Origin of the sequence: Undibacter mobilis, from assembly GCF_003367195.1 — a bacterium.
Classification (GTDB): Bacteria; Pseudomonadota; Alphaproteobacteria; order Rhizobiales; family Xanthobacteraceae; genus Pseudolabrys; species Pseudolabrys mobilis.
Map to the genome: position 1 here is coordinate 2004331 of NZ_QRGO01000001.1, position 220298 is coordinate 2224628.

A 220298-nucleotide genomic window follows, 5' to 3' on the forward strand; every position below is an offset into this window, starting at 1 on the left:
GCCGCCGGCCCGGCGACCTTGTCCGGCGTAGCAGTCGAGCTCGACGACAAGACGGGCCTCGCGGTCACGGTGTCGGCAGTGCGCATTGGCGGGCTGCTCGAGCAGACGGCGCCGCAGTGGGGTTAACCTTTCGTTAACCACGTTGATGTCCTCTGAGGACATCATGGCGCTTCACGTCAACGCAAATCTCGCTCTTAAGATTGTTCATGACGAAGCGCGTCGGCCTGATGCTTTGCGCCAGCCCGATCCGCGCGCGCAGCTTGCCGCGCAATTCATCCCGGCCGGCGCCCGCCTTCTCGATCTCGGTCATGGTGGCGGCGAGACGTTGCGCGACCTGGTGCCGTTCGGCTGCGCCTATGAAGCCGTCGATCATCTGACGCACGGCAAGGGCTCGCTGATCCACAATCTCACCGGCGCCGAATTCCCGACCAAGGCGGCGACCGAAAGCGACATCATCCTGATGCTCGGCGTGCTCGAACAGGTCGAAGACCTCGACGGCCTGTTCACGCATCTGCGCTTCTGCAGGCAGGACGTGATCGTCACGTATTGTCCGACCGATCTCGTGGGCGGGCCGGCGCGCGAGACGCGCGGCTTTGCCAACCACATGGGCTATGCCGAGCTGGCCCGGCTGTTCGACCGCTACGGCTTCCGCATCGAATGCACGGCGCCGGTCAGCGATACTGAGATGATGTTTCGCCTGACGCCGACGGGCCGCGTTGCGCCGGTCGCGGCCTGCGACGTCGCCGTCGTCTCGGAAAGCGACGCCGCCAATTTCGGCGATCGGCTCGGCGTGCAGATGATCAACAGCCTGCTGCCGGGCGAGGCGCGCATTCACCACATGACTTTCGACAGCTTGCGCGAAGGTCTTGCGGCCGCGCGGGAAAGTTACGATCTCGTCGTCGTCGGCGTCGGTAACGCAATGTTCCAGCCGCTGATCGGCGACGACATCCTGCGCATCCTGGCGCGCGCCAAATCCGCCATCGGCATTTTCGGCACCGCCTATCGCGAACTCATGCCGCGGCCGATGATCGAGCGCGTCATCGATCGCCTCGATGTCTGGTACGCACCCTATGCCGACGACGTCATGCTCTATGGTCGTGGCCGCTCCAACGCCGTGCATCTCGGTGACTGGACCATCGGGCAGTTTCCGCTGACCCGCTCGATGCTGGATGAGCCGCTGCAGATCGGCGCCAATATCGGCGCCGAAATCCCGCTCGACCGCACCATCGAGCTGATCCAGCGGCACCGCAAAGTCTATTCGGCGCGGCTGCATCCCCTGCTGTGCGCGCTGACGTCGGCCGAATACGTGGCCTATGCCGAAGAGGCCTCCGACCGGATGCCCGGCATCGTCTCCGGCAAGTTCCGCTCGATGCTCGTCGATGTGTTCGGCCGCAGCTATCCCGAGCGCGAGTTCTTCATGGTCGATGGCGACGCGGTCGCCCGCTACAAGGCCCGCGTCCACGCCAATGTCGCCGAGATGCGCGGCCGGGTCGCGGCCATGCTGCGCAACGTGGCGGTGGCTTGATTGCCGTCATTCCGGGGCAGTCCGAAGGACCGAACCCGGAAGCCAGACACCAACCGAAACCTTTTCTACCTGGCTGGATTCCGGGTTCGCGAGCTTTGCTCGCGCCCCGGAATGACAGGTTCAGAGTTTATTTTCCCCGCCGCCCGGATTATATAGCCGGCACCCATTCCACCTTCAGAACGCGCGATCAAGAGCCATGGCTGGTCATTCCCAATTCAAGAACATCATGCACCGCAAGGGGAAGCAGGACAAAGTCCGCTCCAAGGTGTTCAGCAAGCTCGGTCGAGAAATCACGGTGGCGGCCAAGCTCGGCCTGCCGGACCCTGCCTTCAATCCGCGCCTGCGCCTCGCGATTATCGCGGCCCGCGCCGAGAACATGCCGAAGGACAATATCGAGCGCGCCATCAAGAAGGCATCCGGCTCGGAGCAGGATAATTACGAGGAGATCCGCTACGAGGGCTATGCCCCGGGCGGCGTCGCTGTCATCGTCGAGGCGTTGACCGACAACACCAACCGCACCGCCAGCGACGTGCGATCGGCCTTCACCAAGGCCGGCGGCAATCTCGGCACCACCGGCGCGGTGTCCTTCATGTTCGATCGGATCGGCGTCATCGAATACGACGCTGACAAGGCCAGTGCCGACGCCATGCTGGAAGCCGGCATCGAGGGCGGCGCCGAGGACGTGATTTCGGACGAGGGCGGCCACCAGGTCATCACCACGCCGGAGACGCTCGCCGACGTGACCAAGGCTCTGGAAGCCAAGTTCGGCGAGCCGCGCAAGTCGGGCATCACCTGGAAGCCGCAGAACACCGTCGCGGTCGACGACGAGGCCGGCGAGAAAATCCTCAAGCTGATCGAAGTGCTGGAAGAGAGCGACGACGTGCAGAACGTCTATGCCAACTTCGAACTGTCCGACGCGCTGATGCAGAAGATGAGCGCTTAAGGCCAGGCGGTCTTTCTTTTTACGCCGAATTTGCCTTGACGCTTCCGGCCCGCTCGTCCAATGGAGAGGCGCGCGCCGACGGCGCTCGCCCAACGATCAATTTCAGAGATTCCGAAAACCATGCCTAACGATGGCCCTAGTACCGGCGGCCTGCTCTCGGCGTTCGAGGCGTAATACGCGCATGGCGTGACGCACCTCGGCCCTAGCAACGGCCGTCCTCCAAAAAGGTGCGCGATGGATACCGAAAACCTTCTTCACAAGGCCGACCTTTCGCCGTCTGAGCTCGCCAAGGCGATGCTTAACCGGCATGTCGGCGACAACGTCGAAACGCTGAACAATCTGGAAATCGAGCAGGCGGCGCCGGTGCTGGCGGCGCTGCCGGTCGAACGCGCGGTCGAAATCCTCGACCAGCCGGAATTCTTCGGCGGCCCCGAGCTCATCGCTTCGCTGCCGGCGGCCCATGCCGCCGCGCTGCTCAACGCCATGTCGGCCGACCGCGCCGCCGATATCGTGCGCCTGTTGCCGGAGGATACCGCGCCGCTGGTGCTGGCCGTGCTCGACGACGAGAGCCGCAGCGCCATCCAGCGCCTGCTGGTCTACCCGGAAGACACCGCGGGCGGCCTGATGACGACCGAGTTCGTCAGCGTGCCGTCGAACTTCACGGTGGGGCAGACTTTGGAGCACATTCGCCACGTCGAGCGCACCCGCGAGACCGTCTACGCCATCTATGTGCTCGATCCGGCGACCAAGCGCCTGGTGCAGATGGTCACATTGCGCCGGCTCATCTCCGCCGACCCGTCGGCGCCGATCCTGTCGGCGGCGCGCGAGAGCAAGCCGATCACGGTGACGCCGCAGACCGACCGCGAAGAGGTCGGGCGGCTGTTCCGCAAATACGACCTGCTGGCCGTGCCGGTGGTCGATCACTTCGGTCATGTGCTCGGCATCGTCACGGTCGATGACGCCATCGACGCCATGCTGCAGGAGAGCAGCGAGGACGTGCAGAAGTTCGGCGGCATGGAAGCGATCGACAAGCCCTATTTGCAGATGGGTTTCGGCGCCATGATCAAGAAGCGCGCCGGCTGGCTGTGCGTTCTGTTCCTCAGCGAAATGCTGACCGCGAGCGCCATGCAGTCCTTCGAGGCCGAACTGGAGAAGGCCATTGTGCTAACCTTGTTCGTGCCGCTGATCATGAGCTCCGGTGGCAATTCCGGCTCGCAGGCGACCTCGCTGCTGATCCGTTCGCTGGCGCTCCAGGAACTGCGCCTGCGCGACTGGTGGCGCGTCGCCATCCGCGAATTGCCGACCGGCATCGTGCTCGGCTCGTTCCTCGGCATCATCGGCATCGCGCGCATTGCCATCTGGCAGTCGGCGGGCCTCTACGATTACGGCCCGCACTGGCAGCTTGTCGCGCTCACCGTCGGCACGGCGCTGATCGGCATCGTCACCTTCGGCTCGATGGCGGGCTCGATGCTGCCCTTCATCCTCAAGCGCGCCGGCTTCGACCCGGCGAGCGCATCCGCGCCGTTCGTGGCGACGTTGGTCGATGTCACCGGCCTCGTCATCTACTTCAGCGTGGCGCTGGTGATTTTGCGCGGCACATTGCTTTAGGGATCACGCGCTAGCGCAGCGCGTCGAAAAGCGGCAGGCTGACGAGCCCCGAGAAGCCGATGATGATGTAAGCGACACGCCGATAGAGCGTGTCGCTGGTGCCGCGGAACCAGCGCGCGCCCACCGCCATCGCCGCGATGAAGGGGATGCCGATCACGAAAGCGAGCGCCAGCACCTCGGCGCCGAACACGCCGGCGATGGCATAAGCGGCGATCGCCAGCGCGCCCTGAATGGCGAACAGCACCATGATGTTGGCGCGCACCGTGGTCGCGTTGTTCGGACCGCCGAGCCAGAACACCAGAAGCGCCGGCGCCGCGATCTGCACCGCGCCGGAGCCGAAGCCGGCAAAAGCGCCGACGCCGAGCGAGGCCGCGATGGTCGGACGGCCGTGGTAGCGCCACCCGGTGATCAACACGACAAGGGCGAACAGCACCAGCGCTGCGATGAACCAGCGCAGGACCAGGGCATCGACATAAACCAGCGCCGCGACGCCGACGGGCAGGGCGAGCGCGCCGGCGATCGCCACGGGAAGCACCTCGCGGCGGGTCGCCTGCGGCCAGCACTGGACGGCGAAAGGGGCGCTGCAAATGGTGTCGAACAGCAGCAAGGTCGGCGCCGCGATGTGCGGGCCGTAAACCGCCGAAATCAGCGGGATATAAATGAGGGCCGAGCCGAAGCCGGTGAAGCCGCGCACCAGCCCGGCCGCGACGGAAATGGCCAGAGCAACGGGAAAGCGCGGATCGGCGACGACCGACGCGAAAATTTCTGTCATTGGAACCAGCCCCGGCAGGACGGTCGTTCTACCAGCCGGGCCCGGACGGGGCTACCGGCTTCTGGCCCGCCGCCGTCCCCGGGGTTATCAACGGGACATGGCCAGCCAACCGATTCGCATTCTCGGCATCGATCCGGGCCTCCGCCGCACCGGCTGGGGGCTGATCGAAAGCGAAGGCAATCGTCTGATCCATGTCGCCTGCGGTTCGGTGGAGACCTCCGAACGTGTCGATCTTGGCCAGCGGCTGGTCGCGATCCATGACGGGCTGATGGCAGTGATCGAGCGCTACGCCCCGCAGGAAGCCGCGGTGGAGCAGACTTTCGTCAACGGCAACGGCGCCTCGACGCTCAAGCTCGGTCAGGCGCGCGGCATCGCCATGCTGGTTCCCTCGCGCGCGGGTCTCAGCGTTGCCGAATACGCACCGAACCTGATCAAGAAGACGGTGGTCGGCGCCGGCCATGCCGAGAAGGCGCAAATCCGGCTGATGATCGGCGTGCTGCTGCCGAAGGCGCAGCCGAAGAGCGAGGACGCCGCCGACGCGCTGGCGATCGCCATTTGCCATGCGCATCATCGCGCCAGCATCATGTTGAAGATGAAGGTGGCGGCGCGATGAGGGGCAAGCCTTGGCTTTCCATGTACTGCAGCCCTCATCGGCCTCATGCTGAGGAGGCGGCGCAGCGGCTGTCTCGAAGCATGAGACCGCCCCATCCTTCGAGACGCGGCCTGCGGCCGCTCCTCAGGATGAGGCGGAGAGAGACGGCAGCATGATCGGCAAGCTCCAATGATTGGAAAATTAAAAGGCATCATCGATAGCTACGGCGAGGATTACGTCATTCTCGATGTGGGCGGCGTCGGCTATCAGGTGCATTGCGCGGCGCGCACGCTGACCGCGCTGCCGGCGCCGGGCGAAGCGGCGACACTCGCCATTGAAACCTATGTGCGCGAGGACCAGATCAAGCTCTTCGGTTTCACGACCGACGCCGAGCGCGAATGGTTCCGCCTGTTGCAGACGGTGCAGGGCGTCGGCGCCAAGGTGGCGCTGTCGGTGCTGTCGACACTGAAGGTCAATGAACTCGCCAATGCCATTGCCATGCGCGACAAGGCTTCGGTGGCGCGCACGCCGGGTGTCGGCGCCAAGGTCGCCGAGCGCATCGTGTCGGAACTGAAAGACAAGGTGCCGGCCTACGCCGATGTCGATTTCGGCGCGGCGCAAATGGCCGGTGCGGTCGATGAGCGGCGCGCGCCCAAGCCGGTGCTCGATGCCGTGTCGGCGCTGGTCAATCTCGGCTATGGCCAGCCGCAGGCGGCAACTGCGATTGCAGCAGCATCGCGCGCGCTGGGCGAGGGCGCGGAGACGGCGGCGCTGATCCGGCAGGGACTTAAAGAACTTGCCAAATGACAGATGAGCGAATGAAACTGACCGCGAAAGACAAAGAGCTGATCGACGCCGCCACCAAGGCGATCAAGTCGCGCTATCGCAATGACTGGCAGGAGGTCGGCGCGGCGCTGCGCACGCGCGACGGCCGCCTTGTCGTCGGCGTCAATCTCGACGCCTATGTCGGGCGCGGCGCGGTCTGCGCCGAGGCGGTGGCGATCGGCACCGCGCTGACGGACAAAGGCGATCAGGGCATCGAGACCATTGTCGCCGTGCGTCATCCCAAGCCGGGTGAGCCCGGCGACATTGCCGTTGTGTCGCCCTGCGGCGCCTGCCGCGAACTGATCCACGACTACGACGCCAAGGCGCGCGTCATCGTGCCTGACGGCAAGAAGGGTCCGACCGTGGTGACCATCGGTGAATTGCTGCCGAACAAATATCGCCGGGGGATGATGTGACCACGACCCCCAAGCGCCTCGTGACCCCGGACAAGCGCGACGACGATGTCGACGCCTCGCTGCGGCCGCAGAAGCTCGCCGAGTTCGTCGGCCAGGAAAAAGCCCGCGCCAATCTCTCGGTGTTCATCGAGGCGGCCAAGGCGCGCGGCGAGGCGCTGGATCATGTGCTGTTCGTCGGACCGCCCGGCCTCGGCAAGACGACTTTGGCGCAGATCGTGGCGCGTGAGATGGGCGTCAATTTCCGCTCCACCTCGGGCCCGGTGATCGCCAAGGCCGGCGATCTTGCTGCGCTGCTCACCAATCTCGAGCCGCGCGACGTGCTGTTCATCGACGAGATCCATCGCCTCAATCCGCATGTCGAGGAAATCCTCTATCCGGCGATGGAGGACTTCCAGCTCGATCTCATCATCGGCGAAGGTCCCGCGGCGCGTTCGGTGAAGATCGATCTGGCGCCATTCACTTTGGTTGGCGCGACGACGCGCGCCGGGCTGCTGACCAATCCGCTGCGCGACCGCTTCGGCATTCCGATCCGTTTGAATTTCTACACCGAGGCCGAACTCGAACTCATCGTGGCGCGCGGCGCGCGCGTGCTCGGTCTGCCGATGACGCCGGAAGGCGCCAACGAGATTGCCAAGCGCTCGCGTGGTACCCCGCGCATCGCCGGCCGGCTGCTGCGCCGCGTGCGCGACTTTGCCCACGTCGATGGCGACAAGGCGGTCGACCGTGCGATTGCCGACAAGGCATTGTCGGCCCTCGAAGTGGACGCCAGCGGCCTCGACGCCATGGACCGTCGCTACCTGAAAATGATCGCCGAGAACTATGCCGGCGGACCGGTCGGCATCGAGACCATCGCCGCGGCCTTGTCGGAGCCGCGCGACGCCATCGAGGACATCATCGAACCTTATCTGATCCAGAAGGGCTTCATCCAGCGCACGCCGCGCGGCCGTTTGCTGACCGGCGCCGCGTTCAAGCACCTCGGCCTCAACGAGCCCAAGCGAGATCCGAGCCAGTTCGGGTTGTTCGCTGGGGAGGAAGACGCGGAGTAACGCAGTTGGCATTGAACTCTCTCGACGGCACCGTCACCGACGGCCTGCATCATCAGAAAATCCGCGTCTATTACGAGGACACGGATTTTTCCGGCGTCGTCTATCACGCCAGCTATCTGCGTTTCATGGAGCGCGGGCGCACCAATTATCTGCGCCTCCTCGGGGCCGATCACCGCGCGCTGTTCGAGGAAACCGAGAAGGAAGCGCCGGGCTTTGCCTTCGTGGTGCGGCAGATGAAGATCGACTTCAAGCGGCCGGCGAAGATGGACGACCTGCTCGATCTCTATACGCGGCCGAAAGAGGTCAAGGGCGCCTCGATCACGCTGCATCAGCAGGTCAAGCGCGGCGACGAATTGCTGGTCGAAGCCGATGTGCAGGTCGCTTTCGTCTCCGGCGGCCGCGCGAAGCCGATCCCGAAGCCGCTGCGCATTGCCATGAAGGCGGATCAGGACGCCGGCGGGGCTGCTTAACGCCGGTGCGCCCGCGTCTGTGGCGCGGCGTTTGCCGTCGTCAGAAATCGGGCGGCGCGCGGCGGTCGCACGTGCTAGATTTGCACCATGAACGAACAAAGCTTCACACTGTTCGACACGGCCATCGGCGTTTGCGCCATCGCCTGGAATGCGCGCGGCCTGATTGGCGTGCAATTGCCGGAAGGCGAGACGGATGCGACACGCCGGCGGATGCGCGAGCGTTTCCCCGATGCGGCCGAGCGCATGCCGGACCTCGCCGCGCAACAGGCCGTCGACGGCATTGTGGCGCTGCTGAGCGGAAACAGGCGCGACCTTTCTGCCGTTGTCATCGACGACAGCGCGACGCCCGAATTCAACGCGCGCGTTTATAAAATCGTGCGGCAGATTCCGCCGGGCGAGACGCTAACCTATGGCGAGGTCGCCGAACGCCTCGGCGACAAGACGCTGGCGCGCGCCGTCGGTCAGGCGATGGGGCAGAACCCGTGTCCCGTCGTCATGCCCTGTCATCGTGTGCTGGCGGCCAGCGGTCACACCGGCGGCTTCTCCGCGCCTGGCGGCGTGGTGACGAAACTGAAGCTGCTCACCATCGAGGGCGCGCAGCCCGGCGGGCCCACCTTGTTTGACTCCTTGCCGCTCGCCGTCGCGCCACACGGGCGCTGACGCGGGTTCCACTCGCTTTCTTTGCCTGACTCATGTAAAGCCCCTTCACATGAAGGCTTGCTGCGCATGAGATGGACCAAGCACGGGCGCGATGGTGCGTCGGGTGGCGGTGAGGGCCCGCGCGGCTACCATCACGGCAACCTCAAAGAGGCGCTGGTCCGTGCGGCGCTGGAACTCATCGCCGAGAAGGGCCCGGCCGGCTTCACCTTTGCCGACGCGGCGCGCTGGGCCGGCGTCTCACCGGCGGCGCCCTATCGTCATTTCAAGAGCCGCGAGGAACTGCTCGCCGACGTGGCGCGGCGCGGCTTCGAGTTGTTCACGGCCGCCCTCGACAAAGCCTGGGACGATGGCAAGCCCGATCCGCTGACGGCATTCCACCGGCTCGGCAAGGCCTATCTCGATTTCGCGCGCGACATGCCGGCCTATTACTCGGCGATGTTCGAAGCCGGCGTGCCACAGGACACCGATCCGCAAATGCGCATCGCGGGAGAGAACGCCTTCGGCGTCTTGCGCGCGGCGGCGGAACGGCTGGTGGCTTCGATGCCGGCGGGCGCGCGGCCGCCGGCCTTGATGGTGGCGCTGCATATCTGGTCGATGACGCACGGCATCGCGTCGCTGTTCGGGCGCGGCGATCGCGCGCGGCGGGCGCTGCCCATGGCGCCGGACGAACTGCTCGAGGCCGCCGTGCTTGTTTATTTGCGCGGCCTCGGCCTGCCGGCGTGAGGCCGGCAGGCTTGGGTTATCCGCGTCTTAGGCGGTGAGGATCGCTTTCACGGCGTCGGCCAGCGGCGTGGTCGGCTTGCCCGTCAGCTTCGACAAGGTCTTGCTGTCGTCGAACAGGGCGCCTTGCGCAATCGGCACTTCCCAGCCGGCGATCATCTTGGCGAAACCTTCCGGCACGCCGTGGCTGGCAAGACCCGCCGCGTAGTCGGCAACGCTGACATTCGTGTAGGGAATCGTCTTGCCGGTCTGCCTGGAAATTTCCGCAGCCAGCTCCGCGAGCGTGAAGGCCTTGTCGGCAGCCAGCTCATAGGTCTTGCCGTCATGGCCCGATGTCGTGAGCACCGCGACCGCCGCTGCGGCGTAGTCGGTGCGCGGGGTGGCGGCAATCTTGCCGTCGCTGGCCGCGCCGTACAGCGCGCCGCCCGCCACCGCGCCCTGGATGCCGGCCGCATAGTTCTCGGTGTACCAGCCGTTGCGCAGGAAGGTGTACGGGATGCCGGATGCCTTGATCGCGGCTTCGGAGGTGCGATGCTCGGCGGCAAGATCGATGCCCGAGGTGTCGGCGTGCAGGATGCTCGTATAGACGATGCGTTTGACGCCGGTCTTTTTCGCGGCCGCGACCACCGCCTCATGCTGCGCCCCGCGCTGGCCAACGTCGTTCGACGAGATCAGCAGCAGAGTATCGATGCCCTTGAAGGCGGCCTCGAGCGTGGCCGGCTTGGTGTAATCGGCCTCACGGGCGGCGACGCCGAGATCGGCGGCTTTCGCGGGTGTGCGGACGAGGGCGACGATGTCGCCGGCCGGGACCTTGGACTTGAGCTGGGCCACGATGAGACGGCCGAGCTGGCCGGTGGCGCCGGTAATTCCGATAGTCATGGATTGGATTCCTTGAGGGTGAGAAGCGATACCCCCACATAAATGACTTGATTATTTTTAGTAAGTACATACAAAAGCGTAAGTATGAAGAAAGTTCGGTGCCGCATGGCGGCCCACTGGCCGGAGCCTGAACCTATGCCGCGACCGTCAGATTTTTTGGAAACCGAGCCTCCGTCGCTTTCGGAGCTGCTCGCCCGCGGCGATCTCCTCGCCGAAGCCTGCCCCTCTCGCGAGGTGTTGAAGCACCTGACCAGCCGCTGGGGCGTGCTGGTGATGATCGTGCTGGAGCGGCGCATGCACCGCTTCAGCGAACTGCGCCGGGCAGTCGGCGGGGTGAGCGAGCGCATGCTGGCGCAGACGCTGCAGAATCTCGAGAAGGACGGCATGGTCGCGCGCGTCGCTTACGAGGTCGTGCCGCCGCATGTGGAATACAGCCTGACGCCGCTCGGCCGCGAAGCGGCGGAAAAGGTGAGGGTGCTCGCCGACTGGATCGAGACGAGCATGCCACGCATCATGACGCATTGGGAAAAAGCTGGCAGCGCGCGGGCGGGGGATGCCGTGGCTCATGAAGGCCACGCAATCTGACAATCGCCGGCGTGCCGGAGCGCGATTGACGACGTGAGGGCGCCTAGCCGGCTTTCAGTTTTCTCGCTTTCCGCAAATCCGCGTTCATCCGAGTCTGCCAGCCGGCGCCAGTCGCGCGGTATGCGGCCAGTACGTCGGCATCGAGTCTGAGCTTCACCGCCTGTTTCGGATTTTCCAGGGGCGGACGTCCTCTGCGAACAAGCTTGCCAGCTTGTCGAATTTCTGCGCGGTCCAAGAATTCTTCGGTCAGCTCCGGTGCGTCATCCGGATCTTTCCATGCGGCTGTTCCAGATTTTTTCTTCTTTGGCATGGCAATGTCTCATCGAGATGATGAGCGGGCTTCGCCGCGCTGTGTCCAGACCATCACCACCAGTCGCCCGTCGACAATCGATGCGGTCAGTCCCGCGAACAGTTCGGCGGCGCGGGCGAAATCCAGCCCCGCGGTGCTCAAGCGTCAAAGCACGCTTCGCCGGGTCGAACGTTACAATAATTATTGTACCCCCAATATTAGCGCAGTCAAGGCGAACTCAATTTATGCGAGTATATCGCCGCGGTGCTCGTAAAGTGGATGGCTAGGTTGTCACGGCCGAAAAAGGTCGCCCTAGCCGCATCGACGCCTTCCACCGGTTGCCCCTCCTAAATTCCCCAGCGCTAAAGCGCCGCGGCCCCTCGTATCTGCGCTGGCGATCCCCATCTGGAAAATTGCGATGTGAAGGGTGTTGACATTCCGCTTGAGCACCCTTACTCATGTAAATGTTATTTACATTCACAACGGAGACCGGAGAGGCCGACATGCCAATCACCGCCAAGCTCGACGAATTCGGCAAGCCCGCCTGGATTGCCCTCACCGTACTGGGCTTCATGGCCTGGTGGCCTATCGGCCTGGCAACTCTGGCCTTCACAATCGGGAGCGGAAGAATGGGATGCGGTTATCGCGGCCACGATCGCTGGCAGCACAAGATGGATCGCCTGCAATCCAAGATGGACTGGATGCGCTCGAAGATGAGCGGCGGCCAGGGGTCCGGTTTTGGCGGTTCGTCCTGGGGCGGTGCCCCCTCGAGTGGCAACTCGGCCTTCGATGAATACCGCAACGAAACGTTGCAGCGTCTCGAGGAAGAGCAGCGCGAGTTCAAATCGTTCCTGGAGCGGCTGCGTTTCGCCAAGGACAAGACCGAATTCGACGCCTTCATGTCCGAGCGGCGCAACCGCCCGGCGCCGGAAAGCCCGACGCAGAACTAGCGTTTGATCCTGGAAATGCCCGCCCCCGACGTGATCGGGGGCGGGTCCGGATTTCGGATCGGATCATGCGTTAGATGTAGTCCCCCAACCCATCGGCATGGTCTGTAGCCGTCCGCTCTCTCCCCGAGGCGGGCGGCCTTTCTTTTTTGCTTTACGGGCGCCGGCCTTTGGCCTTTAGGCGAAGTCGTTTTGTGACGGCCGACCGTCACACGCGCTAACGAATCCTTTACCATAAAGGGCGCTGTCTAGCGGGCACAAAGGCCAGCAAAAGTCCGTATTTTAGCGGGCCCTGCGCCCTCATTTGGCCAAGTTTGGCAGGGATTCCGCCTGCTGAGCTCAAGCCAATGGATTTTAAACACCGGGGTGCCGGGCCTTCACCACAAGGTCCGCGCCGCGCAAAGGACGTGCCTTATGAATCCTGCCGATGTGGCACAGTCGTTGCCGACCATCGTTGCCTCCGACCTGTCGCTGTGGACCCTGTTCTGGCACGCCCACTGGGTCGTGAAATTCGTCATGGTCGGCCTGCTGACCTGCTCGGTGTGGGTCTGGGCGATCGTCATCGACAAGTGGGTGCTGTATGCGCGCAACGCTCGCGCCATGCGCAATTTCGAGGCGCAGTTCTGGTCCGGCCAGTCGCTCGAAGAGCTCTATCGCATCCATGCCACCAAGCCGTCCAATTCGATGGCGGCGCTGTTCGTTGCCGCGATGCAGGAGTGGAAGCGCAGCTTTTCCACCCAGCAGCGCTCCTTTGCGGGTCTGCAAACGCGCCTCGACAAGGTGATGCAGGTCACCATCTCGCGCGAGGTCGAACGGCTGGAGAAGCGGCTGCTGGTGCTGGCGACGGTCGGTTCTGCGGGTCCCTTCGTCGGCCTGTTCGGCACCGTCTGGGGCATCATGACGAGCTTCCAGTCGATCGCTGCGTCGAAGAACACATCGCTCGCCGTGGTCGCGCCGGGCATCGCCGAGGCGCTGTTTGCGACCGCGGTCGGCCTCATCGCCGCCATACCGGCGACGATTTTCTATAACAAGTTCGCCGGCGAAGTGAATAAACAGGCGCAGCAGCTCGAGGGGTTTGCCGACGAGTTCTCCGCCATCCTGTCGCGCCAGATCGACGAGCGCGGCGCCGGCTGAACCGGATTGCATGAACGGATCGCGGAGCGCCGCGATCCTGGTCTTGAGGGGACGACGACGCAATGGCAGCGAATGCGGGAACGCCCGTTATCGGCAAGGGCCGTCGGCGCCGCCGTGGCGTGATGGCGGAAATCAACGTCACGCCGATGGTCGACGTGATGCTGGTGCTGCTCATCATTTTCATGGTGTCGGCGCCGCTTCTGACCGTCGGCGTGCCGATCGATCTGCCGCAGTCGCAGGCCAAGAGCCTCGACCAGGACCGCGAACCGCTGACGCTGTCGGTCAACACGCAAGGCAAGGTCTATCTGCAGAACGAGGAAATCGAGCTCGCCAAGCTGGTGCCGAAACTCGAAGCGGTCGCGCAGGCGCGCGGCGGCAAGGAGGCCCGTGTCTATGTGCGTGGCGACAAGAACGCGAACTATGGATCGATGATGGCGGTGATGGGCCGTTTGTCGGCGGCCGGCTTCCACCGCGTCGCTCTGGTCACCGAATTCGAGCAGGGCAAATAACCGTCGATGCAGATGCGGACGGCATCGGTGATCTCGACCGCCCTGCACATTGCGGTGCTGGGCTGGGCGACGCTGTCCTTTTCCAGCAAGGCCTTCGAAGTGACGCCGCCGGAATCGCTGCCGGTCGATATCATCAGCGACAAGGACTTCTCGGAAATCACCAAGGGTGTGAAGGACGCCAAGAAGGTCGAGGAAAAGCCGAAGCCGGTGGTCGAGAAGGTCGCCGAGCCGCCGCCCAAGCCGGTCGAAGAACTCAAGCCGACGGTCAACGAAAAGCGCGAAGTCGCCGCCAACAAGGAAGCGGCGCCGGAGCCGCCCAAGCCCGAGCCGAAGCCGCCGGAGAAGAAGCCCGAGGCCAAGCCGGAGCCGCCGAAACCCGACCAGATCGCCGACATGCTCAAAGAAGAAAAGCCGAAGCCGGAAGCCAAGGCCGAGCCGCAGCCGTTGCCGCCGAAAAAGCCGCCGCTGCCGAAACAGCAGCCCGAACAGAAATTCGACGCCAGCAAGATCGCCGCGCTGCTCGACAAGCGCGATCCGACGCGCGCCGCCGCGACCGGCGCCGAGGTCAACAAGAATGCCAGCCTGGGCGCTGCCAATGCCAATGCGGCACGGCTGAGCCAGTCGGAAATCGACGCTTTCCGCCGGCGCGTCGCCTCGTGCTGGACCATTCCGGTTGGCGCCGAGGGCGCCGACAATCTGAAGGTGGTGTTCCGGGTCATGTTCCGGCGCGACGGCACCGTCGAGAGTGGTCCCAGCCCGGTCGAGGGCTCGGCCTCGCCTTACGGGCCGGCCTTCGCCGAGAGTGGCCGGCGCGCCATTCTGCAGTGCCAGCCCTATACAATGCTCAGGCCCGAACACTACGACAGCTGGAAAGATATCGAGATCGGCTTTACGCCGCGCGACATGTTCCAGTAGTTGTTATTTGCGATCATCCGGCAATATGAGCCGGCCCGGTACGGAAGCGATTGAATGGTGCGATCCAGCGACGTTTTAAATTCAAGCCTGCCCACCCGCCGCGGCGTGATGGCCGGGGCCGGGGCTGGTGCGCTTTTGGCGCTGGCGCCGCGTCAGGCCGGGGCCGTGCTGCGGCTCGAAATCACCTCGGGCAATGTCCAGGCGATGCCGATCGCGCTGCCGGATTTCGTCGCCGGCACGCCGGGCGATGCCGAGATCGCGCGCAACGTCACCGCGATCATCTCGAACAATCTGCAGCGCTCGGGCCTGTTCGCGCCGATCAATCCGGCGGCCTTCACGGAGAAGGTCACCAATTCCGACGCCGTGCCGCGCTTTGCCGACTGGCGTGTCATCAACGCGCAGGCGCTGGTGACCGGCCGCATCACCAAGCAGGCCGACGGCCGCCTCAAGGCCGAATTCCGCCTGTGGGATGTGTTCGCCGGCCAGCAGCTCGACGGCAAGCAGTACTTCACCACGCCGGACAACTGGCGGCGTATCGCGCATATCATTTCGGATGCGGTCTATGAGCGTCTGACCGGCGAAAAGGGCTATTTCGACAGCCGCATCGTCTTCGTCGACGAAACCGGACCGAAGGACCGCCGCGTCAAGCGGCTCGCCATCATGGATCAGGACGGCGCCGGCGTGCGCTACCTGACCCGCGGCGACGACCTGGTGCTGACGCCGCGCTTCAATCCGACGACGCAAGAGATCACCTACATGTCCTACGGGCAGGCCGATCCGCGCGTCTATCTGCTCAACATCGAGACTGGCCAGCGCGAGATCGTCGGCAACTTCCCGGGCATGACCTTCGCGCCGAGATTCTCGCCCGACGGCCAGCGCGTCATCATGAGTTTGCAGCAGGGCCCGAACTCCAATCTGTTCGTGATGGACCTGCGCTCCAAGCAGACGACGCGGCTCACCGACACGCCGGCCATCGATACGGCGCCGTGCTATTCGCCGGACGGCCGCTCCATCTGTTTCGAAAGCGATCGCGGCGGCTCACCGCAGATTTATGTGATGGCGGCCAGCGGCGGTCCGGCGCAGCGCATCTCGTTCGGCGAAGGTTCGCACTCGACGCCGGTGTGGTCGCCGCGCGGCGACTACATTGCCTTCACCGGCCAGGCGCGCGGTCAGTTCTCGATCGGCATTCTCAAGCCGGACGGCCAGGGCGAACGCCTGCTCACCTCGGGCTTCCACAATGAAGGCCCGACCTTCGCGCCGAACGGCCGCGTGCTGATGTTCTTCCGCGATCCGGGGCAGGGGCCGTCGCTCTATACGATCGACATCACCGGCCGTAACGAACAGAAGGTGCCGACGCCGTCGCTGGCGTCCGATCCGGCCTGGTCGCCGCTGTTGTCGTAAGGCCGCAATCGTCCAGGGTTCGCCCCGAAAAGCCGACGAATTACGTCCGCGCGCCGTCAGAGCGCCATATTCACCGGCTCTTAACCATGAGCGGCGGTTTAAGCCGTTCGGATAAGGTTTAGGGGCCGCGGCAAGGTTCCATTTAGGTTGATGGAAGGTTCGCTTAACCACCCCGCGGTTAGATGTGGGGCTTAAGCGCGCGGCTCGTTCCGGTTCGTTGCTGTCGGACCTGACGCGCACCGCATCGGCGGGTGTACGGAGTTAGAAGATGATCGAAATCGGAAAATTTGCGCGCGGCATGCGGCTTGTGGCCGTGCTCGCTTTCGGCCTGGCCATCTCGGCCTGCGCCAACCAGAACGCCACGGATGGCGCCAATGGCGGGGCCGGCTCGGCGTCGACGCCGGGCAGCCAGCAGGACTTCGTCGTCAATGTCGGCGACCGCGTCTTCTTCGAAACGGACCAGACCGAACTCACCGCGACGGGCCGCGAGACGCTCGACAAGCAGGCCCAGTGGCTGACGCGCTACAGCCAGTACACCTTCGTGATCGAAGGTCACGCCGACGAACGCGGCACCCGCGAATACAACATCGCGCTCGGCGCCCGCCGCGCCCAGTCGGTGCGCGATTATCTCGTCTCGCGCGGCATCAATGTCGGCCGCATGCGGACCATCTCCTACGGCAAGGAACGCCCGGTCGCCGTCTGTAACGACATCTCGTGCTGGTCGCAGAACCGCCGCGCCGTCACGGTGCTCAACGCCGGCGGCGCCTGATAGCCCCGCTGCGGCGCTCTTAGCGAATGTTGCGATGCCCGGCCTGGTGCCGGGCATTCGCGTTTTACCGCACGACCGACCGCCGGCTTTTGTGACGCGCCGGCGACAAAGCCTTCAACAGCCCTGTTTATTCCCCGTTGTCACGGGTTCCCGCCCGGGCGATGATCCCCGTGCGGCGGAGAGGTCATAACCGCCGTCTTGAAATTCGAGGGGGCTCGTATGGCGCACGGCTTGAAGCGCGGGCGAAAGCTTGCCGCAGCAATTATCCTGGTCGGCGTCTTGCCGCTGATCGCCGGGTGCGGCGAGAAGAACACCTACGTCGCGCCGCCGCCGCCCAAGGTCACGGTCGCCACGCCGGTCAAGAAGCCGGTCACCCGCTATCTGGAATCGACCGGCAATGTCGCCGCGGTGAATTCGGCCGATCTGGTCGCCCGCGTTGCCGGCTTCGTCCAGGATATCAAGTACGAGGACGGCGCCACCGTCAAAAAGGGTCAGGTGCTGTTCGTCATCGAGCAGAGGCCTTACGAGTTGAAAGTCCAGCAGGCCAAGGCCAATGAAGATAACGCCAAGGCAGCGCTGATTTCGGCGCAGGCCAATTATCAGCGCCAGGCCGATCTGGTGCCGAGCGGTTCGGCCTCCAAGGCCGCCCTCGACAATGCGATCGCCAGCCGCGACAGCGCGCAGGCCAGCGTCGATCAGGCGATCGCTTCGACTAAACTGGCCGAGAACGATCTGGCTTACACACAGGTCAGCGCGCCATTCGATGGCATCGTTACCGCGCGCAAGGTGTCGATCGGCGCTTTCGTGTCGGGCAATGGCACGGCGCTCGCCTCCATCGTGTCCAGCGATCCGATCTATGTGAATTTCACCATTGGCGAGCAGGAGACCATCCGCGTCCGCGCCATGATCGCCGAACGCGGTCTCACGCCGGCCGAATTGAAGAAGGTGCCGGTGGAGGTTTCGCTGCAGACCGAGGCCGGCTATCCGCACAAAGGTACGCTCGACTACGCAGCGCCCAGCATCGATCCGTCGACCGGCACGTTGGCCGGCCGTGCCATCCTCGACAACCCGAAGTACGTTCTCTTGCCCGGCCTGTTCGTGCGCGTGCGCATCCCGCTCGGGCCGCCGAAGGATGAACTGCTGGTGCCGGACACCGCGCTCGGCACCGATCAGAGCGGCCGCTATCTGCTCGTGATCGACAAGGACAACGTGGTCGAACAGCGCCGCGTCACGCTGGGGCCGCTTGATGGCACCCTGCAAGTGATCGACAAGGGCGTCGGTCCCGATGACCGCATCATCATCAACGGCATGCTGCGCGCGGTGCCGGGGCAGAAGGTCGATCCACAGACGGCATCCGCGCCGCCGAAGTCCTCGTGACGAGGACCGGGCGATGATCTCAAAATTCTTTATCGAGCGGCCGGTTCTCGCCAACGTTATCGCCATTCTGATGATCGTGATCGGCGGCGTGGCGCTGTTCCAGTTGCCGGTGGCGCAGTATCCCGATGTCGTGCCGCCGACCGTGTCGGTAACGACGCGCTATCCCGGTGCCAGCGCGCGCACGGTGATCGAAACCGTGGCGTTGCCGATCGAGCAGCAGGTCAACGGCGTGGAAGGCATGATCTACATGCAGTCCTACGCCGCCTCCGACGGCTCCTATAACCTCACCGTCACGTTCAAGATCGGCACCGATCTCAACTTCGCGCAGGTGCTGGTGCAGAACCGCGTGGCCAGCGCGGAAGCGCAATTGCCCTCCGCGGTGCAGGCCCAGGGCGTCGTGGTGCAGAAGAAATCGACCTCGATGCTGCAGATCGCGACGCTGACATCGAGCGATCCCAAACACGACAGCCTGTTCCTGTCGAACTACGCCACCATCACCTTGAAGGATGAGTTGTCGCGCGTTCCCGGCGTCGGCGGCGTTACCGTGTTCGGCGCCGGCAATTACGCGATGCGCATCTGGCTCGATCCGAACAAGATGAAGGCGAGAGGGCTCAACGTCAGCGACGTGGTCGGCGCCTTGCAGTCGCAGAACAGCCAGGTGACGGCCGGCCAGATCGGCGCGCCGCCGGGACCGGACACGGTGCCGTTCCAGTACACGCTGAACGTCTTCGGCCGCCTGACCGAGGTGTCGGAATTCGCCAATGTCATCGTCAAGACGGGGCCGACCGGCGAGATCACGCGCGTGCGCGACATCGGCACCGTCGAACTCGGGGCGCAGACCTACGGCGTTGTCTTCAAGGTCGACAACAAGGCCTCGGCCGGCCTTGGCATCTCGCTGACGCCGGGCGCCAATGCCCTTACCGTCGCCGCCGACGTGAAGAAGCGCCTCGCCGAACTGGCCGGCAGCTTCCCGAAGGGCATGCAATATGACGTGCCGTTCGACGTCACCATCTTCGTCAACACGTCGATCCACGAGGTCTACAAGACGCTGATCGAGGCGGCGATCCTGGTGTTGATCGTTATCCTGATCTTCCTGCAGGATTGGCGCGCCATGCTGGTGCCGGCAACCACGGTGCCGGTCACGATCATCGGCGCCTTCGCCGCCATGGCGGCGATGGGCTTCACCGTGAACTTCGCCACCTTGTTCGCCATCGTGCTGGCGATCGGTATCGTGGTGGATGACGCCATCATCGTCGTCGAGGGCGCGGCGCATAACATCGACCACGGCATGAACGGCCATGACGCCGCCATCGAGGCGATGCGGCTGCTGCTCGGGCCGATCATCGGCATCACATTGGTGCTGCTTTCGGTGTTTCTGCCGGCGGCGTTTCTGCCCGGCCTGACCGGACAGATGTACGCGCAATTTGCGCTCGTGATTGCCGCCACCGCTCTGATCAGTGCGATCAACGCCGTGACGTTGAAGCCGACGCAATGCGCGCTGTGGCTGCGACCCACCGTGCCGCCGGAGCAGCGCAACTTCTTCTACCGCGGCTTCAACAAGGTTTATGACAAGTGCGAGGCCGGCTATGCCCGGCTGATGACACGGCTGGTTGCGCATGCCGGCAAGGTGACGGTGCTCGCGCTCATCGCCATCGGCGTGACGCTATACGGCTTCTCGCGCATCCCGACCGGCTTCATTCCGGTGGAGGACCAGGGCTACATGCTGGCCACCGTGCAGTTGCCGGACGGCGCTTCGCTGCCGCGCACGCAAGCGGTGATGGAGAAGCTGGACGCCATCGCGCGCAAGAATCCGGGCGTCGACAAGGTGGTGACCATCGCCGGCATTTCGGCGCTGGATAACAGCTCCGTCCTGTCATCGGCGGGCGTCGCCTATATCATTCTCAAGGACTGGGGCGTGCGCGGCAAGGCGCTGAGCCTGTTGCCGATGTATCAGTCGCTGTCGCGTGAAGTCGCCGCCATCGAGGAAGCGACGGTGCGCGTCCTGCCGCCGCCGCCGATCCAGGGCATCGGCAACGCCGCCGGCACCACGGCGCAGATCGAACTGCGCGACAACTCCACCGACTACGTCAAGCTGCAGAGCATCGTCGATACGATGATGGGTAATGCCGCGTCGCAGTCGAACATCCAGGCGGTGATCTCGTCATTCCGCGCCAACGTCCCGCAATATCTGGTCGACGTCGATCGCGTGAAGGCGCAGGCGGTCGGCGTCAGTGTCGATCAGGTGTTTTCGGCGCTCGGCGGCTATCTCGGCTCGGCCTATGTCAACCAGTTCACCCAGTTCGGCCGCACCTTCCAGGTCGTGGCGCAGGCGGATGCGCAATTCCGTCTGCGGACGCAGGATCTCGACAACATCTCGGTGCGCAACAACCAGGGCAGCATGATCCCGCTGTCGACGCTGATCGAGATTAAGCCGGTGACGGGGCCGTCGCTGGTGAGCCTGTACAATCTCTATCCATCGGCGACCGTGATCACGCTGCCCGCGCGCGGTCATTCGACCGGCGAGACGATGAGTCTGATGGAGCAGGTGGCCAAGCAGTCCTTCCCGCCGAACACGGTCATGGAGTGGACCGGGCTCTCCTATCAGGAGAAGCTCGTCGGCAATCAGATGTACTTCGTCTTCGCCATGGCGCTGTTGCTGGTCTATCTGGTGCTCGCCGGGCAATATGAGAGCTGGTACCAGCCGGCCGCCGTCATCCTCGCGGTGCCGATCTCGCTGATCGGTCCGGTGCTGACGCTGCTTTTCCTCGGCATCGAGAATAATCTCTACACCCAGATCGGCATCGTGCTGCTTATCGCGCTATCGGCGAAGAACGCGATTCTGATTGTCGAGTTCGGCCGCGAGCTGCGCGAGGGCGGCAAGGGCCTGCTTGAGTCCGCGGTCGAAGCGGCGCGGGCGCGGTTCCGGCCGATCCTGATGACGTCGTTCGCCTTCATCCTCGGCGTGCTGCCGCTGGTGCTGGCTACCGGCGCCGGCGCCAATGCGCGCGCCTCGATCGGCATCACGGTGTTCACCGGCATGCTGGCCTCGACCTGTCTGGCAGTGCTGTTCGTGCCGTCCTTCTTCGTCGTCATCCGCGCCTTTGAGGAGTGGATGAAGGCGCGGGGCAAAGGCGAGCCGAAAGCAGTGCCGGCCGAGTAATCCCCTGCAAAGCGCCGCCGGCGGGCCACAATCTGGTCGCACTCCGTTGGCTATGCTAGGGGAACGGCCCAATCCCCCCTGATCAATAGGGAAATCCCGATGGGCCCTTCGATCCAGGGCCCTGTGACCGGCCGTTTGGCCGACAAATGAGCCGATGAAACACACTCCGAAATCTCAGCATGCCCCGCTGACAACGGGCACCTTGTTTCGCTTCGTGCTGGCCGCCGTGGTGGTCGCGCTCGTCGTTCTGACTGCGTTCTTCTCCGCCCATGCGCAGGACCGCAACGGCAACTTCCTCGACAACCTGTTCAGCCGCGGCGAGGGCGGGCGCCAGCAGCAGCAGGCCGCGCCGCAGCCGGGCGGCGAGGGCGATCCCAACGATCTGGCGGTGCGCATCGACCGCATCGAGAGCGCGCTGCGCCAGCTCACCGGCACCATCGAGCAGTTGCAGTATCGCAACCAGCAGCTCGAGCAGCAGGTGCGGGCCCTGCAGGGTGGCGGTGCGCCGCCGGCCCAGGCGCCGGGCGTTATCCCCAACAACCAGAATCCGCAGGTTCCGCCGGGACAGTTGCCGACCGTGCGGCCGGGCGTGCCCGGCGCGTTGCAGCCGTCGCAGCAGCCGGGCCGTCGTTCCGACGTGTTCGATCCGTCGCAAAGCCCGCAGGCTCCCGGCGCCCCGCGGCCGTTGGGCTCCCCCGGTTCGGCCACGCCGCCGCCGATCGTCGCCGCCGAACCGGCCGCCGACGCACCGATCGGCGCGCCGAATGGACGTGCCGCGGGCCAGCCGCTCGACCTCTCGACCTTGTCCGGCAATCAGCCGCCGGCGGCGTCCCCGGTGGTCGACGCCGGCCAAATGCCGGGACAGGCGCCCGGTCAGGTGGCCAGCACCAATCCAGCGGTCGGCGTGCCGGCCGCGGCGTCGTCCAATCCGCCGCGCGACGTCACCGGCCGTCTGGCGACTTTGCCGCCCTCGGCCAAGCCGCAGGACGAATATGACCTCGCCTACGGCTACCTGCTGCACAAGGACTATGCGCTTGCCGAACAGGCTTTCCGCGATTTCGTGAAGAAGTATCCGAACGAGACGCAGTTGCCGGACGCCTATTACTGGCTCGGTGAAAGCCAGTATCAGCGCCAGCAGTTTCGCGAAGCGGCGCAGAGCTTCCTTACCGTCTCGACCAAGCACGAGAAGTCGGCGCGGGCGCCGAGTGCGCTGTTGCGTCTCGGCCAGTCGCTGGCCGCGCTGAAGCAGAAGGACGCGGCCTGCGCCACGCTCGGCGAGATCAACCGCAAATACCCCAAGGCTCCGGCCAATGTGAAAAAGGCTGCCGAGCAGGAAATCACGCGCGTGAAGTGCTAGACTCCCGCCTCGCAAGTGTCGGGGCCGGACATGCCGCGCGATAGCGTAACGGCAATCTCACCATCGGAAGCGAAGGTTCTCTTCGCCGATCTTGCATCGGCGAAGGCGCTGGTGCTCGCCGTGTCGGGCGGTCCGGATTCGACGGCGCTGATGGTGCTCGCGGCGCGCTGGCGCAAGGCGATGCGCAAAGGCCCGGATTTGATCGCCATCACCGTCGATCACGGCCTGCGCGCCGAAGCCAGACGCGAAGCGCGCGACGTGGCCAGGCTCGCGAAAGACCTCGGCCTTTCCCATCGCACCTTGCGCTGGCGCGGCGACAAGCCGAAGGCCGGCATTCCGCAGGCCGCGCGCGAGGCCCGCTATCGTCTGCTGGCGCAAGCCGCGCGCCGGGCCGGCGCCTCGCACATTCTCACCGCGCATACGCGTGACGACCAGGCCGAGACGGTGCTCATTCGCATGAGCCGCGGCAGTGGCATCACCGGGCTGGCGGCGATGCAGCGGATAGCCGGCACGCCTGGTCACGACGCCGTGCTTCTCGTGCGTCCCTTCCTCGACATCGCAAAGCTGCGGCTGATCGCCACGCTCAAAAAGTCGAACGTCGCCTTTGCCGACGATCCGACCAACCGCGATGCCGCCTTTACCCGCGCGCGGCTGCGTGGGCTGATGCCGCACCTCGCCAGCGAAGGACTCGACGCCGCGCGTCTGGCTTTGTTGGCGCGGCGCGCCGGCCGTGCGGACGCGGCGCTGGAACAAATCGTGGAGATCGTCTGGCACGGGCTCGTTACAGCCGGGCCGGGGCGGTCCTTGAGCTTCGATGCCGGCGCGCTGGCGCGCACGCCCGACGAGATCCTGTTGCGTCTGCTGGGACGTGCAATCGGTGCCGTGGGTATTGAGGGACCGGTCCAACTCGCCAAGCTCGAGGCCCTCGCCGAGGCGTTGAGGGCGATGTTGGGCTCCGGTATCCGGTGGCGCAGGACCCTAGCCGGTGCCCTGGTGACCCTGCAAAACGGTCTGCTCTGTGTTGAAACCGCCCCGCCGCGACGGCCCGGGCATGGCGTGCTCGCGCGAAATGCCTTAACCAAGGCAGCCGGCAAGCGGGCGAAGCCCGTGAAATCGCGCTAGAATATGTGAGAATCGAACCCTTTCCATGCGGGGATAGGGTGCCTACATTGGCAATGACGCGTGGTGGGACCCCTGTCCGTGTCTCGTAACATTAAGCCGCGGCGCCTCGTTGCGTGGCGCGTGGGTAGGAACGTCCGATGAACGCCAATCTGCGGAATTTCGCCCTCTGGGTGATTATCGTCCTTCTGCTGCTTGCCCTTTTCACGCTGTTTCAGAATCCCGGCCAGCGCACGAGCGCCCAGGACATCTCGTTCTCCCAGCTTCTTTCCGAGGTTGATCAGGGCCGCGTCCGTGACGTCGTGATCCAGGGGCCGGAAATCCGCGGCACATTCGCCAACGGCACCTCGTTCCAGACCTATGCGCCGAACGATCCGGGTCTCGTTCAGAAGCTCTACAACAAGGGCGTCTCGATCACCGCGCGTCCGCTCACCGACAACGTTCCGTGGTTCGTGTCGCTGCTCGTGTCGTGGCTGCCCTTCATCGCCCTCATCGGCGTCTGGATCTTCCTGTCGCGGCAGATGCAGGGCGGTGCCGGCAAGGCGATGGGCTTTGGCAAATCGCGCGCCAAGCTGCTCACTGAAGCGCATGGCCGCGTGACCTTTGATGACGTCGCCGGCGTCGATGAGGCCAAGTCCGATCTCGCCGAAATCGTCGAATTCCTCCGCGACCCGGGCAAGTTTCAGCGCCTCGGCGGCCGCATCCCGCGCGGCGTGCTGCTGGTCGGCCCTCCGGGTACCGGCAAGACCTTGATCGCGCGCGCCGTCGCCGGCGAAGCCAATGTGCCGTTCTTCACGATTTCCGGTTCTGACTTCGTCGAAATGTTCGTCGGCGTCGGCGCGAGCCGCGTCCGCGACATGTTCGAGCAGGCCAAGAAGAACGCGCCCTGCATCATCTTCATCGACGAAATCGACGCCGTCGGCCGCCATCGTGGCGCCGGCATGGGCGGCGGCAACGACGAACGCGAACAGACGCTCAACCAGTTGCTGGTCGAGATGGATGGCTTCGAGGCGAATGAAGGCATCATCCTGATCGCGGCCACCAACCGTCCGGACGTGCTCGATCCGGCGCTGCTGCGTCCGGGCCGCTTCGACCGTCAGGTCGTGGTGCCGAACCCGGATGTCGTCGGCCGCGAATCCATCCTCAAGGTTCACGTCAAGAAGGTGCCGCTGGCGCCCGATGTGAACCTCAAGACCATCGCGCGCGGTACGCCCGGTTTCTCCGGCGCCGATCTCGCCAACCTCGTCAACGAAGCCGCTCTCATGGCCGCGCGCCGCAACAAGCGCATGGTCATGCAGGCGGAGTTCGAAGACGCTAAGGACAAGGTGATGATGGGTGCCGAGCGCAAGTCGCTCGTCATGACCGACGAAGAAAAGATGCTGACCGCCTATCACGAAGGCGGGCACGCGCTGGTCGCGCTTAACGTCAAGGCGACCGATCCGGTTCACAAGGCCACCATTATCCCGCGCGGCCGTGCCCTCGGTATGGTCATGCAGTTGCCCGAGCGCGACAAGTTGTCGATGTCGCTTGAGCAGATGACTTCGCGTCTCGCCATCATTATGGCCGGCCGCGTCGCCGAAGAGCTGGTGTTCGGCAAGGAGAAGGTGACGTCGGGCGCAGCCTCCGACATCGAGCAGGGCACCAAGCTCGCCCGCATGATGGTGACGCGCTGGGGTCTGTCCGATGAACTCGGTCCGGTTGCTTACGGCGACAATGGCGATGAGGTCTTCCTCGGCTATCAGGTCACGCGCCAGCAAAGCGTGTCGGAAGAGACCAATCGCAAGATCGACGCCGAAGTGCGCAAGCTGGTCGAGACGGGTCTGGAGGAAGCCAAGGTGATCCTCACCGAGAAGCGCGCCGATCTCGAGACGCTGGCCAAGGGCCTGCTTGAGTTCGAAACGCTGACTGGCGATGAGATCAAGGATCTGCTCAACGGTATCCGCCCGGTGCGCGAGACCGTGATCGAGCCGCCGACGCGCGGTTCCGCTGTGCCGCCGGCCGGCAAGCCGCGGCCGCGCCCCGACGCGCCGACCGGCGATGTGGCGCCGCAGCCGCAGGGCTGATCGCCACTTTCGATGCTGCGACAATAACGCACACGCCCGCCGCAAGGCGGGCGTTTTGCGTTTCGCTCCGTCGTGGCTGTGAACTGTCACGCGCCGTTCACCGAAGCGATACCGCGCTGACAAGTGCGGCTGATGAGGATCGCCGCACTTCATTCACAGGAGGCGACGATGAGATTACTTCTGACGGCGATGGCGGGCGTGCTCGCGACGACGACGGCGCTGACCGGGGCGATGGCCGATCAGGCCTTCACCGGCAAGCTGGTGGGCCACGCGATCGTTCCGGCATTCACCTTCGTCAATCCGCCGACCGATGCGCCGGCCGACATGGCGATTTCCGGCAAGTTCACCAACAACGACCGCAAGCGCATCGACAGCGTCGGCACGGTGATGGGCACCTCGTTCATTTCGGCGCCCGATGCAGCGCGCGAGACCGGTATCAAGCTGCCTTTCAAGGGGCAGCCGGTGCAGGGCTTCTCGGGCATCAAGGCGGTCGGCGACGGCACCTTCTGGGTGCTCCAGGACAATGGCTACGGCAGCAAGGTCAACTCGCCGGACGCGATGCTGATGCTGCACCGTCTCAAGCCCGACTGGGCCACCGGCAAAGTCGAATTCCTGCGCACCGTGTTCCTCAACGATCAGGACAAGAAGCTGCCGTTCCAGATCACGCTTGAGGGCAGCGAGAAGCGCTATCTCACCGGCGCCGATCTGGACGTCGAGAGCTTCCAGATCATCGGCGATCAGATCTGGATCGGCGACGAGTTCGGTCCTTATCTCATCCGCATCGACCAGAACGGCAAAGTCGGCGCCTTCTTTGAAACGATGATCGACGGCAAGGTTGCGCGCTCACCGGATCACTTTGCGGTGTCGACGCCGGCGGTGCCGGGCGGAGCGGTGTCGTTCAACGTGCGGCGCTCGCGTGGCTATGAGGGTATGGCGGCGTCCAAGGACGGCCGTTTCCTTTATCCGCTGCTCGAAGGCCCGCTTTGGAACGAAGCCACCAAGTCTTTCGAGACCGATGAAGGTCGCGAATATCTTCGCATCCTCGAATTCGACGTGAACGCGCAGAAGTGGACCGGCCGTTTCTGGAAGTACAAGCTCGAGATCAACAACAACAATATCGGCGATTTCAACATGGTCGACGCCACCACCGGGCTCATCATCGAGCGCGACAATGGCGAAGGCGAGCAGCACCAGGCCTGCACTGGCGCGGCGAAGCCCGACTGCTTCAACGTGCCGGCCAAGTTCAAGCGCGTCTACAAGATCGAGATGACCGACGCCAACGCCGGCGGCTTCGCCCGCAAGATCGGCCATATCGACCTGCTGGCGATCAAGGATCCGAACACCAAGGCCAAGCAGGGCTCCAAGGAAGGCGTCTTTACCTTCCCCTTCGTCACCATCGAGGACGTGGACGTGGTCGATGCCAGCCACATCGTCGTCGGCAACGACAACAACCTGCCGTATTCAACGGGCCGTGCGCTGGGCAAGCAGGACGACAACGAGTTGATCCTGATCGAGGCCACGGATTTCCTGAAGGCCAAATAGGCCGGTCGGGCACCGCAACAAACAGGAGCGCCCGCCGCATGGCGGGCGTTCTTCTTTTGGGGCTTCTCCCGGCGGCTGGGGTGGGATAGCGGTGGTCGGCAATGACCCCGCCCGACAATCCCTCCGAGCAGTCCCGGTCCGAGCCGCACTGGGCCTTTGCCGCCTTTCGGCAGGGCGCGGCCGACGTAATGTCGTTCCTGCCGGGGCTCGCCGCCTTTTCCATGGCCTATGGAACGGTGGCGGCACGCAAGGGCATGACCCTGTTCGAGACGCTGCTGATGAGCGCCACCGTATTCGGTGGCGTGGTGCAGATGGTGGTGCTCGACAGCTGGCCGGAAACGCTGACCGTCGGCGCCATCGCCGGCATCGTGGCGCTCACCGCGCTTGTCAACGCACGTTATCTGATGATCGGCGCGACACTGCGGCCGCTGCTTGGCCCGGCGCCGGCGCACAAGGCGTACCCGACCTTGTTCTTCCTCGTCGAGCCGGCCTGGCTGATGTCGCTGCGCTATTACGCCAAAGGTGGCCGCGATCCCGCCTATCTGCTCGGCGGCGGCATGGCCATGTATCTGATCTGGGTAACCACGGCGATCCCGGGCTTTATTGCCGGCGCCGCGGTCGGCAATCCAAAGCAGTTCGGCATCGATCTGGTGGTGCCGGCCTTCTTTGTCGCCATGATGGTGCCGCTGTGGCGCGGCGCGCGGCGTTCCTATGGCCTGATCGTCGGCGCGCTGGCCGCGGCGCTGACTTACTATCTGTTGGGCGGCGTCTGGTACCTCATTGTCGGTGCCGTGGCCGGCTGCATCGCCGGAGTCTTCAACGATGATTGAGAAGGACGCCTTCGGCTTCTTCATCGTCATCGCGCTGATGACGATCGTCGTCTATCTCGGCCGGATCGGCGGCTTCTGGCTGATCGGGCGGCTGGTGATCGGGCCGCGGCTGCGGCGCATGCTCGACGCGCTGCCCGGTGCGATCATCGCGGCGACGGTGGCGCCGGCTCTGGTGCAGGGAGGCCTGCGGGCGATCCTCGCGCTCACCGCGACATTGGTCGTGATGATCGCCATCCGCAAGGATTTCGCCGCCGTGGTGGCCGGGGTCGCCGTGGCGGCGGCAGCATTCGCTTACGGGATTTAGACGCGACTCCCGGGCTGCATTACACTCCCCCGATCATGCCGTTGCCGAACCGCGTCACGCCTTTTGCCGACCTCATCGCCACCCCGGCGCGCGGGCTGATGATGGGCAATCGCGGCGGCCGCATTCATGATGCATCGCGCCGACTTGGCGGGCGGCGCTGGGCGTCAAAGCAGTGGATCTGCTGCGTCCTCGATTTCAAGAACCGCCAGCGTCCGGTGTGGGGCGACAGCTATACCGAGATGTTCTTTCTCGACGAGGTGACGGCGCTCGCCGCCGGACATCGGCCGTGCTTCGAGTGTCGGCGCAAGGATGCGCAGGCTTTTGCCGGATTTTTTCCACGCGTCCATTGCGCGCCGCATATGGATAAAGTCCTTCATCGCGAGCGGCTCGATGGCCGCGCCAAACGCCGGCATCGCCGCGCCCTCGATACGCTGCCGGATGGCGCCATGATCGCGCGCGATGGCGAAGCCTTCGCTTTGCGTGGCAACGGTCTGCTGCGCTGGACGCCCACCGGCTATGACAAGGCCTTGCCGCGCTTGCGCGGTATTGACGTTGATGTGCTGACGCCGCCGTCGATCATTGACGTTCTGAAACGCGGTTATGCGCCGCTATGGCATCCGGGTGCCGCGGATTAGCGCGTGCTGCGGGCGAAAGATGGAAACAGCCCGATCACGAGCGCGCAGCCGGCAATGATGGTGACGGCGCCGGCAATCTGCATGGCCGACAAGGGCTCGTGCAGGAACAGCGCGCCGACCAGCACTGCCACCACCGTCACGGCGAACTCAACGCTGATCGCGCGGGTCGCGCCGATCGTGGCGACCAGCCGGAAATACAGCACATAAGTTGTCGCGCTCATGATGGCGCCGAGAACGAAGAGATAGAGGTAGTCGATCGGCTGCGGCGTGCCCGGTACCGGGACGACGATGAGGAGCGGCAACGTGATGACGCCGCCGGCCAGAAACGCGCCCGTGGTCGTGTCCCAGGCGCTGACGCCCTTGAGCCTGTAGCTGGCGTAACAGCTCCCATAGGCCGCGCACAGGCAGGCCAAGAGGGTGGTCGCGCAGCCCAATGCAAAGGATGGTGTGAACGGCACCGCCGGAAAGCCGACCAGCACGATCATGCCGGAAAAACCGAGCACCAGCCCGACATGATGCCGCCGCGTCAGATGTTCGATGCCCCACAGCCGCGCGATCAGCATCGAGAACAGGGGAATGGTCGCGACCAGGATCGCCGACATCGCCGTGCCGATCAGCGGCATCGCAAAACACAGGCCGATAAGCTGGCCGGCGACGGTGGTGGCGCCGACCACGGCAAAAGCGCGCCAGCCCGCGCCAACCCTGAGCCGCCGTCCGGTGAGGAAGGCGACGATGATCAACGTTGCCGCGGCGACGAAGCAGCGAAAGGTGACAACGCCGGCCCAGCCGAAGGCTTCGACGCCGCGCAGCATGAACAGAAACGACAGGCCCCAGACGATCGCCAGGAAGACGTAGGAAGCGCTGTCCTTGAGGGTCATGGCATTTCCGGCAGGCTGATGTGCGACGCTCAGCCCTTCATCGCCGCCTTGATGGCCGCCAGGCCCGCGCCGGCTTTGGCCGCCTCGATGATCTTGGCTTCCTTGGCGTTGAGACCGGGCAGGGCGGATTTCATGGCGTCGATGATCTCCAGCGGCACCACCACCGCGCCATGCTGGTCGGCGTGTATGAGATCGCCGGAGCGCACCGCCATGCCGTGGATGTTCACCGGCACGCCGTAATCGACGACGTGGACGAAGGCATGTGACGGCGCAATCGAGCCGGCCAGCATCTGGAAACCTTCGGGGATCATCGGAATGTCGCGCACCGAGCCGTTGGTGATGGTGCCGAGGCAGCCGAGCGCCTTGTGGACATTGGATTGCACCTCGCCCCAGAAGGCGCCGTAGCCGACGATATCGTCGAGGTCCTGGATCACGGCAATGCCGGGCTGCGGCTCGGCGGCGACGTAGTCGAGATAGTCGAGGCGCTTGGCCATGTAGCCCGCTTCGCCGAGCGGCACGCGGTCCTGCGCGCGCATGGTCACGGTCTTGGCGAAGCCGACCATCGGCGGCAGGTCTGGGAACGGGCAGTGCAGGTGGCGCACCGTGTAGCCGAAGCCGCGCCGCTCCGGCGCCACGATTTCGATGAGATTGCAAACCGTCGGCGTGTCGATCGAGATGAGAAAGTCGCGCTGCGCTTGCGTGATGGAAGGAGTCATTGGTGTTGCCGCCCTTGTCGAATTCTTGGTCGTTGGTGTCGCGGCCGGGACGCTATCAGGGCGAACCCGTGGGCGCCACCGGCGGAGTGCGCCCGGCCCAGAGGAAATACACCGTCGCCATCATGATCGTCATCATCGCCACCAGCAGCGCGACGCAGGCAGGCCAGCCGCCAATGGTCCAGGCAACACCGCCGAGCGCGGCGCCAAATGCGCCGCCGGTATAGAAACTGGTCACGTAAAGCCCGACTGCCGAGGAACGGCCGGACTTCGCGGTGACGGTGACGAAGCCAGTCGAGATGGTCTGGCACATCAGGCCAGCGGCGGCGCAAACGGTGAGCCCGAGCAGCACCAGCCACAATGGTGTCGCCAGTGTCAGCACCATGCCGCCCATCCAGACGAACAGCACCGGAATGACAAACTGACGGCGGCCGAAACGGCCGACCGCCCGGCCGGCCAGCGGCGTCAGCCCGGAGCCGACCAGATAGACGACGAAGATGGCGCCGAGCCAGGTTGGCGACAAATTGTAAGGCGGCGCGGCGAGGCGGAAGTTGATGTAGGTAAAGGTCAGCACGAAGCAGAACAGCACGCCGAAGCCGACGGCGTAAGTCGCCAGCAATTGTCCGTTGCGAAAGTGTTGCAGCATCTGCCGGCCGGAGGCGATGAGGCCTTCGGAACGCACGAATTTCGTCTCGCGCGGCAGCAGCAACATCATGGCAATGGCGCCGGCAAGCGTCAGCGCCGCGATGACCATCAGGCCGTTGCGCCAGCCAATCAGGTCGGCAAGGACGCCGGTGAAGAACCGGCCGGCAAAGCCGCCGAGCGCCGCGCCCGATGTGTAGACGCCGGCCGCGGAGGTCACCTCGTGCGGTTCCCATTCGTCGCCGATATAGGCGATGGTGACGGCGAAGACTGGCGGCAGCACCAGCCCCTGGATGAAACGCCAGATCACAAGGGTATGCAGATCAGGGGCCAGCGCACACATGACGGTGGGGATGCCGAGCAGAAGCATCGCCGTGACAATGACGCGCTTGCGGCCGAGCACGTCGGCTACCGTGCCAGTGAACGGCGCGGTGAGCGCGACCGCCAAGGTGCTGGCCGTCATGATCTGGGAAATGCTGGCCGCGCCGGCGCCGAACTCAGCCGAGAGCAGCGGCAGAATCGACTGCATCGAATAGAGATTGATGAAGGCGAAAAAGCCGGCCAGACCGACCGCGATCTGGCGGGCCGAAATTCCGGGTTTTCGGGCGGCGGACATGATCGGAACCCGGCGGCGAAGAGCGAAACAGCCACAAGCTATGCATGTTTTTTGGTGTCATGACCACGGCCGCGTCCGGCGGGGCCGGGGGGCATTCGTGCATGGCTTCAAAACTTCAAGATGGTGCGGCAATTCACGAGCGTCTGCTCCGGCGTTCCCGAGGCATCGACTTTTGCCCAGGTGAGATCGCCGAGGTCGTAGTCCTCCTGCGCGCGGGCGACTTTGGCGTCGGCGTCGGAGGCATCACCAATACCCTTGGCTTTTGAGGATTCGCGGCCGCCGACGCGGGCGAGCCGCGTATCGAGATCGGCGGTCAGGAACAGGCCGTGGAACGCCTGCGGTGCCGCGCGCTCGATGTCCGTGCGTTCGCCATTACGGGCAAAGACGGCGTCGGCGATCACCGAGTGGCCGGCGGAGAAGATGCGCGCTGCCTTGGCGGCAAGGGCTGCATAAACCCGGGCGGTGATGGTGGCGGTGTAAGCCTCCGGCGGCAGGGCTTCGGTCTCGCTCTTGCCGAACAGTCGCTTGCGCAGGACGTCGCTGCGCAACCACACCGCGCCGGGCAGCGGCGGCACATGAGCGGCGAGCGCGCGCGCCAGTACCGATTTGCCGGTGCCGGACAGGCCGCCGACGGCGACAAGGTGTGGCGGCGGCGGTGCGATCAGTCTTTGCGCCAGCGCGAAGTAATCGCGGGCGCGGGCCTCGAGCGCGGCGTCACGGTTCGGCCGCGCCGCGGTCACCTTGGCGCGGATCGCGGCGCGCAGGCTCATGAACAGCGGCAGCAACGCCAGCGCATCGAGATCGCTGTCGTCATTCGTCTCGGTGAGATAACGGTTGAGCACGGTGGTCGCGGCCGCCGTGAGGCCGCGCTCGATCAGGTCCATGAGCAGGAAGGACAGATCGTAAAAGCGGTCGATGATTGCCAGCTTGTCGTTGAACTCGATGGCGTCGAACAGCATCGGCTCGTCGTCGATGAGCACCAGATTGCCGAGATGCAGATCCCCGTGACAACGGCGCACAGAGCCGTCGCGCTCGCGAGCATCGATCAAGGCGCGGTGGCGCTCAAGCGCGGCACGGCTCGCCGCGGTCAATGCCTTCACCGCGCCGGCATCGAACAGACCGGCGGAGCCGCCAAACTCGTCGTCGTTCTGCGTGATGATCTCGTCGAGCGTCGCGGCGAAATTCACACCGCGCCGGGCCGGCGCGATGTTGTGCGCGCGGGCCACCGCGCGGCCGAGCCGGTCGGCAAGGGCGTCGTCGATGCGGTCCCGATCGGCAACATGATCGAGCGTTTGCGTCTCGTCGAAACGGGTCATCTCGACGGCGTATTCGATCGGCGTGCCGGCGCCGGCGAGCGCCAGCGTGCCATCCGCCTCGCGCGTGATGGCGACCACGCCGCGATAGACCGCCGGCGCATAGGGCTTGTTGACCTCGATCTCGGCCTCGCAGGCGGCTTTGCGCTTGTCCAGCGTCGAAAAATCCAGAAACAGAAAGCGCACCGCGCGCTTCACTTTCAGCGCCCGGTCGCCCGACAGAAAAACGCTGGCGGCATGGGTGTCGATGCGCTTCACATCGCGCGCGCGCGTGGCGAGGAAATCGAAGACGGGCTGTTGGTTATTGTGAGTCATCGGGCGCTTTCTTGTAGCCCGGGTGGAGCGCAGCGAAACCCGGGACAGCCCACCCGGATTTCGCTTCGCTCATCCGGCTACAGCGGTGTTGAGACCAAACAAAAACGGCGCCGGTGAGGGCGCCGTTTCGGTATCGACCATCAAAATCAAGGCTCACGCTGCCGCAGCCTTGCCGGGCGCGGTCACCGCTGCGGTATAGTCTTCCATCAGCGTCTTGGTGATGCTGCCCGGATTGAAGTTCCATTTGTCGATTTCGGCCACCGCGGTCACTTCCGCGGCGGAGCCGGTGATGAAGCATTCCGAGAAGCTCGACAGCTCTTCCGGCATGATGCGGCGTTCGATCACCTCGAAGCCGCGCTTCTTGGCGAGGTCGATGACGGTCGAGCGCGTGATGCCGGCAAGGAAGCAGTCGGCGATCGGCGTATGGATCTTGCCGTCCTGCACGAAGAAGATGTTGGCGCCGGTGCACTCGGCGACGCGGCCCTGCCAGTCCAGCATCATGGCGTCGGCGTAGCCTTTGCGCTCGGCCCGGTGCTTGGAGATGGTGCAGATCATGTACAGGCCGGCGGCCTTGGCGAGCGACGGCGCGGTCTTCGGATCGGGCCGGCGATATTCGGCGAGATCGAGACGGATGCCCTTGAGGCGTTGTTCCGGATCGAAGTAGCTCGGCCATTCCCACGACGCGATGGCGAGGTGGATGGTGTTCGACTGCGCCGACACGCCCATCATTTCCGAGCCGCGCCAGGCGATCGGGCGGACATAGGCGTTCTTCTTGCCGTTCTTGTCGACGACGAGCTGCTTGGCGGCGTCGATCTCGGCGACCGACCACGGGACTTCGAAGTCCAGCACCTGCGCGGAGCGCTTCAGGCGCTCGGAGTGCTCGGTCGACTTGAAGATGCGGCCGCCATAGGCGCGCTCGCCTTCGAACACCGCGCTGGCGTAGTGGAGGGCGTGAGTCAGTACGTGCGCAGTCGCTTCCGCCCAAGGAACGAGCTTGCCGTCATACCAGATGACGCCGTCGAGCTTGTCGTAGGATTGCGCAGCCATGACTTCCTCCAATTGACGGGACCTCGCGGTCCCTTTGGCACGGGCCAATGTACAAGACCTTGGAACGGCCCCTGGAACGCGCCGTGCGGCGGCCGCCGGTCTGGCGGATTTTCCGGGCTTATTCCAACACTTTGCGTCACCCGGCAACACCCGGTATGACTGATTTCACGTCCGCCGGCGGGGCCTTGAGGTCGCGCCGGCTCGGCTCTCACGTATCACCAGGAACGATCGTTTCGTCCTGGACGAGGTTTTTGTAACATAAAACCAAAATATGTCAACATGGCTGACATAAATAGTGGCGCTAAAGATTCCCCGGGCCAACCGGGCCCGGCCGAGGCCGGCCAGGCCAAGGCAGGCCAGGGCGCGGGCCCGATCTGGGACATCATCGAGCTTCTGTTCTTCGCTTATCGCGATTTCGTCGGCGATCCCGACGAGGTGCTGGCCAAGTTCGCCTTCGGCCGCGCGCATCACCGCGTGCTGCATTTCGTCAACCGTCACCCCGGCATGAAGGTGGCCGACCTGCTCGACATCCTCAACATCACCAAGCAGTCGCTCGGCCGCGTGCTCAAGCAGCTCGTCGATCAGGGCTATGTGGTGCAGAAGGAAGGCGAGCACGATCGCCGCCAACGTCTGCTGTACGTCACGGCCAAGGGCGAGGCGCTGTCGCTCAAACTGGCGCAGTTGCAGACGGAGCGTATCGAGCGTGCTTTTGGTGAACTTGGTACCGGCGCCCACGACGCAGCGCGCCGTTTTTTGACCGCGATGATCGATAACGATAACCGCGAGGAGGTGCTTCGTCTCATTGCGCGCGCCGACCGTGTGAAGCGGGGCTGATCTCATTGGATCTCGGACGCGGCGAAGCCGCGGGCCGGACTCCAGAGGGACGGTCTTGAGGTGCTGGCTAGATTCCGGGGTCACGCTGACGCGCCCCCCGGAACGACGAGGTAAAGTGGATCAATGATCAACCGGGTCATTCAGCTCCCCGACGACGCCCCGCATTTGCTGGTGGTCGATGACGACCGCCGCATCCGCGATCTGCTGTCGCGATTTCTTGCCGGCGAAGGTTTCCGGGTCACGACGGCCGACAACGCCGCCGATGCGCGGGCCAAGCTCGCCGGACTGTCCTTCGATCTCATCATTCTCGACGTGATGATGCCGGGCGAGACCGGCTTTGAATTCGCCAAGTCGCTGCGCGGCACCTCCGACGTGCCGATCCTGATGCTGACCGCGCGCGATGCCGCCGAAAGCCGTATCGAAGGCCTGAGCCTGGGGGCCGACGATTACCTGTCCAAGCCGTTCGAGCCGCGCGAACTGTCGCTGCGCATTGCCAACATTCTCAAGCGCGCCCAGCCGCCGGCGCCGCCACCGGTCGAATCCGTGCGCTTCGGTCCCTTCGTTTATCATCTGGCGCGTGGCGAACTCCGGCGCGGCGACGAGGTTATCCGCCTGACCGATCGCGAACGCGAGATGCTGCGCATTCTCGCTGCCACGCCGGGCGAGACCGTGTCGCGCATGGCGCTCGCCGGCAATGGCGATCAGGTCTCGGAGCGCGCCGTCGACGTGCAGGTCAACCGCCTGCGCCGCAAGATCGAGAAGAACCCGGCCAATCCGCTGTTTGTGCAGACCGTGCGCGGCATCGGCTACCGGTTGGTGAGCGCCACATGACATCGCTCGACATCGGCGACAACGTGCGCCATGTCATTGGTAGCGCCGTCGCGCGCCTGCGCGCCGCCTGGGTCTGGTACGATTCGATCCCGCCGATCCGCCGCATTCACGCCCAGCTCGAAAAGATTGCCGACGGCTGGCGGCGCCTGTCGCGCTGGCTCAACAGCGTCATGCCGAAGGGCCTGTTCGCCCGCGCGCTGCTCATCATCATTCTGCCGATGGTGATCCTGCAGTCGGTCATCGCCTTCGTCTTCATGGAACGGCACTGGAACGTGGTGACGCAGCGCCTGTCCGCCGGCGTCGTCTCCGACATCGCGGCGCTGGCCGAGATTTATAAGACCTATCCTCAGGACGCCGACCAGACGCAGCTGCGCCGCATCGCGCAGCAGCGGCTCGGCCTCGTCGTCGATTTTCTCCCCATCAGCGAGATGCCGCCGCCGCGGCCCAAGCCGTTCTTCTCGCTGGTCGATCAGGCTTTATCGGAGGAGTTGCGCAAGCAGATCGCGCGGCCGTTCTGGATCGACACCGTCGGCAAGTCGTCGCAGGTCGAAATTCGCGTGCAGCTCGACAACACCGTCATGCGCGTGTTCGCGCGGCGCAACGCGGCCTATGTTTCGAACTCCGAGATCTTCCTGATCTGGATGGTCGGCACGTCGGTGGTCCTGCTCGGAGTCGCCATCGCCTTCCTGCGCAACCAGATCAAGCCGATTCTCAAGCTCGCCGACGCCGCCGAAAGTTTCGGCAAGGGCCGCGACGTGCCGAACTTCCGGCCGCGCGGTGCGCGCGAGGTGCGGCGCGCGGCCAACGCCTTTATCGAGATGAAGGCGCGCGTCGAACGCACCATGGAGCAGCGCACCGCGATGCTCGCCGGTGTCAGCCACGACCTGCGCACCATCCTGACCCGCTTCAAGCTCGAACTGGCCTTGCTCGACGACAGCCCGGAAATCGACGCCATGAAGAAAGACGTCGACGAGATGGCGCGCATGCTCGAGGCCTATCTCGCTTTCGCGCGCGGCGATTTGGGCGAGGTCGCGGCGCCGACCGATATGGCCGGATTCCTCGATGAGTTGAAGGACGACGCCGAACGCAACGGTCACCGCACCACCGTCGTCTTCCACGGCGCGCCGGTGGTCACGGTGCGGCCGGCGGCGTTCAAGCGCTGCCTCGGCAATCTGGTGTCGAACGCGGCGCGTTATGCCAATGCGATCGCCATTACCGGCCATCGCGATCACCGCTATCTCACCGTGACGGTGGATGACGACGGCCCCGGCATCCCGGCCGATCAGCGCGAGGAAGTGTTCAAGCCGTTCCTGCGGCTCGACGATGCGCGCAACCAGGACGAAGGCGGCACCGGGCTGGGTCTTGCGATTGCCCGCGACATCGCGCGCTCGCATGGCGGCGACATTACGCTCGCCGATTCACCGCTCGGCGGCCTGCGCGCGATTGTGAAGGTGCCGGTGTGAAGCCGTCATTCCGGGTTCGCCGCTGCGCACGCGCCCCGGAATGACGGAGGACTAGGCCGCACTGGCTTCCGCTGCGCCTTCATCGACCGGACGACGCCGCCGTGGCCGTGGCCCGCGCAGAATGCATTTCGGCAGGGCGCACAGATCGCGCATGAAGCCGTCCCAACGCTCGGCGCTGATGAGGCCCTTGTCGAGCGTGGCCATGGCTTTATCGCTTGCTTCTTCGTCGTCGGCGTCGAGCCAGGCTTGCACCGTGCGCGCGAACAATACGGCGGCGCCTTGCGCGCGCAATGCGCCGCGCGGCCCGGACGCCGAAATGTCGGCGGCTTCCAGCATCCACACCTGCGAGCGCACCGCCAGCGCATTGAGCGCCAGCGCCAGCGGCGGATTGCGCCGCGCCGAATGCATCATCGAACGCACCGCTTCGCGGTATGGCGTCATCGCCTCGATGCGCCGCATCAACACGTCGAACAGCCGCTCGCGATACGGCTCTTCCGCCATGTCGGCGGTGTCGGCCGACAGCACGGTCTTGTCGATGTCCTTGATGTGCGCGGCCCAGATCGACAGCGTCGAGCCGAATTCGGCGCGCAGCGCCGAGAGCTTCAGCCCGGCGCGGCCGGCAACCTCGGCCAGCCCGATCTCCTCGTAGGAATGCTGCATCAGCAGCGCGACCAGCGCGTCTTTCGCCTTGTCGCGGTCGGAAGTGCCGCGCGGTGGCGGCGGCACAAAAGCCTTGCGTTCGGTCGAGCGCCTGCGGGTTCGGTAGACCATGGCCGTGCTCCCTCGCTGTGTCGGGAGGCAGTGTAGGGCGGCAAAGGCGACGGTTTGAGGGCACGCCGTGTCCCGGATCGGCGTCTCGACGGTTCAGGCTGCGCCGCGTCTGGGCAGGCCGATCACCCCGCCAGTTCTTGCGACCTTTTTGTCGCGGCGGCGATGGCTTCGCCCAGCAATTTGTCGAAGCCGGCCGGACCCATCAGCACATTCAGCGCCGCAGCGGTGGTACCGCCGGGCGAGGTCACGTTCTTTCGCAAAGTGGCGGCGTCGAGCGTCGACTGGTGCAGCAATTCGCCGGAGCCGGCGACCGTCTCGCGCGCCAGCCGATAGGCCAGCTCCGGCGGCAGGCCGGCGGCGATGCCGGCCTTGGTCATCGCCTCGACCAGCAGGAAGACATAAGCCGGGCCGGAACCGGATACGGCGGTTACGGCATCGATCAGCCCTTCGTCGCCGACCCACTCGACCTTGCCGATGGCGGACAGAAGATCGCTGGCGAGCTTGCGCTGCTTGGTCGTGACCTGCTTGTTCGCCACCGCAACGCTGATGCCGCGGCCGACGGCGGCCGGCGTATTCGGCATGGCCCGCACAATGGCGGTGCCGGGTGGCAGTGCCTTTTCGAGGAACGCAATGGTGCGCCCGGCCATGATCGAAACCACCAGAGTCGATTTGCCGACATAGAGCCCAAGCGGCGGCACCGCGTCGGGCGCCATTTGCGGCTTCACCGCGACGACGATCGCTTGTGCATCGGCCTTTGCGCGCGGCCCGGCTTTCGGATTGACCTTCACGCCGCGCTTGGCGGTCGCCTTGATGTCCTTCGACGGGTTGGGATCGAGCGCGATGACCTTCTGCGCCTTGAGCCCGCGTCCCAGCCAGCCGTCGAGCATGGCCTGGCCCATCTTGCCGGCGCCGAGCAGCACCAGCGGACCGGTGAAGCTGGCGAGGGGTTTGGTGGCGGGTTTCTTGGAAGACTTTTTGGCGGGCTTTTTCATGCCGCGACTATAGCGGCAAACAATACGTTGTCATTCCGGGACGCGCCGAAAGGCGCGGGCCCGGAATCCATATCCCCGGTTTGTGATTATGAATTCCGCGCTCGCCGTTTCACGGCGCCCCGGAATGACGGATTACGCCTCGCCCGCGGTCTCGAACATCGCGGCTTCGAGCGCTTCCTTGGCGCTCTTGCCGGCCCAGACCACGAACTGGAAGGCGGTGAAGTAGCGCTCGCAGGTGTCGAGCGCGGTGCCGAGCAGCTTCTCGCACTGCGAGCCCGACGGTTCGATGCCGGCCGGTAACTGCAGCGCGTGGCGGAACATGACCAGGCCTTCTTCGACCCAGTTGTCGAAATGGCCGACCCAGAGCCGCTCGTTGATCAGTGCGACCAGCGCCCGCACTTCGGCGCGGCGGCGCTCCGGCACCTTGAGGTCGAAGGCGCAGGCCAGATGCAGCGCCTCGATATCGAGCATCCACGTGTAGGAGAGTTGATACTCGGCCCAGCGGCCGGTCACCAGGATGGTGATCTCGTCTTCGCTGGCGCGCTCGAATGACCAGTCGTGGCCGGTCGCGAGACGCTCGACCACGTCGAGCGGATTATGGCGGACGTCGTCAATGTGGGTCGAGAGGGACATGGCGTCTCCGCTTGCCAGTAGGCACTTCCAATACGCACAGCACAGCAGGCTTCCGGACCTGACAGGCCCGAACTGAAACCGTTAATCGTGATACGCGGGGAACCGGACTGCCTTGACGGCGAAACCGAATCACTGAGCCACTTGACTATAACTCACTCGATTCAGGCCGCTAGAGGCAGCGTGTAATCACTATGAGCCGTGATTTGCGTCAGCGAAGCAACGGCGCATGAGTCGACTCTCCACAACGAATGCTGCGCTGTGATGACTCTTTCGTGGATAACTGCGGGGAGGAATCCGCGCGCCGAATTTGATTCCGTTTTGTTCTCATCCACCCGGAGTCTTCAGCGCGGTGGCGGCAGTTTTTCGCCGAGCGCACGGCGCCACAGCCAGGGCAGGCCGCTTTGCGCATCGAGCCGGTCGGAATGCCGGGTCGGCGGCACAAGCGGCGCGAAGGTCGGGCTCTGGCGTAACGCAACATCGAAGTTGAAGGTGTAGCGCGGCTCCATTCCCATGCGCAGATCGGTAATGACGGCGCGGCCGTCACGCTCGCTCATCTTGAAAAAGCCACGGCTGAAGCGCGCGATCGTCTCGACATAGGGATTGCCGCGCAGTTGCGCGTAAAGGTCGGTGCCGCGCGGGAAATTGTCGAAGGCAATGGTGCGGTCGCGGTCGAGCAGCGAGTAATAGCCCTCGAGATAGCCTTGCGGGGTGATCGCCACGATACGCCACAGGACCGTGGTGAGCGGCGCCGGCGTCACCAGCAACCGTTCGACCTGATGGCCCTGCGCGCGCAGGTTTTCTTCGGCGACATTTGTCGTGTGATGCTGCGCCAGCGCGCTCCAGCCCAGATAGGCGGTGCTGATAACGAGGCCGGCGACGTTCCAGCGCCAGCCGCGCGTATTGCGCAAAGACAACGCGACGCCGATGCCGATCAGGAGCGGCACGGTGTAGGCCGGGTCGATGATGAACATGCTGCCGAGCCCGAACGGCGTGTCGGTGAAAGGCAGACCGAGCTGTGTGCCATAGACAGTCGTCCAGTCGAGCAAAGCGTGGGTGACCAGCGCCAGCCAGATCGTCAGCCACCACGGCTTGAAGTGGCGCCAGTCGTGCAACGCGGCGGTGGTCAGTGCGGCGATCGGCAGCGAAGCCAGCGTCTGCCAGAACAGCGCGTGGCTTTTCGCCCGATGGAAGACCATGTTGCTGATCGGGTCGCCATGGTCATAGAAGGAGTCGAGGTCGGGCAAAGTGCCGGCCAATGCTCCGACCAGCGCTGCCTTCCACGGTTTGGTCCGCCGTCCCATGACGGCAACGCCGATGGCGGCTCCGAGTGCGGCTTGCGACAGCGAGTCCATGATCGGCGGGGCCCTGGCTCTGGAGGGGCTTGCCGCGGCGGCGCCGCGTCACTCTTTCGGCGGCAGATCTTCGAACAGGCTCGACACCGACTCTTCATGCGCGGTGCGGGCGATCGCTTCGCCAATGAGATGCGCGATCGGCAGCACGCGGATGTTCGGCGCGGCCTTCACGGCGTCCGTCTCCTGGATGGAGTCGGTGATCACCAGTTCCTTGAGCTTCGACTTCGACACGCGCGCCACCGCGCCGCCGGACAGCACGCCGTGCGTGATGTAGGCGTAGACGTCCTTGGCGCCGCTCTTGAGCAGCGCGTCGGCGGCGTTCACCAGCGTGCCGCCGGAATCGACGATGTCGTCGATCAGAATACAGGTGTGGCCGGCAACCTCGCCGATCACGTTCATGACTTCGGACTCGCCGGCGCGCTCACGGCGCTTGTCGATGATGGCGAGCGGCGCGTTGATGCGCTTGGCGAGGCCGCGCGCGCGCACCACGCCGCCGACGTCCGGCGACACCACCATGACGTTCTCGAGTTCGAACTTGTCCTTGATGTCGCGCACCATCACCGGCGAGGCGTAGAGATTGTCGGTCGGGATGTCGAAGAAGCCCTGAATCTGCCCGGCATGCAGGTCGAGCGTCATGACGCGGTCGGCGCCGGCATGGGTAATCAGGTTGGCGACCAGCTTGGCCGAGATCGGCGTGCGCGGCCCGGGTTTGCGGTCCTGCCGGGCGTAGCCGAAATAGGGGACCACCGCCGTGATGCGGCGCGCCGAGGAGCGGCGTAGCGCGTCGATGATGATCAGCAATTCCATCAGGTGGTCGTTGGCCGGCGCCGAGGTCGACTGAATGACGAATACGTCGGCGCCGCGCACGTTTTCCTGAATCTCGACGAACACCTCGCCGTCGGCGAAGCGGCGGACCACAGCCTTGGTCAGCGCGGTGTCCAGATAGTCGCCGATGGCGGCGGCGAGGCTGGGATTGGAGTTACCGGCGACCAGTTTGATCGCACCGTTCTTACCCGACATCCCGCGTCCTCGTTACATCGCGCACGCCCCGTTGGAGTTTCGACAGCGCTGCTTTCGCTGCAGGCCCGGGCTCGGGGTCCGAAGTCTCAAGGTCCGAAAGTCTCGGGTCCGGAGTCTCGGGGTGCGACGAAATTTCACGCTTGGGGCGCGCAGGTCATAACAAGGCGGGGAGGGGCGGGCAATACGCGTTAAGTCCTTTGTCCCGCGCCTTTTCCGGGCAGGGGCGGCCGCAATGCTCCGGCCTTGGGCACCCCCGAAACGGGGCCTACAGCCCGGTTTCCGCCATTGCCAGCGTTGCCGCGGGCATCTGCCGCGCGGCATGTGTGGCGGCCGGCCGCTTCTGCGGCAGCGGCGTTTCCGCGTCTTTGGCGACGGCAGGGGCGGCCGGCACTGGATCGGCATTGCTCTGCTGGATGCGGTAGATGCCGGCGGCCTCCGGCGAGCTGCTGTCGAAGGCCATGGCCGGCGCGGCCGCCGCATTCGGCGTCACGTCCGGCGAGGTCAGAAAGGCCGAGAGTTTGTCCATGCTCGTCTGGGCGATGCGCCTGAGCATGGCGTCGTCGGCGACCTTCCAGGCCTCTTCGGTCTTGCGTGTCGGTGTGGTGCCGGTTTCTTCGCCCTTGATCTGCAGCACGCGCTGCTCGGCACCGTCGAAGACATCCCAGGTCCAGGCGATCGTGGTCTGGCCGCGGTTGACTGTGGCCGTCAGCGCGCCGCGCACGCGGTAGGCCGAAGTGCCCTCGCGCGACACAACCGCGAGCCGGCGCGATTGCGCTTCGTCGTTGAGCCTCTCGACCAAAGTCTGGAATTGCGGGCGCGGCAGGCCGTCGATGGTATCAAAAGCGACAGAGGCGCCGCGCGGCTGTTGCAAGGCGAGATTGGCCGGACCGTCCTGCTTGCAAGCGGCAACGCCGCTGGCAAGCCAACCGATCAGGACGACGCGCGCAACCAAGGACCGGCGCACACTCCCTTTATGGATCGTCCGCGACACGCCCCCCACGTGACGCGAACAGAAGTGGCGCTGCCAAAAGCGACGCAACGGCATCAAACCCCCTGAACCTGGCCGACCATTCCCCCCGGCCGGCGGCGAGTTTAGTGGCTGATCGGCTCATGTCCAGCGTGGTTAATCGATCGTTAATGAGATGATTAACGGGGTGCGGCTGCTAGTCGTGCAGGGCGATGGCGTTGATGTGACGGCCGTAATCCGGTTCGCCGAGGTGGGTCGTGCGGCGAAAGCTGAAAAAACGATCGGCCTCGGCATAGGTACACAGCCCGAGATCTTCGAAATCGGTGATGCCGGCTTGTTCGACGCGCGAGGCGATATAGCCGGTGAGATCGAACAAGGCATGGCCTTCGCGCTCGGTCTCCGTGAAGAACCTCGTGTTGTCGATGTCGGCGGCGAGGAAGCGCGCGACGAATTCGGGTCCGACTTCGTAATTGGCCTGACGGATGGTCGGCCCGAGCGCGACCGCGATATTGTCGCGCGCGGCGCCGAGCTTCTCCATCGCGGCGATGGTCGACTCGATGATGCCGGTGAAAGCGCCGCGCCAGCCGGCGTGAGCGGCGCCGATGACGCGCGCATTGCTGTCGGCGAACAGGAGCGGGCCGCAGTCGGCGGTCGAAACGCCGATCGCCAGATCCGGCACTCGCGTCACCAGCGCGTCGACGCGCGGCCGGTTGTCCGCACTCCACGGTTCGTCGACCACGACGACGTCCGGCGAGTGGATCTGATAGGCCGTCAGGAAACGTTCCGGCTTGACGCCGAGCGCCAGCGCCATGCGGGCGCGATTTTCCGCGACATGCTCCGGCGTATCGTTTGAGCCGACGCCGCCATTCAGGCTGTCATAGACACCTTGCGACACGCCGCCATTGCGGGTGAAGAATGCGTGGCGGATGCCGGGCAGGGCGGCAATCGAAGCGGCTTGCAGCATCGGCGCGAATGTCCCCCGTGAACGCGAACGATGTGGGACGCGATCGGCCCCGTCAAATATTCGTTATGGCCGAATGTGTCGCATTTACGGCCCGCGAGGAAGCTCTGGAATTAGAGGAAGATAGGTCTTGCCGATAAAATTTGCGGCGAAGGCGATGCAATCGTTCTGCCACATGGCAGCCGCCATCATGACCCGTTTGGTGCGATTGCTCGTGGCGATGACCGCTATCGTTCATCGCGGTGTGTGATCACGGCTCGAAGGCCGGTGGCGGCGGCAGCGTCGGCGCGACATAGGCCGCGGCCTTGAACAGATCGCCCATGCCGGTGCGACCGATGCCGACGAGGCGCGCAAGCGCCAGATCGACGTCCGCGGCCTGAGCCCGCGTCGCCTTGGCCTTGAGCGTCATGGCCCGCGTTTCGATGCCGAGGCCGCGTAAGAGCCGCGATTGCGTGATCGGGCCGTAGCCCCTGGCGCCCATCAGTTCGATGGCGCGCGTCAGCGGTTCGAAATCGACATGCGCGGTGAGATCGACCTCACCCGGCTCGCGCAGCGGATCGGCATAAGCATGCTTGCCGACGGCCTGCAGCGTATCGCCGAAATCGGTTTGCGAATGGCCGTAGTCGATGACCAGCGCGGCGCTGTCTTGCGCGACACGGCGGCCGAGATCGATTGCGGTGTTGTCGGCGCGCCATTCGACGATGGAGTCGACCGGTGCCTCGCGTGCCGCTTGCGGCAGCAGCACGCCGATGTGCTTCATCGGCTCGGGGGCGAGCACAAAGGCAAAGCGGCCGTCCTCGCCGATGCCGACACAGCGCTCGTGCCAGCCGTCTTCGGTACGCACCGCCTGCGAGATCGGAATGGCGTCGAAGAATTCATTGGCGATGATGATGGCCGGTCCGTCCGGCACGTCGCGGATCGATGCGTACCAATGCGTCTCGATCTTGGTCGGCGCCAGCGTCTGCTTCTGCTGCTCGCGCAACACCGGGCTGATCTCGACCAGGTCGATCGCCACGGCGGCGCGGAAGGCCGGCACCACCTGCGCGGCCCGCATCGCGTCCTTCATCAGCGTGCCGCGGCCGGGTCCGAGTTCGATAACGCGCACGCGCGCCGGCGAGCCCATCTGCTTCCACACCGCCGACATCCAGATGCCGATCAGTTCGCCGAACATCTGGCTGACTTCCGGCGCGGTGATGAAATCGCCGCGGGCGCCGAGCGGGTCGCGCGTCACGTAATAGCCGTGCTGCGGATGGCTCAGGCACAGCGCCATATATTCCGACACCGGCATCGGCCCGGCCGCTTCGATGCGCCGGCGGATTTCGGCTTCGAGGGGCGTCGGCGCGTGCGGGGCGTCGTTCATGGACCGTCAGGTCGTCTTGGGGCGGAGAGGGTGCTTCACGGCGTAGACGATGAAGCACAGGCCGGCGAGGAACAAGGGGATCGACAGCAATTGTCCCATCGTGGCGCCGCCCCACAGGAAGCCGAGCTGCGCATCAGGCTCGCGGAAGAATTCGCAGATAGTGCGCGCCACGGCATAGAAGCAGGCGAAGCTGCCGATAATCAGGCCTGGCTTCTTCAGCGCACCGAAGCGGATCATCACAGCCAGGAAGATGAACATGGCGAGACCTTCAAGCCCCGCCTCATAGATCTGGCTCGGATGCCGCGGCAGCGGCCCGCCATTCGGGAAGATCATGGCCCAGGGCACATCGGTCGGGCGGCCCCACAATTCGCCGTTGATGAAGTTGGCGATGCGGCCGAGCAGAATGCCGATCGGCGCCGCGGCGCAGGTTAGGTCGCCGAGCGTCAAGGTTGGAATGCCGCGCGCGCGGGCGAACAGTACGACCGCGACCACGCAGCCGGTAAAGCCGCCGTGGAACGACATGCCGCCATTCCAGAGCTGGAAGATCTCGAGCGGATGCGCGGTAAAATGCGGCAGGTTGTAGAACAGCACATAGCCGATGCGGCCACCGAGGATGATACCGAGTGTCACCCAGAGGACGAAGTCGTCGAAGTCGATCATTTTCAGCGGCGCCGGGCCGCCCCACAGCCGTTCGGTGCGGATCAGGTGTCGCGAATAGATCCAGCCGGCGACGATGCCGACGATATAGGCCAGCGCATACCAACGAATGGCGAAGGGCCCGACATGGACGAGGACGGGATCGATATATGGAAACGGTATGACAAAAAACGGCATGATGGCCCTTGGTAGAAATATCCCGAGTCGCCCGCTAGTGGTTCTAACATTCGCATCCCGTCTGCGGAGGCACTTTTGCGACTGTTAGAATCAAAGGACCACCAGCAAGTTATTGTTGCCAGTGGAGCTTTGGATTTGACGTTCGCTTGGTCGATTCGCGGCTAGCCGGTGGCGAACGTCAAATCCGCTCCACTAGGTTCCTAGCACGGCGCCTCTTGCAGGCCGATGACCTGCGCGCCATTGTGCGGGGCAACAGGTCCCGGGGAAACCTCAAGATCCCCAGCGGAGATGACAATGACCCAGACCAGCAACCGGATTTTCGACGAGATGGCGCGCCTGATGAACGACGCCGCCGGCGTTGCGCAGGGCGTGCGGCGCGAGTTCGACACCTTGTTCCGCGCCCAGGCCGAGAAGATGTTGCGCGAGCTTGAAGTGGTGTCGCGCGAGGAATTCGAGGCGGTCAAGGAAATGGCCCGGCTCGCCCGCGAGGAAAACGAGGCGCTGAAAGCTCGGATTGAGGCTTTGGAAGGCAAAACAGTCGCGAAAGCGTCGAAGAAGACCAAGGACTCCGAGCCGCCGACATCGGCGCCCGAAGCCTAGGTCTCGACGGCTGACGTCTTGATGAAGTCGACAAAGGCCCGCAGCGGAGCCGGCAGCAGGCGTCGACCCGGGTAATAGAGAAACGGCCCCGGAAAGCGTTGCCACCACGCCTCGAGAACCGGTTCGAGCGTGCCGTTGTCGAAGTGCGGGCGCAGCCAGTCTTCAAACAAGGGCACGATGCCGGTTCCGGCAATTGCCGCGTCGACCATGAGATCGGTGGCGCTGCCGATGCTGACGATCAGCGGTCCGGTCACGTCGACCTTCACCACCTCACCATCACGCTCGAATTCCCAACTCATGGTGGCCCCGCTGGGAAACCGGCCTTGCAGACAATTGTGCTGGAGGAGGTCGCGCGGGTGTTGCGGCCGGCCCCGCTTGTCGAGATAGGCTTTTGACGCGCCGAGGGCGAAGCGCTGGTGACGCGGCCCGATCGGCACCGCGATCATGTCCTGCTCCAACCGCTCGCCGTAACGGATGCCGGCGTCGCAGCCGGCTGCCAGCACATCGACGAAGCTCTCCTCTGCCGTCACGTCCAGACGGATGTCCGGATACGCGGCCAGGAACGGCGGCACAATTGATGGCAGGATCAGCCGCGCCGCGCTGACCGGGACGTTGAGTTTGAGCGTGCCGGCGGGGCGATCGCGGAAGCCATTCACGACGTCGATCGAGGCCTCGACTTCGCTCAGCGCCGGGCCGAGCCGCTCCAGAAGCCGCTCGCCGGCTTCGGTCGGAGAAACGCTGCGGGTGGTCCGGTTCAGCAGTCTGACGCCGAGCTGCGTTTCGAGGCGCCGGACCGCTTCGCTGAGTCCCGACGCGCTGCCGCCGCTGGTCCGGGCGGCATCGCGGAAGCCTTTGGCCCGCGCCACCGTCAGGAAAGCATCTAGGTCGGTGAGATCGATTTTCATTGTTCGCTATTCCGCACAGCCTGTACAGATTGTACTCGGTTATAGCGCAGCCGCGCGACTGTTATCTGAGAGCCAGAAACAGGAGCTGCCCATGATTGCACCCAACAATTCGGCCACCTTCACCCTCGGCGATCGCACCGTCAGGCGCCTCGGTTACGGCGCCATGCAATTGGCCGGTCCGGGCGTATTCGGCCCGCCGAAAGATCGTAATGCCGCGCTCGCGGTTCTGCGCGAAGCGGTCGCGCAGGGCGTCAACCACATCGACACCAGCGATTTCTACGGTCCGCACGTCACCAATCAGATCATCCGGGAGGCGTTGCACCCCTATCCGGCCGACCTCACCATCGTCACCAAGATCAGCGCCCGGCGCGGTCCAGCGGGCGAATGGCTTCCGGCCATGTCGCCTGAGGAACTCACCCGGGCGGTCCACGACAATCTTCGTAACCTCGGCCTGGAGGTGCTCGACGTCGTCAACTTGCGCAGCATGCTGGATGTGCACGGCCCCGCTGAGGGCTCGCTCGAGGCGCCGCTGACGACTTTGGCCGAGTTGCAACGGAAGGGGCTCGTGCGCCATATCGGCCTGAGCAACGTCACGTCCAAGCAGGTTGCCGACGGCCGCAAGATCGCGCCCATCGTTTGCGTGCAGAACCACTACAATCTTGCTCACCGCAGCGACGACGCCTTGATCGACGAACTGGCGCAAGCCGGCACGGCCTATGTGCCGTTTTTCCCGCTCGGCGGCTTCTCGCCGTTGCAGTCGTCGACCTTGTCGGATGTTGCCGCGCGCCTGAAGGCGACGCCGATGCAGGTGGCGCTGGCCTGGCTGCTGCGCCGGTCGCCGAACATCCTGCTGATCCCCGGGACGTCGTCGGTCGCGCATTTGCGGGAGAACCTCGCCGCGGCCGAGCTTGTGCTGCCGGAAGCGGCCATGGGCGAACTGGACGCAATAGCTGCCGTTGAAGCGGCCTGAAGCAACCCAGGAACGTCTCGAAGGAGGGACGAGGCCGTCCCATCCTTCGCGACGCATCGCATAGCGCGTCGAAGACGCGCGTAAACGCGCTATTGCAGCGATGCTCCTCAGGATGAGGGAGGATTTTATTCTTGACGGCGATCTGGAATAGGACTATATACACCATCGTCCTGTTCCAGCCGGGGGCGCTGTCATGAGGCGTCGTTGCAGTGGGAAGAGGACGCGGTGCCCGCGGGCCTGGGACAACGCATCCCAGTCGCTCGGGCGGCGCCGGAGTTCCGCCCGGGGGCACTAGGGACCCCCGCGAGGAGCTCGCTGACGGTGTGTGCTACCCGCCCACAAAGGCGGATCAGCCGCCGAAAGCGCGGCCCGTGCGCCGTAACGACACCGCGGTGGAGCGCCGCGGGGCGCATGTGTCCTCCGATCGAGGGCACAGCGCACCGCAAGGTGCGAAATCAAATGGGCGCCTCGCGGCGCTCCATCCCCTCGGCATGTCCGAGGGAGAGAAAGAGGAAGGCAGGCCGCCCCGGGCCTTCAAGAACAGGGGCGATGACGCGCGTCCGGGCCTTCCGACCCCAGGTTGCCCTTTTGGTCCCCTGCCGCTATAAGCCCGTCCGAACGCGGCCCCCGGCACCCCTGGAGGCTTGCCGCGGTTCAGGGGCGGCCCGCAAGTGCCGCCTTTTTCCATTGATCTATAAAGGACTTAAACTATGGCCACCGTGCAAACTTTGAAGGCAACGGTGCGCCCGAAGGCAGGCAAGGGGGCCTCGCGGGCAGCACGTTTCTCCGGTCGCGTACCGGGCGTTATCTATGGCGACAATCAAGAGCCCCTTCTCGTGCTCCTCGATCACGATGAGCTGAAGCAGCGTATCTACGCCGGCCGTTTCACCACGACGCTCTGCGAGCTCGATGTCGAGGGCAAGAAGCATCGCGTCATTCCGCGCGACTACCAGCTCGACGCCATCAAGGACCTGCCGATGCACGTCGACTTCCTGCGCGTGCCGGAAGGCGCCACCATCCGCGTCAAGGTCGCGGTGCATGTGCTCAACGGCGAAACCGCCCCGGGCGTGAAGCGCGGCGGCGCGGTCAACATCGTGACCCACACCGTCAACCTCGAGTGCCCGGCCGACCGCATTCCGCGCTCGATCGACGTCGATATCGGCGATCTCGAAATCAACCACTCGAAGCATCTGTCCGACGTGAAGCTGCCGGAAGGTGTGAAGGTGCTCGCCCAGGGTGACATCACGCTGGTCACGGTGGTGCCGCCGTCCGGCTACGCCGAAGAACTCAAGCAGCAGGCTGCTGCTGCAACGGCTGCCGCCACTGCCGCCGCCGCTCCCGCCGCTGCGCCCGCTGGTGGCGGCGCTGCCGCTCCCGGTGCCGCTCCCGCCGCTGGCGCCGCGCCGGCCGGTGGCGCTCCGGCCAAGAAGTAAGCGACAGCCGTTTTCCGGCTGTCTGTCGTCGCGAAAGATCCCGTCCCGGCCCCGAGCCGGGGCGGGATTTTACCAAGCGACCTTCCCTGAACCGGTCTCGGAGGAGGCGGCGAAGCCATGCTGCTCCTTGTCGGCCTCGGCAATCCCGGCACGAAATACGCCGGCAACCGTCACAACGTCGGCTTCATGGCGGTGGAGGCGATCGCGCGCCGTCACAACATCGCGCCGTGGCGCAAGCGCTTTCAGGGCGTTGCGGTCGAAGGCACGATCGTCGGCAAGAAAGTCCTGCTGCTGTTGCCGGGCACCTATATGAACGAATCTGGCCGCGCGGTGTCGGAAGCGCTCGGCTTCTACAAGCTCACCATGGCCGATGTGATCGTCTTCCATGACGAGCTCGAACTGCCGCCGCTCAAGGTGCGGGTCAAAGCCGGCGGGGGTATTGCCGGTCACAACGGCCTGCGCTCCATCTCGGCGCATATCGGCAACGACTACCGCCGCATCCGTCTCGGCATCGGTCATCCCGGCGACAAGAAGCTCGTCGAGCGCTATGTGCTGCAGGATTTCGCCAAGGACGAATGGCCCGGCGTCGAAGCGCTGTGCGATATCGTCGCCGACAACGTATCGCTCCTCGTCGAGGGCAAGGATTCGAGCTTCCAGAACAAGATTCATCTCACCATGGCGGCCAAAGGCTTCGGCGACGAGAAAGATCAGCCGGACGCTTCGTGACGCTCAGGACAACGTGGAATTGATCTCATGGGTTTCAAATGCGGTATCGTCGGCCTGCCCAATGTCGGCAAGTCGACCTTGTTCAACGCGCTGACGCAGACGGCGGCGGCGCAGGCCGCCAATTATCCGTTCTGCACCATCGAGCCGAATGTCGGTGAGATCGCCGTGCCGGATCCGCGGCTGGAAAAACTCGCTGCCATCGCCAAGTCGCAGCAGATTTTGCCGACCCGCATCACCTTCGTCGATATCGCCGGCCTGGTGCGCGGCGCGTCCAAGGGTGAAGGTCTCGGCAACCAGTTTCTCGCCAACATCCGCGAGGTCGATGCCATCGTCCATGTCGTGCGCTGCTTCGAGGACGACGACATCACCCATGTCGAAGGCAAGATCGATCCGATCGCCGATATCGACATCATCGAAACCGAGTTAATGCTCGCCGATATGGAAAGCCTCGAGAAGCGCGTCGATGCGCTGGAAAAGAAGGCCAAGGGCAACGACAAGGAAGCCAAGGAGACGCTCGATCTGGTCAAGCGTTGCCTGGTGCCGCTGCGCGAGGGCAAGCCGGCGCGCATCGTCGAGCGCAAGCCGGAAGAGGAAAAGCTGTTTCACTCGCTTGGCCTCCTGACCTCGGCGCCGGTGCTCTATGCCTGCAATGTCGATGAAGGCCATGCCGCAACCGGCAATGAGTTCTCCAAGCGGGTCGAAGCCCGTGCCAAGGAAGAGGGCGCGGTGGCGGTCGTCATCTCGGCCAAGATCGAATCCGAAATTGCAACGCTGCCCGAGAGCGAGCGCGTCGATTATCTTGAAGCGGTTGGCCTGAAGGAAACCGGTCTCGATCGCCTGGTGCAGGCCGGCTACGGGTTGTTGCACCTCGTCACTTACTTCACGGTCGGCCCGAAGGAAACGCGCGCCTGGACCATTACGCAGGGCACCAAAGCGCCGGCGGCGGCGGGCGTCATTCATACCGACTTCGAAAAGGGCTTCATCCGCGCCGAAACCATTGCCTATGACGACTACATCGCCTTCAGCGGTGAAGCCGGGGCGCGCGATGCCGGCAAGATGCGCCTCGAGGGCAAGGAATACGTCGTCAATGACGGCGACGTGATGCATTTCCGGTTTGCGACTTGAGCGGAGCCAGGCGTCTTGATCGGCGCCTTTGACGGCATATAAAATTCGCCATGACCGACAAACTCCACTTCGAAGACTTCAAGGTTGGCGATGAGGCCGTCTACGGCCCGCGCCATGTGACGCGCGAGGAGATCGTCGCCTTCGCCGCCGAATTCGATCCGCAGCCGATGCATCTCGACGAGGCGGCGGCCGCCAACACGCTGCTCGGCGGCCTCGGCGGTTCGGGTTGGCATTCCTGCGCGCTGCTGATGCGCATGATCGCCGACGGCTTTGTTCTCAATTCGACGTCGATGGGAAGCCCGGGCGTCGAAGAGGTGCGCTGGCTCAGGCCGTTGCGCCCCGGCGTCAATCTTCGCGTCCGCACCCGGGTGCTGGAAGCACGCGCCTCGAAAAGCCGGCCCGACATGGGACTGGTCAAGATGACGTTCGAGATGATCGACGATAGTGACGCGGTGGTGACGACCATGATCTCGACGTTGATGATGGGGCGCCGCGATGCCGGGGCGTCGGCATGAAGTATTTCGACGATATCCGTGTCGGCGACGTGGTGATGACCGGCAGTCACACCTTCAAGGCCGATGAAATCAAATCCTTCGCCCGCCGTTTCGACCCGCAGCTTTTTCACATGGACGAGGCGGCGGCGGCGCAGTCGCATTTCGGCGCGCTTTGCGCGTCCGGCTGGCACACCGCCGCGGCCTGGATGCGGGTCATGATCGATCAGCAGCGCGCCCTTGAGGATGCCATGAGCGCGCGTGGCGAAACGATCCCCATGCGCGGACCCGCGCTCGGTCTGCGTGACCTGAAGTGGCTGCGGCCCGTTTATGTCGGCGAGACGATTACCTACAAATCGGAAGTGACCGAACTGCGCGTGTCCAACAGCCGCCCCGAGTTCGGCCTGATGACCATCCTGACCACCGGCGTCAATCAGGATGGCGCCGCGGTCATATCTTTCGTCAGCACGACCTTCGCCGAGCGCCGGTCTATTTCCTGACTTTCGCCTGCGTGCCGATCGCCGACGGCAGCACATCGAGATAAGGTCCGAGCAGGAAGGCTTCGCCCGAACCAGAACCGTACAGCCGGTCGTGGGCATCGATCATCGCGCGCACCGGCCTCGCGCAGGCCGGGATGGAGTCGATGATCAGGTCGTTGATGGTCGCTGGACCGACATTGCCGTCATAGCGGGGGTCGGACGCCACCTTGCGCACGATGCATTGGGTGGCGCGGCGCACCAGCGGCAACAAAGTCGATTCCTTCTGACGCATCGATATGTCGGGCAGGGGCGCCGGCGCCATGGCCATATCGGTGCGGCCATTCAGCGAGACGTTGATCGTCGCGGGTGAACTCAGGACAAGCGACAAACCGAACAAGGATTCGACGATCATCTTGGGGTCCAAGTCCCGAATCAAATGCCTCAATGTTGGTAACGCAGGCGCATTGCCTTCGCATCCGAAACTTGCGGCGCGCTATTGAGATGACGATGACGTGCTGCGCTAACCGATTCATTTGATTCAGGCTTTTGCCGATATTTATTTTGCTTCGGCAGAATTATGAGGTGACGATTTGTGATGGGTTCGGGCGGCTTCGAGAGGAACGCTTTGTCTTACGCGGCGTTCTTCTGGCTTAACGAGGAGTAGAACCCATGAAGCGCGTTACCTTGCTGCGCGGCTGCGGCGTGGCTGCCGTCTTGCTGACTGGCGTCGCTGCGGCGTCGGCGCAGACCACTGTCATTACGACGCAGCCCGCCACCAGCGGCGCTGTCGTCTCCACCACCGAGCGGCTGGACCTGACCCCGGTCCAGCGGCAAACCATCTATCGCACCATCGTGCGGGAGCGCGTTGCTCCGGCGCCGGGTACGGTTGAGTACCGCGTCGGCACGCGGATCCCGCAGAACACGACGCTCTACGCCGTGCCGCAGGAGGTCGCCGTCGAGGTGCCTGCGATCCAGTCCTACAAGTACATGGTGGTGAACAACCGCGTGCTGCTGATCGATCCGGCTACGAGCCAGGTCGTGGCGGAAGTGGTGGACTGAGCCGGACATCCGGCCGTTCCCAGACCATTCAAATGGGCCGTCCTGCGGTCGCGCGGGGCGGCCCATTTTATGTCGCGGTAATGGGCAAAAGGGTCGGGAAGCGCCCGTTTTGAAGGACGAAAGCTGGATTTCCCCCTCGCTCGAGGTCATAGTACCGAACGAGGAGTTTGTGGCGATGTCGATGATCAATTATCGGGCCCCGTCCGAGCTGTTTCCGAGCCGGAGCCGCAAGTCCCGCCGACCGATCGGCTACAAACGCTTCCCCAGCGCCGCTGAGGCCATCCGGTTCGCCATTGAGGAGTTGCCGCCGGAACTCCTGCTCGGCGCCTACCTCGAGGTCGAGGAAAAGCGCTTCGACGGCAACGGCATCCGGCAGCTGTATGACAGTGCGGACTACCCCTTGCCGCGCAAGACCGCCAAGCCGGCGAAAACGGCGGCGGCTGGCTAGGCCGTTAACCCACCTCGGGATTTTTCTGAAAATCGGTGCGGATGTGATCTACATCACGGAACCGCCATGCTTTGGCCGTGTTTACTAAGCGATAAGACCGGCCCGCAATTATTGCGGCGGACCTTCAAAAACTCGATCTGGAGACGCGGCCGTGGCCGATAGGAATGCACTTGGAAAAATCGGCTTGATGTTCGTTGCCGCGACCCTTTTCGTGATGATGATGGGCGCGGTTGTCGTCGCCGGCCATCTCACTGGCCGTGCCAATCTCGATGACGATGCGGCCGTGTTCGGCACCGCCGCGGGTTTCGACGAAAGCCGCTAAACGCTGCGCCGGTCTGTCGGCGCGCCCTAGATCAATCGGCTCAAAAAGAACCCCGCCACGGCGGGGTTCAAGTTGTCGGGAGGAGTGTCCGATACGGACCTCTGCCTCCGCATTGGCGCGGCAGGACATATCGCCGGCGAATTCATGACTGCACAGCCGCTGGCGACGAATCGGTCAGTCGCGGACCCATGCACAATAACGCGGCAATGCCCCGGGGCGGAGGTTTCAGGATGACGCCATCCCGAAAAATCCACAGCCCGCGCTCCGGCTCAGCTGGCCGGGCGATGGCCCTGCGGCGGTCGGGTCGGGTCGCCGCGCCACTGCTTGAGGCTGTCGCCGATAACTTGCATTGCCGTCATGGCCGCATGGTTGAGGCTGGCATAGCCGGCGACCTCGCGGGTGACACGGTCGCCTTCCTGCCGCAGCATGTCACGCACACCCTGCAGTTCCAGGATCACGCGGTCGATCTCGTCCATCGACTGGCTGGAGACGCGGCGGATCAGCATGCCGAGATTGTCGGCCACAACGTCGCCGCCGGGCTCGGTTTCGCCGCGCGGGCGTCGCGCAACGTCGCGCCGAACGAATTCGCGGATCTCGCCCTCAAAGGCGTTCGCGGCCGCCTGGTCGATTTCGCCGAGCCGTTCCGGTGCACGCGGCGGCGGTGCGAAGCGTTCTGGCCCCGCTTTGTCCGCCGACTTGTCGGCAGCGAAACGTTCGGGTTTCGTTGTGGTCATGACCAACTCCTGTACAGGCGCAACCGCGCTTATGATGCGTTTCAGAACGCGCGATTGCCGCATGCGAAGCGGGCAGTGATTGGGCTGCTAACGGGCGGGATTACGGCGGCGTGGAACTTCGGCGGTCAGGGCGCGCTTGTTACCAGTTAAATTTCGCGCGGGCGCGGACCGAGCGGCTTTCGCCTGTCTGGCCGACATCGTTGATAGCCGTCGATACGCTTAACGGGCCGTAAAGTTTCTGCTCGGCGCTCAGCGTGTTGTGCGTCACCGTATCGGTGCTGCTCGACGATACGCCGGCGCCAAGCGTGGTGCCGGTCGCGATGATGTTGAGCTTCGCGGAGTTGTCCTGCCCCCAGACGCGCGGTGTCGTCGTGCCGTCCGACGCGGGCAGCGCCATCATCGGAATGTCGGACGTCGTCATGCCGCGGCCGTAGGTTTCGGTCATCGACGTGCGGCTTTGCAGCGTCATCGAGAGGTTGCTGCCGATCGGCAGCGAGCGTTTGAACGTGGTTGCGAGCATGCCTTGTTCGCTCGCCGGGCTCACGCGGGCGTCGACAGTGGCGATCTCGTGAACGTCGACCGAGGCCCAGGCCGCGTTGGCGCTGCGTGCGTCGCGTTGCACGCGCAGCGGGTTATCCGGCGACGTGCTGATGCCCGTGTCGCTCATCATCCCGAGGTCTGCACCAACGCGGGCTTTCCAGTCACCGGTGTTCGGCGCAATCGGCTTGTCGAAGATCACCGTGCTGAGGCCATCGGCACGCTTCGTGCGCGACACTTCGAGACTTTGGGTTTTCAAGGCAGCGGCTTTGCGCACACGCAACGCGCGCGCCTTGGCATCCGCGTTGCGCGGATCGAACAGCAGCGCCTGGCCCAGTCTCTCGCTCTCTTCCGCGCTTAACGGCTTGTCCGATGCTTCGCCATCGAGGCCGGATACAGGCGTGACCGGCGGCGGCAGGTCTTCGCTGTGAATGGTAGGGGCCTGCGTCTCCAGGAAGCTCCAGGCCGATGCATCGACCGAGCCGCGCAGCGGCTCAGCCGTGGTCTCGGCAGCCGGGGGCGAGGCGGCGACTTGCGCCAGGCCGTGCGGGTCCATGTCCTCGGCGCGAACCGGAACTGCCACGCACAACAACGCAACGGCAATCAGCGGGCCAACCGGGCTCGTTGAGCGACGCATTTACTGAATTCCTCTCCGACTCCGGGAATTGTGCCTGTCGCGGACACGTCCAAGGTGCGGGAAAAATTGGGCGAAGGTGTGGTCGCGGGGAGGGCGAGGTTCGCCGGAATGCCGGCTGCTCGGCCGTCTTAGGACGCCGGCTTGGCGTCGGCGCGCTGACGGGGCTTCGGCGCAGCGACGGCCGGTTTGGCATCCGGTTTTGCTTCCGGCTTGGCGGCGGAGCCATCCGCCGTCTTGAGCTTGTCGTCGATGCACTTGTTGACGAAGTCGGCGCGCGCCTCGAGGCTGGCGCCGGCCCGCGACTTTTCGACCATCGCCCAACAGTCCATCGCGGCCTGGGCGCGCGACTTCGGCTTTTCAGCAACTTTCGGTGCAGCCGGCCGCTCCGCGCCGTGCGCACTGGCCTGTGCGCCGCTGCTGTAGGCGACCAGCTCGGAAACGGGATTCGACGGCCCGCCGTTCGTTTCACAGCCACCGAGCAGGCCAGCGGCCAGACCCAGCAGCATGAAGCGGCCGATCGTGCGGGTTGACTGACACGCAGGGCGGCGATGGCGCATCGTCAGAATCCAGTTGGGGCTTCCGCGTACGAAAGCAAAGGACGGATAGTGATTCGCGTGAATGGCGTCATGTTGCTGAAAAATCCGGCGGTCGGCAAGAGTCGCCAGCGCCGCAGCGGCGCCGGCCGGCCCATGACGCGGCCACCGATCCGGTCTAGGTTGCGGCAAAACTGCATCGGGAGAACGCCATGCCGACCATCGTCTGGGATCACATCCATCTGCGCACGCCCGACGTTGAGGCAACGGCGCAATGGTTCGAGCGGATGCTGGGCGCGGAGATCCTGCGTTCGATGCAGCAAGGCGCACCGCGCGTCGATATCAGACTCGGTGGGGCCATGATCTTTCTCGCGCCCGTGAAAGCGGGCGACGCCGTCAATCCGCCGCCCGTGACGCCCTGTCAGGGGCTCGATCATTTCGGTTTTCATGTGACCGACGTCGACCGGGTCGCCGCCGACCTTAAGGCGAAAGGTGTCGAGTTCACCATGGAACCCAATGTGCCGCGGCCCGGCATCAAGATCTGCTTCATCCGCGGCCCGCAAGGCATTTCAATCGAACTGCTCGAACGCAACGCAAAGTACGTTTGATTTGGAACGATTTTGCATTCGTTGTGCATGCGAGAATTTGCGCGTCCACAGGTCCTTTCGCCGCAAGCTGAAGGGTTGCCACACGCCGCCATGACCAGTAAACGCGGTGTCGGGGTCGATCATCGAACGCGGGTTGGGGTAATGAGACATCGGATGCTGGCGATTGCCTTACTCATTCTGCTCGCCGCTCCGACTGCCGCATTTGCCGACGCCAAACTCGAGCGCACGCTCAAGCTCCTGATGCCGACCGATCGTATGGCGCAGCTATGCGACGCCACGGCCATGACGCGCATCCGCAAGGACATGGCCAAGTTTCGTCCTGACCGCGCGGTTGCAAACGCGACCGCCGACGTCGTCATTGCTGGCAACACGCTGGAGGCCAAAGGCGGTGCGTTCCGCAGTCACGGCCAGTGGTATGTGCTCAGTTATACGTGCGAGACCAATGACGACCACCTCAAGGTTCTGTCATTCACCTATCACGTGGGCGACCAGATCCCGCAGGAGAAGTGGGCCGGTTACGGGCTCTGGCAATAACGCCTCAGGAAGCCGTTTTCAGTCGCATCGTCGCCGCTCCTGACGCGGATTACCCGCGCCATCCCGCCGCGACGGAAGGCCGCTGGTTACTTGGTATCCTTGATCGTGGTCGTTGGCCGGTCGCTGCCGCTGGCCGTCTCGGTGTGCCACTTGCCCTTTTCGTCTTCGTACTCGATTTCTTCGGTGTGGCCCGGCACGACTTGCTCGGCGGCGGCACGCTTGGCGGCTTTGAGCGCCTCGGCATGTGTCGGAAAGGGCTCCGAAAACACGCCGTCGACCTTGTAGGCCCAGCCGCCGTCGTGTTCGACGATTTCATACGTGACGTTGGTCATGAGAAGCCTCGCGGTCAATTTATGTGTTGTGCCTGAACTTAAGTCCGCGCGGGGCAATTGTACAGGCAGCCAGCGGCGGCTACAGGCCGTGCTCGCGTTTGATGCGGTCGATGGACTCGATCACATGGGGCGGTAATTGCCGCAGCCCTTGGGCACCGGCCTGCGACAAGATCGGGCGCAGTTTGGAACCGGCGAGGAAAGCCGGTTCGCGGTCCGCCGGTATGACCCGGTCGAACACCAGCACGATCAGGATGGCGACAAGAATGATGCGTACTGCGCCGAGGAGAGCGCCGGCGGTGCGATCGAACAGGCCGACATGGCGTCCAGTCACTTCGCCGACGGCACCGCGCAACAGCGCTGCCAGCACGAGGCCGATGATCAGGAAGATCGCGAACAACACGATCGGCGTTTGCATCTGGCCGAACTGGAAGCGCTCGTTCACCAGCGGCAGCACGTAGGGCATCAGCACCACTGCAAGCGGTGCGGCGACTGCATAAGCGAGGATGGTTGCAAGGCTGCGCATCAGGCCGGTGCGCAGGCCGGACAGAGTCGCAACGATGAGGCAAAGTACAACCGCGCCATCGAACAAGTTGAACGGCAGGTCGGCGAGCATGGGGCTGTCCGGATCTTGGGTCGTGTCGGTCGGTGTTTATGCTACGGCGCTGGACTGGCCAAGGCCAATCTGCCCGGGGCATGGAAGCCGGCCATGGTTGATAGGCAGGCAGATTTGCGTGACAGGACGATGATCACGCATCGCTGAATACGTCGTGCCGGTTGGCGCGGCCGTCGTTCATTGGCTAAACTGTAACCCGTTCAGACCGGCAGGCGAGGAGTGCGGCCATGACGTTTACGGTATCGAGCAGTAGCTTCAAGGACGGCGATTATTTGGCGCTCACGCATGCGGGCTCGGCCGATCACGGCTTCGGCTGCAACGGCGGCAACAAGTCGCCGCATCTGAAATGGTCTCCCGGCCCGGCCGGCACCAAGAGCTTTGCTGTGACCTGCTACGATCCCGATGCGCCGACCGGCTCCGGCTTCTGGCATTGGCTGGTGGTGAACATACCGCCGGATGTCACCGAACTCGCGCTCGGTGCCGGCAGCCCCGGCGGCGCGCTGCCCAAGGGTGCCTTGCAGACGCGTACCGATTACGGTTTCGCCGGTTATGGCGGTCCGTGCCCGCCCGAGGGAGACCACCCGCACCGCTATCTGTTCACGGTGTTCGCGGTCAATGAGGTGCTGGGCGTGAGGGAAGACACGCCGGCAGCGCAGATCGGTTTCAACCTGCATTTCAAGACGCTGGCCAAGGCCAGCATCATGGGCCTGTTCAAGCGGTAAGCGCGACGTTCCAAAATGGAACTTTTTGCGGCGGCGCGTATTATGGCTCTGCCGACTCGAATCGTGCGCCCAATGCGCCCGGGTGCCGGCCTCCAGGGAGATCCCAATATGACTTTCCGTGCCAGCTTCCGCGTCGCGCTGGTGGCGCTTGTCGCGCTTCTCGGCTTCAGCCTTGCGTCCGCCGCTTATGCCGACAGCGGCCGTGTTCATATCCGTATCGTAAAGGCGGGCTTCGTTATTGGCGGCTCCGGCGGCAGCGGCACGCTGACCTTCCAGGGCCGGAAGTATCCGCTGAGCATCGGCGGCGTCAGCTACGGCTTCACGTTCGGTGCTTCCGAGACGAATTTCTACGGCACCGTGTCGAACATTCGCCGCGCCTCGGACATCGAGGGCGTCTATGGCCAGGCTGGCGCCGGTGCTGCCGCGGTTCGCGGTGCGCAAGGTGTGGTGCTGACCAACCAGAAGGGTGCGGTTCTGACTCTGAGCGGGCGGCAGGCGGGGCTGATCATCAGTGCCGATCTGAGCGGTCTGGTGCTGACAATACGCTAAAAGCTTTCAGTCACGGCGAAGCGGGCGGGCGGCGGCAGCCGTGCCGCCCGTTTTGCCGCGCAGGCGAAATAGTTGACAAAGTCAAATAATGGCGCGAACGTGGGCGGCATGTCATTGACGCCGGCTGCACCGCAACGCTTGAGCATCGCCGTCGTCGGTCTCGGCGGCATTGGTGGCACTGCCGCCGGTCTGCTGGCCCGCGGCGGACGTCACGACGTCACGGCCTGTGTGCGGGCGCCGCTGACGCGGCTCACGGTCGAAGGCCCCGATGGCGCCTTCGAGGTGCCGCTCAAGGCGTTGACCGATCCAACCGATGCCCAGCCGGTCGACTGGGTTCTGTTCTGCACCAAGACGCATGAGACGGCATCGGCCGGGCCATGGCTCCAGCGGCTATGTACGCCGGCGACGAAAGTCGCGGCCTTGCAGAATGGCATCGACCATGTCGAACGTATTTCGCCTTACGCCAATGGTGCGGGCATCGTGCCGGCGCTGGTCTATTACAACGGCGAGCGGCTGGCGCCGGATCGTGTGCGTTACAAGCCGGTGAGCGCCAATGAACTCGTTGTGCCGGACGACGACAACGGTCGCGCTTTCGCCGCGCTCATGAGCGCGACGCCGTTCCATGTTCTGGCGAGCGCGGATTTCGTCACGCTGAAATGGCGCAAGCTGCTGGTCAATGCCGTCGCAAATCCGATCACGGCGCTCACTTTGCAGCGCTTTGTTGTTTTCGAACGGTCCGATATCCAGGATCTGTCGATTGCGATACTCGACGAAGCGGGGCGGGTGGCTCGCGCCGATGGCGCGCGCTTGCGTGACGATGAAAGCCAGCGCGTGCTGGCGACGGTACGTGGCTTCGGTGTCGATCTGAGCACCTCAACCTATTTCGACCGGCTTGCCGGCAAGCCGTTTGAGGTCGAGTCGCTCACGGGCGCCATCGTCGCCGCCGGCAAGCGTCATGGCATCGCGACGCCGCTCAACGGCATGTTGCTGACGTTGCTGCGCGCGATCAGCGAGCAAAACGCCAGATCCCAAAGTTAGGGTGCGCTCGATACTTTCAGGATATCGATCAGCTTGCGGTCGCGCCACTTCTGCAAATCGGCGATGGAGCGGTTGCCGGCCTCTTCGGTGACGCCGTCGATGATGAGTTGTTTGTAGTCGAGAACACGCGGATTGCGCATGTCGTCCATCCAGGTCTGCAAGGCGGGCGTGAGATGATTCATGAAATGCGTCATGCCGCCTTCGCCGCCGGCGAGATGGAAGGTCAGATGCGGGCCCATCAAAGCCCAGCGCAGGCCGGGACCGTAGGCAATGGCGGCATCGGCATCCGCGACGGAGCAGACGCCATCGGCGACCAGACTCACCGCTTCGCGCCACAGCGCAGCCTGCAGGCGGTTGGCGACGTGGCCTTTCACTTCCTTTTTGATGTGGATCGGGTGCTTGCCGATTGAACGGTAGAATTCCATCGCTTTGTCGACAGCAGCCTGCGATGTCTTCTCGCCGGCAACGACTTCGACCAGCGGAATGAGATGCGGCGGGTTGAACGGATGGCCGATGACGCAACGCTCCGGATGCGTACACTTCACCGTCACGCGCGAGATCAGCAGACCGGACGAACTCGAGGCGATGACGACATCGGGTGCGGTTGCGGCGTCGATTTCCTTGAAGGTCTCGATCTTGATGTCTTCGCGCTCCGGCCCGCTTTCCTGCACGAAGCTGACGCCCTCGCAGGCTTCGGTTGGTGAGGTATGGAACGAGAAGCGGTCCTGGCTGGCGCCGGGCACCACCCAGCCCAGCGTTTCCAGCGTTGGCCAGGCATTGGCGATGAAGCGCCGCGCGAAGGCCTCGCCCTGCGGTGACGGATCGCTCGCACGCACGTCATTGCCTTGCGCCAGAAAGATCGCGGCCCAACTGGCGCCAATCGTTCCGGCTCCGATAACGGCGACGGCTTTCGACATAGACGACACTCCTGTTGAATGAATTCGAAAGCTTAGATGGCGCGATAGCTGCCATCGAGCGCGGCGATACTGGCGCCTTCGCCAGAGCAGGGGAGGGTGATGGCTTTGCCGATGTCACCACTGGTCATGACGGCGATAGCATTTTGCAGCAGCCCCGGCATTTCGCATCCCCCGTTTTGTATTTGGACCGGAGGATAGCGCGCTAGGCCGAGCCTGCGCTACTGGTGCTGCACGATGACCTTGGTGCCCACCGGCACGCGCGAATAGAGGTCCTGGATGTCCTCATTCACCAGCCGGAAGCAGCCTGACGATACGGCCTGCCCAATCGTCTGCGGCGCATTGGTGCCGTGGATTCGATACACGGTGCTGCCGATGTAGAGCGCAGCAGCGCCCATCGGATTGCCAGGGCCGCCGGCCATGAAGCGCGGCAGGTAAGGCTGGCGCTCGATCATCTCCGGCGGCGGCGTCCAGTCCGGCCACTCGGCCTTGCGGGAGATTTTGTGGGTGCCGCCCCACTGGAAGCCATCGCGGCCAACTCCGACGCCGTAGCGAAGAGCAGTCTGGTTGTTCTGCACGAGATAGAGAAAGCGATCGGCCGTGTTGACGATGATCGTGCCCGGCGGATAGTCGCTGCGAAAGAATACGGGCGTGCGCCGATATTCCGGCGGCAGTTCGACGTCGCGCCCCGTGTCGTCGATGCCCGGATCGGGCTCCTGCATGGTGATCGGATAATTGCGGCCGAACGACTGCTGGGCGAGGGCAGGCGGCGTCAATACGCTCAGAGCCATGGCGATCAGGGCTGCGGCCGCGAGAGCAGCGCCGGTGAGTGAAACGATGCGAGCCATGAGCGGCCTCCATTCCAAGGGTCTTGCACCCGGATCATAGCACAACAAGCGGCGAGCAAGATTGTGACGGCCGACACATCGGTCGCGGTCCCGTTGGCGCAAACAGCGGCCATCGTATAAAAACTGTGTCCGCCGACCAGTTCCGGCGCGAAGGGGCGACGACATGCGAATTTTCACAATGGTAGTGCTGTGTGCAGTGGCCGCATCCACAGGCTTGGCCCGCGCGCAACTGGCGTCTGACATGAAGCTCGAGGATGCCGGCTTCGTTATGCGCCCGGCCAACACCGCGGCCGAACTTGGGCATGTCAAGCGGTTGCCGCCGCGCCAGTTCGTCAGCCGCATGAAGAACGGCCAGCGCTACTATCTCTACGCCGATCCCGACCTGTGCAAATGCGTGTTCGTCGGCAACGCCGTGGCGTTCGAGGCCTATCGCGACATGCGCAAGCGCCTGCCGCAGCCCGACGTCGTGCCCGGCGCGGGCATCAACTCAACCGGTGTCGTCGCCACGGAAATGGACCGCGATGTCTCCGACGTGATCGATGACGGCAACATTCTCGACTGGAAGTTCTAGCCGCCGAACGGCCGGAAGGCCGGGGTGATATCGCACAAGTCACACACCAGATGGTGCGTGCCGCAGGGTGACGGCCGTTATGACTTGCCCTTATCCATTGCTTCGCGAAGAGCGATAAGGCGATCGAGTTCGTCCTGCTGTTCGGCAATGCGGCTCGCCGCACGCTCCTCGTCTGCCGCGCCGGAGAACGCCGCGGCCTGTTCGGTCAACTGGCGGATATTGTCACGCAGGATCGCAATGCGGTCGTTCAGTTCGTCGCGGGACAAAGTGGGCTCGTTCGCCATCGGTTCCTCCGGTTTTCCTCGATATTAGGCCGCTTCCCATCCTGTTTGTCACGGCTGGCGCCGGCCTGTCACTCCGGGATAGCCCGGAGTGCGCCCCGGCTTGCCTCATCCCTCTGGTCCCGTTAAAGAAAACGACCCTGGGGAGCTAAGAGTATGCGTGATCGCGTGATTATCGCCGGTGGCGGCATCGGCGGACTGGCGACAGCCCTGACCCTGCACCAGATCGGTGTGCCGTGCGTCGTGTTCGAAGCCGTGCGCGATATGCGCCCGCTCGGCGTCGGCATCAATATCCAGCCCAACGCCGTGCGCGAGCTTTACGATCTCGGCTTCACACAGGCCGATCTCGACCGCGTCGGCGTGCCGGCGAAGGAATGGGCGCTGGTCGGCCTCAACGGCAACGACATCTATTCCGAACCGCGCGGTCTGGGCGCCGGCTACAACTGGCCGCAATACGCCGTCCATCGCGGTCTGTTCCACATGATGCTGTACGACGCCGTGATCGCGCGTCTCGGCCGCAACGCCGTCAAGCTCGGCAGCCGCGTCAATGGCTATCGCAAGACCGCGGACGGCGTGACCGCCTTGATCGAGCATCCGGACGGCTCGACCGAAGACGTGCAGGGCGCGCTGCTCATCGCCGCCGACGGCATCCACTCGGCTATCCGCGCGCAGATGCATCCCAAACAGCCGCCGATCCACTGGGGCGGCGCGGTGATGTGGCGCGGCACCACCAAAGGCAAGCCGATCCGTTCCGGCGCCTCGTTCGTCGGTCTCGGCACTCACCGCCACCGCGTCGTGTTTTATCCGATCTCGCATCCCGATCCGGAGACGGGTCTCGCGACTATCAACTGGATCGCCGAAGTCACGCTGGACAACAGCGACGGCTGGAAACAGGCCGGCTGGTTTCGCCAGGTCGAGACTTCGGACTTCGCGCATCACTTCGACGGCTGGGTCTGGGACTGGCTCGACGTGCCGGCGATGATTGCGCAGGCCGACTGTGCTTTTGAAAATCCGATGATCGATCGCGATCCGGTCGACACCTGGCAGGACGGGCCGGTGGTGCTGCTCGGCGATGCCGCGCATGCGATGTATCCGACCGGCTCCAACGGCGCCAGCCAGGCAATCATCGACGCGCGCACTCTGGGCGCTTGCCTGGTCGCGCAGGGTGCGACACCGGAGGCGCTCGCGTCCTACGACAAGATGCTGTGCGGTCCGATCTCGCAGCTCATCTTGCGCAACCGCGGCGCCGGTCCGTTCGGCCTGCTCAATCTTGTGGACGAACGCTGCGGCGGCACCTTCGACAATATCGACGATGTGATCCCGCCGAAGGAGCGTGCCGAATTCATGGCCGGCTACAAGGCCGCGGCCGGCTTCGCCATCGAGAAGCTGAACGCCGCACCGCGGACCATCGCGCCCGGCGCGCAGGTGCGAAGCAGGGAAGAAGTCTGACCGCGCGGGCTGCGCGCGAAGCGGGAGACGCAACTTATGTCCTCCTATCTCTGGCCGCTCGCGGGCCTCGCGCTCGCCAACCTGCTCGGCATCATCAGCCCGGGCCCGGCATTCCTGATGGTGAGCCGCGCCGCCGCCAGCCGCAGTCTCGCTATCGGCGTTGCGCTGGGTGCCGGCGTCGCCGTGGCTGCGACCATCTGGGCCGCCGCGGCGTGCTTCGGCATCGCGCTGCTGATGACGCAATTTGCCTCGGTGTACGGCATCATCCAGATCGCCGGCGGCGCCTATCTGATCTGGCTCGGCATCAGCGCATGGCGCCACAGCCGGGCGCCGATGGCTGCTGCGCAGACATCCGCAACGCCGGCCTCGCGTGACGGCCTCGCGCGCGCGGTGCTGACCGGCGCTTGGCTCAGCCTTGGCAATCCGAAGATCATCATTTTCTTCTCCAGCATTTTCGTCGCGCTGCTGCCGCATGATGCGCCGGTGTGGGTGCGGCTCGTTGCCGTGGCCATTGTCGGCGTGCAGGAAATTTCCTGGTACACGATCGTCGCCTTCGTGTTCTCGCGACCGCGTGTGCAGGCGGCCTATGGGCGCGCCCGCGTCTGGATCGAGCGGGCGCTGGGCACGGTGCTGATCGGCCTCGGCGCGCGGATTCTGGTGGCGGTGAGACTTTAACTCGTCATTCCGGCTTCGCTCACATCGTTCGCGCGCCGGAATGACAGGCGTGATTCATCGCCCGCGTTCTTTGGTCGGCCCCGGGCAGGCCGCAGTCCTGAACATCATTCCAAGTGCGCACTCGATAAGACGAGGGCGCGCGGAACGCCGGGGCCCAACAACCCCATGACTCTGTGCGCGTGTTGGTTTGGTAGTGCGCACAGACGTCGTCGCCACGGAAATTGCCGGACTTCCGGCGTTCCGCACGCGGTGTTTCTAGGTTTGCTCCGCGCCGTTCCCGGTGGTCGTCCGTTCGTCATCGGCCTGTTCACAGCCCGACAACGCTCCACCGAAGGGGCAGGCAACTCGCCGGTCCTGTTCTGACCAGGACCGGGTACCGGCCGTCAGGGCCCCGGCACGCGGCAGGCGTGCAGGAATCCCGGCGCGGCTTGGACCGCCGGGAGGGGAAAGCTGCGCCGCATCTCCGACGCCCCGTGCCCGGCCACCGCTCCCCGCCCCGCATCTGAAGATGCTGTACAGACACCCCTCGCAGAAGGGGCGGGATGGAGGGGAATATAGACCTAGGGCCGAAAGTCGTCAAGGGATAAATTCCGCCCTTATGGTGAGGAGGGCCGAAGGCCCGTCTCGAACCATGGGGCGGCCTCGTGGTTCGAGACGCGTTGCTTCGCAACGCTCCTCACCATGAGGCCGGTCGGGCGACGGCGCATGCGCTCCGGCGCATGGAGCCACAACGGAACCCGCGCGCGGCCCGGCGGTTCTTATCCCGACCAAGCGACGAAGGGATTGTCACGATGGGTTTCGAAGGCGGCCTTCTGGGCCTGATCATTCTGGTGGCCGACATCTGGGCCGTCGTTCAGATCCTCAAAAGCAGCCAGAGCGGCGGCTCCAAGCTGTTCTGGATTCTGCTGATCCTGCTGCTGCCGGTGATCGGCCTGCTGGTGTGGCTGGTGGCCGGCCGCCGGTAACGCCGCCTCAGCGGCCGCGGCCGGCCTCCACCTGACAGGCGCGGTGCAGCGGCGGATACATCCGCTCCATCTCGGTCTGCGTGACCGGCTCGTTCTCGTCGAACTGTTCGTGCATGCAGGCGCAATAGCGCTGCTTGCTCTCGGCCGAGCCGCGCTCGTTGCGCAGGCCATCGGCGCAGGCCGCAATCCAGGCGCGGTCAGCGGCGCTGAGCGGCGCCGTGTCCGCGCGCGCGGCCGTGATGGACGCAACAAGGACGAAGGCGAGGAGGAGGGGGCGAGACCGCAGGCGCGCTGGCATGAGACCCGTTGGATAGAGCGGCATCTGACGGCGCAAGCCTAGCACAGGACAACAGCGCAAGGCTCAGCGCCCTTGCGCGCGCCGCGCCAGCTGCTGCACCCGCGTCTCCAGCGCGCGCAACGTCGTCTCCGCCTTGAAGGCGCGCTCGCGCCAGTAGCGCGCATCGGCCTGCGCGCGGGCGATCGCCTCGTCGCCGTTCTCCAGACGCAGGCGGCGCGGCGCATATTTCAGGACAGCGGTGGTGGCGCCGAGATGGCGGTGATGAGCGGCACTGGCTGGCGGCAGGAGCAGGAGGGCTTCGATGCTGTCGTTGAACAAGGTCAAGGCAAACTCCACGGCGAAAGCTGCGGATTGGAACGCCCGGCGGCGATACCTGGTTCCACGCAGCCGCGCGTCCCGGCTGATTTTTCGTGGGGCTAGAACTGCATACGGCCGGTGAGCGCGCCGGCATAGGCGGTGATGTCGTCGCGCAGGATGACCTGCCCGGCGATGCCGAGCTGCCAGCGCGGCGACAGAAGATCGAGACCGATGCCGAGCGGAAATTCGCTCCGGGTGCCTTCGGACGGGCTGCGCTTGAGATCATGGGCATAGCCGGCCGATACCCAGGCGCGGCCGGTCTCGAACGGCAGCGCCAGGCGCACATTGCCGACGAGCTGCGAGGCATCGGTGGTTTCCGACGGCGTGAACTGAAAGTCGGTCGCCAGCGGATTGATGGCCTCGAGATAAGCCGGCCGGTTGTTGCTGCTGTAGCGATGCGACAGGCTCGTGGTCGCGAGAAAGCGCGCCACCGGCAGCGTCAGCGCGGCGCCGACGGAGCTGGCGTAGGACGTGGACTCGTAGCTGGTGCGGTAGACCGGCATCAGGTTGGTGCCGTCGCGGGTCTGGTCGCTCGACCAGCGCGTCACTGTGAACGAAACCGGGAAGCTCAGGAACAGCCAGGGCGAGTAGACGCCATAACCGGTGAGGCTCACGCCGCGCGAATCCACGCGCATGTTCTGCGCGTCGGTTTGCGCCTTGGCGCTGAGCGCGGCGACGGCGGCGCCGAGTACCAGCTGATCCTGCGCCGTGAACGGCGAGGCGAAGCGGCGGTCGTAGCCGGCCTGGAACGACTGCGTCGTGACCGTGCGCGACAGAGCGGGCCGCTTGTCATTGATACGGCCGGCGCCGGCGGCGGCCCAGACGCCGTTGTCGAGCGAGCGATATTGCGACAGCGCGTCGGTGATCGCGCCGATGCGGTTGGCGAGTTGCGTGCTCTCCTGCGCCAGCGCGGGCGTTGCGGCGAGGGCGGCGATGACGGCGAGGCGGAGGCGCATGGCTTGCCTCCGCTACAGCGAAGGCGGGGCGGGCGAGGTGCCAGCGGCGCCAGGCAGGCCGGCTGGTCCGCTGAGCCACCACTGTCCCGGGACGTAGTCCCCACGGTTGATAAAGGTCCCCAGAATGATCGCGTATTCCCGGCTCGGGTAATAGACGCGGCGAAAACCTCGCGCGCCGTTCCTGTCGATTTGCTCAACCAGGAAATACCCGTTGGACGGGCCGTCCGAGAAATATTCGAAGATCACATTGCCGACGCCAGGCACGTTGACCGTCGTTCGCTGGAACAGATCGAGCGGACAACTCGCGCCCTGCAGCAGCAGCGCCAGCGCGAACAGCGCGCCGACCCGATAGCGCCACGACCACCGCTTCCACGCCGTCATTGCCAGCCCCCATCCAATTCCGGACGGGCCCAGACCGAGCGAGTGTCTGCACGGCGCCCCTTCCGGTATCAGGGTGGCGGATAATACCGGGAGTTGCAACGGCGGATTGCGGCCTGTGGACGACGGCGCGCCCGCTATTTGAGCGTCAGCGCCACGGGCCCGGACACCGCGTCGGTGACGCCAAGGCCGCCTCCCAGATCCTCGAGCGTGTCGCGGAAGGAATTGAGCGTGACGATCATGCTGGGCCGCGCCGCGACAATCGCGTCCGTGCTCTCCCATTCGGCGATGATGCAGTAGCGCTGCTCGCCTGTCTTGATGATGCTGGCATGGCGCAGGCCGGGCCATTCGGCGCCGATGTTCTTGTGGGCGTCGAGGAAGTCCTGGTCGCGGCCCGGCTTCACCTTGAAACGCACGGCGTTGAAGGCCGTCATGGCGTGCTCCCCGTTGTTTAATAATGCGATGAGTGTAGCCGCAGTCCGGAGCCGAGTCTGCCGGCGGACGTGCGTCATCGACCAGTCAACCTATAGGAAAATAAGTCAAAACGGGTCTGAGCGGGCAGCCTTGCGCGGCGACACAACCGGTGGTTGGATATGGGCGGGGAGGTTGAGGGCATGAACGTCAAAAACCCGCCGTTTTCGGTCGTTCGCGGATCGGCTGCGGCCCGCATCGCGCTGTCGTTCGTCCATGCGCGTGACCGGATCGATTTGGTCGCAGCGGAGATCCTGGCGATCGAAGCGCGCGCCGAGCAGACGTTCTTTTGCGATGACACGGGGGCATACCACACATTTCAGTTGCCCCACGTCCAGCTTGAGTTCGCACCGCACATCGGCGCACGTATTCATCGTCTGACGTCGCAAATCCTCGACGAAGAACTGGCCCTCCTCGTCGATGGGGAGGTCATCGTTCGACCGGTGGTGCGCGAACCGATTGGCTGGCGCGGCCACATGTCCTTAAGCGCGAACGATATGGACGAGGCGGAGCAGCTTGCCGGCAGACTGAGGCGATGCTGGGTCAACCCTGTCTTGCGTGTCGTGTGAGGGCGTCGCATCGCTATGAACCCCCGGTTTGGTGCCTGGCTGTTGTCGGCGATGTCCTTGGCCCGGGGCCACACGGCCGATAACCACGACGTCATTCTCCGCACTGTTTACGGCAACGATATCGCCGCGCGTCTCAAACACATTCACGGCTTCGCGGAGCGCGACGAGGGAAATGCCTGGCTGGTGGCGGCGCTTCGCGGGCGCGACGCCGGTTACATCCACTATCGATTTCAGGATCGCGACATCCTGATGTGCGAGGCGGTGGCCGGCCCTTATCCGCCACGCCCAGGGCAGGGAGCGGCGTTGCCGCCAGCGGTAGTCGCGCAACTGAAGGATGCCGGCTATTGGCCGGATGCCGACGGTCGGCCAGTGTTCAACTACGAGATCACAAACGACAGCTGCGTCTGGGGTGGAGCTTCGTGGGTCATCATGGAGCCGCTGATCAAGATTTTTGGCGCGAGGCTGTTGTCGAAAATCGACATCGTCGCACCGCTTGCGCCGCAGCGGGACGAAGCCGCGATCAGGCGGATGATGTATGAGTAATCCGTGGCCGGGGGGCATGATGCGATGGCTGAGCGGCCTGTTATTCATTCCCGTAGCGATGGCCGTTCCGGCCGCGGCCCAAACGCCGGACACGCTCAAGGACCTGTTACGCTTTCAAGAGTGTCCGCTTTCATCGCAGATCACGGCGGTCTACGCGCGGCCCGCTTTCGCGGATCCCGCGCGGCAGTTCACCCGGATCTCGCCGAAGGGGAAGCCGGAGGGGTATGTGCGCTGTTCCCTCCGGGATCGCAGCGTCTATTGCGAAGCTTCGGCCGTGCGCGGCCGCTCGTTGAGCGATCGCACGCCGCTGCCGACGGATGCTGTTGCCGCCCTGCTGCGGCTGGGTTTCCAGCCGCAGCAGGGCGGGGCGGATCTCATGTATCGCCGGGTCTTGACCGGCAGCCCGGATTTCGACGCCGTTGCAACCCTGATGCTGACGACGTTGCACGACGCTTACGGCGCGCGGGAGGAGTTGGGGATCGAAACCGTGGCGCCGTTCGCAGGGCAGATTGTGACGGCGTGTGTGCGGTGAAGGCCGGGGCTGTCGCCCGGACAGGCGCCGCCTGCTATAAACACCGCATGGCACGAACACCCTTCCGCGATTCCCGCAGCGAGGCCGAAAAGGCTTTCAAGCAGGCGACCACCAAGCCGGCGGAGCTGCCGCCGGACAAGCCCTCCATTCCAGGCGCCAAGGAGCAGGTGACCTTGCGCCTCGATCGCGACGTGCTGGACTTCTTCCAGGCCGATGGCCCGGGATGGCAGGAGCGGATCAATGCGGCGCTGAGGAAGGTGGCGGGGAAGTAGGCAGCGGCTTCGCAGACTGGGCCCGGAGGATGGTCCGATGACGCACGTCCAGCTCGCCAATATGACGCTCAAAATGCTTGAGCAGCATCTCGCGGATCTTCGGCATGTGCGTGATCAGGCCGGGACGGATGCCGCCGCGCAGCGCGATCTCGATAGGCAGATCGCCGCGACGGAAATGGAAATAGCCACACGTCCGCCGCCGCCGCCGACGGGCCTTGAAGCGTTATCCGTCCCTCAAATTCCCGACCACTTCGCGGCACTGGCCCAGACCGAAGACGATCTCGACGACGATATCGAGCCCGTCGAAGCACTCGACGCGCTATACTGGAAGCTCGACGATGCCCGCCGCGAACTGGAGCGGCGGGAGGGACATCCGGGCGCCCTTATCGCGCTGTACACCCATCCCGACATTCGCGTGCGGGCTCGCGCGGCCGATTTCACGCTGAGCTTTGCGCCGGAGCTCGCCAAAAGCCGATTGCTGGCGATCGACGACGACGATTGGGTGCCGCCGCGTGACGTTGACGCGCCGGCACAAGTGCCGCCAAAGCTGGCCCGGATGACGACCGCGGCCCTGGTTGAACGCTTCCTCGACATCGCCCTGCAGCAAAGTCACGCGCTCGACCGAAGCGAGATTTCGAAATTCAATCGTCTTTTTGGACAGCTTGCCGCGGTCGAACTGGCGTTGAAGTCACGAGACGGCGACCAGCGGCTGACGCTGCTGCCGTTGCTCGCTCACGGCAATGTAGAAGTCCGATTGAGAGCGGCCTACGCAGTTCGTGATCTTGCACCGAGGGAGGCGATTGCGGCGTTTCGCGCCATCAGCGATCGCAACCAGTATCCGCAGGCAGCGAACGCGCGCGGCGCGCTCGAGAGGTTCGGGATCAAGTGGTGGGAGAAGTGATGCAGGCGGATGTTCGGTGGGGCAGGGCGGTCTAGGACAACGGGCACCCGCCGCGTTGATGCCGCGGTCGATGGCGCATAACGCCTGATCTGTAGACCGCATGAAGCGAAATGCCGGGCTGACTATCCCGGATTTCGCTTCGCTCATCCGGGCTACAATTGCTGCTGCGCCCTCGGCTGCGGCAGTTCGTTGTCGGAGCCCCAGCTTTCGACCCAGGCCTTCACATAATGCGGCGGAAGGTGGGGCCGGAGGCGAGGGGTGTCGGGGCGAGGGCGTGACGGCTTATGATACATAATAGGAAAAAATACTTGACGGAGGTGCACCTGGATGATAGGATTATACTCCGAAATGGAGAAGGTGCGATGCTTTTGCGATCCGGGTACGAAGAAATTCTGCAAATGCGAAGGGAGATTACGGCGATACGCGGCGATTTGGCGCGTACGATCGGTGAACACCATGCGCGCAAATATCGCCCCGACCAGCCGCGTGTGCCGGCAGGACGTCGCGAGGGCGGGCAATGGATGTCCGACGTGGGCGGCGGCGGGATCAACGATTCGCGAGTCATTTCGGACGCGACGCCGGATAATGACTGGATACCAGGGGCGCAGTACGCGGCCGGCCCGCGCGGTCCAAAAGATAAACGTCCTCTGCACCTTCCCACTCCCGACACTAGCGAGCGGGTAGGTTCGACCACATATCGCGCTGGCCAGGTCACAATCGTCAACAACGCGCAAACGGGACTATCAACGGTCGACGAAACCACTGAAAAGCTCAAGACGGTTCTGGAGAAGGTCGTGAACGCGCGCCCCGAAGGGTTCGGGCGTGAATATGGCAAGGCGATCCACTATGCCTTCGGCGATGCGGTGAAGGCCGAAAACTTGCGCGGCATCGGCCGTAAAGGCGTCGAGCATACTTTTCCGGAGGAGGACACGCGCTATGGCTCGAAAGGCACCGTGCGCACCGATGTCGTCTTAAAAAACGATGCTGGAGACGTCATTGCGATCTACGACGTCAAGACCGGTAACGCCTATCTGGATGCCCCACGTGTGCGGGAGCTGCGCGCCAAGACCGGCGTCACTCTGAGTATTCCGGTTATCGAAATGCATATCCGGCGCGGCTTGTCGCTCAAGGCGAGCGCCGCAAATCGGCATCATCTCTGGATCATTACCCTACGACTGTGGAACCCGTGGATTCGAGACATTGCGGGTCGGGCGGCAAGCGAATCTTTTCTCTCCGGTCGGTGATTGTCTCAAGAATCGCGGCCTTGTAGCGGACGGGATCGTCGAGCAGCGCCGCCAGCTCGGCGCACTCGGTCTTGAGTTTCAGGATCCAAGGTCCCCAGTTCGCCATGTCTATATTCTCCATCCGCTCGAACAGCGGCCGCGCCGCTTTGAGGTCCCCCACGAGCCCGGCCGTTATCGCTGCGCGATAAACGGGGAAGCCATCTTGGGAGACCCGCTCAGAGAAGAAACGATGGACGTCTTCAAGCGTGCGAAACCGGTCGCGCATCGCCACAGCGGTCTGCGCAGCAATTGCGGCCATGTCCTTGATCAGCGGCGTGAACTGCTCGGTGTTCTCGAACGGTATGAAATCGGCGGGTCGCGGATGATCGTCGTTGCCGCCGTAGCGCAACCATAACCAGCTCGGCCTGACATTCAGGTAGCTGCCTTTCGACCACGCGCTCGGCTGGAATTCGATCCAGATGGCCCAGTACCGCTCATCCGAAATCCAGGTACGCGACTGGCCGACACGCCGAAAGCCAAGCGGCGCCAATGCGGCCTTCGCCGCCGCTGCAATCAGTTTGCCGTGTTCATTTTGCTTGGCCATTCGTGGGCCTTCGGTCGGTTCGAGGCAAGATGCGCGCCTCAGCGCATGTCGCCATTTGCCAGATTGCGCCGCAAGGCGGTGTCGAACGGGAATGATGTCAGCCGCGAAGGATGAACCAGAACGGCGGCATCGTCGGGCGCAAGCGCGGCAATCACCTTGCCGATGAAGCGGTAAGCGTCGTCCTCATTGTCGCCGCCTAGGCGTTCAAGGCCAAGCCATGCCCGTTGCGCGACCGCGATACGCCGCAAGGCGGAGTCTTGAATGTGGTCTGCGAACGGCGAAAATTCGGTGTAAGGGCCTGGCACCGACTGCAGCATGAACAGGCCGGTGGCGCTGGCGATGCCCGAGTTGATCAGGAATTGTACGTCTTCAACGGCCCCGGTCACGACGAAAGTGCCGCTCTCGCGCGCCGGCAGAAACTCGCCGGGATAGAGCCGGTCGAGCTGCGCGCGCAGCGTCTCCTCCGTCAGTTCGATCCAGCTTTCCGACAGAACGACCCAGCCGATCATGTGGCCTCACAACCTAATTGAAACATACTCAATCTGGGGTTGAGTTAAAAGATGAAAAGCCATATCCTTGCGAAGGGACCGGCTGCATGTTTCCAACGAACGACTGCCCTCGATTGCCGCATGGCAACAGGCCATCGACGCTGAAGGCTTCGATCTCAAGCTGGATCCGATAGTGGAATTTCTGACGGCGAGCGGCTTTCCTGCCGGCGACGTTGCGCGGCAAGCAATCTGGTTTCGAGAGCTATCACGAAATCCGCGCGAACTGATGGAGACCTACGCGGATGATGTGCCTTACTTCACCTCCTGTCCGGCCTGGAAACATGCGCTCAGTTTCCGATGGGGCAGCCTGGCGCACGAGGGCGTTTCCGTCTTCATGGCGGCGGTGGCCAATGCGAAGGCGACGGGCGGAGTCGTGTTTGATCCGCAGGAGAGCAGCATCCTGACGTTGGATGAAATGCGCGCGCTTGCCGGCGTGTTCGAGAAGCTGGCGCGAGAAGAAAAATAGCCGAACTCTATCGAGCGTAAGTTTCCGTAAGGCAGGTTAGCCGAAGGCCAACCCGCCCTACAAAGTCATAATAACAATCGGTCAACGATGTGGTCCAATGTGGAACTGCATCTTTGTTGCGGCCCCGTCGATATAGGTAAGGGGCCGCCAAAGATAATAGAGCGCGCTCCCATAACCCTGCGGGAAGATCACGTAGGTCCTGCTATCGCGCGCCCATACTTCCGTATTGAAGTGGCGGAAGGCGACGTACGTACCGACGTAAACCACAAGCGCGATGATGATCCAGCGGGTCGTTTGTGGCATGATGTCTCTGACCTCAAAGAATTACGACAACGCCCTGTTACTCTCCTTTACAAGCGCCGCATTTTTCGCTTGATGCTCGACTTCCGACGGCGAGACCGAGGACTTCGGCGCGGCGTTCGTCTCCTCCATCACCTCGACCCAGACGTGACTTGCCACAAGCGCCGCACGAACGGGATCGCGGCAATGATAAGAACCGGACCGTGGCCGCGCCAGAAGCGATGCCATTCCTCGGCGTTGGCGGGTAACTGTTCGCCTTTGCCGTAGCGCCACGCCGCGAGATAGAGCGCGCAGCCGACAATTACGAAAGCAGCATAGATGAGAAGGCTCCAAGGGGCGCGGGCTAGTCCGGCCATGGCGTCGGCCAAGATTAGATAGCTAATGACCGGGACTGCGACTATCGTGCCGAAGAACAGGCTGAGCGCGATACCAAAACTCAGGTCGCTGCAGCCCATTTCAAATGTGCATGATGTCTTTAACGTGCTGATCGTCCAGAAAGCGACCAGCATCAAGAAGATCATTGCGGCTGTGCGCATGGAGCGGGTTCCGTGAATGAGACGGTGGCTGTGGCGCGGACGTGGGTCGGGCCGGCGCAGCGTAATCCGCCGTCCGCGCAAACAAAAGGCGGGTTACGCCGTCGGCTAACCCGCCCTACGAATCAAGAGTCTGGGTCCCCGCTTTCGCGGGAACGAACGGAGACGGTGTCTTACGACAGCGCTTTATTACTCTCCTTCACTAGCCCCGCATTCTTCGCGTGGTGCTCGGCTTCCGACGACGAGGCGGCCGCCTTCGGCGTTTGGACCTTGTCGGCGTCAACATACACTTGCTGGCCCATGGCGTTGAACTTGTCCGACATCTCCTTCATGCCGGCTTCGGCGGTGGAGAGTCCCAGCGCCGCCTTTTCGTTGTCGCCGAGTGACGCCGCATAATCGCGCACGTCCTGCGTGATCTTCATCGAGCAGAACTTCGGCCCGCACATCGAGCAGAAATGCGCCACCTTGTGCGCTTCCTTCGGCATCGTCTCGTCGTGATAGCTGCGCGCCGTATCGGGATCGAGGCCGAGATTGAACTGGTCCTCCCAGCGGAAGTCGAAGCGCGCGCGGCTGAGTGCGTCGTCGCGCAGCTGCGCCGCCGGGTGGCCCTTGGCGAGGTCGGCGGCGTGCGCCGCGATCTTGTAGGTGATGACGCCTTCCTTGACGTCGTCGCGGTTCGGCAGGCCGAGATGCTCCTTCGGCGTGACGTAGCAGAGCATGGCGCAGCCGAACCAGCCGATCATGGCGGCGCCGATGCCGCTCGTGATGTGGTCGTAGCCCGGCGCGATGTCGGTGGTCAGCGGCCCGAGCGTGTAGAACGGCGCCTCGCCGCATTCCTTGAGCTGCTTGTCCATGTTGATCTTGATCTTGTGCATCGGCACATGGCCGGGGCCTTCGATCATCACCTGGCAGCCCTTCTTCCACGCGATCTGCGTCAGTTCGCCGAGCGTTTCCAGTTCGGCGAACTGGGCGCGGTCATTGGCGTCGGCGATGGAGCCGGGCCGCAGCCCGTCGCCGAGCGAGAACGACACATCGTATTTGCGCATCAGGTCGCAGATTTCATCGAAGCGCTCGTAGAGGAAGCTCTCCTTGTGCCGCGACAGGCACCACTTCGCCATGATCGAGCCGCCGCGCGACACGATGCCCGTCACGCGGTTAGCGGTGAGCGGCACGTAAGCGAGCCGCACGCCGGCGTGGATGGTGAAATAATCGACGCCCTGTTCGGCCTGCTCGATGAGCGTGTCCTTGTAGACTTCCCAGTCGAGCTTGGTCGGGTCGCCATTGACCTTTTCCAGCGCCTGATAGATCGGCACGGTGCCGATCGGGACGGGGCTGTTTCGCAGGATCCATTCGCGCGTGTTGTGGATGTTGCGGCCGGTCGACAGGTCCATCACCGTGTCGGCGCCCCAGCGGATCGCCCACACCATCTTCTCGACTTCCTCTTCGACGGAAGAGGTGACGGCCGAGTTGCCGATATTGGCGTTGATCTTCACGAGGAAGTTGCGGCCGATGATCATCGGCTCGAGTTCGGCGTGGTTGATATTGGCCGGGATGATGGCGCGGCCGCGCGCGATCTCGTCGCGGACGAATTCCGGCGTGATGAAGGCCGGCACCGCGGCGCCGAAGCTCTCACCGTCGGCGATCGCGGCCTGCGCGCGGTCGAGCATCGCCTTGCGGCCGAGGTTCTCGCGCTCGGCGACGTAGATCATTTCCTTGGTGATGATGCCGCGCCTGGCGAATTCATACTGCGTCACCGGCGCGTCGCCGATGGCGCGCCACGGCTTCGGCGTGTTCGGGAAGTTGCGGGCGAGGTGCTTGCCGGTGGCGTTGCCGTTGTCGACTGGCTTGATCGGCCGCCCTTCATATTCCTCGACGCCGCCGCGCTCCTTCACCCATTCGATGCGCGCGCGCTTGAGGCCGTTCTCGACGTCGATGGCGACGTTGTCGTCCGTGTAAGGCCCGGTGGTGTCGTAGACGGGCAACGGCGGCTCGCCGGAGGCATCCGAGAGCTTGATCGCGCGATGCGGCACCTTGATGTCCGGCGCTGCGGCGGGGTTGGTATGCACCTTGCGCGAGGCGGGCAGGGGGCCGGTCGTGACCTTCGGCGTGACGAGATCGGCGGCGGTGACGGGCTTGTTCATGACTTCAACTCCCTGCGCTGGCTCTGCGGTTGTTCGGCCACATAAGCCTTGAATGTGAGAATGCCGCCGACGACCAGAAAGATGATCGCCAGCACGGTAACGACACGCGGATTGCTCGTGGCGCCGATGAAGCGGACGAGGTCGGGTGCGAAAATGCGGAACACGCCCATCACGGTCAGCAGCCAGCCGAGCGCGGTGATGAGGCTGCGCCAGTCGGCGGTCCAGCGCGGATGCGCGTTGAGAATGGCGAGGCCCGTCGCCAGGCCGAGAATGCCCGACAGCGCGACCATCGCGCTGTTGCCGAGCAGCTGGCGACTGATCTCGTTGTAGGCCGCGCCGTTGATGAGCGCGCCAATGCCGAGCACGGCCATGACCGGGCCGGCGATTCGGGCAATGGAATATGAAGCCTGCATTGGCGTGTCCTGTCCCTTCGCCGGCATGACCCGGATCAGGTTCAAAGGGACTCTCTCAGCCCGGCCATGTCGCCGGGCACCCCTCGGAATCCGCGTAATCTAGGCTCGTTCGGGGCTGTGTCAATCGGCTGAAGCCTTTGTTCCAGGCCATTTACTCTCGGTTATCGCTTCGCGGATTTAATGGCCTCCGTTCGCCCGCGCTCGCATGGCGGGAGCTGACGCTTTCAGAGGGCCTTGCCGTGGTCTTTCCATCCGCCGACGCCAAGCGTCCCGGGTTTTCCGCGCTGCGCGCGGTTCCAGCCTCTGTGGCTTGGCCCGTGGCGGTGGCGTCGCTGATGTATGTGATGTTGCTGGCGCTGGGCGGCAAGCTGCTCAACGACGCCGACACCTACTGGCAGATCGCGCTCGGCGACTGGATGATCGCCAACCGCGCCGTGCCGCATGTCGATGTCTATTCCTGGACGATGGCGGGCGAGCCGTGGATCTCCAGCCAGTGGCTGGCGCAGGTGATCTTCGCCGCGGTTTACAACGCGGTCGGCTGGAGCGGCGTCGTCGCGATCAGCGCGCTGGCGATCGCGTCGGCCTTCGGCCTGCTGGCTTATCATCTGATGCGGCATCTTGCCCCGATGCCGGCGCTGGTCCTCACCGTGGCCGCCTTCGTGCTTGCCGCGCCGCATATGCTGGCGCGGCCCCACGCGCTGGCGCTGCCGGTGATGGTGCTGTGGGTCGCGGGGCTGGTGCGCGCCGCCGATGAGAAGCGCGCGCCGTCATTCTGGCTGCTGCCCCTGATCGCGCTGTGGGCGAATCTGCATGGCGGCTTCACCTTCGGTCTGTTCCTGATCGCGCCGGTCGCGCTCGAGGCGCTGATCAATGCAAAGGCGCAGGAGCGGATGCGGGTGGTGCTGCGCTGGGCGTTGTTCGGCGTTGCCGCGCTCGCCGCCGCGTGCATCACGCCCTACGGGCCGGAGTCGATTCTGGTGACGCGGCGCATTCTTGGCCTGGGGCCGGCACTGGCGCTGATCGGCGAATGGCAGCCGGAAAATTTCGCCAGGCTCGGCGGTCTGGAAATCTGTCTGCTCGCGGCGATCGGCTTTCTGCTCTATCGCCGCATCACGCTGCCGCCGGTGCGCATCCTCGTTGTGCTCGGTCTCGTGCATATGGCGCTCAGCCAGTCGCGCAGCGGTGAGATGCTGGGCCTTGTTGCGCCGCTGTTCCTGGCCGCGCCTTTGGCGCCGCAACTTGGCGGCCGTGCCGCCGGCGATGCGAAGCCGCTCTATACGGCCGCCGCCGCGGCGCTCGTGCTGTTCGCCGCGGTGATGAGCGTGGTTCTGCCGCTGTCGCTGCGTTACTCACCGCGCGCGGAGGTGTCGCCGGCCGGCGCGGCTGCGGCGGTGAAGGCATCCGGCCGGACGCATCTGCTCAATTCCTACGACTTCGGCGGCTATCTGATTGCACAGGGCGTCAAGCCGTTCATCGACGGTCGCACCGAGCTCTATGGCGCAGATTTCTTCCTGCGCCACGATGCCGCGGTGAATCTCAAGAATGTCAGCGTGTTCTACGATCTGATGCGGGCACGCGATATCGACGTCACCTTGCTGGCGCCGTCGACGCCGGCGGTCGGTCTGCTCGACCGTATGCCGGGCTGGACGCGCGTCTATGCCGATGACACTGCCGTCGTGCATGTGCGGACGGACGCCGCGCGCTAGCCGCGGCCGTTGCGCTGCTCAGTAGCAGTAGTTCCGCGACACGCGGTGATAGCTGCCATCACGATGTTTGCGCCAGCAGCGACCGTCGTACCAGTAGTAACGGCCGCGGGGCTCCATCTGCGAACCGATCGCGGCGCCGGCAGCGGCACCAATGATGCCGCCGGCGACAGCGCCGCCGGCCTTGCCGGTCGCAGCGCCGCCGACGACTGCGCCGATACCGCCGCCGATGATCGCACCGCCAATGGTATTGTTCTGCGCCGCTGCCTGCCGCACGGGCAACAAAGCGAGCAACGCCAAGACTACCAGAACACCGACCTTCCGAACCATGGATTTGACCCTCCGAAACCCATCCGCAGAGATTTGTAGAGCATATTCGGAGGGCCCGCCATTGCGTTCGACTCGCTGCCCCCCGCAATGACAAAGGGAGACATCGCAGCGATGACGACGGCGTCGGGGCTCACGAATACAAAGTGAGCCGAATTACATCCTCGGCAATTGCGTGACGCTGATCCGTGCCGTGCCTTCGGCTTCGGCGATGATGCGCAAGGTGTTGGAGTCGAAGGCGATGCCGTTGAGGCGGAGGCTGTTGATCGCGGTATCGACCGCGACGCCCTGGCCGGCCTGCCGGAAGTCGGCCATCGCCTCGCCGATTTTCTTCTTGGCATCGTTGAGGAAGGGCGTGAGATCGATCATGGCGTTGTCGGCCAGAGCCTGTTGCAGGTAGGGCATGGCCGCACGCGCCGCGGTGCCGAGCAGGCCGTACGCCGCTTCCGTCTCCACCGCCAGCGAGATGTCGGTGAGGCGCAGAATCTGCGTTTGCGGATCGAGCTTCGGGCGGCCCCAGATATCGACATCGGCCTCGGCGCCGAAGCCGAACCAGCTCTTGCGCTCGCGTGCCTTGACACGCAGCGAGATCAGCAGGCGATCGTCGGCCGCGGCCAGAGAGGCACGTAGCACCTCGACTTCGACCGCCGCGCTTGCGTCTTCGGGGAAGCGCTTGCCCTTCAATTGGGCGTTGATCAGCTTGTTGAGCTCGGTGAACGGCACGTCGATCGGCACGCCGACTACCAGCTTGCCGTTTTCCATCGGCGGCACGAGTTCGAGCGACGCCGGGAACGGGCAGGCCGGCTTGGTCGCCTGCGCCAGGATGCGCGTCTCGGCCTGAACGCCGATCACCAGCGTGACGTTTCGCGCATCGATCTGCGGCTGCGCGGCAGCGGCGCGCACCGGCTTCATCTCCAGCCACAATGCGGGCAGGCCGGTATTGCCGCCGCCCAGCGGAATCGAGCGGCACATCTTCTGCCACTGCTCGCGCGCCGTCACTTCGACGATCGGATCGTTGCGGATGCGGCCTTCGAAATTGGCCACCTGCTGGTTCACCTGTTGCTCGATCAGGGGCTTGGCCTCACCGGCCATGTTGAGACGAATGCCGGCGATGTTGATCGCGCTGTCGGCAACGCTGATCTGCGCCGCGAGATTGGGATGAACGCGCCAGTTGGTGGCGAATTCGGGCCGCGAGCGCACGGTGACCTGGCTGCGCAATTCGACGTTCTGATCGAGCACGCGGCCAGCCAGTCCGCCGATAGCCTTGTTGAGATCGCCGCCGAGCTGGCCACCGCCAAGCAGGCCGCCGAGCGCGCCGGCGACGCCGCCGGTCAGGTTGCCGGCGGCCGCGCCGAGTTGGCCGGTAATGTGCAGATTGCCGGTCAGCGGCGTGTTGACGGTGAGTTCACCGGCGCGGCCGCTTACCGCCATGTTGCCGCGATTGACCGTGAGGCCGATGTCGGCCTTCTGCAGCAGGCCGCTGACCGGATTGCCGCTCTGACCGGAGAAATTGCGCGGCGTCGAGGCTTCGATCGAACGCTGGATGGCGTCGATCGACACGGCCACCGGCGCGATCACGTAAGACGGACGCGACAGCGGCGGTAATGGCGGCAACGGCTCGAGCTTGGCGGCGACGCGGCTGGCTTGATTGGCCGGCGGAAAGAAGCGGTCGAGCGCCCACAAGGTGGCGGCGAAGAACAGCGCCACGACGATGAGCGCGCCGGCGATCACGCGGAAGCGGCGCGACCGGCCGAACCACCGCAGCGGTGCGGTGATCACATAGAAAATGGCGTCGAAAATTCGTCCCATCGGTCCGCTCCGCTCGATTCGTCGCGTGCGGATTTTAGGCCGATGAGCGGCGCGTGACCAGCAGCGCGGCTGATCAGGTTTGTGTCACGAAGGCCGTCCCATCCGGTGCAGCTTCAGCACGTTCCAGACCACGTCGCTCGCCGGCGTTGGGATGCCGGACGCGCGGCCCAGCGCACGCACCTTGCCGCCGAGCCAGTCGAGCTCGAGTCGGTTGCCGCGCTCGAGATCGTGCGCCATCGAGGCTTTCATGCCGGGCTCGATCGTGCCGGCGATCTGCGCCATGCGCTCGTCGATGAATGCGTGATCGAGCGCGACGCCTTTGGCGCGGCCGACGGCGTAAGCTTCCTCCATCAACTGCCTGAAGAAGTCGCGCAGGTCCGGATCGGCGGCGATCGGTCCGATCGATGAGCGGAAGGTTGCGGTCGCGCCGGACATGGCGGTGAGGAAAATGAATTTCTGCCAGCGCTCGCGTTCGATGTCGCTCGAGAGTTCGAGGCTGAGCCCGGCCGCCTTGCCGGCGGCGACAAAGGCGTCGAGCGTCGCATCCGGCTTCTTGTCCGCGCGGCCGAACACCATGCGCGCGAAGGCGCTGGTGTGTTTGATGACGCCGGGCGCGGCAATGGTGGTGGCGATGTAGGTGACGCCGCCCACGGTCTGCTCCGCACCGAGGATCGGGGCAATGCGCTCGACGCTGTCGACGCCGTTCTGCAAGGTGATGACGCGGGTCGCGTCATTGACCAGCGGCTTCGTCAGTTCGGCGGCGCTTTCGGTGTCCCAGAGCTTGACGGCGAACAGCACGACATCGACGGGGCCGACGTCTTTCGGATTGTCGGTGACATTGACCTTGGGCAGATGCAGGTCGCCATGCACGCTCTCAAGCTTCAACCCGTTGGCCTTGATGGCCGCGAGATTGGCGCCGCGCGCGATAAAGAAGACGTCGTGCCCGGCGGCGGCAAGCCGCGCGCCGAAGTAACCGCCGACGGCGCCTGCCGCCATTGCCGCAATCCGCATGATGAGGCTCCCGCATTCATGTACGGGTGTGGCTATAGCATGCGCGCGCAAAAAAGAGCCCGGCGAAACCGGAAGGTTTGCCGGGCAGTTTTGGGAGGTTCAGTCGAAAACGTTCAGTAAATCCCACGCGGGCGGATGGTCTGCCATGTGCGCTCGGCCGGGCCGGGGGCCGCCGACGCATAGGATGACGTGGCTTCGTCCGAGAGCGCCGACACAGTCTGCGGCGCGTCGCGACGGGCGCGCGCTTCGGTGGTCTGCGGCAGCACAATCACCTTGGCGCCGGTCTGCACGCGATCATAAAGGTCGATGACGTCGTCGTTGGTGAGGCGGATGCAGCCGGACGACACGTTCTTGCCGATGGTCGACGGATCGTTGGTGCCGTGAATGCGGTACATCGTGTTGCCGATATACATGGCACGGGCGCCGAGCGGATTGCCGGGACCGCCAGCGGTGAAGCGCGGCAGATAAGGCTGGCGCTCGATCATTTCGGCCGGCGGATGCCAGTCCGGCCACTCGGCTTTGCGCGACACCTGCTTCACGCCCGACCAGGTGAAACCTTCGCGGCCGACGCCGATGCCGTAGCGCAGGGCCTTGCCGTTGCCGAGCACGAGATAAAGATAAGTGTTCGGCGTATCGACAATCACCGTGCCGGCGGCTTCGCGGGTGGCATAATCGACAATCTGGCGCTGCAGCCGCGGATCGAGCTGCGCATCCTCATTGCCGAGCTGGTCGTCATATTGAAGGTCGGGCGAAAGCTGCTGCGGCGCGGCCTGCATTTGCGGCGGCGCCAGGAAAGCGACTTGCGACTGCGCGTGAGCGGCGCCCGACAATGCGAGCGCGGCGATCAGCGCGGCGAGCGAACCTGCGGTCTTAATGTTGGTGAACATCTTACCCTCCGAACACGAAGTCGCGTGTCATTCGTGTAGGCAAGTACGAGGGTGGGGGCTGTGTTCCCCATCACAATGCGGTCAAATATGCGACAAAGCAGGGAACCGGCTGCAATGATTGGCGTTTTGGCGCGGGATCATTTCCGCGTGTGCCACCCGACCACGGCGTCCGGCGCGCTGTCGGTTGAGGCAAAGTAGGGTTTGATGTCCAGCAGCGGCGTGCCGTCGAGGCAGTCCAGCCCGACCACGCTCAGTTTGTTGCCGTCGACATCGTTGAGCTTCACCACGCTCATGGCGATCGGGTTGGGCCGCGCCGGCGAGCGCAGCGCAAAGGTGCCGCGCTGGACCCCGTATTGGCCGGGCACCTGCCGCACCAGATTTCGAGGCGCCTTGTCCATCCAGTAAAGCAGCACGAGGTGGCTGCAGGTCTCGACCTCCTTGAGGGCCGGGACCCATTGCGGGTCGAGTTCGACGGTGCAGACCGCGTCGGATGCGCGGGCGTTCTTCGGGCAGTCCTTGCGCTCCTTCCAGGGGGTGCGGATGCGGCCAATGAAATAGACCCCCGCGTCGAAATCGGCCGGCAGGTCGACCGTCACTTCGCCCTCGCGGACGCCAAAATCGGGATTTGCCATGGCGGTCTCTTCCTCGTCATTCCGGGAGGAGCATAACGCCCCGTTCACCCTCGCCCATACCATCCGTTGGGGACGGCGGGTACCGCCCTTGCGGGGCCACATTTAAGCGTATAAAGATATCCTTATGTGGTGGGAGCCCGCCCAAGCCGGGAATGCTCCCGAAAAAGCCAGTTCGGACACGATGCCCCAGACGCCGCAGAGCCACCTCGGTTTCGACGCCCTTAACGCGGTCCTCAAGGCCGCCGGGGAGGAAACGCGGCTGCGCGTGCTGGCCTTGCTCGCCGAAGCGGAACTGACCGTCTCCGACCTCACCGACATCCTGCGCCAGTCGCAGCCGCGCATTTCGCGGCACCTCAAGCTGCTGGTCGAGGCCGGGCTGATCGAGCGATTCCGCGAAGGCACCTGGGCATTCTTTCGCCTCGCCGAGCATGGCGAGGCCGCCGAGGTCGCGCGTGCGCTGCTCAGCCATCTCGATCCCGCCGACCGTACGATCACCCGCGACCGCGATCGGCTGACCTCGGTGCGCAAGGCGCGCGCCGCCGCGGCGCAAGCCTATTTCCGCGAACACGCCGCCGACTGGGACCGCATCCGCAAGCTGCATGTCGCCGACGAAGCGGTGGAAGCCGCGATTATCAAGGCGCTGGCCGACAAGCCGTTCAGGTCGCTTCTGGATCTGGGCACCGGCACCGGTCGCATGCTCGAACTGTTTGCGCCGCGGATCGAACGCGGCCTTGGCCTCGATCTGTCGCCGGACATGCTGCTTCTCGCCCGCGACCGGCTTGAGCGCGGCGGTCTGAAGAATTGCAGCGTGCGTCAGGGCGATCTCTACGACCTGCCGCTCGCCGACGACTCCTTCGATGTCATCATCCTGCATCAGGTGCTGCACTTCCTTGACGACGGCGGCCGCGCCATCCGCGAAGCCGCGCGCGTGCTGCGGCCCGGCGGCCGTCTGCTGGTCGTCGATTTCGCGCCGCATGAACAGGAATTCCTGCGCGAGCAATTTGCGCATCGCCGTCTCGGCTTTTCGCCGGAGACGGTGACGCAATGGATCGTGCAGTCCGGCCTTGAGCCGATGATGCACAAGAGCCTCCGGCCGCGGCCGGGCTCTGCAGGCAAGATCGCCGTGTCGTTGTGGCTGGCGCGCGATGTCCGCGCGCTGATGGCGCAGCCGGCGAAGCGAGAGGTGGCGTAATGATCAGTCAGTTGCGTCCGAGCCGGTTCATGCCGGCCGGTCATAATCGCATCGATGTGTCCTTCGAGTTCTTCCCGCCCAAGGACGAGGCGATGGAAGCCACCTTGTGGGACGCGATCACCCGCCTGGCGCCGCTGATGCCGCAATTCGTTTCGGTGACCTATGGCGCCGGCGGTTCGACCCGCGAGCGCACGCACGCCACGGTGAAGCGCATTCTCGCCGAAACCGCGCTGACGCCCGCCGCGCATCTGACCTGCGTCGCCGCCACGCGCGAGGAAATCGACGGCATCGTGCGCAATTATCACGATGCCGGCGTGCGCCATCTGGTGGCGCTGCGCGGCGACCCGATCACCGGCGCCGGCGACAAATACACGCCGCATCCGGGCGGCTACGAGAACGCGGCGGCGCTGGTTGCCGGCATCAAGCGCATCGCACCGGATTTCGAGGTGTCGGTGTCGGCCTATCCCGAACGGCACCCGGATTCCCCGACGCTCGAAGCCGATATCGACACGCTCAAGCGCAAGGTCGATGCCGGCGCGACGCGGGCGATCACGCAATTCTTCTTCGAGAACGATCTCTACTTCCGTTATCTCGATCGCGTGCGGGCCCGGGGCATCGACATTCCGATCGTGCCCGGCATTCTGCCGGTGCAGAATTTCGGCGCCGCCAGGAATTTCGCGGCGCGCGCCGGCGCCACCGTGCCGGCCTGGCTGGCCGAACGTTTCGCCGGGCTCGATCACGATCCGGCGACGCGCAAGCTGATCGCCGCGGCGGTCGCTGCCGAGCAGGCGATCGATCTCCTCGATCGCGGCATCACCTCGTTCCACTTCTACACCATGAATCGCGCCGATCTCGTCTATGCGATCTGTCATCTGCTGGGTCTGCGCCCACAGGTGCAGGAGGCGGCGTGAATCAGGAGTTACGTGACGTGACCGAGTCCAAGCCCAGCACCCGCGATCTCCTCGCCGTCGCCATGCGCGAGCGCATTCTTGTGCTCGACGGCGCCATGGGCACCATGATCCAGGAACTGAAGCTGGACGAGCAGGGCTATCGCGGCGCGCGCTTCGACGCGTGGAACCGCGAAGTGCGCGGCAACAACGATCTGCTCAATTTGTCGCGGCCGCGCGCCATCCGCGATATTCACTACAAGTATTTCAAGGCCGGCGCCGACATCGTCTCGACCAACACGTTCTCGTCGACGACCATCGCCCAGGCCGACTACGGCATGGAAGGCATTGCCTACGAGCTCAACGTCATGGGCGCGCGGCTGGCGCGCGAGGCGGCGAACGACGCCGAGGCCGAAGATGGCGTGAAGCGTTTTGTCGCCGGCGCGCTCGGACCGACCAACCGCACCGCGTCGATCTCGCCGGACGTGTCGAACCCCGGTTACCGCGCCGTCACCTTCGACCAGTTGCGCACGGCTTATGGCGAGCAAGTGCGCGGGCTGCTCGACGGCGGCGCTGATCTCCTGCTGATCGAAACCATCTTCGACACGCTCAACGCCAAGGCGGCGATCTACGCCATCGAGGAAATTCTCGCCGAGCGCAATCTCGATCTGCCGGTGATGATTTCCGGCACCATCACCGATATGTCCGGCCGCTTGCTGTCGGGACAGACGCCGGCGGCGTTCTGGAACGCCGTGCAGCATGCGCGACCGATCACGGCGGGTCTCAACTGCGCGCTCGGCGCGAAGGAAATGCGCGCGCATATCGAAGAGCTCGGCCGCGTCGCCGATACATTTATCTGCGCCTATCCGAATGCCGGCCTGCCCAACGAGTTCGGCTATTACGACGAGAGCCCGGAATTCATGGCCGAGCTGATCGAGGAATTCGCCTCGGCCGGTCTCGTGAATGTCGTCGGTGGCTGCTGCGGCACCACGCCGGATCACATCGCGGCGATTGCCAAGGCGGTCAAGCCGCACAAGCCGCGCGCGCTCCCCGAGATTGCGCCGCAGCTTCGCCTGTCGGGGCTTGAGCCTTTCGCGCTGACGCCGGAAATTCCATTCGTCAATGTCGGCGAGCGCACCAACGTCACCGGGTCGGCGAAATTCAGGAAGCTGATCACCGCTGGCGACTATACCGCCGCGTTGGCGATCGCGCGCGACCAGGTCGAGAACGGCGCGCAGATCATCGACGTCAACATGGATGAAGGCCTGCTCGACTCGGAAGAGGCGATTAAGACCTTCCTCAACCTCATCGCTGCCGAGCCGGATATCGCCCGTGTGCCGGTGATGGTCGACTCCTCCAAGTTCTCCGTCATCGAGAATGGGCTCAAGTGCCTGCAAGGCAAGGCGGTGGTGAACTCGATCTCGATGAAGGAGGGCGAGGAGTCTTTCGTCGAGCACGCGAAGGTCGTGCGCCGCCATGGCGCCGCCGTCGTCGTCATGGCCTTCGACGAGAAAGGCCAGGCCGATACCTTTGCGCGCAAGACCGAGATCTGCGCGCGCGCCTACGACATTCTGGTGAACCGCGTCGGCTTTCCGCCGCAGGACATCATTTTCGATCCGAACATCTTCGCCATCGCCACCGGCATGGAGGAGCACAATAACTACGGCGTCGACTTCATCGAGGCGACGCGCTGGATCCGGCAGAACCTGCCGGGCGTGCATGTGTCGGGCGGCGTATCGAACCTGTCATTCTCGTTCCGCGGCAATGAGCGCGTGCGCGAGGCGATGCATTCGGTGTTCCTCTATCACGCCATCAAGGCCGGCATGGATATGGGCATCGTCAATGCCGGCCAGATGGCGGTTTATGACGATCTCGATCCCGAGCTGCGCGAGGCGTGCGAGGACGTGGTGCTCAACAAGCGCCCCGACGCCGCCGAGCGCCTGCTGGCGCTGGCCGACAAATTCCGCGGCGCCGGGCAGGAGGCCAAGCAGGTCGACCTCAAATGGCGCGACCAGCCGGTCGAAAAACGCCTCGCCCATGCTTTGGTCCACGGCATCACCGACTTTGTCGAGGCCGACACCGAGGAAGCGCGCGTGAAGCTGCCGCGTCCGCTCGACGTCATCGAAGGCCCGCTGATGGACGGCATGAATATCGTCGGCGACCTGTTCGGCTCCGGCAAGATGTTCCTGCCGCAGGTGGTGAAGTCCGCACGCGTGATGAAGCAGGCGGTCGCTTATTTGATGCCCTTCATGGACAAGGAAAAGGAAGAGCGCCGTCTTGCCGGCGGTGCGCAGGAGCGTTCGTCCAACGGCAAGATCGTGATGGCGACGGTGAAGGGCGACGTCCACGACATCGGCAAGAACATCGTCGGTGTCGTGCTCCAGTGCAACAATTACGAGGTCATCGATCTCGGCGTCATGGTGCCGGCGGCGAAGATTCTCGAAACGGCCAAGGCCGAGAAGGCCGATATCATTGGTCTGTCCGGTCTCATCACGCCGTCGCTCGACGAGATGTGCCATGTCGCGGCCGAGATGGAGCGTCAGGGCCTTGACCTGCCGCTGCTGATCGGCGGCGCGACCACGAGCCGTGTCCACACTGCAGTGAAGATCCATCCGAACTACCGGCGCGGGCAGGCGGTCTATGTGAACGACGCCAGCCGCGCCGTTGGCGTGGCGCAGGCTCTGATGTCGGCCGACAACAAGGCGGGCTATGTCTCCGACGTGCGCGCCGAGTATCGCAGGATCGCGGATGCCCACGCGCGCGCGCAGGAGGACAAGGCGCGGCTGTCGCTGGCCGCCGCGCGCGCCAATGCACTGAGGCTCGACTGGTCCGGGGCTTATGTGCCGCCCAAGCCGAGCTTCATCGGCGCACAGATCATGGCGGACTATCCGGTGGCCGATCTGGTCGGAGTCATCGACTGGACGCCGTTCTTCCAGACCTGGGAACTGTCGGGCCGCTATCCGAATATCCTCGAGGACGAGACGGTGGGCGAGGCGGCGCGCTCGCTCTACAAAGATGCCAGGGCGATGCTGGAGAAGATTGTCGCCGAGAAGTGGTTCAAGGCGAGCTGCGCCTTCGGCTTCTGGCCGGCCAATTCGGTCGGCGACGACATTCATGTCTATGCCGACGAAAATCGCGACAAGCCAGTCCATGTGCTGCACGGTCTGCGCCAGCAGCTCTCCAAGCGCGAGGGACGCTTCAATTCATCGCTGTCGGACTTCGTTGCGCCGCGCGACTCGGGGTTGAAGGATTACATCGGCGCCTTCACGGTGACGGCTGGCATCGGCGAGGATGTGATCGCCGAGCGCTTCAAGCGCGCCAATGACGATTACTCCGCAATCATGGTGTCGGCTTTGGCCGATCGTCTCGCCGAGGCCTTCGCCGAGCGGCTGCACCAGAACGTGCGCAAGGAATTCTGGGGCTACGCGGCGAACGAGTCGCTGTCGAACGAGGATCTCATCGCCGAGAAATATCAGGGCATTCGCCCGGCGCCGGGCTATCCGGCGCAGCCGGATCATACCGAGAAGGGCGCGCTGTTCGATCTGCTGCAGGCCGAGCGCATCGGCGTGAAGCTCACCGAGAGCTATGCGATGTGGCCGGGCGCGGCGGTATGCGGGCTTTATTTCAGCCATCCGCAGGCGGCCTACTTCGGCGTCGGCAAGATCGAGCGCGATCAGGTCGAGGATTATGCGCGGCGCAAGGGCTGGAGCATCGAAGAAACCGAGCGTTGGCTGGCGCCGATCCTCAATTACAATCCGAATGCGGTGACGAGCGAAGTGGCGGCTTAAAGGCCGTCACCTTCAGAGCAGCATTTTCCGGCGCCTCGTCGCGAAAGTACTATCGCTTTTGCCAGCAAGCGGTAGTCGGGTGTTGGCAGAACTCCTAATTTACTGTTTCCGTTTGCGTCTTGTGAACGAGACGCAGATACAAATAATTGTATCCGACGGCCTGCTCATGTGCATCGGAGTTCTTTTTTGATCGGGTTGTTAAAGACAAAATCCCTGCGCTACTGGGTTGGGCTCGGCATGCTCGTCGCGCTGCTGCCGGTCGTTGTATCGGCCACCGGTGGCTACCTGTTGCTCAATTGGGGTGTCATCGCGCCGTTCCACGACGTTTCTTCTCGTCAGCGGCAGCAGGTCATCCCGGCGCAAAAGCTCCGCGTCATGCTTTGGGAAGCGCTGTCGTCGATCGACGAATTCGTCGAAGATCACGATCCGATTCATCTCCCGCCGTATCGCAATCTCCGCACGCAGATTGAGACCACGTTCGCGGAGCTAAGCGGCGCTCTCAAGGACGAGCCGGCCGTTCAGGCGATCCTGGATAGTGCGCGTACCGACTGGACCGCGGCGGAACGCCACGCGACGACTCTGATCTCAGTAGCCCGCCCCGCCGACGATGCCGAAAAGGATGCGATCTTTCACAGATTCCATGGCGGTATCACCGCGGCAAGCGACAAGCTGGCGGCGGTTCATACGCGCATCGCCGCGCGGATAGACGAGGATCACGATATCGCGGTTCGGTTCTATGAAAGGTCGTTGTGGCTCGCGGGAATTGCCGGCGCGCTGTCGATGCTGACGGTCGCCCTTGGTGTACTGATCATCGGCCGCGTCCTGTCGAACAGTGTGGATCGTCTGGTGGATGGTGCGATCCGGTTTGCTGAAGGTGATCGCCGTCATCGAATCCAGATTCAATTGCCACCGGAACTGCATCGCGTCGCCGAAGAGTTCAATCATATGATCGGGCGAATTCATGAATCCGAGGCTGCGCTCGACGAGCTCGCGCACAAGGACAGCCTGACCGGACTGGGCAACCGCCGGGCGTTTGAAGAAGCTTTCGCCGAGGTTCAGGCTGGCATTCAGCGGCACGGAGAAGCAGCGGCGCTTCTTGCGCTGGATATCGATCATTTCAAGCGCACGAACGACACTTTTGGCCATGCAGCCGGTGATGAGGTTCTGCGGGTCATCGCCAAGGCGATGACCAACAACGTCCGCCCCTTCGACAAAGTCTTCCGCGTCGGCGGCGAAGAATTTCTGGTGCTTTTGCCTCATGCCGGGGTCGTGAAAGGACAGGAGATAGCGGAACGTCTTCGGGAAGTGATCGCGTCGCTGCCGATCTCCTTCAATGACAAGATTTTACGGGTATCGGCGAGCATTGGCGTCGTCGAGATCACGCAATCCTCCGGGCATGCCCAGGTTGTGCAAGCGGTGGACGGCGCCCTTTATCGAGCCAAGGAGAGCGGCCGGAACCGCGTGGTGGTGGGCGATGGGCGCGGTCGCGCGGTCGATGCGACGTAATGTCGGTGAGTTCACGCTTGTCCGAATGCGGTGACGAGCGAAGTGGCGGCGTGACGCAATAATAAAAACACCGGAGCGAGCGCGTGCCCCGGTGTTCTGTCTTGAAGCCTCGGCGTTCTAAAAAGCTCCGAAGAGCACAGCGCCGACAAAAGCGAATACGGCGCACACAGCGAGCACGTTCAGGCGCAGAGCGATGTCCATGAGTGCCTCCCTGTTTGACGATGGAGTTGTTTATAACACAGCGGCGATGGCCCCCGAAGCAGATTGCATGTAAATCGCCGAAAAGAAGCGAGCGGCGCCATGCGGATGCGGAATGACTCGTTAAGCGATTGATCGCGCGCTGTTCTTGCTGCCGCTGGCGTAAAAATCGGCAATACTCACCCGGAACATCCTGTCGTTGCGTGGTGCGCCGGCGCCAAACCGGTGCGGAGTGGGCAGCTTTGTGCAGTGCAGAGCCCGTGCGGCGGCGAAATTTGCATAGCACAAGTGCTGTTGCCCGTGCGGCCAGAGGCGGTCTTGACGCCATGCCGGGCGCTGCCCTACCGAGAAGGCTCAGCTTTGCGGTCCTTCTGAATCGGCAACAATCGCGCCGTTCATAAAAAAGTCATCGGAGGAAATATGCGTCGTCTCGGCGTGCTCGCTCTCGCGCTTCTGTCATTCGCTGCGCTCGCTTCGGCGCCGGCTTGGTCGAAAGCGGCGGACTGGCCAACCCGCACTGTGCGTTTCATCATCCCGCTGGGTCCGGGTTCCGGCGCTGATATCACCGCGCGCATTCTTGCCGACAAGCTGCAAACCAAATGGGGCCAGTCCGTCGTGGTCGAGAACCGGCCTGGCGGCGACGCCATCCTGGCGATCAATGCGGTGATCGGTGCAAACGACGATCACGTGCTGCTGTTTGCGCCGGCGTCGACCTTCACCGCGCATCCGCTGCTGCACGAGAAGATGCCATACAATCCGGCCGATCTCGTGCCGATCGCGCGCGTCACCAACACGCTGATTGCGCTCGGCGTGCCGGCCGATCTTGGCGTGTCGTCGATCAAGGAACTGGTGGCGAAGATCAAGGCCGAGCCCAGCAAGCTGAACTATGCCTCGGTCACGGGCGCCAACGATCTGCTTTTTGCCGCGTTTCTGAAAGCCGAGAAACTCGAAATGACGCGGGTGCCGTACAAGGATCCGGTGTCGGCAATCAACGACGTCGCCGAAGGCCGCATCCAGGCTTTCGTCGGCGCCTATGCGATCATGCGTCCGCGCGTCGATGCCGGCAAGGTCAAGGCGATTGCGCTCACCAACGTGCAGACGGCCGAGATGCTCAAGGCAATCCCGACCGCGGCGCAGGCCGGTTACAAGTCGCTGGAGCTCGATGGCCTGGTTGGCGTGCTCGGCCCCAAGTCGGTCGCGCCCGCGGTGCGCGAGAAGATCGCCGCCGATATTCGCGCCATGCTCAACGATCCGGCGATCAATCCGAAACTGGCCGCCACCGGGCAGGTCGTCAATCCGGGTTCGCCGGCTGAGTTCGCTGCGGCGCTCAAGGAACAGAGCGACAAAGTTGGCGAGATCGGCAAGACGCTCGGCATCAAGGCGGCGGGTCAGTAGGACCCGCATCGTGCATGACATGAAATCCGCCCCGGAGACGGGGCGGATTTTTCATGCGCTGGTCGCCTGAGCCCGTCATTAACGGTTCCTTAGCCTTACCGCTTTCCCGCGCGCCAGCCTTGAAGTCTCGTTAAATATACGCGTCGCATTTTACCGGTCATGAAGGCCGGTCCGCGTTTTTTCCTTGGCTGTGGCTTTGCTGCGTTGCTGGCGCTCGCCGGTTGCGGGCGCAGCGGCATGTGGGGCGTCGAACGCGCCGCCTGGCGTGGCCAGGCCGAGGCGCAGTGCATGCAGTCGGGTGCGGTGAAACTCGGCGGCGCCATCGTGCGCGCGGAGCCGATCGAAGGGCCGGGCGTCTGCGGCGCCAACTTCCCACTGAAGGTTCTGGCGCTCGGTGAGAGCAGCCAGAGTTACGGCTACGCCGAAGCCCCACCGCGACCGCCGGGTCGTGTCGGCGCCTCCATGCCGGACTGGCCGGCCGAGCGGGCGCGCCCTGTTCAGCAAGGACCGGCGAATTATGCGCCGCCGGCCGACAACGGTCAGATGCGCTGGATGCAGGGGCCGCCGCCGGCCAATGCGCAACCGGCCGCGCCACAATACAATGCACCTCAGGTCAGCGCGCCGCCGACCTATCAACCGCCGACCTATCAGCCGCCGCGCGCCGCCGAGCCGCGTTCTGCGCCGGTCGGCGCCGGGCCGATGTCGATCTACCCGCCCGGCGTGAATGCGCCGCCGCCCGACGACATCCCCGACGATGCCATCGTGCCGAACAGCCGCCGTCAGGCGCAGCCTGCCTACAATGAACCGCCGCCACGGCAGGCGAGCTACACACCGCCGCCGCTCGGGCCATCTCGCGACTCGCGTTTCGACGCGCCGATCCGCACCGGCGCCATTGCCCCGGCGACGCTGACGCCGACCGCAACATTGTCGTGCCCGATCGTCTCGGCGCTCGATCGCTGGGTGGCGGGCGGCGTGCAGCCGGCCGCCTTGCGCTGGTTCGGCTCGCCGGTTGCGGAGATCAAGCAGATCTCGGCCTATTCGTGCCGGCAGATGAATGGTGCCGGCGGCAGCGGCATTTCCGAACATGCCTTCGGCAATGCGCTCGATATCGCCGGCTTCACGCTCGCCGACGGCCGCAAGATCTCGGTGCAGAAAGGCTGGCGCGGCACACCGGAAGAGCAGGGCTTCCTGCACGACGTTCAACTCGCCGCCTGCGACACCTTCAGCACGGTGCTGGCGCCCGGCTACAATGCCGCGCATTACAACCACATCCACGTTGACCTGATGCGGCGCAAGAGCGGCCGCCGGCCATGCCGCCCCGATGCGATCCCCGGGGAAGTCGTCGCGGCCAAGGCGCGCGCAGTTTACGCCGCGAAGAATGGCAACAAGGAATACACGGGCTCGATCGGCAGCACCGACAAGGACAAGCTCAAGAAAATCCTGGATGCGATCCCCGGCGCCGACGGCCTCGATGATGAGGATGCTGACGATATGGTGACCGGCTCGATCGGCGGTGGACCGGACATTTCCACGGGCGCCGAGGACGCCACTCCGGCGCCGCGGGGGCGCGGCTGGCCGATCGTCGTGCCGCAGCGGGCATCGAACGCGGGGCGCAGCCCGGCGGATTTTTAAGCCTGCTCAGACCGCCGCGTCGATCAGCATGGCTGCGAACAGAAGAAGGCCGGCGTCGCGGTTGGAGCGGAACAGTGTCAGGCACAGCGCCGGGTCGTCGATATCGATGCGGCGAACTTGCCAGCCGAGATGAACGGCGAAGCCGGCGAGGCCAAGCAGCGTGATCCAGCTGGCGCCGGCCATGACGCATGCGATGCCGATCAGCACCACCGCCGCGGAATAAAACAGCGTCAGCGCCTGTTTGGTGTTCTGCCCGAACAACAGGGCGGTCGACTTGATGCCGATCATCATGTCGTCTTCGCGGTCCTGATGCGCGTAGATGGTGTCGTAGGCGATCACCCAGCAGATGGCGCCGGCGTAGAGAATGACCGGGGCCCAATCGAGCCGGCCGAAAGCCGCGGGCCAGCCCATCAGTGCGCCCCATGAGAAGGCGAGACCGAGAAAGATCTGCGGCCAATAGGTGACTCGCTTCATGAAGGGATAGATCGCGACCACGAGCAGCGAGGCGAGTCCGGTCATGACCGTGTAGCGGTTGAACTGCAGCAGCACGACGAGGCCGATGAGGGCCTGCGCGACCAGAAAAATGGCGGCTTGCTTGGCGGTCACCTGACCCGACGGGATCGGACGCGAGCGCGTCCGCTCAACCTTCGCGTCGAGATCGCGATCGACCAGGTCGTTCCAGGTGCAGCCGGCGCCGCGCATCGCGAAAGCGCCGACAAAGAACAGCACGATGTGCGTGAGGCTCGGCAGCCGATCCATGGTCAGGCCGGTGAGACCGACCGACCACCAGCATGGCATGAGGAGCAGCCACGACCCGATCGGCCGGTCGAGGCGGGCGAGCCGCAGGTAAGGACGGAACTGTCCCGGCGCGTAGAGATCGACCCAGTTGCCGGTTGAGTCGGCAACGCGTCCGCCGGTCTCGCTCATCGCGCGAGCGGCGAGCCGCTGAGCGTGTCGAAGGTGCCGCCGCGGCCGGTTTTGATGTTGCCGGAATCCGGCACCGGTGCGCTGAGCGCGTCGCTCAAGGTCGGGCCGGCCGGCTTCGGCGGCGCAGCGGCGACCTCGCAGACGCGGGTGCGGATTTCGGTGGCCTGGGCCTGGCTCTTGGTCAAATTGTCGAGCAGGTCCTTCGGCATGCCGCACGAGGCGGTGTTCGCAGCCACGTATTTGAGAAGCTTGCCCTGGGACGCGGTGTATTCGTTGAACAGCCGGCAGGCGACCGCGGGCGGCACGCGCTTCTTGCCCGCCTGCTCGATGGCGCTGCGCTTCTTGCCCGTGTCCTGGCTGAGTTTGGCGAATTCCTTGAAGCAGGGTGGCTCCTGCTGCTGTTGCTGCATACCCATGGGCGCGCCAAAGCCGGCCGATGGCGGCACGAAGCTCTGTTGTGCCGGGGCCTGCGGTGCCTGTCCTTGCGAAGGTTGCGGGGCCGGCCATGCGCTCGCAGGCGCAGATTGCGTATTGGGAGCCGGCCAGGCACCGGCCGGAGCCTGCTGCGCTTCGGCCTGGGGCTGGGCTGCGGGCCAGGCGCCTGCGGGCGCCGGCTGCTGGGCCTGCGGCGGGGCCGGCCAGGCACTCTGGGCCAGAGCCGGCGCGCCGACGGGAAGCGTGGCAAGGCAGGCAGCAATGGCGAGAGCCCGGCAGCGGCTCATAACTTAATCCTTTCGAGGCGCCGCCGGATTAGGCGGCGGGCTGTTGGCAAGCTTATAACAACTCGCCGAATGCGTCGGGAAGGCGGCATTTTGCGTTAAATCGCCGCCCCGTGATCCGTCCTCCGGCACGTCCGAAATCGAGCCAAAGCCAGTCTGTTCATGCCGCAATACGATTTCCGCACCCCCCGCGTCTATCTCGATACCGCGCTGGCCGCCGGCGCCGAAATTCCACTCGACCGCGATCAGGCGAATCATCTCGGCAATGTGCTGCGGCTCGCCGCCGGGGACGCCGTGCTTTTGTTCAACGGCCGTGACGGCGAATGGGGGGCCGAGCTTACCGGGGCCGGCAAGCGTCTTGCCGTCAGGATAGATCGGCAAATGCGGCCGCAGCCGGAGGCCCCCGATCTCGAGTTCCTGTTCGCGCCGCTCAAGCACGCCCGGCTCGACTACACGGTGCAGAAGGCGGTGGAACTCGGCGTCTCGCGGCTCAGGCCCGTACTGACCCAGCATACCCAGGTGACGCGGATCAATCTCGAGCGCATGCGCGCCAATGTCGTCGAGGCCGCGCAGCAATGCGGTGTGCTCAATCTTGCCGAGGTCGCCGAACCGATCCAGCTCAAGACTGTCGCGTTGCACGATCCCGACAGGCTGCTGATTTTCTGCGACGAGGATGCCGAGGTCGCGGACCCAGTGAAGGCATTGCGCCGTGCCCGACCGCTGCCGAGCGCGCTGGTGCCGGACGAAGCGCTGGCGCCGATGCCGATGGCAGTGCTGATCGGGCCCGAAGGCGGATTTTCCGAAGACGAACGCGCGTTGCTGATGCAGCGGCCGAATATCGTGCGCCTGTCGCTCGGCCCGTTGATCCTGCGCGCCGACACAGCTGCGGTCGCGGCGCTGACATTGGCGCAGGCGGTGCTTGGCAACTGGAGATCGTGATGAGAGGGCAGTTTTATTAAACTGCCGGCGTGGCTGCCGACGCTTTTCGCCGGCAGCCAACGCCGCAACAAACGCTTTTGAACGCAACGCATACAACGCAACGAACGCACGAACATACGCACACAACGCAACGCCGAGGACAAAACGCTTCGGCCGACGGATGTGCCCGTCACAATCACGACGAATCCAACAACACGACTCGATTCGAGCGCGGCGCATCATGCGGCGATGCAAGCCCGTTCACGAGTCCGGGGCGCCGCGAATCTGTGGTCAACTCGCATTGACGGCGGCGAATCTGTGAATCGAAGGCCGCTGCGCCCGTGGACGTGGCGCGCGATATCGGCGCGGTGTGGTTTTTGCGTCCTTCCGATGGGCTGGCCGCTGGGCTAGAATGACGCCGTCAGCGGGAGTTCGGTTCATGGTTCGCCAGATGTTTCGTATCGTCAGTTTGGCCTCGGTCGCCAGCGCGGTGGTCCTGATGGCTTGGGCCGCCCAGTCCGGTTCGGCCCGTGCGGCCGGCTGGATCGAAAAGGGCATCTATCTGTCCGGCCCGAACTATGACGGCGACCTGCCGTCTTGCGAGGCGGCGCTCGGCGAGATCACCAGCCGGTTCGAAAGCACGCAGGCGCGGTTCTGGAACTCGAATGTCCAAATTCTTGGCTACGAGAGGGTCCGCGAGGTTGCTTACAGCCCGTGGGCGAAGGGCACCGTGCCGCGCCGTTTCTGCTCGGCGGTGGCCGATGTCTCCACCGGCCGCAAGCACGTGGTGAATTACTACATCACCGAAGACGGCGGCATGATCGGCGCCACCTGGGGCGTGACCTATTGCGTCGTCGGTTTCGACAGCAACATGGTCTACAGCCCAGCCTGCAAGATGGCGCGGCCCTGAGCTGTTGCCCTTCCTGCCATTTCAATCTGAGCACCAGCCGACGTCGCCGGGATGCGCAGATTTGTTCTTGATATGTTCCTGTAATTGGTCTAAGTTCCGGGAAACCTTGTTTTAGGTCAATTCCGGCTTTGTTCTGTTGGGGGCGTTAATGGCGTGGTCGGATCCGGCCGGGAATGCGGTGTGGCGTCTTCCTGCCCTGCGATGGCTGGCCAAGTCTGCCCGCGCCGGTGCCGTGACCTGCTGCTTTGTTTTTCTGTTTGCCGTCGTGGCTTTTGCCCAGGACGCCCGGGCACAGCAGGACCGCCGGCAAAATGCGCCGGGCCGGTTCGATTTCTATGTGTTGTCGCTGTCGTGGTCGCCGTCTTACTGCGAGGCATCGGCAGAGCGTGGCGCCTCGCGCAATGCCGACGTTCAGTGCGGCGGCCGGCCTTTCGCCTTCGTCGTCCATGGCCTTTGGCCGCAATATGATCGGGGCTTTCCGGAATACTGCAAGGTGCCGGCACCGCGGCTCAACCGCGCCATCGTCGGTGCCATGCTCGATCTGATGCCGAGCCCGCGTCTTGTCTATCACGAGTGGGACAAGCACGGCACATGCTCGGGCCTGTCGTCGAACGCCTATTTCGAGAACGTGCGCAAAGCGCGCGCGGCGGTGAAGATCCCCGACATCTATCTCGATCACGACAAGCCCGTCATGGTGTCGCCGGGCGACGTGGCCGCGGCTTTCGTCCAGGCCAATCCGGGCCTGACACAGGAGCAGATCGCCGTCACCTGCGACAGCAAGCGCCTGAGCGAAGTGCGCATCTGCATGTCGAAGGATTTTGCCTTCCACACCTGTCCCGAAACGGCGCGCCGCTCGTGCCGGCGTGACAAGGTTGCCATGCCGGCGATCCGTGGTGGCCGATAACGCCTGTTTATTCGCGGCGATGACTCTGCGATCCCATTAAGCGCGCGCTAACGCTCGCATTGCACGCTCGCGGAAAACACCTGCGTTCGCGACACATCCGGCTTTACTCCGGTGCTCTGTTAGCGCGATCTTTCGCGCGTCTTGAAGCCTGTGTGCCGGAAATCGCCATGGACCGCGTGAAGGATTACATCCGTTTCGTCGTCTGGTTCGTCGGCCTCAGCTACGTCGCGTTGTGGCCGGCAGCCGGATCGGATTTGGCGCCGCTGTCGCCCGGCCTGCATCTGATCGGAATGCTGGCGGCCTTCTGGGTGTTGGCGCGGCTGTGCCTTCTGTTGTGCGGCCGTGTAGCGGGAAAGCTGCTGCCAAAGGCGGCATGGGCGTCCCTGTCGCCGCGGCGTCTGCGCGCGGCGCTGGGGCGTGTGTTGATGCGGCTGACCCTCCGCCGGATCGAGCCGCCGCCGCCGCATTATGTTCACCCCCGCCGCGAATTCGGACTGCGCGGCGAGCCGCGTTGAAGCGTTGATCGTTTTGTCCTAAGCGGCAGTCATGAACTATCGCCACGCCTTTCATGCCGGCAATTTCGCCGACGTGTTCAAGCACGTCGTGCTGTGCCGCATCCTTCATTACCTGTGCGAGAAGCCGGCGGCGTTCCGCGTCATCGACACCCATGCCGGCGCCGGTCTCTATGACCTGACAAGCAGCGAGGCGCGCCGCGGCGGCGAGTGGCCGGGGGGCATCGGCCGGCTGATGGCGGCGGCCGAAAGCGGCGATATTCCGGCCGACGCCGCCACGTTGCTTAAGCCCTATTTCGATGTCCTTGGCGCCCTCAACGAGCGCGGCCAGCTCAAGATCTACCCCGGTTCCCCTGCGGTGACGCGCGCCTTCCTGCGCCCGCAGGACAAGCTGATTGCTTGCGAGATCGAGCCGGATGCGGTCCGTGCCCTGGCGCGAAACCTGGACAATGACGGTCGTATCAAGTCGATCGCCATCGACGGCTGGACCGCGCTGTCGGCTTATGTGCCGCCGCCGGAGCGACGCGGTCTGGTGCTGGTCGATCCGCCGTTCGAGGAGGAGGCTGATTTCCATCGTCTGTCGCACCTGCTCGGTGTGGCGCATCGCAAATGGGCGACCGGCATCTACGCGCTCTGGTATCCGATTAAGGGCCGGGGCGAAGCGGACGAACTGGCCAAGCGCGTTCGCAAGCTGGGGATTTCCAAGGTGCTGCGCGCCGAGCACCTGGTATCGCCCGTTCGCGACCAGACCCGGCTCAACGGGTCGGGGTTTATTCTGGTGAACCCGCCCTGGACGCTGGAGCGCGAGCTCGAGGTCTTGCTACCGCTGCTGGCGCAAGTGCTTGCGCGTGAAACCAATAGTGGCGGCTACCGGCTCGATTGGCTGGCCGGAGAGAACTAATTTCTACCGCGCCGCGTCACGCTGCGACTTAAGCAGCACAAATGGCCCCTTTTCCCGCGCCCGCACTTGGTGTGTAGTCCGTGAACTGGCAATGGCGTTCTGCCTCTCGTGTGGGGGCCGGCGGAATCACTGAGGCCCTTGAAGAGGCCGATGCTTTCCCCGTTCTTTGGAAGCCGTGTCATTCGCCGTGCGTGGGGCCGGCGATTGCGTGGGGAGGATCGACTGAAATGGCGCAAACTGGCGTGGTGAAGTTTTTCAACACCGAACGGGGCTATGGCTTTATCAAACCGGACGACGGCGCACGCGATGTGTTTGTTCACATCACCGCCGTTGAGCAGGCCGGCCTGAAGACCTTGAACGAAGGACAGAAGATCTCGTTCGACGTCGAGCCCGACAAGAAGGGCAAAGGGCCGAAGGCCGTCAATCTGGTCGTTAGCTAACACCGTTTCACGACGCGCTTGCGACAGCGGCGCGTCCGTGTGCAAAAGCTTGGGGAGCGCGCGTCATCGGCGCGCGCCAACCCTGAGCTTTTGTCGTCACCGGCGCGGAAACCGACAAGCACCCGCGCGAGCCATGGAATTCGCCAATGATGATTTTGCGTCATAGCCCTGCATCGCCGTTCGTCCGCAAGGTGAAGATCGCCGCCGACGTGCTCGGCCTCGCCGACCAGATCAAGCTTGAGGATACCGATACTATTGCCCCGGAATCTGGCTTCCTTGACCAGAACGCGCTTGGCAAGATTCCGACGCTGATCCTCGAGGACGGCTCGACCTTGTTCGACTCGCGGGTGATCGTTGAATATCTCGATCACCTTGCCGGCGGCGGACGTATTTTACCGAAGGAGCCGAAAGCGCGCTTCGCCGCGCTGCGCCTGCAGGCCTTGTGCGACGGCATTCTCGAAGCCACGCTGCTCATTGTCTATGAAGGCCGCTTCCGGACTCCGGAGATGCGGTTTCAGGCCTGGCTCGATCGTCAGCAGAGCAAGACCGATCGGGCCCTGGCCGTGCTCGAAGCAGCGCCGCCGGCGCTGACCGAAACTCCGGACGTCGGACAGATCGCGCTTGCCTGTGCGCTCGGCTATCTCGACCTGCGTCTCGCCGGTGCCTGGCGCAAGAATCATCCGAAGCTGGTGACCTGGCTCGACCAGTTTGCTGCGCGCGTGCCGGCCTTCGCCAGGACCAAGGCACCAACCTGACGTGAAATCAGGCCCAACAAAAAAGCCCCGGCGCGAGGCGCCGGGGCTTTGAGTCTGCTCAGTCAGCCAGCCTTCTCTTGCCTCAGAAGCGATAGTTGAGGCCCGCGCGGATGATGTTGGTGTGATAGTTCGAGCCAACACCCGCGAGCGTCGGTCCATCGCCGAGATCGACATAGAGATATTCGAGCTTTGCGGTCAGCGGACCCGAAATTGCGGCTTCGACGCCGCCGCCCAGCGTCCAGCCAGTCTTGGTATCGCTGACCATACCGACGCCAGCAACCGCGTTGCTGATGTCGCCGAACGCCACGCCGCCCGTCACGTAAGGCATGATAGTGCCACTGGCGCCCATCGCGTAGCCAACGCGGCCGCGTACGGTACCGAGCCAGTTGTTGCGAACGGCGGCGCTGCTGTGGCTCAGCCAGTTCATGTCGCCTTCGAGACCGAACACCCACGGGCCGCTCTGCAGATTGTAGCCGAGCGTGCCGCCGACGATTCCGGTGTCGGAGCCCGAACCGAACGAGCCGCCGCCGCTGAGACCGACATAGGGGCCAGTCCAGTTATACAGTGCCGGCGCAACATAGGCCGGCGCCTTCGTCGGCATGGGCCGCTGCATGTCTGCAGCCTGCGCCGATACGGCGCCCAAAGCCAAGACACTCGCTGTGGCGAGAAGAATGTTTTTCATGACGCACCTCATCGCGCTTCGAATGGAACTCATTCGGACGGACGCGAGCGCGCCGTCCCCCGATGGCGAGAAAACGCGCAATGGGTTGTTGCGTTCCGCGATTCGTGTAGGCGAAGTGAGTTTGTAATGTGGAACTTTGGGGGCGTTGCATTCGGGCAACAAAAAACCCCGGACCGAAGTCCGGGGTTTTTCTTCGTTTCTTTGGTTTGACGCTTAGAAGCGGTAGTTCAGGCCGCCGCGCACGACATTGGTGCGGAAGTCGGTCGACGAACCGGCCGGCGCATTGGCGTCCTTGAGGTCGACGTAGAGATATTCGACCTTGGCCGTCCACGGGCCGGCGATCGCGGCTTCGACGCCGCCGCCGAGCGTCCAGCCTGCCTTGGTCGACGACGCCGAACCGAGACCGGTCGCCGAAGTCTTCACGTCGCCGACAGCGAGACCGCCGGTGATATAGGGCAGGTAACGATCGAAGGCGTAGCCGATGCGGCCGCGCGCGGTGCCGAGCCAGTTGTTCTTGGCTTCGCAGCTCACGCCGACGGCGCAGGTGGACGAGCCCTTAAGGTTGGTCCAGTCGATGTCGCCTTCCAGACCGTACACGATCTGACCGGCCTGATAGTTGAAGCCCAAGGTGCCGCCGACGAGGCCGCCCGAGGTGTTAAAGTTGCCGCCGGTCGACAGCGGGCCGGACACCGAGCTACGGCCCCAGCCGCCGCCGCCATTGATACCGGCATAGAAGCCCGACCAGTTGTAGATCGGGGCGACATAAGCCGGCGCCTTGGTCGGCATCGCCTGGCGGCGGGCCATATCCGCGGCATTGGCCGCGCCAATCGACACCGCGATAGCGGCAGCAGCAAGTACGAAACGCTTCATTTCCAACTCTCCGTCGTGTAGCCCCAAAACCTGACGGGACAGTATTCGTTTTCAAAAAAGCGTCTAGTGCAAATAAGCAACACAAGTCAGGAAGTTGTCGATCGTGTCAAGACACCGGGACGACGTTGATTTGCCGCGTTCTCGCCGCAATTTTGACCATTCGCGGTCATCAAATTCATAAATGAATACTTAATCAGAAAGTATTAGCTGAAAGTTTACCATAATTACTCCGCTGAATACGTGAGCGCAAAAGAAAAGCCCCGAACCTGGCGGTCCGGGGCTTTGAATTGTGCGGCCCGGCGAACGGGCTGCAGCGGCGTCGGTCAGAAGCGGTAGTTCACACCGACGCGGATCATGCTGGTTTCGAGACCGTTGCCGACACCCGTGATCGAATAGGTGCGGTTGCTCAGGTCGGCGTAGAGATATTCGATCTTGGCCGACCACTGCTGGGCGAGGCCGAATTCGACGCCGGTGCCCAAGGTCCAGCCGATATGGGTCTTGGTTTCCGACAGCGCGCCGCTTTCGCCCTTGAGGCCGCCATAGGCGATACCGCCGGTGAGGTAGATCAGGACGTTGTTCCAGGCCATGCCGGCGCGGCCGCGCAGGGTGCCGAACCACGGATTTGAGAACTTGTAGGGGGCAAATGTATCGTCGGCGCCCGAGATCTGCAGGTCGGTTTCGCCGCCGAACACGAACTGGCCGCTCTGCCAGTTGTAGCCGCCGGTCAGGCCGCCGAGGATGCCGCTCGGCTTGGTGTTGGTGCCCGGCACGTCACCCCACTGATAGCCGACGACGGCGCCGGCATACCAACCAGCCCAGTTGTAGTACGTGCCCTGGGCGGGCTGCGAGTAGTAGTTGTTGCGCGGCAGATCGGCGGCGGAAGCGGCAGTTGCCGCCGTAGCGGCCGCCAGAACGGTCATCGCCAGAATTTGCTTCTTCATTTTACTCTCCACCTACTCACGCACTCCGCATTCGCGGAAAGGTCTGACTGTTGTTGGCGCTTGGTTGCCAAACTTGGACAATTTTTCGTGGACGAGTTATCGCGCTTTGGCGGTTAAGCGGTTATTACCCGCTAACCCTGACACCCCGTTATCCCTAAAGAACGGTTGCGCTTTATGCTTTCTGCCGCGTTTACCATGTTGACTTGCCAACCTCTGTGCCGATGAGTTGAATGAAGTGGTGGCCATTTCAGAAACAGTAGTGCCGCGAGCGGCTCTTATTACCGGCGCGGCGCGGCGCATCGGTGCCGCTATCGCGATCGCTTTATCGCGCGCCGGTTACGCGGTGGTGCTGCACGCCAACCATTCGCGCGAAGAGGCCGAAGGTATTGCGGCGGAGATCGAGCGCGACGGCGGTCGCGCCGCGGTGGTCCTCGGCGATCTGGCCGATGCAGGTGCGGTAGCCGCTATCGTTCCGGCGGCAGCCGCCTTCGGCACGCTGACGTTGCTGGTCAACAATGCCAGCCTGTTCGATGAGGACGATATCGCCTCTATGACGCGCGAGGGCTTCGAGCGCACCCTGGCGGTCAATCTCACGGCGCCGTTGTTTCTCGCCCAGGCATTCGCCGCGCAGGCGCCGCGCAATGCCGGTTCGTCGATCGTCAACATCGTGGATCAGCGCGTGCTGCGGCCGACGCCGAAGTTCTTTTCCTACGCCTTGAGCAAGTCTGCGCTGCATGATGCGACGACGACGCTGGCGCAAGGTTTGGCGCCGCTGCGCGTCAATGCGGTGGCGCCGGGCCCAACCTTGCCCAGCCCGCGGCAGAACGGCGACCAATTCGCCGAGCAGGCGGCGCTGGTGCCGCTTGGCAAGGGACCATCCCCGCAGGATATCGCCGCGGCGGTGGTCTACCTCGCCAGCGCCCAAAGCGTGACCGGCATGACCATTGCGGTGGATGGCGGGCAGCATTTGTCCTGGCGGACGCCCGATGCGGACATCACAGAGTAGGGCAGTGGCCAAGATCGCCGCACGGCCTATATTCGCCCCATGAACGGCGCCCGTAAGGACATCGATCCGGCCAGCGAATTGCGCGAAGACGACGACGCGCCGACGCTGCCCGAGCTCGATCTCTCAGAACCAGACGCGGAAGCCGGCACGCTCGCGCACGGGCGCGCCGCGATCGCGCGCGCCGTCAAACATGCGCCGGCTGGGCCGGGCGTCTATCGCATGATCGATGCGAAGGGCGATGTGCTCTATGTCGGCAAAGCCAAGAGCATCAAGAAGCGCGTGGCCAACTACACGCGCCCGGTCGCTTACGACGCACGCATTGCACGGATGATCTCGGCGACGGTGTCGATGGAGTTCGTCTCCACCGCGACCGAAACCGAAGCGCTGCTGCTTGAGGCCAACCTGATCAAGCGCTTGCGGCCGCGCTTCAACGTGCTGCTGCGCGACGACAAGTCGTTTCCCTATATCCTCATCACCTCGGATCACTGGGCCCCGCAGATATTGAAGCATCGCGGTGCGCGTACGCGGCCGGGGCGCTATTACGGGCCGTTCGCCAATGCCGGCGCGGTGAACCGCACCATCAATGCTCTGCAGCGCGCCTTCCTGCTGCGCTCGTGCTCGGACTCTTTCTTCGAGTCGCGGTCGCGGCCGTGCCTGCTGTACCAGATCAAGCGCTGCTCCGGTCCGTGCACGCAGGAAGTCGACTTTGCCGGCTATCAGGAGCTGGTGCGCGAGGCCAATGCGTTTCTCGACGGCAAGAGCCGCAACGTGCAGAAGCAGCTTGCGGCCGAAATGGACCAGGCCTCGCACGCGCTCGATTTCGAGCGCGCGGCGATCTATCGCGATCGTCTGGCCGCATTGTCGGCAATCACGACGACGCAGGGCATCAACCCGCGCACCATCGAGGAAGCCGACGTCTTCGCCGTGCATCAGGAAGGCGGCTACACCTGCGTCGAGGTGTTCTTCTTCCGCACCGGCCAGAACTGGGGCAACCGCGCTTACTTCCCCAAAGCGGATCGCGCCTTAGGGGCGGGAGAGGTGCTGAGCGCGTTCCTGGCGCAGTTCTATGACGACAAGCCGCCGCCGCGACTGGTGATCGCCTCCGACGATTTCGAGGAGCGCGCACTGCTGGCCGATGCGCTGTCGGCCAAGAGCGAGCGCAAGATCGAAGTGGTTGTGCCGCAGCGCGGCGAGCGCAAGGAACTGGTGATGCATGCGCTGGCCAATGCGCGCGAGGCGCTCGGCCGCAAGCTCGCCGAGACGGCGTCGCAGCAGCGGTTGTTCAATGCGCTGGCCGAAGCGTTCGGCCTGCCGAAGCCGCCGCGGCGTATCGAAGTCTATGACAACAGCCACATCGCCGGCACCAATGCAGTGGGCGGCATGATCGTCGCGGGCCCGGAGGGCTTCCGCAAGAACCAGTACCGCAAGTTCAACATCAAGTCGGCTGAACTGACGCCCGGCGACGATTACGGCATGTTGCGCGAGGTGCTGCAGCGGCGGTTCAAACGATTGATCGACGAGAGCCCAAGGGCTTCGGTCGAGGTCGCGGCGGCTGCGGCGATGGCGGGCGGCCCGCCGATGGAGCCCACGGAAGAGCCCGGCGAGTCGCCTTGGCCCGATCTTCTTCTCATCGACGGCGGGCAGGGCCAGTTGCGTTCCGCGCAGGAGACGCTCGCCGAGATGGGCGTCACCGATGTGCCGCTGGTCGCCATCGCCAAAGGGCGCGATCGCGAGGCCGGCCGCGAGACTTTCTTCATGCCGGGCAAGAACCCGTTCAAGCTGCCGCCGCGCGATCCGGTGCTGTATTTCGTCGAGCGGCTGCGCGACGAGGCGCATCGCTTCGCCATCGGCTCGCATCGCACGCGGCGCAAGAAGGATATCCGTGAAGCCGGGCTGCAGGAGATCGAAGGGATCGGGCCCACCCGCAAGAGCGCGCTGCTGCGCCACTTCGGCACCCTGAAGGCCATCGAGCGCGCCAGCATTGCCGATCTCCAGCACGTCGCGGGCATCAATGCGGAGATGGCGCGCAAGATCTATGAGTTCTTCCACGACAAGGCGCCGTCGCCGTAGGTAAAAGAAGAACAAAGCGGGCAGGAAACGAAAAGCGATGATCATCAAGTCACAAGCCGACGTCACGCCCGCCGTTCTCGAGGCCTACAGCCGGATCGACGATCCGCGGCTGCGCGAGATCGTTGCGGCCCTGGTCAAGCATCTGCATGCCTTTGCGCGCGAGGTGCATCTCACCGAAGAGGAATTTCACAAGGGCGCGGCGATCGTCGCCCGCCTCGGGCAGTTGACCAATGCCTCGCACAACGAAGTGGTGCTGATGGGCGGGTCGCTCGGCTTCTCCGCGCTGGTCTGCCTCCTGAACAACGGCAATAACGGCCAGACCGAAACCACCGCCAACCTGCTGGGGCCGTTCTGGCGGCTGAACTCGCCGCGTACGGAAAACGGTGGCTCGATCGTCCGTTCGCCGACGCCGGGCCCGATGCTGTTCGTCAATTGCACCGTCAAGGACACCCAGGGCAATCCGGTCGCGGGCGCCGAAGTCGATGTCTGGCATTCCTCGCCTGAAGGGTTCTACGAGCAGCAGGATGACAGCCAGGCCGACATGAATCTGCGCGGCAAGTTCACGACCGATCGCCAGGGCCGGTTCTCCTTCCGCAGCGTCAAGCCGGCCGGCTATCCGATTCCGATCACCGGCCCGGTGGGCGACTTGCTCCGCCACGCCGGCCGCCACAATTACCGGCCGGCGCATCTGCACTTCCTGATCTTCAAGGAAGGCTTCAAAACCCACATTTCGCAAATTTATGTTCAGGACGACGACAAGCTGGACACCGATGTGCAGTTCGGCGTCACCCGGGCGCTGATCGGCAATTTCGTGGCCCATACCGGCCCGGCGCCGGCCCCGGACGTCTCCGGCGAATGGTTTTCGCTTGATCAGACTTTCGTTGTTGAGCCGGGCGTCGCCAAATTGCCCAAGGCGCCGATCGATTAGACGGGCGCCGGTACTATCTGCATGTGACTGGTGCCGCACAGGCGGTTGACCTGATGGCGGGCGCGGTGTTCCTTGTGCCCGGCATGAACCCCAATCGCATCCCCCGTCTGCCGGCGCACCCGATGTCGCTGCCGAACATCCTGACCTACGCCCGCATCGCGGCGGTGCCGGTCGTGGTCGGGCTGCTGTTCTGGCAGAGCATATTTGCCGGGGAACTGTGGCTGCGCTGGGTGGCGCTGGCGGTTTTCATCGCCGCCGCCGTGACCGATTTCTTCGACGGCTATCTGGCGCGGGCCTGGGGCCAGCAATCCTCGCTCGGCCGCATGCTCGATCCGATTGCCGACAAGCTCCTCGTCGCCGCCTGCCTGCTGATCCTGGCGGCGGGAACCACGATCCGCGGCTGGGCGCTGCTCGCCGCCGTCATTATATTGTGCCGTGAAGTGCTGGTATCCGGCTTGCGCGAGTATCTCGCGGAACTTCGCGTCGGCGTGCCGGTGACCACGCTGGCGAAGTGGAAGACGGTCGGCCAGCTCGTCGCCATCGGCTTTCTGATCGCGGGTGAAGCGGGCGAGAAGGTGCTGCCTTACACCGTCGAGATCGGCATTACGCTGCTGTGGCTCGCCGCGCTGCTGACGCTTTACACCGGTTGGGACTATTTGCGCGCCGGTCTGCGTCATATGATTGACGAGTAGCATCGTCCCGAAAAGCATGTCCCCGATGGGATCGGGGATGGAGACGGGTTTTCGGACCAGATGATGCGCGGGAAAAAATGAGCACATCGATCAAGATTCGTTATTTCGCCTGGGTGCGCGAACGCATCGGCAAGCCGGAGGAGGACGTCGTAGTCCCCGCCGGCATCGCCACGGTTGCCGAGTTGATGACGTGGCTCGCCGGGCGCGGCGAGGAATATGCCTATGCCTTCGACAACCCCAAGGTCATCCGCGCCGCCATCGACCGCAGCCATGTGAAGCCGCAGGCGGAGATTGCCGGCGCCCGTGAGATCGCCTTTTTCCCGCCGATGACGGGCGGCTGACAGCGCTCATTCCGGGCACCGTCGCGGAATGACGGCGGAGCAATTCTGCACTACATTGTCCCCATGGCGGCCATGATCGCGGTCAAAGTCCAGAGCGAGCCCTTCGACGCCTCGGCCGAGGCGGCGACGCTGTCGCGCGGCCGCACCGATGTTGGCGCGGTGGTGACCTTCACCGGCATTTGCCGCGGCTCGGAGAATGGCGAAGCGATTGCGGCGCTTACCCTCGAACATTATCCCGGCATGGCCGAAACCGAGATCGAAAGCCATGTCGCGGAGGCCGCGCAACGCTGGCCGCTCACCGGCGCCATCGTTATTCATCGTTTCGGCCGCATCGTGCCGGGCGAAGACATCATGATGGTAGCGACCGCATCGTCGCATCGCGCTGCAGCCTTCGAAGCCGCGGAATTCCTGATGGACTATCTCAAGACCCGTGCGCCGTTCTGGAAACAGGTCGAGAAGGCGAGCGGCAGCGCCATCGAGACAAGCTGGGTCGAGGCCAGAGCCGACGACGACAGCGCGGCGGCGCGCTGGGTGAAACCGCACCAGGCGGCGGAATAGCCGGAGAGCGACATGATCCACATTCGGGTGGCAGCGTTCGCGGTGATGGTGGCAATCGCGGCGGGTCCGGCAATGGCCGCGCAGATTTCCTACTTCGACGTCGTCAAGGGCGCGCATCCGCACGACGTTGCGCCGGCACCGGACGGCACGGTCTGGTACACGGCGCAGCATCAAGGCGCGCTCGGCGTGCTCGATCCGAAGACCGGCGCTGTAACGCAGGTGCCGCTCGGCAAGGATTCGGCGCCGCACGGCGTTATCGTTGGGCCGGACCATGCGGCCTGGATCACCGATGGCGGCCAGAATGCCATCGTTCGCTACGACGCGGCGAGCAAGACGGTAAAGGTGTTTCCGCTGCCCAAGGATCATGCCAACGCCAACCTCAACACCGCGACCTTTGACGGCAAGGGCATTCTCTGGTTCACGGGACAGAACGGCGTGCATGGCCGCGTCGATCCGGCGACCGGCAAGGTCGAGGCGTGGAAGTCGCCAAAGGGCGTTGGGCCTTACGGGATCACGACGACGCCGAACGGCGACGTCTGGTACGCCTCCCTCGCCGGCGACCACATCGCCAAGATCGATACCGTGTCGGGCGACGCGCTGATGATCCAGCCGCCGAAAGCGGGCGTCGGTCCGCGCCGCATCTGGTCGGACTCCAAGGGGCTGTTGTGGGTGAGCTTCTGGAATTCGGGCGAGGTCGGGCGTTACGATCCGCTGGCGCGAACCTGGCGCGTCTGGAAGCTGCCCGATGCCGACAATGGCTGCTATGCGGTGTTCGTCGACGACAAGGACAAGGTCTGGCTGTCCGACTGGAACGCCAATGCCATCGTGCGCTTCGATCCGGTGACGGAGAAGTTCGAGCGTTTTCCAAGCAACCGGCGCCGTGCTGACGTGCGGCAGATGCTCGGCCGCCCGGGCGAGATGTGGGGCGCCGAATCCGGCACCGATCGCCTTGTCGTGATCCGCGACTAGAAGGCAGGCGATGAACGTTGCGACCATCACACGGCGCAAGCTCCTGACGGCGATGGCCGGCGGCACCGTCGGCCTGATGAGTGCGCCGGCGCTGGCGCTGATGCCGCCGGTTTCCGACAAGCGCATCGCACGGCTGATCAGCGAAGCCTCGGCGCTGCCGGCGGTGTCGCAACGCGTTGATTTCATCTCGAAGGCGCTGATCGGATCGCCCTATCGCGGCCACACCTTGATCGGCGGCCCGCGCCGGGCCGAGCGTTTCGTGCTGCGCGACGACGCCTTCGACTGCGTCACGTTCTGCGAGACGGTGCTGGCGGCGGCGCTGGCGCGAGAGCCGGCGCAGTTCGAGATGCAACTGCGGCTTATCCGCTACAAGGATGGCGAGATCGCATGGCGCGCGCGCAACCACTATTTCTCCGACTGGTGCGCCAACAATGTCGCCAACGATGTGTGCAAGAAGCTGGTGCTGCCCGGCAGCGAGACCATCGACAAGCGGCTGACCTGGATGCGTGGCCTCGGCCCCCGGCAGGTGTCGATCACCGCTCTGCCGCGTCAGGCGCTGATCGACAACCGACGGCTGCTGTCGACCGGCGACATTGTCGGCTTCCTCTCGCAGCGGCCCGGGCTCGACTATTTCCACACCGGCTTCGTCGTCGTTACGGACGAAGGCGACCTGATGCTGCGCCATGCTGCCAAGAGCCGCGGCCGCGTGCTCGACCAGCCGCTGGCTCGTTTCCTCGCCGAAAACCGCGCCCAGGCGGTCACGCTGCTGCGCGTGAAGGAACCTGGAACCTCTCGGCCCGTTATATGAACGATACCGATTGCCGGTTGTCCGCGCTTCGGCGGTTTCCGGCGGGATTCCCCAATGCCGCCACGAAGATCGTTTCTTGAAGCCGCATGACGTTGCGCATTGAAGATTATGCATTGATCGGCGATCTGGGCAGCGCGGCCCTTGTCGGCCGCAATGGCTCGATCGACTGGCTGTGCTGGCCGCGGTTCGATTCCGATGCCTGCTTTGCGGCGCTGCTCGGCACGCCGGACAATGGTCGCTGGCTGATTGGCCCGAACGATCCCAACGCCAGGGTTACGAGGCGCTACCGGCCGAACACGCTGATCCTCGAGACCCGGTTTGAGACCGATACCGGCGTCGTGGTCCTGACCGATTTCATGCCGCCGCGTCACACGCATTCGCATTTGATGCGCATGATCACCTGCGAACACGGTCAGGTCGATCTGCATGGCGAACTGATCCTCCGCTTCGGCTATGGCCAGGCAGTGCCGTGGCTGACCCGCATCGACCGGCACACCGCGCGCGCCATCTCCGGTCCGGACATGGTGGTGCTGCGTTCGTCGGTGCCGTTCCACGACGAGGACTTCAAGACCATCGGCGATTTCACGATCAGGGACGGCGAGTGCTTCACCTTCAGCCTGACTTATGCGCCGTCGCACGACGAATTGCCTCACGCGCTCGACGTTGCCGCAAGCCTCGGCAGTACAGAGCGTTACTGGCATGAATGGGTGTCGCGCAACAGGATCGATGGCCCGTACAACGATGCTGTGGTGCGTTCCCTGATCACGCTCAAGGCGCTCACCTATGCACCGACGGGCGGCATGGTGGCGGCGCCGACGACGTCGCTGCCGGAATGGCTCGGCGGCGTGCGCAATTGGGACTACCGTTTCTGCTGGCTGCGCGACGCCACGCTGACGCTGCTGGCATTGATGAACGCCGGCTATTACGACGAGGCGCGCGCCTGGCGTGACTGGTTGTTGCGCGCGGCCGCCGGTGCGCCGAGCCAGATCCAGATCATGTACGGCATTCAGGGCGAGCGACGCCTGACGGAATGGAACGTGCCCTGGCTCGACGGCTACGAGAAGTCGCAGCCCGTCCGCATCGGTAACGCGGCCTATAACCAGCTTCAGCTCGATATCTTCGGCGAGGTGATGGATGCGTTGCATCAGGCCCGCGTCGGCGGCCTCGGCCATCAGGAAGCGGGCTGGGATCTCGAGCGCGCGCTGCTCGCGCATCTGGAAAACATCTGGTCTCTGCCGGATGAAGGCATCTGGGAAGTTCGCGGCGAACGCCAGCACTTTACTTACTCGAAGGTGATGGCCTGGGTCGCGTTCGATCGTGCCATCAAGAGTGCCGAGGCCCACGATCTTCCTGGGCCGCTCGAGCGCTGGCGCACGGTGCGTGACCGCATCCACGACGATGTCTGCGCCCACGGCTACGACGCCGGACTCAACAGCTTCACGCAGTATTATGGTTCGCGCGAGCTCGATGCGAGCCTGCTGCTGTTGCCGGAAGTCGGCTTTCTGCCACCGGAGGACCCGCGCATCCGCGGCACGGTCGAGGCGATCGAGCGGACGTTGATGCGCGACGGCTTGGTGCTGCGCTACGACACCACGAAAACCGACGACGGATTGCCGCCGGGCGAGGGCGTATTCCTGGCCTGCAGCTTCTGGCTCGCCGATGCCTATCTGATGCTTGGCCGTGTCGAAGACGCCGAGAAGCTGTTCGAGCGGCTGCTGTCGTTATGCAACGACCTCGGCCTGCTGGCCGAACAGTACGAGCCACGCTCGCAGCGTCTGGTCGGCAATTTCCCCCAGGCCTTCTCCCATCTGGCGCTGGTCAATACGGCGAGCAATCTGTCGCATTATCGCAAGCCGGCCGAACAGCGCTCCGACTGGACCGCCGGCGCCAAAGCCGCCGAATAAGGCCGCAGAAAAGGCGAGGCGCTCTGCGCTTCGGCCTATTGACCTGCCGCCGCTTGCTGCGGAAAGTGCGCGCCCACCACCGATAAGAATGACCAGGGAGGTCTCGCGTGCTGCTCGACGTTCGCACCTACAAGATCAAGCCGGGATGCATGGCTCCGCACCTCGCGCTTTATGAGCGCCTGGGTTATCCGGCGCAGGTTCGCTATCTCGGCGAGCCGCTGTGCTACGCCAATGCGGAAAGCGGCGAGATGAATTCCATCGTCCATATCTGGGTCTACGACAGCGCCGCCGACCGCGAGCAAAAGCGTGCGCGCATGATGCAGGACCAGGAGTGGAAGAACTACCTCGCCGAAAGCGCCAAGATGGGTTACGTGCTTGAACAGAAGACCAGTCTGATGACGCCGGTCTCCTTCGCGCCGCCGATTCCGCCGCGAAAGGTATAGGCCGGACGGCGCTACGGGGCATTTCGACCTCTCGCTGCGCCGCCTGTGATGGTCTATAAAATTTGCCGTCTTAAGGCGACATCCGGAGTGTGACATGCGTTCGAACGACGGCACCCGCACTGGTGGCGAGATTCTCATCGACCAGTTGGTCGTTCAGGGCGTGCGTCACGCTTTCTGTGTGCCGGGCGAAAGCTATCTTGCTGCGCTCGACGCGCTGCACGATGCGCCGATTTCGCTGACCATCTGCCGCCACGAGGGTGCCGCGGCGATGATGGCGGAAGCCGTCGGCAAGGCGACCGGCAAGCCCGGCATCTGTTTCGTCACGCGCGGGCCGGGCGCGACCAACGGATCGGCCGGCGTGCATATCGCGCGGCAGGACTCGGCGCCCATGATCATGTTCGTCGGCCAGGTCGGCCGCGACATGCGCGAGCGTGAAGCCTTCCAGGAGCTCGACTATCGTCAGGTATTCGGCGGCATCGCCAAATGGGCAACCGAGATCGATGATGTCGCGCGTATACCGGAGGTCGTGTCGCGCGCCTTCTTCACGGCTTGCAACGGCCGGCCCGGTCCGGTGGTGGTCGCGCTGCCGGAAGACATGCTGACCGAGCGCTGCGTGGTGCCCAATGCGACCGCCGTCGAGCCGGTCGAGACCTGGCCAGGGCTCAACGACATGAGCCGCTTGCAGAAGATGCTGTGGGCGGCGAAAAAGCCGATCGCCATCATTGGCGGTTCGCGCTGGTCGGAAGCGGCGAGCGCGGCGATGATGCGCTTTGCCGAACGCTTCGCGTTGCCGGTGGCGACCACGTTCCGCTACCAGCATCTGTTCGACGCCACGCACCCTTGTTACGCCGGCGACTTCGGCATCGGCCCGAACCCGAAGCTGCTGGCGCGCATCAAGGGTGCCGATCTCGTTCTGCTGATCGGCGACCGCATGAGCGAGATGTCGTCGCAGAGCTACACGGCCTTCGACATTCCCGAACCGCAGATGAAGCTCGTTCATGTGCATCCGGGCGCCGAGGAGCTGGGCCGCGTCTATCACCCGACGCTGGCGATCAATGCGGCGCCGACCGCGTTCTGCGCCGCGCTCGAGGGTTTGCAGCCGCCGAACGACATCGGCTGGAAGGGCGAGGCCGACACCGCGCATGCCGATTTCCTGGCCTGGACCGAGACGCCGTCGGCGCAGCCGGGGCCGATCAATCTCGGCGAGATCATGGTGTGGCTGCGCGACAATCTCGGCCCCGAGGCCATCATCACCAATGGTGCCGGCAACTTCGCCACCTGGATCAACCGTTATTATCGCTTCCGTCGCTACAACACGCTGATCGCGCCGACCTCCGGCTCGATGGGCTATGGCTTCCCCGCTTCCGTGGCGATGAAGACGTTGTACCCGGACCGGACGGTTGTCTGCGTCGCCGGCGATGGCGACTTCCTGATGACCGGCAACGACTTTGCCACCGCCGTGCAATATTCGCGGCCGGTGATCGTGATCCTGTGGGACAACGGCACTTACGGCACCATCCGGATGCACCAGGAGCGCGAATATCCGGGCCGTGTCGTCGGCACCGATCTGAAGAACCCGGACTTCGTGGCCTATGCCAAGGCCTTCGGCGGCTTCGGCATTCGCGTCGAGAAGACGGCTGACTTCCCGGCGGCTTTCGCCGCGGCGCAGAAGTCGGGTCTGCCGTCGATCATTCACCTCAAAGTCGATGCCGAGCCGCTGACGCCCGGCATGTCGATGAGCGCCATCCGCGCGAAAGCGCTGGCGGGCAAGTAACCCCCACCGGCAAGGGAGCAGGTGCCCGGCGGCCTTCCCCTTGTCACAAACGGGTGAATCGCTGTTCACTCGTTGAATGCCGTACCGCCGGACCGACAATGTCATCCGCCGCCTCGCCGAGCGCGAAAAGACCATCCTCGAGGCGGCTATCGCCCTGGCGGCCGAGGGCGGCATGGCCGCCGTGCAAATCGTGGCGGTGGCCCAACGCGCCGGCATCGCCGCCGGCACGGTCTACCGTTATTTCCCGACCAAGAACGACCTCGTGGCCGAACTGATCGCGGCGGTGGCCGGGCGGGAGCTCGAGGCCATGCAGACCGCGGCGGATGCGGCGCCCGGCCCGCTATCGGCGCTCGCCTCCGGCATTGCCCGTTTTGCTTCGCGGGCGCTGGCCGAGCGCAAGCTTGCCTGGGCGGTGATCGGCGAGGCGGTGGATGCGGAAGTCGATGTCATGCGCGCCGACTTCCGGCAGTCGCTCGCGGGCGAACTGGAGCGGCGCATCAACATCGCCATCGGGCTGCGTTTCCTGCCGGAACAGGACGCGCGTCTGGCGGCCCCGGCCATTGTCGGGGCGCTGATGGAAGGCCTGCTCAGCCCCATGGCGCCGACGCATGCGGATGCCGCAGCGGCGCGCGAGGCCGTTCAGACGGTGACCTTGTTTTCGCTGCGTGCGCTTGGCGTCATCGATGCCCGCGCCCGCGGCATGGTGGCGCAGGTGGTCCTGACCTAGCGCACGATCAAGCAACGGCCTCGGCCGGCACTTCGGCGAGCGGCAGTTCGACATGGTAGGTGCCGGGCTCGTCCGGATCGTTCCGGAGATGAAAGCCGAGTTCGCCGCACATCTGCAGCATGGTGGTGTTCTCGGCGAGGACCTGGCCGCGCACCGCTTTGAGCCCGTGCTCCTTCGCATAGGCGATCATGTGTTTCATCATCAGCCAGCCGAGGCCGCGCCCCTTGAGGTGCGAGCGCAGCAGGATGGCGAATTCGCCGGTCTCGTGTTTGTCGTCGTCGTGCAGCCGGACGACGCCGAGCAGCCGTCCATCGGCGTCGAGCGCGACGAAGGCCATCGCCTTGTTCGGGTCGTAATGGACGAGCTTGTCGATCATCTCCGGCGACACTTCACGGATCGCCGAGAAGAAGCGCAGGCGCAGATCGAAGCTCGTCACCTTGGCGAGAAAATCGGGATAGAGCGCGGCGTCCTCCGGCCGGAGCGGACGGAGGACCACCATTTCGCCGTTGAGCAGCTTGACATGGCGTGAGAGCACTTTGACCCTCCGTCATTCCGGGGCGCGAGCGACAGCGAGCGAACCCGGAATCCAGAAACGAGCTCTCTGAGAGTAGCCGGATTCCGGGGCGCGTCCCGGAACGACCACTAGTGCGACATCAGGACCGGCACCGTCATGCTTTCGAGAATGCCGCGCGTTGCGCCGCCGAGGACGAACTCGCGCAGACGCGAATGGCCGTAGCCGCCCATCACGATCATGTCGGTGCTGGAGTCCGCCGCGTAAGACAGGATGGTCGAGGCGACATCGATGTCCGGCGAGGTGATGCGCTTGACGTCGACCTTGAGGCCGTGCCGCGCGAGGTGTTGGCCAAGATCGGCGCCGGCAATCTCGTCGCCTTTGGCCGCCTTGCTGGCGATGATGACAATCTCCACCTGCTTGGCCTTCTTGAGCAACGGCAGGCTGTCGGCGATGGCGCGGGTCGCGGCGCGGCCGCCATCCCAGCACACCATGATGCGGTCGAACTTCACGCCGCCCTTCTGAATGAACGGCACGTACACGACGGGCCGCCCGGATTCGAACAGCGCGGTCTCATCGACCACTTCGTCCTGGAACCCTTCGGCGGGATCGGCCTGACCGACAATGACGAGGTCGAAGCGGCGGCCGATGCGGGCGAACTGGTCCGCCGCGCCGGACACGCTGGCGGAGATGATGCGCGATTCGGCCGACAGGCCGGAACGCTTGGCCGCGGCTTCGAATCGGGCCACGGCAGCCTTGGCCTTCTTGTCGGCTTCGGTGCGCTGCGCCTCGATGAACTCCGGCGGAATGCCGCCCATCACGGCGCCCGGAATGACCGGCTCGTAAGAAAAGGCGACGCCCGCGACATGCGCTTCCAAAGCTTCCCCGAGCGCGACGGCGTAATCGCCGGCGGGGTCCTTCGCGCCGAGACCGAGATTGACAACGATATCTTTGATCATAATGGCAGCTCCCTTGGGGCTTGGTGTGCCCCACGACTACTATAGTGCCGACAACTACGCGCGCCGACCTTGACCGAGGTCAAATGTGCGCCGCGCGCGATCGATATCGATTGAGCCGGCCTCGTTGGCCGGCCGGTTCCGTCTACTTCTTCTTGCCGCTGGCGTCGAACTGGACGAGATAGGCCCAGAGGTTCTTGGCCTCGGTCTCGTTCTTGATGCCCGGGAAGATCATCTTGGTGCCTTTGATCTTGGCGCGCGGGTCCTTGATGTAATCGAGGAACTCGGCCTCGGTCCAGGTGATGCCCGAATTCTTGTTAGCGTCGGAGTAGGCATATCCTGGAACTGAGCCCGAGTGACGGCCTTCGAGACCGTTGAGAACAGGACCGACCTTGTTCTTGGCGTCTTCGCCGACGGCGTGGCAGGGCAGGCACTTCTTGAAGGAGTTTTCGCCGGCCGTCAGATCCTGCGCTGCAGCGTGTTGCGCCGCCACAGCGATCAATGCGGCCGCGCAGAAAGCGCCGCGGAAAAAGGTCTTCCTCATTGCAAGTTTCCTTTCGTCGTTTTGGGCGACACCGGTCCCGGATGCATTTACATTCCAATATCCGAATGCTTCCCCGGGCCGCCGGTGTCAACCCGCCCGATTGGCTGGTATCGTCGCAGAAGCTGGCGGCAGGGGTATAACGTGGTCCTGGAGACTTATTGATGTCGGTCAAAATGCCCGAGGCGGATCAGGCGATCCTTGGCCGCCGTGCCGAGATCGTCAAGGCGCTGCGCACCATTGTGCCGGGCGAGGGCGTGATCGACCGCGAACACGAGATGAAGCCGTTCGAATCCGACGGGCTGACCGCTTACCGCCAAATGCCGATGGTCGTGGTGCTGCCGGAAACGACGCAGCAGGTGGCTGAGATCCTCAAATATTGCCACGCCGAGGGCATCAAGGTGGTGCCGCGCGGCGCCGGCACCTCGTTGTCGGGCGGCGCTCTGCCGCTGGCCGACGGCGTGCTGCTCGGCATGGCCAAGTTCAATAAAATTCGCGACATCGATTTCGACAATCGCATTGCCGTGGTCGAGCCAGGCGTCACCAACCTGGCGGTGTCGAACGCGGTCGCCCATGCCGGCTTCTACTATGCGCCCGATCCGTCGTCGCAGATCGCCTGTACCATCGGCGGCAATGTGGCGGAAAATTCCGGCGGCGTGCATTGCCTGAAATACGGCATGACCACCAACAATGTGCTGGGCTGCGAGATCGTGCTGATCACCGGCGAGGTGGTGCGGCTTGGCGGCAAGCATCTGGATTCCGAAGGCTACGACCTGCTTGGTCTCGTCGTCGGCTCGGAGGGTCTGCTCGGCGTCGTTACCGAGGTGACGGTGCGCATTCTCAAGAAGCCGGAAACCGCGCGCGCCGTGCTGATCGGTTTTCCGACCTCCGAGCAGGGCGGCGCCTGCGTTTCGAAGATCATCGCTGCGGGCATCATCCCCGGCGGCATGGAGATGATGGACAAGCCGGCGATCCATGCGGTCGAGGAATTCGTCCATGCCGGTTATCCGCTTGATGTCGAGGCCTTGCTGATCGTCGAACTCGACGGGCCGGCGGCGGAGGTCGATCATCTCATCGCGCGCGTCGAGACCATTGCCCGGGAGTGCGGCGCGGTATCTTGTCAGGCGTCGCAGTCGGAAGCGCAGCGGCTTCTGTTCTGGGCGGGCCGCAAGGCCGCGTTCCCGGCGGCGGGACGCATTTCGCCGGACTATTACTGCATGGACGGCACCATCCCGCGCGCCAAGCTGCCTTTGGTGCTGGCGCGCATGAAGGAGCTGTCGGAGAAGTATCAACTCGGTGTCGCCAATGTCTTTCATGCCGGCGACGGCAACCTGCACCCGCTGATCCTCTACGACTCCAACAAGCCGGGCGAACTCGATCGCGCCGAGGAGTTCGGGGCCGATATCCTGCGGCTCTGCGTCGAAGTCGGCGGTGTGCTGACGGGCGAACACGGCGTCGGCATCGAAAAGCGCGACCTGATGCCGGCCATGTTCTCCGAGATCGACCTCAATGCCCAGCAGCGCGTCAAATGCGCCTTCGACGCCAAGGGCCTGCTCAATCCGGGCAAGGTATTTCCGCAACTGCACCGTTGCGCCGAACTCGGCCGCATGCACATCTCGGGCGGGCAGTTGCCATTCCCCGATTTGCCGCGGTTCTGATGGTCGTTCGCCGTTTCTCTTTGTCGAGCCCTTTTCGTGACCGACGTTTTTAAGCCCACCGAAGTCTCTCAGGTCGAAGAAGCCGTGCGCTGGGCGCTCGGCAACGACAAGGCATTCGAAGTTGTCGGCACAGGCTCCAAGCGTGCACTCGGCCGACCGAGCCAAACCGACATGACTCTCGACCTGTCCGGACTGTCCGGCGTGATGCTCTATGAGCCGGACGAACTCGTCCTCTCTGCGCGAGCCGGCACGCCTTTGGCGGAGATCGAGAAGCTGCTCGACGATAACAACCAGCAACTCGATTTTGAGCCGATGGACTACGGCCTCTTGCTCGGTCAGGAGGCAGGGCAGGGCACGATCGGCGGCACGCTGGCGGTCAATTTGTCCGGCCCGCGCCGCATCAAGGCCGGCGCCGCGCGCGACCATTTCCTCGGCGCCACGGTTGTGACCGGCCGCGGCGAAACCGTGAAAACCGGCGGCCGGGTGGTGAAGAACGTCACCGGTTATGATCTGTGCAAGGTGCTGGCCGGCTCCTGGGGCACGCTGGCAGCGATGACCGACGTGACGATCAAGGTGCTGCCGAAGCCGGAGACCGAGGCGACCGTCGTCGTTGAAGGTCTCGACGACGCGCAGGCCTGCGCGGCGATGGCGGCGGCGCTGGGCTCGTCCTGCGATGTGTCGGCGGCAGCGCACCTGCCGGACCATGTGGCCTCTTATTTCGATGGTCTGCCTCATCCCGAAGCCTCGACCGTGCTGCGGCTCGAAGGCGTGGCGCCGTCGGTCACGCACCGCACCAATACGCTCCTCAAGCTGATGCGGCTCTTTGGCGCGGCGGTCGCGCTCGACGAGACGAATTCGAAGGCACTATGGCGCAGCGTACGACAGGTGGCGCCATTTGCCATCGAGACGGCGCGCGCCCGGCCGCTCTGGCGTATCTCCACGGCGCCGGCGCAGGCGCACAAGCTGGTCGATCTCGTCACGCCGGCGGCGCAGATGTTCTACGACTGGGGCGGTGGTCTCGTCTGGGTGGCAATGCCGTTCGAGAACGAGGCCGATGCCGGCTCGATTCGCCGCGCCGTTGCCGAGATTGGCGGCCACGCGACGCTGGTGCGCGCGCCGGTTTCGCTGCGGGCCTCGGTCGACGTCTTTCAGCCGCAGGAGCCGGGCCTGGCGGCGTTGAGCAAGCGCGTGAAGGACAGCTTCGATCCCAAGGGCGTGCTCAATCCGGGCCGCATGTGGGCGGGGGTGTAAGACATCTCATGCAAACCAATTTCTCGCTCGTCCAGCTCGCCAATCCGCAGATCGCAGAAGCGGACAAGATTCTGCGCGCCTGCGTGCATTGCGGCTTCTGCACCGCGACCTGCCCGACCTATGTGCTGCTGGGAGACGAACTCGACAGCCCCCGCGGGCGCATTTACCTCATCAAGGACATGCTCGAGAATGACCGGCCGGCGAGCCGCGAGGTGGTCAAACATATCGACCGCTGCCTGTCCTGCCTGTCCTGCATGACCACCTGTCCGTCCGGCGTGCACTACATGCACCTCGTCGACCATGCCCGCGACCACATCGAGAAGACCTACAAGCGCCCGCTGCACGACCGGGCCATCCGCGCCATGCTGGCCCATGTTCTGACCAACCGGTCGCTGTTCCGCCTTGCGGCGGTTGGCGGCTGGCTGGCGCGCCCCTTCGCCGGCGTCTTCGCAGCCATCGGTCTGACACGCATTGCAGCGATGGTGAGATTGACCCCGGCGAGCATTCCGGCGCCCGCGTCCGACCGGGGCCGCATGGTCTCCCCCGCGACGGGGGTACGCCGTGGCCGGGTGGCGTTGCTCGGCGGCTGCGTTGGTCCGGTGCTGCGGCCCTCGACCAATGAAGCCGCCATCCGGACCCTGAACCGCCACGGCATCGAGGTGGTGATTGCCGAGGGCGAAGGCTGCTGCGGCTCGCTCACCCATCATATGGGACGGGAGGAGCAGGCTTTCGCGCAGGCCAAAGGTACGATCGATGCGTGGACGGCGGAGCTCGAACGGGAGCCGCTCGACGCAATTCTGGTGACCGTGTCCGGCTGCGGTACGACGATAAAAGACTACGGACATATGTTCAGGAACGACCCGGCCTATGCCGACAAGGCCGCCCGCATATCGGCGCTGGCCAGGGACGTCAGCGAGTATCTGGCCACGCTCGACCTCGCGCGTGCGACGGTTCAACCGCTCAATGTCGCCTATCACGCGGCCTGCTCGCTGCAGCATGGTCAGAAGATAGTGCATGCACCGAAAGAATTGCTTTCCAAGTTGGGCTTTGTCGTCAAAGATGTTGATGAGGGGCATCTGTGTTGCGGCTCGGCGGGCACCTACAACATTCTTCAGCCGGCCATCGCTTTGAGGCTGCGGGACCGCAAGGTTGGCAACATCGAAAAGCTCCAGCCGGATGTGATCGCGGCCGGCAATATCGGCTGCATGACTCAAATCGCATCCGGAACGACAATACCGGTGGTTCACACGGTCGAGCTGATCGACTGGGCAACCGGGGGCCCGATACCGGAGCCGCTCGCCCGCATCGAGGGGATCAACCCGGGCGGCGCGAGCGCCGGTTAGTCGGCAGTTACTTGTAAGAGCTTTGCGTAAGGGTCTCGGGCTTCAAGCCGGGGCCTGTGAACTGCAATCTGTTCAAAACCGATCGGAGGTCGATCATGGCAAAGAAGCGTAAGAAGGCGGTCAAGAAAACCGCGAAGAAGGCCAAGAAGAGCAAGAAAACAAAGAAGACGAAGAAAGTCGTCGCGGCGAAAAAGAAGTCCGCCAAGAAGACTGCGAAAAAGGCCAAGAAGGCCGCTCCGGCCAAGAAGAAGGCCGCTCCTGCGAAGAAGAAAGCGGCGCCGAAGCCCGCGCCCGCTCCGGCGGCTCCGCCTGCGGCTGCCCCGGCTCCGGGCACGCCGACCTTCGGCGGCATGGGCAACGGCCAGTAGCGGCCGGTCCTCACGGACCGCTTGCTGCGCTCCAAACGGGGCGGCTGGGCGCGATATGCGCGCGCAGCCGCCCTTGTTGTTTGTTGCAGGCTCACTCCGACAGGCTGTATCGCGGATGGCTCGAAGGGCGCCGATCGGGAGAGCCATTCACACGGCGAACCTGGTACAGCGTGTCCGATTGCATCGCCCCGCCGGGACGCCTAGACTCAATTCAACTAGCTGCGGCCGGCCGCCGGCCTTGGTCCGGCCGGGAACAAAATTCAGCGAAGCCGCCAAGAAAATCCGCCAAGAAACTGAGTGAGGGAGCCTTCAATCATGGCGTACAACATTCTGCTCATGGGCGCGTCCTACGGGTCGCTGCTGGCCTCCAAACTGCTGTTCGGCGGGCACTCGATCCATCTGGTCTGCCTGCCGGCCGAGGCCGATCTGATCAACGCCGAAGGCTTCAGGGTCACGTTGCCGATCCGCGGCCGCAAGGACCCCGTGCTGCTCGAGTCGCGCAAGCTGCCGGGCAAGGTCACGGCGGGCGGCGCGGCTGGCGTTGATCCGTCGAAATACGATCTGGTCGGCCTGTGCATGCAGGAACCGCAGTATCGCTCGGACGGCGTGCGCCAGCTGCTCGACGCCGTCGGCAAGGCGCGGGTGCCGTGCATGTCGATCATGAACATGCCGCCGCTGCCTTACATCAAGCGCATCCCCGGCCTCGACTATGCGGCGCTTGAGGCGGCCTATACCGATCCCCGCGTCTGGGATTCGGTCGATCCGAAGAAGATCACGCTCAACAGTCCCGACCCGCAGGCGATCCGTCCGCCGGACGGCAAGGCCAACGAACTCCTCGTCACGCTGCCGACCAACTTCAAGTGCGCGCGCTTCGAGGATGACAAGGACACGCAGATCATCCGCAACCTCGAGAAGGATGTGGACGCCGCCCGCTTCGACGCGCCGGAAGGCAAGATCGAACTGCCGGTGAAGCTCAAGGCCTACGATTCGATCTGGGTGCCGCTGGCCAAGTGGTCGATGCTGCTCGCTGGCAACTACCGCTGCATCACCAAGGACGGCATGCGCACGGCGCAGGAGGCCGTGTGGACCAATGTCGAGGAATCGAAGTCGGTTTATAATTTCGTGTTCGATCTGTGCGTGAAGCTCGGCGCCTCGCCGGACGACCTGGTGCCGTTCGAGAAATATGCCGCCGCAGCGCAGTCGCTGTCGCGGCCGGCCTCGGCGGCCCGTGCGCTCAATAATGGTGCGCCGAATATCGAGCGCGCCGACAAGCTGGTGCAGCTTATCGCCAAACAGAAGGGCCTCAGCCACCCGGCCATCGACGCCCAGGTGGCGCTGGTCGACGAAAGGCTGGCCGCCAACCGCAAGAAAACGGCCGCTTGAAACGGGGGGGGGCTTTCTAGGGCGGTCGTTCACGGTCCGGTTCGGGCCGAATCGGCGCTCCCCGCCCGGAATGCTCCCGGTGGTCTATGCAACAGACAGCGGCCCGCCCGTCCCGGCGGGCCGTTTTTTATGGGGTGTTTATATTTGTCGGGCCGGCCGGCGGTATCCTGGTTTCAAACGCCCGGCCGTAGGGCGCAACCAGCAGTTTCTTTTAATATCCGATAAGCAGGACCATTTCGCGGCTCTACGTCGCCAAGCCGGAGTTGTGTCATCTCCGCAACACCGCCTTTGAAACTTTTGAAAGAAGTGCGTGAACGCCTAATAAGGCAGCAATTGCCGTCCTTTTCACCTTGCTGATTTGCATGACTCCAGACGAAAAATGACACCAATGCACGCCCTGTTGCGTAAGGGACGTCCTGCCTTGGCGAGGGTCTTTTCGCGAGGGATTACGCAACCGGGACGGGCGAGTGCATCGGTCGAAGACCGATCTGAAAGTGAAGGGGCAGGGTCTATGAAGAAGATTTTGATATCAGCAGTCGCCGCGGTCGTTTTATCCGCCGCGCCCGCATTTGCTGCGGATATGCCGGTGAAGGCGAAGAAGGTTGCTGTCGCGCCGGCGCCGAGCATCTTCGATATCGCTTTCGGCGGCGTCGTGATGAGCGACTATAACTTCCGCGGCGTTTCGCAGTCGAACCGCGGTTTCTCGGGCGGCGCTTATTTCGAGCCGCAGCTTTCGATCGGTTTCGGCACGCTCTATGCCGGTATCGCCGCTTACGGCGTTGACTGGCCGAGCACGGCGCCCGCTTACGGCTTCACCAATCCGTCGGCGGAAGTCGACCTGTATGGCGGCTGGCGTAACACCTTCGGCGCGCTCTCGGTCGACCTCGGCCTGATCTATTACTACTACCCGAAGGAAACCTGGAACGGCGCGACCGACGACAGCGACTTCTACGAACTCTACGGCAAGTTCGGTTATGCGATCACGCCGGACCTGTCGATCGGTGCGAACCTGTTCTGGACGCCGGACCTCTTGCACTACAGCAAGACCTTCACCGCGACGGGCGGCCAGAAGGCGGGCGCGACCTACGGTTCGTTGACCGCGAAGTGGGTGCTGCCGTGGACCACGAACGGCATCGGCGCCTACGTGTCGGGTGAAGCCGGCCACTGGTGGATCAAGGACACCGGCTTCGTCGCCGCTGGCTTTATCAACCCGAGCTACACCTACTACAACGCCGGTCTGGCCTTCACCTACAAGGCGCTCACCTTGGACCTGCGTTATCATGGCACGGACCAGAGCACGCAGAAGTGCAACGCCTTCCTGGCGGTCGCGGCGGGCAACTCGTCGAGCAACTGGTGCAACGACACCTTCGTCGTGTCGCTCAAGTTCGACACCATGCTCTCGGCCCTCAAGTAAGCCGAACCTGATCGGCCTCATCGGCCAACAAGAAGCGGCGGTCCCAAAAGGACCGCCGCTTTTTTTATGGCCGCGTGCAGTGTGACCGGAGGGCCGCTCAGTGCGCCGCTGGCTCTTCGCTCAGCCGGGCGCCTTCCGCCTGACGCTCGACCGTGACGCGGCGGCTGTGGAAGGCCGTCAACGTCGAGCGGTGACCGATGGAAACGATGGTCGTGCCGGGCAGCCGCTCCGCCAGCAATCGGTACACCGAGGCTTCCGCCGCTTCATCGAGCGAGGCGGTGGCCTCATCGAGGAACAGGTAGTCGGGCTTGAGGAGCAGGGCCCGCGCAATGCCGAGGCGTTGCTGTTCGCCCAGAGACAGCATGCGGTTCCAGTGGGCTTCCTCGTCGAGACGCAAGGCCAGCGCCGGCAATCCCACTGCAGTGATGAGGTCGCCAATGGCCGCGGTGTCGTAGGTGCCCGGTTCGGCCGGATAGGCGATGGCGTCGGTGAGGGTCGCAATCGGGAAATAGGGCCGCTGCGGCAGGATCATCACCTTGGCGCCTGTCGGCACCCGGATGGTGCCCGAGCCGAACGGCCAGATGCCGGCCAGCGCGCGGAACAAGGTTGATTTGCCGGAGCCGGACGGGCCTGTGACCAGCACCTTGTCGCCGGCGGCGATGACGAAGTCTTGTGCGTTCACGAGCGGCGCGCCGTTCGGCAGTTTGACGGCGAGGTCCTTGATCTCCACCGCGGTGCCGCCGGCCGGTTCGATGGCGATGACCGGTGGTGTCGTGGCGATCTCTCGCGCGGTGAGGATCGACCGGTCGAAACCGTCGAGGCGTTCGATCACCGCACTCCATACGGCGAGCTGCCGGTAGGCATCGACAAAGAATGAGAGCGCGCCCTGGACGCTGCTGAAGGCGGAAGCGGTCTGTGTCAGGCCGCCGAGCTGCACCGCGCCGGCAAAATAGGCTGGGCTGATGACAATGATCGGGAACACGGACGCGATCTGGCCATAGCCCGCGGTGAGGAAGGTCAGCCGCTTGGTGCGCGTCATGATCGCCATCCAGTTGTCGGCGAGGCGGGCGAAGCGGCCCAGCAACCGATTGCGCTCGGCCTGCTCGCCTTCAAGCAGCGCGATCTGTTCGGCGTTCTCGCGCACGCGCACCAGGCTGAAGCGGAAATCCGCTTCGTAACGCTGCTGCTGGAAATTCAGCGCGACCAGCGGCTTGCCGATCCAGTGTGTCAGCGCGGTACCAAGGATCGCATAGAGCAGGGCGGCCCAGAACAGATAGCCCGGAATATTCCAGGCGACGCCGAACAGGTGGAGCGGAGCGGCCGCGGACAAGCCCCAGAGGATCACGCTGAACGAGCCGAGGGTGACGATCGAGTTCAACAGGCCGAGGCCGAGCGGCAAAATGCCGCCCTCGATGAACAGCCTGATGTCCTCGGCGATGCGCTGGTCGGGATTGTCCGCTGCATCGCCGAGCAACTGCATGCGGTAGTGATTGGATCCATCAAGCCAGCGGTCGAGATAGGTTCGCGTCATCCAGCGTCGCCAGCGGATCTGCAGCCACTGGTTCAGATAGAGCTGATAGACGGCGGCGATGATGAAAATCGTGGCCAATACGCAGAAATAGCCGAGCTCATAGACGAATCTGTCCCAGTTTCGGTCTTGCAGTGCATTATAAAATCGCGCGTTCCATTGATTGATGAGGACGGTAATCGCCACGATACCAAGCTCGATGGCGATGATGGCGGCGAGCAACAGGCGGCCGGCCCAGCGCTCTTCCGACCGGAAATACGGGCTGGCGATCCGCCATACCGTGGCGAGCGTTGCGATAATTCCTCTCAAGGGAGGCTCCTTCGGTCGACAGGGCAGGGAGAAATGCTTGGCAGGCAGCGGTTTCGCACATGCGTAATAACAAACCGGCCAATCTTGGATATTGGAAAAGAGGCATTTGCCGGGCATCCCACCCTGCCCAAGGTTGCGTCAGTTCGCGGACGCTCTTACGATATTCCTCAAGGGTTGCTTGGTCTTGGGCCGCTGGCTTTGGACCAAGGAATAAGCCCCGATGACAAATGTTTAATACAAAGAAGAAAACTGAGGAAACAAAGCCCCAAGGGAGGGATTCAGAATGGCTAAATCGGACCAGCCTGCAACCGCGACCCGCCGCCGGTTTCTCCGTGGTGCTGCGGTCGCTGGCGTAGCGGCCATCGCCGCGCCGAGCGTCGTCAAGGCCCAAGGTGCCGTCAGCATGCGCTGGCAGAGCACCTGGCCATCGAAAGATATCTTCCACGAATACGCTCTCGACTTCGCCAAGAAGGTCAACGACATGACCGGCGGCGATCTCAAGATCGAAGTTCTGCCGGCGGGCGCCGTGGTGCCGGCCTTCCAGCTCCTCGACGCCGTGTCCAAGGGCACACTCGACGGCGGCCACGGCGTGCTCGTCTATCACTACGGCAAGCAGACCGCGCTGGCGCTGTGGGGGTCGGGCCCGGCCTTCGCCATGGACGCCAACATGCTGCTGGCGTGGCACAAATACGGCGGCGGCAAGGAACTGCTTGAGAAGCTCTATGCCTCGATCAATGCCAACGTGGTGTCGTTCCCCTACGGTCCGATGCCAACCCAGCCGCTCGGCTGGTTCAAGAAGCCGATCACCAAGGCCGATGACATCAAGGGCCTGAAGTATCGCACCGTCGGTATTTCGATCGACGTGTTCACCGGTCTCGGTGCCGCGGTCAACGCGCTGCCGGGCGGCGAAATCGTCGCGGCGATGGATCGCGGCCTGCTCGACGCGGCGGAATTCAACAACGCCTCGTCGGACCGCATCCTCGGCTTTGCCGACGTCTCCAAGGTCTGCATGCTGCAGAGCTATCACCAGAACGCCGAGCAGTTCGAGATCATGTTCAACAAGGACAAGTTCAACGCACTGCCCGAGAAGATGCGGTCGATCATCGCCAATGCCGTCGAGGCCGCGTCCTCGGACATGTCCTGGAAGGCGATCGACCGCTACTCGAAGGACTATGCCGAACTGCAGACCAAGGACAAAGTGCGTTTCTACAAGACGCCCGATGCGATCCTCAAGCAGCAGCTCGATATCTACGACGATGTCGCCAAGAAATACGCGGCGCAGAATCCGCTGTTCAAGGAGATCGCCGACTCGCAGCTCGCCTTCGCCAAGCGCGCCACGCAGTGGGAGCAGGACACCGTTGTCAATCGCCGGATGGCCTACGACCATTATTTCGGCAAGAAACCGGGCTGATCCGCGACCAGAACCTCAGGGCATCATCCGGTCGGGCGGCCGGGTGGTGCCCTGAACTCTTCGATTCTCCGCGCCCCGTGCAATTTCAATGAACGTACAGCGTCTTCTGCATACGATCGACGGCATCAGTACGTGGGTCGGCAAGGCGGCAGCCTGGCTCATCATCGGTCTGATGATGTTGGTCTGCGTCGAAGTCTTCAAACGCTACATCATGAACATGCCCACGGCGTGGATCTTCGACGCCTCGAACATGTTCTACGGCACGTTGTTCATGTTGGCTGGCGCCTATACGCTGGCGCAGAACGCGCACGTGCGCGGTGACTTTCTCTATTCGTCGATGCGGCCGCGCATGCAGGCCGGCCTAGATCTCGTGCTCTATATTCTGTTCTTCTTTCCAGGTATCGCCGCGCTGATGTATGCCGGCTACGACTATGCGGCGAACTCTTGGATCATCGGCGAGCATTCCAACGTCACCGCCAACGGGCCGCCGGTTTATCATTTCAAGTCGGTGATCCCGATTGCCGGCGCCTTCGTCATGCTGCAGGGCGTCGCCGAGGTCATTCGCTGCGTCGTTTGTCTGAAGACCGGCGAGTGGCCGAGTCGTCTCAAGGACGTGGCCGAGACCGATGTCATCGAGGAACAGCTCGCGCATAGTGAATTTGTCGACGACGAGGCGCGCAAGATCGCCATCGAGCGCGCCAAGAGCATTGACGAGACCGCACGCCAGCGCGGCATGGGCTCGGAGTTGAATCTATGAGCGACCCCGCACTCGGCCTCCTGATGCTGGGGCTCATCGTCGTCGTCATCATGATGGGATTCCCCACGGCGTTCACGCTGATGGGGCTGGGCATGATGTTCGGCTATGTCGCCTTCTATACGCCCGGGCAGTCGTTTTTTGACAACCGCGTCTTCGACCTCATGGTCGATCGCACCTACGGAGCGATGACCAACGACGTTCTTATCTCCATCCCGTTATTCGTTCTGATGGGATATGTGATGGAGCGCGGCGCGCTGGTCGACAAGATGTTCTATTCGATCCAGCTTGCATTTCGGAACGTGCCGGCGTCACTGGCGGTCGCAACCTTGATCGTCTGCACCTTCTGGGGAATCGCCTCGGGTCTGGTCGGCGCCGTTGTCGTGCTGATGGGCGTGATCGCTTTCAACCCGATGCTGCGGGCCGGCTATGATGTGAAGCTCGCAGCGGGCGTCATCACGGCCGGTGGCACGCTGGGCATTCTCATTCCGCCGTCGGTGATGATCATCGTCTATGCGGCGGTGGCCGGGCAGTCGGTCGTCAAGCTGTACGCTGCGACGATGTTTCCGGGATTCTTCCTGTCGCTGCTTTATCTCGTCTATATCGTCGGTTGGGCGATGATCAATCCAAAGATCGCGCCGCCGCTGCCGCCCGAGCAGACGCGCGTTCCGGTGCCGGAATGGCGGCGTCAGTTTCTCACGGCCTATGGCAGCGAGAATGTATTCGTCGCGCTGTTGCGCGCGCTGGCCTCGCCCGGCCGCGCTCGGGCGATCGTGACGGACAAGGGCGCCTATTCATACCGCAAGCTGATCGCCGATCTTTTCATGTCGCTGGTGCCATTCATCCTGGTCGCCGGTACGCTCTGGCTGGTGTGGTGGTACGTCGTCATTCACCAGCAGGTCGCCGCCATTGAAGTTCCGGAAGGGTTGGAGCAACTCGGTTCGGCTCCGGTTGAAGCGGCGCCGTCACCCGCGGAGCAGGGTCCGGCGGCAAGCTTCTACTACACCTTCGGCGCCATCGCGGTGCTCGGCGCCGTCATCATCGCGCGGTACTACCGGCGCATGAACGCCGACCGCTTCGAGGTCATCAGGCTGCTCACGCAGTCGGTGGCGCCGCTCGGCATTCTCACCGTTGTCGTGCTGGCGGTGATCCTGTTCGGCATCACCACGGCGACGGAATCGGCCGCGGTCGGCGCGGCGGGTGCCTTCCTGCTCGCGTTCTACGCGCGCACGCTCGACTGGAAGCGCACCAAGGAGGCGGTGTTTCTCACCGCCAAGACGACCGCGATGGTGTGCTGGCTGTTCGTCGGTTCGGCGCTGTTCTCCGGCGTGTTCGCGATTCTCGGCGGGCAAGCGCTGCTGGAGAAGTGGGTGCTGGCGCTGAACATGTCGCCCACGGCGTTCATGATCCTGTCGCAGGCGATCATCTTCGTCCTCGGCTGGCCGCTGGAATGGACCGAGATCATCGTGATCTTCGTGCCCATCTTCCTGCCCATGCTCAAACACTTCAACATCGACCCGGTGCTGTGGGGCGTGCTGGTCTTCGTCAACTTGCAGGCAGCCTTCCTGTCGCCGCCGGTCGCGATGTCGGCGTTCTACCTTAAAGGTGTGGCGCCCAAGCACGTCACGCTCAACCAGATCTTCGCCGGCATGATGCCCTATATGTTCGTGGTCATCGTCTGTATGGTGATCATGTACTTCTGGCCCGGGCTGACGCTATGGTTGCCGGAATACCTGTACGGCAACTAATCGGAATCAGACACGCGCCATGACCGAGCTCTCCACCCTGACCGCCGCGCAGGCGGCGGCCACTATCTCTGCCGGCGAATGCTCCTCCGAGGAAATGACCGCGGCCTGCCTCGCGCGTATCGCCGAGACCGAAGAATCGGTCGGCGCCTTCGCCTTCATTGATGCCGAGCATGCGCTCGCGCAGGCCCGCGAGAGCGACGCGTGGCGGCGCAGCGGCAAGCCGATCGGCCCGCTTCACGGCGTGCCGGTCGCGGTCAAGGACCTCATCGACACCGCGGATTACCCCACCGAGTACGGCTCGCGCTATTTCGCCGGCCGCCGGCCACGCAACGATGCGACGGTCGTGTCGCGGCTACGCGCCGCCGGCGCCATTGTCATCGGCAAGACCGTGACGACGGAGATGGCCTATTTCCACCCCGGCAAGACGCGCAATCCGCACGATCTGTCGCGCACACCGGGCGGTTCGTCGTCCGGCTCGGCCGCGGCGGTGGCGGCGGGCATGGTCCCGGCGACGCTGGGCACCCAGACCAACGGTTCGATTATCCGTCCGGCGGCCTTCTGCGGCGTGTTCGGCATGAAGCCGAGCCATGGTCTGGTGCCGCGGACCGGCACGCTGCCGCTGTCACGGTCGCTCGACCATATCGGGCCGATGGCGCGGTCGATCGAGGACATTGCGTTGGTGCTGGATGCGATTGCCGGTTACGACCCGGGCGATCCGGACACGCGGCCGCTGGGCGCCCGAAATTTCCGCGACGTCGCGATGGAAGAGTTCGAGCTGGCGCCGCGCTTTGCCTTCGTCAAGACGCCGATCTGGGACAAGGCCGATGCGAACACCCGCGATGCTTTCGAGGCGCTTGCCGAGGAGCTTGGCGGCGACTGCTTCACCTACGATTTGCCGGATACCTACGCCACCGCATGGGACGCGCAGCGCGCGATCATGGCGGCGGAGATGGTTTTCAATCTCGGCCGCTATGCCGAGGAGGGCGGCGACCTGATCAGCCCGCAATTCAATGCGTTGATGGCGGACGGTCGCGCTATCTCGGCGGCGACCTATCTCGACGCGCTCGAAGACGCGCGCGCCATGCGCGGCGCGCTGGGCGAACTGTTCGAACAGGCCTGCACCGCGATCATCACACCGGCGACGGTCGGGGTGGCGCCGGTCGGCCAGGCCACCGGCGATCCGTCATTCTGCTCGCTGTGGAGTCTGACCGGGCTGCCGGCCGTCACCTTGCCGCTGCTCTCCGGCGAGAACGGCTTGCCGCTGGGCGTTCAGCTCGTCGGCGCCATGGGCGACGACGCGCGGCTCCTGCGTACGGCGAACTGGCTGGTCGAGCGTCTGCCCGGATAAACGTGTCCGGTCTAGGCCTTCGGCGGCGCGCCGAGATGCTCGGCGAAGAAGGCGAGGTTGCGGCTCCAGGCGAGATCCGCCGCCGCCTTGTCGTAGCGGTTGCTGGTGTCGTTGTTGAAGGCGTGATTGACGTCCGGATAAACATAAACCGTGTAGCGCTTGCCGGCGGCCTTCAGCGCTTCCTCATACGCGGGAATGCCGGCATTGATGCGGCTGTCGAGCCCGGCGTAATGTAGAAGCAGTGCCGCATGTATTCTCGGTACGTCGGCGGCCGGCGCCTGCGCGCCGTAATAGGCAACGCCCGCTTTCAGCTCCGGCGACTGCACGGCAATGCGGTTCACCATCCCGCCGCCCCAACAAAAGCCGACAGCGCCGACATTGCCCGTCGACTCGGCGTGCTTCGCCAGGAACGGCACCGCGGCGGCGATGCGCTGGGCGGTCTCGCCGGCATTGAGCGAGCCGATCATGTCGCGTCCCTTGTCTTCGTCGGCCGGCGTGCCGCCGAGCGGCGACAGCGCATCGACGCCGAAAGCGAGAAAGCCGGCGAGCGCGAGGCGGCGCGTTACGTCCTCGATATGCGGATTGAGGCCGCGGTTCTCGTGAATGACGAGCACTGCTGGCCGTTTCGCGCCGCCCTTGAGCCGCGCCAGCGTGCCGGACATCGGCGTGCCGCCGGCATCGTAGGTCGCTTTCTCGATCGTCAGCCGGGCGTCATCCGCGGCTACGATCGCGGCGCGGGCATAGTCGTTCTGCAACAACGGCAGCAGGGCGGCGGCCGCAGCGGCTGAGCCTGCGACAGCCGTTAGCCGGTCCATGAAGGTGCGTCGATCGATGAGGCCGTGCGTAAAACTGTCGTAAAGATCGACAACGCGCTGTTCCGCGCTGTGCTGTTTCATGAACGGCTCCCACGGTGAAGTGCGTTGCATTCTAGAACGATGTCGTCGCGGGAACCTGCGGAAAAGCGCCGCAGTCATGTAACAACATTGTCATGCTGTGGGCATTGCCAACAATGCCTCGGAATGAGGCTGGTGTATCTTGACGACGGAAGGCGAAGGCTTCATGGGATCGGCCCTCACCTCGATCGGTCGTGAGTGCGGCCTACTTGTGGAGAAGCAGATGGATGTTCGGCGTTTGACCGCGTGGCGGTCGCTGACGATCTTGATGTTCGCGGCTCTGGTATCCGGCAACACGGCGGCGGTGGCGCAACAATTTCCGTTCGATCAGGTATTGGTGCTGGAAGCGCCGCGGATGGGCCCGTTGAAGCGCGTCCCGGTTCTCACCATCGGCGCCGATGGCCGTACCACGGTCGATCTGTGGTGCAAGACCGTACCGGCCTTGTTCGAAGTGAGTGGTGCGGAGATCAAAATCCAGACTGCGCCGCTGCCGGAGGCATTGCCGCTTTACATGAGCACCGGCCAATGCAGCCCGGAGCGGATGCAGGCCGATGTCGCGCTGCTTGACCAGCTCACGCAGGCGACCGCATGGCAGCGCCAGGGCGATTATGTTTCGCTGGTGGGCCCGGGCGGTGCGCCGCTTCGGTTCAGGCTGTCGACCCACTGAGCCCCGACAATCGACGACATAAAAAAGGCCCGGCTTTCGCCGGGCCTTTCTGCTTTTGATCGAAGCAGGGCGCTTACATCATGCCGCCCATGCCACCCATGCCGCCGCCCGGCGGCATGGCCGGACCGGCTTCCTTCGGCAGTTCGGCAACCATGGCTTCGGTGGTCACCAGCAGGCCGGCCACCGAAGCGGCGTCCTGCAGCGCGGTGCGCACGACCTTGGCCGGGTCGACGATGCCCTTGGCGACCATGTCGACATACTCTTCGTTCTGCGCGTCGAAGCCGTAGGTCTCCGACTTCTCTTCGAGGATCTTGCCGACCACGATCGAGCCTTCGACACCGGCGTTTTCCGCGATCTGGCGGATCGGCGCCTCAAGCGCCTTCAGCACGATGTTGATGCCGGCCTGGACGTCCGAGTTGTCGTTCGACAGCTTGCCGACCGCCTTCTTGGCGCGCAGGAGCGCGGTACCGCCGCCGGGGACGATGCCTTCCTGAACGGCAGCGCGTGTGGCGTTGAGCGCGTCCTCGACGCGATCCTTCTTTTCCTTGACCTCGATCTCGGTCGCGCCGCCGACGCGGATCACCGCGACGCCGCCCGCGAGCTTGGCCAGACGCTCCTGCAGCTTTTCCTTGTCGTAGTCCGAGGTGGTTTCCTCGATCTGCGCCTTGATCTGCTGCACGCGCGCTTCGATGTCGGCTTTCTTGCCGGCGCCGTTGACGATCGTGGTCTTTTCCTTCTCGATCACGACCTTCTTGGCGCGGCCGAGCATGTTCACGGTGACGTTCTCGAGCTTGATGCCGAGGTCTTCCGAGATGAGCTGGCCGCCGGTCAGGATGGCGATGTCTTCCAGCATCGCCTTGCGGCGATCGCCGAAGCCCGGCGCCTTCACGGCCGCGACCTTGAGGCCGCCGCGCAGCTTGTTGACGACGAGCGTGGCGATGGCTTCGCCTTCGACGTCTTCGGCGATGATGATGAGCGGCTTGCCCGACTGCACGACGGCTTCGAGCACCGGCAGCATCGACTGCAGGCCCGACAGCTTCTTTTCGTGCAGGAGGATGTAGGCATCCTCGAGCTCGGCGATCATCTTCTCGGCGTTGGTGACGAAGTAGGGCGAGATGTAGCCGCGGTCGAACTGCATGCCTTCGACGATCTCAACCTCGGTCTCCATCGCCTTGGCTTCTTCAACCGTGATGACGCCTTCGTTGCCGACCTTCTGCATCGCCTGCGCGATCATCTTGCCGATCTGCGAGTCGCCATTCGCCGAGATGGTGCCGACCTGCGCGACTTCCGCGGAGGACGAAACCTTCTTGGCGCGCTTCTCGATATCCTTGATGACCGCGGCCACGGCGATGTCGATGCCGCGCTTGAGATCCATCGGGTTCATGCCGGCGGCAACCGACTTGGCGCCTTCGCGCACGATCGCCTGGGCCAGCACGGTCGCGGTGGTGGTGCCGTCGCCAGCCAGATCGTTGGTCTTCGAGGCGACTTCGCGCAGCATCTGCGCGCCCATGTTCTCGAACTTGTCCTCGAGCTCGATCTCCTTGGCGACGGTGACGCCGTCCTTGGTGATGCGCGGGGCGCCGAACGACTTGTCGATCACGACGTTGCGGCCCTTCGGACCGAGCGTGACCTTCACGGCGTTGGCGAGAATGTCGACGCCGCGCAGCATGCGATCGCGCGCGTCGCCGGAGAATTTGACGTCTTTGGCAGCCATGTGAGTTTACTCCAAATGATTGGTGCTGGCGGGCGCTTAGGCGACGACGCCCATGATGTCGCTCTCCTTCATGATCAGGAGATCTTCACCGTCGATTTTCACTTCGGTGCCGGACCACTTGCCGAACAGCACGCGGTCGCCGGCCTTGATGTCGAGCGGGATGAGCTTGCCGGTTTCGTCGCGGCCGCCTGGGCCGACGGCGATCACTTCGCCTTCCGACGGCTTTTCCTGGGCGGTGTCGGGGATGATGATGCCGCCCTTGGTCTTCTCGGAGGCGGTGATGCGGCGCACGACAACGCGGTCGTGCAGGGGACGGAACTTGGTCTTGGCCATGGGGATTTCCTTGGACTTCTTCGTTGAACCGGATGGCGACGGAGTAGACGGGGCTTGGCCCGTGCCTCCGGCGCCGAAGCGTCGGCCGCTGTGACTGAAATTGCAGGGATTATAACCCCTTAGCACTCCCTGATAGAGAGTGCCAATTGCGCCAGCGGAGATATTGCCTTAACGGTTGGGTGTCAAGCTGGGGCTGGTCGCGAATGTGGCCGCATTCCGGGCACAAGTGGCCGCTACCGAGCGTTAAGGCTTTTGCTTGCACCGCGTGCCGATGCCCCGCACTCTCACATCAAAGAGTTTTCAGGAGTCCCGATGAGCTTTGCCAACCGCCAAGGTCTGCCCGGCACCCGCCTGCGGACCGCCCTGGTTCTCGGTGTCATCGCGCTCGGGATTGCCGGCTGTTCGACGACGCCCAGTGCGCCGCCCGAGCCGCCGCCGCCGCCCGTGGTGCCGACCTTGCCGCCGGGTTTCCCGCCTCAGGATATTGTCGGAAGCTGGGGCCTCGCCGCCTACCATCGCGAAGAAGATCGCGTGCGCACCGAGACGAATGCCGCTAGCCAGTGCCGGCAGCCTTATGTGATCACCTTGGGCTCGACCGGCGGCGTCATGATGCATCTCGCCGACCAGGCAACGCCGACCGAACTGCGTCTCAAGGGTGCGCCAGGCGGCAAGACCTATATCGGTCCCGATGGCGACCCGCCGGGCAGCCAGCAGGACCGTGAGGTGGTGCAGTTCGATGGCCGCGTGCTTATCCTGCACTGGATGGACCCCGAGGTTCAGGGTCGCTACGGCAACATGATCTATGTGCGATGCTCGCCGGAGGGGGCGAAGAAGAAGCCTGCCGCCAAGCCGCGGCCCGCGGCGGCCAAGCCCAAGCCGAAGCCTGCTGCGCGGTAGGCACCGGAAGGCGCACCGCCTATAGTGGTCATGGCCGGGCTTGTCCCGGCCATCTCGCTTGGGAGGGCGCAGTGCCCGACTGATCGGGACGCCCAGGACAAGCCTGGGTATCGCAGACCCAGGCATGACCCGCGCTGATGATCCCGCCGAGTGATTTCATCCACGGCCCTTGGCGCGCAGTGCCGGTGCTCGGCGTCACGCAAATTCTGGCCTGGGGCGGCATCTACTACACGCCGGTGCTGATCGTGCCGATGATCGCGCGCGAGCACGGCTGGTCGATGTCCTTCGCCATGGGTGGCTTCTCCGTCGCCCTGCTGGCGGCCGGCCTCTCGGCGCCTTACATCGGCCGCGCCATCGATCGCTTTGGCGGCCATCTCGTAATGACCGCCGGCTCGCTGCTCGGCGCGCTCGGCCTCGTCCTGATCACCATCGCCGAGCATCGCGCCGCCTACATTGCAGTTTGGATACTCCTCGGCGTCGCATTGTCGGCGAGCCTCTACGACGCCGCCTTCGCCTCGCTCGGCCGCATCTTCGGCGCCGCCGCGCGGCGGCCGATCACGGCGTTGACCTTGGCCGGAGGCTTTGCGTCGACCGTGGGTTGGCCGGCCACCCATTTCCTCACCGAAGCGGTGGGCTGGCGCGGCACCTATCTCATCTATGCCGCGCTGCTTGTCGTCATTGCGGCGCCGCTGCATGCCTTCCTGCTGCCGCGCGAGCGCTTCGCCGCGGCCCCGCCGCCAACCGACGGCATCAAGGCTCCGGACAAGGTGCTGCCGGCGCGCGGCTGGCCATTCGTTCTCGTTGCCGGCGGTTTTGCCGTTTACGCCTTCGTGCCGTCGGCGCTGGCGGCGCATCTCCTTGCGATCTTCGCGCGCTCCGGCATCGACAGCGACACGGTGGTGTGGATCGGCGCGCTGTTCGGCCCGGCCCAGGTCGGCGCCCGCGTTATCGAATTCGCCTTCGGCCGCAACCTGCATCCTTTGTGGATCGCGCGCATCGCGCTGACGACCTTGTTTACCGGCTTCATCATGATTGCGGTGCTCGGCATCGCGCCGCCGGTGGCGGCCGCCTTTGCCATCGTCTTCGGCGGCTCCAACGGCCTTATCACCATCGCGCGCGGCGCGGTGCCGCTCGCGTTGTTCGGCGCCTCCGGCTACGGCCGGCTGATGGGCCGGCTGGCTTTTCCGTTCCTGCTGGTGCAGGCGGCGGCGCCGCTGGTGATGGCGGCGGTGATCGACGGCCTATCCGACACGGCGGCATTGGCGCTGGCCTGCGCTTTCGGTACGGCCGCGCTCGTTTGTTTCTATGTGATCAGACGGCCGGCCTAGACAGCGCGGTTGTCAGGCAAACATCCGGTCGATGTCGCGCTGTGTGGCGTGGCCAAGGTCCCCGGTCAATTTGGGGCCGTTGAGCAGGCCATCGCCTTTGGCCGATCCATCCATCGGCTCGGATGCGGCATGGACGCCGTTGCAGCGCGCGAGAATGACGTCGAGCTGCTTTTCCACCGACGCCAGCATGCCGATCACCTTGCCGATATGCTGACCGGCGATATCCTGGAAATTGCAGGCTTCGTAGATCTTGACGATCTGATCCTGGATATCCTGGGCGAGGCCGCGCCTGAAATCGTCGGACAGACTGGCGGCGAGTGTGCGCGCGCTGTCGTCGGCGGCTTCGGCGGTGCCGAGGATGGTGTCGGTTGCGCCGCGCATCGCGGCGACGGCAGCGCCGAGTTCATCGCCGGCGCGGGTGAGGCGACGCTCCGCGCCATCGCCGATCATCGCGACGAGTTCGCGCTTATTGTGCGCGACCGACTCGTGAATGTAGGCAAGCTCGGCCTTGAGCCCGAGCAGCGCTTCGACATTGTCGCTCGGCGTGGCTGCAGGGATCGGCGGCGCGCGCATGGCAAGGCCGGCGCCCGGCTGCCGCCGCGCCGCAAGCATCGCTTCGATCCTGAACACCTTGCGCTGCACGGTTCCGGGTCCCGCTTGTCGAAGTCAGGCTTTACCGCGTGGTGAATTAACAGCGCGTTGCACCGCGAAAACGTGATTAAAAGATCGTGTATGTCGCGAAGCGCCGGTTAACCAAGACCGCCGGCATTTTACTCAAAATAAACGCTGGCGGTGACGAAGTTCACTGGCGACGGACCCGCGCATGGCTCGATTTACCAATCGGTGCTTGATTGGGAGCATGAGCGGGCGACGTTTGTTTGTTGTGTGAGTGGCGTAATGCGTCAGCGTTCGACGATCCTTGGCCTGGCCGCGCTCGTGCTGTGCGCGATGCCGGCGCACGCGCAGTACTATGCGCAGCCGCAGCAGCAATATTACGCGCCGCCGGTGCAAGGCCGCGCCGTGCCGCGCGCGCAAATGCAGATGGCTACTCCGCCGATGGTGGTTGTCGCGCAGCCGCAGCGCATGGAGCGCGGCCTCGGCGGCGGCTTCATCGAGGCGATATTCGGTGGCGGTGGCAGCAGCGACCGCATGCAGGGCTACGTGCCGTTGCCGCATCAGCAACAGCAGCCGCAATACGTCGCGCCGCCGCAGGGCTATTATGGCCAGCCCGCCCCGGTGCAGCAGGTCTACGCCAACACCGGTCCGATTGTCGGTGAGCCGCTGGCGCCGCGCGATTATCCGATCAATCCGATCTACGAAAGACAGGAAGTCATCTATCGGGGCCCTGAAGAGCCGGGCACGGTCGTCATCGATACGCCGAACAAGTTTCTGTATCTCGTTCAGCCGGGCGGACGCGCACTGCGCTATGGCATCGGCGTCGGCCGGCCGGGCTTCACCTGGGCCGGCACGCATCTGGTGTCTGCGAAGAAAGAATGGCCGGACTGGACGCCGCCGAAGGAAATGCTGGAGCGTCAGCCTTATCTGCCGCGCCACATGGAAGGCGGGCCGAACAATCCGCTCGGTGCGCGCGCGCTCTATCTCGGCTCGACCCTCTATCGCATCCACGGCTCGAACGAACCGTGGACCATCGGGCAGAACGTATCGTCGGGCTGTATCCGCATGCGCAACGCCGACGTCGAAGACCTCTACGAGCGCGTCAAGGTCGGCGCCAAGGTCGTGGTGATGTGAGCGGCCTAGGCGTCGCCGCCGCCATCGCCACCGAAGTCACCGCCGAAATCACCGTTGTCCGCGGTGTCGAACTGATCGCCCGAAGAATTGTCGTCGTCGAACAGTCCGGCCCGGCGATCGCCGCCGACATCGTTCAAGCCGGCGTCGCGCGACAGGTCGCCGCCCGCGGCATTGTCGCTTCCGCTCCACGGATTGCTTGAGCCCTGATCGCGCGGCACGTCGGCCATGGCGCTGCCGCTGTGGTGGCCGCCAAACATGCCGCCCAGCGCATTGAACAGCAGCGAGCCGCCGATGACGCCGGCCGCGGTCGCCGCCGCGGTGCCAAGGAACGAGGGGCCGCCGCCCGGAGCTTGCGCCTGCGGTGCTGCATTGAACGGCGAGGCGGGCTGCGCCGGCGCCAGCGCGCCGCCGGTGTTCCAGCGTGAATCCGAAGCGCCGCCCGCGCGCACGCTCGGCACCGAGCCGCGGCCGCCGCCCAGCGCGTTGCGCATCGAATCGAGAAAACCGCCGCTCGCGGGCGCTTCGGCTTCACCGCTCAGTTCGCGGATGCGGGCTTCGGCCTGCTTCAAGGCCTCGTCCTGCACCAGCACGGTCTGGGTGAGCGCATACAGTGCGTGCGGCGCGCGCTGTGAGGCCTCGGCGATGGCGCGCTCGGCGCTGGCATCGCGCGGCATCGTCTCGAGTTTGGCGAGCTTGTCGAACAGCTCGTCGATCATCTGGCGTTCCTGCGGCGTCATGAACTTCCTCCCAAAGCGCGCGATCGGCACGCCCCCAGCATCTAGGAAGCGCCGCCGCCTGTGCCAGAGGGCTGCGCCCGATCGGCACTCGCCAATTCGACATGGTGCGCGGCGAGCACGGCCGGATAAGCATCCGAGTTGAAAAAGGCGAATTCGTGCTCACGCAACGTCGTCAGGCTGTCGAGCGAACGTAGCTCGGCATCGACGAAGCCCGGATGACACATGATCAGGCCGCCATCCGGCAGCCCCTTGAGGAAGCGGGGAAATATCTTGGTGAAATCGGCCTTCGGATTGAACGAATAGGCCCCGGCAAAGGCCGGATTGGTGGCGACGCCGAGCCGGGCCGCCTTGGTGCGGAAGCCGACATTGAGAATGTCGATGACGAGCGCCTTCGGTTCATGCAACGGCCGGGCGCTGCGCGGCCGGCCGCACTGGCGCACCCAGGCCCCGGGCACGGTCTCCGCGGCGACCTTGAGGAAAGCGTCGCGCACCTGCGGCAGCAGCTGCACATGCTGGTGGCCGTCGAGATAGTCGGGCAGACGGCCGAACAGCCCGACAAAGGCCTCGACCTGCGTGGCGATTTCGATGGTCAGCATTTCGACATTGAGCCGCCGCACCATCGAGAGCCGCATCAGGTCGGTTTGCGGCAGGAAGGCGCCGTCGCGCAGCGGCGCAAAGCCGGCGCTCAGCGGCTTGAACGGCGCGGTGAGCGTGACATGCAGGCCGATCGCGGCTTGTCCGTCGCTGTTCGCGTCGACCAGCGCGTCGGCATCGGCGCGATCGAGATGCGTCGCCGCCGTCATCACCGACGTGGCATTGAGCCGCCGCCGCGCGATCAGTTGGCGGATGGCGTCATTGACGCCGGGCGCCATGCCGTAATCGTCGGCGCACAGCCAGATGCGGCGGGTTCTGGCGGACAAGGCCTACTCCGCGCCCGCGGTGCGCGGCACGTCTTGCTTGGTCTCTTTCACGCTGTGTTCGGCGACGACATAGACCGGGCGGCCTTTGACCTCGGACAACAGCTTGCCGATGTACTCGCCGAGCACGCCGATCATCAGCAGTTGCACCGCGCCGATGAACATGATGCTGACCACCAGCGACGGATAACCCGGCACGTCCTTGCCGAACAACAAGGTCTCCAACATGATCCAGAGGCCGAACAGCAGCGCCGTGGCGGCGAGCAGCACGCCGAGCAGGCTGGCGACGCGCAGCGGCGCCACCGAGAACGACGTCAGCCCTTCGATCGACAGTCCGATCAGCGACCAGACATTCCAGCTCGTGACGCCGTGCTCGCGTTCGGCCGGCTCGTAATCGACGCGCACCTGACGGAAGCCGATCCAGGTCGACAGGCCCTTGAAGAAACGGTTGCGCTCGGGAAGCTGGCGCAGCGCCTCGGCGGCGCGCGGCGAGAGCAGGCGGAAGTCGCCCGCGTCTTCCGGAATTTTAAGGCGGGCGCGCCAGTTCAGCAGCCAGTAGAATCCGGCGACGCCCTGCCGGCGCAGGAACGGCTCGTTCTCGCGATGCGCCTTGGCGGTATAGACGACGTCGTAACCGTCATCGAGCCAGCGCGACACCAGAGTGCCGATCAGGCTCGGCGGATGCTGGCCGTCGCCGTCCATGAACAGCACGGCGCCATGCCGGCAATGGTCGAGGCCGGCGAGCAGAGCGGCTTCCTTGCCGAAATTGCGCGACAGGCCAATCGCCTGCACGTCGAGCGACAAGGCCGGCAGCGCCAGCGCCACGCGGAAGGTGTCGTCGCGGCTGCCGTCATCGACATAAATGACCTCGACCGCGAGGCCATATTTGCTGGTCAGCGAGCGCGCGACTTCGGCGATCCGCTCGTGCAGGACCGGCAGGCCCTTGGCCTCGTTGTAGACGGGCACCACGATCGACAGCCCGCCCGCCGGCGCACTGCGCCCGGCCCCTGTCTTGTCGGCTCGGTTGGCCGATTTCCGGGGTTTTGCCGGAGATTTAGGCACGTAAATTCTCCATGTAAGCGGCGATCTATAGCGCATGGATGCCGCCTTGTCGCCCCGGTGGCCGCCGCGGTCTTGTCCGCGGAACCTCCTTTTCGGACAAGACCTTGGCGAGCCGGGATGGTAAGGAAGCCCGCATGATCGAAATGCTGCAAAATCTTGTTCACCGGCTCAAGGTGGCCTGGGCCGAGCGGGCCATCGCCCTCAAGGCCCTCAGCTTCGCCATGATCGGCGTGGTCAACACGGCGATCGACTTTTCCATCTTCTGGACGGCCAACCAGTTGCTCGGCTGGCGGCTGGTGCCGGCCAATGTCATTGCCTGGGTGACGGCGGTGTCGTTCTCCTATGCGATGAATTCCTTCATCACCTTCGGCCCGGAGTCCGGCCGGGTGCTGCGCTGGCGCGACTATGCCACCTTCGTTGCCTCCGGCGTTGCCGGCATGGTGGCCTCGACCGCGACTTTGGTGGCGCTGTCCTATGTGCTGCCGGTGGTCGCCGCGAAACTCATCTCGATCCTGGTCAGTTTCGTGGTCAATTTCTCGCTGTCGCATTTCGTGGTGTTCAAGAGCCGCGAACAGCAACGCTCGTAATCCGGCGCCGGATTTTACGCCGGCGCTACGCGCCGGTTATGGTGGCGCTACACGTGGCGTTGTCTTTTAAAGACCCAATTTGCGTTTCCATGGCGCGACAATTTCATAGCGTGCGGCTTCGTCGCTATGGAGCTGAAGATGCGCCTTGCCGTCCTGGCCGCTGTTGTACTCACCGTCTGGAATGTCGCGCCCGCAGCGGCCGAAGACGCATTCATCCAGCCGCGCAATCTGCCTGCCAGTGCCCGGGCCGAGACGACCGCCGATGCGCCCACCTACGACGAATGTTTCCAGCTCGGCTGGGTGCGCGGCGTTCATGTCGAGCGCGGCGAATGGGACGATTTCTACAGCCAGTGCCGTCAGGGCGAGGTGCCGTTCGCGAGCGGCATGAACGTCGATTCGGTGCCACTCGACCACCGGCACGCGGTGCCCTAGCGGCCACAATCTTCTGCTAGCCTTTGTGCTGCGGCCGCCCGCGCCGCCAGCACAAAGGACATCGCCATGGCCGCGCCCCGCGCCTCCAAGACGCAGATCGGCAATCATCGCCTCAATCCCGAGACCTTGATGCTCGGCTATGGCTACGATCCGATGCTGTCGGAAGGGGCGGTCAAGCCGCCGGTGTTTCTCACCTCGACCTTCGTGTTCGGCACGGCGGAGGAGGGCCGCGATTTCTTCGATTATGTATCGGGGCGCAAGACGCCGCCGGCCGGCACCGGAGCCGGACTCGTTTACTCACGCTTCAATCACCCCAACAGCGAAATCGTCGAAGACCGGCTCGCCATCTACGAGGGCGCCGAAGCGGCTATCCTGTTCTCCTCCGGCATGTCTGCGATCTCGACATCGCTGATGGCCTATGCGCGCCCCGGCGACGTCATCGTGCATTCGCAGCCGCTGTATGGCGGCACCGAGACGCTGTTGAGCAAGACATTCGCGCAATTCGGCATCAAGTCGGTGCCGTTCGACGACGGCGTCAGCGAAGCCGCCATTCGCGCCGCGCTCGCGAAAGCGCAGACGCTCGGCCGCGTCGCCGTCGTGCTGATCGAGACGCCGTCCAACCCCACCAATACGCTGGTCGATGTCGCGCTGGTGCGCCGTCTCGCCGACGAGGTGGGCGCCGCACAAGGCCACCGGCCCATCGTCGCCTGTGACAACACGTTGCTCGGGCCGGTGTTTCAGCGTCCGCTGGATTTCGGCGCGGATCTCTCGCTCTACTCGCTGACCAAATATGTTGGCGGCCATTCCGACCTGATCGCCGGCGCCGCGCTCGGCAGCCAGGCGGTGATCGGCCCGGTCAAGGCGCTGCGCAGCGCCATCGGCACGCAACTCGATCCGCATTCATGCTGGATGCTCGGCCGCTCGCTCGAAACATTGTCGCTGCGCATGGAGCGGGCCAACACAAACGCGAAGGTCGTCGCCGAATTCCTGCGCGATCATCCGCGCGTCGCCAAGGTTCATTATCTGCCGTTCCTCGGCGAGGGGCCGGCGCGCGCGACCTACGAGCGGCAATGCACCGGCGCGGGCTCGACCTTCTCCTTCGACATCAAGGGCGGGCAGGCGGAGGCCTTCGCCTTTCTCAATGCGCTGGAAGTGTTCAAGCTGGCCGTCAGCCTGGGGGGGACCGAGTCGCTTGCCAGTCACCCGGCGGCGATGACGCATTCCGGCGTGCCGGCCGATGTGCGGGCCCGCATCGGCGTGCTCGACACCACGATCCGCCTGTCGGTCGGCATCGAGCATCCCGACGATCTCGTCGCGGACATCGCGCAAGCGCTGGCGGGGTAGCGACAACGCCGCTGCGGTCGCCGGTGCAGCATAGTGTCTATATTTCTATATTTCTATATTTCTAGAAATATGATTGACTCGCCATCGTCTTCTGGCTATAGAAAAGACCATGAAGATCGACGACGCCGCCGCACGCCTCGAAGCCCTGGGCAATCCGACGCGCCTGCAGATCTACCGCGCCCTGGTGCGCGCGGGCGATCCCGGCCTGGCGGTCGGCAAGCTGCAGGCCAAGCTGGATGTCGCCGCCTCGACCCTGTCGCATCATCTCAAGACGCTGATGGCGGTGGAGCTCATCACCCAGGAGCGGCAGACCACGACGCTCATCTGCCGCGCCAACTACAAGGCCATGCACGGTCTCATCGGCTTCCTCGCCGATGAATGCTGCGCCGACGCGGCCTGCGCGCCGGCGGCCGCGAAAGCCAAGGTCGCCTGAATTTTTTTGTCTACTAATTCGATAATTCTAGAAGGATGGACATCATGAGCACGCAGAGCAAGACGGTCGCCATCATTGGCGCGGGTCCGGTCGGCCTCGCGGCCGCGGCGCATGCGCTGGAACGCGGCCTGACGCCGGTCGTCGTCGAAGCCGGCGCCGAGGCGGGGCACGCCGTGCGCCAGTGGAGCCATGTGCGCATGTTCTCGCCATGGGAATACAATATCGACCGAGCTGCCGAGCGGCTTTTGACGGCGGTGGGCTGGAATTCACCCGATCCGCAGCAGTACCCGACCGGCGGCGAACTGGCGGAGCGCTATCTCACGCCGCTCGCCGAGCGCACCGCGCTCAAGGATCACATCCGCACGACGAGCCGCGTGACCGCGATCAGCCGCGTCGGCTTCGACAAGATGAAGACCAAAGGCCGCGAGCACGCGCCGTTCGAACTGCGCTATCAGAACGGAGCCGGGCAGGGGACGTTACGCGCCGACTTTGTCATCGACGCCTCGGGCTCCTGGTCGTCGCCCAATCCGGCCGGCGCCGATGGGCTGACCGCGATCGGCGAGACGGAAGCGCAGACCCGCATCGCCTATGCGATGCCCGACGTTTTGGGCCGCGCCCGCGCGCGCTATGCCGGCAGGAAGGTCGCGGTGCTCGGCAGCGGCCATTCCGCCGTCGGCACGTTGATCGATCTTGTCCGGCTGAAGCAGGATGAGCCGGCGACGGAGGCGATCTGGCTGGTGCGCGGCGACCGGCCGGAAAAGGCTTTCGGCGGTGGCGCCAACGACAAGCTGGCCGCGCGCGGCGAGCTCGGCGCGCGCCTTGCGCAGTTGGTGGCCGACGGCGCCATCACCGTTCAATCGGAATTCCCCGTCACTCACATCGCCCTGCGCGAGAATGGTCTGCGCATCGGCGCGGGATCGGCCTGCTGCGGCCGCAGCGTCATTGTCGATGAGCTGATCGTGGCGACCGGCTTCCGTCCCGATCTGTCGTTCCTGCGCGAGATGCGGCTTGCGCTCGATCCGGCGCTCGAATCCGCACAGGCGCTCGGCCCGATGATCGATCCGAACGAGCACAGTTGCGGCACCGTGCGCCCGCATGGCGCGCGCGAACTGGCGCAGCCGGAACCGGGCTTCTACATCGCCGGCATGAAATCGTACGGCCGCGCGCCGACCTTCCTCATGCTCACCGGCTACGAGCAGGTCCGTTCCATCGTCGCCGACATCATCGGTGACCGGGCCGGCGCCGAACGCGTGGAGCTTGTGCTGCCGGAAACCGGCGTGTGCAGCCTTTCGCCGGCCGCTGGCGAAGCGTCCGCTTGCTGCGGCGGCCCGGCGAAAGCGGATGTCAGCGCCTGCTGCGCCGCTGACGAGACGGCCAGGGCAACGACCGGAAGCGGCTGCGGTTGCGCCTCGAGCGGAAAGGCCGCCTGAGCGCGGCTGCGGCGAAGACGCGGCGCTACAGCGCCGCTTCCAGCTTCGCGAACAGCGGATTGTCCTTCGAGAACACGTAATCGAGGTCGGCCACGGCGACGGCTTCGGCGCCGCGCTCGCGCAGGAACGCCGTGAGCGCGTAAACCTGGCCCGGCGGGCAGTGCAGCGTCAGCATGCCCGACGAGGTCGGGCCGCCGAACGGCGTCTGAACGCCAAACTTTGCTTTCGCATCGTCAACCAGTTTCGCATCGCACGCGGGAAAGCGCGAGCGTACTTCGCGGAAGGCGCGGGCGCGCGCCTGTGCGGCAATGCGATCGAGAATGACGCGCGCGGTCTCGCGCGTGCCATTGGCCCAGTCGGCCGTACGCGCGGCCACGAGATTGGCCTGCGAGCGCAGGATGACGCCGTCGTCGACGATCTTCAGCGCATTGGCGTGAAGCGTCGAGCCGGTCGAGGTAATGTCCACGATCAGTTCGGCGGTGCCGGCGGCCGGCGCGCCTTCGGTCGCGCCTGCGCTTTCGACAATGCGATAGTCGATGACGCCGTGCGCCGAGAAGAACTCGCGCGTCAGGTTGATGTATTTGGTCGCGACCCGCATCTTGCGGCCGTGATGCTGGCGGAAGCCGGTGGCGACGTCGTCGATGTCGGCCATGGTGCGCACGTCGATCCAGGCCTGCGGCACCGCGACCACGACATTGGCGTGGCCGAAGCCGAGCGGCTCGAGCAAGACGACGCGTTTGTCGGCGTCGGCAATCTGCTCGCGCACCAGATCCTCGCCGGTGATGCCCATGTGGACGCTGCCGGCGGCCAGCTGCGCGGTGATTTCGCTGGCCGAAAGATAAGCGACCTCGACGCCGTCGAGGCCGGCGACGGCGCCGCGATAGTCGCGGGCGCCGCGCGGCTTGACGAGTTGCAGGCCGGACCGCGCGAAGAAGGCCTCGGCGTTTTCCTGCAGCCGGCCCTTGGCGGGCACGGCGAGAATGAGGGGCGCGCTCATCGGGCGCCTCCATAGACGGTCAGGCGTTCGACCCAGAGCGAGAAGCCGATGGCCGGGATCGGGTCGGCGGCGCCGAGCCGCGTCAGCAGGCCGTCATAGCGGCCGCCCGACACCAGCGGATCGCCGCTGCGCGCCGGATCCGTGAGTTCGAAGACGAAGCCGGTGTAGTAATCGAAGCCGCGGCCGAAGGCGGTGGAGAAGTGCAGGCGCTTCAGGTCGATGTCGCGCGCGGCCAGGAAGCCGTTGCGGCTTTCCATCAGGTCGAGCGCCAAGCCGAATTCATGACCGAGGTTCATGTCTGCGGCCAGCGCGCGCAGCTCGGCGGCCGCCTCATCCGGATCGCCGGCGATGGCCAGGAAGCGCTCGATCAGGCCGCGCACGTCGCGCGGCAGCTTGGTCGAGGCGCCAAGCGCCGATTGCTCGAGGAAGCGGTCGGCAATCTCGGCGACCGAGCGGCCGCCAACGGCGCTGATGCCGGCGATGGACAACAGGTCAGTGACCAGCGCGTGCGCGCCTTTCGGGTCGGAGCCGGCGAGCGCGGCGAGCACGCCCTGATATTCCGGGCGGCCATTATTGCCACCGAGCACCAGGCGATCGAGATCCTGCGCGAGGTTGGCCTTGCGGTTGAAATCCTTGATCAGCCGGCGCTTCCACGCCGGCGCCAGATCGAGCGCGGCGATGAGCGCAGCAAACAAGGCGACATCGCCGGTGCGGATCGTCGGTTCGCTCAGACCGAAATGTGTGGTGGCCTCGAGCCCCAGCACGAGCATCTCTGCATCGGAGGCAGCCGTGTCGGTGCGGCCGAAGCTCTCGACGCCGGCCTGGAGGAATTCGGCGCTGCCTTCGGCGCGATGGCGGAAGACCGGGCCGAGATAGCAGTAGCCGGCCGGCTTACCGGCCTGGGTCGAGGCCAGATAGTCGCGCGACACCGGGATGGTCAGGTCAGGCCGCAGGCACAATTCGGCGCCGCCCGGCGCAGTGGTGAGAAACATGCGGCGGCGAATGTCCTCGCCCGACAGATCGAGGAACGGCTCGGCCGGCTGCAGGATGGACGGCGACACATGGGCGTAACCGGCGCGCTCATAGGAGGCGAGCAGCGCTTCCGCGCGGGCATCCAGTGTGGCGCCTGTGCCGCTTGTTGGCCAATTCCCGTTCATCGTCGTCCAGCATCCTGATCGTCGTGCGGCGCTTTAGCACGCCAAGTTTAAGGTTTCGACGACGAATGCCGCCCCGCGGGCCTGCCCTTCGAGCTTAAATCACTGGCGTCGTTAACAAAATTCGCTCTGCCTACGGCCGGCATGCGGTTGTGCGCTGCGGCAGAAGTGGGCCAGCAAGTACCTGACAAGTAAGGAAATTTCAATACAACCGGCGTTCACTGGTGTGAGGAGGCTCGCGCCCGATGGCCCACACGGTAACCCGGCAGGTCGTGGACGCATTCTACGACGCGTACACCACCGGCGACCGCGACAAACTCGCGGCCATGCTGCATGACGACGTCGCGTGGAGCATCCGCGGCCCGGTCGCCGTGCTGCTTTTCTGCGGCGAGCGTCACGGCAAGGCGCAGGTGCTCGAACTAGCGAGTGGCGTCTTGCAGAGCGTGCTGGCCGACCTCAAGGTCACCCATGATTCCGTGGTGATCGATGGTGACGATGTCGCCACGCTCAACCGCCTGACGGCGCGACGCCGTTCGGACGGGCGCACCATCGGCTACCGCTTCGCCCACTTCATCCGCTTCAAGGACGGCAAGGTGATCGAAACCCTGTCGATCATCGATACCTTCGATGCCGCCGAGCAGATGCTTGGCCATTCGCTGGCCGTTGCCGACGATGCGCCCGCGACCCCCAGGAACCTGGTGTTGCTATGACACACGCATTGCAACATCAGCCCATCATGGACCGGACCGTCGATCCGGCATTCGCCGAGGCTTATTTCAACGCATTCGCTTCGCGCAATCCGGCCAAATTCGCCCCGTTCCTGCATGACGAGGTCGTCTGGACCATCAGCGGCCCGATCGACGTCTTCCCTTATTGCGGTATGCACCGTGGCAAGGCGGCGGTCATCGACATCATGGCGCGCCAGGCGCCGAAGGTGATCCGCGACGTCAAGGTGGTGCGAGACAAGTTTCTGGTCGAGGGCAATCGCGGCGCGGCGCTGACCCGTCTGACTGCCCATGTGGTCGCCGACGGTCGCACAGTGAGCTACCGGGTCGCCAATTTCTTCCGGTTCCAGGATGGCAAGGTCGTCGAGAACGTGTCGTTGATGGACAGTTTCGACGCGGCCGAGCAGTTGCTCGGTCACGTTATCGAAGTCGGCGACGCACCGCCGCTCGCCGACGACAACCTTATCGCGATTTAGCGCAGGTTATTGCTCGGGCGCCATGGTGGCGCGGGCCGTTTCGGCTTTGCCGTCAACAGGAGCTTCGGCCGGATCGGCCGACGGCGAGACCGGCACGACGCGCGGTTTCGGTGCGGAACCGGAGTGCCGCTGCATCGTCATCGAAATTGGGTAAGTCCAACGATCATCCATCGGACCGTCTCCCCGGTACGCTTGTTGTCGGTTTTGCGGCACAATGCGCCAGAACCGTTTTCGTTCCGGGGACGTCTATCGATCGGAAGTTTACAGCGAATAACCGCTTGATGACATGGCGGTGAAAATCGTCAGGCGCGGCCGTGCCGCGCCAGCACCTTGCGCACTTCGGCAACCAGGTCAGCTTCGTTGACGGAAAACTGCGCCTCGGCCTGCTTCTTCAGGTAATCCTCGCGGTCGCTGGCATTCTCGGCGGCGAGTTCCGCGCCGAGAATGAGGTCCTTGATGATGACCTGGCCGGCGGTGCGCTCGTCCGAGCCCTGGATGATGGCGCAGGGGCTCGATCGCTTGTCGGCATATTTCAATTGCTGGCCGACATTGTTCTTCGGATTGCCGAGATAGAGCTCAGTGCGGATGCCGGCATTGCGCAGTTCGCTCACCATGCGCTGGTAGGCGGCGACATTGTCGCGGTCCATGATGGTGACGACCACCGGACCGGGTTCCGGCTTCGACGGTAATTTACCGAGCGCGGTGAGCGCGGCCTGCAGGCGCGACACGCCGATGGAGAAGCCGGTCGCCGGCACCGGCTGGCCCATGAAGCGCGAGACGAGGCCATCGTAACGCCCGCCGCCGCCCACCGAGCCGAAGCGCACCGGGCGGCCTTTCTCGTCTTTCACTTCGAAGGTGAGTTCAACTTCGTAGACCGGGCCGGTGTAGTATTCGAGACCGCGGACGACCGTTTGGTCGATGCGAACTCTTTCTGGAAAATATCCAGCGCCCTCGATCAAACTGCGAATTTCCTCAATCTCTTTCACGCCCTCGTTGAACAGAGGCGTTCTTTCGAATTTGTCAGGCAGCGTCAGGAGCGCATCGCCTTTATAGTTAGCGGTCGGCTCCGTTGGAGAAACAAACTGGAGAACCACATCAACTTGATCGCCATTAAGCCCGGCGCCTTTGGTGAAGTCGCCGCTTTCGTCTTTGCGCCCTTCGCCCAATAGTTCCTTCACGCCGGCGATACCGAGACGATCGAGTTTATCGATCGCACGCAATACGGTTAGGCGCTTCCCCGCGTTAGCCTCGCCTCCGAGACCAATCATGTCTAGAAGGCCATCCAGCAGCTTCCGGTTATTCACCTTCACCACATAGTCGCCGCGCTTGATGCCGAGCGCTTCCATGGTGTCGGCCGCGAGCATGCACATCTCGGCATCCGCGGCCATGCTGGCCGAGCCGACCGTGTCGGCATCGAACTGCATGAACTGGCGGAAGCGGCCGGGGCCGGGCTTCTCGTTGCGATAGACATAGCCGTTGCGATAGCTGCGATAGGGCAGCGCGAGGTGCTGGTAGTTTTCAGCGACGTAGCGCGCCAAAGGCGCGGTCAGGTCATAGCGCAGCGAGATCCACTGCTCGTCATCGTCCTGGAACGAGAACACGCCTTCATTCGGCCGGTCCTGGTCGGGCAGGAATTTGCCGAGCGCGTCGGTATATTCGAAGGTCGGTGTCTCCACCGGCTCGAAACCATACAGGTCGAACGTCTTGCGAATGGTCTCGACCATCGCCCGCGTGGCGGCGATTTCGGCGGGGCCCCGGTCGGCGAGGCCGCGCGGCATCCGCGCCTTGAGTTTTTGCGGTTTCTTGCCTGATTTCGGGTCGGACATGTTCGTTCTGAATATCTGAGGGGTGATTTTCGCCGTGGTAGCAGCCGTTTCCTGCTTTGTCATTATCGGGGAAAGCGGATATTCGTGGGGCTCACGAATTCAGTGAGCAAGCAGAGGCGCGCCCCCATGGCCACGGCCCCCAAGATTTCGTCTTCCTCCGTCCCCAACGACCTCGCGCCGTTCTGGATGCCCTTCACCGCCAACCGCTCCTTCAAGGCGCGCCCGCGTATGGTGGCGAGCGCCAAGGACATGCACTACTTCACGCCGGAAGGTCGCAAGATCATCGATGCCTCGGCCGGCTTGTGGTGCACCAATGCCGGCCATAACCGGCAGCCGATCGTCGAGGCGATCCAGAAGCAGGCCGCCGAGCTCGACTTCTCGCCGACCTTCCAGTTCGGCCATCCCAAGGCGTTCGAACTGGCCTCGCGCATTGCCGCACTGGCGCCGGCCGATCTCGACCATGTGTTTTTCTGCAATTCGGGCTCGGAGGCCGACGACACCGCGATGAAGATCGCTCTGGCCTATCATCGCGCCAAGGGCAACGCCTCGCGCGTACGCTTCATCGGCCGCGAGCGCGGCTATCACGGCGTCGGCTTCGGCGGCACCGCAATTGGCGGCATGGTCGCCAACCGCAAGCAGTTCGGCGCGCTGCTCGCCGGCGTCGATCATCTGCAGTCGACCTATAACCGTGCCGAGCAGGCTTTCTCGGTCGGCGAGCCGGATTGGGGCGAGCATCTCGCCGACGAGCTCGATCGTCTGGTGGCGCTGCACGACGCCTCGACCATCGCTGCCGTTTTCGTCGAGCCGGTGTCCGGCTCGACCGCGGTGCTGCCGCCGCCGAAGGGTTATCTCAAGCGCCTGCGCCAGATCTGCGACAAGCACGGCATTCTGCTGGTGTTCGACGAGGTCATCACCGGCTATGGCCGTCTCGGCCATGCTTTCGCCGCCGAGCGTTACGGCGTGGTGCCGGACATGATTTGCTTCGCCAAGGGCATCACGTCGGGTTCCGTGCCGATGGGCGGCGTCATCGCGCGCAAGGGCATTCACGATGCCTTTATGACCGGACCGGACCATGTCATCGAACTGTTCCACGGCTACACCTATTCGGCGCATCCATTGGCCTGCGCTGCCGGCCTCGCGACGCTCGATCTCTACCGCGACGAAAACCTGTTCGAGCGCGCGCGCAAGCTGGAGCCGGTCTGGGCCGATGCGGTGATGAGCCTCAAAGGCCTGCCGGGCGTGCTCGACATCCGCGTCGTCGGCCTGATGGCGGGCATTGATCTCGCCAGCAAGCCCGATGCCGTGGGCAAGCGCGGTTATGACGCGATGGAAAGCGGCTTCCACGACCACGGCATCATGTTCCGCACCTCGGGCGATGCCATTGCGATGTCGCCGCCGCTGATCGTGACCGAAGACCAGATCGACGAAATCATCTCCAAGGTCGCGGCGATCATCAAGCAGGGGGCGTAAACTCCGCCTCATCCTGAGGAGCATCGCCAAAAGCGCGATTACGCGCGTCTTCGACGCGCTATGGCGATGCGTCTCGAAGGATGGGGCGGTCCCATGGTTCGAGACGGCCGCTTTGCGGCCTCCTCACCATGCGGCCGGTTGGGCATTGTAACGTTCCGCGCCCCTTGCGGTACGTCAATTGCCGCCACGCGCGCCGTCGGTAAGATGGCGATATGCAGAAACGGCGCATTTTCGTCATCGCGGCTGTCGCCTTGATCGTCATCGGAGCGTTGGTCTGGTGGCGCTATAGCCAGTGGCCCCGCGTCGCCGCGGTTGCCGCCGCGCGCGGCACAGCGGTCGAAATCGTCTACGCCACCGGGGGCGTCGAGCCGGTGCGCTGGGCTAAGGTGGCCAGCGTTATCCGCGACCGCATCGTCGAAATCTGCGACTGCGAGGGCGACCGCGTTGCCAAGGGCGATGTGCTGGCGCGGCTCGACGATCGCGAGGTGCAGGCGCAGATGAAGGAACTGCGCGCCCGCGAGGCCTTTCTCAAGAGCGAGCTGGAACGCGTCAGCCAATTGATCACCCGCGGCTCCGCCACCACGCAGGCCTATGAGCGGGCCGGGATGGATCTGCAGCAGGTGCAGGGTCTGATCGCTGTGCAGACCGAGCGGATCAACGACTACACGATCGTCTCGCCGATCGACGGCATTGTTTTGCGCCGCGACGGCGAAATCGGCGAAATCGCCGAAGCCGGGCAGATACTGTTTCGCGTCGGCGTGCCGACGCCTTTGCAGGTGGTGGCCGAGGTCAATGAAGAGGACATTCCGCGCGTCGCGTTCGGCCAGGTCGTGCTGTTTCGCACCGATGCCTTTCCCGACCGGCGGCTCGAGGGCAAGATCAGCGAGATCACGCCGATGGGCGATGTCACCGCCAAGACCTTCCGCATCAAGGCGGCGCTGCCTTCCGACACGCCGCTCAAGCCCGGCATGAGCGTTGAGGCCAATGTCGTCACCCGCGAGAAACCGAATGCACTGCTGGTGCCGACCGACGCGGTGCAGGACAGCGCCGTGTTCGTCGTCGATGGCGTGCATGCGCGCAAGCGCGCGGTGACCGTCGGCATTCGCGGCACCCGCGCGGTCGAGGTCATCGATGGTCTGAAAGAGGGCGAACGCGTCGTCTCGCCGGCGCCGGCCGGGATCAAGGACGGCGCGCGGCTGCGGGTGACGGAGCCGTGACGGCAACGCGCACACATTGGTCATTCCGGGACGCGCGTGAAACGCGCGGCCCCGGAATGACGGCGTTGAAGGCGCGCGGGAGCGAATGGAGTTTGCCGCATCGTCCGAGGCGTCCATGAACCTCATCTTCGACATCGCCTGGACGCATGTGCGGGCGCGGCTGCGGCAGACCGGCGTGGCGGTCGCCGGCGTCGCCACCGGTGTCGGCTTCTCCATCATGATGGCGGCGCTGATGCAGGGCTCGCAGGACGACTTCATCCGCCAGCTCGTCAACGCCATGGCGCATATCACCGTGTCTGACGAGCGCCGCGCGCCGCCGCCACAGCCGGCCGAACGATTCTATGACGCCGCCGAAATCCACAACCTGACGCCGGAGGCGCGCCGCCGCGGCATCAAGAATCCTCTCGCCACCATGGCGGCGCTGGAGCCGTGGCTGCCCGGCGGCATTGCGCCGACGGTGCGCGTGCAGGCGATCATCCGCTATGCTAGCCACGACGTTGCGACCGCCATTGTCGCCATCGATCCGCGCCGCGAGCCGCTGGTGTCAGACCTGCCCAAGCAGATGCGCGGCGCGACGCTGGCGGCGCTGTACCGCGCCACCAACGCCATCGTCATCGGCGACCGGCTATCGGAGAAAATCGGCGCGCGCATCGGCGCCAATATCACGCTGCAGACCAGCGAAGGCGCGCGGCTGAATGCACAAGTGGTCGGCTTCTTCCATACCGGCGTGCGGCAGATCGATGAAAGCACCGCTTATGTGCTGGTCAAGACCGGGCAGATCCTGGCTCGGCAGACCGGGCTCATCAATGAACTGCGCATCCGCCTCAGGGACCCGATGGCCGCACGCGAGATCGCAACCCGCGTCGAGCGCGAGACCGGCTACAAATCGGTGTCGTGGGAGGAGGCGCATGAGGATCTGCTCTCCACTTTCATCATCCGCAACATCATCATGTATACGGTGGTCGGCGCCATTCTGCTGGTGGCGAGTTTCGGCACCTACAACATCATCTCCACCATCACGCACGAGAAGGCGCGCGACATCGCCATCATGAAGTCGCTGGGGCTCAGCGAATTCACCGTGCGCTCGATCTTCGTGGTCGAGGCGTCGATCATCGGCGTCGCCGGCGCGGTGGCCGGTTTCGTGCTCGGCTATCTATTGTGCCTGGGGCTGGGGTCGATCGAGATCAAAAGCCCGTTCCTCGATAGCAACCATCTGCCGCTGGCCTACAGCTATCTGCATTATCTGCTGGCGGGATTCGTCGCGCTGGCCTCGTCGGTGATCGCCGGTTACCAGCCGGCGCGCAAGGCGGCGCGGCTGCATCCGGTCGAGATCATCCGGGGCGCGACATGAGCAGCGATGCCGCAGCGCCGCTGATCGAGGCGCGCAAGGTGACGCGCATCCTGCCGGGCATCGTGCCGACCACCTTGGTGCGCGACATCGATCTTGTCATTCGGCCGCATGAATTTGTCGCCATCACCGGGCCGTCCGGCTCGGGCAAGTCTTCGCTGTTGTATCTGCTCGGCCTGCTCGACATGCCGACATCGGGCGAGGTGCTGGTCGAAGGCAAGGTGACCACGGTGATGACTGAGGACGAGCGGGCGCTGGCGCGGCTGACCATGCTCGGCTTCGTGTTCCAGTTCCACTTTCTGCTGCCGGAACTGACCGTCATCGGCAATGTGATGCTGCCGATGCGCGCGCTCGGCCGGCTCGATCGTGACGCGATGCGCGCGCGCGGCGAGATGCTGTTGAGTTCGCTCGGTCTGGGCGACCATATGGACAAGCGGCCCGATCAATTGTCGGGCGGCCAGCGCCAGCGCGTCGCCGTGGCGCGCGCATTGGCTAACGAGCCGCCGGTGATCCTCGCCGACGAGCCGACCGGCTCGCTCGATTCAAAGTCCAGCGCGCAGGTGTTCGAGGTGCTGCGCGACTTGGTGCACGGCCAGGGCAAGACGGTGGTCGCGGTGACGCATGATGCGGCGATGGCAGAGCGCATGGATCGCCATGTCGAACTGCTCGACGGCCGCATCGTGCGCGACGAGATGCATCGGCTGGCACCGCAGCCGGCCTAGCGCGCGGCGAAAGACGGCTTCGGCAGCAAAATCGCCCAGCCGATCTCGACGCTGCCCGGTCCGCGCCGATAGGGCAGCGTGAAAGAAGGCTGCACCGCGGCGTCGGGTGCGACAGTGCGGTACATCGGCGGCACTACGGTGGTGTCGGCGTCGGTCCAGACGATGATGGCGCCGCGGGCGCGCAGGTCGTTGAGGTCGATCCACGGCGCGCGTTCTGGCTTGCCGTCGATCAGCACGCGCGGCCGGCTCTTGGCATAGTGCCCGATATTGCCGCCGTCCCACATCGAGCCGATGACATAGACCGGCGCCTGTCCGGTGATGGCGCGGGTGCGCGTGGTGATTTCGCGCGCCAGCGCCTCGCCGGGGAAGAACACCGCGCGATAGCGGTGGTCGAAGCGCGGCAGGATTTCGTAATTGACGATGAAGGCGGCCGCGAGCGCGGCAAGGACGATGGCCCAGGTGACAACGATGCGCGTGAGGCGCGCTCCATCGAGGGGCCGGCGCGCAGTGAGCACCAGCCACAGGCCGAGGAACAGCCAAAGCGGATAGCCCCACATGGCGATGGCGCCGCGGCCGCTGACGACGCCGAGCAGCAGCACCACGGCGCAAGGTCCGAAAGCGAGCCAGGTGACGATGCGGCGGTCGAAATCGCCGGCGGCTCCGGCCGGTGGTGCTTCATCGGCCGTCTTGCGCGGCCAGAACAACGGCAGCGCGATTATCAGCGCCGGAATCATGAAGCCGAACTGGCCGATGGCGAACTTGAACGGATGCCAGAGATGGTCGTACCAGCCGCGCGGCAGCACGGCGCGGTGCTCGGCATAGGCAAAGGGCAGGAAGTCGTTGGCGACCAGCCAGATCAGGTGCGGCGCAGCGATAATCAGCGCGACAACGGCAGCGACATAGGGCCCCGGCGTCATCAGCGCCTTGCGTGCATCCTGATCGATCAGCGCGAGGGCAACCATCGGCGCCACCAGCACGACAACGAAATACTTGGCCCACACCAGGATGCCGATGGCGAGACCGAGCAACAGCCAGTCGGCGAGGCGGCCGCGGCGCAGACCGCGATGCAGCGCGTAGCCGGCCATGGCCCAGAACGGCAGCTGGATGACGTCGTGATTGAACTTGGCGGCGGTGTAATTGAGGTAATGCAGGCCGTCGACGATGAGCACTGCGGCTAGCGCGCCGACAGGCCCGGCAAGGGGGCGTGCGGCGGCGTAGACAAAGGCGAGTGCGACGACGACGGCGATCTGGGCGAGCAGATAGTAGGCGAAGTCGTGGCCGGCGAGCCGCCAGGCGATTTCGACCAGCCACCACGGCAAAGGCGGCAGCTTGTCATAACCGAGTTGCCATTCGCGGCCATAGGTCAGCGCTTCGATCAGGTCGAGCGGCAGGTTCGGGTACAGGAGGTCCGGCAGTACCGTCCACACGAGCGCATGCAAGGCCAGGATAGCCACCAGCGCGCGCTGGGGTGCGGCTTCGACCGCGGCTGACAGTGAGGCGAAACGGGAAGCCGGCATAGGTGGCGAAGTTCCGATTAACCCAAGACACGAAAGCGCTGGGGAGCAATGGCGAAGTCGCGGTAGAATAGCAAGAATTCCCGGTTGCGCGGGCGCGCCGACTTAGGGAGATTGGGGCAGGCGGGCGCGAATCAGCCACGGCCGCCCGAGACCCGGGCTTAGAAGCCTCCCAGGATCGGTTTTGATGCTTCGTCTCAGCGCCATTTTCATCGCGGTTTGCATGGTGGTCATCGCCGCCTCGGTCGGCGCCGTGCTGTATTTCGGCCTCAAGGTCGATCCGCGTACCGCTGCCATCGTCGCTTTGGCGGCGCTGGTGGCGATGGCGATCTACAACATGGTGGATAACCGCCTGCGTGACCGTGGCATGCTCGGCGACCAGATCGCCGATCTGTCGCGCGGCACCGCCGATCTGTCGCGGCAGATGGCCGAGATGTCGCGGCGCATTGCCGCGGTGGAAAGCCGCGTCGAACAGACCGTGAGCCGCGCCCGCGGCGCGGTCGATCCGATTGCCGCCGAAATCGGCGAACTCGGCGGACTGATGCGGCAACTGGCCGAAACGGTCGCGGCGCACGAGGCGATGCTCGGCGCGCCGACCGGCATGCCGCCGGCCGCGATGCCCATGTCCACGACCACGACCATGCCGATGGCGGCGGCCGAGGAGCCTCAAGCCATCGAGCCGGAAGCGCAGACGCCGCTGACGCTGAGCGAGACGGATGCGGTCACCGGCGTTTCGCGCTTCAAGGGCCTGAGCCGCGAGCAGATCAGCGCCATGATCGCGCAGGCGGCCGACGCCAACCGCATCGATCTTTATCTGCAACCGGTCGTCACGCTGCCGCAGCGCAAGGTGCGCTTCTACGAGGCGCTGTCGCGGCTGCGCACCGAGGACGGTGAGATCATCCCGGCCGGCGATTTCGTCGACATCGCCGAGAGCGCCGGCCTGATGCCGAAGATCGACCACATGCTGGTTTTCCGCTGCGTTCAAGTGGTGCGCCGGCTGCAACTCAAAAGTCGCGATGTCGGCCTGTTCTGCAACGTCAATGCCACGACACTGACCGATGGCTTCTATTTCCGGCAGTTCCTCGAATTCATGGAAGCGAACAGGGCGCTGGCCGGTTCGCTGACCTTCGAGTTCACGCAAGACGCTTACCGTTCGTTCGGACCGATCGAGTTCGAGAGCCTCGCGGCGCTGGCCGACTGTGGCTTCCGCTTCTCGCTCGATCATGTCACCGATCTGCGCCTCGAGCCCAAGGAACTGGCCGACCGCTCGTTCCGCTTCGTCAAGGTGCCGGCCAATCTGCTGCTCAACCGCGCCGCCGCGGCGCAGAGCGACATCCACGCCGAGGATCTTGCCGATCTGCTGGCGCGCAATGGCATCGACCTGATCGGCGAGCGCATCGAGAACGAAAGCACGGTGGTCGATCTGCTCGACTACGACGTGCGCTTCGGCCAGGGCTTCCTATTCTCGCCACCGCGTCCGGTGCGCGCCGAAGCGCTGCAGGGCGCCACGCCGCCGGCGGCCCCGTCGGCCGGCACCACCACCAAGACGCTGAGCGAATATCTCGCCGCCAGTGCGTCGTCCGGCTGAACGGTCAAGCAACGTGCCCCACCTGATCCCGCATTTCTCGGCGCTGGCGTCGTCCTATGACGTGTTGCTGTGCGACGTCTGGGGCGTCGTTCACAATGGTGTCGTTTCGTTTCCCGATGCCTGCGATGCGCTGATGCGCGCCCGCGCGCAGGGCAAGGTGGTGATCTTCATCACCAATGCGCCGCGGCCGGGCGAATCCGTCATCAAGCAGATCGACCGCTTGCATGTGCCGCGCGAGGCCTATGACGGCATCGTCTCGTCGGGCGACGTCACGCGCGACGTCATCGCGCATCGCAAGGGCCAGACGCTCTGCCATATCGGTCCGGAGCGCGACCTGCCGGTCTTTGCCGGCCTCCATGTCGAATTTGCGCCGCTGGAAACTGCGGACTACATCGTCTGCACCGGGCTTTACGACGACGAGACCGAGAAGCCGGAAGATTACCGCGCGCGTCTCGATATTGCGCTGAAGCGCAAATTGTTCATGGTCTGCGGCAATCCCGACTTGGTAGTCGAACGCGGCTCGGAACTCGTCTATTGCGCGGGCTCGATTGCCGATCTGTACGCGACCATGGGCGGCGAGGTGCTTTATGCCGGCAAGCCGTACCGGCCGATCTACGATCTGGCGCTGGCCAAGGCGGAAGCCGCGCTCGGCCGCAAGGCGGACGCCAAGCGCGTGATCGGGATCGGGGACTCCGTGCGCACGGACCTGAAAGGCGCGCGCGCTTTCGGCATCGACATGCTGTTCATCTCGGCCGGCATTCATGCCGAGGAGTTCGGCGGCCGCGACACGCCGAACGCCGATGCGATGAAGACAGTGTTCGCCGCTGCGGGGGATGAGCCGACCGCGGTGATGAAGCATCTGGCGTGGTAGTCATTCAGGGGCGCGCTGAAAGCGCGAACCCGGAATCCAGCGCGGGATTCCGGATCACCGCTCCGCGGCGTCCGGAATGACGGACTAGGTAATCGGCGCCGGGTTGAACAGCGCCAGCGAGTTATAAAGCCCCCATTTGTCGGTGCAGGTCTTCTTGCGGCCGCTGGCGACATCGAGGATGAGGCGGAACAGCTCCCAGCCGACATCTTCAATGCTGGTTTCGCCGGTGGCGATAGTGCCGGCATTGAGGTCGATCAGATCGGACCAACGCTGCGCCAGCTCGTTGCGCGTCGCCACCTTGATCACCGGCACCGACGACAGGCCGTAGGGTGTGCCGCGTCCCGTTGTGAAGATGTGGACGTTCATGCCGGATGCCAGTTGCAGCGTGCCGCAGACGAAATCGGACGCCGGGGTGGCGGCGAAGATCAGGCCCTTGTCCCTGACACGTTCGCCCGGTGCCAGCACGCCGGAAATGGCGCTCGATCCCGATTTGGCCGACGAGCCAAGCGCCTTCTCGACAATATTGGCGAGGCCACCCTTCTTGTTGCCGGGCGTGGTGTTGGCCGAGCGATCGACGCCGCCATTGTCGAGATAATCGTCGTACCACCGCATCTCGCGGATGAGATCGCGCGCCACCTGTTCGTTCACCGCGCGTGGTGTCAGCAGATGGATGGCGTCGCGCACTTCGGTCACTTCGGAGAACATCACGGTGGCGCCGGCGCGCACCAGAAGATCGGCGGCAAAGCCGAGCGCGGGATTGGCGGTGACGCCGGAGAAAGCATCGCTACCGCCGCATTGCATGCCGACCACCAATTCGGAGGCGGGGCAGGTCTCGCGCTGGCGCGCGTTCAGTGTCTTTAAGCGCTCGTCGGCCATGCGCATGATGAGCGCGACCATGGCGCCGAACGAGGTCAGGCTCTCGTCCTGCAGCCGCATGATGTCGTGATCGGCAGCCTTGCCGTCGGGCAACAGGCGCTCGGGTGCCAGCTTTTCGCAACCGAGGCCGACCACCATGACTTCGCCGCCATAGTTCGGGTGGCGGGCGAGGTTCTGCAATGTGCGGATCGGGATCTCTGACTTCGGCGCGTTGATGGCGACACCGCAGCCATAGACATGCGTCACCGCGACGACGTTGTCGACATTCGGATATTTCGGCAACAGCTCGTCCTTGATGCGCTTGAGCGCAATCTCCAGCGTACCGGCGACGCATTGCACGCTGGTGGAGATGGCGAGGATATTCTTGGTGCCGACCGAACCGTCCGCGTTGCGGTAACCTTCGAAGGTGAAGCCCTCGAGCGGTGGCAGCTTCGGCGGCGTGCGGGTGGCAAGTGCGAGACCGTCGAGGCTGGGCGGCGCCGGCATGCGCACGCGGGATTCCTCGACCCAGCTTCCGGCCGCGATATCGTCTACGGCATAGCCGATCACTTCGCCGTAGCGGATAATCGGCTGGTCCCTGGCAATGTCGGCGAGCGCCACCTTGTGCCCCTGCGGCACGTAATCTCTCAGCGTCAGCCCGTCGGGAAAGACCGAACCTGCCGGCATGCCGAAGGCGTTGGCGACGATGGCGACATTGTCGGCGTCGTTGAGCTTGATGTAGCGCGGCGTTTCAGCGGGCGGTTTGACCGGTATGGTCATCATATGTCTCTGGGCGAGCGCGCAATATAGCCGCTGCGGCGGAAACGGGAAGGTACCTCTCCGCCTCATCCTGAGGAGCGCTGCGAAGCAGCGCGTCTCGAAGGATGGGCGGTCACGTTGGCGGCCCATGGTTCGAGACGCATCGCTGGCGGCGATGCTCCTCACCATGAGGCCGAGTTGATGCCGGCGATGGTGGGGGCCCACACCTTCGTGGGCGACGTCGAGTTTAAGCCGCCGGAGCTTCTTCGGCCGGCTTCTCGAACACCGCGTCGATCTTCGACTTCAGCGTCTGCGCGTTGAACGGCTTGACGATGTAGTTGGAAACGCCGGCGCGCTTGGCGGCAATGACATTTTCGGTCTTCGATTCCGCCGTGATCATGATGAAGGGCGTATCGGCGAGGGCCTCGTCGCTGCGCACCTGCTGCAGCAGGTCGTAGCCGGTCATCGGCTCCATGTTCCAGTCGGAGATCACCAGGCCGTATTTCCGCTCGCGCATCTTCGCGAGCGCGGCCTTGCCGTCATTGGCGTCGTCGATTTCGACGAAGCCAAGCTGCTTGAGCAAATTGCGGATGATGCGGACCATTGTGGTGTAATCGTCCACAACGAGAACCGGCATCGAATGATCGACGGCCATAGCCAATCCATCGCCCACCCAGGGGCGCCCCAAACGAGTGAAGACAATCTAGCTTGTGCGCTTGAATAACCGGTTAATTTGAAGGATTGGTAACGATCCAATAACCCCAACCGTTGTCAATAATGACGGTTGCCTTGATCGCAGGCTGGGGCGTAAAGACGGCGCCGCACCCTAACAGCCACGATCCGACAGAGCCCAGATTCTCCAATGAGTGAAGATGCTTGGACCGGCCGGCCGTTTACCGTCGTCACCGATGGCGAACCGGGCGCGCTACATGGCGCTGTGGTGGCGATTGGCAATTTCGACGGCGTCCACCGCGGCCATCGCCGGGTGATCGGAACCGCGCTGGAACGCGCCGCTTCGCTTGGCCGCAAGGCGGCGGCGCTGACCTTCTCGCCGCACCCGCGCCGGTTCTTCCGGCCGGAGACGCCTTTGTTCTCCCTGTCGAGTGATCGCAACAAGCTCAGGTTGCTGGCCGCAACCGGCCTCGACGGCGCCATCGTATTTCATTTCGACGCTGCTTTTGCCGCTACTACCGCCGAGGACTTCGTGCGACGCATCCTGGTGGAGAAGTTCGGCATTGGCGGCGTGGCCATCGGCTACGACTTTCATTTCGGCAAGGGCCGCGCCGGTTCGCCCAATTTCCTGAGTTTCGAGGGTACGCGGCTGGGCTTTCCGGTCGATGTCGTGCCGCCGCTGGAAGACGAGGGGCGGCCGGTGTCGTCCGGCTCGATCCGCGAGACCTTGAGCCAGGGCAAGGTGGTGGAAGCCGCCGAACTGCTCGGCGCACCGTGGTTCATTACCGGCGAGGTGATCCATGGCGAAAAGCGTGGCCGCGAGCTCGGCTTTCCGACCGCCAATATCAGGCTCGACCCGTCCTGCCAGCTCAAGCACGGCATCTACGCGGTGCGCGTCGATATGGAGGGCACACGGGTCGATGGCGTCGCCAGCTTCGGCACACGGCCGATGTTCGATGATGGCGCGCCTCTGCTGGAGGTATTTCTGCTCGATTACGAGGGCGATCTCTACGGCAAGACGCTCGACGTCGCTTTCATCGGCTGGGTCCGCCACGAGCAGAAGTTCGCGTCGATCGACGCGCTCAAGAAGCACATGATGGCCGACGTGGCGCAGGCGCGAGAATCGCTCAAGCGCTCCGGCAAGGCATTTCCCGTGCTGGGGCGGATATAAATCCGCCCGCCTCGGGGGCATGGCGGCCATTTACCCGGCCGAAGCCTTTGCGCGGTCAAAATGGCCCTGCTACACACCCGCGACCCCTTGATTTTGCCCGAAAAGTCGAATGTCCAAGCCCGAAAAAGACTATTCCGAGACCCTGTTCCTGCCGCAGACGGATTTTCCGATGCGCGCCGGCCTGCCACAGAAGGAACCGGAGCTGCTCAAGCGCTGGCAGGACACGGACCTCTATGCCCAGCTGCGCGCCGAGGCCAAGGGCCGCGACAAGTTCGTGCTGCATGACGGCCCGCCATACGCCAACGGCAACATCCATATCGGCCACGCGCTCAACAAGATCCTCAAGGACGTGGTGACGCGCAGCCAGCAGATGCTCGGCTACGACTCCAATTACGTGCCAGGCTGGGACTGTCACGGCCTGCCGATCGAATGGAAGATCGAGGAAGAGAACTACCGCTCCAAGAACAAACAGAAGCCGAACTTCTCCGAACCGGCGGCCATGGTCGCGTTCCGTCAGGAATGCCGTGCCTATGCCGAGAAGTGGCTGAACGTGCAGCGCGACGAGTTCAAGCGGCTCGGCGTCGAGGGCGATTGGGATCACCCGTACACGACCATGAGCTTCCCGGCCGAGGCGCAGATCGCGCGCGAACTGATGAAGTTCGCCGCCAACGGCCTTTTGTATCGCGGCTCCAAGCCGGTGATGTGGAGCGTGGTCGAGAAGACTGCGCTCGCCGAAGCGGAGATCGAATACGAAGATTATACGAGTGACACGGTCTGGGTGAAGTTTCCGGTGACGAACGGCACCGGCGATGTCGCGAAGGCTTCGGTCGTCATCTGGACCACGACGCCGTGGACGCTGCCGGGCAACCGCGCCGTCTCGTTCTCGCCGAAGATCGCTTACGGACTCTACAAGGTCACCGACGCGCCCGCTGAGAACTGGGCCAAGGTTGACGATCTGCTCATCCTTGCCGACAAGCTTGCGGCGGATGTGTTCAAGCAGGCCAAGGTCGCGGCTTACGAGAAGGTCGCCGATGTGTCGGCTGACACGCTTGCGGCAATGGTCTGCAAGCATCCGCTTGCTGCGATGGGTTACGGCTTCCAGGTGCCACTGCTCGCCGGCGATCACGTCACCGACGACGCCGGTACGGGCTTCGTGCATACCGCGCCGGGCCATGGCCGCGAGGACTTCGAGGCCTGGACCGCGAATGCGCGCGCTCTGGAAGCGCGCGGCATCAATCCGGCCATCCCCTACACCGTCGATGAGAACGGCGCGCTGACCGCACAGGCGCCCGGCTTCGAAGGCAAGCGTGTCATCAACGACAAGGGCGAAAAGGGCGACGCCAACGATGCGGTGATCAAGGCGCTGGCCGAAGCCGGCAACATCATCGCGCGCAGCCGCCTAAAGCATCAGTATCCGCATTCGTGGCGCTCGAAGAAGCCGATTATCTTCCGCAACACGCCGCAGTGGTTCATCGCGATGGACAAGTCCTTCGTCGGTGCGTCCAGCGCGGCCTCGGTGGCCGCCACCGCGCCGGGCGTCGCGCCGAACGATCAGCGCACCTTGCGCGAGCGCGCGCTTGACGCCATCGCCAAGACGCGCTGGGTGCCGCCGCAGGGCGAAAACCGCATCAATGGCATGATCTCCGGCCGGCCCGATTGGGTGATCTCGCGCCAGCGCGCATGGGGCGTGCCGATCGCGGTGTTCATCAAGGAAAAGACGGACGGCTCGGTCGAGATCCTGCAGGACCCGGAGGTCGAACTGCGCATCGTCGAGGCCTTCGCCGCTGAGGGCGCCGATGCCTGGTACAAGGATGGCGCGCGCGAGCGCTTCCTCGGGCCGAAGCTGTCGGGCGACTCCTGGAAGAAAGTCGACGACATCTGCGACGTCTGGTTCGATTCCGGCTCGACGCACGCCTTTGTGCTCGAAGACCCGGAGCAGTTCCCGCAGCTCGCCGGCATCAAGCGCAGGGTCGATGGCGGCCAGGATGCGGTGATGTATCTGGAAGGCTCGGACCAGCATCGCGGCTGGTTCCATTCTTCCTTGCTGGAGAGTTGCGGCACGCGCGGCCGCGCGCCGTTCGATGTCGTGTTGACGCACGGCTTCGTGCTCGACGAGAACGGCCGCAAGATGTCGAAGTCGCTCGGCAACGTGGTCGCACCGCAGGACGTCATCAGGCAGTCCGGCGCCGACATTCTGCGCATGTGGGTGTGCGCGTCGGACTATGCCGACGACCTGCGCATCGGGCCGGAAATCCTCAAGACAACGGCCGACACCTACCGCAAGCTGCGCAACACCATCCGCTGGATGCTTGGCTCGCTGGCGCATTTCCATGACGACGAGCGCGTCACATACGACGCGATGCCGGAACTGGAAAAGCTGATGCTGCATCGTCTCGCCGAACTCGATGAGGTCGTGCGCAAGGCTTACGCCGAGTTCGACTACAAGCGCATCTTCGCGGCGCTGTCGGCCTTCATGACGTCCGACCTGTCGGCGTTCTATTTCGATATCCGCAAGGATGCGCTGTACTGTGATCCTTATTCGTCGGTGACGCGAAAGGCGTCGCTGAGCGTGATCGACCAGTTGTTCCGCTGCACGGTGACGTGGCTGGCGCCGATGCTGTGCTTCACCGCGGAAGAGAGCTGGCTCGCGCGTTACGGCGCTGATGCCAAGTCGGTGCATCTGCAAACCTTCCCCGAGGTGCCGCCGCAGTGGCGCAACGGCGGACTGGCCGAGAAGTGGCGCAATGTGCGCCAGGTGCGCCGCGTCGTCACCGGCGCGCTCGAAGTGGCGCGCGCGGAAAAGCGCATCGGCTCCTCGCTCGAAGCGCATCCGATCGTGCATGTGTCGAACGCCGAGCTTTATGAAGCGGTGCTCGATGTCGATATGGCGGAGATCTGCATCACCTCGGCGCTGACCTTGGTGAGCGACGCCGGACCCGACGATGCGTTCCAGTTGCCGGACGTGTCGGGCGTGGCGGTGGTGTCCAATCTTGCCGAGGGCACCAAATGCGCGCGGTCGTGGAAGATCCTCAATACGATCGGCGCCGATCCGGAATACCCGGACGTTAGCCCACGCGACGCCAAGGCGCTGCGCGAATGGGAAACGATGAAGAAGGCGGCGGGGTAGTCAGGCCGCATGAACCTGAAGCAGTACCTCTTCGGCCCGCTCACCTGGTACGGCCTTGCCGTGGCCGTCGTGGCCGGCCTGGCCGATCAGGGCTCCAAGCTCTATCTGCTGTTCATTCATGATCTCGACGCCAATCCGGTGCGGTTGGCGCCGTTTCTCGATTTCGTGCTGACCCGCAATTACGGCATCAGCTACGGCCTGTTCCAAATGCCCGGCGAGGCCGGGCAGTGGTTGCTGGTCGGCTTCAAGGCGGCGGCGGTTCTGTTGCTCTGGGCTTGGCTGGCCAAGGCCGAAAACCGCTTCACGGCTCTGGCACTCGGCCTGATCATTGGCGGCGCCGCCGGCAATACCGTCGACCGTCTGCTCCATGGCTGGGTGGTCGATTTCGTGTTTTTTCACGTTTCCGGGGCAGGCTGGCACTTCAACTGGTACGTTTTTAACCTCGCTGACGTGGCCATCGTTGCCGGGGTCGCGGGCCTGCTGTATGAGTCCTTCTTTGGGGACCATGCCGTAAAAGCGCCCTGATCCCAAGGCAATAGGCCTAGCCGGGCGACCTTAGGGTCCGAAAAGCTTAATTCGGCGATTTACTGAAAGAAGGGGCCAGTTCCATGATTGTTCGCCGCTTCCCCCGACAGGCCGTGATCGCGGCCGCCGTATTCGCCGTCACTTTGTCGGTGCTGGTCGCTCCCGCGCGCGCCGAGGATGGCGACGAAGACGAAGCCTTCGACAGCAAGATTCTCCGCAATGTCATGGAAGGGCTCGGCTTCGTCAAAGACGGCCAGAAGATTATCAACTACCAGGAGCGTGCTCCGCTGGTCATTCCGCCGAGCGTGAACCTGCCGATCCCGGAAAAGCCCGACGCCGCTATCGCCAATAATCCGGCCTGGCCGAAAGACCCCGACATTCAGCGCAAGAAGCAGGCAGCCAAGCAGGCACGCCTTGACCGCTACAAATCTGCCGATGAGCAGCAGCGTGACGCTCAGCGCGTGCTGAGCCCGAACGAATTGACGCCCGGTGCTTCCGCCACCAATCGGGTGCCCCGTGTCGCCAACGATCCGAACCGCACCGCTGGCACCTGGACCGAATCCGGTGAGGGCCAGCGCCTGACATCGTCGCAACTCGGCTACCGCGGCGGTCTGTTCAGCAATATGTTCGGCGGCAAGGAAGATGAAATTGCCCGCTTCACCGGCGAGCCGCCGCGCGCATCGCTGACCGATCCGCCGACCGGCTACCAGACGCCGTCGGCGGACCAGCCTTATGGCGTGATCGATCGCAAGGAAGCGCCGAAGGCGACGAACTATCTTGAATCGAAGGGCGTCAGCGCGCCCGATCACTGAGCCGCAAGGCACAGCGCTCGGGCGTGTATCGTTTGTCCGCGCGTGGGGCGCGCCAACGCTAACGCCATAGGGCCTTACCCAGTGACTTTCATGAAATTGTCAGCCCGTGTCGGCGCCGCAATATTCGTCGCAGCGCTCGGCGCGATCACGACTATGGCAGCGATGCCCGTTGCTGCTTCCGCGGCCGAGCTTAAGGTCTCGCACTTCAAGCTCGACAGCGGCCTTGAACTCATCGTCATTCCCGATCGCCGCGCCCCGGTGGTCACCCACATGATCTGGTACAAGGTCGGCGCCGCCGACGAGACGCCGGGCAAATCGGGCCTCGCGCATTTTCTCGAACATCTGCTGTTCAAGGGCACCGCCAAAAATCCGGCCGGGCATTTCTCGTCCGTCGTGGCGCGTATGGGCGGCCAGGAGAACGCGTTCACCTCGAACGACTACACCGGCTATTACCAGCGCGTGCCGGGCGAGAAGCTGAAAGCCGTGATGGAGTTCGAAGCCGATCGCATGACCGGCCTCGTTCTGACCGACGCGGTGGTGCTGCCCGAGCGTGACGTCATTCTTGAGGAGCGCAACCAGCGCATGGAGAACAATCCGCGCGCCCGGCTCGGCGAGCAGATGGACGCCGCACTGTTTCTCAATTCCCCGTATGGCCGACCGGTCATCGGCTGGCGTCACGAGATGGAAGGGCTGACAAAGGACGACGCCATCGCTTTCTACCGCCGCTTCTACGGCCCCAACAATGCCGTGGTGATCGTCGCCGGCGATGTCGAGCCGGAGCAGGCGCTGAAGTTTGCGCAAGAGACCTACGGCCAGATCAAGGCGCACAACAATCTGCCACCGCGTGATCGTCCGCAGGAGCCGCCGCCCGCGGCCGCGCGCTCATTGACCCTGGCCGATCCGCGCGTCGAGCAGCCGATGATGCAGCGCTCTTATCTAGCGCCATCGTTCCGCCTGGCCAAGGCCGGCGAGTCCGAGGCGCTGGAAGTGCTGGCGCATGTTCTCGGCACCGGATCTAACAGCCGGCTTTATCGCGCGCTGGTCGTCGACAAGCCGGTCGCTGTCAACGCCGGCGCCTACTACGACGCCTCCGCTTATGACATGGCAAAATTCTCCGTCTACGGCGTGCCGGCACGCGGTGTGAGCCTCACCGAGTTCGAGGCCGCCGCCGACGCCGTCATCACAGCGGTGATCGAGAAGGGCGTGAGCGACGACGAAATCGATCGTGCCAAGTCGCGGCTGATTGCGGATGCGGTCTACGCCCAGGACAACCAGGCCACCATGGCGCGGTGGTACGGCCAGGCGCTGATGAGCGGCGCCAAGGTCGAAGATGTGCAGAAATGGCCGGAGCGCATTCGCGCCGTGACCGCGATGCAGGTTCAGGAAGCCGCGCGTGCCTGGCTCGACAAGAAGCGTTCAGTGACAGGTTATCTCGTCAAGGATGAAACGCCGAAGGCTGGCAAGGCCGAGCAGCTGCAGCCTGCCAGCGCCGGAGGGAAGCGTTCATGAGGCGTCTCGTCGCTGTTATCGCGGCCGCGGCTGCGTTCGCGCTTGTCGGGCTTGCGCCGGCCGGCGCGGTGACGATCGAGAAGGTCGTCAGCCCGAAGGGTATCAAGGCCTGGCTGGTGCGTGAGAAGGCGGTGCCACTGATCGCCATGAGCTATGCCTTCGCCGGCGGTTCGGCGCAGGACCCGGCCGACAAGGCCGGCACGGCGAACCTCGTCGCCGACACACTCGACGAAGGCGCTGGCGAACTCGACAGCAAGGCCTACCATGACCGGCTGGAGCGCCGCGCCATCGAATTGTCGTTCAGCGCGACGCGCGATCAGTTCTATGGCTCGCTGCGCGTGCTTAACGACAACCGCGACGAAGCCTTCGACCTGCTGCGCCTCGCTTTGTCGCAGCCGCGCTTCGACGCCGAGGCGGTTGAGCGCGTGCGCGCTCAGGAAATCTCGGGGTTGCGCCGCGAGACCACCAATCCGAACAATATCGCCAGCCGCGCATGGTGGCAGGCGGCGTTTCCCGATCATCCTTATGGCCGCGAGACCAAGGGCTCGCTGGAGAGCGTGCCGCGCATTGCGGTCGCCGACTTGCGCGATTACACGCGCCGCGTCTTTGCCCGCAACGGCCTGACCATTTCCATCGTCGGTGATATCGACGCCAAGGCCGCCGGCGAACTGATCGACAAGGCATTCGGGTCGCTGCCGGAGAAGAACGATCTCAAGCCGGTGCCGGAGGCCAGGCTGGCCGGACTTGGCCGCCGCATCGTCACCGACGTCGATGTGCCGCAGGCCGTCATCACTTTCGGCGGGGCCGGCATTCAGCGCAACGATCCTGATTTCATGGCGGGCTATATCGTCAACCACATCCTCGGCGGCGGCACCTTCTCGTCGCGGCTCTACAAGGAAGTGCGCGAGAAGCGCGGCCTCGCTTACGGCGTGTCGGAGAGTCTCGTCTGGTTCAAATCCGCCGCGCTGTTCATCGGCGGCACCGCTACCCGTGCCGACCGTACCGCCGAGGCGCTTTCGATCATCGAGGCCGAGACCAAGCGCATGGCGGAGGAAGGTCCGACCGCCGACGAACTCGCCGCCGCCAAGGACTATCTCAAGGGTGCCTATCCCTTGTCGCTCGACACCTCCTCGAAAATCGCCGGGCAGCTGACGCAGATCCAGCTCGACGATCTCGGCATCGACTATATCGACAAGCGCTCGGCCATGATCGACGCCGTGACGCTGGCCGATGCCAAGCGCGTCGCCAAGCGTCTGTTCGGTGGCGGCATGCTGGTGACGGTGGCGGGCCGGCCGAAGGGGCTGGCGTCGACTACGCAGTGAACATTTGCACGGCCCGTGCGTTTAAGTTTCATGGTTTTCAAGTAATCTCCCCATCATGCCCCTGACCCAATCCATCGACAGCGCGCTTCAACAGAATGTCGGCCAGCATGGCGTGTCCGCCGAGGCGCTCGAGGCCGCGCTCGCCCGCGCCGAGGGGGCGCTCGACTGGCTGCGCGCGCGTCATGGCGATGGAGGCCTGCCGCTTCTGAACCTGCCGGAGACGACGTCCGATCTGCCGCCGTTGCGCGATGCGGCGATTGCGCTGGCCGATCGCGCCACCGACATCGTGATGCTCGGCACCGGCGGTTCCAGTCTCGGCGGCCAGACCCTGGCTCAGCTTGCCGGCCACATGGTGCCGGGTGTCGGTGCTTTGCGTGCCGGGCCGCGGCTGCATTTCATGGACAATCTCGACCCGGATTCCTTCGCCGCGCTGCTAAAGCATCTACCGCTACAGACCGCGCGCTTCGTGTCGATCTCGAAGTCCGGCGGCACCGGTGAAACGCTGATGCAGACCATCGCCGTGTTGTCGGCGCTGCACGAGGCGAGCCTCGGGCCCCGCATTCCCGATATTTTCCTCGGCCTCACCGAGTCGGCCAAGCCGGGCAAGAAGAACGGCCTGCGCGATCTGCTCGGCCAGTACAAGGTGCCCATGCTGGAGCATCACACCGGCGTCGGCGGCCGCTTCTCGGTGCTGACCAATGTCGGCCTGCTGCCGGCGGCGATGCTCGGCCTCGATGTGACGGCGATCCGCGCCGGCGCGGCGCTGGCGTTCAAGCCGGTGCTGGCCAAGAAGAAGGCCACCGATGTGCCGGCGGCGGTCGGCGCGGCGCTTTCGGTCGCGCTTGCCGAGACCAAGAACAAAGGCATCAGCGTCGTCATGGCCTATGCCGACCGGCTGGAGCGATTCACGCGCTGGTATGGGCAGCTCTGGGCCGAAAGTCTCGGCAAGGACGGCAAGGGCACAACGCCGATCGGCGCTCTCGGTCCGGTCGACCAACACAGCCAGTTGCAGCTCTTCATCGCCGGGCCGCGCGACAAACTGTTCACGGTCATCACCACCGACCGCGCCGGAAAGGGCCCGCGCATGGACAAGAAACTGTCGGAGATCGCCGGCGAGGCGGGCTTTGGCGGCAAAACCATCGGCGATCTGGTCGGCGCGCAGGGCCGCGCCACCGCCGAAACCTTGGCCAAGAACGGCTGCCCGGTGCGCACGATCCATTTGCCGGTCATCGACGAGCAGAGCATGGGCGAACTGCTCATGCACTTTATGCTCGAGACTATTATCGCCGCGCATCTCATCGGCGTCGACGCTTTCGACCAGCCGGCGGTGGAAGAGGGCAAGGTGCTGGCGAAGAAGTATTTGACCCAGTAACTGTCATCGCCCGCGCCAGCGGGCGGTCCAGCAGACTCAGTGTATACTGGATGCCCCGCTTTCGCGGGGCATGACAGGCGAGTGATGCACCAAGTCACGTCCACCATTTCTATCGACGACTCCGAGCTTGAGGAAAGCTTCGTGCGCGCCTCGGGGCCGGGCGGGCAGAACGTCAACAAGGTGTCGTCGGCGGTGCAACTGCGCTTTGACGCGCGGCACTCGCCGTCGCTGCCGAATGACGTCGCCATTCGCCTGATGAAGCTCGCCGGGTCGCGGCTGACCAAGGACGGCGTCATCGTCATCGTGGCGCAGGAGCACCGCGACCAGTCGCGTAACCGTGCCGAGGCTCGCGAGCGGCTGTTCGACATGATCCGCCAGGCGGCGGTGCGTCCCACCGTACGGCGCGAGACCAAGGTACCGAAATCCGAGAAGAAAAAGCGGGTCGAGGGCAAGAAACGCCGCAGCGAGATCAAGGCCGGCCGCGGCAAAGGCAACTGGGACTAATTCGGCCTCATCCTGAGGCGCCGCCAAAGGCGGGATAACGGGCACAGCCGGGGGCGTGGCCTCGCGGCGGCCGCCTTGGACCACTAGATTGGGGCCGAACTCCCGAATCAGGCCCATTTTTTATGCCCGTCCGCCAACTCTCCGAAGCCGTCGTCAACCGCATCGCCGCCGGTGAGGTGGTCGAGCGTCCGGCCAGCGTCGTCAAGGAACTGGTCGAGAATGCGCTCGATGCCGGCGCCAAGCGCATCGACGTGCTGACAGACGGCGGCGGGCGGCGGCTGATCCGTGTCACCGACGACGGCGCCGGCATGACGCGTGCCGATCTCGACTTGTGCGTCGAGCGTCACGCCACCTCCAAGCTCGATGGCGACGACCTGCTGGCGATCCACACGCTCGGCTTTCGCGGCGAGGCTTTGCCGTCGATCGGCTCGGTGGCGCGGCTGACCATCACGACGCGGCACAAAAGCGAGCCGCATGCCTGGACGCTGACGGTCGATGCCGGCGACAAATCAGATATCAAACCGGCGGCACTCGGCGAAGGCACCACGATCGAGGTGCGCGATCTGTTTTACGCGACGCCAGCGCGGCTGAAGTTTCTCAAGACTGACCGGAGCGAGGGCGAGGCGGTGCGCGAGGTGGTGCGGCGGCTGGCGATGAGCCGTCCCGATGTCGCCTTCACGCTGGCGGGCGAAGACCGTGCGCCGGTCACCTGGAGCGCGGCCGGCGAGGAGGAGCCGCTGATGCGGCTCGGCGACGTGCTGGGCGCCGACTTCCGCGCCAATGCCATCGCCATCGATGCCGAGCGCGATGGCGTGCGTGTCGAGGGCTTCGCCGGATTGCCGACGCTGTCGCGTGCCAATTCGCTCGGCCAGTACATGTTCGTCAACGGCCGGCCGGTGCGCGACAAGCTGCTGGTTGGCGCCGTGCGCGGCGCCTATGCCGATTACTTGCCGCGCGACCGCCATCCGGTGCTGGCGCTGTTCGTCACGCTGCCGACGAGCGAAGTCGATGTGAACGTGCATCCGGCCAAGACCGAAGTGCGTTTCCGCGATTCCGGACTGGTGCGTGGCCTGATCGTCAGCGCGCTGAAACATGCTTTGGTGCGCGAGGGTCAGCGTGCGGCATCGACCGGCGGCGGCGCCACGATTGCCGCGTTCCGTCCGGTCACGATGGCGCGGCGCGCTCCCTATGACTGGCGCAATTCGCCGTCACGTCCGACGCCATGGTCGCCGACGCATGGCAATGTCGCCCTTGGCTTTGAAGAGGCGGCACAGGCGGCGTTTGATGTCGGTGCGCCGTCGGCCGATGCGCGGGTCGAGAGCTTCGCACCGAATGCTGAATTGATCGAGCAGCCGCTCGGCGCGGCGCGGGCGCAGATTCACGAGACCTATATCGTATCGCAGACCCGCGACGGTCTTGTGATTGTCGATCAGCACGCGGCGCATGAGCGCATTGTCTATGAGCGCATGAAGGCCGCGCTGGATAAATCGGGAATCGCCCGGCAGATCTTGCTGATCCCCGAAATCGTTGAAGTGGACGAGGGCGATGCGTCGCGGCTCGTCGCGCGGGCCGCGGACCTGGAGCGCTTCGGTCTGGCGCTCGAAGCCTTTGGTCCCGGCGCCGTGGCGGTGCGCGAAACGCCATCCATGCTTGGCGATGTCGATGTACGCGGGCTGGTCACCGATCTTGCCGAACACATGGCCGAGTGGGACGATTCTCTGCCGCTGGAGCGGCGGTTATTGCACGTGTCGGCGACCATGGCCTGCCACGGCTCGGTGCGCGCGGGACGGCGGCTCAAGCCCGACGAGATGAATGCGCTGCTGCGCGAGATGGAGACAACGCCGAACTCCGGCCAGTGCAATCACGGCCGGCCGACTTATGTCGAGTTGAAGCTTGGGGATATCGAGCGGTTGTTCGGTCGGCGCTGAATTTAAGCGATGATGTCAGGGGGCAATCTTGAAAACGTCCGAAGTTGTCATCCGCTTTCTGATGCAAATCGGCATTCCCACTCTTGCAATCGCTGGATACCTCGCGACATCGCGTTCCTCGGAAGCCGGGAATATTCTCATGTTGCCCTTTTTCTTAGGGATTCCGGCCATTATCGTAACTATATTCGTGTTTGTCCCGATTGAGGTATTTGGAGCAAACCGAGGAAGAAGGGGCCTGTCTTTGGCTGCCATTCCATTTATTGGGATAGCGCTTCCTTGGGCACTTTTTCCATTTGCGGGAAACTTAAACAATTTCTTACAAGGCGCTGTAATGCTGTCCGGCTTCGGTTTTGTATGGGGCGTGCTTTGGATCATCACGCGGCCTTTCTACGCGATGTTTCTGACGCGCGAATCGAATTCGTAGTCCGTTAGGTCGTCGCCTCCGAAAATATAGATGCGCCGTTTATTGGAATCGTCGCCAAATGGCGATAAGTTCTCGCCGGATACATTCTCTGGGGGCTTTCATGAAATCGATCTTTGCATTGGCGCTGCTCGGCCTTGTGGCTGCGGTGACGCCGTCCTTCGCGCAGGACAATACCAAGGTGCTCGGCAGCTATACTGTGACCGGCACCGAGACTGATGGCGCCAAATATGATGGTGAGGGCACGCTCGCCGTCACCATGGACAAGAGCGGCGCGCTCGAACTGAAATGGGATGGCGGCAAATATGTCGGCATCGGCCAGGTCGAAGGCAGCAAACTGTTCGTCGGCTCGGTCGCCGACGGCAAGGTGGTCATCATGGTGATGGACATCAAGCCGGATGGCTCGCTCGAAGGCAAGTGGTGGCGCCGCACCGATGCCGGCACCAAGGGCACCGAGGTCTGGAAGAAGAAGTAGCTTCTTCTCGGGTAGCGACGATTGTCATGGCCGGGTCAAGTCCGGCCATGACAGCGTATGTTGTTACTTATGACCCGCGCAGGAAAATCAGTTCCGAGTCGTCATACGTCCGCCGCTCCAGTTCCTCGAAACCTTCGGGCGCGGCGAACTTCGCGCTGGTCGCTTCCTCGACCACAACAAGCGCGTCCTTCGTCAGCCAGCCGCCTTCGCGCGCTGAGGCGAGCGCCTGTTCGGCAAGGCCTCTGCCATAAGGCGGATCGAGAAAGGCGAGGGTGAAGGGCTCAAGCGGATAGGCCGGGCCGAGTTTGGTGGCGTCGCGGCGGAAGATGCGGCTGGTGCCGCCAAGGCCGAGCTGCTCGGTGTTGTTGCGCAGCAAGGAGCGCGCCTCGACGCCGTCATCGACGAAGAGCACATAGGCAGCGCCGCGCGACAAAGCCTCGATGCCGAGCGCACCGGTGCCGGCGAAGAGATCGAGCACGCGCGCGCCTTCCACCGGATTGCCGTAGCCATGCGCCAGGATGTTGAACAGCGACTCGCGCAGGCGGTCGGCCGTTGGCCGCAGCCCTTCGCCCTTCGGCCCGGCGATCGGGCGCGAGCGCAGTCGGCCGCCGACGACCCTCATTTGCTGTTTCTCGGATAGGCGGGGCGGGGACCGCTCTTGCTGCGGTCGCGGCGCGGGCGCTTCTTCTGCTGTGAGCGCGGCTCTTTTTCTCGGCCCCAGGCGGTGACTTCTTCGCGTTGCCGCGGCGCGGGTGCGCTGCGCGGCGGGGCGGAAGGAGAGGGGCGCTTGCGCGGCATCCGCTCCTCATCGCTGACCAGCGGTGCGGAAAAATCGGCGCCACTGTCCTGCACAATTTTCTCGCCCAGTTCGGCGCGCAGCGCCGCGGTCTCGACTTCCTTGACCTCGCCTTCGGGCAGGTCGCCCAGCATGAAGGGGCCGTATGAGACGCGGATCAGGCGGTTGACGCGCAGGCCCAGCGACTCCAGCACCTTGCGGACTTCACGGTTCTTGCCTTCCCGGATGGCAAAGGACAGCCACGCATTGGCGCCCTGTTCGCGTTCGAGCAGGGCTTCGATCGGGCCGTAATGGACTCCTTCGACGGTGATGCCGTCGCGCAGTTTGTCGAGCGTCGGCTGATCGACGCGGCCGTTGGCGCGCACGCGGTAGCGGCGCAGCCAGGCGGTGGTCGGCAGTTCGAGCGTGCGGGCCAGTCCACCGTCATTGGTGAGCAGCAGCAGGCCTTCGGTGTTCATGTCGAGGCGGCCGACGCTGATGAGCCGCGGCAGCTTCTTCGGCAGTGCGCCGAAAATGGTCGGGCGGCCTTCGGGGTCGGAATGGGTGGTCACCAGCCCGCGCGGCTTGTTGTAGAGGAACAGGCGGGTCCGCTCGCGGCGCGGCATCGGATTGCCATCGATCACGATGCGGTCGGACGGGGTGACGTTGAGCGCCGGCGAGGAAATGACCTGGCCGTTGACCGAGACGCGGCCCTGTTCGATCCAGGCCTCGGCCTCGCGGCGGGAGGCGAGCCCGGCTCGGGCCATGACCTTGGCGATGCGCTCGCCGCTGCTGGGTTTGTCGCTCATTTGTCTCCGCCGTGATGCCCGGCTATGAGGGCGTTTATGTCATCACCCTCCTTCATGCAACTCGCCCTCGAGGAAGCCCGCGCCGCTGCCGCGCGCGGCGAGGTGCCGATCGGCTGCGTTATCGTCCGGGGCGGCGAGGTGGTGGCGCGAGCCGGTAACCGGACCCTGGCAGACAAGGACCCGACGGCACATGCCGAGCTGATCGCCATTCGCGCGGCGGCGGCCAAGCTTGGCTCCGAGCGCCTGCCCAACTGCGATCTTTATGTGACCCTGGAGCCCTGCACGATGTGCGCGGCGGCGCTGTCTTTCGCGCGGGTGCGCCGGCTCTATTTCGGCGCCAGCGACCCGAAGGGCGGCGCGGTCGAGAGCGGCGTGCGCTTCTTCGACAGCCCCGCCTGCCATCACAGACCGGAGGTCTATGGCGGCATTGGCGAGGCCGAATGTGCTGCGCTGTTGCGGGAGTTCTTTACGGCGCGGCGTTAAGCGCCCGCCGAATAAATCGGTTCGGTCCTCAGACCGTGATGTCGATGAGACGGCCGGGATCGAGCGACAAGGGCTCTTGAGCCTCGTTGTCGTCGTCTGTCACGGCGGCGTGTTTGGCGAGCGAGCGCTCGCCGCCGCGTTCCGGCAATTGCCTGCGGCCCTGCGGCGTGCCGGCAAAAGGCGAGATGCCGCGAATGCCGATACTGGCGTCCGTCATGGAAACCTCCTGTCGGGGTTAAGATACGCAAACCCGCCTGAAGGAAACGCGGATGAAACCGCTCGGATACCTGTAAAATATTCTGTTTATTTGAAACTGTTTATTCCGTGGCGCCAGCCTCGCGCGCGAATTCCCAGGCCTTGTCGGCAAGCGGGCGGATCATCTCGGCCCTGGCCGGCGCATGATCCGATGTTGCAGTACCGTCGCGCACGCGGCCGATAATGCCCTGCAAAATCGCGGCGATACGGAAGAAATTGTAGGCGAGGTAGACATTGAGGTGCGGCCGCGGATCAAGGCCGGTGCGCGCAACATAGTCATCGACATAATCGGCCATCGACGGAATGCCGAGCGCGCCGAGATCGTGACCCTGTAATGTCGCGGTGCCGGCGGCGCTTTCGCTCGGTGGCATGTGCCAGGCCATCAGATGATAGGTGAAATCGGCGAGCGGATCGCCGAGTGTCGACAATTCCCAATCGAGCACCGCGATTACGGATGGTGAATTCCTGGCAATGATCAGATTGTCGATGCGGAAGTCGCCGTGTACCAGTCGCGGCGGCCCGGCCGGCGGAATGTGGCGCGGCAGCCAGTCGATCAGCTTTTCCATCGGCTCGATCTTTTCGGTCTGCGAGGCGCGGTACTGCTTCGACCAGCGATCGACCTGTCGCGCGACATAGTTCTCGCCCTTGCCGTAATCGGCGAGGCCGATGTCCGCCGGATCGAATGTGTGCAGTCGCGCGATGGTGTCGTTCATGGCGTCGTATACCGCCGCGCGTTCGGCCGGCTCGGAGCCGGGCATGGACGGCTCCCAGAACACGCGGCCGTCGGCGAAGCTCATGACGTAGAAGGCCGTGCCGGCGATGCTGTCGTCGGCGCAATAAGTCAGCGGTTCGGCGACCGGAAAGCCTTGCGCATGGAGCGCGCCGATGACGCGATACTCACGATCGACGGCATGCGCCGACGGTAGCAACTTTCCGGGCGGCTTGCGGCGCAGCACATAGCGCCGCGCCGGCGTTTCCAGAAGATAAGTCGGGTTCGACTGGCCGCCCTTGAATTGCCGCGCCGTCAGCGGGCCGGCAAAGCCGTCAATCTTCGTGGCGAGATAACCGGCAAGCCGCGCTTCGTCCATGCGCAAAGCGGCGGGCGTGTCCTTGGTGCCGGAGAAGGCCTGCTGGCGGTCGACGGGCATGGTGCCTCCTCAGGCGCGGAAGAAGGCAATCAGCGCATCGGCGGTCTCGACCGGATTTTCCTCCGGCAGGAAATGGCCGGATTTAATAGCGCGCCCGTCGACCTTGGTTGCCCAGCGCCGCCACACGTCGAGCGGACCTGACGTCTGGCCGGGAAAGCCGCCCGAGCCCCACAGCGCCAGCATGGGGCAATCGATGGTGCGGCTGGCGGCGCGGTCGGCCTCGTCATGGGCGAGGTCGGTGGTGGCGCCGGCGCGATAATCCTCGCAGAAGGCGCGGATGCGCGCGGGCTGCGACGCCGAGGTGCGGTAGTGATCGAGCGCCGCGGGATCGAAAGCGGACAGATCCTTTGCCAGGGTCCAGCTTGCCAGCGTTCGTTCCAGATAGAGATCCGGCTCGTTGGCGATCAGTTTCTCAGGCAACGGAGCCGGCTGCGCCAGGAACATCCAGTGATAGGTCTTGAGCGCCAGCTTGGCGTCCATGGCGCTCCACATCTCGGCGGTTGGCATGATGTCGAGCGTGGCGAGACGGTCGACGACGGCCGGATGGTCGAGCGTCAGGCGGTAGGCGACGCGCCCGCCGCGGTCGTGGCCGGACAGGCAAAACCTTTCATGGCCGAGAGTCTGCATCAGTTCCACCATGCCTCTGGCCATCGAGCGTTTGTCATAGGGCGCGTGGTGGTCGTCCGGCTCGGGCGTCGCGGACGCGCCATAGCCGGGCAAGTCGGCGATGACCAAGGTGAAGTGTTCCGCCAGGTCCGGCGCGACGCGGTGCCACATGGCATGGGTCTGCGGATAGCCGTGCAGCAGCAGGAGCGGCGGCCCGTCGCCACCGACCCGCGCGAAAATGCGGCCGGCCGACGTGTCGGCGGTGTGGGTTGCAAAGCGCGGATAGAGATCGGGTAGCTCCGGCATGACGGCAAAGTCTCCCTGCGACAGGATATTCTATCCCGCGCGCGGGGCCGCCGTCACGGCGATGTGCAAGGGGGAAAAGGCCCGGCTAACCGCCGGGCCTTGCCACTCAATCAGCGCTTAGTTGTTGAGGTTGGCCGGATCGCCCAGGCGTTCCATCTGGCCGCGGATGAACGGATCGGGATCGGCGCCGAGCACCTGGCCGCCCTGAACGACGACATTGCTGGCGGGCATCATCGCGTAGGAGTCCGTCGCCGCCCGTTGCGGCGTCACGACGTGGCGATGGTGGCTCGTCGCCGCGAAAGACGGGGACGCTGCAGCAGTGACGAGTGCTGCGGCGATGAGAAACTTCTTCATAACTGTTAGCTCCGGTCGTTCGTCGCCCTTGGGTGCGGAGCTAGTGACGACTTGCGGCAAAAAATAGAACGTCGATGCGCATGCGCGCCATGCGAAAGGACATTTATGCGCGCTTTACGCGTCACTCGTTGTTCGCGCGTTCTTCGCGGTGTTACACACCGCGCGACATAAATGAAATTGGCGATGACGAAGACGTGAACGCAGGTTAGGTCAGGTCTTCTTCGTTTCGCGCGCGATGGCCTGCCAGCCGATATCGCGGCGACAAAAGCCCTCCGGCCACTCGATTCGGTCGATGGCGGCATACGCGCGCGATTGCGCTTCGGCCACGGTCTTGCCGCGCGCGCAAACATTCAGCACGCGACCGCCATTCGCCACAATGTTGCCGCCCTCGGTCTTGGTGCCGGCGTGAAAGATCTCGACGCCGTCGATCTCGCTGGCCTTGTCGAGGCCCTTGATGACCGTGCCTTTCTGATAGCTGCCCGGATAGCCTTTGGCCGCCATCACGACGGTGAGCGCGGCGTCGGCATACCAGCGCAGATCGAAATTCTTGAGTTGGCCGTCGCGCGATGCGATCAGCGCCGGCAACAGGTCGGACATCATGCGCAGCATGATGACCTGCGTCTCCGGATCGCCGAAGCGCACGTTGTATTCGATGAGCTGCGGGCCGTCTTTGGTGATCATCAGGCCGGCGAACAGCACGCCCTTGAACGGCGCGCCGGCCTTCTTCAGCGCGGCGACCGTGGGCAGGATGATCTCATCCATGACGCGCTTGTTCATCGCCTCAGTCATCACCGGCGCCGGCGTATAGGCGCCCATGCCGCCAGTGTTCGGACCTTTATCGCCGTCGAAGACGCGCTTGTGGTCCTGCGCCGAGGCGAGCGGCAGTGCGGTGTCGCCGTCGCACAGGGCGAAGAACGAAGCTTCTTCACCAACGAGGCAATCCTCGATGACGATCTCCCAGGCTTTCTCGCCAAGGGGGCTGTCCTGTCCGCCGCCGAACATCATGTCGATGGCGGCTTCAGCCTCTTCGATCGTTGCAGCAACCACCACGCCCTTGCCGGCGGCAAGGCCATCGGCCTTCACCACGATCGGTGCGCCGCGCTTGCGGACATAGTCTTTGGCAAGGTCGCCACTCTTGAAGCGCTCATAGGCCGCGGTCGGGATATTGTTGGCCTTGCACAGGTCCTTGGTGAAGCCCTTGGAGCCTTCGAGCCGCGCTGCCCATTTGGTGGGGCCGAAGGCCTTGATGCCTGCGGCCTCAAGATCGTCGATAATGCCGGCGACCAGCGGCACTTCGGGGCCGACCACGACGAAGTCGATTTTGTTGTCCTTGCAGAAGGCAATCACCGCCTTGTGGTCGGCGATGTCGAGCGCGACGCATTCGGCCTCCTGCGCGATGCCGGCATTGCCGGGAGCGCAGTACAGCTTCGTCGTCAGCGGGCTGGCGGCGATTTTCCAGGCCAGCGCGTGCTCGCGGCCGCCGGAACCGAGAATGAGGATGTTCATGGCGCTGCCCCGTCTGATACCGCCCCGGCCTTAGCGGGCGGAACCGCCGGGGACAAGGCCGGGGCAGGCGGTATCGACAGGGATGTGGCCCTAGTCGCTCGAGCGCTCGAAATGCGGGTGCGCGGTGCGTTCCTCGACGTGATGAACGTAGTCCTGGAGGGTCTCGTAGTCGTGCATGCTGCCGATGCCGTGGAAACGCAGTTCGGTGCCGCAGGTCGGGCAGCGCACGCGGTCGCCGTGGACGACGCGCTGCAGGCGTTCGTGGAAGGTGGTCCGGCACTCGCCGCAGCGGATCCGGACGCGGATATTGTCAGCCTGGTGTTCCAGCGGATTGGTCATGGTATCGCTCCAGGGGCCATTTTCCCGCCGGAAGATTGACGGGACCTTATGGGGATCGCGGCCGAGGTGCTATTCCGGCGCGGGGCTGGAGCGCGTATATCGAATGCGATGCCGAGCCCCCGAATCCCCCCTGAGAGCCGCGCCGAGGCCCCCGCGTCCAACCTCACCGAATGGACCGTCTCGGAACTGTCCGCCGCCCTGAAGCGGACGGTGGAGGACGCCTATGGCTTCGTCCGGGTGCGCGGCGAGGTTTCCGGCTTCAAGGGAGCCTCGCCCTCCGGCCACTGCTATTTCCGGCTCAAGGACGATCGCGCCGTCATCGAGGGCGTGATCTGGAAGGGCGTCTACGGCCGCATGCGCGTCAAGCCCGAGGAGGGCCTCGACGTCATCGCCACCGGTAAGCTCACGACCTTCCCGGGCTCGTCCAAATACCAGATCGTCATCGACAGTCTCGAGCCCGCGGGCGTTGGCGCGCTGATGAAGCTGCTCGAGGAGCGCAAGAAGAAGCTCGCCGCCGAGGGCCTGTTCGACGAGGCGCGCAAGCAGCTCATTCCGTTCCTGCCCGAAGTGATCGGCGTCGTCACGTCACCGACCGGCGCCGTGATCCGCGATATCCTGCATCGACTGGCGGATCGCTTCCCGCGCCATGTGCTGGTGTGGCCGGTGCGGGTGCAGGGCGAGCAGTCGGCGGCCGAAGTCGCCGCCGCTATTGAGGGCTTCAACGTCCTCAAGGAAGGCGGTGCCATTCCGCGCCCCGACCTGATCATCGTCGCGCGTGGCGGCGGTTCGCTCGAGGATCTTTGGTCGTTCAACGAAGAAATCGTGGTGCGCGCCGCGGCCGCGAGCATGATCCCGCTGATCTCGGCGGTCGGCCATGAAACCGATATCACACTGATCGACTTCGCTTCCGACCGCCGCGCGCCGACGCCGACTGCGGCGGCCGAGATGGCGGTGCCGGTGCGCGTGGAGCTGTTGCAGACGGTGAACGGGCTGGCCTCGCGCAAGCTCGCCTGCATGCAGCGCGGCATGGAACGGCTGCGCCGCGAACTTACGATGCTGACGCGCGCGCTGCCGAAAGACATCCTTGCCGAACCGCGCCAGCGCCTCGATACATTGGCCGAACGGCTGCCGCGCGCGCTGCGCGCCAATGCGCAAGTGCATCACACGCAATATACGCGCGTCGCCACGCGGCTGGCGCCGCAGCTTCTGTCGAACACCGTGGAGCGCCGGCGCGAGCGCTACGACGCGCTCAATCAGCGTCTCAAGGCGGGCCTCGTCGCCAATGCGCAGGCGCATCAGGCGCGCATCGCGCGCTATCGCGAGCGCGTCATGGCCTTCGGCGAGCGCTCGCGCCGCGCCACGCTGGCGCTGTTGAAACAGCATCACACCCGCATCGAGCGCGCCGAGCGTTTGCTGGCGGCGTTCTCCTATCGCGAAGTCTTGAAGCGCGGTTTTGCGCTGGTACGGGATGAGGCGGGCCAGCCGGTTCGCGCGGCGGCGCAGGTTGAGCGCGGCGCTGCGCTCGATATTGAGTTTGCCGATGGCCGCCTGGCGGCGACGGCTGGCGGCGCGTCGACCGTCGTAGTGCGCGAGACGGTGGTGACGGAAACGACGGTCGTTGAGGTCACGCCGAAGCCGCCGTCACGACCGAAGAAACCGCGCGACGAGGGCGGCGGCGGGCAGGGTAGTTTGTTTGGGTAGACCGGCCTCATGGTGAGGAGCGTTGCGAAGCAACGCGTCTCGAACCATGGGGCCGCCCCATCCTTCGAGACGCATCGCTGCGCGATGCTCCTCAGGATGAGGGGGCATAGGCGCCCGGGACAAGCTTCTCAATACTTCACGCTCGCAAACACCCGCACATTGGCGCCGGGCATCAGCACCTGGTCCTTGCTGTAGGACGCCGCGCTGCGGATGTCGCGGTTGAGCAAATTGCTGCCGCTGATGCCGAGGGTGAATTCGCTGAGCTGATCGAAGCGCGGTTTGGCGTTCTTCCAGTTGTAGCTGAGCTCGGCGCGCAGATCGTCATAAGCGCCGGTCGTCGAATCCGCGACGGCGGCGACATTGTTCTGCGCGAAAGCGTGGATCAGCTTGACGCGCGCAAGCCAGTTGACATCGCGCCAGTAGACGCCGCCGCCGACGCGCACCGGCGGAATACGCGGCACATTGGTGCCGTCGGTGAAGGTGGCGCGCACGACGTCGAACTGGTTCTCGATGCCGAACTGGCCCGAGCCGAGCGGCAGAATATCCCACTGGCTCTGGAATTCCCCGCCGCGGAAGGTGGCGTCGGACTGCGAGTAGATGGCCTCGTTGAGTTCGGCGGGCGCGGTGCAGTCGCCCGCTTCGCTGCAGGTGTTGCCGGTCAGGCGGCGATAGATGAAGCCCTTGAAGCGCGTATAATAGATCGAGGCGTCGAAGCGGAACGGCCCCTTGGCGCGCCGCAGCCCGAGTTCGAGCGATTGCGCCGCTTCGATACCGAGATTGACGTTGCCCTTGTCGAAGGTGGTGGTCGCGTCATGCACGCCGCCGGAATAAAGCTCGGCGGGTTTCGGCGCGCGCTCGACATACTGCGCGGTGAGGCTGGCGGTCATGTCGAGCGGCACATCGCGCAGGATGCCGAAGCTGACGCTTTTCGGCGTGAAGTCGCGTGTTGCGGCGGTCTGCGTCAGGGTGCCGACGGCGTCGAAGGTGCGGCCGGTGCCGTCAAGATGCGCGCGTTCGATGCGTCCGGCGACCTGCAATCGCGTCAGTTCGTTGAGCTTGAACTCGTTGAACATGTACCCGGCAATGCGGTTGTTGGTGTTGCGGTCCCACAGGCCGATGCCGCCGGGTGCCGGCGCGTCGAGCATCTGGTGGCCGCCCTGCACGCCGATGGCGGTGGTCAGCGAGGCAAAGCGCAGATCGAACGGCGCCAGTTGCGCCTCGACGCGGCCCTCCTGCTCCTTGTTGATGAAGGTCTGCTGAATGCCGGTGCTGCTGAAATCGGTTGGCGTGGAGAGGCCGATTTCGTCGTGCTTGTAGTCGGTGAAGCCGCCCCAGAAGCGAATGGCATCGACGGCCGATGACGGCGCGCGCCATTCGCCCTTGGTCAGAACCTTGGTCTGTTTGGCATCGATGCGCGTCTGGTTGCTTTCCGGCTCGGCGCCGGGGATGTGATAGAGCGCGCTGTTGGTGGTGATGGCGGCGCCGATGAAGCCGTCGTTGAAAATGTAGGAGCCGCCGAGCGCCTGGCCGCTGTTGCGCAGGCTCGAATTGGTCTGCGTGCCGTTGAAGCCGCCGGGCTGGGTGGCGTTCGGCAGGTCGGCCGGGTCGGGCGCGGTCCGGTAGGGATAGGACGGCACCTTGTAGTCGGTGGCACTGCGGCCGAAGGCATCGGCGTGCAGGGCGAAGTTGCCGGCGCCGGCATCGAGCAGCACGGCGCCGTCGGCGCCCTTGTCGACCGAAGAGAGGCCGCTGCGGAATTCGGTCGAGACCGACCGAGGTGGAGTGAAGGTGGGGATGCGGTTGTTGTCGGCCTCGACCACGCCGCCGATCGCCTGCGAGCCGAAGCGCAAGGTGGCGGGGCCGCGGATGACCTCGACGCGCTCGGTGACCAGCGGATCGACCGGCACGAAGTGATCCTCGCCGAGATCGGAGGCGCCGTTGGCGCCGATGCCGTTTTCCTGGATGCGGACGCGGTTGACGTCGAGGCCGCGGATGATCGGCCGGCTCGACGCGCCGGGCGCGAATTGCGAGCCGGTGATGCCGGGCTTGTCGAACAAGAGGTCGCCGAGGGTCGCTGCGCCGCTGCGGCGGATTTCGCCGTTCTGGATGACCGTGACCGGCGCGAACTGGTCGGTGACGATGGGCAGGGTGCCCTGAAGTTCATCCGGTGCCGTGGGTGCGGCGCGCTGGATCGGGCTCGGCGCAGTGACCGTAACCTGCGGCAGCGTTACAGTTTGCGCCAGTGCCGGCACAGCACCAATAAGGGCGGAAAAAGACACAGCAAGCCGTAGGCTGCGGCGTGACCGAAGCGACATGGAGAACTCCAGGAATGTGAGGGAGGGCCCCCTGCATGATCGCAAGGCGGGCGCTTCCGCCATCCTTATGATCCGTGACCGGTCCCGCCCCAGCCGATAAATGTAATATTATAACATTACACAAGCGAAGCAGAGTCAAGCCGACGGCGCCTGATCCCGGAACAACGATCGATGCGGTGTCGCGTCCGGGCCACACAGGGAAATGCGCCGGCCCGGCGGGTTTCGCTTCGACGGCGGAGCGATTATCTTCAGCCGTTCCTGCGCCGTGCCTTTGGAGACTGCCCCTTGCTCAACCGCTTCGATCCCAGTCAGCCCTCCAATGGCGAGGCCGAGGTCAAATATCTCGATGGCGATTTTCGTGTCGTCCGCCCCGGCGGATTCGTGCGTTGCGCCGTTACCGGCGTGCCGATTTCGATTGACGAACTGAAATACTGGAGCGTGGACCTCCAGGAAGCTTACGCGACCCCCGAGGCGGTGCTGCAGCGTTGTGGCCAGACGCCAAGGCCGTAGGTGCCGTTCCCGCATTCCGCTTGCGCTTCATGCGGGCTACGAACCGAGCGCTAGGCCAAAGCCCGCGCCAGCAATCTGCGCAGCGCTTCTTTCTCCTCGACCACCATTGTCACCGGCAGCACATGCGCCTTGGCCGCCAGCGCGGCGAGCGCCGGATCGCCGGCCATGCGGGCGTGATCCTTTGCGGTGGTCAGCAGCGATAGGCCTTCGCGCTCGGCGCTCATCACCAGGTCGGCAGCTTCTTCCGCGCTGAAGCGGTGATGATCGGCAAAGGCACGGCGCTGCGCGATGACAATGCCGCTCTGCTCGGCGGTGGCGAAAAACTTGTCCGGGTCGCCGATGCCGGCGAAGGCCAGCACGTTGCGAGCGTGCAACGCCGTGACCGCTGCCGGGTCCGGCGTCAGGCGGCCGCGCAGCACCGGCCGCGGCCCGGCGCGCGAGACAACCGGCCGCGCAGCCTCGCCGTCGCCGACGACCAGCAGCGCCTCGCAACGCGTCATTTGGATGTTGAGCGGGGCCCGCAGCGGTCCGGCCGGAAACACCTGACCATTGCCGATGCCGCGCCTGGCATCGACGACGGCGATGGTCAGTGTCTTGGCAAGAGTCGGATTTTGCAGACCGTCGTCCATGATCACCACGCTGGCGCCCATTGCCTTGGCGAAAGCGGCGCCGAGCACGCGGTCGCGCGCCACCACGGTCGGCGCGGCGCGGGCGAGCAGCAGTGCCTCGTCGCCAACCTGCGCGGCGCTGTCCTTGTCGTGATCGACCGGATGCGGGCCTTCGACCGAGCCGCCATAACCGCGCGTCAGAAAAAACGGCGTCGCGCCCATGTCGCGCAGCACCGCCGCCAGCATCAGCGCCGTGGGCGTTTTGCCGGTGCCGCCGAGCGTGAAGTTGCCGACGCAGATCACCGGAACGCCGGCAACCGAGCCGCGCAGCGTCATGCGCCGTTCGGCGATAATGCCATAGGCCGCGCCCAGCGGCGCCAGCAGGCTCGAGACGAGCCCCGGCGGACGCCACCAGAAGGCGGGCTCACGCATGATCGCCCCGCCCGCGCAGCATCAGATGCATCAGGTAAGGATCGAGCATTTTCAACGTCCGCGACAGCGCGCCGCCGAGCGCATCGACGGTGCGGCGCGCCGCGGTGGTGACACTCTTGCGCGTGTCGTCATTCGCCAGCAAAGCGGCGAAGGCGGCAGTGAGCCGATCGGCATCGCTTACCGGCTCGGCGCCATGGGCGGCATCGAGCGCTTCGTAGATGTCGGCGAAATTCCACACATGCGGACCGTGCAGGATCGCAGCCCCGAGCTTGGCCGGCTCGATCGGATTCTGCCCGCCATGTTCGACCAGCGAACCGCCGACGAACACTGCCTCCGCCAGCCGATAGATCAGACCGAGCTCGCCCATCGTGTCGGCGATATAGATGTCGGTGCTGGCGGTGAGAGGCTCGCCGCGCGAACGCTGCACGGCGTTCAGCCCGGCCTCGCGCGCGAGATTCAAGATGTCCTCGCCGCGGTCCGGATGGCGCGGCGCAATCAGCGTCAGCAGGCCCGGGAAGTTGCCGCGCAGTCTGAGATGCGCCTCGATCATCGGCGCATCTTCACCCGGATGGGTCGAGGCGGCCGCAATCAGCGGACGATGGCCGATGGCGTCGCCGAGCGCCTGCAGTTTGGCGGCGTCGGCTGGCGGCGGCGGCACGTCGAGCTTGAGATTGCCAGTGGTGACGACGCGCGGCGCGCCGAGTTCGGTCAGGCGCAGCGCATCGCCCGGCGTGCCGGCCAGGCACAGATCGAAACGGCGCAGCAGATTGAAGATGGTGCGCGGCAGGCGTTGCCAGCGCTGGAACGAGGCTTCCGACATACGGCCGTTGATGAGGATCATCGGCACGCCGCGTTGCGATGCCTCGATTACCATGTTCGGCCACAGGTCCGATTCGACGAGCAACGCCAGATCCGGCCGCCAGCGCTCGAGGAAGCGGTGCATATAAGCGGGCGCATCGAGCGGCACGAATTGATGGATGACGCCCGGCGGCAGGCGGCGCGCTGCCATCTCGGCTGACGTCACGGTGCCCGAAGTGACCAGCATGTTGACGCCCTGCGCGGCGATACGCTCGATCAGCGGCAGCGCGCTCATGAGTTCGCCGACACTGGCGCCATGCAGCCACACCAGCGCGCCCGGTGGGCGCGCGAGCTTGCTGCGGCCATAACGCTCGCCGAGGCGCTGGCCGATTTCCTTGCCGCGCTTAAGGCGCCGCGCCAGCAGCAGCGGCGCCAGCGGCATCAGCAGCCGCGACAAGGTGCGGTAGGTGTGCAGCACCAAGGTAAGATGCGTGCTGCTCATGCCGACAGATCCTTTGCCGCGGCATCTCCGAATTGCGGCATCGGCGGCACCGGCTTGCCGTCGGCGATGGCGTAAGCGCGCGCCGTCATGTCGTTGAGTGCGCTTTCGATCTCCTGCCGCTTGGCTTCGAGCGTCGTCTGGTCGGCGTTGGCCGGCACGCTGAACGGGCCGCAGCCGCAGAAGGCAATGCGCGAGAACGGCAGATTGATCGCGCTCTTGTCCCAGTTGTCGAGTTCGATGCGCCGGGAGGAGGCGATGGCAATCGGATAGATCGGCCGGCCGGAATGCTGCGCCAGCTTGATGACGCCCATGCCGCAGATGCGCGACACCTTCGGCACATCGGCGGTGAGCGCGACATTATAGCCTTCGGCGAGCGCGTCGCGCATCGCAGTGAAAGCAACGGTGCCACCCTTGCGGTGAAACTCGCCGTTATGCGCGCCGGAGCCGCGGATGGTTTCGATGCCGAGCTTCTCGGCGGCGCGGGCATTGATCTCGCCGTCGCGATGCCGCGAGATCAGCACCTTGGTGCGGTGGCTGTCGTTCTTGCGCTTGATGAAGGGTGCGAGGAAGTGCTGACCGTGCCAGAAGGCGACGATGGCCGGCGTCTCGACTTCCTCGTACATGTGCGGCGGATCGCGAACGATACGGCTGGTGTGCCACACCAGACGCAAATAGTTCGCGGCAATCGAGCCGGCGGCGGACTGAAAGGCGGCCGATGCAACGATCCGCTTCATCAATGGCATCGGTTGCTCGTGGCTCGTCTTGAAAGGGGCGCGTCGATCGACGCCACGGTCTAGCATGTTCCGCGGCGCCGGTCTTGAGATCGAATTAGCAGCAAAATCTGCGGTTTTGAACCGCTTTAATCGCGCTTGTCCGGCTTATCCGGATCGAGCAGCCGGTGCAGATGCACGATAAAATAGCGCATCTGCGCGTTGTCCACCGTTTGCTGCGCCTTGGCCTTCCAGACCGTATAGGCCGAGGCGTAGTTCGGATACACGCCGACCATCTCGACCTTGCTCAGGTCCTTGAATTCGACGCCTTCCAAACTGGTCAGTTCGCCGCCGATGACCAGATGAAGAAGTTGCTTGGCGGGCTGATCGGACATCGTTTGATCCTCGAGAGTCGGTTCCGGCGGAGAATGAAATTAGACGAATTCCGGCAAACGGTCGCGCATCAGGCCGATGAGCGGGCCATGCCGCGCCGTGCTCGTAGCAATGAGTGTGCCATGGGTCGTCTCGGGCCGGTTATAGCGCAGTCCATGGCCGGCGATATCGGTGAGAATGCCGCCGGCTTCATGGATCAACAGATCGGCAGCAGCTAAATCCCAATCGTGACTGCCGGGTGACGACAAGGCGACGTCGAATGCACCTTCGGCCACACGGGTGAGCCGCAACGCCAGCGAATAGACCTTGGGCTGCTGTTGCGTGCCGGGCGACAGCGTTGCCAAATGATCGAGATACCGCCGCGGCCCTGCCGTTCGTGCGCCGCTCAGGTCGCCGCCGCTGCTGACGCCGATCGGTGTGCCGTTGCGCGTCGCACCGAGACCGGCGGCCGCGAGAAACATTTCGTTCGTCACCGGCGCGTAAACGCCAGCCAGTTGTGGCCGGCCCCGATCGACCAGCGCCACGCAGATCGTCCAGTCGGGGCGCTTGGTAATGAAGGCGCGGGTGCCGTCGATCGGATCGACGATCCACACTGTGTCGGTCGCGCGCGCAGCCGGGTCGTCCTCGGTTTCTTCCGACAGCCAGCCTGCTTGCGGCGCCAGCACCGGCAAGCGGTTCTTGAGGAAATCGTTGACGGCGAGGTCGGCCTCGCTCACCGGCGAATTGTCGTGGCCCTTGGTCCAGCGCTTGAACTCGCGGCGCGATGTCGCGATGGCGATCTCGCCGGCTTCGCGCAGGATCGCTTCAAGGGGCCCGCGCAGTGAGGCAGTGTCGCTGATACTATTACTGACCTGCAACGGTCAGGCCCTCCAGCCGGATGGTTGGCGCGTTGGTGGCGTGCTTGAAGACCAGATCGTTCGCCGGCGTCAGGCTCTTGAACATGTCGAGCAGATGGCCGGCGATGGTGACTTCGCTCACCGCATAGGTGCGCTGGCCATTCTCGATCCAGAAGCCCGAGGCGCCGCGGCTGTAGTCGCCGGTCACGCCGTTGACGCCGCTGCCGATCAGGTCGGTGACGTAGAAGCCGTCCTTGATGTCGGCAATCAGCTCTTCTGGTGACAGCTTGCCCGGCTCCATATGCAGGTTGGAGGCCGACGGCGACGGCGTCGAGGATGCGCCGCGCGCGGCGTGGCCCGTGGTTTTGAGGCCGAGTTCGCGCGCCGTGGTACAATCGAGAATCCAGGTGGTGAGCACGCCGTCGTCGATCAGCGCCAGCCTTTTGCCGGCGACGCCTTCGCCGTCGAACGGATGCGAGCGCAGGCCGCGCTTGCGCAATGGGTCGTCGATGATGCGAACACCGTCGGCGAACAGTTTGGCGCCCATCTTGTCGCGCAGAAACGAGGTCTTGCGCGCGATCGATGAGCCGTTGATGGCGCCGGCCAGATGCGACACCAGCGAACTGGCGATGCGCGGATCGAACACCACCGGCACCTTGCGCGTCGTCACCTTGCGCGGATTGAGGCGGGCCACCGCGCGCTCGCCGGCGCTGCGGCCGATCGCGTCCGGCTTTTCCAGATCCTCGGCATGCAGCGTTGAGGAATAATCGTAGTCGCGCTCCATGCCGGTGCCTTCACCGGCGATGGCCATCATTGAAACGCCGTGACGCGAGCCGAGATAGGCGCCGCGGAAACCGTGGCTGGTGACCAGCACCATGCCGCCGATGCCGGCGGACGCCGAAGCGCCGCCGGACTTGCTGACGCCTTTGACGACGAGGGCGGCTTCTTCGGCCTTGCGCGCCATCGCTTCGAGATCGGCGACGGCCGGCAGCTTGTTGTCGATGAGATCGAGATCGGGGAAATCGTGGGCGAGCAGTTCAGCATCGGCGAGGCCGGCAAATTTGTCCTCGGGCGCGACACGCGCCATCGCCACCGCGCGCTCGGCCAGTGTGGTGAAACCGTCCGGCGAGGTGTCGTTGGTCGAGACGACAGCCTGGCGCTTGCCGACCAGGACTCGCAAACCGAGATCGTCGCCCTCCGAGCTTTCGCTCTCCTCGACCTGACCGTCGCGCACTTCGATCGATTGCGACAGGCCGCGCACCGCTACCGCATCGGCGGCGTCGGCGCCGGCCGCGAGCGCCGCTTTCACCAGTCGCTCGGCGCGGTCGGTGAGGGCGGATTGATCGAACAGCGACGGGGCGGGAGCGGGCATGAGAACACTTTCGTAACGATGCGGACGCGCCGGAGATACCGGAGACGGAGTTCAGCCCACAAATGGCGCTCGCACAGGCGTCGCGCAACCGTTCGTGTCGATTTGTGCCGCTGAAATCAACACCTCGTCAATCATGGCTGGCAACGCGTCGTCAAGCATGGGCCTCGATGCCCCGGGCCCTAACGCCGATTAACTGCGAAAATTAAGGGGTTTCGGGCGCTCGGTGCGCCATTCTCTCCTGCAAGCGATACGGGTCAATAAGCCCGACGCGGGAGAGTTTGAGGCGTCAAAATGCGAAGTGGCGGGTGTCCCGCCGGGTCGAGTCGTCAGGAGCGGCTCGACCCGTTCGCCCTGCCGGTAGCGTTTGCGACAAGCGACGCTGCGGCCGGGGTGCGGGTGGTTGAAGTTCACCGAGAGCGCGTGGTCATGCGGCGGTCGCTCGCCGGCATGGTGATGGCGATCAATATGCCGGTTGCGGCGTATGACGGCATCGCGCTCAGGCTTGTGCGCGGCCGGCCGGGTGCGGCCGCGACCGTCGAGGTCTCGCTCGAGCACAAGGACCCAGGGCTGACGCTGCCGCTCTATGCGTCCGACCATGGCGACGATGCGATCGCAGAATGGCAAAGCTGGAGCAAAGTGCTCGGCCTGCCGATGCTGTTTGCCGACGAAAGCCAGACGTGTACGGCCGGGGCCTATCTCGGCGCGGTACGCGTGTCGAAGGTGCGGCCGCGCCGCCGCCGTCATTCCTCGCTCCGGCGCCGCCGGCCGATGTTTCTGACCCGGCGTAAGGCGGGCAGGGCGGTGGACACGATGGCGATCCATCGCGGCGAGCACGAAATCATCGCGCGGAATTGAGTTATTTGCACTTCCGCAGCTTCAAAACACCGCCCGGCTGCTGATTGATCTCGACGCGATCCGCTTCGATGATCTTCAGCGTGTATTTGGCCTGACCGTTGCTGATCTGGCCGGTCGTGAACACATCGACGATGCGGAAATCGCTACTGCCGTTCGATTGTATTGAATGGTTGCGGAAAGCCGGCACGCCGCCGCCGCTGTCAGTGCGCTGACTGCCGTTGAAGGTGATGACGCGCAGCTTGCTGCAATCGATCGGGCCTTTCTGCGTCGAGGCGGTCACCCCCCAGCGCCCGTCGATAGGATAATTGGTGGCCGCTGCCGGCGTGACGGCGAGCAGGCTTAACGAAATTGCGATAATCAGAAACGTTTGTCTGGCCATGGCGGCAGCCTAACACAGCGCCGGCCGCGATGGTTTCACATTCTCAGGCGCGATAGGCGGCCATAAAGGTGCGCACCGCGATGCGGACCACGTGACTGATCCGCTCGTCCGTTGGCGGCGGGCCGAAGTTGAACAGCATTGGCTTCAGCATGGTGGCGTGGCAGGTCTCGATGAACTGCGCCGCTGCGACATCGTGGTCGTCGATCTTGAGCACGCCGGCCTCGGTCTGTGCCTTGAGATAGGCCGCGAGGCTGGCGATGCCGCGGGCGGGGCCGGATTCGTAGAGCTTGCGGCCGATTTCCGGCATGCGCTCCGCCACCGCAATGACCGTGCGCCATGATGACAGGCGCTTGTAGTTGGCCAATGTCTTGACGAACATCTGGCCGTGCTGGAGCAGCACCGCTTCCACATCGTGGTCGTTGTGGTCGAAATCGAAAACGCCATCGAGCTGCATGACGCATTCGCCGCGCACCATGCTGTCGAACAGGTCGTCCTTGTCCTTGAAGTAGACATAGAGCGTCCCTTTGGAGACGCCGGCGGCCTTGGCGATGTCGATCATGCTGGCGGCATCGAAGCCGCGGTCCAGAAAGACCTGACGGGCGCCGTCCAGGATCTGGCGGCGCTTGGTGCTGTCATCGCCACCATCGACGGCGCGCTCAGCAACCACATCGGCCGCGCTCTCGCTCATCATTTCGCTCCTGCCGAAAATTCTTTTGCCATCTCAGACCTTTGCGCGATTCCGGGCCGGCGCCGGCCGGAAATCCGGCCTTTGCCCACATGAATCTATATGGCGCGATCCATTCAAAAAATCAATGACCGAACGGTTCGGTCAATCTTGACAGGGGCCCAGGTGCGGGCGTATCTGGAAATGACCGAACGGTTCGGTCACTCGGAGATCGTCATGTCGCAACGCGGCAATCTGCAATTGAAGGCGCCGGAAACTGTAGATCCGGGCGCTGCTCCTGAAGCTGAACCGGCGGCTAAGGCGGGCCTCGGCGCCCTCTTGAAGGCCAACCGCAAGCGCGTCCTGATGGGCGTCGCGGCGCTCGCCGCTGCCGGACTCGGCTGGTGGGGGTTCGGTTACGTGACCACCGGGCGGTTCTTGGTGTCGACCGACGATGCCTATGTGCGTGCCGACGCCACGACGCTCGCCGCCAAGGTGCCCGGCTACGTCGCCCAGGTTGTCGTCGACGACAACGCCTTTGTCCATGCCGGGGACGTCATCGCCCGCATCGACGACGGCGATTACAAGCTTGCGGTCGATTCCGCGCGCGACAAGGTCGCGACGCAGGAGGCGACCGTGGCGCGCATCGGCCGCCAGGTCGAAGCGCAGCAGGCGATGGTGACGCAGGCGCAGGCCCAGCTCACCTCGGTGCAGGCGCAGGCCCGGCGCGCTCAGCTCGAACTCGAGCGCCAGCAGAAACTCGCCGGCAATGCTTTCGCCAGCCAGCAAACTCTCGAAACCGCGCAGGCCAACCGCGATCAGGCGGATGCGTCCGTCGCGGGTGGTAGCGCCGCTGTGGCGGCCGCCCTCGCCAATGTCGATGTGCTGAAAGCTCAGCAACTGGAGGCGGCGCGCATGCTCAACGAACTGAGGACGGCGCAGGCCAAGGCCGAGCGCGATTTGTCCTTCACCGAAATCCGCGCGCCGATCGACGGCGTCATCGGCAATCGCGCCGCCAAGGTCGGCGACTTCCTGCAGATCGGCCAGCGCTTTGCCAGCCTGGTGCCGCTCGGTGATGTCTATATCGACGCCAACTTCAAGGAAACGCAGTTGTCGCGGCTGCGGCCCGGCCAACCGGTCGACGTCAGCGTCGATGCGCTGCCCGAACACGACATTGAAGGCACGGTGGCGAGCATGTCGCCGGCGTCGGGCTCGGTGTTCTCGCTGTTGCCGCCGGATAACGCGACCGGCAATTTCACCAAGATCGTCCAGCGCATTCCGGTGCGCATCAAGGTTCCGGCCGCAGTCGCCAACAGCAAACTGCTGCGGCCCGGCATGTCGGTCGTGGTCAAGGTCAACACCAAGTCGGCTGACAACAAGACATCGGTTGCGGATGGCAGCGCGTGGTTCGCAGCAAACGCTGCGCCGGCGCCACAACGATCGGCATCGAACGAGTCCTCTCTCCGGCGCTAGGCGACGTGTCCCCCATGAGTACGCCTGGCGCCATTGCCGCGCTTCCGGTTTCCGCCCGTTCCCCGACGGTCGGGGCCGGGAGCGCGGACGCTACACGCAAGCGGCATATCGCCGCCTTCGTCGTGATGTGCTTCGGCATGTTCATGGCGATTCTCGACATCCAGATCGTGTCGGCCTCGCTGTCCGAAATTCAGGCGGGCTTGTCCGCTTCGGGCGACGAAATTCCCTGGGTGCAGACGTCGTATCTGATCGCCGAAGTCATCGCGATTCCGCTGTCCGGCTATCTGTCGCGCGCGCTCGGCACGCGCATGCTGTTCGCCGTTGCCGCTGCAGGATTCACAATCGCGAGCGTGATGTGCGGCCTCTCGACGTCGATCAACAGCATGATCCTGTGGCGCGCCATACAAGGCTTCATCGGCGGCGGCATGGTGCCGACGGTTTTTGCTTCCGCTTATGTGATTTTCCCCGGTCCCCAGCAAAAGCTGGTGGCGCCGGTGGTCGGGCTGATCGCAACCCTTGCCCCCACGGTTGGCCCGACCATCGGCGGATACGTTACCGAGCTGATGTCGTGGCATTGGCTGTTTTTCATCAACATCGTGCCGGGCATCGTTGTCACCGTGCTGGCCTGGACGCTGATCGACTTCGACAAGCCGGATTACTCCCTGCTGGCGAAGTTCGATTGGTGGGGCCTCGGCTCGATGGCGCTGTTCCTCGGCTCGCTCGAATATGTGCTGGAGGAGGGGCCGCGCTATGGCTGGTTCGACGATGAGGCATTGGTCTTGCTGGCGCTGGTCTGCGCCGTCTCGGCGGTGTTCTTCTTCTGGCGTGTGCTGACGGCGGCCAGCCCGATTGTCGATCTGCGCGCTTTTGCCAACCGCAACTTCGCCGTTGGCAGCGCATTCTCCTTTGTGCTCGGCATCGGCCTTTACGGCCTGACGTATCTCTACCCGGTCTATCTGGCGCAGGTGCGCGGCTACAACGCCCTGATGATCGGCGATACGATGTTCGTCTCGGGCGTCGCCATGTTTCTGACCGCGCCGATCGCCGGTCAGCTCGCGCAGCGATTCGACCCGCGCTACATCCTTATCACCGGCTTCCTGTTCTTTGCTTTCGGCACCTGGCAGATGACGGCGATCACGCAGGACTGGGATTTCTACGAATTACTGTGGCCGCAGATCTTCCGCGGCGTCGGTTTGATGCTGTCGATCGTGCCGGTGACCAATACCGCGCTCGGCACACTGTCGCCGGACCGCATCAAAAATGCGTCCGGCCTGTTCAACCTGACGCGCAATCTCGGCGGCGCCATCGGGCTCGCCGCGATCAACACGGCCCTCAACGACCGCATGGACCTGCACCTGGCGCGTCTGCACGAGGCGGTGAGCACCGCCAGCGTCAGTGCCAATGAGACGCTCAATCAACTGACGCAGAAATTCGGCGGCTCGGACGGCACGGCGCAGGCGCTCAAGCAGATGTCGCTGATGGTGCGCAAGCAGGCGCTGGTGATGAGCTTCGGCGACATATTCTGGATCCTGACGGTGATGTTCATCGCACTAGCGGCGGCCGGCGTGATCATGCGCAAGCCCAAGCCCGCCGGCGGCGGCGCGGGCGGTGGGCACTAGGCCGCTCCATGGTGTGTTAGTGCATTGCCGGCCAATTCCAGCGATTGCCGACCCTGCCGTGGAAGAATCCGTTCGAGAACGGCGCCTGAAGTCTGAGGGCTTCGAGTTGTGCGTGAGCCTCCTGAGCGTCGATGCGGCCATCGAGCGCGGCGCGGAAGATGCTCGCGACCGCAACCATGTCGCAGCTGTGCGGCGAGATGCGGAAGCGGCGTACGCCCATGTCCTGTAACGTCGCAAGATCACCGCTCAGGTCGAGATAGTCGTAGGACAGGGTCTGGATGCCATTGACCGTCAGGAACGGCTTGTTCTCCAACGTGCTGAGCACCATCCCGTCGGGATCGTTCTCGCAAACGAACTGGCAGCTATCCTTGGTACGGCCATGGGCGCGGGCGTGATAGCAGCGCGCGGACAGGGCCAAAGGCATGCGGCCAAAGACTTGCACTTCCACCGTGACGTCGAGCCTCCCGGCCGCCGCGGCCAGGGTGCGGATGGCGGCGGCCGGCATTTCCACCGGCAGGCAGACATTGCAGGCGCCGCCGCGCGCCAGAACGGCCAGCGTGCGCTCGTTGTAGACATTGATGAACGGCCCGACATGATGCGGCCGTCCCTGCAAATACGGGAAGGCGGAGGCGTCGTTGGCCTCGACCAGATCGCCGCTGCCAGCGCTTTCCACCAGTTTGCGGTCGAGCTTGGACATTACTTCGGTCAGCGTCGAGAACACCACCGTCTTGCCGGCCGCCGCCAGCCGCGTTGCGACCGCCTCCAGATGCGGCTCGAACAGCGGCGCACGTTTGGAGCAGATGACTTCGCCGAGATAAACGATCTCGACCGGCGCTTCGTCGGCGATGTGGAAATAGAAATCCCGCCATCGTTCGGGCGCCCAGTTGAACAACACCGGTCCCAGCGTGACTTCGCTTGCGCCTGCCTCCACCATTATCTCCATCGCTTGGTCCGGAAGGTGCCCTCGGTCTCGCGCCGCCCTTCGGTGAGCGCCAGAAGGCTGGCAAAGGCGGCGTCGCCGCCAGCCATCAGATCGTCGACGGCTTTGCGAAAGGCGCAAACCACGTCCTTGACATAGGCGCGGCTGCGTTGACGACCTTCGATCTTGAGCGCGGTGACGCCGGCGCGCATCAGGTCCGGCAGTAACGCCGATAGGTTGAGGCTGACCGGCTCTTCGAAGGCGTAGTAGGGATCTTTCTTGGCACTGCAGAGATAGCGGCCCTTGCAGATGGTCGGATAGCCGGCGCTCTCGCCGCGGATAAAACGGTCGATCACCACCGGGCCCAGCTTCGTTGTCAGCGTATGGCGGGCGTCTTGCTCGTAGCGCACGTCGGCGGCGGGTGAACAGACGCCGTCCATGTTGGTGGACACGCCGGTAACGTAATTGGTCAGGCTGCAGCGGCCTTCAGCCATCATGCCGATGTTGCCGAAGATGAAAGCCTCGATCTCGCACGGTATCTCCCGGTGCAGCGCGGCGATTTCGGCGACCGTCAGCATGCGCGGCAGCACCACGCGCTTGACGCCGAACTCCTGGCAGTAAAAACGGATGGCCTCCGGCGAGGAGGCGCCGGCCTGCACCGAGAGATGCAGGCGCAAGGCCGGATGCGCCTGCGCCGCATAATCGGCGACGCCGATATCGGCAACGATGACTGCATCGACGCCGAGCCGCGCGGCGAGATCGATGGCGTCGCGCCATAGATCGAAACGTCCGGCCGGCGGGAATGTGTTGACCGCCAGCAGCACCTTGGCACCGCGGGCATGGGCATAGGCCAGCGACTGTTCGAGTTCGACCGGCGTGAAATTCAATCCCGGAAAATTGCGCGCGTTGGTCTCATTCTGCAGTCCGCAATAGACGGCATCGGCGCCGGCATCGACCGCGGTGCGCAAACCCGCCGGCGTGCCGGCCGGACAGACCAGCTCGGGTCGCTGATAGCCGATCGTTTCTGTCATGAACCTGCCCCTCGTGATGCGCGGAAGCCGGACAGCACGAAGGATGCCGGCCCGGCGAAAGGACCGAAGCTGCCGATGGCGGCGGCGAGCGCGCTGCCTTCGAAGTCGTCCAGCGCGTTGCGCAGCGCGACGATCGCCTCGGTATCGCCGCTGACGGCAAGATCGCGCGAGAAGAACATGGCGTCGCCATCCAGCGTGCCGTCGATCATGTCGAGCAGGTTGGCGAAAGTGCCGGCGATGGCGGCATCGTGCGCCGGACGCTCGTGACGGCGATGCGCGTTGAGACGCGGCGCTTTGCGCTCGGGCGTCAGCACCAGCACAAAAGGAAAATCGACCGGATCGATCAGGAAGCGTTTGCCGGCATGAGGACCGAGCCGGTCGAACAGTTCGGGGCGCGCCCCGGCCACATGCGTTGCGATGCGATTGAGAACAGGTTGCAGGAGCGCCAGAGGCACCGGAGTCAACAGCAGGGCAGGGACTTGCCGAATAAAAGCTTTGAATGGGGATGAAGAATCCGGCGGCACTGACATGAGCGCGACGCTAGTCGCAGGCACCGACGTCGTTTTGATGAAGGTCAATGCGGCGCGTTGATCGACGCGCCTCGGCGCCGACGCAATGCATTTTATGACGCGACGACGATGCGCCGCGCAATTCCATGAGGCTATACCGGTCCGCTCACGCCTTACCGTATCCGCCTGCCGTCGGCGTCTGGATGATGATCGCCTCATTGGCATCGATCACCGTGGCGTCGCAGCCCTCGAGCTTCGCCATGGTCCCATCCTTTCGGCGGGCCCAGTTCTCGCCGACCTGACCGCTTTCGCCGCCTTCGAGGCCGAAGGGCGGTACGCGGCGGTGGCCGGACAGGATGGTGCAATCCATCTTCTCGAGAAAGCGGATGGTGCGGCGAATGCCGTCGCCGGCGTGCCACTTACCCTTGCCGCCAGAACCCTTGCGGATGTGGAAATCCTCGAGCAGCACCGGATAACGGAATTCGAGAATTTCCGGATCGGTGAGGCGGGTGTTGGTCATGTGCGTGTGGACGGCGTCGGTGCCGTTGAAGCCGGGACCGGCCGGCGAGCCCGAGCAGATGGTTTCGTAGTATTGATACGTGTCGTTGCCGAAATTGAGATTGTTCATGGTGCCCTGCGCGCAGGCCAGCGCATTCAGCGCGCCGAACAGGCAGTTGGTCACGGCCTGCGACACCTCGACATTGCCGGCGACGACGGCTGCCGGATATTCCGGCGTCAGCATCGACTTCGGCGGCACGATGATGTTGACCGGCCGCAGGCAGCCGGCATTCATCGGAATGTCGTCGGCCACCATCATGCGGAACACGTAGAGCACCGCGGCGCGCGTCACCGGCTCCGGTGCGTTGAAGTTGCTGGGTTGCTGCGGCGAGGTGCCGGTGAAATCGACGGTCGCCTCGCGCTTCTTTTTGTCGACCGAGATCTTCACCTTGATGACCATGCCTTGGTCCATCGGGTATTCGAACTCGGAATCGTGGATGCGGTCGATGACGCGGCGCACGCTCTCCGCCGCATTATCCTGCACGTGCTTCATGTAGGCCTTGACCACGGGAAGCGTGAACTGATCGACCATCTTGCGCAGTTCGGCGACGCCGCGCTCGTTGGCGGCGATTTGCGCCTTGAGGTCGTTGACGTTCTGAATCGGATTGCGCGCCGGATATTTGGCGCCGGTCAGAAGGTCCATCAGCGCCGCCTCGCGGAATTTGCCGCGATCGACCAGCTTGAAATTGTCGATATAGACGCCTTCCTGCTCGATGGTCGTTGCGTTCGGCGACATCGAGCCGGGCGAGATGCCGCCAACATCGGCGTGGTGGCCGCGCGAGGCCACCCAGAACAGGATGGTCTTCTTCTTGTCATCAAAGACCGGCGTGCAGACGGTGATGTCTGGCAGATGCGTGCCGCCGTTATAGGGCGCGTTGATGGCATAGACGTCGCCCGGCGCGATCTTGCCTTTGTTGTCGCGGATGATGGTCTCGACCGAGCGATCCATCGAGCCCAGATGCACCGGCATGTGCGGCGCATTGGCGACCAGCGTACCGTCGGCGGCGAACACGGCACAGGAGAAGTCGAGTCGCTCCTTGATGTTGACGGAGTAGGCGGTGTTCTGCAGCGACACGCCCATCTGCTCGGCGATCGACATGAACAGGTTGTTGAAGACTTCCAGCATCACCGGATCGGCATGGGTGCCGATGGCATGGACGCGCTTGAGCTTTTGCCGGCGCGACAGCACCAGATGGTTCTTCGGCGTCAACTCGGCTTCCCAGCCGGGCTCGACAACGATGGTCTGGTGCGGCTCGATGATGATCGCCGCGCCCTTTACCTTGGCGCCGATCTTCAACTGATCGCGGGTATAGACTTTGGCTTGATGCCAGGCGCCGTTCGAATAGAAGCGTGTCGCCTTGGCTGGCTTCGGCAGCTTGGCCGCAGTGCGCCGCGCCGCTTTTTCGGCGAATTTGGCGCCGCCGCCAATGGCCTCGACCGAGATGGCTTCGATGACGAGTTGCTTGTTGCGGTCGATGAAGCCGAAGCGGGCCTTGTGCGCTTTCTCGAAGGCGCGTTGCATCGCGGGCAGGGGGCCGGCTTCGACGATCAGCGCCGTGTCGGTGCCGGCGTAGCGGATATGCGCGCGCTGGATCACCTTGATCTTTGCCGCCGGCACGCCCTGGCTGATGACTTCCTCTTTCACCGTCTTGCCAAGCCCGGCACCGGTCTTCTTGAGCGCGGCCAGCGCCTTGGCGCCCCATGGCAGTTCGATCGCCTGTTCTCGCGTGGCGCGGATATCGGCAAGGCCCATGCCATAGGCCGACAGCAGCGACGAGAACGGATGGATCAGCACCTTGGTCATGCCGAGCGCATCGGCGACCAGGCAGGCATGCTGGCCGCCGGCGCCGCCGAAACAATTCAGCGCATAGCGCGTCACGTCATAGCCGCGCTGCACGGAAATTTTCTTGATGGCGTTGGCCATGTTCTCGACGGCGATCTTGATGAAGCCGTCGGCAATTTCTTCGGGCGCCTTGCTGCCGACCTCGGACGCCATGTCGGCGAACGACTTCTTCACCGCGTCGGCATCGAGCGGCTGGTCCTGCTGCGGGCCGAAAATCTTCGGGAAGAAGTCCGGGAGCAGCTTGCCGGTCATGACATTGGCGTCGGTGACGGCGAGCGGTCCGCCGCGGCGATAGCAGGCCGGACCCGGATTGGCGCCTGCACTGTCGGGGCCGACGCGGAAGCGCGAACCGTCATAATGCAGGATGGAGCCGCCGCCGGCGGCGACGGTATGAATGAGCATCATCGGCGCGCGCATGCGCACGCCGGCGACCTCGGTCTCGAAGGCGCGTTCGTATTCGCCATCAAAGTGCGACACATCGGTCGAGGTGCCGCCCATGTCGAATCCGATCAGGCGGTCGAAACCGGCCTGCTTGCCGGTCTCGGCCATCGACACCACACCGCCCGCTGGCCCGGACAGGATAGCGTCCTTGCCCTGAAACAGCTCGGCGGCGGTTAGGCCGCCGGAGGACATCATGAACATCAGCCGCGCGCCGGAGGTTCTCGTATCGAGTGCGGTGGTCACGCGCGACACATAGCGGCGCAGGATCGGCGACAGATAAGCGTCCACCACCGTGGTGTCGCCACGGCCGACCAGCTTGATCAGCGGCGACACTTCGTGGCTCACCGAGACCTGTGCGAAGCCCATGTCGCGCGCCAGTTTGGCGAGGCGCTCCTCGTGTTCGGGGAAGCGGTAGGCATGCATCAGCACAATGGCGACCGCGTCGATGCCGTCCTTCTTCGCGGCTTCGAGTTCGGCGCTGGCGGCAGCGAGGTCCGGCTCACGCTCGACGGTGCCGTCGGCGCGCACGCGCTCGTCAATCTCGGCGACGCGTTCATAGAGTAGTTCGGGCTTGACGATCTCCAGTGCAAAGATCTTCGGCCGCGCCTGATAGCCGATCTTCAGCGCGTCGCGGAAACCCTTGGTGATGAGCAACAGCGTGCGGTCGCCCTTGCGCTCGAGCAGCGCATTGGTGGCGACCGTGGTGCCCATCTTGACGGCACCAACCGTTGCCGGCGGAATGGCATCATCGGCCTTGAGCCCGAGCAGGTCGCGAATGCCCTGCACCGCTGCGTCGGTATAGGCTTCCGGATTTTCAGATAGCAGCTTGTGCGCAATCAGTTTGCCGTCCGGCCGGCGGCCGACAATGTCGGTAAAGGTGCCGCCGCGATCGATCCAGAAATCCCAGGTCCCGGCCTTTGCCGCTGCCTGTTTCTTCGGCTTGTCCGCCTGTTTATTCGTCGCCCGCTTGGCCATGTCGCCGTCTCCTTGCCGCCAGACGAATAAATCAGAGCTAAAAAAAATCGTCAATAAATCGTTGACAATTTATCGGGCGCCGATACGCTTTTCCAATTCTTGCGAGGGGCTGAGATGGGGACACGCGCGGCAAGGGCCGGCAACGCCGGCAGGGCGAGGGCCGCCGGAACGAGCAAGGCCGAGAGGGCCGGTGCCGTTTCGGTCGGGCCGATCGTATCGTCGGCGCATCTGGCGTCCGGCGTCATGCCGGTTCTCTCCGAACTCGAATTCGGCATGATCCTGCTCGATCATGCCTTCGAGCGCTGGATGGTACGCTGCATCGCCGCCGCCGGCGTGCCCGATTTGTCGCCACTCGATGTCCTTGTTTTGCACACCATCGCCCATCGCGGCCGCGCCAAGCGCGTCGCCGACATCTGTTTGGTGCTCAACATCGAAGACACGCATCTCGTGACTTATTCGCTGAAAAAACTCGACAGCCACAAGCTGCTCCTGAGCGGCAAACGCGGCAGTGAAAAGACCGTGAGCCTGACGCCGAAAGGCGAGGAGGTCGTGCAGCGTTACCGCAAGATCCGCGAAGCGCTTCTGGTCCAGTCGGTGAAGAGCGCCGGCATGGACGACAAGCGCCTGTCTGAAATCGCCGCGCTGATGCGGGCGCTGTCCGGTCACTACGACCAGGCCGCGCGCGCCGCCGCAAGTTTGTGAGGGGCTCCATGATGCGCATCGCATTGGATAGGCTTTATTTGTGGTCCGGCTACGCCGCCGGCTTCTTCATGGTGGCGATCTTCGCGATCATGATGGTCATGTCGCTCGGCCGCGAATTCGATATCAACATCCCCGCCGGCGATGACTTCGCCTCCTGGTGCATGGCGGCGATGGCCTTCCTCGGTCTCGCGCACACCTTCAAGAAGGGCGAGATGATCCGCGTCGGTCTCGTCGTGGAGAAGGTGACCGGCAAGAAGCGCTGGGCCGTCGAGGTGCTCGCGCTCGGCATCTCGACCGTCTTCACGCTTTATTTCGCCTGGTTTGCCTGCCGGATGACTTATGACTCCTTCCGCTTTCACGACATGTCGACGGGCGTCATCTCGGTACCGCTGTGGATTCCGCAGCTCGGCTACGCCGCGGGTCTTGTCATCCTTTCCATCGCCTTGCTCGACGAAATAGTTCACGTCCTCCGCGGCAACAAGCCGAGTTACGAAAAGGAGCCACCGACGACGCCCGATGAATTCGTCGAACGCGTCGCATCCGGGGGGGCCGGCTGATGTCCCTGCCACTCACCGATCTGGCGCTGATCCTGCTGGCAGCGCTTGTCTTCATTCTCGGCAGCGGTGTCTGGATCGCCGTCGCCATCGGCATCGTCGGCTACATCGCCATGATGCTGACCACCTCCGTCCCGGTCGGCGCGGTGCTGGCAACGACGGTGTGGAGTTCGAGCGCCTCATGGGCGCTGGCCGCCTTGCCGCTGTTCATCTGGATGGGCGAAATCCTGTTCCGTACGCGCCTCTCCGAGGAGATGTTCCGCGGCCTGTCGCCGTGGCTGCAATGGCTGCCGGGCCGGCTGGTGCATGTGAATGTCGTCGGCTGCGGCATCTTTGCGGCCGTATCCGGCTCGTCGGCCGCGACCTGCGCCACCATCGGCAAGATCGCGCTGCCTGAACTGGAAAAACGCGGCTACGATCCGGGGCTGAGCCTCGGTTCGCTGGCCGGCTCGGGCACGCTGGGTCTGCTCATTCCGCCGTCGATACCGATGGTGGTCTATGCCGTGACTGCCAACGTCTCGGTGCTGCAGGTCTTCCTCGCCGGCTTCCTGCCGGGCGTGCTCGTGATGGTGCTGTACTCGGGCTACATCATCGGCTGGTCGCTGCTCAATCCGTCGAAGGTGCCGCCGCGCGATCCGCCGATGCCGTTCAAGGAAAAGCTGCGGCAGTCGACCAAACTCATTCCCTGCCTGACGCTGATCCTCGCGGTGTTCCTTGCTCTCGTCTTCGGCTTTGCCACGGCTACCGAATGCGCGGCCTGGGGCGTCTCGGGTGCGCTGATCCTCGCCTGGTGGAGCGGTACGCTGACGCGCAAGACGTTCTTTGAAAGCGTCATGAGCGCGACCCGGCTGACCTGCATGATCATGTTCATCCTGGCCGGCGCGGCTTTTGCCACCGCTGCGATGGCCTATACCGGCATCCCGGCCGCGCTCGCCGAGTGGGTGAAGGGCCAGAACCTGACGCCGAGCATGCTCGCGCTGTACCTGTCCATCATGTACATCATCCTCGGCTGTCTGATCGACGGCATCTCGATGATCGTGCTGACGGCGGTGGTGGTGCTGCCGATGGTTCAGCAGGCCGGCCTCGATCTCATCTGGTTCGGCATCTATCTCATCCTTCACGTCGAGATGGCGCAGATCACGCCGCCCGTCGGGTTCAATTTGTTCGTGCTGCAAAACATGAGCGGCAAGGACACGATGACGGTGGCAAGGGCGGCGTTCCCGTTCTTTATTCTGCTGCTCGCCGCCGTGTTCATCATTACGGAATTCCCTCAAATCGCTCTCGTGCTGCCGCAAATGGCGTTCCCGCCCCGTTGAGGGGGCTTGTTAGGGCGGGGATGTTTTCTGCTAGGATCGCAACAATTAACAGCAAGGTGTGAGGCAAACCATGATCAAGACAATGACCCGTACCGCCGCGCTCGGCATGCTCGCGGCCGCCGCGTTCAGCGTTCAGCCGGCCGTCGCCCAAACCAAGTGGAATTTGCCGGCCGCTTATCCGGCCGATAATCCGCACAGCGTCAACCTGACCATGTTCGCCAAGGACGTGGCGGCTGCGACAGGCAACAAGCTTGAAATCACCGTTCACCCGGGCGCGTCGCTGTTCAAGGCGCCGGATATCAAGCGCGCGGTGCAGACCGGGCAGGCTCAGGTCGGCGAGGTGCTGATCTCGATTCATGAAAACGAAGATCCGGTGTTCGGCATCGACGTCGTGCCGTTCCTCGCCACCAGCTTCTCGGATGCCAAGAAACTCTGGGCCGCCTCGAAGCCGGCCGTCGAAAAGAAGCTCGCGTCGCAGGGGCTGATGGTGCTGTTCGCAGTGCCGTGGGCGCCGCAAGGCATCTACACCAAGAAGGACCTCAACACCGTCGAAGACATGAAGGGCCTCAAGTGGCGCGCCTACAATGTCGGCACCGCGCGAATCGGCGAACTGGTCGGGGCCCAATCGGTGACCGTGCAGGCCGCTGAACTGCCGCAGGCGCTGGCGACCGGCGTCGTCAATTCGTTCATGTCGTCGGGCGGCACCGGCTACGACTCGAAGGTTTGGGAAACGCTGACGAACTTCTACGACGTCCAGGCCTGGCTGCCGAAGGACATCACCTTCGTCAACAAGGCGGCCTTCGATGCGCTCGACAAGCCGACGCAGGAAGCCGTGCTGAAGGCTGCTGCTACTGCTGAAGACCGCGGCTGGAAGATGTGGGAAGAGAAGACCAACTGGTATCTTGATCAGCTCAAGGCCAAGGGCATGAAGGTGGCGCCGCCGAGCGATGCGCTCAAGGCCGGCCTCAAGAAGCTTGGCGAACAGCTTACCGCCGACTGGAAGAAGAAGGCGGGCGCGGATGGCGAAGCCATCATTGCCGCTTACGAGAAGAAGTAAGCTCTTCCATCTCTGAGCTCATAAAGCAAAGCCGGCGCGTGCAGGTCACGCGCCGGCTTTTTATTTTTTGGCGATCGTTGCTCGCGCTACAGCCGTCCCATCAGGACGAGGATCAGCAGCACGATGATGACGAGGCCCAGACCGCCACCGCCATAATAGCCGGTGCCGTAGAACGGGCCGCCGCCGATGCCGGAGAAGCCACCGAGCAGGGCGATAACGAGAATAATCAGAATGATTGTGCCGATAGACATCGCGCACGTCTCCTTGGGATCGTTGCATTAGATGCTTGGCGCACGAATTGAGGCGCATCGCCGCCGCGACTATCAACGGAACAGGGCTCGGTTGGTTCCATAGCGTGGCCTAAATGCGGCGGCAAAAAGCAACAGCCCCCGGAGTTGATCCGGGGGCTGTTTATTCTGCAGTCTTGTCTGGCGAGGTGGACGCTTACCGGCCGGCCTGTTGGTCGATCAGCGGCGTGATGCGGCGCACAGCAACGCGGCGGTTCTCTTCCGAAGGTCCGTCGGTCTGCACCTTCAGATATTGTTCGCCGTAGCCCTGCGTGACCAGATTCTCCGGCGGCACCTGGAATTGCTCGGTCAGCGCCACCGCCACCGCCTCGGCGCGGCGGTCGGACAGAGACAGGTTATCTTCGGCCGCGCCAACGGCGTCGGTATGGCCTTCGATCATGAACACTTCGCGCGGGTTCTTCTGGATCGCACGGTTGATGCCGTCGGCGATCGCCGCCAGCTGGTCGATCTGATCGGTCGTGATCTGCCACGAGCCGGTCGGGAAGTGAACATCGAGATCGACACGCGGCATGTAGGCGCGTAGCGGCTCGCTGTAGCGCACTTCATCGAGCGTATAGCGGCGTTCGATCCGCTCGATCGGTGGCGCCAGGAACAGCGCGAAGATTGCATTGCGGTCGGCACGGCGGCCGTCGAGGATGTAACGGTCCGGCGGACCGCGCCAGCGCGGGGGCGGCACGTCGACGAAGTATCCCGGCCGCGGGCCGGCGAAACGATTGTCGATGATGACCACCTCGCGGCCGCCACGGTCGCGCCGCACACGGCGGAGCAGACGGCCATCGCCGGCCGTGGTGGTGACGATCTGCGTACCGTCGGGACGCACAATGATGCTGATCGTGTCGTTGCCACGCCGGGTTACGCGCACATCGCGGGCGTCAATGGCGAAGCGGTCGGCCTCGTTGTGACGGATGATGGTGCGACTGCCGTCACGAACGATGGTGCGATCGCCCTCGGTGATGATCGTACGACTGCCGTCGCGCGTTTCACGGCGCTCGCGGCGGATGTCGTCGAAGTTGCGTTGCGGGCCCTGATCGCCACGGCGGATGAAATCGCTGGCGTTGCGGGACTGCGTCGGCGGCGGCGGCGCTGCGGCAGCCGGACGATTGCCCTGCGGCGCACGCTGCACGGTGGCCGGCTGGTTCGGCGGGGGTGGCTGTTGGGCAGCCGGTAGCGGCGCGCCGGGTCTCTGCGCAGCAGGCGGCGGTGTTTGGGCTGCCGGTGGTGGCGGTGGCGTTTGAGCTGCAGGTGTCTGCGGCGCCGGCGTTTGCGCGGCCGGAGGCGGCGCAGGCGGCTTCGGCTGTTCCGCGGCAGGCGTTGGCGGCGCAGGCGGCTTCGGCTGTTCTGCAGCAGGCGGCGGGGGCGGAGTCGGTCGTCCGGCAGCGGGCGGCATGCCCGGCGGGCGTTGACCTTCCGGCGGACGCTCACCGCGCGGACGGTCGGGCCTTTCACCGCGCTGCGATTCAGGCGGCCGTTCGCCACGCGGCGGCGGTGCGGATTGCGGCGGAGCGGCCGGCGCCTGAGCGGCGGGCGGTTGTGGCGCGGGAGCCTGAACAGCCGGTGGCGCAGGCGGGCGTGGCCGCTCCGCGGCTGGCGGCGGCGGCGGTGCAGGACGTTGCGCGGCCGGGGGTGGCGGCGGTGCGGGAGGCTGCGCCGCAGGTGGCGGCGGTGGCGCCGGACGTTGAACAGCGGGTGGTGGTGGCGGCGGCGGCGCAGGGCGTTGTGCAGCCGGCGGTGGCGGTGGTGGCGGCGCCGCTGGCTTGGCAGCGGGTGGCGCGGGCGGCTTCGCAGCGGGCGGAGCGGGCTTCGGCTCTTCCTTCTTTTGTTCAGCCGGCGCTGGCGGTGCCTGCGCAATCACGATCGGCGCGTTGGATGCGGCTGTCGCCGGCAGGGCAAACCCCGAAATCGCGGTGAGGGCCGTGCAGGCGAGCAGTAGCGAGCGAACGGATGTCATCAGGCAGGACTCCTGTGGGAAGCATACTTAACGTCGGCACCATGGTGCGGTTCCGTGGCTGAATTGCTTCTGAACGGAATGCGGCCGAATTGTCACCGAGTCATGTCGCTTTTGCTTTCGCGGCGCCGCATCCTTATTGTCCACAACCATCGATGACGGACGATCAGGACCAACGCCTCAACCGGGCTCTTGCCGCCTATCTGCGCCAGGAAGTGCAGGCGCCGGCCATGGCGATTGCCGACTTCCTCGACATCCTTATTGAGGATGCGCGGCGGCTCGGCGCCGATGCCGTTCTCGGCGACCTCGAGCGTATGCAGGGCGCGGGCGCCCGGCTCAATGCCTTTGTCGGCGCGGTGGTTACGGACTCCGCCGCCGATCGCAAGCTCGATGAGAACGACCACGAATTCAACCGCCGCCTCCGTCACGATCTGCGCACGCCGCTCAACGCCATCATCGGCTACAGCGAAATGCTTATCGAGGACATGGACGGCGACGCCCATGCGCCGATGCGCGACGATCTCATCAAACTCAAGCAGGCCGCCGATCAGCTGCTCGGGCAGATCGATGCCATGGTGGCGCTCACCCATATCGACGACGCGCCAATCGCGCGCGAGGACAAGCTTGCCGCCCATGCTGGCATCGTCGCCGACGTGCTGCGCACCGTTCAGCCGCTGAAGGCCGAAGCCTCGCACCTGCTCGATCGGCAAAGCCGCATCCTCATCGTCGACGACAACGCTGCCAATCGCGATGTGCTGGAGCGACGGCTGGCCCGCGAAGGCCATGCCGTCGTTACCGCCGCCAATGGTGTGCAGGCTCTCAAGCTGGTCGGTGACGAAGATTTCGACCTGGTCCTGCTCGATCTCATCATGCCGGAGCTCAGCGGCTTCGATGTGCTCACGCGCCTCAAGGGCGACGACGCCACGCGGCATATTCCGGTCATCGTCATCTCGGCGTTGGACGAGCTCGACAGCGTCGTGCGCTGCATCGAGGCCGGCGCCGAGGATTTCCTGTCCAAGCCGTTCGACCCGATCCTGCTGCGCACGCGCATCAATTCTTCGCTGGAAAAGAAGTGGCTGCGCGACCGCGAGAAGAAGTTCGTCGCCGATCTGGAAACCGAAAAGCGCAAGTCGGAAACGCTGCTGCTCAACATCCTGCCGCACAGCATCGTGCGGCGCATGCGCGAGGGCGAACTCAAGATCGCCGATCAGGTGCATGAATCGACCATCCTGTTCTGCGATCTTGCCGGCTTCACCATGCTGTCCGGCACCATGTCGGCTGAAGATGTGCTCGATTTTCTGGGCGAGATATTCACCCAGTTCGACGCGCTCGCCGCCGAGGCGGGCGTCGAGAAGATCAAGACCATTGGCGACGCCTATATGGCGGCGGCCGGCATTCCCGAGCCGCAGCCCGATCACGCCCACCGCATCGCGCGGCTGGCGCCGCGCATGATGCGCGCCGTGCGCGATGTGGCCCGGACGACGGGACTCAAGCTCGAGGCTCGCATCGGCATCCACACCGGGCCGATCGTTGCCGGCGTTATCGGCACCCACAAATTTGCCTATGACGTCTGGGGCGACAGCGTGAACACCGCGAGCCGCATGGAGTCGCATTCGGTCAACGGCCGCATCCACATTTCTGAGGCGACCCGCAGGGCGCTCGGCGAGGCCTTTCCGCTGGAGCCGCGCGGCGTCATCGAGGTCAAGGGCAAGGGCCCGATGCAAACCTATTTTCTGCTGGAGCCGTGAGGGCGCATGTCCTACAGCTTTGGCCAGGAGCTCGACGCGGTCAGAATTCGGGGCTGATGCCGTGCAGGCACATATGAAGCGACAATTATCGTCGAAGGAAGAACACGCCTTCCTGCGCGCGACGATCGACAACATGCAGCAGGGCGTCGCCCTGTACGACGCCGACCACAAGCTCGTCACCTGGAACGAGCGCTTCGTCGAGTATCTGGAAATGCCGGAGGAGTTCCTCGGCACCGACCGGACCTTCTCCGACTACATCCGCTATCTCGGCGCCCGCGGCGAGTTCGGCGAGGATGTCGACATCGAAAAGGAGCTGGCCAAACGTCTCACCGTGCTCGGCACCTCGCATTCGTTCGAGCGCACCCGGCCGGACGGCATGGTCATGGAAGTGCGCCGCGATCCGGTGCCGGGCGGCGGCTTCATCGCCATCTACGCCGACATCACCGAACGCAAGAAGCAAGAACTGGCGCTGCGCAAGGCGATGGAAGATGCCGAGTCCGCCAACAAGGTGAAGTCGTCCTTCCTGGCCAATATGAGCCACGAGCTGCGCACGCCGCTCAACGCCATCATCGGCTACAGCGAATTGCTCGCCGAAGATGCGCAGGACCGCGGCGACAAGGCCGCGCTCGGCGACCTGGAAAAGATCAGCGCCGCCGGCAAGCATCTGCTCGGGCTGATCAACGAGATTCTCGATCTGTCCAAGATCGAAGCCGGCAAGATGGAGGTCTATCTCGAGCGCCTCGATCTGCCGAAGACGATCGCCGACGTGAAGACCATCGTCGATCCGATGATCGGCAAGAACGGCAACCGGCTGGTCATCGAATGTCCGCCGGATATCGGCACGCTGAAGACGGACCTCACCAAGCTCAAGCAGTGCCTGATCAATCTGCTCAGCAACGCCGCGAAATTCACCAAACAGGGGACCGTGCTGCTGCGGCTGTCGCGCGAGGCGAGCGATGACGGCCGCGACCTGGTCCGCTTCGATGTCGGCGACAGCGGCATCGGGATGACGCCTGAGCAGGTCGGCCGGCTGTTCCAGGCCTTCACCCAGGCCGATTCATCGACCACCCGCAATTTCGGCGGCACGGGACTCGGTCTCACCATCACTCGGCATTTCGTCACCATGCTCGGCGGCGCGATCGATGTCGTCAGCGCGCCGGGCCAGGGCACGACCTTCAGCATCGTATTGCCCGACCGCGAGGGCGGCGAGGGCGAAACCTCCGTCGCCGACGATCTTGGTCTGGCGCCGGAAGGCGTCGCTTCGTCGATCACGGTGCTGATCGTCGACGACGATCCGGCGGTGCATGATGTGCTGTCGGCGACGCTCGGTCGCGAAGGCTACGTGCTGCTGCACGCGCGCGACGGTGCCGAGGCGCTGGCCATCATGCGCAAATCGCCGCCGGATATCGTCACGCTCGACGTGCAGATGCCGAAGATCGATGGCTGGTCGGTGCTGGGAATCATGAAGTCGGAGCCGGCGCTCGAACATATTCCGGTGATCATGCTCACCATCGTCGACGACCGCAATCTCGGCTTCTCGCTCGGCGCGTCCGAGTTCATGACCAAGCCGATCGACCGCAACAAGCTCACCGCATTGCTGCGCAAGCTGGCACCGGCCAAGACCGATTCCACCATTCTCATCGTTGATGATGATGCCGACGTGCGCGAGCTGATCGGCAATACCGTGAAGGCCGCGGGCATGACGCCGGCGCAGGCCGCCAATGGCCGCGAGGCGCTTGGGTGGCTGTCCAACCATCAGGCTCCCGCGCTGGTGCTGCTCGATCTGATGATGCCCGAGGTGGATGGCTTCGAGTTTCTCGAGAAGGTGCGCGATCTGGACAGCATGAAGGACGTGCCCATTGTCGTGCTGACGGCCAAGGACCTCACCGACGAGGAGCGCGCCTTCCTTGCTGAGCGCACGCTGCTGGTGCTGAGCAAGAGCGGCCAGCCGATCGGCACGCTGGGCGCCGCCCTGTCGGCGCTGGCGCACCGGCATCACGCTGGCGCCGCAAAACACACGAATTAGGAACTGGAAGGCTCTGAGCAATGAAAGTGCTGCTGGTCGAAGACAACGAGATGAACCGCGATATGCTCTCGCGCCGTCTGGCGCGCAATGGCTACGAGGTGATCATGGCGGTCGATGGCGAGCAGGCGGTCACCATGGCCAGTTCGGTGAGCCCCGACATCATCTTGATGGATATGAGCCTGCCGGTGATCGACGGTTGGGAAGCGACGCGCCGCGTCAAGGCCGATCCCGCAACCAAGGCCATTCCGGTGATCGCGCTGACCGCTCATGCGATGGCTGAGGATGAGAAGAAGGCCCGTGACGCCGGCTGCGACGACTTCGATACCAAGCCGGTCGATATCCAGCGCCTGATCGGCAAGATGAAGGCCCTGACCGGCGGCGTTTGATTCATCAAGATCGAGGCGGCTGGCGCAACGTCACGTCTCCCAAGGGGAGAGATGGCGGCGAAGCCGCCCATGCGTCGGTACTGCCATGGTACCACCAGCCCGCGCCGTATGCGCCTAAGATCACAAAATACCAGAAACTTCGTTCCGCAAGGGACGTCGGGAGCGTCGGGCATGGGCTGATCGGGAGTTGGGCTGTGATCAAGAGTTTTGTGCGTTTCGTGGTTTCTGCGGCCACACTCCTTGCGCTTCCAGCCGTTGTTGCGGCTCAGCCCGTCAGCCTGAAGCTGTCCTTCTTTTCATCCGACCGCACGGTCGCTTACACTGCGGCCATCAAGCCATTTGTCGACGCCGTCAATCGGGATGGCGCTGGCCTCGTGAATATCGAGGTCTATACCAGCGGCACGCTTGGCAAGGTGCAGCGCGAACTGCCTGACCTGGTTCTGTCGGGCGCCGCCGACATGGCTTTCATCGTGCCGGGGCAGAATCCCGACCGCTTCGTCGATACGGGTGTGATCGAACTGCCCGGTCTGTTCCAGAGCGTGCGCGAAGCGACGTTGACCTTTACCGAACTGGCGAAGGGCCAGGCGCTTGCCGGCTATAGCGACTTCTTTGTGATTGGCGTGTTTACGACGTCGCCCGACGCCATTCACAGTCGCAAACCCATTCGGTCGATCGCGGATCTTCGTGGCCAGCGAATCCGTGTCAATAACGCGATCCAGGCCGAAGTGTTGACCAAACTCGGTGCGCGGCCTTCGGTTATTGCCTTCAACGAAACGGCGCCCGCAATCATGAGCGGGGAGATCGACGGCGCGCTGACGGCGGTGCCGCAGCTCTTCGACGTCGGTATCGGCCGGCTGACGAGCTATCATTTTCTGCTCAATACGAGTGTTGCGCCGCTCACCCTCCTGATGAATCGCAAGGCGCTCGATGCGCTCTCTCCGGCGGCTCAGGCTATCATCCGCAAATACAGTGGCGACTGGGCGGCCGCGAGCTTTATTGATGTTTACGAGAAGGCGGACAAGAAGGCATTCGAGGAGCTGCAGCAGGATCGCCGGCGTACGGTCGTCATTCCGTCGCAAGCCGACCTCGACACGGCGAGAGCCGTCTACGCGACAGTCTCTGATGAATTCGCAGCGAAAAGCTCGCGCCACGCCGTACTCGTGCGCAGGGTGCACGAGTACATTGCGAAATTTCGTGTGGCCAAGTGACCGGCCCCATGGCGCACACCTTTGTGTTCGCGCCTGCCAAATGCGCAAAATGGGCCTTACGGCTGAGTGCCGTCTGCGGTGCGGCGTGGCTTTTATCTGCCGCTGCCGTGGCCCAGCCCGTTCAGCTCAAGCTCTCCTACTTTGGCCCCGACAAGGCGCAAACCTTTCAGGCGGGCATCAAGCCCTTTGTCGACGCCGTCAATGCGGAAGGGAAGGGCGTTGTCAGCATCGTCATTTATGCCGACGGCGCGCTCGGCAAATCGATCGCCGAACAGCCTGCGCTGATTCAGAAGGAGGTCGCGGATATCGCCTGGGTGGTGCCCGGCCAGACCCCATATCGGTTTCCCGATGATGAAATCTTCCAGTTGCCCGGCCTCGCGAGGGATGTCCGCGAAGGCACGCTGGCTTATACGCGCCTGGTCGCGGCCGGCCGGTTGCGCGGCTATCAGGACTACTTTGTCGTCGGCGCCTATGTGACCAGCCCCGCTTTCATTCACACCCGTAAACCGGTCGCTTCCATCGCGGCGCTCCGCGGATTGAAGATCCGCGCCAATAACGCCATCGAGGCGGAGGCGCTTGAGCGATTGGGCGTAATTGCGACGGTCATGCCGGTATCACAGGTGGCGACTGCGATTAAACACGGCGCCATCGATGGCGCCGTGGTGGCGCTGCCCGGCCTGTTCGATTTCGGAATTGCGGATGTGGCGACTCACCATTTTCATCTGGCTGGCGGCGGGGCCCCGGTCGCGATGCTGATGAATCGCAAGAAGTTCGCCGCTCTGCCCGATGCGGCGAAGCATATCATCCACAAGTACAGCGGTGAGTGGGCGGCAGCGCACTGGATCGAAGCGATTGCCGAGTCCGAAAAGCAGGGTCTTGCCGTGCTCCGGTCGGATCCAAAGCGCGTTTTTACCGAACCGTCGCAACACGATCTGGACACCGCGAGCCGCGCCGTTCGGTCGCTTATTGACGGTTGGGCTGCCGCCAATACGCGCAACCGCGATCTCTTGCGGCACTTCGAAGCCGATCTTTCCGTCATACGCTCGACCGTGCGGTAGCAATGCGGATATTGAGTTTCACGAACATGGCCTTCTGGCGCTATTTGGCCGCGCTGATTGTCGTTCTTGTCGCGCTCGTCGGTGGCACGTGGATTGTCGTCAAGGCGACGACCGATCATTTGCTCTACGGGCATGCGACGCGGACGGCGCAGCTTTGGGCGAATTTCCTTGCCGACAATGTCGCTGACCTCAATGAGATCGCCGCTGGCGAAGCGCCGTCGTCCGCAAGCCTTGCCTTCTTCGGAACGGCGCGGACCGCCGGCCTTGTGTTCCGCTACACCATTTTCAACCGGTATGGCTTTTCGATGCTGGTCGCCGATCGAGACAAGGTGACGCCTGTCGATCTGTCGGAGTTCGATGCCAAAGCCGCGGACGCAGTCAAGCACGACACGGCTGTCGTCGACGCCATGGCCGGAAGCAGACCCGGCGAGCCTGCTTATTTCGCTCAGGCCTACGTGCCGGTTCTGGTCGGCGGCAAGCCCATCGCGGTCGTCGCGGCTTACGTCGATCAAACCGGGGAACGCGAAAGCTATTTCCAGGCATTTCTCGTCGCGGCGGCCTCGCTCTGTGTGCTGACGGCTCTGTCGTTCAGCGTGCCTGCGATCGCCTGGTATCGGCGGACGCGGGAGAAGCAGCAGGCTGATCGCCGCATCAGGTTCCTTGCGCATCACGATTCTCTGACCGGGCTTGCAAACCGAGCCCGCCTGATGGAGCGGCTCGAGACGGCGCTCGCCGAGTCCGCCTCGACCGGCGCTCTGGTGGCCGTGCATATGATCGACATTGATCACTTCAAGCAGGTCAACGATTCGCTGGGCCACGACGTCGGCGATGCCCTGCTCGGTGTGATCGGCAAGCGCCTGCGCATGACGACTCGTATTGAGGATATGGTGGCCCGCTTTGGCGGCGACGAATTCGTGGTCGTGCAAACCGGCCTCGTCAGCGCAACTCAGGCCGAGGAATTCGCCAAACGAACCATCGCTGGGCTGAAGGCGCCGATGCACATCAAGGGGCAGGAACTGACCATGACCTGCACGGTCGGCATCGCCATGGGTCCAGCGGACGGCAAATCGGCCGCGCGACTGATCAAGAGCGCCGATCTCGCGCTTTATGCCGCCAAGGCGGCGGGACGCAACTGCGCCCGCTTCTTTACCAGCGAGATGGATGTAGCGCTGCAAGAGCGCATGGCGCTTGAGAAGCTCATTCGCGACGCCGCCACGCACAACGACTTCGTGCTGCACTACCAACCCGTGTTCGAGATAGTCGGCAGACGTCTTGTCGGGTTCGAAGCGTTGCTGCGCTTGCCAACGGCGGACGGGACTTTGATCCCGCCGGCGACGATCATTCCGATCGCCGAAGA

The 220298-nt window shown here is 64.4% G+C and carries 228 protein-coding genes, 1 pseudogene and 1 riboswitch (2 of these 230 only partly in view); of the genes and pseudogenes, 137 read left to right on the forward strand and 92 right to left on the reverse strand.

Annotation, left to right across the window (positions count from 1 at the left end; translation table 11 throughout):
* The 4 genes from DXH78_RS09450 to mgtE all read left to right on the forward strand — a co-directional run.
* Window positions 1–126, forward strand: the final stretch of a protein-coding gene (locus tag DXH78_RS09450) for a TIGR00282 family metallophosphoesterase (RefSeq protein WP_115516791.1). Its footprint begins 693 nt before the window's first position; 126 of the gene's 819 nt are visible here — the last part of the coding sequence; its start codon lies beyond the left edge, outside the window; its stop codon occupies window positions 124–126.
* A gap of 37 nt (window positions 127–163) precedes the next feature.
* Complete coding sequence (locus tag DXH78_RS09455; protein WP_168192758.1) at window positions 164–1525, forward strand: methyltransferase domain-containing protein; 1362 nt, start codon at window positions 164–166, stop codon at window positions 1523–1525.
* Between the two features lie 196 nt (window positions 1526–1721).
* A complete protein-coding gene (locus tag DXH78_RS09460) occupies window positions 1722–2468 on the forward strand; it encodes a YebC/PmpR family DNA-binding transcriptional regulator (RefSeq protein WP_115516793.1) in 747 nt (248 codons plus the stop codon).
* A 234-nt stretch (window positions 2469–2702) separates the two neighbouring features.
* The gene (mgtE, locus tag DXH78_RS09465; protein ID WP_115516794.1) at window positions 2703–4076 is read left to right on the forward strand and encodes a magnesium transporter; all 1374 of its coding nucleotides are present in this window, start codon (window positions 2703–2705) and stop codon (window positions 4074–4076) included.
* Between the two features lie 10 nt (window positions 4077–4086).
* On the opposite strand, the gene DXH78_RS09470 is transcribed toward mgtE, so the two are convergent.
* Window positions 4087–4848 (reverse strand): sulfite exporter TauE/SafE family protein, encoded by a 762-nt coding sequence (locus tag DXH78_RS09470; protein WP_115516795.1) that lies wholly within the window; start codon window positions 4846–4848, stop codon window positions 4087–4089.
* Between the two features lie 97 nt (window positions 4849–4945).
* Here DXH78_RS09470 and ruvC point away from each other — a divergent pair, with 97 nt between their 5' ends.
* The 7 genes from ruvC (at window position 4946) to DXH78_RS09505 (ending at window position 9580) form a co-directional block, all read left to right on the forward strand.
* Window positions 4946–5461 (forward strand): crossover junction endodeoxyribonuclease RuvC, encoded by a 516-nt coding sequence (gene ruvC, locus DXH78_RS09475; RefSeq protein WP_115516796.1) that lies wholly within the window; start codon window positions 4946–4948, stop codon window positions 5459–5461.
* Between the two features lie 168 nt (window positions 5462–5629).
* The gene (gene ruvA, locus DXH78_RS09480) at window positions 5630–6247 is read left to right on the forward strand and encodes a Holliday junction branch migration protein RuvA (RefSeq protein ID WP_115516797.1); all 618 of its coding nucleotides are present in this window, start codon (window positions 5630–5632) and stop codon (window positions 6245–6247) included.
* 11 nt (window positions 6248–6258) lie between these two features.
* The gene (locus DXH78_RS09485; protein WP_115516798.1) at window positions 6259–6681 is read left to right on the forward strand and encodes a cytidine deaminase; all 423 of its coding nucleotides are present in this window, start codon (window positions 6259–6261) and stop codon (window positions 6679–6681) included.
* On the forward strand, window positions 6678–7727 hold the full coding sequence (gene ruvB / locus DXH78_RS09490; RefSeq protein WP_115516799.1) for a Holliday junction branch migration DNA helicase RuvB: 1050 nt from the start codon (window positions 6678–6680) through the stop codon (window positions 7725–7727). The genes DXH78_RS09485 and ruvB overlap by 4 nt, the downstream gene beginning before the upstream one ends.
* Before the next feature lie 5 nt (window positions 7728–7732).
* Window positions 7733–8197, forward strand: a complete 465-nt coding sequence (ybgC, locus tag DXH78_RS09495) for a tol-pal system-associated acyl-CoA thioesterase (protein ID WP_245416783.1) — start codon at window positions 7733–7735, stop codon at window positions 8195–8197.
* Window positions 8198–8284: 87 nt separating this feature from the next.
* Window positions 8285–8857, forward strand: coding sequence for a methylated-DNA--[protein]-cysteine S-methyltransferase (locus tag DXH78_RS09500; RefSeq protein WP_115516801.1), 573 nt, complete (start codon window positions 8285–8287; stop codon window positions 8855–8857).
* 66 nt (window positions 8858–8923) lie between these two features.
* Complete coding sequence (locus DXH78_RS09505; RefSeq protein ID WP_115516802.1) at window positions 8924–9580, forward strand: TetR/AcrR family transcriptional regulator; 657 nt, start codon at window positions 8924–8926, stop codon at window positions 9578–9580.
* Between the two features lie 27 nt (window positions 9581–9607).
* On the opposite strand, the gene DXH78_RS09510 is transcribed toward DXH78_RS09505, so the two are convergent.
* Window positions 9608–10456 carry an SDR family oxidoreductase gene (locus DXH78_RS09510; protein ID WP_115516803.1) on the reverse strand — a complete coding sequence of 283 codons (849 nt, stop codon included), beginning with the start codon at window positions 10454–10456 and terminating at the stop codon, window positions 9608–9610.
* Window positions 10457–10591: 135 nt separating this feature from the next.
* Here DXH78_RS09510 and DXH78_RS09515 point away from each other — a divergent pair, with 135 nt between their 5' ends.
* Window positions 10592–11041, forward strand: a complete 450-nt coding sequence (locus DXH78_RS09515; RefSeq protein ID WP_115516804.1) for a winged helix-turn-helix transcriptional regulator — start codon at window positions 10592–10594, stop codon at window positions 11039–11041.
* Window positions 11042–11084: 43 nt separating this feature from the next.
* Here DXH78_RS09515 and DXH78_RS09520 read toward each other — a convergent pair whose 3' ends face one another.
* The gene (locus tag DXH78_RS09520; protein ID WP_115516805.1) at window positions 11085–11351 is read right to left on the reverse strand and encodes a BrnA antitoxin family protein; all 267 of its coding nucleotides are present in this window, start codon (window positions 11349–11351) and stop codon (window positions 11085–11087) included.
* 482 nt (window positions 11352–11833) lie between these two features.
* Between DXH78_RS09520 and DXH78_RS09530 the strand changes: the two genes are divergently transcribed.
* The 15 genes from DXH78_RS09530 to DXH78_RS09600 all read left to right on the forward strand — a co-directional run bounded on the left by DXH78_RS09530 (window position 11834) and on the right by DXH78_RS09600 (window position 29392).
* On the forward strand, window positions 11834–12280 hold the full coding sequence (locus DXH78_RS09530; protein WP_115517829.1) for a DUF2852 domain-containing protein: 447 nt from the start codon (window positions 11834–11836) through the stop codon (window positions 12278–12280).
* 411 nt (window positions 12281–12691) lie between these two features.
* Window positions 12692–13411 carry a protein TolQ gene (gene tolQ / locus DXH78_RS09535; protein ID WP_115516806.1) on the forward strand — a complete coding sequence of 240 codons (720 nt, stop codon included), beginning with the start codon at window positions 12692–12694 and terminating at the stop codon, window positions 13409–13411.
* A 62-nt stretch (window positions 13412–13473) separates the two neighbouring features.
* Window positions 13474–13920 carry a protein TolR gene (tolR, locus tag DXH78_RS09540; protein ID WP_115516807.1) on the forward strand — a complete coding sequence of 149 codons (447 nt, stop codon included), beginning with the start codon at window positions 13474–13476 and terminating at the stop codon, window positions 13918–13920.
* Window positions 13921–13932: 12 nt separating this feature from the next.
* Complete coding sequence (locus tag DXH78_RS09545) at window positions 13933–14835, forward strand: protein TolA (RefSeq protein ID WP_210209530.1); 903 nt, start codon at window positions 13933–13935, stop codon at window positions 14833–14835.
* Window positions 14836–14943: 108 nt separating this feature from the next.
* Window positions 14944–16236, forward strand: a complete 1293-nt coding sequence (tolB, locus tag DXH78_RS09550) for a Tol-Pal system beta propeller repeat protein TolB (protein ID WP_430727494.1) — start codon at window positions 14944–14946, stop codon at window positions 16234–16236.
* A 268-nt stretch (window positions 16237–16504) separates the two neighbouring features.
* Complete coding sequence (gene pal / locus DXH78_RS09555; RefSeq protein WP_245416784.1) at window positions 16505–17005, forward strand: peptidoglycan-associated lipoprotein Pal; 501 nt, start codon at window positions 16505–16507, stop codon at window positions 17003–17005.
* Window positions 17006–17224: 219 nt separating this feature from the next.
* The gene (locus DXH78_RS09560) at window positions 17225–18382 is read left to right on the forward strand and encodes an efflux RND transporter periplasmic adaptor subunit (RefSeq protein WP_115516810.1); all 1158 of its coding nucleotides are present in this window, start codon (window positions 17225–17227) and stop codon (window positions 18380–18382) included.
* A gap of 13 nt (window positions 18383–18395) precedes the next feature.
* Complete coding sequence (locus DXH78_RS09565) at window positions 18396–21542, forward strand: efflux RND transporter permease subunit (RefSeq protein WP_115516811.1); 3147 nt, start codon at window positions 18396–18398, stop codon at window positions 21540–21542.
* A 154-nt stretch (window positions 21543–21696) separates the two neighbouring features.
* The gene (gene ybgF, locus DXH78_RS09570; RefSeq protein ID WP_115516812.1) at window positions 21697–22899 is read left to right on the forward strand and encodes a tol-pal system protein YbgF; all 1203 of its coding nucleotides are present in this window, start codon (window positions 21697–21699) and stop codon (window positions 22897–22899) included.
* A gap of 30 nt (window positions 22900–22929) precedes the next feature.
* The gene (gene tilS / locus DXH78_RS09575; RefSeq protein ID WP_115517831.1) at window positions 22930–24021 is read left to right on the forward strand and encodes a tRNA lysidine(34) synthetase TilS; all 1092 of its coding nucleotides are present in this window, start codon (window positions 22930–22932) and stop codon (window positions 24019–24021) included.
* Window positions 24022–24158: 137 nt separating this feature from the next.
* Window positions 24159–26081 (forward strand): ATP-dependent zinc metalloprotease FtsH, encoded by a 1923-nt coding sequence (ftsH, locus tag DXH78_RS09580; protein WP_115516813.1) that lies wholly within the window; start codon window positions 24159–24161, stop codon window positions 26079–26081.
* A 168-nt stretch (window positions 26082–26249) separates the two neighbouring features.
* The gene (locus DXH78_RS09585) at window positions 26250–27623 is read left to right on the forward strand and encodes an esterase-like activity of phytase family protein (protein WP_168192759.1); all 1374 of its coding nucleotides are present in this window, start codon (window positions 26250–26252) and stop codon (window positions 27621–27623) included.
* A 101-nt stretch (window positions 27624–27724) separates the two neighbouring features.
* Window positions 27725–28453, forward strand: a complete 729-nt coding sequence (locus tag DXH78_RS09590; RefSeq protein WP_115516815.1) for an AzlC family ABC transporter permease — start codon at window positions 27725–27727, stop codon at window positions 28451–28453.
* On the forward strand, window positions 28446–28757 hold the full coding sequence (locus DXH78_RS09595) for an AzlD family protein (RefSeq protein ID WP_115516816.1): 312 nt from the start codon (window positions 28446–28448) through the stop codon (window positions 28755–28757). Before DXH78_RS09590 ends, DXH78_RS09595 begins: the two co-directional genes overlap by 8 nt.
* A gap of 35 nt (window positions 28758–28792) precedes the next feature.
* Window positions 28793–29392, forward strand: a complete 600-nt coding sequence (locus tag DXH78_RS09600) for a hypothetical protein (protein ID WP_115516817.1) — start codon at window positions 28793–28795, stop codon at window positions 29390–29392.
* On the opposite strand, the gene DXH78_RS09605 is transcribed toward DXH78_RS09600, so the two are convergent.
* The 5 genes from DXH78_RS09605 to DXH78_RS09625 form a co-directional block, all read right to left on the reverse strand.
* Window positions 29389–30270, reverse strand: a complete 882-nt coding sequence (locus DXH78_RS09605; RefSeq protein ID WP_115516818.1) for a DMT family transporter — start codon at window positions 30268–30270, stop codon at window positions 29389–29391. The genes DXH78_RS09600 and DXH78_RS09605 overlap by 4 nt on opposite strands.
* A 29-nt stretch (window positions 30271–30299) precedes the next feature.
* On the reverse strand, window positions 30300–30986 hold the full coding sequence (locus tag DXH78_RS09610) for an RraA family protein (RefSeq protein WP_115516819.1): 687 nt from the start codon (window positions 30984–30986) through the stop codon (window positions 30300–30302).
* 55 nt (window positions 30987–31041) lie between these two features.
* Window positions 31042–32241 (reverse strand): MFS transporter, encoded by a 1200-nt coding sequence (locus tag DXH78_RS09615; protein WP_115516820.1) that lies wholly within the window; start codon window positions 32239–32241, stop codon window positions 31042–31044.
* 107 nt (window positions 32242–32348) lie between these two features.
* The gene (locus DXH78_RS09620; RefSeq protein WP_115516821.1) at window positions 32349–33869 is read right to left on the reverse strand and encodes a bifunctional aminoglycoside phosphotransferase/ATP-binding protein; all 1521 of its coding nucleotides are present in this window, start codon (window positions 33867–33869) and stop codon (window positions 32349–32351) included.
* A 153-nt stretch (window positions 33870–34022) separates the two neighbouring features.
* Complete coding sequence (locus tag DXH78_RS09625; RefSeq protein ID WP_115516822.1) at window positions 34023–34916, reverse strand: branched-chain amino acid aminotransferase; 894 nt, start codon at window positions 34914–34916, stop codon at window positions 34023–34025.
* A 279-nt stretch (window positions 34917–35195) separates the two neighbouring features.
* Here DXH78_RS09625 and DXH78_RS09630 point away from each other — a divergent pair, with 279 nt between their 5' ends.
* The 3 genes from DXH78_RS09630 (at window position 35196) to DXH78_RS09640 (ending at window position 38044) form a co-directional block, all read left to right on the forward strand.
* On the forward strand, window positions 35196–35750 hold the full coding sequence (locus tag DXH78_RS09630) for a MarR family winged helix-turn-helix transcriptional regulator (RefSeq protein WP_115516823.1): 555 nt from the start codon (window positions 35196–35198) through the stop codon (window positions 35748–35750).
* 123 nt (window positions 35751–35873) lie between these two features.
* Window positions 35874–36581 (forward strand): response regulator, encoded by a 708-nt coding sequence (locus DXH78_RS09635; protein WP_115516824.1) that lies wholly within the window; start codon window positions 35874–35876, stop codon window positions 36579–36581.
* Entirely contained in the window at window positions 36578–38044 is a 1467-nt protein-coding gene (locus DXH78_RS09640; RefSeq protein ID WP_245416785.1) for an ATP-binding protein, read from the forward strand. The genes DXH78_RS09635 and DXH78_RS09640 overlap by 4 nt, the downstream gene beginning before the upstream one ends.
* Window positions 38045–38095: 51 nt before the next feature.
* Here the strand turns inward: DXH78_RS09640 and DXH78_RS09645 are convergent, their stop codons facing one another.
* The 9 genes from DXH78_RS09645 to lgt form a co-directional block, all read right to left on the reverse strand.
* The gene (locus tag DXH78_RS09645; protein ID WP_115516825.1) at window positions 38096–38815 is read right to left on the reverse strand and encodes a TetR/AcrR family transcriptional regulator; all 720 of its coding nucleotides are present in this window, start codon (window positions 38813–38815) and stop codon (window positions 38096–38098) included.
* A 122-nt stretch (window positions 38816–38937) separates the two neighbouring features.
* Entirely contained in the window at window positions 38938–39807 is an 870-nt protein-coding gene (gene proC / locus DXH78_RS09650) for a pyrroline-5-carboxylate reductase (RefSeq protein WP_115516826.1), read from the reverse strand.
* A gap of 132 nt (window positions 39808–39939) precedes the next feature.
* Window positions 39940–40440: a type III secretion system chaperone family protein gene (locus DXH78_RS09655; RefSeq protein WP_115516827.1), complete on the reverse strand. Its 501-nt coding sequence runs from the start codon at window positions 40438–40440 to the stop codon at window positions 39940–39942.
* Window positions 40441–40781: 341 nt separating this feature from the next.
* Window positions 40782–41792 (reverse strand): metal-dependent hydrolase, encoded by a 1011-nt coding sequence (locus tag DXH78_RS09660; RefSeq protein WP_115516828.1) that lies wholly within the window; start codon window positions 41790–41792, stop codon window positions 40782–40784.
* Window positions 41793–41840: 48 nt separating this feature from the next.
* A complete protein-coding gene (locus tag DXH78_RS09665; protein ID WP_115516829.1) occupies window positions 41841–42812 on the reverse strand; it encodes a ribose-phosphate pyrophosphokinase in 972 nt (323 codons plus the stop codon).
* A 265-nt stretch (window positions 42813–43077) separates the two neighbouring features.
* The gene (locus tag DXH78_RS09670; RefSeq protein WP_115516830.1) at window positions 43078–43764 is read right to left on the reverse strand and encodes a hypothetical protein; all 687 of its coding nucleotides are present in this window, start codon (window positions 43762–43764) and stop codon (window positions 43078–43080) included.
* 211 nt (window positions 43765–43975) lie between these two features.
* A complete protein-coding gene (gene pgeF, locus DXH78_RS09675; RefSeq protein WP_115516831.1) occupies window positions 43976–44743 on the reverse strand; it encodes a peptidoglycan editing factor PgeF in 768 nt (255 codons plus the stop codon).
* Between the two features lie 247 nt (window positions 44744–44990).
* Window positions 44991–46100, reverse strand: a complete 1110-nt coding sequence (locus DXH78_RS09680) for a class I SAM-dependent methyltransferase (protein WP_115516832.1) — start codon at window positions 46098–46100, stop codon at window positions 44991–44993.
* A gap of 6 nt (window positions 46101–46106) precedes the next feature.
* Window positions 46107–46934, reverse strand: coding sequence for a prolipoprotein diacylglyceryl transferase (gene lgt, locus DXH78_RS09685; protein WP_115516833.1), 828 nt, complete (start codon window positions 46932–46934; stop codon window positions 46107–46109).
* 294 nt (window positions 46935–47228) lie between these two features.
* Between lgt and DXH78_RS09690 the strand changes: the two genes are divergently transcribed.
* A complete protein-coding gene (locus DXH78_RS09690) occupies window positions 47229–47534 on the forward strand; it encodes an accessory factor UbiK family protein (RefSeq protein WP_115516834.1) in 306 nt (101 codons plus the stop codon).
* Here DXH78_RS09690 and DXH78_RS09695 read toward each other — a convergent pair.
* Window positions 47531–48439 carry a LysR family transcriptional regulator gene (locus DXH78_RS09695; RefSeq protein ID WP_115516835.1) on the reverse strand — a complete coding sequence of 303 codons (909 nt, stop codon included), beginning with the start codon at window positions 48437–48439 and terminating at the stop codon, window positions 47531–47533. The genes DXH78_RS09690 and DXH78_RS09695 overlap by 4 nt on opposite strands.
* Before the next feature lie 91 nt (window positions 48440–48530).
* Here DXH78_RS09695 and DXH78_RS09700 point away from each other — a divergent pair, with 91 nt between their 5' ends.
* From DXH78_RS09700 to DXH78_RS09725, 6 genes are all read left to right on the forward strand, one after another.
* Window positions 48531–49409 carry an aldo/keto reductase family oxidoreductase gene (locus DXH78_RS09700; protein WP_115516836.1) on the forward strand — a complete coding sequence of 293 codons (879 nt, stop codon included), beginning with the start codon at window positions 48531–48533 and terminating at the stop codon, window positions 49407–49409.
* 710 nt (window positions 49410–50119) lie between these two features.
* Window positions 50120–50842: a 50S ribosomal protein L25/general stress protein Ctc gene (locus DXH78_RS09705; RefSeq protein ID WP_115516837.1), complete on the forward strand. Its 723-nt coding sequence runs from the start codon at window positions 50120–50122 to the stop codon at window positions 50840–50842.
* 117 nt (window positions 50843–50959) lie between these two features.
* Window positions 50960–51568, forward strand: a complete 609-nt coding sequence (pth, locus tag DXH78_RS09710) for an aminoacyl-tRNA hydrolase (RefSeq protein WP_115516838.1) — start codon at window positions 50960–50962, stop codon at window positions 51566–51568.
* 27 nt (window positions 51569–51595) lie between these two features.
* Window positions 51596–52693 carry a redox-regulated ATPase YchF gene (gene ychF / locus DXH78_RS09715; RefSeq protein WP_115516839.1) on the forward strand — a complete coding sequence of 366 codons (1098 nt, stop codon included), beginning with the start codon at window positions 51596–51598 and terminating at the stop codon, window positions 52691–52693.
* A 50-nt stretch (window positions 52694–52743) separates the two neighbouring features.
* Window positions 52744–53208, forward strand: coding sequence for a MaoC family dehydratase (locus DXH78_RS09720; RefSeq protein ID WP_115516840.1), 465 nt, complete (start codon window positions 52744–52746; stop codon window positions 53206–53208).
* Window positions 53205–53684, forward strand: a complete 480-nt coding sequence (locus tag DXH78_RS09725) for a MaoC family dehydratase (protein ID WP_115516841.1) — start codon at window positions 53205–53207, stop codon at window positions 53682–53684. Before DXH78_RS09720 ends, DXH78_RS09725 begins: the two co-directional genes overlap by 4 nt.
* Here the strand turns inward: DXH78_RS09725 and DXH78_RS09730 are convergent.
* Complete coding sequence (locus DXH78_RS09730; protein WP_115516842.1) at window positions 53674–54075, reverse strand: hypothetical protein; 402 nt, start codon at window positions 54073–54075, stop codon at window positions 53674–53676. The two genes, DXH78_RS09725 and DXH78_RS09730, sit on opposite strands and share 11 nt — an antisense overlap.
* Window positions 54076–54332: 257 nt before the next feature.
* On the opposite strand from DXH78_RS09730, the gene DXH78_RS09735 reads away from it, so the two are divergent.
* From DXH78_RS09735 to DXH78_RS19850, 3 genes are all read left to right on the forward strand, one after another.
* The gene (locus DXH78_RS09735) at window positions 54333–54722 is read left to right on the forward strand and encodes a DUF1236 domain-containing protein (RefSeq protein WP_115516843.1); all 390 of its coding nucleotides are present in this window, start codon (window positions 54333–54335) and stop codon (window positions 54720–54722) included.
* 175 nt (window positions 54723–54897) lie between these two features.
* Window positions 54898–55170, forward strand: coding sequence for a hypothetical protein (locus tag DXH78_RS09740; protein ID WP_115516844.1), 273 nt, complete (start codon window positions 54898–54900; stop codon window positions 55168–55170).
* A gap of 151 nt (window positions 55171–55321) precedes the next feature.
* Window positions 55322–55492 (forward strand): hypothetical protein, encoded by a 171-nt coding sequence (locus DXH78_RS19850; RefSeq protein ID WP_168192760.1) that lies wholly within the window; start codon window positions 55322–55324, stop codon window positions 55490–55492.
* A 269-nt stretch (window positions 55493–55761) separates the two neighbouring features.
* On the opposite strand, the gene DXH78_RS09745 is transcribed toward DXH78_RS19850, so the two are convergent.
* The 3 genes from DXH78_RS09745 to DXH78_RS09755 all read right to left on the reverse strand — a co-directional run bounded on the left by DXH78_RS09745 (window position 55762) and on the right by DXH78_RS09755 (window position 57957).
* Window positions 55762–56226 carry a hypothetical protein gene (locus DXH78_RS09745; RefSeq protein WP_115516845.1) on the reverse strand — a complete coding sequence of 155 codons (465 nt, stop codon included), beginning with the start codon at window positions 56224–56226 and terminating at the stop codon, window positions 55762–55764.
* Between the two features lie 139 nt (window positions 56227–56365).
* Window positions 56366–57400 (reverse strand): hypothetical protein, encoded by a 1035-nt coding sequence (locus DXH78_RS09750; protein ID WP_115516846.1) that lies wholly within the window; start codon window positions 57398–57400, stop codon window positions 56366–56368.
* Window positions 57401–57528: 128 nt separating this feature from the next.
* The gene (locus DXH78_RS09755; protein WP_115516847.1) at window positions 57529–57957 is read right to left on the reverse strand and encodes a hypothetical protein; all 429 of its coding nucleotides are present in this window, start codon (window positions 57955–57957) and stop codon (window positions 57529–57531) included.
* Window positions 57958–58145: 188 nt separating this feature from the next.
* On the opposite strand from DXH78_RS09755, the gene DXH78_RS09760 reads away from it, so the two are divergent.
* Together DXH78_RS09760 and DXH78_RS09765 are read left to right on the forward strand one after the other, a co-directional pair.
* On the forward strand, window positions 58146–58541 hold the full coding sequence (locus DXH78_RS09760) for a VOC family protein (RefSeq protein WP_115516848.1): 396 nt from the start codon (window positions 58146–58148) through the stop codon (window positions 58539–58541).
* A gap of 153 nt (window positions 58542–58694) precedes the next feature.
* On the forward strand, window positions 58695–59075 hold the full coding sequence (locus DXH78_RS09765) for a DUF930 domain-containing protein (RefSeq protein ID WP_210209531.1): 381 nt from the start codon (window positions 58695–58697) through the stop codon (window positions 59073–59075).
* Between the two features lie 86 nt (window positions 59076–59161).
* Here the strand turns inward: DXH78_RS09765 and DXH78_RS09770 are convergent, their stop codons facing one another.
* The gene (locus DXH78_RS09770; RefSeq protein WP_115516850.1) at window positions 59162–59407 is read right to left on the reverse strand and encodes a DUF2188 domain-containing protein; all 246 of its coding nucleotides are present in this window, start codon (window positions 59405–59407) and stop codon (window positions 59162–59164) included.
* Between the two features lie 79 nt (window positions 59408–59486).
* A complete protein-coding gene (locus DXH78_RS09775) occupies window positions 59487–60020 on the reverse strand; it encodes a CvpA family protein (RefSeq protein WP_115516851.1) in 534 nt (177 codons plus the stop codon).
* Between the two features lie 227 nt (window positions 60021–60247).
* On the opposite strand from DXH78_RS09775, the gene DXH78_RS09780 reads away from it, so the two are divergent.
* Both DXH78_RS09780 and DXH78_RS09785 read left to right on the forward strand, forming a co-directional pair.
* Window positions 60248–60742 (forward strand): YbhB/YbcL family Raf kinase inhibitor-like protein, encoded by a 495-nt coding sequence (locus DXH78_RS09780; protein ID WP_115516852.1) that lies wholly within the window; start codon window positions 60248–60250, stop codon window positions 60740–60742.
* 108 nt (window positions 60743–60850) lie between these two features.
* Window positions 60851–61291 carry a hypothetical protein gene (locus DXH78_RS09785; RefSeq protein ID WP_168192762.1) on the forward strand — a complete coding sequence of 147 codons (441 nt, stop codon included), beginning with the start codon at window positions 60851–60853 and terminating at the stop codon, window positions 61289–61291.
* Here DXH78_RS09785 and DXH78_RS19855 read toward each other — a convergent pair.
* Window positions 61288–61437 carry a hypothetical protein gene (locus DXH78_RS19855; RefSeq protein ID WP_168192650.1) on the reverse strand — a complete coding sequence of 50 codons (150 nt, stop codon included), beginning with the start codon at window positions 61435–61437 and terminating at the stop codon, window positions 61288–61290. The genes DXH78_RS09785 and DXH78_RS19855 overlap by 4 nt on opposite strands.
* Here DXH78_RS19855 and DXH78_RS09790 point away from each other — a divergent pair.
* Window positions 61430–62329 carry a 2-dehydropantoate 2-reductase gene (locus DXH78_RS09790; RefSeq protein ID WP_245416786.1) on the forward strand — a complete coding sequence of 300 codons (900 nt, stop codon included), beginning with the start codon at window positions 61430–61432 and terminating at the stop codon, window positions 62327–62329. The genes DXH78_RS19855 and DXH78_RS09790 overlap by 8 nt on opposite strands.
* On the opposite strand, the gene DXH78_RS09795 is transcribed toward DXH78_RS09790, so the two are convergent.
* The 3 genes from DXH78_RS09795 to DXH78_RS09800 are packed head-to-tail and all read right to left on the reverse strand — an operon-like array spanning window position 62326 to window position 64091.
* The gene (locus tag DXH78_RS09795; RefSeq protein WP_115516853.1) at window positions 62326–63246 is read right to left on the reverse strand and encodes a 3-hydroxyacyl-CoA dehydrogenase NAD-binding domain-containing protein; all 921 of its coding nucleotides are present in this window, start codon (window positions 63244–63246) and stop codon (window positions 62326–62328) included. The two genes, DXH78_RS09790 and DXH78_RS09795, sit on opposite strands and share 4 nt — an antisense overlap.
* Window positions 63247–63278: 32 nt before the next feature.
* Window positions 63279–63407, reverse strand: a complete 129-nt coding sequence (locus DXH78_RS20235; RefSeq protein WP_283805616.1) for a hypothetical protein — start codon at window positions 63405–63407, stop codon at window positions 63279–63281.
* A gap of 57 nt (window positions 63408–63464) precedes the next feature.
* Entirely contained in the window at window positions 63465–64091 is a 627-nt protein-coding gene (locus tag DXH78_RS09800) for a L,D-transpeptidase (protein ID WP_115516854.1), read from the reverse strand.
* Between the two features lie 241 nt (window positions 64092–64332).
* On the opposite strand from DXH78_RS09800, the gene DXH78_RS09805 reads away from it, so the two are divergent.
* Window positions 64333–64662 (forward strand): hypothetical protein, encoded by a 330-nt coding sequence (locus DXH78_RS09805; RefSeq protein ID WP_115516855.1) that lies wholly within the window; start codon window positions 64333–64335, stop codon window positions 64660–64662.
* A 77-nt stretch (window positions 64663–64739) separates the two neighbouring features.
* On the opposite strand, the gene DXH78_RS09810 is transcribed toward DXH78_RS09805, so the two are convergent.
* Window positions 64740–64946, reverse strand: a complete 207-nt coding sequence (locus DXH78_RS09810; RefSeq protein WP_115516856.1) for a hypothetical protein — start codon at window positions 64944–64946, stop codon at window positions 64740–64742.
* A 153-nt stretch (window positions 64947–65099) separates the two neighbouring features.
* On the opposite strand from DXH78_RS09810, the gene DXH78_RS09815 reads away from it, so the two are divergent.
* The 3 genes from DXH78_RS09815 to DXH78_RS09825 all read left to right on the forward strand — a co-directional run bounded on the left by DXH78_RS09815 (window position 65100) and on the right by DXH78_RS09825 (window position 68032).
* Window positions 65100–66392 (forward strand): flavin-dependent oxidoreductase, encoded by a 1293-nt coding sequence (locus tag DXH78_RS09815; protein WP_115516857.1) that lies wholly within the window; start codon window positions 65100–65102, stop codon window positions 66390–66392.
* Window positions 66393–66428: 36 nt separating this feature from the next.
* Window positions 66429–67067, forward strand: a complete 639-nt coding sequence (locus tag DXH78_RS09820) for a LysE family transporter (RefSeq protein WP_115516858.1) — start codon at window positions 66429–66431, stop codon at window positions 67065–67067.
* 791 nt (window positions 67068–67858) lie between these two features.
* Complete coding sequence (locus DXH78_RS09825) at window positions 67859–68032, forward strand: PLDc N-terminal domain-containing protein (RefSeq protein WP_115516859.1); 174 nt, start codon at window positions 67859–67861, stop codon at window positions 68030–68032.
* Between the two features lie 7 nt (window positions 68033–68039).
* On the opposite strand, the gene DXH78_RS09830 is transcribed toward DXH78_RS09825, so the two are convergent.
* The 5 genes from DXH78_RS09830 to DXH78_RS09850 form a co-directional block, all read right to left on the reverse strand.
* Window positions 68040–68330: a hypothetical protein gene (locus DXH78_RS09830; protein WP_210209532.1), complete on the reverse strand. Its 291-nt coding sequence runs from the start codon at window positions 68328–68330 to the stop codon at window positions 68040–68042.
* Window positions 68331–68393: 63 nt separating this feature from the next.
* Window positions 68394–68654: a hypothetical protein gene (locus DXH78_RS09835; RefSeq protein ID WP_147292602.1), complete on the reverse strand. Its 261-nt coding sequence runs from the start codon at window positions 68652–68654 to the stop codon at window positions 68394–68396.
* Window positions 68655–68746: 92 nt separating this feature from the next.
* On the reverse strand, window positions 68747–69643 hold the full coding sequence (locus DXH78_RS09840) for an autotransporter outer membrane beta-barrel domain-containing protein (RefSeq protein WP_115516862.1): 897 nt from the start codon (window positions 69641–69643) through the stop codon (window positions 68747–68749).
* Window positions 69644–69655: 12 nt separating this feature from the next.
* Window positions 69656–70024: a hypothetical protein gene (locus DXH78_RS09845; RefSeq protein ID WP_115516863.1), complete on the reverse strand. Its 369-nt coding sequence runs from the start codon at window positions 70022–70024 to the stop codon at window positions 69656–69658.
* Window positions 70025–70158: 134 nt separating this feature from the next.
* The gene (locus DXH78_RS09850) at window positions 70159–70455 is read right to left on the reverse strand and encodes an antibiotic biosynthesis monooxygenase family protein (protein WP_115516864.1); all 297 of its coding nucleotides are present in this window, start codon (window positions 70453–70455) and stop codon (window positions 70159–70161) included.
* A gap of 180 nt (window positions 70456–70635) precedes the next feature.
* On the opposite strand from DXH78_RS09850, the gene DXH78_RS09855 reads away from it, so the two are divergent.
* From DXH78_RS09855 to DXH78_RS09875, 5 genes are read left to right on the forward strand one after another with little or no spacing between them, the layout of a single operon-like run.
* Window positions 70636–71061, forward strand: coding sequence for a SecDF P1 head subdomain-containing protein (locus DXH78_RS09855; RefSeq protein ID WP_147292603.1), 426 nt, complete (start codon window positions 70636–70638; stop codon window positions 71059–71061).
* Window positions 71062–71112: 51 nt separating this feature from the next.
* Window positions 71113–71604, forward strand: coding sequence for a hypothetical protein (locus DXH78_RS09860; protein WP_210209533.1), 492 nt, complete (start codon window positions 71113–71115; stop codon window positions 71602–71604).
* A gap of 16 nt (window positions 71605–71620) precedes the next feature.
* Window positions 71621–72136 carry a TY-Chap domain-containing protein gene (locus DXH78_RS09865; RefSeq protein ID WP_115516867.1) on the forward strand — a complete coding sequence of 172 codons (516 nt, stop codon included), beginning with the start codon at window positions 71621–71623 and terminating at the stop codon, window positions 72134–72136.
* 47 nt (window positions 72137–72183) lie between these two features.
* Complete coding sequence (locus tag DXH78_RS09870; protein WP_115516868.1) at window positions 72184–72408, forward strand: BrnA antitoxin family protein; 225 nt, start codon at window positions 72184–72186, stop codon at window positions 72406–72408.
* 37 nt (window positions 72409–72445) lie between these two features.
* Entirely contained in the window at window positions 72446–73309 is an 864-nt protein-coding gene (locus DXH78_RS09875) for a DUF2019 domain-containing protein (protein WP_115516869.1), read from the forward strand.
* 152 nt (window positions 73310–73461) lie between these two features.
* Here the strand turns inward: DXH78_RS09875 and DXH78_RS20375 are convergent, their stop codons facing one another.
* On the reverse strand, window positions 73462–73767 hold the full coding sequence (locus DXH78_RS20375) for a hypothetical protein (RefSeq protein ID WP_488225867.1): 306 nt from the start codon (window positions 73765–73767) through the stop codon (window positions 73462–73464).
* Here DXH78_RS20375 and DXH78_RS19620 point away from each other — a divergent pair.
* The gene (locus tag DXH78_RS19620) at window positions 73672–74553 is read left to right on the forward strand and encodes a PD-(D/E)XK nuclease family protein (protein WP_147292604.1); all 882 of its coding nucleotides are present in this window, start codon (window positions 73672–73674) and stop codon (window positions 74551–74553) included. The genes DXH78_RS20375 and DXH78_RS19620 overlap by 96 nt on opposite strands.
* On the opposite strand, the gene DXH78_RS09885 is transcribed toward DXH78_RS19620, so the two are convergent.
* The gene (locus DXH78_RS09885; RefSeq protein ID WP_115516871.1) at window positions 74474–75136 is read right to left on the reverse strand and encodes a hypothetical protein; all 663 of its coding nucleotides are present in this window, start codon (window positions 75134–75136) and stop codon (window positions 74474–74476) included. The two genes, DXH78_RS19620 and DXH78_RS09885, sit on opposite strands and share 80 nt — an antisense overlap.
* Window positions 75137–75174: 38 nt before the next feature.
* Entirely contained in the window at window positions 75175–75645 is a 471-nt protein-coding gene (locus tag DXH78_RS09890) for a hypothetical protein (RefSeq protein ID WP_115516872.1), read from the reverse strand.
* Window positions 75646–75712: 67 nt separating this feature from the next.
* Here DXH78_RS09890 and DXH78_RS09895 point away from each other — a divergent pair, with 67 nt between their 5' ends.
* Window positions 75713–76150 carry a hypothetical protein gene (locus DXH78_RS09895; RefSeq protein ID WP_115516873.1) on the forward strand — a complete coding sequence of 146 codons (438 nt, stop codon included), beginning with the start codon at window positions 75713–75715 and terminating at the stop codon, window positions 76148–76150.
* A gap of 81 nt (window positions 76151–76231) precedes the next feature.
* Here the strand turns inward: DXH78_RS09895 and DXH78_RS09900 are convergent, their stop codons facing one another.
* The 4 genes and pseudogenes from DXH78_RS09900 to DXH78_RS19625 form a co-directional block, all read right to left on the reverse strand.
* On the reverse strand, window positions 76232–76453 hold the full coding sequence (locus DXH78_RS09900; protein ID WP_115516874.1) for a hypothetical protein: 222 nt from the start codon (window positions 76451–76453) through the stop codon (window positions 76232–76234).
* A 128-nt stretch (window positions 76454–76581) separates the two neighbouring features.
* Window positions 76582–76986 (reverse strand): hypothetical protein, encoded by a 405-nt coding sequence (locus DXH78_RS09905; RefSeq protein WP_147292605.1) that lies wholly within the window; start codon window positions 76984–76986, stop codon window positions 76582–76584.
* Between the two features lie 245 nt (window positions 76987–77231).
* Window positions 77232–79124 (reverse strand): annotated as a pseudogene (gene thiC / locus DXH78_RS09910) (phosphomethylpyrimidine synthase ThiC); the annotation flags it as partial.
* A complete protein-coding gene (locus DXH78_RS19625; protein ID WP_147292606.1) occupies window positions 79121–79537 on the reverse strand; it encodes a hypothetical protein in 417 nt (138 codons plus the stop codon). The pseudogene thiC and the gene DXH78_RS19625, both read right to left, overlap by 4 nt.
* A riboswitch (TPP riboswitch) is annotated at window positions 79533–79631 on the reverse strand. (Overlaps the previous gene by 5 nt.)
* Before the next feature lie 145 nt (window positions 79632–79776).
* Here DXH78_RS19625 and DXH78_RS09915 point away from each other — a divergent pair.
* Window positions 79777–81243, forward strand: a complete 1467-nt coding sequence (locus DXH78_RS09915; RefSeq protein ID WP_245416787.1) for a hypothetical protein — start codon at window positions 79777–79779, stop codon at window positions 81241–81243.
* Window positions 81244–81261: 18 nt separating this feature from the next.
* Here DXH78_RS09915 and DXH78_RS09920 read toward each other — a convergent pair whose 3' ends face one another.
* The 5 genes from DXH78_RS09920 to tsaA form a co-directional block, all read right to left on the reverse strand.
* Complete coding sequence (locus tag DXH78_RS09920; protein ID WP_115516877.1) at window positions 81262–81570, reverse strand: YMGG-like glycine zipper-containing protein; 309 nt, start codon at window positions 81568–81570, stop codon at window positions 81262–81264.
* Between the two features lie 153 nt (window positions 81571–81723).
* On the reverse strand, window positions 81724–83376 hold the full coding sequence (locus DXH78_RS09925) for a DUF4403 family protein (protein ID WP_115516878.1): 1653 nt from the start codon (window positions 83374–83376) through the stop codon (window positions 81724–81726).
* A gap of 84 nt (window positions 83377–83460) precedes the next feature.
* A complete protein-coding gene (locus DXH78_RS09930; RefSeq protein WP_115516879.1) occupies window positions 83461–84387 on the reverse strand; it encodes a ketopantoate reductase family protein in 927 nt (308 codons plus the stop codon).
* A 113-nt stretch (window positions 84388–84500) separates the two neighbouring features.
* Window positions 84501–85274, reverse strand: a complete 774-nt coding sequence (locus DXH78_RS09935) for a L,D-transpeptidase (protein WP_115516880.1) — start codon at window positions 85272–85274, stop codon at window positions 84501–84503.
* 137 nt (window positions 85275–85411) lie between these two features.
* Window positions 85412–85906: a tRNA (N6-threonylcarbamoyladenosine(37)-N6)-methyltransferase TrmO gene (tsaA, locus tag DXH78_RS09940; RefSeq protein WP_115516881.1), complete on the reverse strand. Its 495-nt coding sequence runs from the start codon at window positions 85904–85906 to the stop codon at window positions 85412–85414.
* A 181-nt stretch (window positions 85907–86087) separates the two neighbouring features.
* Here tsaA and DXH78_RS09945 point away from each other — a divergent pair, with 181 nt between their 5' ends.
* From DXH78_RS09945 to DXH78_RS09970, 6 genes are all read left to right on the forward strand, one after another.
* Window positions 86088–87098 (forward strand): ArsR/SmtB family transcription factor, encoded by a 1011-nt coding sequence (locus DXH78_RS09945; RefSeq protein WP_115516882.1) that lies wholly within the window; start codon window positions 86088–86090, stop codon window positions 87096–87098.
* Window positions 87098–88009: a methylenetetrahydrofolate reductase [NAD(P)H] gene (gene metF / locus DXH78_RS09950; RefSeq protein ID WP_115516883.1), complete on the forward strand. Its 912-nt coding sequence runs from the start codon at window positions 87098–87100 to the stop codon at window positions 88007–88009. Before DXH78_RS09945 ends, metF begins: the two co-directional genes overlap by 1 nt.
* 17 nt (window positions 88010–88026) lie before the next feature.
* Window positions 88027–91773: a methionine synthase gene (metH, locus tag DXH78_RS09955; RefSeq protein ID WP_283805617.1), complete on the forward strand. Its 3747-nt coding sequence runs from the start codon at window positions 88027–88029 to the stop codon at window positions 91771–91773.
* 186 nt (window positions 91774–91959) lie between these two features.
* Window positions 91960–93279, forward strand: coding sequence for a GGDEF domain-containing protein (locus DXH78_RS09960; RefSeq protein ID WP_147292607.1), 1320 nt, complete (start codon window positions 91960–91962; stop codon window positions 93277–93279).
* 618 nt (window positions 93280–93897) lie between these two features.
* Window positions 93898–94872: a Bug family tripartite tricarboxylate transporter substrate binding protein gene (locus DXH78_RS09965; RefSeq protein ID WP_115516885.1), complete on the forward strand. Its 975-nt coding sequence runs from the start codon at window positions 93898–93900 to the stop codon at window positions 94870–94872.
* Window positions 94873–95031: 159 nt separating this feature from the next.
* Window positions 95032–96504, forward strand: a complete 1473-nt coding sequence (locus tag DXH78_RS09970) for an extensin-like domain-containing protein (protein ID WP_115516886.1) — start codon at window positions 95032–95034, stop codon at window positions 96502–96504.
* A gap of 6 nt (window positions 96505–96510) precedes the next feature.
* On the opposite strand, the gene ubiA is transcribed toward DXH78_RS09970, so the two are convergent.
* Complete coding sequence (gene ubiA / locus DXH78_RS09975; protein ID WP_115516887.1) at window positions 96511–97431, reverse strand: 4-hydroxybenzoate octaprenyltransferase; 921 nt, start codon at window positions 97429–97431, stop codon at window positions 96511–96513.
* Window positions 97428–98153 (reverse strand): hypothetical protein, encoded by a 726-nt coding sequence (locus DXH78_RS09980; protein ID WP_115516888.1) that lies wholly within the window; start codon window positions 98151–98153, stop codon window positions 97428–97430. Before DXH78_RS09980 ends, ubiA begins: the two co-directional genes overlap by 4 nt.
* Before the next feature lie 159 nt (window positions 98154–98312).
* Between DXH78_RS09980 and DXH78_RS09985 the strand changes: the two genes are divergently transcribed.
* The 7 genes from DXH78_RS09985 (at window position 98313) to DXH78_RS10015 (ending at window position 103490) form a co-directional block, all read left to right on the forward strand.
* The gene (locus DXH78_RS09985; RefSeq protein WP_115516889.1) at window positions 98313–99089 is read left to right on the forward strand and encodes a 16S rRNA (uracil(1498)-N(3))-methyltransferase; all 777 of its coding nucleotides are present in this window, start codon (window positions 98313–98315) and stop codon (window positions 99087–99089) included.
* 418 nt (window positions 99090–99507) lie between these two features.
* Window positions 99508–99978, forward strand: a complete 471-nt coding sequence (locus tag DXH78_RS09990) for a hypothetical protein (RefSeq protein ID WP_115516890.1) — start codon at window positions 99508–99510, stop codon at window positions 99976–99978.
* Between the two features lie 148 nt (window positions 99979–100126).
* Window positions 100127–100882 carry a ribonuclease T2 family protein gene (locus DXH78_RS09995; protein ID WP_115516891.1) on the forward strand — a complete coding sequence of 252 codons (756 nt, stop codon included), beginning with the start codon at window positions 100127–100129 and terminating at the stop codon, window positions 100880–100882.
* Between the two features lie 167 nt (window positions 100883–101049).
* Window positions 101050–101397, forward strand: a complete 348-nt coding sequence (locus DXH78_RS10000; protein ID WP_115516892.1) for a hypothetical protein — start codon at window positions 101050–101052, stop codon at window positions 101395–101397.
* Window positions 101398–101428: 31 nt separating this feature from the next.
* Complete coding sequence (locus DXH78_RS10005) at window positions 101429–102295, forward strand: 23S rRNA (adenine(2030)-N(6))-methyltransferase RlmJ (RefSeq protein WP_115516893.1); 867 nt, start codon at window positions 101429–101431, stop codon at window positions 102293–102295.
* A 227-nt stretch (window positions 102296–102522) separates the two neighbouring features.
* The gene (locus DXH78_RS10010) at window positions 102523–102735 is read left to right on the forward strand and encodes a cold-shock protein (protein ID WP_115516894.1); all 213 of its coding nucleotides are present in this window, start codon (window positions 102523–102525) and stop codon (window positions 102733–102735) included.
* Between the two features lie 146 nt (window positions 102736–102881).
* On the forward strand, window positions 102882–103490 hold the full coding sequence (locus DXH78_RS10015) for a glutathione S-transferase (RefSeq protein ID WP_115516895.1): 609 nt from the start codon (window positions 102882–102884) through the stop codon (window positions 103488–103490).
* Window positions 103491–103572: 82 nt separating this feature from the next.
* On the opposite strand, the gene DXH78_RS10020 is transcribed toward DXH78_RS10015, so the two are convergent.
* The 3 genes from DXH78_RS10020 to DXH78_RS10030 all read right to left on the reverse strand — a co-directional run bounded on the left by DXH78_RS10020 (window position 103573) and on the right by DXH78_RS10030 (window position 105983).
* Window positions 103573–104172: an outer membrane protein gene (locus tag DXH78_RS10020; RefSeq protein WP_168192763.1), complete on the reverse strand. Its 600-nt coding sequence runs from the start codon at window positions 104170–104172 to the stop codon at window positions 103573–103575.
* A 213-nt stretch (window positions 104173–104385) separates the two neighbouring features.
* Window positions 104386–105042, reverse strand: a complete 657-nt coding sequence (locus tag DXH78_RS10025) for an outer membrane protein (protein WP_115516897.1) — start codon at window positions 105040–105042, stop codon at window positions 104386–104388.
* Between the two features lie 323 nt (window positions 105043–105365).
* A complete protein-coding gene (locus DXH78_RS10030; RefSeq protein WP_115516898.1) occupies window positions 105366–105983 on the reverse strand; it encodes an outer membrane protein in 618 nt (205 codons plus the stop codon).
* 259 nt (window positions 105984–106242) lie between these two features.
* On the opposite strand from DXH78_RS10030, the gene DXH78_RS10035 reads away from it, so the two are divergent.
* From DXH78_RS10035 to DXH78_RS10090, 12 genes are all read left to right on the forward strand, one after another.
* Complete coding sequence (locus DXH78_RS10035; RefSeq protein ID WP_115516899.1) at window positions 106243–106989, forward strand: SDR family oxidoreductase; 747 nt, start codon at window positions 106243–106245, stop codon at window positions 106987–106989.
* Between the two features lie 39 nt (window positions 106990–107028).
* Window positions 107029–109059 carry an excinuclease ABC subunit UvrC gene (uvrC, locus tag DXH78_RS10040; RefSeq protein ID WP_115516900.1) on the forward strand — a complete coding sequence of 677 codons (2031 nt, stop codon included), beginning with the start codon at window positions 107029–107031 and terminating at the stop codon, window positions 109057–109059.
* A gap of 37 nt (window positions 109060–109096) precedes the next feature.
* Window positions 109097–109987 (forward strand): dioxygenase family protein, encoded by an 891-nt coding sequence (locus tag DXH78_RS10045; RefSeq protein WP_115516901.1) that lies wholly within the window; start codon window positions 109097–109099, stop codon window positions 109985–109987.
* Between the two features lie 83 nt (window positions 109988–110070).
* Entirely contained in the window at window positions 110071–110679 is a 609-nt protein-coding gene (gene pgsA, locus DXH78_RS10050) for a CDP-diacylglycerol--glycerol-3-phosphate 3-phosphatidyltransferase (RefSeq protein WP_115517837.1), read from the forward strand.
* Window positions 110680–110768: 89 nt separating this feature from the next.
* Entirely contained in the window at window positions 110769–111020 is a 252-nt protein-coding gene (moaD, locus tag DXH78_RS10055; protein WP_115517838.1) for a molybdopterin converting factor subunit 1, read from the forward strand.
* Between the two features lie 63 nt (window positions 111021–111083).
* A complete protein-coding gene (locus DXH78_RS10060; protein ID WP_115516902.1) occupies window positions 111084–111578 on the forward strand; it encodes a molybdenum cofactor biosynthesis protein MoaE in 495 nt (164 codons plus the stop codon).
* A gap of 12 nt (window positions 111579–111590) precedes the next feature.
* A complete protein-coding gene (locus tag DXH78_RS10065; protein WP_115516903.1) occupies window positions 111591–112547 on the forward strand; it encodes a Vgb family protein in 957 nt (318 codons plus the stop codon).
* 10 nt (window positions 112548–112557) lie between these two features.
* Window positions 112558–113355: an N-acetylmuramoyl-L-alanine amidase-like domain-containing protein gene (locus DXH78_RS10070; RefSeq protein ID WP_115516904.1), complete on the forward strand. Its 798-nt coding sequence runs from the start codon at window positions 112558–112560 to the stop codon at window positions 113353–113355.
* Window positions 113356–113441: 86 nt separating this feature from the next.
* On the forward strand, window positions 113442–115259 hold the full coding sequence (locus DXH78_RS10075; RefSeq protein ID WP_115516905.1) for a glycoside hydrolase family 15 protein: 1818 nt from the start codon (window positions 113442–113444) through the stop codon (window positions 115257–115259).
* A gap of 107 nt (window positions 115260–115366) precedes the next feature.
* Window positions 115367–115702 (forward strand): NIPSNAP family protein, encoded by a 336-nt coding sequence (locus DXH78_RS10080; protein ID WP_115516906.1) that lies wholly within the window; start codon window positions 115367–115369, stop codon window positions 115700–115702.
* A 94-nt stretch (window positions 115703–115796) separates the two neighbouring features.
* On the forward strand, window positions 115797–117476 hold the full coding sequence (locus DXH78_RS10085; RefSeq protein ID WP_115516907.1) for a thiamine pyrophosphate-binding protein: 1680 nt from the start codon (window positions 115797–115799) through the stop codon (window positions 117474–117476).
* A gap of 76 nt (window positions 117477–117552) precedes the next feature.
* Window positions 117553–118203 (forward strand): TetR/AcrR family transcriptional regulator, encoded by a 651-nt coding sequence (locus DXH78_RS10090; protein ID WP_115516908.1) that lies wholly within the window; start codon window positions 117553–117555, stop codon window positions 118201–118203.
* A gap of 7 nt (window positions 118204–118210) precedes the next feature.
* Here DXH78_RS10090 and DXH78_RS10095 read toward each other — a convergent pair whose 3' ends face one another.
* The 3 genes from DXH78_RS10095 to DXH78_RS10105 all read right to left on the reverse strand — a co-directional run bounded on the left by DXH78_RS10095 (window position 118211) and on the right by DXH78_RS10105 (window position 120214).
* The gene (locus DXH78_RS10095) at window positions 118211–118738 is read right to left on the reverse strand and encodes a GNAT family N-acetyltransferase (RefSeq protein WP_115516909.1); all 528 of its coding nucleotides are present in this window, start codon (window positions 118736–118738) and stop codon (window positions 118211–118213) included.
* A 107-nt stretch (window positions 118739–118845) separates the two neighbouring features.
* Complete coding sequence (locus DXH78_RS10100; protein ID WP_115516910.1) at window positions 118846–119673, reverse strand: universal stress protein; 828 nt, start codon at window positions 119671–119673, stop codon at window positions 118846–118848.
* Window positions 119674–119815: 142 nt separating this feature from the next.
* A complete protein-coding gene (locus tag DXH78_RS10105; RefSeq protein WP_115516911.1) occupies window positions 119816–120214 on the reverse strand; it encodes a c-type cytochrome in 399 nt (132 codons plus the stop codon).
* Between the two features lie 161 nt (window positions 120215–120375).
* Between DXH78_RS10105 and DXH78_RS10110 the strand changes: the two genes are divergently transcribed.
* From DXH78_RS10110 to DXH78_RS10135, 6 genes are all read left to right on the forward strand, one after another.
* Window positions 120376–121869 carry an FAD-linked oxidase C-terminal domain-containing protein gene (locus DXH78_RS10110; protein WP_115516912.1) on the forward strand — a complete coding sequence of 498 codons (1494 nt, stop codon included), beginning with the start codon at window positions 120376–120378 and terminating at the stop codon, window positions 121867–121869.
* Between the two features lie 36 nt (window positions 121870–121905).
* Window positions 121906–123120, forward strand: a complete 1215-nt coding sequence (gene glcE / locus DXH78_RS10115) for a glycolate oxidase subunit GlcE (RefSeq protein WP_115516913.1) — start codon at window positions 121906–121908, stop codon at window positions 123118–123120.
* Between the two features lie 8 nt (window positions 123121–123128).
* Complete coding sequence (gene glcF / locus DXH78_RS10120) at window positions 123129–124463, forward strand: glycolate oxidase subunit GlcF (protein ID WP_115516914.1); 1335 nt, start codon at window positions 123129–123131, stop codon at window positions 124461–124463.
* Window positions 124464–124558: 95 nt separating this feature from the next.
* A complete protein-coding gene (locus DXH78_RS10125) occupies window positions 124559–124831 on the forward strand; it encodes a histone (protein ID WP_115517839.1) in 273 nt (90 codons plus the stop codon).
* A 315-nt stretch (window positions 124832–125146) separates the two neighbouring features.
* Entirely contained in the window at window positions 125147–126214 is a 1068-nt protein-coding gene (locus tag DXH78_RS10130; RefSeq protein ID WP_430727480.1) for a Rossmann-fold NAD(P)-binding domain-containing protein, read from the forward strand.
* Window positions 126215–126725: 511 nt separating this feature from the next.
* Entirely contained in the window at window positions 126726–127628 is a 903-nt protein-coding gene (locus tag DXH78_RS10135) for a TorF family putative porin (protein WP_168192764.1), read from the forward strand.
* A 97-nt stretch (window positions 127629–127725) separates the two neighbouring features.
* Here the strand turns inward: DXH78_RS10135 and DXH78_RS10140 are convergent, their stop codons facing one another.
* Window positions 127726–129465, reverse strand: coding sequence for an ABC transporter ATP-binding protein/permease (locus tag DXH78_RS10140; protein WP_115516916.1), 1740 nt, complete (start codon window positions 129463–129465; stop codon window positions 127726–127728).
* A gap of 283 nt (window positions 129466–129748) precedes the next feature.
* On the opposite strand from DXH78_RS10140, the gene DXH78_RS10145 reads away from it, so the two are divergent.
* The 4 genes from DXH78_RS10145 to DXH78_RS10160 all read left to right on the forward strand — a co-directional run bounded on the left by DXH78_RS10145 (window position 129749) and on the right by DXH78_RS10160 (window position 134726).
* Window positions 129749–130876 (forward strand): TRAP transporter substrate-binding protein, encoded by a 1128-nt coding sequence (locus DXH78_RS10145; RefSeq protein WP_115516917.1) that lies wholly within the window; start codon window positions 129749–129751, stop codon window positions 130874–130876.
* Between the two features lie 88 nt (window positions 130877–130964).
* Window positions 130965–131633 (forward strand): TRAP transporter small permease subunit, encoded by a 669-nt coding sequence (locus tag DXH78_RS10150; protein ID WP_115516918.1) that lies wholly within the window; start codon window positions 130965–130967, stop codon window positions 131631–131633.
* On the forward strand, window positions 131630–133378 hold the full coding sequence (locus DXH78_RS10155) for a TRAP transporter large permease (protein ID WP_115516919.1): 1749 nt from the start codon (window positions 131630–131632) through the stop codon (window positions 133376–133378). Before DXH78_RS10150 ends, DXH78_RS10155 begins: the two co-directional genes overlap by 4 nt.
* A 19-nt stretch (window positions 133379–133397) precedes the next feature.
* Window positions 133398–134726: an amidase gene (locus tag DXH78_RS10160; RefSeq protein ID WP_115516920.1), complete on the forward strand. Its 1329-nt coding sequence runs from the start codon at window positions 133398–133400 to the stop codon at window positions 134724–134726.
* A gap of 11 nt (window positions 134727–134737) precedes the next feature.
* On the opposite strand, the gene DXH78_RS10165 is transcribed toward DXH78_RS10160, so the two are convergent.
* Complete coding sequence (locus DXH78_RS10165) at window positions 134738–135622, reverse strand: dienelactone hydrolase family protein (protein WP_115516921.1); 885 nt, start codon at window positions 135620–135622, stop codon at window positions 134738–134740.
* Between the two features lie 139 nt (window positions 135623–135761).
* Between DXH78_RS10165 and DXH78_RS10170 the strand changes: the two genes are divergently transcribed.
* Window positions 135762–136286, forward strand: a complete 525-nt coding sequence (locus DXH78_RS10170) for an META domain-containing protein (RefSeq protein ID WP_115516922.1) — start codon at window positions 135762–135764, stop codon at window positions 136284–136286.
* A 73-nt stretch (window positions 136287–136359) separates the two neighbouring features.
* Here DXH78_RS10170 and groL read toward each other — a convergent pair whose 3' ends face one another.
* Both groL and DXH78_RS10180 read right to left on the reverse strand, forming a co-directional pair.
* Window positions 136360–138000, reverse strand: a complete 1641-nt coding sequence (gene groL / locus DXH78_RS10175; protein ID WP_115516923.1) for a chaperonin GroEL — start codon at window positions 137998–138000, stop codon at window positions 136360–136362.
* A 36-nt stretch (window positions 138001–138036) separates the two neighbouring features.
* Entirely contained in the window at window positions 138037–138333 is a 297-nt protein-coding gene (locus DXH78_RS10180) for a co-chaperone GroES (protein ID WP_115516924.1), read from the reverse strand.
* A gap of 312 nt (window positions 138334–138645) precedes the next feature.
* Between DXH78_RS10180 and DXH78_RS10185 the strand changes: the two genes are divergently transcribed.
* Entirely contained in the window at window positions 138646–139230 is a 585-nt protein-coding gene (locus DXH78_RS10185) for a hypothetical protein (RefSeq protein WP_245416788.1), read from the forward strand.
* Between the two features lie 137 nt (window positions 139231–139367).
* A complete protein-coding gene (locus DXH78_RS10190; protein WP_115516925.1) occupies window positions 139368–140558 on the forward strand; it encodes an MFS transporter in 1191 nt (396 codons plus the stop codon).
* A gap of 12 nt (window positions 140559–140570) precedes the next feature.
* Here the strand turns inward: DXH78_RS10190 and DXH78_RS10195 are convergent, their stop codons facing one another.
* Window positions 140571–141200, reverse strand: a complete 630-nt coding sequence (locus DXH78_RS10195; RefSeq protein ID WP_115516926.1) for a protein phosphatase CheZ — start codon at window positions 141198–141200, stop codon at window positions 140571–140573.
* Between the two features lie 393 nt (window positions 141201–141593).
* On the opposite strand from DXH78_RS10195, the gene DXH78_RS10200 reads away from it, so the two are divergent.
* On the forward strand, window positions 141594–142307 hold the full coding sequence (locus tag DXH78_RS10200) for a L,D-transpeptidase (protein ID WP_115517841.1): 714 nt from the start codon (window positions 141594–141596) through the stop codon (window positions 142305–142307).
* A gap of 5 nt (window positions 142308–142312) precedes the next feature.
* On the opposite strand, the gene DXH78_RS10205 is transcribed toward DXH78_RS10200, so the two are convergent.
* The 3 genes from DXH78_RS10205 to DXH78_RS10215 are packed head-to-tail and all read right to left on the reverse strand — an operon-like array spanning window position 142313 to window position 145023.
* A complete protein-coding gene (locus DXH78_RS10205; protein WP_115516927.1) occupies window positions 142313–143044 on the reverse strand; it encodes a DUF2076 domain-containing protein in 732 nt (243 codons plus the stop codon).
* Window positions 143045–143085: 41 nt separating this feature from the next.
* Entirely contained in the window at window positions 143086–143964 is an 879-nt protein-coding gene (locus DXH78_RS10210; protein ID WP_115516928.1) for a ChbG/HpnK family deacetylase, read from the reverse strand.
* Between the two features lie 3 nt (window positions 143965–143967).
* Window positions 143968–145023, reverse strand: coding sequence for a glycosyltransferase family 2 protein (locus tag DXH78_RS10215; protein WP_430727482.1), 1056 nt, complete (start codon window positions 145021–145023; stop codon window positions 143968–143970).
* Between the two features lie 134 nt (window positions 145024–145157).
* Between DXH78_RS10215 and DXH78_RS10220 the strand changes: the two genes are divergently transcribed.
* The 5 genes from DXH78_RS10220 (at window position 145158) to DXH78_RS10240 (ending at window position 149249) form a co-directional block, all read left to right on the forward strand.
* On the forward strand, window positions 145158–145610 hold the full coding sequence (locus DXH78_RS10220) for a GtrA family protein (protein WP_245416789.1): 453 nt from the start codon (window positions 145158–145160) through the stop codon (window positions 145608–145610).
* A gap of 138 nt (window positions 145611–145748) precedes the next feature.
* Window positions 145749–146042: a hypothetical protein gene (locus tag DXH78_RS10225; RefSeq protein ID WP_147292609.1), complete on the forward strand. Its 294-nt coding sequence runs from the start codon at window positions 145749–145751 to the stop codon at window positions 146040–146042.
* A gap of 66 nt (window positions 146043–146108) precedes the next feature.
* Window positions 146109–147386 (forward strand): cystathionine gamma-synthase family protein, encoded by a 1278-nt coding sequence (locus DXH78_RS10230; protein WP_115516931.1) that lies wholly within the window; start codon window positions 146109–146111, stop codon window positions 147384–147386.
* Between the two features lie 109 nt (window positions 147387–147495).
* The gene (locus DXH78_RS10235; RefSeq protein WP_115516932.1) at window positions 147496–147819 is read left to right on the forward strand and encodes an ArsR/SmtB family transcription factor; all 324 of its coding nucleotides are present in this window, start codon (window positions 147496–147498) and stop codon (window positions 147817–147819) included.
* A gap of 44 nt (window positions 147820–147863) precedes the next feature.
* Entirely contained in the window at window positions 147864–149249 is a 1386-nt protein-coding gene (locus tag DXH78_RS10240) for an NAD(P)-binding domain-containing protein (RefSeq protein WP_115517843.1), read from the forward strand.
* 25 nt (window positions 149250–149274) lie between these two features.
* On the opposite strand, the gene hisG is transcribed toward DXH78_RS10240, so the two are convergent.
* Both hisG and DXH78_RS10250 read right to left on the reverse strand, forming a co-directional pair.
* Window positions 149275–150246, reverse strand: coding sequence for an ATP phosphoribosyltransferase (hisG, locus tag DXH78_RS10245; protein ID WP_115516933.1), 972 nt, complete (start codon window positions 150244–150246; stop codon window positions 149275–149277).
* Window positions 150243–151403, reverse strand: coding sequence for an ATP phosphoribosyltransferase regulatory subunit (locus DXH78_RS10250; protein WP_115516934.1), 1161 nt, complete (start codon window positions 151401–151403; stop codon window positions 150243–150245). Before DXH78_RS10250 ends, hisG begins: the two co-directional genes overlap by 4 nt.
* Before the next feature lie 242 nt (window positions 151404–151645).
* Here DXH78_RS10250 and DXH78_RS10255 point away from each other — a divergent pair, with 242 nt between their 5' ends.
* Window positions 151646–152110, forward strand: coding sequence for a nuclear transport factor 2 family protein (locus DXH78_RS10255; protein ID WP_115516935.1), 465 nt, complete (start codon window positions 151646–151648; stop codon window positions 152108–152110).
* A gap of 26 nt (window positions 152111–152136) precedes the next feature.
* Entirely contained in the window at window positions 152137–152601 is a 465-nt protein-coding gene (locus tag DXH78_RS10260; RefSeq protein WP_210209534.1) for a nuclear transport factor 2 family protein, read from the forward strand.
* Window positions 152602–152607: 6 nt separating this feature from the next.
* Here DXH78_RS10260 and DXH78_RS19860 read toward each other — a convergent pair whose 3' ends face one another.
* Together DXH78_RS19860 and hisS are read right to left on the reverse strand one after the other, a co-directional pair.
* Window positions 152608–152772: a hypothetical protein gene (locus DXH78_RS19860; RefSeq protein ID WP_168192765.1), complete on the reverse strand. Its 165-nt coding sequence runs from the start codon at window positions 152770–152772 to the stop codon at window positions 152608–152610.
* Between the two features lie 131 nt (window positions 152773–152903).
* The gene (hisS, locus tag DXH78_RS10265) at window positions 152904–154427 is read right to left on the reverse strand and encodes a histidine--tRNA ligase (RefSeq protein ID WP_115516937.1); all 1524 of its coding nucleotides are present in this window, start codon (window positions 154425–154427) and stop codon (window positions 152904–152906) included.
* A 126-nt stretch (window positions 154428–154553) separates the two neighbouring features.
* Here hisS and aptA point away from each other — a divergent pair, with 126 nt between their 5' ends.
* From aptA to DXH78_RS10285, 4 genes are all read left to right on the forward strand, one after another.
* Window positions 154554–155897, forward strand: coding sequence for an omega-aminotransferase AptA (gene aptA / locus DXH78_RS10270; RefSeq protein ID WP_115516938.1), 1344 nt, complete (start codon window positions 154554–154556; stop codon window positions 155895–155897).
* A 212-nt stretch (window positions 155898–156109) separates the two neighbouring features.
* Entirely contained in the window at window positions 156110–157114 is a 1005-nt protein-coding gene (locus DXH78_RS10275; protein WP_115516939.1) for an efflux RND transporter periplasmic adaptor subunit, read from the forward strand.
* 115 nt (window positions 157115–157229) lie between these two features.
* Window positions 157230–158465 (forward strand): ABC transporter permease, encoded by a 1236-nt coding sequence (locus DXH78_RS10280; RefSeq protein WP_115517844.1) that lies wholly within the window; start codon window positions 157230–157232, stop codon window positions 158463–158465.
* Entirely contained in the window at window positions 158462–159184 is a 723-nt protein-coding gene (locus DXH78_RS10285; protein ID WP_115516940.1) for an ABC transporter ATP-binding protein, read from the forward strand. The genes DXH78_RS10280 and DXH78_RS10285 overlap by 4 nt, the downstream gene beginning before the upstream one ends.
* On the opposite strand, the gene DXH78_RS10290 is transcribed toward DXH78_RS10285, so the two are convergent.
* The gene (locus DXH78_RS10290) at window positions 159181–160701 is read right to left on the reverse strand and encodes a glycosyltransferase family 39 protein (RefSeq protein WP_115516941.1); all 1521 of its coding nucleotides are present in this window, start codon (window positions 160699–160701) and stop codon (window positions 159181–159183) included. The two genes, DXH78_RS10285 and DXH78_RS10290, sit on opposite strands and share 4 nt — an antisense overlap.
* Before the next feature lie 184 nt (window positions 160702–160885).
* Between DXH78_RS10290 and DXH78_RS10295 the strand changes: the two genes are divergently transcribed.
* Both DXH78_RS10295 and DXH78_RS10300 read left to right on the forward strand, forming a co-directional pair.
* On the forward strand, window positions 160886–162286 hold the full coding sequence (locus tag DXH78_RS10295; RefSeq protein WP_115516942.1) for an EAL domain-containing protein: 1401 nt from the start codon (window positions 160886–160888) through the stop codon (window positions 162284–162286).
* 13 nt (window positions 162287–162299) lie between these two features.
* Window positions 162300–163157 (forward strand): TIGR01459 family HAD-type hydrolase, encoded by an 858-nt coding sequence (locus DXH78_RS10300; RefSeq protein ID WP_115517845.1) that lies wholly within the window; start codon window positions 162300–162302, stop codon window positions 163155–163157.
* 84 nt (window positions 163158–163241) lie between these two features.
* On the opposite strand, the gene garD is transcribed toward DXH78_RS10300, so the two are convergent.
* The gene (garD, locus tag DXH78_RS10305) at window positions 163242–164792 is read right to left on the reverse strand and encodes a galactarate dehydratase (RefSeq protein WP_168192766.1); all 1551 of its coding nucleotides are present in this window, start codon (window positions 164790–164792) and stop codon (window positions 163242–163244) included.
* 226 nt (window positions 164793–165018) lie between these two features.
* Window positions 165019–165426, reverse strand: a complete 408-nt coding sequence (locus DXH78_RS10310; protein ID WP_115516944.1) for a response regulator — start codon at window positions 165424–165426, stop codon at window positions 165019–165021.
* Window positions 165427–165633: 207 nt separating this feature from the next.
* Between DXH78_RS10310 and DXH78_RS10315 the strand changes: the two genes are divergently transcribed.
* The 11 genes from DXH78_RS10315 (at window position 165634) to DXH78_RS10360 (ending at window position 178609) form a co-directional block, all read left to right on the forward strand.
* Window positions 165634–166614, forward strand: coding sequence for a bifunctional riboflavin kinase/FAD synthetase (locus DXH78_RS10315; RefSeq protein WP_115516945.1), 981 nt, complete (start codon window positions 165634–165636; stop codon window positions 166612–166614).
* A 109-nt stretch (window positions 166615–166723) separates the two neighbouring features.
* A complete protein-coding gene (gene ileS / locus DXH78_RS10320; protein WP_115516946.1) occupies window positions 166724–169741 on the forward strand; it encodes an isoleucine--tRNA ligase in 3018 nt (1005 codons plus the stop codon).
* Window positions 169742–169750: 9 nt separating this feature from the next.
* Window positions 169751–170266: a signal peptidase II gene (gene lspA / locus DXH78_RS10325; protein WP_115516947.1), complete on the forward strand. Its 516-nt coding sequence runs from the start codon at window positions 169751–169753 to the stop codon at window positions 170264–170266.
* A gap of 83 nt (window positions 170267–170349) precedes the next feature.
* Entirely contained in the window at window positions 170350–171078 is a 729-nt protein-coding gene (locus tag DXH78_RS10330) for a hypothetical protein (RefSeq protein ID WP_115516948.1), read from the forward strand.
* Window positions 171079–171168: 90 nt separating this feature from the next.
* Window positions 171169–172587 (forward strand): M16 family metallopeptidase, encoded by a 1419-nt coding sequence (locus DXH78_RS10335; protein ID WP_115516949.1) that lies wholly within the window; start codon window positions 171169–171171, stop codon window positions 172585–172587.
* Complete coding sequence (locus DXH78_RS10340) at window positions 172584–173909, forward strand: M16 family metallopeptidase (RefSeq protein WP_115516950.1); 1326 nt, start codon at window positions 172584–172586, stop codon at window positions 173907–173909. Before DXH78_RS10335 ends, DXH78_RS10340 begins: the two co-directional genes overlap by 4 nt.
* Window positions 173910–173964: 55 nt before the next feature.
* Window positions 173965–175281 (forward strand): glucose-6-phosphate isomerase, encoded by a 1317-nt coding sequence (locus DXH78_RS10345; RefSeq protein ID WP_115516951.1) that lies wholly within the window; start codon window positions 173965–173967, stop codon window positions 175279–175281.
* Window positions 175282–175365: 84 nt separating this feature from the next.
* On the forward strand, window positions 175366–175785 hold the full coding sequence (arfB, locus tag DXH78_RS10350; RefSeq protein WP_115516952.1) for an alternative ribosome rescue aminoacyl-tRNA hydrolase ArfB: 420 nt from the start codon (window positions 175366–175368) through the stop codon (window positions 175783–175785).
* Window positions 175786–175907: 122 nt separating this feature from the next.
* On the forward strand, window positions 175908–177713 hold the full coding sequence (mutL, locus tag DXH78_RS10355) for a DNA mismatch repair endonuclease MutL (RefSeq protein ID WP_115516953.1): 1806 nt from the start codon (window positions 175908–175910) through the stop codon (window positions 177711–177713).
* Between the two features lie 28 nt (window positions 177714–177741).
* Window positions 177742–178137, forward strand: a complete 396-nt coding sequence (locus tag DXH78_RS19630; protein ID WP_147292610.1) for a hypothetical protein — start codon at window positions 177742–177744, stop codon at window positions 178135–178137.
* 100 nt (window positions 178138–178237) lie between these two features.
* The gene (locus DXH78_RS10360; RefSeq protein WP_115516954.1) at window positions 178238–178609 is read left to right on the forward strand and encodes a flagellin family protein; all 372 of its coding nucleotides are present in this window, start codon (window positions 178238–178240) and stop codon (window positions 178607–178609) included.
* Window positions 178610–178676: 67 nt separating this feature from the next.
* Here DXH78_RS10360 and rsmD read toward each other — a convergent pair whose 3' ends face one another.
* Window positions 178677–179231 (reverse strand): 16S rRNA (guanine(966)-N(2))-methyltransferase RsmD, encoded by a 555-nt coding sequence (gene rsmD / locus DXH78_RS10365; RefSeq protein WP_115516955.1) that lies wholly within the window; start codon window positions 179229–179231, stop codon window positions 178677–178679.
* Window positions 179228–180193: a pseudouridine synthase gene (locus tag DXH78_RS10370; protein WP_115516956.1), complete on the reverse strand. Its 966-nt coding sequence runs from the start codon at window positions 180191–180193 to the stop codon at window positions 179228–179230. The genes rsmD and DXH78_RS10370 overlap by 4 nt, the downstream gene beginning before the upstream one ends.
* A gap of 36 nt (window positions 180194–180229) precedes the next feature.
* Here DXH78_RS10370 and DXH78_RS10375 point away from each other — a divergent pair, with 36 nt between their 5' ends.
* Window positions 180230–180676, forward strand: coding sequence for a nucleoside deaminase (locus DXH78_RS10375; RefSeq protein WP_115516957.1), 447 nt, complete (start codon window positions 180230–180232; stop codon window positions 180674–180676).
* Window positions 180677–180704: 28 nt separating this feature from the next.
* Here DXH78_RS10375 and DXH78_RS10380 read toward each other — a convergent pair whose 3' ends face one another.
* From DXH78_RS10380 to DXH78_RS10405, 6 genes are all read right to left on the reverse strand, one after another.
* Window positions 180705–180893, reverse strand: a complete 189-nt coding sequence (locus tag DXH78_RS10380; protein ID WP_115516958.1) for a hypothetical protein — start codon at window positions 180891–180893, stop codon at window positions 180705–180707.
* A gap of 100 nt (window positions 180894–180993) precedes the next feature.
* Window positions 180994–182079 carry a phosphotransferase family protein gene (locus DXH78_RS10385; protein ID WP_115516959.1) on the reverse strand — a complete coding sequence of 362 codons (1086 nt, stop codon included), beginning with the start codon at window positions 182077–182079 and terminating at the stop codon, window positions 180994–180996.
* A 9-nt stretch (window positions 182080–182088) separates the two neighbouring features.
* Window positions 182089–182991, reverse strand: coding sequence for an alpha/beta fold hydrolase (locus DXH78_RS10390; RefSeq protein ID WP_115516960.1), 903 nt, complete (start codon window positions 182989–182991; stop codon window positions 182089–182091).
* Between the two features lie 117 nt (window positions 182992–183108).
* Entirely contained in the window at window positions 183109–183345 is a 237-nt protein-coding gene (locus tag DXH78_RS10395) for a hypothetical protein (RefSeq protein WP_115516961.1), read from the reverse strand.
* A gap of 210 nt (window positions 183346–183555) precedes the next feature.
* Window positions 183556–184851: a phosphoribosylamine--glycine ligase gene (purD, locus tag DXH78_RS10400; RefSeq protein WP_115516962.1), complete on the reverse strand. Its 1296-nt coding sequence runs from the start codon at window positions 184849–184851 to the stop codon at window positions 183556–183558.
* A gap of 90 nt (window positions 184852–184941) precedes the next feature.
* On the reverse strand, window positions 184942–185190 hold the full coding sequence (locus tag DXH78_RS10405) for a zinc ribbon domain-containing protein (protein ID WP_115516963.1): 249 nt from the start codon (window positions 185188–185190) through the stop codon (window positions 184942–184944).
* Window positions 185191–185298: 108 nt separating this feature from the next.
* Between DXH78_RS10405 and xseA the strand changes: the two genes are divergently transcribed.
* Window positions 185299–186891, forward strand: coding sequence for an exodeoxyribonuclease VII large subunit (xseA, locus tag DXH78_RS10410; protein WP_115516964.1), 1593 nt, complete (start codon window positions 185299–185301; stop codon window positions 186889–186891).
* A 128-nt stretch (window positions 186892–187019) separates the two neighbouring features.
* Here the strand turns inward: xseA and DXH78_RS10415 are convergent, their stop codons facing one another.
* Window positions 187020–189206, reverse strand: a complete 2187-nt coding sequence (locus DXH78_RS10415; protein ID WP_115516965.1) for a TonB-dependent receptor — start codon at window positions 189204–189206, stop codon at window positions 187020–187022.
* 285 nt (window positions 189207–189491) lie between these two features.
* Between DXH78_RS10415 and DXH78_RS10420 the strand changes: the two genes are divergently transcribed.
* Window positions 189492–189716, forward strand: a complete 225-nt coding sequence (locus DXH78_RS10420; RefSeq protein ID WP_115516966.1) for a DUF2093 domain-containing protein — start codon at window positions 189492–189494, stop codon at window positions 189714–189716.
* 50 nt (window positions 189717–189766) lie between these two features.
* On the opposite strand, the gene lpxK is transcribed toward DXH78_RS10420, so the two are convergent.
* From lpxK to DXH78_RS10450, 6 genes are all read right to left on the reverse strand, one after another.
* Window positions 189767–190756 (reverse strand): tetraacyldisaccharide 4'-kinase, encoded by a 990-nt coding sequence (gene lpxK, locus DXH78_RS10425; protein WP_115516967.1) that lies wholly within the window; start codon window positions 190754–190756, stop codon window positions 189767–189769.
* Entirely contained in the window at window positions 190749–192056 is a 1308-nt protein-coding gene (locus tag DXH78_RS10430; protein ID WP_115516968.1) for a 3-deoxy-D-manno-octulosonic acid transferase, read from the reverse strand. The genes lpxK and DXH78_RS10430 overlap by 8 nt, the downstream gene beginning before the upstream one ends.
* Window positions 192053–192799 (reverse strand): lysophospholipid acyltransferase family protein, encoded by a 747-nt coding sequence (locus DXH78_RS10435; RefSeq protein WP_115516969.1) that lies wholly within the window; start codon window positions 192797–192799, stop codon window positions 192053–192055. The genes DXH78_RS10430 and DXH78_RS10435 overlap by 4 nt, the downstream gene beginning before the upstream one ends.
* Before the next feature lie 116 nt (window positions 192800–192915).
* Window positions 192916–193161 carry a DUF4170 domain-containing protein gene (locus tag DXH78_RS10440; RefSeq protein ID WP_115516970.1) on the reverse strand — a complete coding sequence of 82 codons (246 nt, stop codon included), beginning with the start codon at window positions 193159–193161 and terminating at the stop codon, window positions 192916–192918.
* 39 nt (window positions 193162–193200) lie between these two features.
* Window positions 193201–194016 (reverse strand): 3'(2'),5'-bisphosphate nucleotidase CysQ, encoded by an 816-nt coding sequence (locus DXH78_RS10445; protein ID WP_245416790.1) that lies wholly within the window; start codon window positions 194014–194016, stop codon window positions 193201–193203.
* A complete protein-coding gene (locus DXH78_RS10450; RefSeq protein WP_115516971.1) occupies window positions 194003–195367 on the reverse strand; it encodes a TldD/PmbA family protein in 1365 nt (454 codons plus the stop codon). Before DXH78_RS10450 ends, DXH78_RS10445 begins: the two co-directional genes overlap by 14 nt.
* 291 nt (window positions 195368–195658) lie before the next feature.
* Between DXH78_RS10450 and DXH78_RS10455 the strand changes: the two genes are divergently transcribed.
* Window positions 195659–196222, forward strand: coding sequence for a DUF6101 family protein (locus DXH78_RS10455; protein WP_115516972.1), 564 nt, complete (start codon window positions 195659–195661; stop codon window positions 196220–196222).
* Between the two features lies 1 nt (window position 196223).
* On the opposite strand, the gene DXH78_RS10460 is transcribed toward DXH78_RS10455, so the two are convergent.
* Both DXH78_RS10460 and DXH78_RS10465 read right to left on the reverse strand, forming a co-directional pair.
* A complete protein-coding gene (locus tag DXH78_RS10460) occupies window positions 196224–196601 on the reverse strand; it encodes a hypothetical protein (protein ID WP_115516973.1) in 378 nt (125 codons plus the stop codon).
* Window positions 196602–196644: 43 nt separating this feature from the next.
* Window positions 196645–197289 carry a TetR/AcrR family transcriptional regulator gene (locus DXH78_RS10465; RefSeq protein WP_245416791.1) on the reverse strand — a complete coding sequence of 215 codons (645 nt, stop codon included), beginning with the start codon at window positions 197287–197289 and terminating at the stop codon, window positions 196645–196647.
* A gap of 180 nt (window positions 197290–197469) precedes the next feature.
* Between DXH78_RS10465 and DXH78_RS10470 the strand changes: the two genes are divergently transcribed.
* The gene (locus tag DXH78_RS10470; RefSeq protein WP_115516975.1) at window positions 197470–198738 is read left to right on the forward strand and encodes an HlyD family secretion protein; all 1269 of its coding nucleotides are present in this window, start codon (window positions 197470–197472) and stop codon (window positions 198736–198738) included.
* Window positions 198739–198752: 14 nt separating this feature from the next.
* Window positions 198753–200357 carry a DHA2 family efflux MFS transporter permease subunit gene (locus DXH78_RS10475; protein ID WP_115516976.1) on the forward strand — a complete coding sequence of 535 codons (1605 nt, stop codon included), beginning with the start codon at window positions 198753–198755 and terminating at the stop codon, window positions 200355–200357.
* 16 nt (window positions 200358–200373) lie between these two features.
* Here the strand turns inward: DXH78_RS10475 and ubiV are convergent, their stop codons facing one another.
* The 4 genes from ubiV to DXH78_RS10495 all read right to left on the reverse strand — a co-directional run bounded on the left by ubiV (window position 200374) and on the right by DXH78_RS10495 (window position 206633).
* Window positions 200374–201300 carry a ubiquinone anaerobic biosynthesis protein UbiV gene (gene ubiV / locus DXH78_RS10480; protein ID WP_245416792.1) on the reverse strand — a complete coding sequence of 309 codons (927 nt, stop codon included), beginning with the start codon at window positions 201298–201300 and terminating at the stop codon, window positions 200374–200376.
* Window positions 201291–202307 (reverse strand): ubiquinone anaerobic biosynthesis protein UbiU, encoded by a 1017-nt coding sequence (gene ubiU / locus DXH78_RS10485; RefSeq protein ID WP_115516978.1) that lies wholly within the window; start codon window positions 202305–202307, stop codon window positions 201291–201293. Before ubiU ends, ubiV begins: the two co-directional genes overlap by 10 nt.
* Window positions 202304–202762, reverse strand: coding sequence for a ubiquinone anaerobic biosynthesis accessory factor UbiT (ubiT, locus tag DXH78_RS10490; protein ID WP_245416867.1), 459 nt, complete (start codon window positions 202760–202762; stop codon window positions 202304–202306). Before ubiT ends, ubiU begins: the two co-directional genes overlap by 4 nt.
* A 220-nt stretch (window positions 202763–202982) precedes the next feature.
* Entirely contained in the window at window positions 202983–206633 is a 3651-nt protein-coding gene (locus tag DXH78_RS10495) for a hydantoinase B/oxoprolinase family protein (RefSeq protein WP_115516979.1), read from the reverse strand.
* 114 nt (window positions 206634–206747) lie between these two features.
* Here DXH78_RS10495 and DXH78_RS10500 point away from each other — a divergent pair, with 114 nt between their 5' ends.
* The 4 genes from DXH78_RS10500 (at window position 206748) to DXH78_RS10515 (ending at window position 210262) form a co-directional block, all read left to right on the forward strand.
* Window positions 206748–207335, forward strand: a complete 588-nt coding sequence (locus DXH78_RS10500) for a winged helix DNA-binding protein (RefSeq protein ID WP_115516980.1) — start codon at window positions 206748–206750, stop codon at window positions 207333–207335.
* An 11-nt stretch (window positions 207336–207346) separates the two neighbouring features.
* Entirely contained in the window at window positions 207347–207892 is a 546-nt protein-coding gene (locus tag DXH78_RS10505; RefSeq protein ID WP_115517848.1) for a TRAP transporter small permease, read from the forward strand.
* Window positions 207892–209205, forward strand: a complete 1314-nt coding sequence (locus tag DXH78_RS10510) for a TRAP transporter large permease (RefSeq protein ID WP_115516981.1) — start codon at window positions 207892–207894, stop codon at window positions 209203–209205. The genes DXH78_RS10505 and DXH78_RS10510 overlap by 1 nt, the downstream gene beginning before the upstream one ends.
* Window positions 209206–209287: 82 nt before the next feature.
* Entirely contained in the window at window positions 209288–210262 is a 975-nt protein-coding gene (locus tag DXH78_RS10515) for a TRAP transporter substrate-binding protein (protein WP_115517849.1), read from the forward strand.
* A gap of 86 nt (window positions 210263–210348) precedes the next feature.
* On the opposite strand, the gene DXH78_RS10520 is transcribed toward DXH78_RS10515, so the two are convergent.
* Window positions 210349–210513 (reverse strand): DUF3309 family protein, encoded by a 165-nt coding sequence (locus DXH78_RS10520; RefSeq protein WP_115516982.1) that lies wholly within the window; start codon window positions 210511–210513, stop codon window positions 210349–210351.
* Window positions 210514–210706: 193 nt separating this feature from the next.
* Window positions 210707–211693 carry an OmpA family protein gene (locus DXH78_RS20320; protein WP_347337764.1) on the reverse strand — a complete coding sequence of 329 codons (987 nt, stop codon included), beginning with the start codon at window positions 211691–211693 and terminating at the stop codon, window positions 210707–210709.
* A 23-nt stretch (window positions 211694–211716) separates the two neighbouring features.
* Between DXH78_RS20320 and DXH78_RS20325 the strand changes: the two genes are divergently transcribed.
* The 7 genes from DXH78_RS20325 to DXH78_RS10555 form a co-directional block, all read left to right on the forward strand.
* Entirely contained in the window at window positions 211717–212478 is a 762-nt protein-coding gene (locus DXH78_RS20325; protein WP_347337765.1) for a hypothetical protein, read from the forward strand.
* Between the two features lie 192 nt (window positions 212479–212670).
* Window positions 212671–214263 carry an adenylate/guanylate cyclase domain-containing protein gene (locus tag DXH78_RS10530; RefSeq protein WP_115516984.1) on the forward strand — a complete coding sequence of 531 codons (1593 nt, stop codon included), beginning with the start codon at window positions 212671–212673 and terminating at the stop codon, window positions 214261–214263.
* 73 nt (window positions 214264–214336) lie between these two features.
* Window positions 214337–216289, forward strand: coding sequence for a response regulator (locus DXH78_RS10535; RefSeq protein ID WP_115516985.1), 1953 nt, complete (start codon window positions 214337–214339; stop codon window positions 216287–216289).
* Window positions 216290–216309: 20 nt separating this feature from the next.
* On the forward strand, window positions 216310–216675 hold the full coding sequence (locus DXH78_RS10540; RefSeq protein ID WP_115516986.1) for a response regulator: 366 nt from the start codon (window positions 216310–216312) through the stop codon (window positions 216673–216675).
* Window positions 216676–216869: 194 nt separating this feature from the next.
* Window positions 216870–217883 (forward strand): TRAP transporter substrate-binding protein, encoded by a 1014-nt coding sequence (locus DXH78_RS10545; RefSeq protein WP_245416793.1) that lies wholly within the window; start codon window positions 216870–216872, stop codon window positions 217881–217883.
* A 107-nt stretch (window positions 217884–217990) separates the two neighbouring features.
* The gene (dctP, locus tag DXH78_RS10550) at window positions 217991–218941 is read left to right on the forward strand and encodes a TRAP transporter substrate-binding protein DctP (protein ID WP_168192767.1); all 951 of its coding nucleotides are present in this window, start codon (window positions 217991–217993) and stop codon (window positions 218939–218941) included.
* A gap of 26 nt (window positions 218942–218967) precedes the next feature.
* Window positions 218968–220298 carry the 5' portion of a putative bifunctional diguanylate cyclase/phosphodiesterase gene (locus tag DXH78_RS10555; protein ID WP_168192768.1) on the forward strand. Its footprint extends 637 nt past the window's final position, so 1331 of the gene's 1968 nt are visible here — the first part of the coding sequence; its start codon is at window positions 218968–218970; its stop codon lies beyond the right edge, outside the window.

What these genes read in the sequence shown, in the direction of transcription:
- DXH78_RS10045 (WP_115516901.1), top strand. Translation starts at nt 109,097, where the DNA reads ATGATCATCAAGTCACAAGCCGACGTCACGCCCGCCGTTCTCGAGGCC.
- DXH78_RS09830 (WP_210209532.1), bottom strand. Translation starts at nt 68,330, where the DNA reads ATGCCAGCGCGCCTGCGGTCTCGCCCCCTCCTCCTCGCCTTCGTCCTT.
- ybgF (WP_115516812.1), top strand. Translation starts at nt 21,697, where the DNA reads ATGAAACACACTCCGAAATCTCAGCATGCCCCGCTGACAACGGGCACC.
- DXH78_RS09970 (WP_115516886.1), top strand. Translation starts at nt 95,032, where the DNA reads ATGAAGGCCGGTCCGCGTTTTTTCCTTGGCTGTGGCTTTGCTGCGTTG.
- DXH78_RS09775 (WP_115516851.1), bottom strand. Translation starts at nt 60,020, where the DNA reads ATGCTCGCCGACCTGCCGTTCAACTTGTTCGATGGCGCGGTTGTACTT.
- DXH78_RS09750 (WP_115516846.1), bottom strand. Translation starts at nt 57,400, where the DNA reads ATGCGTCGCTCAACGAGCCCGGTTGGCCCGCTGATTGCCGTTGCGTTG.
- ftsH (WP_115516813.1), top strand. Translation starts at nt 24,159, where the DNA reads ATGAACGCCAATCTGCGGAATTTCGCCCTCTGGGTGATTATCGTCCTT.
- DXH78_RS09765 (WP_210209531.1), top strand. Translation starts at nt 58,695, where the DNA reads ATGCTGGCGATTGCCTTACTCATTCTGCTCGCCGCTCCGACTGCCGCA.
- DXH78_RS10540 (WP_115516986.1), top strand. Translation starts at nt 216,310, where the DNA reads ATGAAAGTGCTGCTGGTCGAAGACAACGAGATGAACCGCGATATGCTC.
- DXH78_RS10315 (WP_115516945.1), top strand. Translation starts at nt 165,634, where the DNA reads ATGAGTGAAGATGCTTGGACCGGCCGGCCGTTTACCGTCGTCACCGAT.
- DXH78_RS10495 (WP_115516979.1), bottom strand. Translation starts at nt 206,633, where the DNA reads ATGGCCAAGCGGGCGACGAATAAACAGGCGGACAAGCCGAAGAAACAG.
- DXH78_RS10235 (WP_115516932.1), top strand. Translation starts at nt 147,496, where the DNA reads ATGAAGATCGACGACGCCGCCGCACGCCTCGAAGCCCTGGGCAATCCG.
- DXH78_RS10440 (WP_115516970.1), bottom strand. Translation starts at nt 193,161, where the DNA reads ATGTCCGATCAGCCCGCCAAGCAACTTCTTCATCTGGTCATCGGCGGC.
- DXH78_RS09615 (WP_115516820.1), bottom strand. Translation starts at nt 32,241, where the DNA reads ATGTCCGCCGCCCGAAAACCCGGAATTTCGGCCCGCCAGATCGCGGTC.
- DXH78_RS10415 (WP_115516965.1), bottom strand. Translation starts at nt 189,206, where the DNA reads ATGTCGCTTCGGTCACGCCGCAGCCTACGGCTTGCTGTGTCTTTTTCC.
- aptA (WP_115516938.1), top strand. Translation starts at nt 154,554, where the DNA reads ATGGCCACGGCCCCCAAGATTTCGTCTTCCTCCGTCCCCAACGACCTC.
- DXH78_RS10065 (WP_115516903.1), top strand. Translation starts at nt 111,591, where the DNA reads ATGATCCACATTCGGGTGGCAGCGTTCGCGGTGATGGTGGCAATCGCG.
- DXH78_RS10030 (WP_115516898.1), bottom strand. Translation starts at nt 105,983, where the DNA reads ATGAAGAAGCAAATTCTGGCGATGACCGTTCTGGCGGCCGCTACGGCG.
- DXH78_RS10370 (WP_115516956.1), bottom strand. Translation starts at nt 180,193, where the DNA reads ATGAGCGACAAACCCAGCAGCGGCGAGCGCATCGCCAAGGTCATGGCC.
- DXH78_RS20235 (WP_283805616.1), bottom strand. Translation starts at nt 63,407, where the DNA reads ATGCCGGGGCTGCTGCAAAATGCTATCGCCGTCATGACCAGTGGTGAC.
- DXH78_RS10230 (WP_115516931.1), top strand. Translation starts at nt 146,109, where the DNA reads ATGGCCGCGCCCCGCGCCTCCAAGACGCAGATCGGCAATCATCGCCTC.
- DXH78_RS09760 (WP_115516848.1), top strand. Translation starts at nt 58,146, where the DNA reads ATGCCGACCATCGTCTGGGATCACATCCATCTGCGCACGCCCGACGTT.
- tolR (WP_115516807.1), top strand. Translation starts at nt 13,474, where the DNA reads ATGGCAGCGAATGCGGGAACGCCCGTTATCGGCAAGGGCCGTCGGCGC.
- DXH78_RS09515 (WP_115516804.1), top strand. Translation starts at nt 10,592, where the DNA reads ATGCCGCGACCGTCAGATTTTTTGGAAACCGAGCCTCCGTCGCTTTCG.
- DXH78_RS10180 (WP_115516924.1), bottom strand. Translation starts at nt 138,333, where the DNA reads ATGGCCAAGACCAAGTTCCGTCCCCTGCACGACCGCGTTGTCGTGCGC.
- groL (WP_115516923.1), bottom strand. Translation starts at nt 138,000, where the DNA reads ATGGCTGCCAAAGACGTCAAATTCTCCGGCGACGCGCGCGATCGCATG.
- DXH78_RS10110 (WP_115516912.1), top strand. Translation starts at nt 120,376, where the DNA reads ATGTCGGTCAAAATGCCCGAGGCGGATCAGGCGATCCTTGGCCGCCGT.
- ychF (WP_115516839.1), top strand. Translation starts at nt 51,596, where the DNA reads ATGGGTTTCAAATGCGGTATCGTCGGCCTGCCCAATGTCGGCAAGTCG.
- DXH78_RS09840 (WP_115516862.1), bottom strand. Translation starts at nt 69,643, where the DNA reads ATGCGCCTCCGCCTCGCCGTCATCGCCGCCCTCGCCGCAACGCCCGCG.
- DXH78_RS09855 (WP_147292603.1), top strand. Translation starts at nt 70,636, where the DNA reads ATGAACGTCAAAAACCCGCCGTTTTCGGTCGTTCGCGGATCGGCTGCG.
- DXH78_RS09620 (WP_115516821.1), bottom strand. Translation starts at nt 33,869, where the DNA reads ATGACTCACAATAACCAACAGCCCGTCTTCGATTTCCTCGCCACGCGC.
- DXH78_RS10090 (WP_115516908.1), top strand. Translation starts at nt 117,553, where the DNA reads ATGCCGTACCGCCGGACCGACAATGTCATCCGCCGCCTCGCCGAGCGC.
- DXH78_RS10085 (WP_115516907.1), top strand. Translation starts at nt 115,797, where the DNA reads ATGCGTTCGAACGACGGCACCCGCACTGGTGGCGAGATTCTCATCGAC.
- DXH78_RS09655 (WP_115516827.1), bottom strand. Translation starts at nt 40,440, where the DNA reads ATGTCCCTCTCGACCCACATTGACGACGTCCGCCATAATCCGCTCGAC.
- DXH78_RS10395 (WP_115516961.1), bottom strand. Translation starts at nt 183,345, where the DNA reads ATGAAGAAGTTTCTCATCGCCGCAGCACTCGTCACTGCTGCAGCGTCC.
- DXH78_RS09460 (WP_115516793.1), top strand. Translation starts at nt 1,722, where the DNA reads ATGGCTGGTCATTCCCAATTCAAGAACATCATGCACCGCAAGGGGAAG.
- DXH78_RS10515 (WP_115517849.1), top strand. Translation starts at nt 209,288, where the DNA reads ATGACCCGTACCGCCGCGCTCGGCATGCTCGCGGCCGCCGCGTTCAGC.
- glcF (WP_115516914.1), top strand. Translation starts at nt 123,129, where the DNA reads ATGCAAACCAATTTCTCGCTCGTCCAGCTCGCCAATCCGCAGATCGCA.
- DXH78_RS09510 (WP_115516803.1), bottom strand. Translation starts at nt 10,456, where the DNA reads ATGACTATCGGAATTACCGGCGCCACCGGCCAGCTCGGCCGTCTCATC.
- DXH78_RS10250 (WP_115516934.1), bottom strand. Translation starts at nt 151,403, where the DNA reads ATGAACGGGAATTGGCCAACAAGCGGCACAGGCGCCACACTGGATGCC.
- tsaA (WP_115516881.1), bottom strand. Translation starts at nt 85,906, where the DNA reads ATGGCAAATCCCGATTTTGGCGTCCGCGAGGGCGAAGTGACGGTCGAC.
- DXH78_RS10220 (WP_245416789.1), top strand. Translation starts at nt 145,158, where the DNA reads ATGATCGAAATGCTGCAAAATCTTGTTCACCGGCTCAAGGTGGCCTGG.
- pgsA (WP_115517837.1), top strand. Translation starts at nt 110,071, where the DNA reads ATGAACCCCAATCGCATCCCCCGTCTGCCGGCGCACCCGATGTCGCTG.
- DXH78_RS09825 (WP_115516859.1), top strand. Translation starts at nt 67,859, where the DNA reads ATGGGTTTCGAAGGCGGCCTTCTGGGCCTGATCATTCTGGTGGCCGAC.
- DXH78_RS09455 (WP_168192758.1), top strand. Translation starts at nt 164, where the DNA reads ATGGCGCTTCACGTCAACGCAAATCTCGCTCTTAAGATTGTTCATGAC.
- DXH78_RS10015 (WP_115516895.1), top strand. Translation starts at nt 102,882, where the DNA reads ATGATGATTTTGCGTCATAGCCCTGCATCGCCGTTCGTCCGCAAGGTG.
- DXH78_RS10385 (WP_115516959.1), bottom strand. Translation starts at nt 182,079, where the DNA reads ATGCCCGTCGACCGCCAGCAGGCCTTCTCCGGCACCAAGGACACGCCC.
- DXH78_RS10075 (WP_115516905.1), top strand. Translation starts at nt 113,442, where the DNA reads ATGACGTTGCGCATTGAAGATTATGCATTGATCGGCGATCTGGGCAGC.
- DXH78_RS09990 (WP_115516890.1), top strand. Translation starts at nt 99,508, where the DNA reads ATGGTTCGCCAGATGTTTCGTATCGTCAGTTTGGCCTCGGTCGCCAGC.
- DXH78_RS09470 (WP_115516795.1), bottom strand. Translation starts at nt 4,848, where the DNA reads ATGACAGAAATTTTCGCGTCGGTCGTCGCCGATCCGCGCTTTCCCGTT.
- DXH78_RS09820 (WP_115516858.1), top strand. Translation starts at nt 66,429, where the DNA reads ATGTCCTCCTATCTCTGGCCGCTCGCGGGCCTCGCGCTCGCCAACCTG.
- DXH78_RS10060 (WP_115516902.1), top strand. Translation starts at nt 111,084, where the DNA reads ATGGCGGCCATGATCGCGGTCAAAGTCCAGAGCGAGCCCTTCGACGCC.
- DXH78_RS10205 (WP_115516927.1), bottom strand. Translation starts at nt 143,044, where the DNA reads ATGACGCCGCAGGAACGCCAGATGATCGACGAGCTGTTCGACAAGCTC.
- DXH78_RS09705 (WP_115516837.1), top strand. Translation starts at nt 50,120, where the DNA reads ATGGCCACCGTGCAAACTTTGAAGGCAACGGTGCGCCCGAAGGCAGGC.
- DXH78_RS09665 (WP_115516829.1), bottom strand. Translation starts at nt 42,812, where the DNA reads ATGTCGGGTAAGAACGGTGCGATCAAACTGGTCGCCGGTAACTCCAAT.
- DXH78_RS09795 (WP_115516853.1), bottom strand. Translation starts at nt 63,246, where the DNA reads ATGTCGAAAGCCGTCGCCGTTATCGGAGCCGGAACGATTGGCGCCAGT.
- DXH78_RS19855 (WP_168192650.1), bottom strand. Translation starts at nt 61,437, where the DNA reads ATGCTCAAGCGTTGCGGTGCAGCCGGCGTCAATGACATGCCGCCCACG.
- DXH78_RS10070 (WP_115516904.1), top strand. Translation starts at nt 112,558, where the DNA reads ATGAACGTTGCGACCATCACACGGCGCAAGCTCCTGACGGCGATGGCC.
- DXH78_RS09945 (WP_115516882.1), top strand. Translation starts at nt 86,088, where the DNA reads ATGCCCCAGACGCCGCAGAGCCACCTCGGTTTCGACGCCCTTAACGCG.
- DXH78_RS10375 (WP_115516957.1), top strand. Translation starts at nt 180,230, where the DNA reads ATGTCATCACCCTCCTTCATGCAACTCGCCCTCGAGGAAGCCCGCGCC.
- DXH78_RS09845 (WP_115516863.1), bottom strand. Translation starts at nt 70,024, where the DNA reads ATGACGGCGTGGAAGCGGTGGTCGTGGCGCTATCGGGTCGGCGCGCTG.
- DXH78_RS09630 (WP_115516823.1), top strand. Translation starts at nt 35,196, where the DNA reads ATGGCTGACATAAATAGTGGCGCTAAAGATTCCCCGGGCCAACCGGGC.
- DXH78_RS09965 (WP_115516885.1), top strand. Translation starts at nt 93,898, where the DNA reads ATGCGTCGTCTCGGCGTGCTCGCTCTCGCGCTTCTGTCATTCGCTGCG.
- DXH78_RS09590 (WP_115516815.1), top strand. Translation starts at nt 27,725, where the DNA reads ATGACCCCGCCCGACAATCCCTCCGAGCAGTCCCGGTCCGAGCCGCAC.
- DXH78_RS10000 (WP_115516892.1), top strand. Translation starts at nt 101,050, where the DNA reads ATGGACCGCGTGAAGGATTACATCCGTTTCGTCGTCTGGTTCGTCGGC.
- DXH78_RS09925 (WP_115516878.1), bottom strand. Translation starts at nt 83,376, where the DNA reads ATGGGACGAATTTTCGACGCCATTTTCTATGTGATCACCGCACCGCTG.
- DXH78_RS10105 (WP_115516911.1), bottom strand. Translation starts at nt 120,214, where the DNA reads ATGAGGAAGACCTTTTTCCGCGGCGCTTTCTGCGCGGCCGCATTGATC.
- DXH78_RS10470 (WP_115516975.1), top strand. Translation starts at nt 197,470, where the DNA reads ATGACCGAACGGTTCGGTCACTCGGAGATCGTCATGTCGCAACGCGGC.
- DXH78_RS09905 (WP_147292605.1), bottom strand. Translation starts at nt 76,986, where the DNA reads ATGCGCACAGCCGCAATGATCTTCTTGATGCTGGTCGCTTTCTGGACG.
- DXH78_RS09720 (WP_115516840.1), top strand. Translation starts at nt 52,744, where the DNA reads ATGACCGACAAACTCCACTTCGAAGACTTCAAGGTTGGCGATGAGGCC.
- pgeF (WP_115516831.1), bottom strand. Translation starts at nt 44,743, where the DNA reads ATGCTGCAAGCCGCTTCGATTGCCGCCCTGCCCGGCATCCGCCACGCA.
- ruvC (WP_115516796.1), top strand. Translation starts at nt 4,946, where the DNA reads ATGGCCAGCCAACCGATTCGCATTCTCGGCATCGATCCGGGCCTCCGC.
- DXH78_RS10465 (WP_245416791.1), bottom strand. Translation starts at nt 197,289, where the DNA reads ATGAGCGAGAGCGCGGCCGATGTGGTTGCTGAGCGCGCCGTCGATGGT.
- DXH78_RS09600 (WP_115516817.1), top strand. Translation starts at nt 28,793, where the DNA reads ATGCCGTTGCCGAACCGCGTCACGCCTTTTGCCGACCTCATCGCCACC.
- DXH78_RS09730 (WP_115516842.1), bottom strand. Translation starts at nt 54,075, where the DNA reads ATGATCGTCGAATCCTTGTTCGGTTTGTCGCTTGTCCTGAGTTCACCC.
- DXH78_RS09660 (WP_115516828.1), bottom strand. Translation starts at nt 41,792, where the DNA reads ATGGACTCGCTGTCGCAAGCCGCACTCGGAGCCGCCATCGGCGTTGCC.
- DXH78_RS10295 (WP_115516942.1), top strand. Translation starts at nt 160,886, where the DNA reads ATGCTTCGTCTCAGCGCCATTTTCATCGCGGTTTGCATGGTGGTCATC.
- DXH78_RS19620 (WP_147292604.1), top strand. Translation starts at nt 73,672, where the DNA reads ATGCTTTTGCGATCCGGGTACGAAGAAATTCTGCAAATGCGAAGGGAG.
- DXH78_RS09725 (WP_115516841.1), top strand. Translation starts at nt 53,205, where the DNA reads ATGAAGTATTTCGACGATATCCGTGTCGGCGACGTGGTGATGACCGGC.
- DXH78_RS10380 (WP_115516958.1), bottom strand. Translation starts at nt 180,893, where the DNA reads ATGACGGACGCCAGTATCGGCATTCGCGGCATCTCGCCTTTTGCCGGC.
- mutL (WP_115516953.1), top strand. Translation starts at nt 175,908, where the DNA reads ATGCCCGTCCGCCAACTCTCCGAAGCCGTCGTCAACCGCATCGCCGCC.
- proC (WP_115516826.1), bottom strand. Translation starts at nt 39,807, where the DNA reads ATGAAAAAGCCCGCCAAAAAGTCTTCCAAGAAACCCGCCACCAAACCC.
- DXH78_RS09900 (WP_115516874.1), bottom strand. Translation starts at nt 76,453, where the DNA reads ATGCCACAAACGACCCGCTGGATCATCATCGCGCTTGTGGTTTACGTC.
- DXH78_RS09565 (WP_115516811.1), top strand. Translation starts at nt 18,396, where the DNA reads ATGATCTCAAAATTCTTTATCGAGCGGCCGGTTCTCGCCAACGTTATC.
- DXH78_RS10450 (WP_115516971.1), bottom strand. Translation starts at nt 195,367, where the DNA reads ATGCCCGCTCCCGCCCCGTCGCTGTTCGATCAATCCGCCCTCACCGAC.
- DXH78_RS10520 (WP_115516982.1), bottom strand. Translation starts at nt 210,513, where the DNA reads ATGTCTATCGGCACAATCATTCTGATTATTCTCGTTATCGCCCTGCTC.
- pth (WP_115516838.1), top strand. Translation starts at nt 50,960, where the DNA reads ATGCTGCTCCTTGTCGGCCTCGGCAATCCCGGCACGAAATACGCCGGC.
- DXH78_RS10155 (WP_115516919.1), top strand. Translation starts at nt 131,630, where the DNA reads ATGAGCGACCCCGCACTCGGCCTCCTGATGCTGGGGCTCATCGTCGTC.
- lgt (WP_115516833.1), bottom strand. Translation starts at nt 46,934, where the DNA reads ATGCCGTTTTTTGTCATACCGTTTCCATATATCGATCCCGTCCTCGTC.
- DXH78_RS10260 (WP_210209534.1), top strand. Translation starts at nt 152,137, where the DNA reads ATGGACCGGACCGTCGATCCGGCATTCGCCGAGGCTTATTTCAACGCA.
- DXH78_RS10125 (WP_115517839.1), top strand. Translation starts at nt 124,559, where the DNA reads ATGGCAAAGAAGCGTAAGAAGGCGGTCAAGAAAACCGCGAAGAAGGCC.
- DXH78_RS10020 (WP_168192763.1), bottom strand. Translation starts at nt 104,172, where the DNA reads ATGAAAAACATTCTTCTCGCCACAGCGAGTGTCTTGGCTTTGGGCGCC.
- DXH78_RS10505 (WP_115517848.1), top strand. Translation starts at nt 207,347, where the DNA reads ATGCGCATCGCATTGGATAGGCTTTATTTGTGGTCCGGCTACGCCGCC.
- tolQ (WP_115516806.1), top strand. Translation starts at nt 12,692, where the DNA reads ATGAATCCTGCCGATGTGGCACAGTCGTTGCCGACCATCGTTGCCTCC.
- DXH78_RS20375 (WP_488225867.1), bottom strand. Translation starts at nt 73,767, where the DNA reads ATGGTGTTCACCGATCGTACGCGCCAAATCGCCGCGTATCGCCGTAAT.
- DXH78_RS10285 (WP_115516940.1), top strand. Translation starts at nt 158,462, where the DNA reads ATGAGCAGCGATGCCGCAGCGCCGCTGATCGAGGCGCGCAAGGTGACG.
- DXH78_RS10225 (WP_147292609.1), top strand. Translation starts at nt 145,749, where the DNA reads ATGCGCCTTGCCGTCCTGGCCGCTGTTGTACTCACCGTCTGGAATGTC.
- metF (WP_115516883.1), top strand. Translation starts at nt 87,098, where the DNA reads ATGATCAGTCAGTTGCGTCCGAGCCGGTTCATGCCGGCCGGTCATAAT.
- DXH78_RS10535 (WP_115516985.1), top strand. Translation starts at nt 214,337, where the DNA reads ATGAAGCGACAATTATCGTCGAAGGAAGAACACGCCTTCCTGCGCGCG.
- DXH78_RS09755 (WP_115516847.1), bottom strand. Translation starts at nt 57,957, where the DNA reads ATGCGCCATCGCCGCCCTGCGTGTCAGTCAACCCGCACGATCGGCCGC.
- tilS (WP_115517831.1), top strand. Translation starts at nt 22,930, where the DNA reads ATGCCGCGCGATAGCGTAACGGCAATCTCACCATCGGAAGCGAAGGTT.
- DXH78_RS09505 (WP_115516802.1), top strand. Translation starts at nt 8,924, where the DNA reads ATGAGATGGACCAAGCACGGGCGCGATGGTGCGTCGGGTGGCGGTGAG.
- DXH78_RS10010 (WP_115516894.1), top strand. Translation starts at nt 102,523, where the DNA reads ATGGCGCAAACTGGCGTGGTGAAGTTTTTCAACACCGAACGGGGCTAT.
- DXH78_RS09695 (WP_115516835.1), bottom strand. Translation starts at nt 48,439, where the DNA reads ATGAAAATCGATCTCACCGACCTAGATGCTTTCCTGACGGTGGCGCGG.
- DXH78_RS09745 (WP_115516845.1), bottom strand. Translation starts at nt 56,226, where the DNA reads ATGACCACAACGAAACCCGAACGTTTCGCTGCCGACAAGTCGGCGGAC.
- DXH78_RS09635 (WP_115516824.1), top strand. Translation starts at nt 35,874, where the DNA reads ATGATCAACCGGGTCATTCAGCTCCCCGACGACGCCCCGCATTTGCTG.
- pal (WP_245416784.1), top strand. Translation starts at nt 16,505, where the DNA reads ATGATCGAAATCGGAAAATTTGCGCGCGGCATGCGGCTTGTGGCCGTG.
- DXH78_RS09605 (WP_115516818.1), bottom strand. Translation starts at nt 30,270, where the DNA reads ATGACCCTCAAGGACAGCGCTTCCTACGTCTTCCTGGCGATCGTCTGG.
- DXH78_RS09595 (WP_115516816.1), top strand. Translation starts at nt 28,446, where the DNA reads ATGATTGAGAAGGACGCCTTCGGCTTCTTCATCGTCATCGCGCTGATG.
- rsmD (WP_115516955.1), bottom strand. Translation starts at nt 179,231, where the DNA reads ATGAGGGTCGTCGGCGGCCGACTGCGCTCGCGCCCGATCGCCGGGCCG.
- hisS (WP_115516937.1), bottom strand. Translation starts at nt 154,427, where the DNA reads ATGTCCGACCCGAAATCAGGCAAGAAACCGCAAAAACTCAAGGCGCGG.
- DXH78_RS10165 (WP_115516921.1), bottom strand. Translation starts at nt 135,622, where the DNA reads ATGAAACAGCACAGCGCGGAACAGCGCGTTGTCGATCTTTACGACAGT.
- DXH78_RS10025 (WP_115516897.1), bottom strand. Translation starts at nt 105,042, where the DNA reads ATGAAGCGTTTCGTACTTGCTGCTGCCGCTATCGCGGTGTCGATTGGC.
- DXH78_RS09770 (WP_115516850.1), bottom strand. Translation starts at nt 59,407, where the DNA reads ATGACCAACGTCACGTATGAAATCGTCGAACACGACGGCGGCTGGGCC.
- DXH78_RS09610 (WP_115516819.1), bottom strand. Translation starts at nt 30,986, where the DNA reads ATGACTCCTTCCATCACGCAAGCGCAGCGCGACTTTCTCATCTCGATC.
- DXH78_RS09485 (WP_115516798.1), top strand. Translation starts at nt 6,259, where the DNA reads ATGAAACTGACCGCGAAAGACAAAGAGCTGATCGACGCCGCCACCAAG.
- DXH78_RS09890 (WP_115516872.1), bottom strand. Translation starts at nt 75,645, where the DNA reads ATGATCGGCTGGGTCGTTCTGTCGGAAAGCTGGATCGAACTGACGGAG.
- DXH78_RS10240 (WP_115517843.1), top strand. Translation starts at nt 147,864, where the DNA reads ATGAGCACGCAGAGCAAGACGGTCGCCATCATTGGCGCGGGTCCGGTC.
- DXH78_RS10475 (WP_115516976.1), top strand. Translation starts at nt 198,753, where the DNA reads ATGAGTACGCCTGGCGCCATTGCCGCGCTTCCGGTTTCCGCCCGTTCC.
- DXH78_RS10510 (WP_115516981.1), top strand. Translation starts at nt 207,892, where the DNA reads ATGTCCCTGCCACTCACCGATCTGGCGCTGATCCTGCTGGCAGCGCTT.
- DXH78_RS19625 (WP_147292606.1), bottom strand. Translation starts at nt 79,537, where the DNA reads ATGCAGGCTTCATATTCCATTGCCCGAATCGCCGGCCCGGTCATGGCC.
- DXH78_RS10190 (WP_115516925.1), top strand. Translation starts at nt 139,368, where the DNA reads ATGATCCCGCCGAGTGATTTCATCCACGGCCCTTGGCGCGCAGTGCCG.
- DXH78_RS10150 (WP_115516918.1), top strand. Translation starts at nt 130,965, where the DNA reads ATGAACGTACAGCGTCTTCTGCATACGATCGACGGCATCAGTACGTGG.
- purD (WP_115516962.1), bottom strand. Translation starts at nt 184,851, where the DNA reads ATGAACATCCTCATTCTCGGTTCCGGCGGCCGCGAGCACGCGCTGGCC.
- DXH78_RS09680 (WP_115516832.1), bottom strand. Translation starts at nt 46,100, where the DNA reads ATGAACGACGCCCCGCACGCGCCGACGCCCCTCGAAGCCGAAATCCGC.
- hisG (WP_115516933.1), bottom strand. Translation starts at nt 150,246, where the DNA reads ATGAGCGCGCCCCTCATTCTCGCCGTGCCCGCCAAGGGCCGGCTGCAG.
- mgtE (WP_115516794.1), top strand. Translation starts at nt 2,703, where the DNA reads ATGGATACCGAAAACCTTCTTCACAAGGCCGACCTTTCGCCGTCTGAG.
- DXH78_RS10435 (WP_115516969.1), bottom strand. Translation starts at nt 192,799, where the DNA reads ATGCCATTGATGAAGCGGATCGTTGCATCGGCCGCCTTTCAGTCCGCC.
- DXH78_RS09885 (WP_115516871.1), bottom strand. Translation starts at nt 75,136, where the DNA reads ATGGCCAAGCAAAATGAACACGGCAAACTGATTGCAGCGGCGGCGAAG.
- DXH78_RS10255 (WP_115516935.1), top strand. Translation starts at nt 151,646, where the DNA reads ATGGCCCACACGGTAACCCGGCAGGTCGTGGACGCATTCTACGACGCG.
- DXH78_RS09640 (WP_245416785.1), top strand. Translation starts at nt 36,578, where the DNA reads ATGACATCGCTCGACATCGGCGACAACGTGCGCCATGTCATTGGTAGC.
- ruvA (WP_115516797.1), top strand. Translation starts at nt 5,630, where the DNA reads ATGATTGGAAAATTAAAAGGCATCATCGATAGCTACGGCGAGGATTAC.
- DXH78_RS10345 (WP_115516951.1), top strand. Translation starts at nt 173,965, where the DNA reads ATGCCCCTGACCCAATCCATCGACAGCGCGCTTCAACAGAATGTCGGC.
- ubiA (WP_115516887.1), bottom strand. Translation starts at nt 97,431, where the DNA reads ATGAGCGAGACCGGCGGACGCGTTGCCGACTCAACCGGCAACTGGGTC.
- DXH78_RS09560 (WP_115516810.1), top strand. Translation starts at nt 17,225, where the DNA reads ATGGCGCACGGCTTGAAGCGCGGGCGAAAGCTTGCCGCAGCAATTATC.
- DXH78_RS09645 (WP_115516825.1), bottom strand. Translation starts at nt 38,815, where the DNA reads ATGGTCTACCGAACCCGCAGGCGCTCGACCGAACGCAAGGCTTTTGTG.
- DXH78_RS09500 (WP_115516801.1), top strand. Translation starts at nt 8,285, where the DNA reads ATGAACGAACAAAGCTTCACACTGTTCGACACGGCCATCGGCGTTTGC.
- DXH78_RS09520 (WP_115516805.1), bottom strand. Translation starts at nt 11,351, where the DNA reads ATGCCAAAGAAGAAAAAATCTGGAACAGCCGCATGGAAAGATCCGGAT.
- DXH78_RS09700 (WP_115516836.1), top strand. Translation starts at nt 48,531, where the DNA reads ATGATTGCACCCAACAATTCGGCCACCTTCACCCTCGGCGATCGCACC.
- DXH78_RS10290 (WP_115516941.1), bottom strand. Translation starts at nt 160,701, where the DNA reads ATGCCGGCTTCCCGTTTCGCCTCACTGTCAGCCGCGGTCGAAGCCGCA.
- DXH78_RS09810 (WP_115516856.1), bottom strand. Translation starts at nt 64,946, where the DNA reads ATGGCGAACGAGCCCACTTTGTCCCGCGACGAACTGAACGACCGCATT.
- DXH78_RS09930 (WP_115516879.1), bottom strand. Translation starts at nt 84,387, where the DNA reads ATGCGGATTGCGGCAATGGCGGCAGGCGCCGTCGGCGGTTACTTCGGC.
- DXH78_RS09780 (WP_115516852.1), top strand. Translation starts at nt 60,248, where the DNA reads ATGACGTTTACGGTATCGAGCAGTAGCTTCAAGGACGGCGATTATTTG.
- uvrC (WP_115516900.1), top strand. Translation starts at nt 107,029, where the DNA reads ATGAACGGCGCCCGTAAGGACATCGATCCGGCCAGCGAATTGCGCGAA.
- DXH78_RS10500 (WP_115516980.1), top strand. Translation starts at nt 206,748, where the DNA reads ATGGGGACACGCGCGGCAAGGGCCGGCAACGCCGGCAGGGCGAGGGCC.
- xseA (WP_115516964.1), top strand. Translation starts at nt 185,299, where the DNA reads ATGCCGAGCCCCCGAATCCCCCCTGAGAGCCGCGCCGAGGCCCCCGCG.
- DXH78_RS09800 (WP_115516854.1), bottom strand. Translation starts at nt 64,091, where the DNA reads ATGGCTCGCATCGTTTCACTCACCGGCGCTGCTCTCGCGGCCGCAGCC.
- DXH78_RS09920 (WP_115516877.1), bottom strand. Translation starts at nt 81,570, where the DNA reads ATGGTTCGGAAGGTCGGTGTTCTGGTAGTCTTGGCGTTGCTCGCTTTG.
- DXH78_RS10145 (WP_115516917.1), top strand. Translation starts at nt 129,749, where the DNA reads ATGGCTAAATCGGACCAGCCTGCAACCGCGACCCGCCGCCGGTTTCTC.
- DXH78_RS09815 (WP_115516857.1), top strand. Translation starts at nt 65,100, where the DNA reads ATGCGTGATCGCGTGATTATCGCCGGTGGCGGCATCGGCGGACTGGCG.
- DXH78_RS09530 (WP_115517829.1), top strand. Translation starts at nt 11,834, where the DNA reads ATGCCAATCACCGCCAAGCTCGACGAATTCGGCAAGCCCGCCTGGATT.
- DXH78_RS10135 (WP_168192764.1), top strand. Translation starts at nt 126,726, where the DNA reads ATGAAGAAGATTTTGATATCAGCAGTCGCCGCGGTCGTTTTATCCGCC.
- DXH78_RS09995 (WP_115516891.1), top strand. Translation starts at nt 100,127, where the DNA reads ATGGCGTGGTCGGATCCGGCCGGGAATGCGGTGTGGCGTCTTCCTGCC.
- garD (WP_168192766.1), bottom strand. Translation starts at nt 164,792, where the DNA reads ATGACCATACCGGTCAAACCGCCCGCTGAAACGCCGCGCTACATCAAG.
- DXH78_RS19860 (WP_168192765.1), bottom strand. Translation starts at nt 152,772, where the DNA reads ATGGATGATCGTTGGACTTACCCAATTTCGATGACGATGCAGCGGCAC.
- DXH78_RS10005 (WP_115516893.1), top strand. Translation starts at nt 101,429, where the DNA reads ATGAACTATCGCCACGCCTTTCATGCCGGCAATTTCGCCGACGTGTTC.
- DXH78_RS10185 (WP_245416788.1), top strand. Translation starts at nt 138,646, where the DNA reads ATGAGCTTTGCCAACCGCCAAGGTCTGCCCGGCACCCGCCTGCGGACC.
- ubiU (WP_115516978.1), bottom strand. Translation starts at nt 202,307, where the DNA reads ATGACAGAAACGATCGGCTATCAGCGACCCGAGCTGGTCTGTCCGGCC.
- lpxK (WP_115516967.1), bottom strand. Translation starts at nt 190,756, where the DNA reads ATGCGTGAGCCCGCCTTCTGGTGGCGTCCGCCGGGGCTCGTCTCGAGC.
- ileS (WP_115516946.1), top strand. Translation starts at nt 166,724, where the DNA reads ATGTCCAAGCCCGAAAAAGACTATTCCGAGACCCTGTTCCTGCCGCAG.
- DXH78_RS10280 (WP_115517844.1), top strand. Translation starts at nt 157,230, where the DNA reads ATGAACCTCATCTTCGACATCGCCTGGACGCATGTGCGGGCGCGGCTG.
- DXH78_RS09690 (WP_115516834.1), top strand. Translation starts at nt 47,229, where the DNA reads ATGACCCAGACCAGCAACCGGATTTTCGACGAGATGGCGCGCCTGATG.
- DXH78_RS09735 (WP_115516843.1), top strand. Translation starts at nt 54,333, where the DNA reads ATGAAGCGCGTTACCTTGCTGCGCGGCTGCGGCGTGGCTGCCGTCTTG.
- lspA (WP_115516947.1), top strand. Translation starts at nt 169,751, where the DNA reads ATGAACCTGAAGCAGTACCTCTTCGGCCCGCTCACCTGGTACGGCCTT.
- DXH78_RS10460 (WP_115516973.1), bottom strand. Translation starts at nt 196,601, where the DNA reads ATGGCCAGACAAACGTTTCTGATTATCGCAATTTCGTTAAGCCTGCTC.
- DXH78_RS10160 (WP_115516920.1), top strand. Translation starts at nt 133,398, where the DNA reads ATGACCGAGCTCTCCACCCTGACCGCCGCGCAGGCGGCGGCCACTATC.
- DXH78_RS10200 (WP_115517841.1), top strand. Translation starts at nt 141,594, where the DNA reads ATGCAGATGGCTACTCCGCCGATGGTGGTTGTCGCGCAGCCGCAGCGC.
- DXH78_RS09785 (WP_168192762.1), top strand. Translation starts at nt 60,851, where the DNA reads ATGACTTTCCGTGCCAGCTTCCGCGTCGCGCTGGTGGCGCTTGTCGCG.
- DXH78_RS10335 (WP_115516949.1), top strand. Translation starts at nt 171,169, where the DNA reads ATGAAATTGTCAGCCCGTGTCGGCGCCGCAATATTCGTCGCAGCGCTC.
- DXH78_RS10130 (WP_430727480.1), top strand. Translation starts at nt 125,147, where the DNA reads ATGGCGTACAACATTCTGCTCATGGGCGCGTCCTACGGGTCGCTGCTG.
- DXH78_RS10100 (WP_115516910.1), bottom strand. Translation starts at nt 119,673, where the DNA reads ATGATCAAAGATATCGTTGTCAATCTCGGTCTCGGCGCGAAGGACCCC.
- DXH78_RS09545 (WP_210209530.1), top strand. Translation starts at nt 13,933, where the DNA reads ATGCGGACGGCATCGGTGATCTCGACCGCCCTGCACATTGCGGTGCTG.
- tolB (WP_430727494.1), top strand. Translation starts at nt 14,944, where the DNA reads ATGGCCGGGGCCGGGGCTGGTGCGCTTTTGGCGCTGGCGCCGCGTCAG.
- DXH78_RS10360 (WP_115516954.1), top strand. Translation starts at nt 178,238, where the DNA reads ATGAAATCGATCTTTGCATTGGCGCTGCTCGGCCTTGTGGCTGCGGTG.
- DXH78_RS10405 (WP_115516963.1), bottom strand. Translation starts at nt 185,190, where the DNA reads ATGACCAATCCGCTGGAACACCAGGCTGACAATATCCGCGTCCGGATC.
- DXH78_RS09850 (WP_115516864.1), bottom strand. Translation starts at nt 70,455, where the DNA reads ATGACGGCCTTCAACGCCGTGCGTTTCAAGGTGAAGCCGGGCCGCGAC.
- ubiV (WP_245416792.1), bottom strand. Translation starts at nt 201,300, where the DNA reads ATGGAGATAATGGTGGAGGCAGGCGCAAGCGAAGTCACGCTGGGACCG.
- DXH78_RS09865 (WP_115516867.1), top strand. Translation starts at nt 71,621, where the DNA reads ATGATGCGATGGCTGAGCGGCCTGTTATTCATTCCCGTAGCGATGGCC.
- DXH78_RS10330 (WP_115516948.1), top strand. Translation starts at nt 170,350, where the DNA reads ATGATTGTTCGCCGCTTCCCCCGACAGGCCGTGATCGCGGCCGCCGTA.
- DXH78_RS10310 (WP_115516944.1), bottom strand. Translation starts at nt 165,426, where the DNA reads ATGGCCGTCGATCATTCGATGCCGGTTCTCGTTGTGGACGATTACACC.
- DXH78_RS09875 (WP_115516869.1), top strand. Translation starts at nt 72,446, where the DNA reads ATGACGCACGTCCAGCTCGCCAATATGACGCTCAAAATGCTTGAGCAG.
- DXH78_RS10430 (WP_115516968.1), bottom strand. Translation starts at nt 192,056, where the DNA reads ATGAGCAGCACGCATCTTACCTTGGTGCTGCACACCTACCGCACCTTG.
- DXH78_RS10455 (WP_115516972.1), top strand. Translation starts at nt 195,659, where the DNA reads ATGCGAAGTGGCGGGTGTCCCGCCGGGTCGAGTCGTCAGGAGCGGCTC.
- DXH78_RS10530 (WP_115516984.1), top strand. Translation starts at nt 212,671, where the DNA reads ATGACGGACGATCAGGACCAACGCCTCAACCGGGCTCTTGCCGCCTAT.
- DXH78_RS10340 (WP_115516950.1), top strand. Translation starts at nt 172,584, where the DNA reads ATGAGGCGTCTCGTCGCTGTTATCGCGGCCGCGGCTGCGTTCGCGCTT.
- arfB (WP_115516952.1), top strand. Translation starts at nt 175,366, where the DNA reads ATGCACCAAGTCACGTCCACCATTTCTATCGACGACTCCGAGCTTGAG.
- DXH78_RS09740 (WP_115516844.1), top strand. Translation starts at nt 54,898, where the DNA reads ATGTCGATGATCAATTATCGGGCCCCGTCCGAGCTGTTTCCGAGCCGG.
- DXH78_RS09585 (WP_168192759.1), top strand. Translation starts at nt 26,250, where the DNA reads ATGAGATTACTTCTGACGGCGATGGCGGGCGTGCTCGCGACGACGACG.
- DXH78_RS09625 (WP_115516822.1), bottom strand. Translation starts at nt 34,916, where the DNA reads ATGGCTGCGCAATCCTACGACAAGCTCGACGGCGTCATCTGGTATGAC.
- DXH78_RS09805 (WP_115516855.1), top strand. Translation starts at nt 64,333, where the DNA reads ATGAAGCTCGAGGATGCCGGCTTCGTTATGCGCCCGGCCAACACCGCG.
- DXH78_RS09985 (WP_115516889.1), top strand. Translation starts at nt 98,313, where the DNA reads ATGCCGCAATACGATTTCCGCACCCCCCGCGTCTATCTCGATACCGCG.
- DXH78_RS10390 (WP_115516960.1), bottom strand. Translation starts at nt 182,991, where the DNA reads ATGCCGGAGCTACCCGATCTCTATCCGCGCTTTGCAACCCACACCGCC.
- DXH78_RS10275 (WP_115516939.1), top strand. Translation starts at nt 156,110, where the DNA reads ATGCAGAAACGGCGCATTTTCGTCATCGCGGCTGTCGCCTTGATCGTC.
- DXH78_RS09935 (WP_115516880.1), bottom strand. Translation starts at nt 85,274, where the DNA reads ATGTTCACCAACATTAAGACCGCAGGTTCGCTCGCCGCGCTGATCGCC.
- DXH78_RS09980 (WP_115516888.1), bottom strand. Translation starts at nt 98,153, where the DNA reads ATGAGCCGCTGCCGGGCTCTCGCCATTGCTGCCTGCCTTGCCACGCTT.
- DXH78_RS09860 (WP_210209533.1), top strand. Translation starts at nt 71,113, where the DNA reads ATGTCCTTGGCCCGGGGCCACACGGCCGATAACCACGACGTCATTCTC.
- DXH78_RS09870 (WP_115516868.1), top strand. Translation starts at nt 72,184, where the DNA reads ATGGCACGAACACCCTTCCGCGATTCCCGCAGCGAGGCCGAAAAGGCT.